Here is a 230,686-nt window from a genome sequence, read left to right on the forward strand (position 1 = left end):
TATATAAGTCAAGCCAATAAACCAAAGAATTATGAACAGAAAAGAAAGACAAGAGGCGAGAGCCAACAGGTACAGAGAACTTGCAGAAAAAGCTAACAAACAGTCGAACGAGGCTTCTAAGCTAAGTCACAGCATGGTAGAACACATTCCTTTGGGGCAGCCCATACTTGTAGGGCATCATTCGGAAAGAGCACATCGCAGTTTATTGGATCGCTCCTGGAACACTTTGGGGAAATCTGTTAAACTTAGTGAGAAAGCTGAGTACTTTGAGCAAAAGGCCGCAGCGGCAGAAAATAATGATGCGATTTATCTTGGTGACGATGATGCTGTGGAACGATTGGAGGCAAAATTAGCAAATCTGGAAAAAAAGCAGGAAACGATGAAAGAAACCAATAAGATCATCCGGTCAAAGAAGTTGTCTGAAGTTGAAAAGCATGATAAGCTAATTGAATTGGGATATTCCGAAAATGGTGTTAGGGAAGCCTTTACTCCTAATTACATGGGAGATATTGGCTTTCCGAGTTATTCTATTACCAACAATGGAGCTAATATCCGCAGAGTTAAAGAACAATTGGAGAAAGCCAAACGGATGAAAGTTGCTGAGGATAAGGAGTATAAGATAGGCAATGTTCGCATTGTTGAAAACTATCAAGAAAATCGACTGCAATTATTCTTTCCTGGAAAGCCTGATGAGGATGTCCGAACTCAACTGAAGCACAACGGTTTTCGATGGTCACGCTTTAACGGCTGTTGGCAGTCTTATCTCAAACACTGGCAAATAGAACGGGCAAAAGAAATCATAGGAGGTTGATCTATGAATGTTTTTCAGTCTGTACCCCGTAAGGACTGCAAGGTATTTGCGAAATGTGGAGTAAAATCCCTTTCGCATTGCCGCAGGTATCGAGGAAACGATGAAGAGTGCAAGAAATGCACTCTCATCCGTCGTAAGCCTCAGAATCGTAAGTTTGATGCAAATGGTAGGGAGATGAAGAAATGTACCCTGTGTGGACATTATTTCTACTTGTACAGGTTCTATGATCGAGTAATTCATCATGGGGATAAAACGTATTACTGTAAATGTTCCCGGTGTCGTATGTGTATGTCAAAAATCAATAGTGATAGAGCTAAGAATAAGAAAATATGAAATATTATGCCTCTGTTAGTTTCGGAAAGGATTCATTAGCTATGCTTTTTATGTTGATCGAGAAAGGATATCCTTTAGATGAAGTCGTCTTCTTTGATACTGGAATGGAATTTCAAGCGATCTATGATACCCGTGACAAAGTTCTTCCAATCCTTGCCAGACTAGGTATCAAGTTTACTACTCTTTATCCGGAACAACCTTTTCTTTGGAATATGTTTGAGCGTCCTGTAAAGAAGCGAGGAACTAATATAATTCACAAGTATGGTTATTCTTGGTGTGGTGGTAAATGTCGTTGGGGAACTTCCCAGAAGTTGAAAGCATTAAAAAGATACACCTGCGACGGCATGGATTATGTAGGTATTGCCGCCGATGAAACTCACCGTTTTGAAAAGGAGAAACGTCCGAACCGTATTTTGATTTTAGTTGAGTGGGGTGTTACAGAAGCCGAAGCCCTTCAGTATTGTTATGATCTGGGGTTTACTTGGAGTGAGAGCGGGCAACAGTTATATGCTTTACTTGACCGGGTTAGTTGTTGGTGTTGTGGAAATAAAAACTTGAAAGAACTAAGAAATATATTTCTATATCTTCCTCAATATTGGATGATGCTTAGAGAACTTCAGGCAAGGACTGAAAGACCTTTCCGTCGTAATTCAGGAGAGACTATTTTTGATTTGGAGAAAAGATTTTCTGATAATACCTCCCTATGAGAATGGCGTTAAAATGGCGAAGTTTCTGTTTGCTAAACTTGTCATTATAAGTTATCTTTACTGATGTAAGGAACTAAAAGTCAAACTAATAAAAATAGATTGTAAAAAAATATGAAAGAGAAAGATAGAAAAGAGTAAGGCTTTGGTTAGGTTTATTTATCATAACCTTTATGTTATTAATATATAGTCTTATTTCTCATTTCTCATTTCATTTAATACAATGTGATATGAGCGATTTTTTATTAAAAGATGGGCTGAAAAGGGGCTGCGCTATATTGGGGGGGCGAAATTATGCTGGTTATATAGTTCTATCACTCTTAATTACTTCTGCCGGGTTTTGCCGTGCAGTCAGCCATACACGCCAGCCTATGCAGAGAGTTATAATAAATGCGGTGCCAATGAATATCACGCAATATATCCATGCGCTTATATTGGTTTGTTCTACGTAATCCTCTAACCAACGCTTCATCAATACGTATCCCAAAGGAAAGGAAAAAATAGAGGCAACAACTAATAAAATCGAATATTCTTTTGCAAACATGTAAAGTATATTTTTCATTGTGGCTCCATTCACCTTGCGAACGGCAATTTCTTTGCGACGTTGTTCGCAACTAAGGGTTACAAAAGAAAATATGCCGAAAGCGGATATTAGGATACAAACTGTAGACATAACTCCCAATACCTTTATGAGCGAGTTTTCCGATTGTATCTCTTTTTCATACTCTTTCTCTGCATCGCGCAGGATATAATGTCTGCCAGGTAGTTGGAGTTCCATAATAGAATCAACATTTTGTTTAAGTTCTTTCCATTGACCGACTTCGTATTTAACTATAATGTCAGTTTCACAACACCAAGGACCTCTGGCGTCACCGGAGTGAACATTCTGTAGAAACATCATTGGAGGTATAGGTACAGTAGGAGCAGTATTATGAAAGTCTTTTACGACACCAATAACTGTATACATTCCTATTTTCATGCCTAACGGATGTTGCACTCCCAGTTTCTTAACCGCTGTTTCGTTAATCAGTATTCTATCCGTGTCATCCTCATTCAGCATCTCTCCTTCCTTTAGTTTTATTCCATAAAAACGTACCAGCCCCAGTGTGTGATACATAATGCTAAATGCAACAGGGGCATCATCTTCTTTCTTATCATCCCACGAAGAGAAGATTCCTGTAACATTTTCTTTATAAGGTATGAGGCTACAGACATTAAGCAAAGTTTCATTTACAAAAGGCATTTTTTTGATTTCATGATTAACTTGTGCTAATTCTCCTTCTGATGTATTCCAGCAAGTCATGGTTGCAATACCTTTTCTTTTGATACCAATATCTGTATTTCGTAGAAAATGAGTCTGTTTTATAAGCACAGTTATGCTGAAAAAGAAAAGCATACCGATGCTAATTTGAAGTATAAGGGCAAATTTGCGGAATAAATGCTGATTTCCTTTAATAGTGTTTTTATGCTTTAAAATAATAGGAGATACCAAACAAAGGGCCAGAATGCTCATGATTACGAAGTACAGTGAAGCTTCAGTGTAAATATTTCCTTCTACCAACGAATACTTTTTAAAGGATTCAGAGGAAAGTTCTATAAAAAACATACCCAATAAACCGGAAAATAGTAGGATAAGCAAAAAATCTATAGTCAGCATCAGATACAAATGACTCATAGATGATCCGCAAACCTTCCTAAGATTGATTTCTCTTGCACGTATATGCAGGCGGGAGGCGAATAAGAATAAATAATTAATTAGTGAACAAAAAATGACGAGTCCGCCTATAGCAGCAAATAATTTCAAATAATGAATCTGTATAGCAATATTTTGCGGTCTGTAATGATATTCTGTAATAGGAACTATACCGAGATTTTTACTGATATCCGTCCTATTTTGATTGTTTTTTATTTCTATTTTAGCTTTCGCTAATTTTCTTTGGAATACATCCACATTGGTTCCTTTACGTAGTCGGATAAGGGTTGTATAGTTTTCCATTGTCGGGTCAGTCATTTGTATGAGATTACCAAGGAAGTCATATGGCAAATTCGTATGTTTGCCAAATCCGGAAACAACTGCACAAATAGTTTGCTGTTCATTGACTTTCTTTCCTATTACGGATGTATGTCCGTAAAGTTTTATAGCTGCCTTTTCGGCTATTGCTACTTTATCAGGAAAATATAGGAAATCAACACTACTTCCTTCTTGAATTTTTACATTAAACATTTTTATGAAGGAAGAATCAATACGGGCAAGGGAGGTATACGAGGTTTGAGTACTGTCTATTTGTATTCTGTCATGATTCCATACGCATGATGATTCTATTTCCGGAAAAACCAGTTTCAGTTGCTTGTGCACTGCGTAAGGCAGGCGGGATGAAGCAAAAACTGTATTCTTGTCTTCTACAAGATTTTTTCGGCCGACAAAATATATTCTATCTGCTCCTTCATGAAAATCGTCATACGTCATTTCATAATGTATCCATAAGGTGGCAAGGGCAAAGCAGGTGAAGCCTAACGCTAGACCAAAGATACTGATAATATTTTGTGTTTTGTACTTCAGGATATTGCGGAATGCTATCTTAAAATAATGTTGTATCATAGTTTATGTTTACTTATCTGTTATTTACTCTTGATGACTTTTATAGAATTTCTAATACTTAGTCATCAAATCTTATGCCAAAATTATAACATCTTGTTTATTAGTTGTATATCAATTTTAAGACGTCAATACAATGTGCGAATATGCACCGTCTTTGTGCATATTCGCACATTGTATAGTATACATGGATCACCCAATTATTGGAAAAGTGTTCAAAAGAGAGAAACTATATTTAGAATGTACTAGGAGTGGAATATAATATTAGGTGAAATATAGATTTGAAACTATGTGTGAGGCGAGTTCTTACACGCTTTTTTATTAACCATAATTCGATGAAAAATGAAGATGATTGTAACCGGCAGTGCAGGCTTTATAGGCAAAGCGCTCTGCCAAGAATTGAGAAAACGTGCTGTTGAAGTAATCGAAATTGACCGTATGACCGGGCAAGAAGCATCAGCCATCGGTGAGTACTTGAAAGATGGAGATGTGGCGTGTGTCTTCCACCTGGCAGCGCAAACCAGCGTATTCAATGATGATTTGGCGCAGATCCGGAAAGATAACATTGATACTTTTATGATAGTCGCTGATGAATGTGAGCGATATCATGTGAAACTTGTATATGCAAGCTCTTCGACAGCTAATCCGTGTAACACCACTTCGATGTACGGGATAAGTAAGTATTTCGACGAGCAATACGCATCTATCTATTGTAAGAATGCAACTGGTGTTCGGCTTCATAATGTGTATGGTCCGAACCCTCGTAATAGAACTCTTCTCTGGTATCTCTTGAATCGGGATAAAGTGGAGCTGTACAATTACGGCCAGAACATCCGTTGCTTTACTTACATAGATGATGTGATCGAAGGGCTTATCTATGCCGTTGGCTGCAATAAGCCTTTGATTAACATAGCGAATGTAGAACCGGTTACGGTACTGCATTTTGCCAATCTTGTAAAATACTACAAAAACATTGATATAGAGCTTGTTGGGGAAAAACGTGAATTTGACAATTTGGAGCAACAGGTGAATCAGGGTATCTATTTAGTACCTTTGTCCTATATGTCAGTTGAGAGAGGCATAGAAAAGATATTCGCCAGGCGGAGAAAGGAAGATCCTCAAAAAAATGCGGAGGCGGAGAGATAGAAAAGTTCTGTAAATGAAAAGCCTTTCATAATTATTCCTACAGGTTGAGTAGCTTTGATTAGTTCTCTCTCTGTAGGAATTTATAATATGTGTAGCTATGAGTGAAGAGAAAGCATTAACATTGAAACAAGAGAAGTTCTGCCATTATTACGTTGACACAGACGGCAATGCAAGTGAGGCGTATCGTATGGCTTATGATACTTTAAACATGAAACCTGAAACGATTTGGAGTGCTGCAAGCAGGCTCCTTAAAAATAGCAAGGTTAGTGCAAGGATAAATGAAATAAGGGATAAGAGGGCGAAAGAGTCTGAGGTTGAGCGTAAAACGGTCGAGAAGGTGTTAATGGATATTGTTCTCGCAGACCCGGATGATTTGCATTATATAGACCCGAAGACTGGAAAGGCTAAGCTGAGAAGTCCATCCCAGCTTTCAAAGCGTGCTCGTAATGCATTGAAGAAGATACAGAACAAGCGGGGAGAGGTTACTTATGAATATCATGGTAAGACTGAGGCGGCCCGGTTACTTGGTGCCTGGAACGGATGGGACGCGCCTACTAAGATAGACCTTACCAATAGTGGAGGAAAATCCGGTGAGCTTCGCATTGGGTTCGATGATGATAGCGTATCAGAATTATAGGACAATAAAATAGACGATTTCGGGTGTTTCTCCAGCTGTGGAGTCCGACTTATAGAACAATATAGAATGATCGTAAATTATAAAAAACTCAATCCTAACGGCTTTTATCTGCTGAAGTACTTACAAGATGCGACATTGCGTTTCATCATCTTGTATGGTGGTTCTTCGTCCGGAAAGTCCTATAGTGTTGCTCAGACAATACTTATACAGACTTTACAGGATGGAGAGAACACTTTGGTTATGCGTAAGGTTGGAGCTTCTATACAGAAAACCATCTATGAGGACTATAAAGTAGCGGCTAAAGGGTTGGGAATAGACCATCTCTTCAAATTCCAGCAGAACACAATTAAGTGTTTGTACAATGGTGCAAAAATTGACTTCTCCGGTCTTGATGATCCAGAGAAGATAAAGGGTATATCCAACTATAAACGTGTACACCTTGAGGAATTATCTGAATTTGATGAACCGGATTTAAAGCAGATACGTAAGCGCCTGCGTGGAAAAGTCGGCCAGCAAATTATCTGTACTTTCAACCCTGTTAGTGAAACGTGTTGGATAAAAAGGAAGCTGTTTGACACAGAGAAGTGGCATGATGTCTCTATGACTGTGGAAATTGCCGGGAAAGCATTGCCGGAGGAATTGACAAAAGTAAAATCCATCCGGATGAACTCTACGAAGTCGATTTTGAATCCGAGAACCAGGCAGATAGAGGAACATGCACCGGATATGGTTGTTATCCAATCCACCTATCTGAATAACTTCTGGGTTGTTGGCAGCCCGGACGGAACTTATGGATATTATGATGAACAATGTATTGCCGATTTTGAGAAAGACCGTTTGAATGATCCGGATTATTACAATGTATATGCTCTGGGCGAGTGGGGCGTCATTCGTACTGGTAGCGAGTTCTTTGGTTCATTTCATAGAGGTAGGCATTCCGGCGAGCATCCATATATACCAGACCTCCCCATCCATATATCAGTCGATAATAATGTACTTCCATACATCAGCGTATCGTATTGGCAGGTGGATTTATCCACTGGCATTAAGATATGGCAGTTCCATGAGACTTGTGCCGAGAGCCCAAACAATACTGTGAAGAAGTCTTCCAAACTTGTAGGCAAGTATTTGAAAGATATTGGTTACTGTGATAAGGTCTACTTGCATGGAGACGCTTCGACGAAGGCAGCCAATAGTATTGATGATGAGAAACGTTCCTGGATGGACTTGTTCATAGATACTTTGCAGAAAGAAGGTTTTGAGATTGAAGATAAGGTAGGTAACAAGAATCCAAGTGTAGCGATGACTGGTGAGTTTATCAATGCTATCTTTGACGAAATAGTGCCGGGTATCGAGATAGGTATTGATGAGAGCTGTACCGTTTCTATTGAAGATTACATGAGCGTGCAGAAAGACGCTAACGGTGCCATCCTCAAAACTAAGGTCAAGAATAAGACTACAATGCAGACATACGAAGAGCACGGGCACCTTTCAGATACGTTTCGTTATGTAGTGACAGACTTATGTCATGAAGAGTACACTGCTTTCAGCAACCGGCGAAAGAGAAATCTCTACGGCAACAAGGGTGCTTTCTCGTACTTCAACCCAGGCACTGAACATGAATATAGCAATAAGATTGTCTATGTCATGCCGAATGTCAACGGACACTTCTTGCTTGTTCAAGCGTTCAAGTGTGGTGAGAAATGGCACTTGGTTGATGTCGTCTATCGGCAGACGTCTTCTATGGATGAAATCAAGTCTTCAATAAAACACCATCAAGCAAACCCTTACATTGTGGAATGCTCAAATGCTTACTTCCCAATGGTGAGAGAACTTCGTGAAACGCTTCCCGACGTGAGGGTTGCTAAAGAATTCCCGGATGTGGATAAGCGTATTGCTGCTACCTCCGATTATATTAGAGAATACTTCCTGCTATCCGAAAGTATGCTTGAGGAATCTGAAGACTATTGTCGTTTTCTGAATAGCCTGTTAGACTATAATATTGATAGTGAAAACAAAGAAGCAAACATTGCTTTGAGTGGTTTGGCGTACTACATAATAAAATACCTCTCTTAAAATATACCCTATGTAACGAGTTGATAGTTAGTTATATATGTACTATTGTACTCTTAAATGTATGTGTCAAGATGTTTTGATTCAGAAAAGCTGTATACTCTTCTGTCTATATTTGCTTCAAAAGATAATCAGATGAGTTGGAACCCTTTTAAAAAGAAATCAGATGATGATTTGAAAAATACGGCTGATAAAGAAAAAGAAATCCAGCCACAAGATACAACAGATTCTTCGGATTTTGTAGCAGAGGAATTATTTGCTAATCCTTTCGTTTGTAGTCGCAATTTCCTTGAGCTGTTCAATACCGTTCCGGAGGTATTTTTTCCTATTGACTATATCGCCTCCAGAGTTGCAGGTGCCACGTTTCAGCTAAAGAAAGCGAAAGACGATAGTATTGTTTGGGATAATCAAAAGGTAAACCAAATCCTGAATAAACCTAATTGTTTGTTTAGCTGGAAGGAAACTGTTTACTCTCATCATGTATACAAATTGTGTGTTGGCGATAGCTTTTTCAGAGCTGCTGTTCCGGAATCTTTCTTGAAAATCAAGAACCTGTGGCAATGGTGTTCCAATTATTGGGTATTGCCTGCCGATAAGGTCGAGATTGTTCCTGTACGTAATAGTATTCCATTGTTTGGCATTGCTGAAATTGAAGAAATAGTAGATTACTATAATTTGAGTTTTGGTTTCAGTGCTGGTATTCATATTCCATCTAAGCAGATATTACATGATCGTGAGGGTATTCCTAATTTATACCCGGGAGTGGGTTTCTTGCGTGGAACCAGTAGGCTAAAGTCTCAGCTAAAGCCTATAAGTAACCTTATTGCAGTTTATGATGCCAGAAATGTGATATATGTTAAACGTGGAGGTCTGGGATGGCTGATTTCTGCCAAAAAGGATGAAACAGGTACAATTGCAATGACTCCTGATGAGAAAAAAGAAATTTTGAAAGAGCATAACAAAACCTATGGAGTGGGAAAGGGGCAGTTTCCTTTTGGTATTTCAAATATTCCTTTGGATTTTCTTCGTACCAATTTGTCTATTCAAGAGTTACAGCCCTTTGAAGAGACATTAGCTGATGCAATTAGTATTGCCGGTGCTTTCGGTGTACCGGCCGAGCTTGTACCTCGTAAAGATCGCTCCACATTTAATAATCAGAAAACAGTTGAGAAGAACGTGTATAGCTCTATAATCATACCTATGTGTAGTCAGTTCTGCAAAGATATCACTGAATTTTTGGGGCTTGAATCCGATGGGCTTTATATCGACTGTGATTTCAGTCATGTCGATTGTCTGCAAGAAGGAAAGAAAGAGGCAGAAACGGTTAACACAAGTATCTCTAAGAGATGTCGTGAAGAATTCCTTTCCGGTATTATCTGTTTGAATGACTGGAGAGCACAAATAGGAGAAAGTAAGGTTGAAATCCCGCTGTATAGTAAACTCATATACGAGATGTCACCTGACGAAATAGAGAAAGTTAAAACGATGTTGAACTTAACAACAAAAAGTGTAGATGGAGAATTACAAAAACCTTCTGTGCAAAACGAAGGCAAATGATGTTGATGAAAAAGGTGTTGTTACAGTAGCTGTTAATGGCATTGGTGTTAAGGATTCACAGGATGATATTTCAATGCCTGGTTCTTTTAATAAAACATTGAAAGAGAATTTTAATCGTATGCGTTGGTTCTTAAACCATAGAACTGACCAACTCTTAGGTGTTCCTCTTTCTGGTGAAGAAAAGGAAAATAATCTTGTGATGGTCGGGCAGATTAATCTCAAAAAACAGATGGGGCGCGACACTTTGGAAGATTACAAACTGTATGCTGAGAATGGTAGAACTCTTGAACATTCTATCGGTGTCAAAGCGATAAAGCGTGATGAGGCAGATCGAAGAAAAGTAAAAGAATGGTTCATGGGAGAATATTCGACTTTGACCGCATGGGGGAGTAATCCTCAAACGTTTCTGGTTGATATTAAGTCTGCCACGAATGAGCAGGTAAAAGATGCTATAGAGTTTATCCGGAAGTCCTTCCATTTCAGGTATTCTGACGAACGTTTAAATGCTTATGATATGCAACTGAATTTAATGCTAAAAGCGCTTAGTGGTGCTCCTATAGTAACTTGTCCACATTGTGGCTATGAGTTTAACTATGATGATGTTCCAGAAGTAACTTATTCTCAGCAGGTATTAGAGCTTGCTGCGCAATATCACCGGTGGATTACAGAGGATATTGTCCGTGAGGAAATGAATAAGCTCACCCCGCAAATCCGGGAACAGGTTATTGCTATTCTTGACACACAGAAAATGCTGGATGTTAAGTCTATGGATAATATCTTGAATTATGTACGTTGCCCTCATTGCTGGGCAAGAGTCTATAAAAGTAATGCAGTTATCAAAGATGAGTCAACAGATACTTCACCTAAAGGTAGCGATGAGCCGTTGAATGACACTCAGACCCCGCCAGCAGGAGCCAATGAAGTAACTGTTGATACAGAGAAAGCCGCTGATACCAGCACTTTCTTCCACACTCTGAATGATTGCTTTGTCGAACAATAAATTGAAAAAAATTATGTCTTTAAAGAAATTTACTGTATCAGATTTTAATCTGAAAACTGACCATCTGCCGACTGAGCAGAAGTCGTTCATGGAAAACATCGCTGGTATGATGTGTGATGTCATGAACAAATCTCTTGAGGGTATGCTTTCCCCCAGTGAAGTGACTGAAAAGTTCGCCGAAGTCAACAATCTGTTGAAAGCTTACGATGGTGAAAAGTTCACTCAGCTTATCAAGGACAACGAAATCCTCGTTGAACAGGTCAAGAATTTGGGTGAAAGCATCGAGAAAATGAAACAAAAAGGCTTATCAATGGAGACTATCAACAAATTCGATGAGAAATTGAATGAGATGTTGGACTCTGAAAAATTTGCCGATTTTGTTTCTGGCAAGACGCGTAAATCCGGTGCTTTTGATGGTTTCTCCTTGAAAGATGTTGTGTCTATGACCGACAATTATACCGGTGAATTATTGATTACCCAACAGCAAAAGCGCGTAGTTAGTCAGGTTTCAAATAAACCGTTGCATATGCGCGATGTGCTTACTACTTTGCAGGGTGATCCGGCGTTCCCTCAGTTGGCTTATGCCCAAGTGTATGATTTTGACCGTAACGCCAGGTATGTTACCGAGAATGGTAGATTGCCTGAATCGAGCATTAAGGTTAAGGAGCAACAGACTGGCACTAAACGTTTGGGTACACATATCCGAATTTCCAGACGTATGCTCAAAAGCCGTGTGTATATCCGTTCATACATCCTTAATATGTTACCTGAGGCTGTATGGATGGCTGAAGACTGGAACATCTTGTTTGGAGATGGCAATGGTGAAAATCTGCTCGGTATCGTGAATCATACAGGTGTTACTTCTGTAGAGGCCATCATCAGTGATGCTATAATCACAGGTTCTGCCGGTTCTGTCAAGGCTGTATCAGGACAAAATGATAACAAGGATACTGTCATTGAGTTTGCCAATCCGCAAGACTTAATTATTGATGGTATGACAATCACGTTTGCCAAGGCAGCCGTGAATACTGACCTTAACAGCGCTCATGCTCTCGTTAAGATGAATGACCGTCAAATTCTCATTGAGGGTGTTGCATACAAAGGTGCTGAGACTGCCCTTGCAGAAATGACATTCACCGTGAATAATGCTGCTTTCAAGAACATCGAGGAACCGAACTCCGAAGATGTCGTAAAGACTGCTTTCGCTGTAATGACGTATGCACAGTATTATCCGAACGCCATAGTTTTGAATCCGATCACAGTCAATGCTATCGAATCTGAAAAAGACACTACCGGGCGAAACTTGGGGATTGTTTCAATGCGAAACGGTATGAAATACATTGCTGGACGTCCTGTCATTGAATATCAGGGTATCATGCCTGGAAAATATTTGCTTGGAGACTTTAATCAGGCTTCAAACTTGGTTGATTATTCTTCATTGACTCTTGAATGGGCTGAAGATGTTGACACCAAGTTGTGTAACGAAGTTGTTTTGATTGCGCAAGAAGAAGTAATCTTCCCGGTTTACATGCCTTGGGCTTATGCTTATGGCAATCTTGCCTCTTTGAAAACTGCGATCACTAAAGCTAAATCATAAAATATGAAATACATTCTTGATGGAAATGAAAAGGATGTCGCCAATGTGATTAGAGAACAACGCATTCGTACAGGTAGGGGATTGATTTCATTCACCCCTATCTCCGAATGCGGGCTTATCACCAAGGAAGACGCCCGTAAAGCGATGGATGAAAAGCTAACTGAACTTACTGCATCCGTTGAAGAGAATGAAAGTCTGAAATCGCAAATATCAGGTTTTGAGCTGAACATGAAAGAGAAGGATGCTCTCATTACTTCTCTGACTGCTGAACGCGATGGGTTGCAGGCCCGTATTTCGGAACTTGAAGCTGTTGCAGATAATAAGGAGTTGCCTGCAGGTGACTCAAAGGAACTCCCGGCCGAAGACTCTAAAGAACTTGAAACGTCTGACGATAAAACAATCAACGTAGAAGAGAAAAAGAGGGGGAGACCGGCTACTCGTAAAACTGAATAACGATGCTAATTGATGTTTCATATTTCCTCGCTGGGCCGCGGCATATTGCTAATGCGACATTAGCAGAACTTCCTTCACAAGATTCCATTGCTGTGAATGATACGATAGTGGCATATATAAAGGAGTTCCAACCTCTTTTCCTGTCAAGCATGTTGGGGCATAAACTCTCCAAAGAGGTAACAGACTATCTTGAATTGCTGGAACAGGAGAATGCCGAAGCCGAGGAAGACAGTGAGGAAGAAACTACTGTCGCAGCGGGTGAGGAAGAATCAAAGTATGAATCATTATGCAAGCTGCTACGCGAACCGTTCGCTAACTATGTGTTCTTCTATATCCTGCGTGATGCCAATACTCAGGCTACCATTAAAGGAATTGTACGACTAAAGTGTGATAACACCTATGTCGCACCGATCCAACGGCAAGTAAGTACTTGGAATGACATGGTAAAGAAGAACCGTGAGTTTGTGAGGTGGGCATCTTCGAAGCAATGTCCTTTCACGGTAAGTATTGACAGCAATTTATTAACTCCGATCAATACTTTCAACTTATGATCAATACCGATATCATAGACATATTCGCTGATGTGGTGAAGAAAATCCCGGAAGAGCTTGAGGTGATCTATACTGATAGTAAAGGTACCCGGAAGGTTATTAAGAACCTGCCAATAAATTTTGTATTCGGAAACGGTCAGTATGTTAAAGACGTACTTGATACCGCTACTAAATCGGATAAGACGACACCTTCAAAGTTTCCTCTCATAGCGCTATTCTGTCCGATTACTGAGGAAAGGAACAGCACGGATTACTTTGCAAAGGCAAAAGTTTCATTAGTCATAGCTTGCTCATCCAACCGTGAGTGGAGCAATGAGGAACGTCATATCACATCTTTCAAGAATATTCTTCGTCCGATTTACAACCGATTGATAACTGTTCTTCTGGAAGATGAAAGGTTTGATTGGGGGTATGAAGACAAGGTCAAACATGGTTATTCAGAAAACTATTCGTATGGCAGATATGGAGTCTACACTGAGAAGGGTGATGCCCTTAGTGAGACTATAGACGCCATCAATATCAAAAGTATGGAAATTACTATTAACAATCCAAATTGTAGATAAAATGAGAAATATTAGAACCTGTGAGAGCGCGTTACTTAATACTGGCGGCTCTACGTGTCAGATTGATTGGGGTAGGGTTAAAGGCTGCATCATTGTAGAGAAAGGCCAGAAGTTACCTGCTGAACTTACAAAGGAAACACTTGAAGAATTGTGCCATGCCGACCGGCCTGGTCGGGTATATCCGATTCCTTCCTTTGTAGAATATGCTAAAAATGGCGGTGAACCTCAGGTTAATGCTGTAGGTTATGGTCCAAGCCAATACAATGGAATGAGTGCTGAAACGGAAACATTCACTTTGCCTAAGTTTGATGAAACGCTTAATGCTAAACTGTTGCAGGCTGCCACCAAAGAGTGGGATGTTTATTTCTACGACGATAAATTCTTGTATGGCTACAATGATGGCACTGATATACTCGCTGGAATGTCGATGTCAACGATTTATCCTACTGCAACTCCCTTCTCCACCAGCTCCTCAAAATCCACTATGACAGTCAGCTTCTGTCATGCCGATATTGAGGATTTGTTGACGCACATTGATTTCGTCAAGCTAAATTTCAATATCAAGAATGGACTCAAAGGCTTGACAGAAGTTTCACTTGTGAGCAAAGAAGCCAACAAGTACAAGTTGATCGAGAAAATCGGCGGGTATGACCTTACTCCTTTGCACGGTGGAGCAATAGCAAAAGCCGCCGATAAAGTGTTGAACGGTGCTACGGTGGCTACTTATGCAGATGGAATTCTTACGATAGAGCCTGCTGACGGTGGAGGAACAGTCTCCCTTAAAGCTCCTTCTGTATTGTATGAGAATGGTATCAAATACATTGAGGGGGTATCTGCATGATCATTGAAGGTGTGACTTTTATTGAGCCGGCAATAAAGGCTATGAAGAAGTCCGACTTCATTAATAAGCATATGCCGGTGATTTGGCAGGACCGCCCGGAGAAAGATCGTAAGAAAATGCTTTCTGATGCATACGATTTGATAAAGAAGGGAAAGGTCAAGGAAGAAAATGAGTGATGAACGAGGGGGATGAGGGATTTTTCGCATCCCCCTTTTCTTTTAAAAGATATGGCCAGCATAGATGAAGTATATGAAGTGATCCATAAGATTAATACCGGTATCAAACGGGAATGCCTTGCGTGTATGGAGGATAATAGTAATGTGATTGAATCTCTTATACGTGAGCAACTTTACAGTGGTATGAACGGAAAAGAACGTTTGCTTCGTCCGGATTATGATAATGATCCGTATTTCAATGAACCGGGGCCCTGGTTCCATCGGGCGAAAAGTTATAAGAAGTGGAAGAATGATATTACTCCACCAATTGAGTCAGAGGTTTTATTCCTGCCACCGCGTCCGATTGAAGTTCCCAACTTGTACATAACTGGTAAGTTCCATGATAGCATACAGACCCGGTTATCCGGTGAGGTCATGGAGATAAAGACTATTGGCTTCATCGAAGGCCCGGACATTGAAAAGAAGTACGGTAGTGAAATCTTTGAACTTGGAGATACTGCAAAGAAATATTTCTCTGAACGTATTCTTCGCCCCTGGCTGGAAAAATTCATAGCTAATAGCGGTTACAGATGAGTTGCGGTTGTGATAATAAAAAGATTATGTGCGAGTATGCTCATGTGAGCGAACTTGCACGAAAGGCTGCCATATTGGAACAGTGCATCTATGTTGTGTATAGAAGACAGGATGGTACGTATGGCTTCGATAAGGCAGGTAGTGAGATAGATGGTGAAATTGTCGAATTTAGACATTATTTGTGATGGGAGAATTTGGAATAAGCGGGTTGATTAAAGATGGCGAGCTTGAGAGACTTGAGCAGTGTGATGTAAAGTTACTCAAAATAAAAAAGACCTATATGGAAGTGGCAGAAGAGCTTGCCAAGGGATTGAAAATGGAGATAGAGACACCTAAAGAGCTTGATAAGCTGTTTGCACTATATGCGGCTCAGACCAAAAAAGCTCAGGAAGCTAATGTTCAGTTGAATGAGACGGTAAAGAAGCAGGAGGAAATCATTTCCAGAGTTAATGAAAGTATCAGTGAGCATATCGTTGAGTTGGGTAAAGAGAATGCCAAAAAACGCGAGGTTTACCAGACTGACAAGAATGCACTTGCCATTGCTTTGGACATAGTCGGTGCTAGGGGGCAGAATATTGAGAGCTTGGTTAGAATCAATACTGAACTGAAAACAGTTACTGAAGCACAAAAACAACTTAACGATGCGGAAAAGAAAGGAACGCTTGCCAGCGATGAGTTGCTGAAAAGAAGACAATCGCTTTTAGAAAGAGAAAGGACGCTGAAGACGGCTAAAAGTGAACTTAACAATATCCTTTCAAGAGAGGAAAAACTTTCTCAGGCCGCTGCCGGCAGTTATGACCAGTTATCGCATAGGCTGGAACTGATGAAAAGGGCTTATAAGCAAATGAACCAGGTTGAGAAAGACAGTCCTAATGGTAAAATTCTTGCCGCTGAGATACAGAAGGCTGATAAGCAACTGAAAGAGCTTGCGGCTGATATGGGAGAGTTTCAGCGTAATGTCGGTAATTACGCTTCGGCATTGGATAACGAGTATGCTCCTGCCATAAAGAATGCGTTGGGCTTGAATAATAAATTTGCAGATTCATTGCTTAATATGGCGGCTGAAGCTGATAAGGAGAATTTCTTTGATGTCTTGTCTGTAAAGGCAAAGGCATTTGGCAACACTTTACTTACTTTACTTAAAAATCCGGTTTTCCTGTCTGTTGCGGGAATGGCTACTGCCGGTGCTGTTTTTAAGTTCTGGTATGACTATAATAAAGGGCTTGTGAAAGCCTCACGGCTGACCTCGCAGTTTACCGGGCTGCAAGGGGAAGAGATGAAGCATTACCGAAATGAGGTTCAGGCTCTTTCCGATACATATGATAAAGACTTCAAGGAAACTCTGATTGCTGTCAATGCCGTTTCCAAACAGTTTGGCATAGGTAACGCGGAAGCCCTTCAGCTTGTCCGTGACGGTTTTATAGCCGGAGCTGATGCTAATGGTCAGTTTTTAGATAATCTGAAGGAATATCCGGCATATTTTAAGGAAGCGGGACTTTCTGCCAGCCAATTCATTGCCATTACAGCACAAGCCAATCAGTCAGGCATTTATTCAGATAAGGGAATTGATGTTATTAAAGAGGGTAATCTCCGTATCAGGGAGATGACAACTGCGACAGCGGATGCTCTTGATAGTATTGGTATCTCTTCAAAAGAAGTAATGGAAGGATTACGCAAGGGTGAGCTGACAACATTTGAGGTAATGCAGAGAGTATCAGAGAAGCTAAATGATTTACCGGAGAATAGCTCTGCGGTCGGTACCGCCATTGCAGATATATTTGGCGGTCCGGGGGAGGATGCTGGTCTTCAATACCTGCGTACCTTGAAAGATATTACCACGAGCTTGGATGATGTGAAAGGGAAAGCTGGTGAGCTTGGAAAGGTACAGGAAGAACTGTTAAGGTCAGAGACGGAACTGGATAATGCCGTTTCAGACTTATTTGACTCTACAGGCGGTTTCTTTGAGATTATGACGGCAAAAGGAAAAATCTTTATTAATGATGTCTTAAAGAGTGTTTTAAACGGAATACAGGAAATCACCACCTCTGTTGAGGAGCTGGGAGAGAAGAGGTTACGGCAAGCCAAACTTCAAGGTGAGGAAGCAGCTAAGATAGACATACAGTGGCAGGAAGAAAACAGGAAGCAGATTGAGCGTACGGCTGAACTTTATATAAAAAACGGTATGGATGAAACGAAAGCCTACCAAAAGGCCAAAGATGAACGGTTGGCTGTTTTAAAACGTTCGGTTGCCATTGAAAAAGAGGAACTGAACAGTTATGTGGAAACCAACAAACAATTGAATAAAGAATTTGCTGAGAGTAGTTTTTGGAAACAAGGTTTAGGACTCCAAAAAACTAATTCTGAATTTCGTGAAGAAATAAATAGAACATTCGATCTCATTGAGTTCAGAACAGCTTCTCTTGCTTCTGCGAATTATAAAATTGATTTTATCTCCAATATGGACTTTAGTCCCAAAACTGATGCAACATCCGGAAAAACTAAAGAACAAATAAAAGCCGAAGAGGAAGCGGCTAGAAAAGTTTTGAAGATTCAACGTGATTTGGAAGAGTCTGAGATAGAGATAATGAGCGATGGTTTGGAAAAGGAACTTGCTAAAATAGAACTATCCTATCAAAAGCGGGTTGATGCTATAAAAGGCAATAGCACTGCTGAAAATACTCTGAGGATTAATCTTGAAAAACTTAAAGTTAAGGCTTTAGCGGAATATGAAGAGGAGTATATTCATCGATTCGAGAAGGTGAATATAGAAAACCGATTATCAGCGGTAGAAAAAGGCACTAAGGAAGAGCTTGACTTAAGAATGCGTCTTCTTGATGTTGGGGAAGAAGAAGAGAAGAAGGCTGCTGAATCCAGTGGCGAGGATGTCTTTCTTATAGAACAGAAATACGTTCGGAAACGACAGGAATTGAATGAAAGGTTTGCTTCTGAGAAGAACAAAAAGCTTGAAGAGGAGTATGCTTCGAGAACTGTATTGATTAATGCAGCAATGGCCAAGGAACTTGATGAAATTGCAGAGCTGTATAGAATAGGTGAAATGAACACTGAAACCTATGAAAAAAGGAAATCGGAAATCTCCCAAAAATATATGTTGCAACAGTTGAAAGATACCTTGAAGTTGGCTAAGATAATGGCTGATACTCCAGGACTTTCTCCTGAAGACAAATTGAAAATAAAGGAAAAGGTTGCTAATGCTGAGATAACATTAGCTAATGCGGTACGTGACGCAGAGGAGGATTCCATAAAAGATGCTGAGAAGGAACACAAGAAATATCTGGCTGAACTTAAGGATAGTCTTGGTTATATAAATGATATAACAAGAGGTGCTCTTGGCGATACGGCTGATATATTCACTGGCTTATCTAAAATCATACAAGATATCGCTGAGGATGGTAAGCTAAGTTTTGAAATGTTGGCATCTGCTGTTATAGATGTGTTCAGTGGCGTTAATGATATAGTTCAGAATAGCTACGGTGTACGAATTGAAAAGATAGAAGAGGAACAAGATGCTAATGATGAGGCATGCGACCGGGATATTGAACGTATAGAGAGATTGGCAGAGACTGGTGCTATTTCGGAGGAAGAAGCTGAGGCTCGTAAACGCGCTGCGGAGGAAAAAACTGCTGCAAAAAATAGAGAACTTGAGAAGAAAAAACAGGATCTTGCCAGAAAGCAGGCTATTTGGGATAAAGCTACAAGTATTGCACAAGCAGGTATCGCCACAGCGTTAGCGATTACTAAATCATTGCCTAATTTTGTGTTGGCGGCCATTGTTGGAGCTATGGGAGCTATTCAAGTTGCCACTATTGCCGCTACCCCTATACCATCATATGCTGAGGGTACGAAAAATAGCGCTCATCCCGGGGGAAAAGCTCTTGTAGGTGATGCCGGAAAGCGTGAAGTTGTCATGTATAAGGGACTTGCGTGGATTACCCCGGACACTCCCATGCTTGTTGATTTGCCTAAAGGTGCTCAGGTATTCCCTGATGTTAATGATTTCGGTCCCATTGACTGGCAGAAGGACAGCTTTTCTCCTATGTTCTCTTTCCTGGGAAATACTGATAAAGGAAGTGCTACTACTGTCTATAACGATTATTCCGGCCTTGAGCGTCGTATGGATATGACGAACAATCTGCTTATGAAATCAATGAAACAGCGTAGGAGAGAGGCTTACAATAGGGAGTTTGACTTATATATATTGAACAAATTATGAAATCAAGATTAAACGAAATAACATTAGCGCAGTTTATTGAACTGTTATGTGGAAATTACCTTGTGTTATCAGATGGCGATGAGGTTAAAGAAAACGAGTTGCAAGAATGTGCCCGTTCGTTAATTGCTTCATACCGATTTATTGCTGACAAGCCTGGAATGAGGGCTTTAATAGCGGATAAAGAGGAATCTGTGAAATCAAAGATGAAAGTCTTCTTTCTTCGTATCTGTAATATGCTTGTGTTGCAGGGAGAATTCGCGGATATACGTTCCTTACTTGTTATGATTGATGAGGATGTTTCCGGTGTGAACGATGACAATCTAAAAGATAGAGTTGCTGATTTGCTGAGATATGCTACCTTTGAACAGCATCGTAATGAGGAAGTAAATGCAGATCCGGAGAAAACTAAAGAGAAGTCTTCGCCAGATGATATACGTTCTTATTATGACTCAGAAATTGCATTTATTATGACATACATCAAAATGCACATTGATATGCATCAGATTAATGCTGCTGTGTATGCCAATATTGTAAACCAAGTGAATGTTGACATAATGAATAAGAGGGGAACATTTAGATAGTATAAATATTTTTTTTAATGCTATCAGACTTTTGATGAACTCATTAGTAATTCTTTTTACGAACTACTAATGAGTTTTCTTATGCAAAAAACAAGCATTAAATGCGGCATTGACCATTTAGGTTATTGCAAGCTGTTACAAAAACTAAACTCTATTGAGAGTAAATGTAATCGGATAATTCTTGAGTTATCCGAAGTAAAGAACCTTGTTCCCTCCAAACCTTCTGTTGATAGACTCATAGAGTCTTTGGAGCAGTCTGCCAATGATTTGTATGAGCAGAGTGTCAGGCAGCGAGAACTTGTCGAACAAAGCATAGCTGGTGAAGTTACCATGCGTATCGTGAGGAGGAATGAGTATGGACTTTGAGAAGGAAATAGCTTTGATTTATCCTTGGATCGTAAAGGTTGCAAGAAAGTATTGTTGGTCTATGCAAGATGCAGAAGATCTTGCAAATGATACAGTTTATAAAGCCTTGTTGAATAAGGATAAGTTTGAGATTGGTAGACCTTTGAAGCCTTGGTGTGAAGTGATCATGCAAAACACTTATATAACCAACTACAACCGCAAGTCCATCATTCGCTTTGTTGACTATGATGATGTCTGTCAAGTTGTATCTTTACGCTTGGCATCAGAAGGGACTTTATTTCATGAAATCTTATCGATAATCCGGCGATGTGCCTTCAAATCATGTTGCATAGAGTGTGTCTTATTATATGCTAAAGGTTACTCGTATGATGAGATAGGCCAGTTGCTCAATATTCCTGTTACAACGGTACGCAGTCGCATATCTTTTGGTAGGGAATTATTGAGGCGTGAACTTAGATGAAGTGATATTAGCAAATTCATGCTTTTATTTGTATCTGTTATAATGCGTTGATTATAATATGATTGCGCGACTTTTACCACATTTATGCAATGTCAAGATAATTGCCAACCAGTTTGCCGGTTGGCATTTTCTTTATATTCGCCGCAAAAGAAAAATGTATGAACAGATATATTCTAATCATCAATGGTACGGCTCATATTATTAATGAGGATTGCATTAGTAATTGGGATGAGATTAATATCTCGTTGAAACGGAATGATTTTAGCGGGATAATTCGTTCATTCTCTTCGAAGTTTGAGTTTACCGGGAAAGCATATAACCTTTTACTTAATGAATACCGGACCAACTATTTGAACGCTAATGCTCAGATAGAGATATACACTATTGATAACGATAGGAGCAAGAAGTATCTCTTCGGTAGTTATCTGGATTTCGGTTCATTGGAATATGATGATAGCATTTTATATATCAATGCAATAGATAGTACTCTTGCAGCTAAGATTAAGGCAAAGAAGAGTACTCAGTACGAATACCTTGTAAGTGAATTAAAGGAAGAAAAGGCTCTCAATTATGATCGTTTGTTGATGCTGAATACATTTAACTTCGACATTGATAACGATGAATATATATATCCTTCTGGTACGTCTCAGGCTAATACGAATATTGATGTCTATGTTGTAGATACTAATCCTGAAGTGTATGTCGGTGATTTTATAACACCATACCATGAATCTGATGGTGCTTATTATGGCAATACCAAAGGAGTTTTCATGAAATTGCTTGCTTTACCTCCACACGGCTTATACATGGATTTGAGTTGTGATATTACCATTTCATCCGGTACTGGATCGTTTCAAGTTGAATATCAAAAAATGGTTGGTGGAGTACCTTCAGTGGGTTCTGTTAATGGTTCACATACAAGTGGTCTTAAAGCTGGAAGCGTATATCATTATAATGAAAAAGGGCTTGTCTTGGTAGATCCGACAAAGAATGAATCTGGGAAAATAGGTATGGTTTATAGAATCTATCTCAATACAGAAGCCGGAGTAAGAATCAATATTGAGAATTTTAAAATGTCTGTCTATTACATGGCAAAAATGCAACCAGAACGTATTGATGTCATTAAACCCGATGTACTTCTTAATCGCTTATTAAAGAGCATGAATGAGGAAAATGAGGGCTATGTAGGCGAAATAGAATATCAGGATGATACTCGGCTGTCCTCCACTGTGATAATGGCGGCAGAGAGCGCCAGAGGATTGGACGGGGCTAAAATATATACTTCATTCAAGAATTTCTCTGATTGGATGGAGGTTGTCTACGGCTATGTACCGGATATTGCTGAAAATAAAGTCGTTTTTAAGAAGCGTACTTCTTTGTTTCATTCTGAAGTACAAAAGCGCATAAGCTATACTGGAATGGATTTTAAGGTAAAAGTGAACTCATCACTTATTTACTCTTTACTGAGAGTCGGTTACGATAAACAAGACTATGACAGCATCAACGGACGTGATGAGTTCCATTTTACGAATGAGTATGACACAGGGATAACCATTACGGATAAGGCCCTTGAATTGATAAGCCCTCTTCGTGCTGATCCTTACGGAATAGAATTTTTGGTAAGCAAGCGTGGTAAAGATACAACCGATAATGAGAGTGACAATGATGCTTTCTTTGTCGGTGCTCATTTGAAAGAAAACGCTGAATGTTATGAGCTTGTACGAGAAGGGTATAAAGTATCTGGAATAATTTCATCATCAACCATATTTAACGCGATGTTTTCACCTCGATCTATCATCGAAGCTAATAAGGAATATATTGGTTCATTTGTCAAGTCATTACGCTTTGCTTCTTCATCGGGTAACAGTGATATCCGGATTAATGATGTTGCTGAGAACTTGGATATAGAACTAACAGATCCTCTGTTTACCGTGAGCACTCTGAGTATTAGTACTGCTGACGGTGGAATACCATCGGATGTGAATGCTCTTGTTGAGGTTGAAAGGAATAGCCTGCTATATACTTGCTTCATAAACGAGCTAAAATACAAGATTGGGCACTATGAAGGGGTTGATTATAATTTGCAAATTAAAAGTATTGGTTAATTATGATAAAGATATCACCATTTACTCCACTTTTCTTTAGCCCATCCTCTGATAAATTCGGGGCTGAGAGCAGGTACATACAGTTGTTTGCACCTGCCGATAACATATTCATAGAGGTTATTACCACTACTGAGTATAAGATAAATGGTTTACTGAAGAATCATGTTGATGGTACCAGCAGGGAAATCGAGTTTCAATCCTTTTCTTTGAAAGATGGTTCTACAGTCTTCCATTCAACAATCACCGGGCTGGCATCTGGTTATTATTCAATTTCTGTAGGCGATCAAGAATGCAATGTCTTCAAAGTGACGGATGATGAGCACGAGTTGGGTAAGACTACTCTCATTCGTTACTCTATGCGTAGTAATAAGCAGAGGAATGATTGCATATTCTGGAACGGTGAAGAACAGTTCTATTTTGAATTCCGTGCACCTGGCGGCTTCAAAGATGATGATTGGACATTTGCCGTCAACAATGAGCAGTTTGAAATTTCTAATGGAAATATCGTTGAACTTTTTGCTGTAGAGAGTACTCAGAAGAAATTTACTCTTGGTAATGCTGAGGGATGTCCTGTTTGGTTTGCGGAGCACCTGAACCGGATACTGTGTTGCTCGAACGTGTATTTCAATGGTGTGCGATTTGTCCGTAAGGGAAATAGTGCGCCGGAAATGACTCAGGAAATTGTGTCATTGAAAAGCTATATTTTCAAGGTGTCTTTACAGGGTATGGTTGACAATATTGATGTTGATTTCCCTGAAGGTGGTGAAGAAGAAGGTGGTGAAACAGGGGGAGGCGGGGAGGGGTACATTTATTTGATAAAGCTCAATGATACTGTTGTTCCTACTGATAGGAACACTTTTTCATCATTGAGGTTATTGGCTGAAATAGATAAAGCGATTTCGGCTAATAATATCTTGTTTATAGATACATTTCTTCGCAAAGACCAGCCAGACAGCACCAACCACCTGACAGGTTTCAATGCCGGTATAACTATCGGAGAATCCAAGAAGCAATTACTTGATATCATCCGTCTCTCTGATTTGGATATCCATCCTTCCGATACAAGCGTGTACACGGCTCTTACTACCGACCAGCGTATTGAGGACGAATTGAAACCTCTTGAAGACAAGTATATCCGTAAGGATCAACCCGATAGCACTGGGTATATTACGGGCTTCAATGCTGGCATCACCATAGGTATCAATAAAAAATCCTTTCTTGACATTATCCGTACTACAGATACCGATACCGCCCCCTCGGACACAAGCGTATATTCCTCGCTTGTAACCGATGAACGGTATATTAGCAAATATCAGCCTGACAGCACGCTCTATCCCGTTGACTTTACAGCCGGCTTGTCCATCAACAGCAAGCGTATTGGCGATGTCATCCGCTACTATGACGAAAACAAGCCGGTTGCCACCGATGCTAACATCTACTCCGCTTTGCAGACCGACCAGCGTATAGATGAAGAGTTCGGCAAGATAGATGACAGATACATTCGCAAGGATAAGGAAGACATAGCACATAAGCACATCACGTTTGAGGATGGCATCACCGTCTACCAGCTTGCCGAGATGATGAATGTGGACGTGAAGAATCTCGCCACCATCGCCAAGGCCGTTGTTTCCATCCTGCGTTCCTCCAAGTTCGTAGACGGTTTTTCCGGTGAAGGTTATCAGATCTGGCAGGACATTGCTACCGGTGACTGGAATATGACGCTTGACCGCCTGACCGTCCGTAAAGTGCTTACCATCTATGAACTCGTATTGCAGAAGATACGTTCTGTAGGCGGCATGGTGGTAGTCAGTGCCGCCAACGGCAAGGTAAAAAGTGTGGAGCGTATCGGCAACAACTACCTTTTTACTTTTGAGGATACCAACCAGTTCCAGCCGGATGACTTCATGCGTTGCCAGGTGTTTTCTCCTTCCGGATTGAAATACTATTGGGTGAAGGTAGCCTCCGTCAGCGGCGAATCGGTCATTGTGCCGTTATCGGAATTTGACGGCGTGATACCCGCAGCCGGTGACGAAGTGGTGTTGATGGGCAACGCCACCGACAAACGCCGCCAGAGCCTTATCCTTATCTCCGCCACCGAAGACGGGCAGCCCCGCTTCGACTGTTTGGACGGGGTGAAGTCCAAGAACCTTGAAGGTTGCCTGAAAGTGCGTGTAGGCTCACTCGACGGCATATCTGACAGCCGCTTCCCGGCAGACATGCAGCCAAGCGGATACGGCCTATACGGCAACAACTGTTTTCTCACGGGTATCTTTGTCCTATCCAACGGCAAGGATGTGATGACCATGTTCTCCATCATGGAGGGCATGATAAAAAGCGAAATCTCATCGGTGCGCAACGAGATCAACGCGAAGGACAACTACCTTAGTAACGCCTCCTTTTCCGGTGACCTGATGGACTGGTCATCCACTAATCGCGTCCGCGTGTTCCGTGTGGATAACAGGCTGTTGAGCTTCAACAATAATTTTTATGCGAATAAGGAGAACTTGGCCAGTATCACCCTTGAAGACGGCAGAAGTGTTCTCCGTCTGAAAAACAGCAGTATCACTCAGTATAACTCCAATTTCGCCCGCTATCCTAAGTTTGATGAAAAAATCAAATATGAAGAAGTGGAAGTTCCTGTACTTGACGCAGACGGAAACCCCGTACTTGACGAGTCAGGGCAACCGGTAACCGAACTTCAGGAAGTACCTGTCCTTGATGGAGAAGGCAACACGGTAATGATCAAGATTCCCCGCCAGTTCTACATCTCCTTCAACTATATGGTCAAACGGACAGGCACGCTTACCGTGTACTTCAAAAACGAGTCGTCCGATGAGAGTGGAAACAGCTACAAGGAGGAATTTGAGCCTTATGATCCTATCTATTTCGTACAGTCGCTACTTCCGACATCCGGTTTTCAAAAGATGGAGATTGCCGGCAAATGGAATGGCAAGGGGCATTTTTACCTGGCTTTCACAGGTGACATGTACCTGTACTCGCTGGCACTTGCCGACAATCCTCTTGCCGAGATGGAAGAAAAGTTCACCATGCGCTTTGAGGCGACCGACAAGAAGATTCAGGCCAACCTCGATGAAATCAAGAAGACGGGCACCAGATTGGAAGAGTATCACAGCGAGTTCCTACTGACGGCGCGTAATCTGCAAACGAAGTTTACCGAGGATTTGTCAGATGCGGAGAGCCGTATCACCGCAGCTTACAAGAGCTATGTGAACCTGACCGCCCGTGACCTGACCGTGCAGTTCCAGGCAGACATCAATAATGCCGAAACCCGCATCACGGAGGCATACACTTCTGCCATAGAGCTATCCGCCAAAGGACTGCAGACGAAGTTTACCGCTGACCTCACCGACATGGAGGCAGGCATTACCGCAGCCTACAAGTCCTACGTGAACCTGACGGCTCAGAACCTTGAAGCGGGTTTTACCGAAGACCTGACGGACTTGCGCACAGGAGTCACAGAAGCATACAAGGCTGCTATTGACTTGTCCGCCCGTGGGTTGCGTGCCGATTTCAACTCTTCCATCGCTGACCTCAACGGCAAGTTGACTACACACACCAGCAGTTTCCACGTCACAGCCTCCAAGATCGAGGCGATGGTGACAGCTACCGACAATATCAGCAATACCATTCACACTGCCGGTTGGATCACCACTGCGGACGGCAATAAACTCTGGGCGACTATCTCCACGGTAGACGCTTTAGGCAACAGATTGACCTCACACGAAGGTAAATTCCATGTAAGTGCAACTGAAATCAGCGGTATAGTGACCCGTATTGACGCCACTGAATCAAGCATTTCGGGGATTAACAAGACTATATCTTCATCAGGCTGGATCACCACCGCTGACGGCAACAAGCTCTGGTCGACACTGACTCAATACAACGCCTTGAATCAAGTGGTATCGACCCATACGGGCAGTTTCCACGTCACCGCTGACAAGATCAATTCGATGGTTGAGAGCATTGATGATACCGGCCGTAAATACTCCGCCATCACGCAGACTGTCGGTGAAATTCGTGCTGATGTGAATGACGTATCCGGCAAATATGCGAACCTCAGCTTGAAGGTAGATGCCATTTCCGCAGTCGTAGGCGATGGCAGTACCGGATCGTTCAGCGAGTTTTTGCAGACTGTCAATGAGATTTCGGCATCCGTGACCGAAGTGAAAAACGGTTTGGATACACATAAAGGCAGCTTCCACGTCACCGCCGATAAGATAAATGCGATGGTTTCCGCTACTGACAGCATCAGCAACACCATCCGCACTGCCGGCTGGATCACCACAGCGGATGGTAACAAGCTCTGGTCGACACTGACTCAATACAACGCCTTGAATCAAGTGGTATCATCTCATACCGGCAGTTTCCACGTCACCGCCGACAAGATCGAGGCGATGGTGACTGCTACCGACAATATCAGCAACACCATCAAGACGGCCGGCTGGATCACCAAGTCGGACGGCAATACCTGGTGGGCTTCCAAGGGCACTGAGCAGACCGCATCCGATGCCGCCAAATCTGCCATAAACGCCGCTACTGCCGCGGCCGATGCCATGACAAAAGCCAACTCCGCCTATGACAAGGCTGATGATACGGCTACTGCACTTGTCCAGACAAACTCCAGCCTGTCAGCCATCGCGGGTCGCTTCAATGCCGACGGTACGTTGAAGGAAGGTGCGGGCTGGGTAACCACGGCTGATGCCGCAGCACTCTATGCTACAAAACAGACGGTCAACTCGCTGGGCGAGCGTGTCACCACTGCCGAGAGCCGCATCACCGCCAACGCGGACAGCATCAGCCTGACCGTGAAGAAGGACGGCATAATCTCCGCCATCAACCAGACAGCGGAGAGCGTGACTATCGACGCATCGAAGATAAACCTGAACGGTAAAGTGACAATATCCTCACTTGCACAAGATGTTAAGAATAGCATTGACAGCAAAGTATCCACAAGTTCACTCGGCAGTTTGGCTTATAAAGATGCGGTCGAGTTGGCCCAATTGGGCGATACGATTATCGAAGGTGGATATTTAAAAACGAACCTTATCAATGTTGACACGCTCATTGCTAAAAAGATGCACGCCGATAACGGCAGTTATACAGTAGATGTTGACTCGTACGGCATTCGTATGAATGACGGGAGAACTAACATACTGGATATTAGGGCAGAAAGCGTTTCTAACACCACAGATGCGATCTTTGAACTGCACAGCTATGGACGTACCGGCGGCAGATTGAAAATGAGTACTTCTATGGGTATATATAAGTATGATAACTTTGATTATCTGCAGTTTGTTCTTAATGAAAGAGGACTGTTCTTTTATAACGAATCGGGCGATATTACCAAATCATACCCTGCATATTGACAATACAAATTTTATAAACTTATGAAAAAAGAAAAAGAAATCAAAGAAGAGAAGAAAGTCCTTTTGGTGGACTTCTCAAAAGTGAGTGTTCAACTGACATTCGAAGGTGATCCGAAAGAACTGGATTTCCGCAAGTCTCTGGGCAATGCCATCCGTCAGGCATCCGGTGATATCGCGCTGGATGACTTCGCACGCAAGGTGTACTTTTCCGAAGGGCATGTGGAAGTCCCCGAAGAGTACTTCGCGTTCATCAAGCATGTGGTGAAAGAGAAGTACAACACACCCACACAACAGGCATTTGAATCATTATTAACCATTTAATTATAGGAGGAAAAATTATGGCAATCGTTTATTCAGAACAGTTTGAGACAAAGAAAGCAACCACCAACGTTGCAGGTACCGGAGCTAACTACCGCATCGAGTACATCGTGCGTAATCCGGTGGGTGCCGCCATCAACAGCATCACCGCCACCATCTCGCAGGTGGCCACCGAGGGTGAAGGAGAGACACAGACCGAGAAGCTCACCCGTGTGGGCAATGCCTGCGTGGACGTGGACAACAACCGTACATACTTCGCCATCGAGCGTCATGCGGAAGTGACAGCCGACAATCAGGCAGCTTTGGCCGCGCAGTACTTCGCCGATGTGAAATCTATCCTGACCGTATAACCATGGCAGTACTTGACAGCACTCAATTTAATCAACTGGTGCAGGAGGTGCGTGAAGCGCTCCTTGCCGGCTCGCAGGGTGTCGGAGAGGTCGAGATAGTCTCTTCGCTGTCCAATATAGTGAGCCTGCCCGCGCTTCGCCTGGTTGGTGCCACGGAATCGGTCGTCGAAGCCCCGCTTGAACTATTGTCTGCTCCGGCGGTGGAAGCCGCCGCCGATGCACGCAAGGCAACGGATGATGCTGTCGTGGCGGCCGTCAATGCCGAAGCTGCTGCAGACCTCTCGGAAGCCGAACGTAAGGACTTGGCGGAGATCAAGGAGCAGGCAATCAAGGCAGGCGCAGACGCTGCCGCCAAGGGAGACAAGGCTTTTGCCGGGGCAATCAATGCGGATAACGCCACACTCTATGCTATGCAGATAGCATCCTATCTGCAGACCAAGTTAGAACAGGTACAGATAGTGATACTCTCCGGCAAGGCTATGCAGGATGTCATCGGGACGCTTGACAGCCAGGTGAAAGACAGCATCCTTATATGTGCAAGTACAAGGGAGGCAGCCTACGCCGCCATCCTGCAATTGCGTGAATTGCAGAAGCAGGTAGCGCAGGCGATTGTGGACGCATACGCCGTTTTCGACCAGATGCAGCTTTCGGTTGCCGATGCCCGGCAAGCGACTCAGGTCGCAGTCAAGGCGATGGAGCGTATCTGTGAGCTCTCAGAACGGACGGAGCAGGTCATTGTCGAGTCTGTGATACAGACCGGGGATGCAAGGCTGGTGACTGTCAGGCTGGAGACACTGGAGAAAGACTTGTTGTTATCCAAGTCCGCCGCCGACACCGCCACAAGGCTGGCACATGAACAGGCAGACAGAGCCAAGCAATCGGCTGACGAGTCCGAACGCCTGAATATGGACAGCATCCTGCTTCATGAACGGCTGGATGCGCTTGCTCCGGTTCTGGAACAGGCTTCTGAGGATGCGAAAATTTCCGCTGCCGGTGCCGACAACGCCGCCGGTCACGCGACCGAACAGGCTGAAGCTGCAAGGCTGGCTGCCGAACGCTCGAATACCCTTTCCGACAATCCCCCGAAAATCATTGATGGAGTCTGGTGGAAATATGACGAAAGCGTTGAAGGTTATGTCAGTACTGGCCTGCAGGCTAAAGGAGATACCGGAAGCAGTTTCAGGGTTCTCGGCAATTATGATACGCTTGAAGGGTTGAAAGCCGCCGTCCCTGACGGCTCAGGCGTTGACGGCGTGTACGGTATCGGCTTGGAACCTCCCTATACCTACTATGCCTGGACATTCATTGATGGTGTCTGGGACTGGAATACACAGGGGCAGTTACAGGGCCAGCGCGGGGAAAGCGCCTTTGAGGCTGCTGTCCGCATATCCGGTTATGCCGGTACCGAGGAGGAATATGCTTGCAATCCCATAGAGAATGCCGGCCTTGCCGAAAAGGCTGCCGGAAAAGCCGCCGTTGCCGCCGTGCTTGCCGAAAACGCCGGTATCCTTGCATCGGGTTCTGCCGCCGCAGCCGACCTTGCCGCTGAGAATGCACGTAACCTGGGTACTTCCGCCGGACAGGCTGCCGAACGTGCCGGGCATGCGGCCGAACAATGCGACCTCTCTGCCAATGAGGCGATAAAGGCGGCGATAAAAGCCGGGGAAGCCGCTGAAGGTGCTGTCTTCTCCGCCGCCGGTGCCGACAATGCCGCCGGCCACGCCGAAGAGCAATCGGAGGCCGCCCGCCTTGCTGCCGAACGTGCGAGGCTCTTTGCCGACAATCCTCCGAAAATAGTGGAAGGTTATTGGTGGATATTCAACGAAGAGAAAATGGAGTATGCCAATACGATGATATCCGCCGAGGGCAGCGGTATGGACATCCTTCCTTTCACGGAGAGGGATGATGTGGAAATCCAATGCGGGAGCATCCACCTGTCATCCGGATGGAATACGATAGAATTTCCGGAGAAGTTCAGCGGCATCCCGATTGTCGTCTGTACAACTCTTGTGGAAGATTTTATAATCACTCTCAGTAGTATAAGCGAAACATCCTTCCAGGCCTACCTATTCCTTCCCGGGGATAGCATGAATTCCGTTTCCGGGTCAATTAATTACATTGCAACATTTAAAGAATAAAAGATATGGATAAAAACAATGAGTTGATGCGATATACTTATCTGTTTAAGGGGAATTACCGTAAGGGCGTGGATAATCTGAGGTATGTGCTTTCAACGGATGCGCTTGCTAAAGAATTCATAAAATCACAGGGAGTAAGGGTTCTTTTCGGTTTAAAAACCTCATTGGATACAAGTCGCAATCTCCTGTCATATACTCATGACAGGAACAGCGCCGAATTACTGTCCGCCCTTAAGGAAAAAGGATTCTATGAAGACGCCGCAAGAAGTTATTTTGCCATCAAGGTCGGAAAGACTTTGGATGATTATGATGAGATACTGTCCGATGCCGGATGTATGGCTATCATCATCAGTAGCTTAAATTGTCTGAAAGTCATAATCGATTCCACAGTTTTGTATAAAGAAATCATCGGGTCTGAAGTTGCAATGAATGCTGTCATGAGCAACAAGTACGCATTCAAAATATTTACTGATGATAGTATAGGGCCGGCTATATTGAGTAATCCGGTTGCTGCCGGACAAGTGGCGGATTCACCCTTCTGGCCGGACTTGTCCAATGAGAATTATATCACTGCTGTCATCCGTTCGCTTTCCGGCATCACCTATACTACCGCTATGACCGTAACACAGATTTTGAGTGACAGTGATATCATGGAAGTTGCGTGCAGAACTCCCAAGGCATTGGCGGCCATGGTCAGTAATAAAACTGTGATGAAAAAAATGAATGATAGTTATACGGCTGCTGTCTACAAAGCCCTGTCCGGAAATGATGACACCTTAAGAACAGTTGTCGATTCTCCGTATTGGCCGGAATATACCGTTTCAAACAGCAATATCGCGATAGGACTTTTAAGGGCTTTATTCCCTAACTACAACATATCCACTATAGATTCATCCGTATATTCAAACCCTGTATTGATAACGCATATAGCCAACAGCCGGAAAGCCGTCAAGGAGTTTGTCCTGGCATGTGTATATCTCAGAGTGCAGATTGCAAATAATTCAAACTCTATGAAAATCCTGCTTGCGGATGAAGAATTTTCCACTTTGTTTTTTGCCGACAAGGAGGCCTTTGAGTCGATGACCGCACAAAACAACTGTATGTATGCAATCCGCGATAGCCTCGGCTGCCTTAGGATAATTGCGTCAGATCCGGATATAGTGGGAACCCTTATGGAATCCGACCGTTGGAATGTTCTAACAGGTAGTCAATTGCCTTCCAAACGCCTGTTGCTGATGTCGCTGGGCCGTGAGCCGGATGAGGTTGAAACGCTTGGCGAAGTTCTGGAAAATGAGGAGCTGATGGTGGAGATATTCACTAATGATTTAGCGGTTGAGATGGTTATAAACAGTACCTATATAATGTCTGTCATTGCTAATTCTCCCGCTTCAATAATTGTACTGGCCGCAATACCCGATGCGACGGATACTTTGATGAGGTCTAAATACTGGAGCAATTATTTTGGAGAGGTCAATAGGTCATTATCCCGCTACACGCTTGCGTTACTCGGACGTGATACTGAGGAGTTCTCATCTATCAGCAACATTGTGTCTAATACCTCGGTCATGGAAGCCGCTACTTCTTCCATCGCTGTTTCCAAAATCTGGGCAAGTAGTAAAATTGCGCAGAATGCCATTTGGACGAATGCGGATGCACGCGCTTTGATTGTCTCCAGTGAGACCGCTTTTCCGCCCATTGCACGATCCGCAGTTGCGATGGAGGTGGTTGCCGGTAATGCCGGCGCGATGGAAGCTGCCGGTGGCAGCGCAATAGCCATGGCAGCGATTGTAGCGAGTGGCATTGCCATCGATACCGTGATTGCAAAAAACAGCTATATATCGAATTGGTCAAATAATGAGATATCCGTTCACGCCATTTTCAACAATGAGGCTGTATTGAAAAAAATACTTGGTGATCAAAGTACTGCATCCGCTTTTGTCGGTACGGCATTGGTGTTACATGCCGTAATGCAGTCGACACTTGCAAAGGAACTGGTCGTGTCGAACAGTTGCCTGACCAGCGCACGTTCCCGTTTGATCAGTTCTTTAAAGAGTGATACCACATACTTTGAACTGTTCAGGGAAGAAAGGACTAATTCGAATGTCTCTGATGCTGACATAACGGGTGAAGACCTTGTGGTTGTCGCTAATCCAATGATAACCAATAGCAATGGCGGTTACACTGCCATGTTCCACGGCTTTGACAAATCAAAAATGATAACAAGGAGCAATTCAACCTCTACAGGAGACTACTATTCCTATGTAGGTATCGGAGGGGCCATATTCGCAGGCTACAATGGCTATAATTCTGTGACATCCCGTGTTTATAAAGCCAAGAAGTTATGAAGATAGAAACATTAAAATCCACCGGCTACACGAAGAGGGAGGATACATTGCGTATCCTTGTGTGCGCGGAGAACCGGCAACAGGTCAATGACGTGCTGGCAGGAAAGGAGGTATTGACTGTATATACTGACAATACCGGTGAAGATATATTCGTGGAGGATTTAAAAGGATACCTGTATGCGGACTCTTTGACGGAGATATCGGAAGGATGCTTCGAACTGGTCCTGACAAACAAGGCTCCGACATCGCAGAGTGTCAGGGAAAAAGTCATTGCCAAGATAGAGGCATACGATAAGAGCAAAGCTGTTAACTCGTTTACGCTTGGAGACAAGCGGATGTGGCTTGACAAGGAGACACGGGTAGGGCTGGTCAACTCCATCAACATTGAGAAAGCGGCAGGAAAGGAGACAACTACGCTCTGGTTCGATGCGGTTCAGTACGAGATTCCGGTAGACACGGCATTACAGATGCTCGCGGCACTGGAGCTATACGCGCTTGACTGCTACAATGTCACGCAATCGCATATTGCATCGGTCAAGCTGCTGGATGACATCAGTATGTTGACGGAGTATGATCACACCACTGGCTATCCTGATAAATTAGTGTTTAACCTTAATACTTGATGATATGATTTACTTGTATCTACTATCGTTGATTCTGCTCACCATATATATAATGTATGCGGTGAGGATGTGTGGAGTACCTTGGAGTTTGTCTGATACTTATTATCAGTTGAAAAAGCGGAACCGTCCGGCATGGTTGTTCCAAATGGCTATGATTATTCCTGCCATGCTCTTGATGCCGGTGTGGCTGGAGTGCTCTTCCGGGAACTTGCAGTTCCTCGCATTCCTCTCATGTGGAGGACTCATGTTCGTGGGTTCTGCACCGCTGTTCAAGGAGGAGTTCCAGTCGAAAGTCCACTATACCGGTACCGCCATCAGTGGGCTGGCGGCAATTCTATGGCTATGTCTGTCCGGATTGTGGTGGCTACCGTTGATAACTGTGAATGCAGCCGTAGGGATTGCCATATTCAAGAGCAGATGGATGTTCTGGCTGGAGATGGCGGCATTCGTGAGCACGTATATAGGATTGCTGATTAGAATTATACAGAAATGAAAGGATTGGATGAATTGTTCGTGGTGGCATGGATGCTGTTCGGCATCCTGCTTACACCTCTATTCTTTATTGCATTTGATTTTTGGGCAGGAACCAGAAAGGCAAAACAGCGTAAGGAACCAATTATGAGTGACAAGTTCAAGCGGACGGTAGATAAGATTGCGAGGTACTACAATGCCTTGCTTGCGCTTGTCGTGGTCGATTGTATGCAGATGGCTGGTGTGTGGTATCTGGACAGCTATTACGGATACCATATACCTATTTTCCCTTTCATCACTTTAATTGGAGCTTTCGGAGTGGCGGCTATAGAAGTTAAGTCCATCTATGAGAAAGCAGAAGAGAAAGAAAGAAGGGAGATGAAGCAGGTGGCTGCACTGGCTACTGAGATAGCCAAGCACAAGGCTGACCCGGAAGAGATAGCGAAAGCTATAATAGATTATATGAATAGTAATAAGGAGGAAAGGAAATGAAGTATTTTACAGTAGCAGAATTTGTGAAAAGTGACACAGCCGACAGGCGGGCTATCGATAACCGCCTGCCCAAGGAATTACTGCCTAACGTGCAGGCATTGGTGAACAACGTGCTTGACCCGTTACGGGAGGCATACGGCAAGCCTATACGGGTTAACAGTGGTTTCCGTTGCCCGGCACTCAACAAGGCGGTGAAAGGTTCTGCCACCAGCGACCACATGACAGGACGGGCGGCGGACATTACCGGAGGAAGCCCGGCTGAGAATAAGAAGTTGTTCTATATGATTCAGGAGCTTGAACTACCCTTCGACCAACTGATTGATGAGAAGCACTTCTCATGGGTGCATGTGTCTTATCGGGAAGGAGCTAACCGTAATCAGGTTCTTGCGTTATGAAAAAGCTGCCTTGGATATTAGTCATATTGCTGGCTGTGGCTTGTGTGGCGGCTTGGTTCCGTCCGCATGAGCCTCTCCCGACAGAAATACGTACCGAGACAAAGGTAAAGACTGTTGTAAAGGTAGATACGCTACTTATCTCTGCGCCTATAGCTCCTCTGTTAGTTTTCCAGCTAACAGATACTATTCGTATTGGTGACACTGTTGTTCATCGTGAGCAGGCTTATTATGAGGATAGTCTTTACCGGGCATGGGTAAGCGGATATCGGCCGAGATTGGATAGTTTGATGGTGTTCCCTAAGACGGTGTATCGGACGGTAACGAATGATATCTATCATACTATCAAGGTGAAGGATAAGCGTTGGGGGCTTGGATTACAAGTAGGTTATGGGTATCCGGGAGGATTCTATGTTGGGGCTGGGGTGAGTTATGATTTATGGCAGTGGTGAATATGGTATTAGTATCAATTATATTAATCTTTGATATATAAATTTGATGATGATGGAAAATATCATTATTTTTGCCGAAATCTAAATTTATATTATATATGAAATGGTTTCAACATAAAAGATATACAATTAAAGATCTTAATACTCCAAGTAGAAAAATCAGATCTGCGTCAAGAGGGAGGTTTAAAATAGCAATAATTGATGATGAAGAATTTGTTTTTTTAGAAGAATTAAGAAAGAGTGGATTTGATATAACGAAATATGATGATGCTTTAGACCTTCAGATGCTTGATTCATACCCTATTATTATTTGTGACATAAAAGGGGTTGGTAGGGATTTTAAATCACCTATGGGGGGAGCTTTTTTGATTCGTGAATTGAAAAAGAAATACCCTTTAAAAGCTTATGCTACTTATACAGGATCAACTTACGATATTTCCATAAATAACTATTTAGAAGGAGTAAGTATTATTAAAAAGGATATAGAGATAGACGATTGGTGTGTTGAAATAGATGGTCTCATTCGGAAGATATCAGATCCTAAGGAAGTTTGGCTAAAAATAAGGGATATATTATTAAAAGAAGAAGTAGATTTAATATCATTGGCTGATTTGGAGGATGAGTATGTCGATATTATACTGAATAAAAATGGTGATTTTCATAATTTCCCTTCAGTAAAAAAGAATAATAGTATAAATCCTGACATTCGTGCTATTGTCCAATCATTAGTAGCCGGAATTATTCTAAATGTATTATGATTTTATCTCCATTTCCATATAAAATGCTTGCTGATAGTATTATATCTAATGGATGTATTTTTAATATCCCTCAGTTTTGTGTAGATAAAAAAGATAATCCTAAATGTAAGGAATTTTATCATTTGTTGAAGGAGAATAGTGGTTTTCATATTTGTCCATACGGATTTGCTGTAGAATGTACGAAGTTGGGGGGAGTAAATATTATATTTACATGTTTAAATATTGAAAAAAAAACAGATAGAAAAGTAATACGTAAATTAAATCCAAAAATTGATCAGACATTAAGAATGACTATTAGTGAATATAATAATCTTAAAGTGAACTTTGAGGATTTTATTTATGAGAATCAGCCAACCTTTGATATAGCTGCCAAGTATACTAAGGATAGTTCTCAATTGAAATTAGAAAAAGAGTTGTTGGATAATACCATACATGAATTGCGTAAGTTAAATACTCAACTTAAAGGAGTTGTTACAAAATTAAATCAATCAATTTCACAATTGAGAAATAAAACAGAATATATTGAAACTTTAAATTTGGATATATATTCTATTGCAAATTTGATGTCTATTAGATTGGATACTTATGATTTAGAGGTAAATCCTGCATTGAATTTATCATTAGGTAAAAGAGATATTGCAATATATAAGAAAATAGAGAAAGTTTATAAATGTTTAAATGCTGAGGCTAAACGTAAAAATATTAGCATTTATCTTGATGGAAAGTCTTACAATCTATTTAATGCTAATAATACTATAGAAATAGCTTTTTTTATTGTGCTTGAAAATGCAATAAAGTATTCTTTGAAAGATGAGACAATTACGATTACATTTAAAGAGTATGAAGATAGATTGAGTTTAACTTTTAAGAATTGGGGGATTCGCCCTGGCGATGATGAAATAAAGAAACTTACTGATCGTAATTATAGGAGTAGGAATATTATAAGCCGAAATATTGAAGAAGGAAGAGGGATAGGGTTATATTTGTTAAATCAGATTTGTTCGGTAAATGAAATTCAATTAAAGATCAGGGTAGGAAATGATAATCGGTATTATGATGGATATCGTTATTCACCTTTTTTTGTTGAGATGAAGTTTGATGGAATGATTAAAAATGAGGATGAGATGGATGATATCTAATTTGAGAAGTTGTTGAATAAGTTATCTGTTTTTTGACTTGTTCCTATTATAGCTTGCCTTTGCAACAAAAACATTATTACATACAATTATGATGAAGGCATCAGTATTTATGTCCGCGCTAATATAAACGACATCAGGCAGCATTATCCGGATGCTTTCTATAATCCTGCAATTGACAGGTTGTATCGGTTAAAAGAATTTGTAGAAGGGGCGGCAGAATAAGCCGTCCCTTATTTCTACCCTTTCATCATCATTATAATTTAGTGCTGTTTCTTATGATAACCTACCTCGATATTCGAGCATACCGAGGATTCTCTATATCCTTGGAATCAAAAAGACTTATCTTTCTGAAAATGTAAAAATATAGTTCATTTTCATAATTGAAATAAAAAGGGCACAAAATAAATTTGTGTTATTTCTTTTATTATCTTTGCACTCAAATAACAGTTTATATGTGTTTCTTTAAAGATATTCATGATGAAAAATGTATTTATTACTTTATTACTCAGCGTGATAATGTTGTCAGCAAAAGCACAACAAATGTATGAGAATAAAAACATTAATTATTCTTTGGATGTGATAGAAGCCGAAGCTGCCAAAGGAAATGTTGTGGCTATAAAGGCTTTGGGGGATTGTTATAATTATGGAAAACGGTATGATGCTACATATAAAGGGGTTATTGATTATAATAAAGCATTGGAATGTTACAAAAAAATTTCCGATTACGGTTATCCATGGGGAGCATGGGAGATAGCCCGTATGTATGGAGCAGGGAAACTGGAAGACGCAGATGCGAAAACTGCTGCAGAAATGTGGCATGAAAAGGCATTTAAAGATTTCAAAATCTATGCTGATCGAGGTGATGCAAAAGCGATGGATAATCTGGCGGAATATTATGCCGGTTCTTATGGAGACAAATATCAAGACGGACTGAAAAACTTATATTGGTCACTTTGCTCACTTGAAGCGGGAAACCCAAGTGCAGCAACAAATGTTGCTTTTTGTTATACTTATGAGAAAGGTGTGGAAAAAGATACTGTGTTTGCTTTGGCATGGTATGCGCGTTTTTGTATAGGAGCAGCCAAGAAAGGATGGCCTGTAGAAGCATATTTGGATTATAAGGAGCTTGTAAAGGCTGGTTATTCAAAAGCAGACTGGGAACGTCTGGCTGAACCTACATACTTGCCTGTTCCTCGTATATCAACGCAAAATGAAGACAGTATCAATGATGTGGCAATTTTTGCAGTTGATTTATTAAAAACGCGGGCAGAAGATTTTAGGATAGCTTGTCGTACACACAAACGCATGACGACAACTTCTGTCGGTAATGAATCGTTTACGAACAGTACAATACCTTCGGCAACGTACGCAGAAACGAAAGCAAGCACTCAAAAGCGCAAACGGAACTGGCTTTCAGTAATTGGACGTGCCCTTGATGTTGCGAGTTCAATTGCCGGTGGACAAAATGTAATGTCTGCATTGCCCCAATCTTTATCAAGCAACACAGCCAATGCCGCAATGCTACAGTCGTTTCAATACAGTGGTGAGCAACGTAAAGGGCAGCAGGATTTTAACGGGCGTATCATCAAAAATGAACTTACGGCTCCTTGTACTTACGGACAAGCGCACTATACATGGTACGAGGACGGATATTGTTTTGTATACTCGGTGTCAACGTGTGTGGGCTGTTACGGAAAAAAGATATGCACCATCTGTAATGGGCAAGGTAAAGTATATAATTCGTATTTCAAAAGCTACCGGCAGTGCGTTGGATGTCTAGGAAGCGGGAGGTGTAAGTATTGCCAAGGTGCAGGTAACCAAACAATGAGTAAGTTATGGGCTCCTGGTGAAGCAGAAGCTTATCAGGCAGCCAAAAGTGAAGTAGTCGACAACTCTTCATCGTCAAGTAGCTTTTCGTCGTCATCTTCAAGCTCAGGAACGTGTCCCAAATGTGGTGGTAAGGGATATAGACCGGAATCATATACTTATGCTGCTGGTTCAAGCATGGCACCGTATCATAATTCCGGTGGAACTAATTGTTCCATTTGTGGTAAAACAACGGATCATTACCATTACCGCTGCACAGAATGCAAACGCCATTGATTCACAATTTGCATACTGCAAGAAAGAATTTTAATCTAAAAATATCATCTCTTGATTTTAGAATATTGGGGTTTATGCTTGTTGACATAATATTTATATGAAGACGTTTAGTGATTAGTTGTCTATATTTGTTTTTTATGAAAGAAGGCAGCCCAAAGACTGCCTTCCAGAATACCAAGTTCATCAGCACATTTCAACAATCCCGTTTTGGTATTCTGATGTAGTTACTAATGATCTTTGAAAAAGTTTAGTCCAGGCACAAAAAAAGTGAGGGGAACCACCCCCTCACTCAAAGTCAAACCAAAAACTCGAATTATGGCCGAGTCCTTGATGTCACAAAGGTAGTAAGTTATTTTAGATTATCAAGCACTTTTCTTATAGCTTGTGTCGCCATTTCTGGTGTAACCGAGATATAGTTAAATAGACACGAGCCTTGTGTATCTAATTTATGCCCTAATATATAATCAATAATACTATTTTGAACGCCAAGTTCAAAAGCATGTTGTGAAAATGATTTTCTTGCAGAATAGTATATCAATTTTTTATTAAGGTTTATTTTTTTTGCAAGTTTGGGCATATTCCTTGTAAAAAATGCATTTATGTTTTTGTAATATTGGTTTTTAATGAATTGTATTCGACCGTTATTGCCCATATACTTTTGTGCAATTTCGACAGCTTCATTAGGCATATTGAATATTACTTTTTCATTAACTTTATAATACCCTTCTGTCTTACGTCTAACGTAAGATACGATAGGTTCTCTAAAATCAATGTTCACCAAATCTATGATATTAATTCCCCCTAAATAATATGATAACATAAATATATCTCGGCACCTCAATATATTCTTCTTTGTTATAACTGCATCTCGTATGTTTTTGATATCATCAACTGAAAGCCATGCGTCTCGTACAGGAACTTTAGGCAGTTGGATTCCTGTGAATGGGTTTATTTTGTATTCTGCATACTGGCATTTTTTTGCATAACTTAATAATATCATTAATAATGCCATTTTATTACGTATGGTTCCTGGAGAATAATGCTGTTGCAACAAATACTTATTGTATGCAAGGACTGTGGAGTGGTTAACGTTTTGAATGAGTAACTTTGTGTTCATAAACTTAGCTAAAGTATTGTAGGATGTTCTATAGGAATTGGCTGACGATCCCTTTATTTGCGATAGATTTATATATTCTTCAAACACAGAATGTACAGTTCTATTGTCTTTATCATGTACATGCTGAATATGAAACACCAATTCAGAACAGGTCAAGCAGTTTATTGTTTCAATCTGATATATTATCTTCTGGTATTCTGCGAGAATAGAACGCAGTTTAGTGTTCATGAAGCTTGCATCATTCCTTTTGATAACCTGTCCGTTTTTAAACTCTTTCGCAGAATTTATACGAAGATCAGTAATTATATACCTAGTTTCTCCATTATGAGAAACTGCAACTCTTATTTTGTGACTCCCATCTTTTAATGCCTTTGCAGGCACGATAACAAGTGATAAATTGGCCATAGTTTTCGACAATAAAAAGGAAATGTAATTAGTGAAATTGACAATTTTTCGACAATAAAATAGCGTCAAATGTGACGTTTAATTAGAGTTATATACTAATGAAACCTCTTGAAGTTCAGTGCTTAATGAAAAATAAAATATATTCTTCAAAAAGAAGGTAGTTTTTTTCTTCTTTTTCTTGATAGGGCTTGCAGTTTTTTTGTATTTTTGGCAATCAATTAATAAAAATAGATAATATGATAACACCGCAAGACAAAGAGTTGCTTATGCAAAAAGGTATCTCAGAAGAACAGATAGCCGAACAACTGGCTTGTTTCGAGAAAGGTTTTCCATATTTGAAGCTGGCTGCTGCCGCTTCTCTGGAAAAAGGAATTCTGGCTCCTGCAGCAGATGAGCAAAAGCTCTATCTCGATGCATGGGACGCTTATACCCGGACAGATAAGGTTGTAGTGAAGTTTGTTCCTGCATCAGGTGCAGCGAGCCGTATGTTCAAGAATTTGTTCGAATTTCTCGGAGCTGATTATGATGCCCCCGAAACTAAATTTGAAAAGACATTCTTTGAACAGATTGAAAAATTTGCTTTCTATGATGATTTGAATGCTGCCTGTGAGAAGATGTCTGGAAAAGATATTCCTGCGTTGGTGTCTGAGGGAAACTATAAAGCCGTAGTTGCTGCACTGCTTGAAGCTGCAGGATTGAATTACGGTGCATTGCCGAAAGGTCTGTTGAAATTCCACAGATATGAAGACGGTAATCGTACACCGCTGGAAGAACATCTTGTAGAGGGTGCGCTCTATGCAGCCAATAAGAATGGTAAAGTAAATGTGCATTTTACTGTTTCTCCCGAACACCGCCGTTTGTTTGAAGCATTGGTGGCAGATAAAGCGGCTGTTTATGCAAAGAAATACGGAGTAGATTATAATGTAACTTTCTCTGAGCAGAAGCCGAGTACGGATACGATTGCCGCTGATATGGATAACCAACCTTTCCGTGATAATGATAAGTTGCTGTTCCGTCCGGGTGGCCATGGTGCATTGATCGAAAATCTGAATGACCTGGATGCAGATGTGATCTTTATTAAGAACATCGATAATGTGGTACCCGATAAGCTGAAAGGTGATACTGTGCTCTACAAAAAGTTGATTGCCGGAGTATTGGTTGCTTTGCAACAAAAGGCATTTGCTTATCTGGAACTTTTGGACAGTGGCAGATATACTCACGAACAGGTGATTGAAATCCTGCAATTCCTGCAAAAGAAACTCTTCTGTAAGAACCCTGAAACCAAGAATCTGGAAGATGCCGAACTTGTACTTTATCTGAAAGAGAAGCTGAACCGCCCGATGCGTGTATGCGGTATGGTGAAGAATGTAGGCGAACCGGGTGGTGGTCCGTTCCTGGCATATAACAGTGACGGAACTATTTCTTTGCAAATTCTTGAAAGCTCCCAAATTGATATGGATGATCCGGAGAAGAAAGAAATGTTTGAGAAAGGAACGCACTTTAATCCTGTAGATCTGGTTTGTGCCGTACGTGATTATAAAGGCCATAAGTTTGACCTTGTAAACTTCGTAGATAAAGCTACCGGTTTTATTTCTTACAAATCGAAGAATGGTAAGGATCTTAAGGCACTGGAACTTCCCGGTTTATGGAACGGTGCAATGAGTGACTGGAATACGGTATTTGTAGAGGTGCCTCTAAGTACATTCAATCCGGTGAAGACGGTGAATGATTTGTTGAGAGAACAACATCAATAAATGATACTTGCGGCTGCGTAGGTCGACGCTTATAGCTGCGTTGCCCCTCACTTATATAAGCGTAAGCTTGCGCTTATATAAGTGAGGGGCAACGCAGCTATAAGTGTTTTTTTATTAGAACTCCACCGTAAGTCCGATTGACGGTAAAACTGTTCCACTTTCCTGTTTTAAATACTTCATTTTATATCTTTGTTCTCCAATGGGAGCAGAAGGATTTTCAATAACTCCTGTACTCATAATCACATCCTGCTGTTTCAGTTTGCTTCCTGTTATATTCTGTATATCAATGTAAAAGCCTACCATGCAACGATGGAAATAGAAAGACTTATCTATACGAACATCGAATTGGGCAAAGTTAGGAAGTCGTTCCGTATTATACTTTGAATAATCATAATAGGGACGTCCTTGCGCATTCCATGCTTCAACCAATGAAGACTTATCTTCGTCATAAGGAGTATAAGGGGCACCACCGATATAACTGAGTTTGCCTCCAATGCTCCAACGGCGAGGCAGATTGTAGGTGCCACTGACGTTGAGGATAAAACGATTATCCCACGCAGAGGGGATATTACGGAATTCACTACGGAATAATGTGAGTGAAGATACAAAATTAAATTGTCCCGGTACTTGCCAACGCAACATGGTTTCTATGCCATAAGCTCGTCCGCGCTCTGTAGGAATCAGTACTTCGTTACCTACAGTACCATAATCATCTCCTTTACATGCCAATGGGATATTATCCCGTACGGAAAGGGGCATGCGCCCATATCGTTTGAAGAATCCTTCCGCCGAGATCATCAACCTGTCTTCCAAATGCCAGTCAAGCCCAAGACTGGTTTCTATAACCTGCATGTATTTAAGGTTCTTATTTATATAGATGCCGTCATTGTCTTTAAATCCTAAAGCTGTATATGGAGGGAGTTGATAATACAAACCTGCACTTCCACTTAATGCCCATTGCTTGGTAAGATCATAGGATAATGAAAAACGGGGAGAAAGTTGCTTCCATAACTCTTTCATTTCCTGATTGTAATTATTGCCATCTGTCCGGATACCTGCTGATGCGGAGAACCGTTTATTCGTGCTGATATAGTCTGTGGAGAAGAAACCGCCCCAGCTGAATATGTTCAAATCCGTGTGGTAGATAGAACTGGAACTGAGTATCCGTTGTTTGGTACGGTTGGTGTAATTAGAATAATTCACTTCGACACCTTCTTTCAAAGTCCATTGTCCCAGTCTTGTTCGATTTTCAAAACGAAGGGTAGTCTTTTGCTCTACAGATCGCAGACGGAGGGTTAGATTATCTTCGGAAGAATCATCGTTATTCAGATATTTCACATTACGATTATTCAGATAATTATGGCTTAGCGTGAGTGTCTGTACGTGTTTTCCTGCATAATGGCGATAAGATGCTCCTACGGTGAATGTTTCCTGATGAATGGTAGGGAGATAACTTAATATATATTCCGCATCTTCTCCTTTCTCGTCCGTATTCAGTTTCATTTTATCAATTCCTGCCAGACCCAGTATAGTCAGTTCATCATGGGCTGATAATTTTGTCTTTAGTTTGAATTGCCCGTCAATGAAATTAGGCAGGAAAGGTAGCCCCAATGCCTTGAATAATAATTGAAGATACGATTGTCGGATAGAGAACAGGTACGTCGTTTTATCGCTCAGGTGCCCGTTACCACTGAAGGATACTTCGGAAGCTCCCAAGGTCGCTTTATAAGTCTGTTTATCCGGATTACCATCTCTCAAACGGAAATCTAATACAGAACTCATTGCTCCGGAGCGATCCGCAGGAAATGCTCCGGTATAGAAACTGATTTCCCGTATCAAATCTGCATTAACGATGCTAACCGGACCACCTGATGCTCCCTGTGTAGCAAAGTGATTGATATTCGGGATCTCTATTCCATCCATATAGAAACGGTTTTCAGAGGGTGATCCACCCCGTACAATCAAATCGTTTCTGTATCCGATAGGTGAGAACGATACACCTGGATATGCCCGCACAATTCGCGAAATATCCCGGTTCCCTCCCGGACTTTTTTCTATCTCTTGTAGCCCGATAATACGCATACTTACCGGACTCTCCACGGTTTTCCTAAAAGGGGAGGGGGTTACCACAATTGCAGCCAGCATATTTTCATCTTCTTCCATCTCAATCTCAATGAAAGGTGTAGAGGCAGAAACCAAATACTCGGAAGTAACAGCACTTTTATATCCTATCAGCGTTGCTTCGAAACGATAAATCCCAGGTGGTACTTGTTCTATATGGAATATACCCAGTGAATCTGTGGACGCTCCTTTTCCTGGGATACCAGCAACCACTACGTTGGCATATGCCAACGGTTGTCGAGATTGTTTATCAATGACTTTTCCGCGCACGGAGTAGTTGACCGTAGCAGCGTAGATGCACACATTGCACAGTAGCAGTGAAAGTGTCAGTATAATATGTTTGTTTGTTACCATATATGCAAATATAGATATTATTGATATATAATAGATGGAACAGGGGCATAAAAAAACTGTCCGGAAATTATTCCGAACAGTTCTCATTTGTTGTTTAGCTGTAAGATTAATATCTTCCACCGCGGTCGCCGCCATAGCCACCACCACGATTGCCGCCGCCATAACCACCGCCACGGTTGCCACCGCCGTAACCGCCACCACGATTACCGCCGCCGTAACCACCACCACGGTTGCCGCCTGCAGGTCTTTCTGTTCTGGGGCGAGCTACGCTTACTGCGATATTCTTACCTTCAAATTCTGTTTCGTTAAGAGTGTCAATAGCCTTCTGACCTTCTTCATCATTCGGCATTTCTACGAAGCCGAAACCGCGTGAACGTCCCGTCTCTCTGTCGTTAATAATGTAGGCTGAAGTTACTTCGCCATACTGTGAAAATAATTCCTGTAAGCTGTCACTGTTTGTGTTCCAGCTTAAGTTTGCAACATAAATGTTCATTTCTTTTTGTAAGTTAAAATTGTTATTTATTAATGATTGAGATCCGCACGGCGTTCATACCTCGCGTACCGCGTTCAATTTCAAATGTAACGTTGTCTCCTTCTGTTATACCTTCAGGAGCAGAAGTAATATGGAAAAAATATTTTTCACCACTTCCTAAATCTTTTATAAAACCATAACCTCTGGATACATTAAAATGTTCAATGCGTCCGTTTAAAGGCAGAATTTCTTCTGCTTCGCCTTTTTTAGGAATTGATATTTCTATTTCAGAAGCATCTATTTCCTCTTTAGGCTTTACACCTTCAGGTGTAGAATGAAGAATACCGTTTTCGTCTACGTATGCCAGCATCTCTTCGAAGCTACGGCTACCACTGCTCAAGCGTTCTTCTTTTCTTTTCTGTTTTTCTTCTCGCTTACTCTGTTTCGCTTTTTCTCTGTCTCTTTTACTTGATGTTACTCTTTTTACTGCCATTCTAAAATTATTATATATTATGCAGTTTAAAAACACTGCACTTAGTTTTTCTGACTAATGGTAGCATGCAATCATTCAGGACTAGCATACAACAATTGAATCGTATAATGAACAAAGGAGCTGATTGTGAGGTCAAATTTGGAATGGAATAATTTGCGGAATCCCGCAAAGGCAAACATGCACAAAGAAGATTTCAGAATAAACCCTATTGTTTATGGTACAAAGATACAGATAAAAATGAGCTATCCATTTGTTTTTTCAATTATTTAAAGCTGTAGCTACTTATTTTTTTATGTACATTTGTGCTTCTTAATATAAACACATAGCAAAAATGAAGAAAATTTTATTGTTAGGTTCCGGTGAACTGGGTAAGGAATTCGTTATTTCTGCCCAACGCAAAGGCCAATATATCATTGCCTGCGACTCCTATGCCGGAGCGCCTGCCATGCAAGTGGCTGATGAGTGTGAGGTGTTCAGTATGCTTGACGGCGATGCTTTGGAACGTGTAGTACGCAAACATCAGCCGGATATTATTGTACCGGAAATTGAGGCCATCCGCACAGAGCGTCTTTATGATTTTGAAAAAGAAGGTATTCAGGTAGTACCCAGTGCGCGTGCTGTGAATTTTACTATGAATCGCAAGGCTATCCGTGATCTTGCTGCCCAGGAATTGGGCTTGAAAACTGCTAAATATTTTTATGCCAAATCTTTCGATGAGTTGAAAGCTGCTTCTGAGAAAATTGGTTTTCCTTGTGTGGTGAAACCATTGATGTCTTCTTCAGGAAAAGGACAGTCTCTTGTGAAGAGTGCGGATGAACTGGAACATGCCTGGGAATATGGTTGCAACGGTAGTCGTGGTGATATAAAGGAACTTATTATTGAAGAATTTATAAAGTTTGATAGCGAAATAACTCTGCTTACTGTAACGCAGAAGAATGGCCCTACATTATTTTGTCCTCCTATCGGTCATGTACAGAAAGGAGGAGACTATCGCGAAAGTTTCCAGCCGGCTCACATTGATCCTGCTCACTTGAAAGAAGCACAGGAAATGGCTGAAAAAGTAACACGCGCTCTGACGGGTGCCGGTCTTTGGGGAGTTGAATTTTTCTTGAGTCATGAAAATGGAGTGTATTTCTCGGAACTTTCTCCGCGTCCACATGATACGGGCATGGTGACTTTAGCCGGTACACAAAACCTGAATGAGTTTGAACTTCATTTGCGTGCAGTACTCGGCCTGCCCATTCCAAATATCAAACAGGAAAGGATAGGAGCCAGTGCTGTTGTTCTCTCAACAATTGCCAGCCAGGAACGTCCGAATTATAGAGGTGTTGAGGAGGTAACAAAGGAAGAGGATACCTATATTCGTATTTTTGGTAAGCCGACAACACGTGTTAACCGTCGTATGGGAGTAGTGTTGTGTTATGCCCCGCTGAATTCAGATTTGGATGCATTACGGGACAAAGCAAAACGTATTGCTGAAAAAGTAGAGGTATATTAAGATTTACTTTTTATATAATAAGATAACAGTTGTCACATTCTTTGCGACAACTGTTGTCCTATTTCGCAACTACTATTTCAACATCATATCCGATAAAAAGTCCGCTTTCAATTACTCCGGTAATCGCTTTTAAATTTTCTTCCAAAGAAGGGTCAATATAACTGAAGCGGGTATCAAGAATAAAATTACCATTTTCAGTCAGAACAGGTCCATCTTTTCCACCGGCAAGACGCAGTGTTATTTCAGAAGCTCCTAATCGCTGCATCTCACTCTCTACAAAAGTCAATGCGCTTGGAAATACTTCTACAGGTATTGGGAAGCGGCTCCCCAAATGATCAACCAGTTTTGTGTCGTCAATAATAATGAAACTCTTGCCACTACTTTTTATCAGAAGTTTTTCTTTAAACATGGCTCCACCACGTCCTTTTATCAGACTCCGTTCCGGATCTACTTCATCAGCACCATCAAAAGCCCAATCCGGACGTTTATTCCAAAGAGTAGTTTGTGGTATACCCAGTTGTATGCAGCTCATGGAAATTTCAGCAGAGGCAGGGATAACCTCTATGTGCAGAGATTCTTTGCGAATACGTTCCGCCAATGCAAATAATGTAAGGTAGACAGTAGAGCCGGAACCAGCCCCAATCACATCACCTTCTTTCGCCATTGCAGCAATTTCTTGCGCTACGATTTCTTTTCCTTCACGATTGATAATTGCATTCGACCATTGCAAATGATTTATCAGTTGATTATCCCATTTCATAATTGGAGCGTTAATCGTTATTGTCTTCCTCGTCGTCAGTCAGATTGTTCAACTCTACTTCAAGGTCAACTAACTCTTGTTCCCAAATTTTTCTGATGTTTGCCGGCGTATCTTTGGGAGCTTCTTTGATACGTTTTTGAGCTAATGATACTTCATGCTCCAGCTGTGAACGTCTGCTCATAAGTCATTCTTTTATATAGTTATATAAGTAAATAACACATTATTCTGCGTATTTGTTTTCATTTTTTGTAAAAACTATGTGTTATCCGAATAGCTCGGGATAGATTTCTCCATCACCACCGGATACATCAAGACTCTGTAGTAGTTTACCGTCAGGAGCATAGAAAAGCTGAATTTCTTTGTCGGAGTTATACTCTTCTATATCGATGATTACTACAGTAGGCATTTTGGGGAAGGTAATTATCTTTATATATCTGATTCGTATGGGAGGTGTCTCTGTCTGCATGAATGCTTTAGCTATGGGAGCAGGGACGTCCTCCAGGCTTCCGACATTTGTCTCTGTCATTATCCACTGGGCATTGTTGCCGAACCAAACGTTCATTTCGTGGTTATCCGATACGAATCCGGCAATATGGTAATCATTTTTATGTTCCCATTCTACGTTCGCTACTTTAGGGTACATCTTTCTGAATACTTCCTGCACCTTTTCGGGTGTATTGTCGGCATGCACAGAGACAGATATCAGCAACAATATGCTTCCCAATAAATTGATTTTAAACTTTTTCATAATCAAGGTCTATTTTTGCTTGTCATTAGAAACAACCTGAGGAGGCTTTTGTTTGCGGTTTTTTTGATCCAATGAAACAATTCGTTGAGTCTGCGATATCAAGTATCGTTTAATGTACTATTTTTTTTAAGTAACCCGTTGGCGGGATTACCGGTTTCTTCCTTGTACCCGGAAAGGGACAAAGCCGGACTTGGAGCATACTTGATCCGTACCAACTCCGTACCAAATTCGGTTGAAGGTACCTTTATACGGGAATGGTACGGAGCAAGTAGGGGCTTGATCCCTTTTTGGTACGTCTCTGACAGGAGGCTGAGTCATTTCTAATCCCTCCGGTATATTCTTAATTCCTGTTTAAAATATAGTGTTATTTCCGTCTTTTTCTTGGCAAACTGTTAACAAGGTGGGTGTAACTATTAAACCTTGTTGTAAAACGCAGTGAAATGACTCTGAAATTTGGAGAAATCAAGAAAAGCCGTACCTTTGCAATGTGTTTTTCATAGTATTAGATTTAAGGTTAACAAAAGATTGGCTGTCTGGGATAGATAGCCTTTTTTTATGTCTTCTTGTTACTACTCTTCTCCAAGAAAATCATAGGATGGTGCAAAGAACAGAGTTCCTGTAATTGCAGTACTGAAATCTAACAAACGGTCGGTGTTACCTACCGGATTTCCAATAAACATACTTTCCAGCATCTGACGTGTAGTACTGAATGTACTTGCATAGCCTATAAAATAGGTGCCATATTCTCTTTTTGCCGTATTTGCAAAGGGCATATTTGCACGTACGATTTTCAGATCATCACCGATATTAGCAACGGCATTGTGTGCATTCGCCGGTTTTTCTTCATCCGATAACTCCACATCATTGAATTTACGTCGGCCTATCACTTTTTCCTGTTCTTCTACCGAAAGGGCATTCCAGGCATCCATGTCATGAATATATTTCTGCACAAATACATAACTTCCACCGGCAAAATCAGGATCTTCTTCACCAACTACGGCAAAGTGATAAGGATTTTCGTCTACAGCCGGAGATTCTGTTCCATCTACGAACCCAATGATTGCTTTGCCATCCATATATCTAAAACCATGAGTTTCATCAATAGCTTCAACAGCGCCTTTCAGCTTTTCATCAATAATAGAGGCAAACTCGTAACATAACCCCATTTGCTTAGCGCGGATATGAAACAATATATCACCAGGGGTAGATACTGCTGTTTGTTTACTTCCCTTGATTTCCTTAAAAACTTCCAGTTCTTTGGGCCTACCTTTGCCTGGGAAAATACGATCCCATACGTCTGCACCAAAGCTTATCGTGCTACTGAACTGTGCATCGGGGAAACGGTTACGCATACTACGTATTAATGCCGAGAAATTGGCACATACATCTTTTACTTTCTCAACTGAATCAGGAGATTGATTTAATTTGTAAACAATGAAAATGGCATTTTCGCCTTGTCTTTCAGTTACATCCTGTGGGGTGTTTCCTGCGAATGGATTTTGATGTGAATTCATGCTTTTTCCTTTCATTAAATTTATACTTCAAAATATAACTTGCTAAATGTTGTTTTGTTCATACAAAAACAACAGAATTCCTTCTTTGTATCTGTTGGTGAATGTTTAAGCAACGTTAAATGGATGTCGCTTTTTTGTTCTGATTGTAGTAATAATAGTTCAAAAGGGTATAATTTATAGAAAAAACGTTTTCATAGAGTACAATCTGAAAGTTTTTGTGTTTACATTTGCAAAGTTGCTTATGTAACTATCCCGTTAGAATTAAGATTTGAAGCTTTGAACAAAAACTATTCAATAGGTGTTAAGCTCATAGCAGCGGAATGACAAGAACGCGACTTGAAGAGTTTAGAAAAAGAGAAATTATATAAAAAGATTGCTTATGTCACAAATTATCGGACATATCTCTCAGGTCATCGGACCGGTAGTAGACGTCTATTTTGAGGGTACGGATGCCGAATTGATGCTTCCAAGTATCCATGACGCACTGGAGATAAAAAGATCAAATGGAAAAACATTAATCGTAGAAGTGCAGCAACACATCGGCGAGAACACGGTGAGAACCGTAGCCATGGATAGTACAGACGGCTTGCAGAGGGGTATGAAAGTGCATCCCACAGGCGGTCCTATTACTATGCCGGTGGGCGACCAGATTAAAGGTCGGTTAATGAATGTAGTGGGTGATTCCATCGACGGTATGAAAGAGCTAGACCGTGCCGGTGCTTATCCCATACACCGTGATCCTCCTAAGTTTGAAGATTTGACTACCGTACAAGAGGTGCTCTATACAGGTATCAAGGTTATCGACTTGCTGGAGCCTTATAGCAAGGGTGGCAAGATCGGTTTGTTCGGTGGAGCTGGTGTAGGCAAAACAGTACTGATCCAGGAACTCATCAATAATATTGCCAAGAAGCAGCATGGTTTTTCTGTGTTTGCAGGAGTAGGAGAGCGTACCCGTGAAGGTAACGACCTCTTGCGTGAAATGATTGAATCCGGTGTGATCCGTTATGGTGAGGAGTTCAAGAAAAGTATGGAAGAAGGAAACTGGGACTTGTCTAAAGTGGATTACAATGAAGTGGAGAAATCACAGGTTTCTTTAATATTCGGTCAGATGAACGAACCTCCCGGTGCACGTCAATCTGTGGCATTATCCGGACTGACAGTAGCTGAGTCTTTCCGCGACCAGGGTGCTGAAACCGGTGGCTCGCGTGATATATTGTTCTTTATAGATAATATTTTCCGTTTTACACAAGCTGGTTCCGAAGTATCTGCTTTGCTGGGACGTATGCCTTCGGCTGTAGGTTACCAACCAACGTTGGCTACTGAAATGGGTGCGATGCAAGAACGCATCACTTCTACCCGCAATGGTTCTATCACTTCCGTGCAGGCTGTATATGTACCTGCTGATGACTTGACCGACCCGGCGCCTGCTACTACCTTTACACACTTGGATGCCACGACGGTATTGAGTCGTAAGATTACTGAGTTGGGTATTTACCCTGCTGTGGATCCTTTGGAATCCACTTCACGTATCCTTGACCCGCATGTTGTAGGAGAAGAGCATTATGAAGTGGCACAACGGGTGAAACAAATCTTGCAGCGTAACAAGGAACTACAGGATATTATTTCTATTCTTGGTATGGAAGAGCTTTCGGATGCCGACCGTACATTAGTGAATCGTGCACGCCGTGTACAACGTTTCTTGTCGCAACCGTTTGCAGTTGCCGAACAGTTTACCGGTGTACCGGGAACGATGGTGCCAATAGAAGATACCATCAAAGGCTTTAAGATGATTCTGGATGGTGAGGTGGACTATCTGCCCGAACCTGCTTTCCTGAATGTTGGTACGATTGAAGAAGCAATAGAGAAAGGCAAGAAGTTATTGGAACAAGTAAATGGTTAAAAATTAGAAGAAGGGAAAGAGGCTATGAAGAAGTTGTATTTGAACATAGTGTCTCCTGAAAAGGAAATATATAATGGAGAGATTGAAAGTGTAACGCTGCCTGGAACGATAGGAACGTTTACCATTCTTCCGCAACATGCACCCATCGTGTCCTCACTTCGTGAAGGAAAGGTGATATATGTACCGGAAGGGGGCGAAGAACAGACTCTTGATATCGAAGGTGGGTTCGTTGAGTTAAGCGGTGGAGTGGTTTCCGCCTGTGTTGACTAATGTTTCCTTTTCCGGAATTATCTTTTATTTCTAATTTTTAATTTAGTACTATGAGTATCAGCTTGACAAAACGCAATTTCTTATACCAGATCACCCTGTTAACGTTAATAGCAGGATGGGTGGGCGCAGGGATTTTACATTATCTATTACCTGGACACTATTTCGGAGGATACCCTTTTATTCCGGTGTATTTCTTCTTGTTCGGTTTTTTTGAAATATCTATGTTCGACGCGTGTCGTAAACATGCCCCGCAGAAGATGTTGCTGCTTTACATGGCGATGAAAGTGATGAAAATGTTGCTCTCCGTGATACTCTTGGTGGTGTATTGCTTTGCAGTACGTGAAGAAGCCAAGTTATTTCTGTTGACATTCATCCTTTATTACATAGTCTATTTGATATATGAGACGTGGTTCTTCTTTACTTATGAAGTAGGAAAGAAACAGAAAAAAGAAAAGAAAAATGAAACAAATGCGTAATCTATTGACTGGAATACTCCTGATGCTGGGAATGCTGTTCACCACTCTGCCCGTTGCGGCACAGGGTGTTGAAGCGGAGCTTGACAGCATAGCCAAACGGGATGATGTCACTTCTGCCGAACAGAAAGAAAATACGGTAGATGTGAAAGAAATCGTCTTCGGACATATTGGCGATGCTTACGAATGGCATATCACTACATGGGGAAAGACGCATGTTACTATTCCGTTGCCTATTATCGTATATAGTTCGCAGACTGGCTGGCATGCTTTTCTCTCTTCTCGTTTGGAAGAGAATGAAGGTTCTTACGAGGGATTCTCTATAGCTCCGGCAGGTAGTAAATACGAAGGTAAAGTAGTGGAATATGACGCAGCTGGAAATGAAATACGTCCTTGGGATATTTCGATCACCAAAGTGACGTTGTCATTGCTGATTAACAGTGTATTGCTGCTGATTATTATTTTAGCTGTTGCTCAGTGGTATCGAAAACATCCGCAAGGCAGTGCGGCTCCGGGTGGCTTCATCGGCTTTATGGAGATGTTTATTATGATGGTGAACGACGATATCATCAAGAGTTGTGTAGGGCCGAAATATCGAAAGTTTGCGCCTTACCTGCTGACAGCGTTCTTCTTCATTTTTATAAATAATATCATGGGGCTGATTCCCATCTTTCCGGGTGGAGCCAATGTGACGGGTAATATCGCTATTACGATGGTGCTGGCACTCTTTACATTTGTTGCCGTCAACCTGTTTGGAACGAAAACTTATTGGAAAGATATCTTCTGGCCGGATGTGCCCTGGTGGTTGAAAGTACCTGTGCCGATGATGCCTTTTATTGAATTCTTCGGTATCTTTACCAAGCCATTTGCTTTGATGATCCGTCTTTTTGCCAATATGTTGGCCGGGCACATGGCAATGCTGGTATTGACGTGCCTCATCTTTATTTCTGCCAGCATGGGTCCTGCATTAAATGGTACGCTGACCGTAGCCTCTGTGCTGTTCAACATCTTTATGAATGCGTTGGAGTTGCTGGTAGCATTTATCCAGGCATATGTATTCACTATGTTGTCTGCCGTATTTATCGGATTGGCTCAGGAAGAACATAAAGAAGTTAAAGTGAAAGAAAACAACAATTAATAATAAACCATTTAAAAATTAAGAATTATGTTACTATCTGTATTATTGCAAGCTACTGCAGCTGCAGCCGGAATTAGTAAATTAGGTGCAGCACTTGGCGCCGGACTTGCCGTTATTGGCGCAGGTTTAGGTATTGGTAAAATTGGTGGTTCAGCTATGGAGGCTATTGCCCGCCAGCCGGAAGCATCAGGAGACATTCGTATGAACATGATTATTGCCGCTGCATTGATTGAAGGCGTTGCCCTGTTGGCGGTAGTTGTGTGTCTGTTAGTGTTCTTCTTATAACTAAAATGTAGATAAATTATGTCATTGTTATTACCCGATAGTGGTCTGCTGTTCTGGATGCTTTTGTCATTCGGCGTGGTGTTCGTGGTGTTGGCGAAGTATGGCTTTCCTGTCATTACCAAAATGGTAGAAGGTCGTAGAACCTACATTGACCAATCGCTGGAAGTGGCAAAAGAAGCTAATGCGCAACTTCAAAGGCTGAAAGCTGAGAGTGAAGCATTGGTTGCTGCTGCCAATAAGGAGCAAGGACGCATTCTGCGGGAGGCGATGCACGAGCGTGACAAGATTATCGTCGAAGCACGCAAGCAGGCGGAAGTCGCCGCGCAGAAAGAGCTGGACGATGTGAAGAAGCAGATACAGCAAGAAAAAGAAGAGGCAATACGTGATATTCGTCGCCAGGTTGCCGTGCTTTCTGTAGATATTGCGGAGAAAGTAATCCGTAAGAATTTGGATGAAGAGCACGAACAAATGGAGATGATAGACCGGATGCTGGACGAAGTGCTGGCAGCCTCAAGAAGCAATTAAGTAGCGATAAAGCGATTGGCGATGAGTGATTAGCGTAATGCTGATTATGAATCGCTGATCACTAATAATTAAAGGAAATGGATATAGGAATTGTTTCGATGCGATATGCCAAAGCGTTGATAGAATATGCGAAAGATACGGGGGCGGAAGACCGCGTATATCATGAATTGCGTATGCTGGAACGGAGCTTTCGTAAGCATCCTGATTTACGTGAGGCGTTGGATAATCCCATTTTGAAAATCAATGAGAAGTTTGCTCTGATTTGCACCGCTGCCGTAGGCAATGGAGAAGTGAGCCGGGAATTTTCCCGTTTTATCACCCTTGTGCTGAGAAATCGGCGGGAGTACTATTTGCAGTACATCTGCCTGACTTATCTTGACCTATACAGGAAGTTGAAGCATATTGGTGTAGGAAAACTGATTACCGCCGTACCTGTGAGCCGGGATGTCTGGGAACGCATTCGGAATAGTGCTTCTACTCTGCTACATGCACAGATGGAGTTGCAAACCGAAGTTGATCCTTCTATTGAAGGAGGTTTCATATTTGATATTAACGATTTCCGCCTGGATGCCAGCATTGCCACGCAACTTAAGAGAGTGAAACAACAGTTCATTGATAGGAACAGAAGAATTGTATAAGCACTAATCATTAATCACTAAAGAATCATGTCTGAAAATATAAAAGTAAGCGAAGTCTCCGATATTCTCCGTCATCAGTTAGAGGGAATCGATACCCGTGTGCAGTTGGATGAAATCGGTACGGTGCTGCAAGTCAGTGACGGTGTGGCACGTATCTATGGACTGCGCAATGCCGAAGCAAACGAACTGTTGGAGTTTGATAACGGTATCAAGGCGATTGTGATGAACTTGGAAGAGGACAACGTAGGCGCTGTTTTGCTGGGCCCTACAGATAAAATCAAAGAAGGCTACGTCGTAAAGCGTACCAAGCGAATCGCTTCCATTATGGCGGGAGAGGGTATGCTGGGACGTGTTATCGATCCGTTGGGGGCACCACTGGACGGCAAAGGTCTTATTGGTGGAGAACTGTGTGAGATGCCTTTGGAACGTAAAGCACCGGGTGTTATCTTTCGCCAGCCTGTAAATCAGCCGTTGCAAACCGGATTGAAGGCCGTGGATGCTATGATACCTATCGGTCGCGGACAACGTGAGTTGATCATCGGTGACCGTCAGACGGGAAAGACAGCTATTGCTATCGATACGATCATCAATCAACGCGCCAATTATGAAGCAGGAAACCCTGTGTATTGTATCTATGTAGCTATTGGTCAGAAAGCTTCTACGGTCGCTACCATTGTAAACACATTGCGTGAATATGGTGCAATGGATTATACGATTGTTGTTGCTGCTACGGCAGGTGATCCAGCCGCGTTGCAATATTATGCTCCGTTTGCAGGTGCTGCCATTGGTGAATATTTCCGTGATACCGGTCGTCATGCATTGGTAGTTTACGATGATCTTTCTAAGCAGGCCGTAGCTTATCGTGAAGTATCACTGATATTACGCCGTCCATCAGGACGTGAAGCGTATCCGGGTGATATCTTCTATCTGCACTCCCGTTTGCTGGAGCGTGCTGCGCGTATTATTAATCAGGAAGAAGTGGCACGTGAAATGAATGATTTGCCGGAAAGCCTGAAAGGTAAAGTGAAAGGTGGCGGATCACTGACTGCATTGCCTATCATCGAAACGCAGGCAGGAGACGTATCTGCCTATATTCCGACGAATGTGATTTCTATCACCGACGGACAGATATTCCTTGATACTGATTTGTTTAACCAAGGTAACCGTCCGGCTATTAACGTAGGTATTTCCGTGAGTCGTGTGGGTGGTAATGCTCAGATTAAGGCGATGAAGAAAGTGGCCGGTACATTAAAGATAGACCAGGCGCAATATCGTGAACTAGAAGCATTTACAAAGTTCAGTGGCGATATGGATCCTGTTACAGCACTGACCATTGATAAGGGACAAAAGAATACCCGTTTGTTGGTTCAACCGCAATATAGTCCGATGCCGGTAGAGAAGCAGATTGCCATTCTTTATTGTGGTACTCATGGACTGTTACGTAATGTTCCGTTAGATAAGGTGACTGATTTTGAACGTAATTTTTTGGAAGCACTTGAAATGAATCATCGCGCGGATGTACTCGATGTATTGAAGAGTGGAGTCATTGACGATGATGTTTGTAAGAAGATAGAGGAAACTGCGGATCTCATGTCGAAACAATATTTGTAATCAGTGAATCGGACCTAATGAGGTAATTTCAATCGTAAATCAATAAATCGTAAATAGAAGTGGGTTCTTTAAAAGAAGTAAAAAACAGAATAAACTCCGTCAAGAGTACGCGTCAGATTACATCGGCGATGAAGATGGTGGCATCCGCAAAGTTGCACAAAGCACAATCGCGGATTGAGAATATGCTGCCTTATCAACAGAAACTGAATGAAATCCTGACAAACTTCTTGTCTACAGATGCCACGTTCGAGTCGCCTTATACCGAAGTGCGACCTGTGACACGGGTAGCGGTAGTGGTTTTTTCGTCTAACAGTTCGCTATGTGGTGCATTCAATGCAAATGTAGTAAAGATGCTTGGAGAAACACTGGCAGAATATAAATCACTTGGCAAGGAAAACATCCTGATATATCCTATAGGGAAGAAGGTGGAACAAGCTACTAAGAAATTAGGCTATGCATCGCAAGGAAGTTATCAGGGAATGGCGGAGAAACCATCCTATGTACAAGCATATGAACTTGCTGGATTGTTGATGCAAGAGTTTGTAGAAAAACAAATTGACCGTGTGGAGCTGATTTATCATCACTTCAAATCAATGGGATCGCAGATACTGACGCGTGAGGAATATCTTCCTATTGACTTAAGTAAAGTGGAAGCAACAGCTGCAATAGAAGGATCGGGAAAACGCGGTTTTCAGAATGATTATATTGTGGAGCCATCTGTCGGCCAACTGATTGCGGATTTGTTGCCAAAGGTGTTGAGTCAGAAGCTTTTTACTGTACTTCAAGATTCCAATGCCTCTGAACATGCTGCCCGTACACTTGCTATGCAGACTGCAACAGATAATGCGAATGAACTGATACAAGATTTGACGAAGCAATATAATAAGAGCAGACAGCAAGCGATTACAAACGAGTTATTGGATATAATTGCGGGAAGTCTCAAGTAAGAAAGCTACGAGTTACGAGCTACGAGTGCCTTTCGGAATATAGCGCAGCCACTTGTAGCTCGTAACTTGTAGCTTTTTTCATTTTCATGTAAAAAGATGTGCCGATGGAGGCTTTTCCTCTTTTATTTGTGCTACCTTTACACCTCCAAACAACATTTATGAGATAATGGAACAGAATCCAGAATTGGCACTTGCATGGCAATTTATTGAAAATACAGGCACTCATCTCTTCCTGACCGGTAAAGCTGGTACCGGAAAAACTACATTCCTGCGACAATTGAAGTCCGGAAGCCCTAAACGTATGGTTGTTCTTGCCCCGACAGGCATTGCGGCTATTAATGCAGGTGGTGTAACTATTCATTCTTTTTTTCAACTACCTTTTGCCCCCTACGTGCCCGATACTTCATTCAGTGCGGATGGTAAGGCACAATACCGTTTCCGTTTCGGAAAAGAGAAACTTAACATCATGCGTAGTATAGACCTGCTCGTAATTGACGAAATCAGTATGGTACGTGCCGACCTCCTGGATGCGATAGATGACGTGTTGCGCCGTTTCCGTGATCGTAGCAAGCCTTTTGGCGGTGTACAATTATTGATGATCGGAGATTTACAGCAACTTGCTCCGGTAATCAAAGACGAAGAATGGCAGATGCTAAACCGCTATTATGATACTCCCTATTTCTTTTCCAGTCGGGCATTGAGGCAATCGGAGTACTGTACCATTGAATTGAAGAAAGTTTATCGGCAGAGTGATACTCATTTTCTGGACATGTTGAACCGTATCCGGGAGAATCGTTGTGACAAAATTTTGTTGGATGAGCTGAACCGTAGGTATATTCCGAATTTCAATCCTTCGAAAGAGGAAGGATATATCCAGTTGACTACCCATAACTATCAGGCGCAACGTATCAATGAATATGAACTGGCACAACTACCCGGTCGTTCTTTTACCTTTCGCGCCCAGATAGATGGTAAATTTCCTGAATATTCTTATCCTACTGATGAAGTACTGGAGTTAAAATGTGGTGCGCAAATCATGTTTGTAAAGAACGATTCATCCGGTGAACACCGTTATTACAATGGTATGATCGGTGAGGTGGTAAATGTATCCGCTTTAGGCATTGAGGTGCGTAGTAAAGGAAGTGAGGACGTCTTTATGCTGCAAGAAGAGGAATGGACCAATGCAAAATACGTGCTGGATGAAGAGACAAAAGAGATTACAGAAGATATAGAGGGAGTCTTCAAACAATTCCCACTGAAACTGGCATGGGCTATAACCATTCATAAAAGTCAGGGTTTGACGTTTGAGCGTGCGATAATTGATGCCAGCGCTTCCTTTGCGCACGGACAGACGTATGTGGCATTGAGCCGTTGTAAGACGTTGGAAGGTCTGGTATTAAGTGCTCCATTATCTGCCAGGGCAGTAATCAGTGACAGTGCTGTGGATACCTTTACAGAAGATGCACGTAGAAATGAGCCTGATGAAACGCGTTACCGGAGATTGCAACAAGCGTATTTTCTGGAATTGTTATCAGGATTGTTTGATTTCTTACCATTGGAACTGGCATTGAAGCATTTTGTGAGGTTGGTGGATGAACACTTGTACAAGCTCTATCCCAAACTATTGACTGAATATAAATCAGAAGCGGAACGTTTCCATGAAAAGGTTACGAAAGTCGCTCAAAAATTTAGCTTACAATATACGCGCCTGGTTGATGGTGCGGCGGATTATGCTACAGATAAAAGTTTGCAGGAGCGCATTCACTTGGGAGCGGAATATTTCAAAGAACAATTGGCACCCTTGGATGCTATCAGAAGTAGTACAATTGTAGAATCTGACAATAAAGAGCTGAAGAAACAGTTGAAGACTGCCAGTGAAGAGTTGGATGATTTGCTTCTCTTGAAAGTCGATTTACTGGAATTCGTAATTGATAAGGGATTCCATGTAGGCGAATATCTGAAGCAAAAGGCGGTACTTTCCATTGACGATACGGCATCGACCAAGGGCAAAGGAGAAAAGCGTTCCGGTAATTCTTCCGAAAGAAGGAAACGGAAAGACGAAGCCGAGGAAAGTGGAAATACCCCTGCACGGAAAAAAACAGCAGCAGTGGAAGTACCTTCGGACATCCTGCATCCCGAATTGTACAAGCGTCTGGTGGCATGGCGCAATGCAGAAGCGTCTCAATTAGGATTACCGGTATATACCATAATCCAACAGAAAGCTATTTTGGGTATTACCAATTTATTACCAGAAGATAAATCCGCTCTTCTCCGGATTCCTTATTTTGGTAAAAAAGGAGTGGAAAAATATGGGGATGAGTTGCTGGAGATGGTACGGGTGTACAAGAAGGAGAGTGGAATTGCAGAAACGCTGTTTAGTGATTAGTGGCATTCACCACTAATCACTTATTTAAAGACTGAACATTAGTTTTATTCCTTCTTCCAGAGTATGCGGCTGGTATCCCAGTTCTCTGCGTGCTTTTTCAATGCTTAATCCGCTGAAACGGGGACGGGGAGTTGTTTCTCCCATTTGTTTGGTGGTGACTGGCAGAATTAATGAATAATCCAGATTCAAAGTATCTGCTACGCGATAAGCAATATCGGCTATAGTCAGACATTCCGAGCCACAGATGTGATAAATGCCATTATTGGGATGATTTATCAGTTTCTCTATTCCTTGAGAGACATCGCCTACATAGGTTGGCGTGCGCCATTGGTCGGAAACCACCCGTATTTCTTCATTATTTCTTAAACGATTGGCTACCAATTGCAGAATATTCCCGTGTTGTCCCGGCAAGGCGGCACCATAAACCACTGCCACACGTGCGATGGCATAATTGCTACAGAGCTCAGCTACCCGTTTTTCACCTTTCAGTTTGGTTGCCCCATAATAGTTGACGGGATCAGGAGTATCTTCTTCCGTATAAAGCTGCCCTGTATCTCCATTAAATACAAAGTCGGTAGATAGATGTATAAATCGTGCAGCGGATGCTTCGCACCGGAATGCCAATTGTCCCACAGCGTTGACATTGATACTGTCTGCCTCCTCACGGTGTGCTTCACAATAATCAGGAACGGATAATGCAGACGTGTTAATCACTACATTCGGACGTACTTCCCGGAACAATGCGCTTTGTTCCCCCATCTGGCAGATGTCTGCACTGATAAAACGATAATTCCCGGAATCGGGAGCAATGTCGTCATGCATAGAACAACCTGTTACTATATACTCGTCATTGCGTGACAAATCATTCAAGATCCGGCGTCCTGTGAAGCCATTGGCACCTATTACCAATACTTTTTTCTTCATATTCATATTATTTCAGTATATAATCCCTTGACTGTTGTCTTTTTTTAGTAAGGTCCATTCCTTCCTTGTTGTACTTCGATTCTAATTCCGAATGATCCGTTTGCCGACTTCAGTTCGAAAGCACCTTTGAAGTTATTCCGTTCCCACGGCAGGGCAGAAGGATTAGGGACTTTCCGTCCGTCCTTGTCATACTCTCCATAAGTATTGATGCGCATTCCATTCTTCAGCCGGAAACTTCCCATTTGCAGGTTTTGGGGAGATGATCCGAAACCTGTCAGTCCGAAAGGGTTCATACTGTATATGGTGGAGCTACCTAAACTAAATAAGTGTGAGTAGCCTTGTGAGTAGGTCACATTCGGGTCCAAGCGAAACAGAAAACTATAATCTTTGCTGGCATCGGGAATGTCTAAAGTCATTTTGGGCATTTTGGGAGCTGCCATTTTCATCAGGTTCATATCCAAAAGGAATCCATCAAAATTCTTTGTTGCCGGCATATTCATACTGCGAACACTGTCAGCGGGTACTTCATTCTGGGCATTTACTCTGAAAGAAAGAAGACAGAAAAGTATGATTAGTCCTATATATTTCATCACTTAATGGTCTTTATTTAATGGCGAATATAAGAAATAAGTATGAATTATGGAAATATATAGCATTTATTAAAATAAAACTTGTATATTATATGCTGATATTTGAGTATTGTTGTTATCTTTGGAGCGTAAATAATTGAATTGGTTTTATAAGCAATCTATTTGTTCCTCTCTAACCGGTAAATGAACGGGCTGTATCTCGTGTGGAAATGCAGCCCGTTTTCTATTTCTTTTTTCTATTGAGATGAATCACCGGAGCAAGTATCGGGACTGTTTCCCACTTCATTTTCGAAGCATTGTACGCTCGTTCCACGCCTCCCTGTATTTCCAGATAATCATTGATTTTCACTTCCATGACTACACCGTAGTGGCTTTGTGGATACATAGGATTCATATATCCGTTCAGAGAGTTTTGTTTGCCAAAGCCTGAATATTGTCCGAAGAAGCGGATACGAAGGAAATTGTTGATGCGATAGGCGGCAGAGGCATCCAAGCCAATATCGAATTGAGAACCATGCATGCGCGAAGGGATGGTGTATTTGGCGGTATACATACCCCCTGTCAATTCCCAGCGTTCATTAGGGCGATATATAAAATCGGCACCTGCCTGGATAATTGTTCCCATAGTAGGGTAGGTATTGTAGGTGCTGAATGTGCTCAATATACTATTAGGTGAAAGCTGAAAAGCACCGTAATGCTCGTAATCCATCACGAAAGGATCGTAACTGCTGACCATCTTTCCCATTCTGATATCCATCCACGGAAAGTTGGGATAATAAGTCGGAAGAATGATGCGTAAGTCTGTGCTATCCATGCTGAGAGACGTCTTTACCGGCATATCCCGATTAGGAGCGGCAGCAGTTCCGGGTGGAGGAAACAACGGTTCTTTTCCCATTTCCGTGGGAAAACGATTCAATAATGTGCTGTCCTTTGTTTGCTCGTTTTGTGCAGCAACGCGAAAGGAAACAGTGAGAAGGAACAGAATGATGAATAGTTTTTTCATAAGTCGTTATGTGTTAACGGAAGTTTCAGTTGATGATAAGTTTGTATCCGATACCTCGGACATTGACAATGCGGATACGTTCGTCCTTGGAAAGTTTATGTCGTAATTTAGTGATGAACACGTGCAGGCTGCGCGAATTGAAGAAACTGTCGTCACCCCAAAGATCGAGCAGGATATTCTGGGTATTCACTACTTGATTACGGTTTTCGCACAGGCGTTTCAGGATTTCGGCCTCGCGGTGGGAGAGTTCCTGCTCTATTCCGGTATGGGATAATATCTGTGTGACAGAGTTGAAATGGTAATCGCCTATCTTGAAACAGGTTTCTTCCTTCTTCGGTTCCTCTTTGAATGTAAATGCTTTGCCCACCAGCGCTTTAATGCGTACGATAAGTTCCTGCATACCGAAAGGCTTTTTCAGATAGTCGTTGGCCCCGAGTTCAAAGCCTTCTACCACATCGTTGATGGAAGAACGGGCGGTGAGAAAAAGTACCGGAGTTCGTTTGTCGGTTTGACGGATATGGCGTACCATTTCAAAACCATCCATACGAGGCATCATAACATCTGCTACCAGTACATCAGGGCGTAAGTCGAAGAACATACGCAGACCTTCCTCGCCATCGGCAGCTGTATGGATGATGAAGTTCTGGCCTTCCAGCGTATCTTTGATAATCATGGCGAGGGTTTGTTCATCCTCAACCAGCAGTACCTTGATTTTGTCCATATCTTGATTCATTTTCATAATAAGCAATGTTATTCAGATTCTTATTGTAAAAGTACTTCCTTTTCCCGCTTCACTTCGTACGGTTACAATGCCACCGTGCTTTTCTACCATTGTCTTTACATAGAAAAGCCCCAGCCCGTAGCCTTTGGTATTGTGGATATTTCCTGTCGGAACCCGGTAGAATTTATCGAAAATGTGAGGTTGTTTATCCGTAGGGATACCAATACCGTGGTCTGTAACTGAGATTTCCACTTGTTCCGTTTCCTTTTTCCGGCAACAGATCATTATGTCGGCTTTATCCGGAGAGTATTTGATGGCATTATCTATCAGATTACTCAGAATATTACTAAAGTGTGTACGGTCGGCAATGATTGTCAGGTCTTCCGGTGCAATGTCGAGATTGATTTCTACAGGCTTGCCCGCTTTCAGTTTATGCTGTTCGATGAGTGCCGGGAACAGATCGTGCAAGCTGAGCGTCTCCGGATGCAAACGGAAGGTTTTACGGCGTTCCATACTCATGGAGAGAATTTGTTCCACCAGTCCGCTTAATCGCTGTAACTGTTCCTGGCAGATACCCAGATACTTATCCCGTTGTTGCTTGTCTTCTGCCAGATTGAAATTAAGCAAAGCATCGTTGGCGGCATACGCCACAGCAATAGGTGTTTTCAGCTCGTGGGTAATGTTGTTGGTAAAGTCGCTCTTCATCTCTTCCAGTGTTTTCTGCCGCAAAATGGTGCGGATAAGAAACCAGAAGGAGAAACCTAATATAATAAGAATAACGAATGATGTGGTAAGAATACCGCTCATCTGCCGCAATACAATCTTATAAATAGGCTCTATTGTGAGGCGGTAACTTTGATTGGAGTGAATGTCGAAAGCATAATTATATTGTTTTGCTTTTTCACTGGGTATGTATCCGGGAGTCCCGACAATGGCGAGCGTATCAGTATAAACCAGCGTTGAGTCCGGATCAGCACCGGAATGAAGACGCTCCAATCGGTAGGGAAGTTTAAGCCCCCGTTCTTGCAGATAGGTATTCAGCAGACTGTCATAAACGGCTATATCAGGTTCTATAAAAATATCCAGCCCCGAGTGCATTCCGCGCTGGATGAAAGTGGCAAGTTCCATCATACTGCTTTGGTCACGCAACATCATGTCTATTCCACCTTCGGCTCTTAAAGAAGCCTGAGGTTCATCCTCATTGATCACTGTATCCTCCAGGACCTCTTTTACTGAATCTCTTTCTGCCCAGACTGAAATATTTGTGCCTTCCTGTCCCTGTGTGAAAAGGATATCTCTTGTCGAGTCGTTCGGGTAACTCACTGATACACTATCATACTTCATAGGGATACCTTCTTTTAAAAGTGAACGACTTCCGGCACTGTCTGTTTGGTTAACAGTTGTACTGCTGCGGACAAATGATTTTCCGGAATCGGAATTGTATCCAGCTGAAACCTCTACGGAACCGTGGGCTTTATTTTCTTTTTGCATCTCCTTTACACGAAGCATCATCTCATTATAATCACTCATGCGCATGGCTTCTACGATGCTTTGTTCCAATTCGTGCTTCATTGTTTTGTATAGCCCCGTGATCCAATATGCCTGGTAAATAAAGATACCCAGCAGAGAGATTATGACTAATATAGCGATAGGTTTGAATGGCAGTTTCATGTAGCTCTTGTATTTATATGGACAAAGATAGGAAAGATAACCACTACATGTATGAACGGTAAGACTAAATAACACTTCAGATAACACTAGATAAGACTACGTAAGTTCCGGATAACACAAAGTCCGGAAGATTTCACCGTACTTTGCAGTGCAAGAGCTTAAGGGATGATTCGGTTTTGCACAAGGCATCTTTTGCAAAAGATATAGGGATAATCCAGTTCGTTCCCTTGCATAATTGGGTGCTAACCTTGGTCAACAGGTCTGTCAACCTTGGTTAACAGGCTTGTCAACGTTGGTTAATAGGCCTGTCAACCAAGGTTAACATCCAATAATATCTAAGTCTGAACACATTTATGTCGTATCTAAAACAAATGAACATGAGGTCTTATTACTATCTTTCCCTGATGCTATGTGCATTGAGCGCAGGAGTTTCCGCTCAGGAAATAACGAAAAGTATGGATATTGAGAGCGAACGGACGCTCAGCGCAGACAGTATTATAACACAAGACAAGCAGCTGGACAGTCTTTATCAATCTCTTCCCGAAATAATGATTACCGGGCAACGTCCCATCGTGAAAGCGGAGCAAGGTAAACTGGTGTACGATCTTCCGCGCCTTATTGGTAATCTACCCGTAGATAATGCTTATGACGCTGTGAAGGAACTGCCGGGCGTAACCGAGATGAATGGCGGGTTGATGTTGGCAGGGCAGGGGGTAACTGTAATACTGGATGGCAAAGTTACCACCATGAGTACCGAACAGCTTTATTCTTTGCTGAAAAGTATCCCCTCCAGTCGCATTGAGAAGGCGGAAGTGATGTACAATGCTCCGGCACGCTATCAGGTACGGGGTGCACTTATCAATATCACACTGAAACAAAGCACCGGAGGCCCGTCTTCCTGGCAGGGAGAGCTTTATGGCAAATATAATCAGAAACATTACGAGGGCTTCAACGAACGTGCCAGCCTGATCTATAATGGAAATAAATTCTCAGCAGATTTTCTTTACTCACACAACCACGGACGGGGATATTCTTTAACCGATAAAGAAGCTATGCACTCTCTGGCGGACGGTTCGGCTCATCACATCACAACCGATGAGATGGGCCGGAGCCGTTCACATACCCATAGTTTCCGGGTAGGGGCGGATTACAATATTGCCAAGGATTATCAGCTGAGTTTTGTTTATAATGGAAGTTATTCGACTTACCACAGTCTGATGGATATTTACGGTACGCAGCAGTCCAACACCCGTAGCAGCAGTACCGATTGGCTGCACAACGGGCGTCTGGATTACCGTACACCTTTCGGACTGAAAGTTGGTGCTGAATTGACTTATTACCGTTCTCCATCCGATCAGTTATTGCATAGCAGCATGCAAGGTGAAGAGCTGGCCTTTTATACTGAAGACTGTCAGCGCATCAATCGCTGGAAATTCTTCCTTGCCCAGGAGCATAAGCTGGGTCGTGGATGGGGACTGAATTATGGTGCCGTTTATACTACCAGTATCGACCATAGTTATCAGTATTATTATGATACGGAGAAGGGTGCGGGAACAAAGGCAGGTGTAAGCACAGGTATTCCCGATAATATGCAATCCCGCCGTCGCGAACAAACTCTGAACTTCTATGCGGGTTTCAATAAAAGTTTTGGTGATAAACTTTCCCTGGATGCTTCGCTTGCCGTGGAACATTATAAGACACCGGTATGGAATCAATGGGATTGGTATCCTACCATTAACCTGAGTTATATGCCCGCCCCCGGCTATGTTTGGCAATTGGCTTTGAGCAGTGATAAAGATTATCCTGATTATTGGGCGGTACAGGATGCTATTTCTTATCTGGGCGGTGGATATTCTGAAATACATGGGAACCCGTTCCTGAAACCGGCTCAGGAATATCAACTTCAGTTGACACATATTTTGAAGAGTAAATACATCTTCAGTGCATGGTTTAATCATACGAAAGATTACTCAGTCCAGACTCTTTATCAATCCTCCGAACGTCTGGTGGAGATCTATAAGCATTTGAATTTTAATTACCAGCAACAAGCAGGATTGCAGGCTTCTATACCATTTGATATAAAGCAATTGTTAAATTCTCGTTTAACTTTGATTGGTGTATGGCATCATGAGAAAGATGAGGATTTCTGGGATATTCCTTTCAACCGGAATATTTGTTATGGTATTGCCGTACTGACAAATACTTTCACTCTTTCTAAGAAGCCTGATCTGAAACTGACACTGACGGGAATGGCTCGTAGTAAAGCGACTCAGGGAATTTATGATTTACCGTCTTCAGGGTATGTAAATGCTGCTTTGCGGTATGGCTTTGCCAAAGGAAAGGCTGTTCTGAATCTTTATTGCAATGATATCTTTGAGACGGGACAGATAAAACCACGCATCCGTTTTGGTACGCAGAACGTGACGAATGATTATACTTGTTTCAGGGAAATCGGGGTGTCGTTTACGTATAAATTCGGAGGATACAGGGAGAAGAAGAGGGAGGAAGTGGATAGGTCGAGGTTTAAATAGTGACGAGCTACAAGTAGTTCTGCATTTTCATAAATATTCAGATAGCCTTCAGTTATCAGGATATTAGGAAGTTCCTCTAAAAATCTGAAACAGAAGGGTGTATAAGGATTTTAGTTGCGAGCATACATTTCTTTTAATTTGCGTTTACACTGTATGCGGAAATCCTCAACGGTTAGTCCTTGTTCCCATTCCTGTTCAAATTTATCTTTTTGTGCAATGCGTTCTATTACAAACTCCAATACAGAATTCAATTCTTCCGGTTCGTCTATACGCATTATACGATTGACCAATTGAACCTTCATCGCATTAATATCTCCGTAGATACCTAACGGTTCGGAAGCGTTCGTTTGTAGCACCGGAATATCAGAATATTTTTTGGTCTCTTTCTTTCCCATATCTATCGTTTTTAATAATCGTTTCAATGATAGTACAAATATAGCATGTTTGCTTTATCTTTCAATGATTTGCTGTCATTTAAATGAAGAACTTCTTTTTTAACGATTACTAAAAGCATTCCGCATACTATAAAAATCAGAATCTTTTGTCCCTTCCTCCTCTATATTTCTTAATTTTGTCGGAACAAAATGAAGTATCAACCTTCCGCACACTCAATTTTAAAATGACACTGCGGAACCTAAATTATCGTATTATGATTAACAGATTCGTCTTGAACGAAGTATCCTACTTCGGACCGGGTGCCCGCGAAGTGCTCCCACAGGAAATTAAACGTCTCGGCTTGAAAAAAGCCTTTGTATCTACCGACAAAGATCTGATTAAATTTGGTGTAGCTGACAAGGTACTTTCCGTATTGGATAAGGCAGGCATACCCTATGTTGTATTCAGCGATATTAAACCAAATCCTACGGTTAGTAATGTAAATGCAGGTGTGAAAGCGTTTGCAGAATCCGGTGCCGATTTTATTCTGGCTATTGGTGGTGGTTCTTCCATCGATACATCAAAAGCTATTGGCATTATCACTAATAACCCGGAATTCAGCGATGTGGTTTCTTTGGAAGGCGTAGCACCGACTAAAAAGAAATCCGTGCCTATCATCGCTCTGCCTACTACAGCTGGAACAGCTGCCGAGGTAACTATCAACTACGTGATTACCGATGAAGTGAATGAAAAGAAGATGGTATGTGTAGATCCGAATGATATTCCTGCCATTGCCATTGTGGATGCCGAATTGATGTACACTTTGCCTAAAGGGCTGACCGCTTCTACGGGATTGGATGCATTGACACATGCTATTGAGGGTCTGATTACTAAGGGAGCTTGGGAAATGAGTGATATGTTTGAAATTAAAGCTATCGAAATGATTACCCGTTATCTGGAAACGGCCGTGTTTGAGCCGACAAATGCAGAGGCACGTAATGGTATGGCGGTAGCGCAATATATTGCAGGTATGGCGTTCTCTAATGTAGGTTTGGGTGTTGTTCACGGCATGGCACATCCGTTGGGTGCTATTTTTGATATACCTCACGGTGTGGCTAATGCGTTGTTGCTGCCTATCATTATGGAATTCAATGCTCCTGCTGCGCTTGATAAGTATGTGGAAATTGCTAAGGCGATGAAAGTATATAAAGAAGGTATGAGCCAGGAAGAAGCTGCACGTGCTGCCGTAGATGCGGTGAGAGCACTGTCAGTAAGAGTCGGTATTCCGCAACACCTTTCTGAATTAGGTATCAAGGAAAGCGATCTCGACAAGCTGGCTACGGCTGCTATTGCCGATGTTTGTACACCGGGTAATCCTCGCGAGGTGACGAAGGAGATTATCCTGGATTTATACAAAAAAGCGTTGTAGTTAGTGATAATCACTTATTAAACTATCGGGAACAGAAGTGTAAACGTGCTTCCTTCTCCCACTTTTGATTGCACCGTAATGCTACCATGATGCTGGTGCATGATTTGGCGCGAGATGGTTAACCCAATACCTGAACCGGTAGGTTTTGTGGTGAAGAATGGAATGAAAATACGTTCCTGAACTTCCGGATCGATGCCGGTTCCATTATCAGTAACACGCAGGAAAAGGTGATTTCCTAGAGTGATGCCCGCGGAAAGAGTGATTTGTGTCGCTTCGTTTTCGCGGGCATTCCGTATCAGGTTGATAAGTACCTGTTCTATTTGCTCTTTATCTGCAATCAGGCGCAACGGAACGTTGGGAAGAGAGAGGTGTAGATCATCTGTATCATTTTGCATCAATTGAACGACTCCTTTCAGCAGTTCTCCGGCATTATAAAGTTTTAATAAAGGGTGGGGCAGGTGCGATACTTCCCGGTAACTATTCATAAAGCGTACCAGCCCGTTCCCTCTACGACCGATGGTTTGCAGCATCTGCTTCATCTCTGTTTTGGTTTCTTCATCCCCCTCCAGACTATCGGCATATTTGGTAAGAAGTTCGGTCAGTGATATGATAGGAGTGATGGAATTCATAATTTCATGCGTCAGTACGCGGATTAGCTTCTGCCATGCTTCCGTTTCACGGCTATCCAAGGCGGAATGGATATTTTTCATTCCCGCAATCAACAGCTTCCTGCCCTGAATGATGAATTCCATGCCGGAAAGGGCAAGCTGCACAGTCTCTTCCTCTTCTTTGATTTGCCAGACGGAAAGGTCGCCCGCTTTCAATGTGCGCAGTTTTTCCGGCAGATTCGGATGAAACTCTGTCAAGTCATCCACCGTTCGCGGATGTTCCATGTGTATCAGACGCTTTGCCGCTTCGTTAATCCATTCCATTTGCCCGTCAGGAGCATAAACGAGTACTACCATATCTATGTGATTGGCCAGAGCCTGGAAGTATTGCAACTGGCTTTCTTTCTTTTGCAGATTACTGCGATAGTGTTTAAGGGCATCCTGCATCTCGGTCAATAACTCTTCGGGGAGAGTTTGCGGAGCATTAGGATGGGCGGCAGGAGAAGATAGGAATTCAGAGTATCGCACTGACCAAATGAATTGAGCCATCGCACGTGCAGAATGTAATATATACCGATAGATAGCGTAAGCCACAAACGCAGTGAGGCAGAGTGCTACAAACAGGCTGATATAAAACCCGTGCACGGCCAGCCATGCCGAACACAAACAACATGCCAGCAATCCGACCGTAAGCCAGAGAGGCGTCTTCGCCCAAGCTTGTTTCTTCATAATCCGAACTTTTCAATCCTTCTATATAGTGATGTCCTCGTTATCCCCAGCATTTCCGCAGCCAACGTGATGTTTCCTCCGCATATCCGCAGCACCTCATTGATAGTTTTCCGTTCCATTCGTTCCAGATTATATTTTTCTTTTTCGGGAATGGCATTGGAAGATTGAGGCGAACGTAGCATGAAATCATCTGCCGTCAGCATTGTTCCTGTAGAAAGGATGACGGCACGCTCGATGGCATGCTCCAGTTCACGCACATTGCCCGGCCAACGGTAAAGTTGTAGCATCTTTCGTGCTTCTTTGGAAATTCCCCGAAGTTCTTTCTTATACTTCTTCCGATAGCGTTGGAGAAAGAAATCGGCTAACAGGAACAGGTCGTTCCCACGTTCCCGCAAAGGCGGAATACGAATTTCAATCGTATTGATGCGGTACAGTAAATCCTGGCGGAATTGTCCGTCATCGATGGCACTGTATAAATCCGTATTTGTGGCACAAATCAACCTTACATCTACAGGATAGGAGGTGGTAGAACCGAGCCGTGAACTCTTTCTCTGTTCAATGACCGAAAGCAACTTCGCTTGAAGCGGAAGACTCAGATTGCCGATTTCATTCAGAAACAACGTTCCGCCTGAAGCTACTTCCACACGTCCCGGCTTATTCTTGCGGGCGTCGGTAAATGCACCCTTTTCATATCCGAACAATTCGCTTTCGAACAACGTGTCCGGAATACTTCCTAAATCGATAGGTACGTATATCTCATTCTTGCGGGGGGACTGTTCGTAAACATAGCGGGCAATCAAGTCTTTACCTGTTCCGTTTTCTCCCAGGAGCAAAAGGTTCGCATCTGTTTCGGAAAATTTTCTTATCGTCTGAAAAATAGCTTGCATGGCGGCAGATTCACCGATGACGCGTGTAGGCTCAGGGGGAAGAGTCAAAGCTTCTCTTTGTTCTTTTAAAGTCTCCTTCTGTTGTTTCAGGGTTTCTACTTCCGTCCGGCTGAAACTGAGTTGCAGGGCGGAAGACACGGTGGCTATCAGTTTCTCGTTTTGCCAGGGTTTGGGAATGAAATCTGTGGCACCTTGCTTAATGGCCTGAACTGCCTTCTCCGTATCCGCATAGGCGGTAATGAAGATGACAACAGCTTTCTCGTCCAGCTTCAGTATCTCGTCCAACCAATGGAATCCCTCTTTCCCACTGACGGCATCCCGACGGAAATTCATGTCAAGCAAGATGACGTTGAAGTGGGTACGAGAGATGAGCGGCAGCAATTCACGTGGATCAGTTGTCATAGTAATACTTTCTACCAAAGGACGCAGTAGCATTTTCAAGGTGAAGAGAATGTCTTCATTATCGTCTACAATGAGTATCTTTCCTCGTTTCATCATACTTAAAGTTAAGTTTAAAATGTGCGGATACAGGGCTCTTTTCCGGACATGTACAAAGATAGGTAAAGTTTTTGAAAAAGAAGTGTACGGAAGCGTGCATTTGGTGTACGATATCGTGCAATTTTGTGAAATGATATTGTGCTTAAGTAAATGAAAAACAATGTATTATTCTTTTGGTATAGTTCTTGCGAAACTTCCGTAGAAGAAAGTCTTATTCTAATAAATGCGATTATGATAAAGCATTATATAAAAGTTGCACTCCGGTTGATCAAGCGGAGCTTCCTATTTTCTACCATCAATATGCTGGGCTTTGTATTTGGCATGACGGCAGCGTTTCTCATTTACCTCTGGGTGATAAACGAGCTGACGTATGATAATTGTTTTCCGGATGCAGACCGTATTTCCAGAGTGATAGAAGTGAGCCGGGAGACGAGTGGCGAGGTAAAGGAATCTCCTGAAAGTATACGCTCACTTGTGAAAGTTTTTAAGGAAGATTTTCCACAAGTAGAAGATGCGACAGCTATCAAATATGAAGATAACCTTACACTGGAGACAGATGATGAGAAAAGAATAATTGGTAAATATGTCCATGTGGACAGTACGTTTTTTCATGTCTTTCCCTTCCCTATAATAGAAGGTAACCCCGAACGACTATGGGATAATCTTGATAATGTTGTATTATCCGAGGTTATGGCACGAAAACTATTTGGAAATGCTTCTGCCATAGGAAAAAAAGTGAAAAGAAACTATGTTGGACGGACTGATGTACACACTGTTGTTGCCGTGGTTAAGATACCTGCGAAAAGTCACATACAGTTTGATGTTGCCTTTTCGATAGATGCATACGGTCTCTTCTCCATGGGGTGGAATTGGGATAGCATGCGTCGTGGAATGCATGTTTATGTAAAAATGAAACAGGGTGACGAGGGTAAGTTGTATCGTCAGGAGCAAAGAACAATGAGGCATGCTCTCAAAAAGTTTGGTGAGAAACGAACGCTATTGCGTTTCCAGCCGATAAGAGATATTCATCTACATACAACTTTCTCTGATGAAAACGTTAAGAATCATGGTAGCCTTGCCACTATGTACCTATTTGTGGCGTTAGCCATTCTGGTCATCTTTATGGGTGCATTCAATTTCATGACACTTTCCACAGCTCGGGCGTCACTACGCTATAAAGAAATAGGGGTGCGCAAAGTAACGGGTGCCAAACGGAAAACACTTATTACACAGTTTCTCTCAGAAAGTTTAGTACAATCATTTATTTCTCTGGTACTTGCTTTAGCTCTGACGGAACTTATGCTGCCTCTGTTCAACCAAGCTATGGAAACTGCTATAACATTAAGAATGAATTGGGATATTATTTTCTATATTCTGTTTGGTATTATAGGCATAGGTTGTTTGGCTGGTGCTTATCCAGCATTTTATCTTTCATCAGTCAATCCGTTGCTTGCTTTCAAAGGCGGACGAAAGACCGGCAAGAAAGGAGGGCTTATCAAAGGATTGGTTTGCATCCAGTTTTTCATAGCTATAGTATTGATGTTGATGACTTTCATTGTACTGAAGCAACTTCACTTCATGGAGAATAAGGATTTGGGACTTGACAGAGAGAATATTGTCTCCATCCATACAAGCTTATGGTACGAAGTTGCTGATTTCAAACAAGACTTATTGAGGAATCCCGATATTAAGAGTGTTTCGATGGGTTCGCCTATTGAAAGTTTTGGAGAAGGAAATCTGGAAAAGAAAAACGGACAAGCGGCAATCAGGTGGACAGATATAGATGGAAAGACAGATTCGTTGCAAATGATGGAGATATGGGCGGATGGTGATTTTGTAAAAACTTTCGGATTACAATTATTGAAAGGGGAGTTGATGGATTCTTATTTTGAGAATTACTGGATGCAGAGTGATTCTGATAAGCCTGTTCAGCCAACGATTGTCATCAATGAAACAGCATGGAAAGCGATGAAAGTTGCTGACCCGATAGGTATGGAAGTCTATAAAGAATTTAGTGGATGGGCCGTGAAATCCCGTATTGTTGGTGTGGTGAAAGATTTTAATTTTCAGTCATTGCGTGAGAAAATGAAACCTGCTTATATATACTATAATCCGGAGTGTCTGGGCGATATGTATATTAAGATAGCCCCCGAGCGTAAACAGGAGACTTTGAAATATATTCAGCAGAAATTTGAAGAATGGGCGGTGCGTGATGATATTTTCGTCAAAGAATTCAATTATCAGTTTTTCTCCGATACTCTGAACAAGAATTATGCCAAAGAGCAGCAACAAAGCCGGATGCTGTTATTTTTCACCATCATTGCCATTGTTATTGCTATGATGGGGGTATTCGGGCTGGTTGCTCTTTCTACCGAGCAGCGGACTAAAGAGATAGGTGTCCGCAAAGTGAATGGGGCTCATTCCGACCGCATAGTACGGATGTTCTGTTTGGAATATCTTCGCTGGATAGGCATTGCTTTCGTGATGGCTTGCCCGTTAGGATATTTCTTAATGCATCGTTGGTTGAGTGAATTTGCTTATCAAACGCCCATTAGTTGGTGGCTATTCCTGTTGGCAGGGGTAATGATAGCGGGTATTACTTCATTTACTGTCTTTGGACAGACATGGCGGAAAGCATCACAAAATCCGGTAGAAGCATTGAGGTATGAGTAAGATTCATTTCATACATAATGAAAAATAGATTTGGATATAATGATAACGAGATTTGATTATAATGAAAAAAATAAATTGAATATGATAAAGACTATTGGACTCAGTAAGATATTTCGTACGGAAAGCGTGCAGACCACTGCATTGAATGAAGTAAGTTTGGAAATCAATCAGGGAGAGTTTGTTGCCATTATGGGACCTTCCGGTTGTGGTAAGTCTACCTTGCTGAATATGATAGGTTTGCTTGATAGCCCCACTTCCGGTGAACTTTGGTTTCTGGATCAGGAAGTTTCCCACTACTCCGAGAATGACCGTACGGATTTGCGTAACGGAAATCTTGGTTTTGTATTCCAAAGTTTCAATCTGATAGATGAACTTACAGTCTTTGAAAACGTGGAACTTCCTTTGCTCTATGCCGGAGTGTCCACGCGTGAGCGTGTGAAACGTGTCAATGAGGCTTTGGAGCGTATGCAGATAGCTCACCGCACCGAGCATTATCCGCAACAACTTTCCGGTGGACAGCAACAGCGTGTGGCCATAGCGCGTGCCATTGTTACCAATCCACGTATTATCCTCGCTGATGAACCTACGGGAAATCTGGATTCTACGAACGGTAATGAAGTGATGAGCCTCCTGAAAGAACTGAATCGTGATGGGGCCACTGTTGTTATGGTTACCCACTCTGAAGAGAATGCCCGTGAAGCAGAAAGAATCATACGGATGATGGACGGATATATATTGACTGAAAGTAAAAACGCCCGATAATAGATTCTTGTGTTTTGCAACATTTTTTAATAAAAAAAACTTTTTTCTTTCATGTAAATGAGAAAAAAGCTCTTTCTTTGTTAGTAGTAATTATCATAAACCTGTTTGGCAATGACACATTATAAACTGCTATTACTGCTGGTAAGTTTCTTTTGCATAACTTCCTTGTATGCACAAAAACGTAACTTTCTGATGTATAAGGATTCTGTATTGGGAAAGGATACTCTCATACTCAATGTTGAATTCTCCTTTGGAGCATCTTCCGCGTCCGCTAAACAGAGGCAATATTCTATTTCAATAGAGAAGAATGGCCGTATTGTGAAAACTTATGATGCCAAAGATATTGTAGGTTATCGGGAAGGCGGTACAACTTACGCTCCCAAAGTGATTTTAGTCAACGGAGAGAGGCGGAAAGTATTGTTACCTCGCATTTATTGGAAAGAGCCTGTACAGATGTATGTTTTCATCACCGATGAAGGAAATAAAGAATATTATTTTCAAAATGACAAGGATGAAAATTCTCCTTTACATCCGATGAGAGATGATCCTCAAACTGGCTACGTAAACCCGTTGAAAACATATTTGGAAGAATTTCCGATAGCACAGGATAATGAAGAGGTAAAAGCATATATCCGTTCGATGAAACCTACGGTCAACTCTTTTAGAAGCCGATACAAAGTTTGCCGAACCGGCAATGCGAATTATATTCCGCGTATCCGTTGGGGAGTATTGGCAGGAGCAGGCATTGCCAAATTAGTTTTAGAATCTTATGATTTTAAGCCTAAATTGCAAGGGTTTGTTGGTGTTTTTGCCGACATACCTCTGATTGATGGATTTTCTTTTCATCCGGAACTGACTTATCGTAAGTATGCTTTTAGTAAATTAGAGGAGAGCAAGACGAAATTGAATGTTGTTTATAATCGGCAAGATTTTGTCTTGCCGTTAATGTTACGTTATACTTTGGTATCGCTGAAAGGGAAAATATTACCCTATATGCAATTAGGGGCAGAATTGGGATATGCCCTAAAAAATGAATCAGCCAGTCAATATACGACTACTGATCCGGATGACTTCATCGTATGGACCGAGAGTGGAATCATAAAACATGATAAGTTCGGAATTGCCTATACGGCTGGTATTGGAACAGAATGGAAAATTCGTTCTAATCATTCTTTATTTTTGGATTTACGTTATTGCAAGGAAACTACAAAAGATTATCTGACAGGTTATTATGCTGTTGTTTCTTTTAACCTCTAAAAACAATTGGTTATGAAAACGAATTATTTTTTATGTATATTCATCCTTAGGATTAGCTGCGTATTGTTTTTCTTTTGTTCTTGTGAGGATGCGGAATTGGCTCTCACTAATTCTGCTAAAGTGAGTATACAGGCTGAATGGAAGGATTATTCGTTTCATTTTTCAGCGAATGTCAAGAGCTCTGGCAATCTAAAGACAGAGGAACGAGGATTTGTGAAGGTTATTCCGGCCCACAATGAAGATATGGAGTCATGTCCGGAGCAAACAGAAACTTTGATTATTCCGCTAACCGGAGATTTTTCCTATCAGACAGAGAAAGATAATCTGATGAGTGGCTTAGAGTGTTGGGTTTATGCATATGTGAAGACTAATTATGGTAACTTCCGCAGTGAAATTACAGTATTGAAAACCCCCAACCAATCGCAACCGCAGATCACTTCGGTACGTCATGTCCCCTCACCGGAAGGTCCCAGTCTGGGAGGTGGCACTGTTTATATTGACGGCACCGGTTTCTCTAATATAAAAAGACGGATTGCGGTTTCTATAAAAACAGTGGGAGATTTATGGAATCCACCACAGAGTATTTTTCTGGATATTCAGGAAGCATCATTTACGCGGATTGTTGCTACCTATCCTTCCCATGAATGGAATCTGGTGGGAGATTTCCCATTAACTGTATTTGTGGGTAATTATGAAAACAAGGCTGTTGATACATTCAAAGTAGAAGGGGTACTGTTAAAAAGTATATCACCTTGTGTGCTTCGATATGGAGAAAAGGCAATGGTACAAATGTCAGGATTCTCTCCGAACAGTGACTTTCAACTTGCAGCGTATGAATCCGGAGATTATAAAATAGTGTCTACTACCGAGCAAGGAGTGGAATTACAAGTCTTCCCTGATTATTATGATCCCACTAACGATAGGGAATGTCAATTATTCTATTATGATAAAAATACGAATATGTATTCCACTCGCCTGTCGTTCCATGTGCCTGCGTCTAAGTGGTTGGAAAGAAATGCTTTTAAGATGTTAAGTCCTAATGCCAAGCAGTATAATTGTTTCTATCAAGGTAAAGGCTATTTTTATGATACAGACAATTTTTTTGATTCGAATAACAATAAATTGAAAGTATATGACTTGGAAACATTCTCATGGGAATATTATCCGCTCATGGACAACGACCACAATTATGGCATTAATGAATATGCCGACTTATTTGCCCATGAGGGATATATTTATCTTTCAATCAAGCGTCGAAGAAATAAAGAAGGAACCAATACTGTTCTTTCTTGGCAGTGCCTCTATCGCTTCAATGTCAATACTCATCGGTGGGAACAGTTGAAGAACATTGCCGACAACGCTGAAGATTGTATGAATATAGATGCCGTCTGGTTCGATGGGCAGCAACTATATGTACATTCTGATAAGCCTTTTTTATGGGAATATAATCCTACAACAGACAGTTGGCAAAAGACTAACATACATTTCCCTGCCGACTTCATGTATACAGGCGAGCATAATGGTTACATCTACTATCAAACAGAAGATAAGCATATTTACCGCTTCAAGAAAGAACAACCGGAAAAAGTAGAATATTTTGGCACACTGGAACTTCCTGTTTCCAAAGAGGCGGCAGTCTGCGGGGACTATATTTACTATAGATATGAGAAAGGAGTGTTCCGCATACCGCTATCACAATCTGTAGGAGGGATGCTTGAGGTTGAATCATTAGGTGCCGTGGATGCATTCTATTATTGCCATGGTACATTCTTCTCTCACAATGGAGATATTAATTACCTTTTAGCTACTCGGCCCAGTGCTATGGGATGGGGAGATTGCCATTTATATGAATATTCTAATTGAGACTTATAAGGAACGCTCAAGAGGCTTTCTTATCCTAAAATCTTGCTATCTGCACTCTTTTTCGTACTTTTGTAACTTTCAAAAAGAAAGTTTTATTTAAAGAAGTTCTCTGTATGAAATCAGACATTGAAATAGCCCGCAGCATAGAGCTGAAGAAGATTAAGCAGGTAGCCGAGAATGTAGGTATTCCACGTGAAGAAGTAGAAAACTACGGACGGTATATTGCTAAAATCCCTACACATCTGATTGATGAAGAAAAAGTGAAGAAAAGTAACCTGATTTTGGTAACTGCTATTACCGCTACCAGAGCAGGTATTGGTAAAACTACAGTTTCTATCGGTCTGGCTTTGGGATTGAATAAAATTGGTAAAAAGGCGATTGTTGCTTTGCGTGAGCCTTCATTAGGACCTTGTTTCGGCATGAAGGGTGGGGCAGCAGGTGGCGGTTATGCCCAGGTGCTTCCTATGGAAAAGATAAATCTGCACTTTACAGGAGATTTTCATGCCATCACTTCGGCGCACAATATGATATCCGCATTGCTCGACAATTATCTTTATCAGCATCAGGCGGATGGATTCGGGCTGAAAGAGATTATCTGGCAGCGTGTACTGGATGTGAACGACCGTTCTTTGCGTAGTATTGTCACGGGTTTAGGTCCCAGTACGAACGGTATTACCGAAGAATCCGGCTTTGATATTACCCCTGCATCCGAAATTATGGCTATTCTTTGTCTGGCAAAGGACATAGACGACCTGAAACGACGGATTGAGAATATTATTCTTGGTTTCCGATTTGATGGTTGTCCATTCACAGTGAAGGAGTTAGGTATTGCTGGAGCTATTACTGTCTTGTTGAAAGATGCCATTAATCCGAACTTAGTTCAAACTACCGAAGGATCGGCTGCTTTTGTTCATGGAGGTCCATTCGCCAATATTGCACATGGTTGTAACTCTATTCTGGCAACGAAAATGGCCATGACTTTCGGCGACTATGTTGTAACGGAAGCCGGCTTCGGTGCTGACCTCGGTGCGGAGAAATTTTATAATATCAAATGCCGTAAAAGTGGATTGCAACCAAAGTTGACTGTAATTGTTGCCACCGCACAAGGTTTGAAAATGCATGGAGGCGTCAGCCTTGATCGTATTAAAGAGCCCAATATGGAGGGATTGCAGCAAGGTTTCGGTAATCTTGATAAGCATATACGTAATCTGCGTTCGTTCGGTCAGACGGTGGTGGTTGCTTTTAATCGTTTTGCCAGTGATACAGACGAGGAAGTGGAAGCGATCCGTCATCACTGTGAGGAAAAATTAGGCGTTGGTTTTGCTGTCAACAATGCATTTGCAAAAGGTGGAGAAGGAGCCGTGGAACTTGCTAATCTGGTAGTGGATGCTATTGAGAAGAAACCTTCCGAACCTTTGAACTTCAGTTATAGTGAGAATGATAGTGTAGAACAAAAGATAGAGAAGATAGCTTGTAATCTATATGGTGCCAGTGTGGTGACTTATAGCATTCATTCACGCAAAATCATTAAACTGATAGAGAAGATGGGCATTGGTCATTATCCGGTTTGTATAGCTAAAACTCAATATTCTTTCTCTGCCGATCCGAAGATATATGGTGCAGTGAATAATTTTGAATTCCACATCAAGGATATTGTAATCAATAACGGTGCGGAAATGATTGTTGCCATTGCAGGAGAAATTTTACGTATGCCGGGACTTCCTAAAGAACCACAGGCTATGCATATCGATATTGTGAATGGAAATATAGAAGGATTGAGCTGAATCAGCTAGTAGACATAAAAAGAAATCCGCAGTCTTTTATTAGGCTGCGGATTTTTTATAACGTTTTTTATATACGTTTTCTTAGTATGCAAACAGCGGATATTTTTCCATAGTCTTATTCACGCGTGCGCGAACTTCGGCAATAACCGCTTCATTTTCTACATTGGACAGAACCGTTTCAATCATTTCTGCAATTTCCAGCATCAGATCTTCTTTAGCACCACGAGTAGTGATGGCAGGAGTACCCAGACGGATACCGGAAGTTTGGAATGCAGAGCGGCTATCGAACGGAACCATATTCTTGTTTACAGTGATATCGGCAGATACCAATGCTTTTTCAGCAACTTTACCTGTGAGATCAGGATATTTGCTACGTAGGTCAACTAGCATAGAGTGATTATCCGTACCACCTGAAACGATTGTAAAGCCACGGTCGATTAATGCTTGTGCCAGTACGGCTGCATTTTTCTTCACTTGAGCAGCATATTCTTTGAATTCAGGTTGCAGGATTTCACCGAATGCAACAGCTTTTGCTGCAATAACGTGTTCCAACGGACCGCCCTGAATACCCGGGAATACGGCTGAGTCGATCAGCTGAGACATCATCTTGATTTCACCCTTCGGTGTTGTTTTTCCCCAAGGATTAGGGAAGTCTTTGCCAATCAAGATGATACCACCGCGAGGACCACGCAAAGTCTTATGGGTAGTAGAAGTAACGATATGAGCATACTTCACAGGGTTATCCAGCAATCCGGCTGCAATCAGTCCGGCAGGGTGAGCCATATCGATCATCAGGATAGCACCTACTTTGTCTGCGATTTCGCGCATACGTTTGTAGTCCCATTCGCGGGAATATGCTGAACCGCCACCGATGATCATTTTAGGTTTTTCGCGCAAAGCAACTTCTTCCATCTGGTCATAGTCTACGCGACCAGTTTCCTTATTCAGATTATATTCACAGGGAGTATAGATAATACCGGAAGTATTTACTAAAGAGCCGTGTGAGAGGTGACCGCCGTGAGCCAGATTCAATCCCATGAATTTGTCACCCGGATTCAATACAGCGAGGAATACAGCTGCATTAGCCTGTGCGCCTGAGTGGGGTTGCACGTTAGCCCATTCTGCACCAAAGATTTCCTTTATGCGGTCGATAGCAATTTGTTCGCTCTGGTCTACTACTTCGCAACCTCCGTAGTAACGTTTGCCAGGATAACCTTCTGCATACTTGTTAGTGAGACAGGAGCCCATTGCCTCCATTACTTGGTCACTTACAAAATTCTCTGATGCAATCAGTTCAATACCTTTGAGCTGACGTTGATGTTCTTTTTCGATGATATCGAAAATTAAATCGTCTCTTTTCATTTTGCTTACTTAGATAAGTTTGATAAATCTGTGTTCTCTTATTAAGCGCACAAATTTACGGTAAAAAAATGAATAAACTGTCAGAAAAGTCAGAAATTTACTTTCTAAAAGAATACTCCAAAGGAAAAACTGAGAACATTGTCTCGCCGGTGGAAACGTATTTCGTCGGCGGGTGGATCACCTTCGACGACACCGTCATCATAAGTCACTTTGCGCGATATATTATGTAATCCTATATCATAACGGAAGTCGAAGAAAATGCGGGAAATGGTAACGGCTACTCCAAGGGTAAAACTGAGGTTCAATGGCCGCAATCTTTCGCTGATTTCCTGCTGGTCAAAATTCTCAAAAGTGACTTCGCTTTTTTTATTCCAGATATAACGGAACTTTGGACCGCCGAATACAGCCAGGCTATAAGGTCCCTCCTTGATAACATTATATCCATAGATCACAGGAATATCTACGCTGTGAATGGATGACGTAATAGATGCCATTTCCAAAGGGGCATTCTCTTCAGCAGGTTTCTCGAAAGTGATGTTGCAGCGGTTAATGTTGTAGGATATTTCCGGTTGCAGGAAGTGGCGTTCAAAGTTGATACGCATGAAGACAGAACCGAAATAACCTATCTTATAGTTATTCTGCACCTCGTCTATTGTGATACCGTTCAATGTAAGGTTGGATACAAGAAAAAGGGAAGAGGTGAAGCCACCTTTAATACCGAAGTTCACCGGACGGTCATGGTGGTGTTTGCTCAGAGGTTCTTCAACCGCCGTGCCGGGCACAAGATGAGACTGTCCCCACATCGTAGCGGGGAAAAGCAAAAGGCACAGGATAAAGCTCTTCAATACTTTGTTCATCACTTATCACTAACGGTTAATCATTCATTTTATTTTTTCTTTTCAACAGACCAGCCAAATTTACCGATCTTTTCACCCAATTCATAGTATCCTCCATGTACATAAACCAGTGGATTAGCTTCCGCCAGTTCCAGTTTTCCGGTTTCCGTATTCAGGTTCCGGTCGTCGGCACGTACGTTTACCACATCGGCAATAAACATATCATGCGAGCCGAGTGACATGATTTCCTTTACACGGCATTCTATACACAAGGGGGATTCTTCAATAAGGGGAGCATTGACCACAGTACTTTTTCCCGGTGTCAGATGCATCTCTTCGAACTTATTGTAGTCCTTCCCGGAACGTACGCCACACCAATCCGTTGCACGCGCCATATCTTTGGTCGTGAGATTAATGACAAACTCCATATTCCGTTTTAGAATTTCGTAGGAGTAACGTTCCGGGCGTACTGAAATATAACACATGGGCGGGTTCGTACAAATCGTTCCCGTCCATGCAATTGTTACTATGTTGTATTCTTCCGGAGTGCTTCCGCAACTTACCAATACGGCAGGAAGCGGGTAGATCATTGTTCCAGGCTTCCAGTCTTGTTTCATGACTAAAGAGTTACGAGCTTTTATATTATTTCAATTTCGTTCCTGTTTTGCTCTTTCTCACAATAGTGACATCGGATCACGCAATTTTCCTTGTCTACTACATGGAATAACGTCGCCATGGGCTCGTTGTTCGTGATACATTTGGGGTTAGCACACTTTACAATGCCGCGAAGTTCCTCAGGAAGGCTAACTTCACGTTTTTCCACCACTTCATAATCCCGGATAATATTCAGCTTCACGTTAGGCGCTACCACGGCAATACGATTAATTTCATCATCGCAGAAAAATTTATCCGCAATCTTAATAATGCCTTTAGTACCCAGCTTTCCGCTTTTGAGATTAAAGCCAATGGTGATATTGTTGTTCATGTGTTCAAGTCCCAGCAAAGAGACTACGGTGAACAGATTTTCAGAGGGGATATGGTCGATAACAGTACCGTTTTCTAATGCGGCAACCTGTAACTCTTGTTTTTTTTCGCTCATAGTTTTTCTGATGTAACTTCAATTGTAAACTTGTCAAATCATTCTTTCACATCATCCAGTGTGATGCCCAATACATCACAGAGAATAGCCTCACGGGCATAAAGACCGTTTTGTGCCTGCTGGAAGTAGTAAGCTTTCGGATTATCGTCTACGTCGTATGCGATTTCATTGACGCGGGGCAGGGGATGCAGAATACACAGATTAGGACGGGTCTGTTCCAGCATTTTGTTGCGCAGGATATAGACGTTCTTCACCCGTTCGTACTCCATGAGATCGGTGAAACGTTCACGCTGCACACGAGTCATGTAGAGGATGTCGGCATCTGCTATGGTTTCTTCTGTAAAGTCCGTATGTTCCACGTATTTGATACCATGATCGCGGCAGTAAATCTTGTATTCTTCAGGCATTCTCAGCTCATCGGGAGCGATGAAATGGAAAGTCGGATTGAAGTGGCGCATTGCCATCAGCAGCGAATGTACAGTACGGCCATATTTGAGGTCACCAACGAGGAAAATATTCAGGTTCTCCAGTGTACCCTGGGTTTTGTAGATGGAGTAGAGGTCGAGCATCGTTTGTGAAGGATGCTGGTTGGCTCCGTCTCCGGCATTGACGATAGGCACTGTGGTTACTTCGCTGGCATAGCGGGCTGCTCCTTCCAGATGATGCCGCATCACGATGATATCGGCGTAGTTGCTCACCATTTTGATGGTGTCTTTCAGGGTTTCGCCTTTCGAAGAACTCGTTGCTTTGGGATCACTAAACCCGATTACACGGGCCCCTAAGCGGTTGGCTGCTGTTTCAAAACTGAGTCTTGTACGGGTAGACGGCTCGAAAAAGAGGGTGGCAACCACTTTCCCTTCCAACAGCCTACGGTTGGGACGGGCTTCAAACTGCTTCGCCATCTCGATCATGTAGAGGATTTTTTCCTTGCTATGCTCGGCAATGGTGACTAAACTTCTGTTTTCCATATCGTTCGTTATTTTGTTTCTTTTCGAGAGTTCAAAGGTACGGAAAAGATGCGGAGTACGGAAGAAAGACGGGAGAAAATAACGAAAAAAAAATCCCATGGGATGAAGTTGCTCATGTGGTGAGATGAATGCCGGAATTTGTTTGAATCATTATCAGCTTCAGCAGCAGCTTTTCTTTTTCTTTTCTGCTGTTGTTGTTATATAAAGAATATATAAGAAAGAAAAACGCACTGTTTGTTTTGGCGAAAATGTTGAAAAATAGCACTTTACTGCTCAAAACGCCACTTCATTCCTAAGCAAAAAAGTGCGTTTTTCGGCAAAAAACAGCTTGGAATCGGCCGATTCCTAAGCAAAAAATGCCTCAAAAATGATCAATTCCCTACTACTTTTGGTGACTAAAATGCCATATTTCATCGCCTCAAATGCCACACTTTATCATCGGAAATGCCACATTCCATTCTCCCGAATGCCACACTTTATGCTTGTTGAAGTGTGGCATTTTACCCGTTAAGATGTGGCATTTGGGATGATAAAGTGTGGCGTTTTAAGAGTTTTCTATAGAATTTATAAGGGTGTTCCAATATAATTCCGTACCTTTGCCTTATTATTTTTACAGGTAATCTATTTTATTGATTTAGTGAATTTACAGTAATAAACATGATAAAGAACATCATAAAAATCCTTTGGATATTCTTAGCCGTCATCATATTGGCTTGCGTCACTGTTTTCTTCTCCATTGCTAAAGGTTGGATAGGCTATATGCCTCCTGTTGAAGATCTGGAAAACCCTAATTATAAGTTTGCTACACAAGTTTTCTCGGAAGATGGGAAGGTGCTTGGTACTTATTCGTTTAGCAAAGAGAACCGTGTATATGTGGGCTATAATGATTTGTCCTCCAATATCATCAATGCATTGATTGCAACAGAAGATGTGCGTTTTGCCGAGCATTCCGGAATTGATGCAATTGCTTTGTTTCGTGCCATTGTGAAGCGTGGTTTATTATTCCAGAAGAATGCAGGTGGAGGTAGTACGATTACCCAACAATTATCGAAGCAGCTCTATTCGCCCAGCGCGGACAATGTAATGGAACGTTTGTTTCAGAAGCCCATTGAGTGGGTAATTGCAGTGAAATTGGAGCGTTACTATACCAAGGAAGAGATACTTACGATGTATCTTAATAAATTTGACTTTTTAAACAATGCAGTCGGTATCAAAACTGCAGCCAACACTTACTTTGGCTGTGAACCTAAAGATTTAAAAATAGAAGAAGCTGCCACTTTAGTTGGTATGTGTAAAAATCCGGCTCTTTATAATCCCGTTCGTTTCAACGAGCGTTCACGCGGACGCCGTAATGTGGTGCTCGATCAAATGCGTAAAGCAGGATATATCACTGCCGAAGAATGTGATTCACTGCAAGCACTTCCACTGACTTTGAAATATACCCGTGTTGACCATAAAGAAGGTATGGCAACCTATTTCCGCGAATATCTGCGTGGAGTATTAAATGCCAAGAAGCCTGTGAAGGGAGATTATCGAGGTTGGCAGATGCAGAAATTCTATGAGGATTCTCTTGATTGGGAAAATAATCCTTTGTTCGGCTGGTGTGAAAAGAATATGAAGAAAGATGGTTCAAAATATAACCTTTATACGGATGGTCTGAAAATCTATACGACTATTGACTCCCGTATGCAGCAATATGCAGAAGAGGCGGTAGAAGAACATTTGAAAGAACTGCAAGGCTATTTCTTCAAAGAAAAGAAAGGACGTAAAAAAGCGCCTTACAGCAACAGGATCACGCAGGAGCAGGTAGATGAAATCCTTGCCCGCACCATGAAACAGTCTGATCGTTATCGGACCATGAAGAAAGCCGGTGCATCGGATGCTCAAATTGAAAAGGCTTTCAATACACCTGAAGAAATGTCGGTATTCACCTGGAATGGTGAAAAGGATACGATCATGACGCCTATGGATTCTATCCGTTATTACAAACACTTCCTTCGTGCCGGTTTTATGTCAATGGATCCGCACAACGGACATGTAAAGGCGTATGTAGGCGGACCTAATTATAATTACTTCCAATACGACATGGCAATGGTAGGACGTCGGCAGATTGGTTCTACTATGAAACCTTATGTATATTCACTGGCTATGGAGAATGGATTTTCTCCTTGTGATGAGATGCGGCATGTGGAGTTTCAGGGCTTCGATGAGAATGGTAAACCTTGGGCGCCTCGTAATGCAAATAATAAGCGTTACGGAGAGATGGTGACTTTGAAATGGGGACTGGCTAATTCGGACAACTGGATTACGGCGCGATTGATGAGTAAATTAAACCCGTATGAGTTAAAACGATTGTTACATAGTTTCGGTGTGCGCAATCGTGAGATTGTACCTTCTATTGCTCTTTGTCTTGGTCCTTGCGAAATCTCGGTAGGAGAGATGGTAAGTGCATATACGGCATTCCCCAATAAAGGAATTCGTGTGGCACCTATGTTTGTAACCCGTATAGAAGATAGTGATGGCAATGTACTGGCTACGTTCTCTCCGGAAATGGAAGAAGTTGTCAGCGTTTCCAGTGCTTATAAGATGTTGGTTATGCTGCGTGCGGTAATCAATGAGGGAACCGGTGGACGTGTTCGTCGCTTAGGCGTGAAAGCCGATATGGGTGGTAAAACTGGAACAACTAATTACAATGCAGATGGCTGGTTCATGGGCTTTACCCCTTCATTGGTATCCGGATGTTGGGTAGGCGGTGAAGAACGTGACATTCACTTCGATGGTATGACGCATGGGCAAGGTGCTTCTATGGCATTGCCTATCTGGTCAAAATACATGGTAAAAGTGCTTGGAGACAAAACACTGGGATATGATGAAAGTGAGACATTCCAACTCCCTGAGGGTTTTGATCCCTGTAAGGATAACGGAGACGTTGATCTGGAACCGGCATCGGAAATCGGTTTGGATGACTTCTTTGATTAAAATTCAAGTGTCGGTCTAAATTATTGATTTCGAAAGTGGTTTATACAATCAGCATCGGTAGTAACGAGCAACGGAAAAAGAATCTTTCGTTGGCGCGGAAGCGGTTGAAAGAACTGTTTCCCGGTATTCGTTTTTCTACGGAAGAAGAGACTAAACCGCTTTATTTCCGGCGTTCATCTTTATTTTCCAATCAGGTAGCACGTTTTATTTCCAATGATGATGCGGCGGAAATAACTTCTTGCCTGAAAGCTATTGAACGGGAAGCGGGACGGATACCTGAAGAGAAAAAACAAGAAATAGTCCGGTTGGATTTGGACTTGTTGTCGTGTGATGATACTGTCTATAAACCCGACGATTTAAAAAGAGACTACATTTGTCGGGGATTAAAAGAGATAGAGTAATTTCAAATGGGTATGCGGGCGACGCGGATAAAGCGGAAGAACGTGGATCTATTAAATTGTAAAATTGTAAATATAAACATGTTGAAGTTTTTAGGAATCATTCCCGCCCGTTATGCATCCACGCGTTTTCCTGCAAAACCGTTGGCTATGCTGGGAGGTAAAACTGTAATACAGCGAGTCTATGAACAAGTGGCCGGTATTTTGGACGATGCTTATGTGGCTACAGATGACGAACGGATTGAAGAAGCTGTAAAAGCTTTCGGAGGTAAAGTAGTGATGACTTCTGTGAATCATAAAAGTGGTACGGATCGTTGCTATGAAGCATATACTAAAATAGGGGGAAACTTTGATGTCATAGTCAACATTCAGGGCGATGAACCTTTTATTCAACCCTCCCAACTGGAAACTGTAAAAGCTTGCTTCAATGATATTACAACCCAAATTGCCACACTGGTGAAACCTTTCACTCCTGAGAATGGATTTGAAGCTTTGGAGAATATCAATTCTCCGAAAGTAGTGCTGAATAAGAATATGAATGCACTCTATTTCAGCCGTTCTATTATCCCTTATCAGCGGAATGCGGAAAAACAGGATTGGCTGAAAAATCACACTTATTATAAGCATATAGGATTATACGCTTATCGTGCTGAAGTTTTAAAAGAGATTACTTCGTTGCCGCAATCTTCACTGGAACTGGCAGAATCGCTGGAACAACTTCGTTGGTTGGAGAATGGCTATACCATTAAAGCCGGTATTACCGAAGTAGAGACCATCGGCATTGATACTCCCCAGGATTTGGAAAAGGCTGAAGAATTTTTGAAAATATGTTAGACAGATCTATCCAGCCCCTTATTCGTGAACCGGAACAACTGGCAGTGCCATCTCCCGAGTGTCGGGTGATGAAAAATGGCATACCTTTATATATACTCAATGCCGGGGATAATGAAGTAGTCCGAATTGACCTGTTGATGGAAGGTGGGCGCTGGCAACAAGATCAACGCTTGCAGGCTTTGTTTACCAACCGGATGCTGCGCGAAGGTACCCGGCGTTATTCGGCCGCGGCCATTGCCGAAAAGTTGGATTACTATGGTGCCTGGTTGGAACTTTCCAGCTCATCCGAGTATGCTTATATCACTCTTTATTCTTTAAATAAATATCTGCCGGAGACTTTAGATGTCTTTGAATCTATCGTAAAAGAACCTCTTTTCCCTGAAAAAGAGCTGGGAGTGATTATCGACAGCAATATCCAACAATTTCTTGTAAACAGCTCCAAGGTGGATTTCCTGGCCCATCGCACTTTGATAAATGCCGTATATGGCGATACGCATCCGTGCGGTCAATTAGTGCAGAAGGAAGATTATTATTTGATCAACCCTTCTGTCCTGCAATCTTTTTACGACCGATATTATCACTCCGGAAATTGCAGTATCTATCTTGCGGGGAAAGTCAGCGAAGACGCTATCCGTCGTATTGAAACTCTTTTTGGAAGTAAACCTTTCGGCAAAGATTTTCGCAAACCGGAAAAACTGTCCTATGTTCCGGTAACTTCTTCTGAGAAACGTATTTTTACCGAGCGTGCCGATGCAATGCAAAGTGCTGTTCGCATGGGAATGCTTTCTTTGGACCGACGCCATCCTGATTATTTGAAAGTCCGTGTTTTGGTTACCTTGTTCGGAGGGTATTTCGGTAGCCGTTTGATGTCTAACATTCGTGAAGATAAAGGATATACGTATGGTATATCTGCCGGTATTATGCCTTATCCCGATAGTGGGTTGCTGGTTGTCAATGCAGAGACAGCCAATGAATTTGTAGAACCGCTTATCAAAGAAGTTTACCATGAAATAGACCGCCTGCAAAATGACCTCGTACCTGTCGAAGAACTTGCCATGGTGAGGAATTATATGCTGGGCGATATGTGTCGTAGCTATGAGTCTGCTTTTTCACTGGCGGATGCCTGGATCTTTATTCATACTTCCGGTCTCCCGGACTCTTATGTGAGGGATGCCGTGGAAGCTGTGAAGACAATTACTCCTGCCGAGATACGTGAACTTGCCTCACGCTATTTGTGCAAAGAGACATTAAAAGAAATCGTATCCGGCAAAAAAATGTCATAAAAGAAGTGGAATACCCCTTCCTTTTAGCAGATTAATTGTATCTTTGTGCAAATACTATATAGGACGTGTAACAAGTTGCTACGTTTACACGTCTTATTATTAAAATCGCTAATTTATAATTTTCAATGAAATATCTATATACTGCACTCATTCTGGTATTCATGTCCCAAGGCGGGGCGACGGCCCAGGAAAAGAAATCCGGTTTCTTCGATAAAGTAAAAACGACTTTCTCTTCTGAAATAAAGATAGGAACTCATACCTTCAAAGACGGCTCCGTATATACAGGTGAAATGAAAGGACGCAAACCCAACGGAAAGGGGAAGACGGTTTTCAAGAATGGTAATGTCTACGAGGGTGAATATGTGAAAGGAAAACGTGAAGGATATGGTACTTATACATTCCCTGACGGTGAAAAGTACGAAGGACAATGGTTTCAGGACCAGCAACACGGTAAGGGTATCTACTATTTTATGAACAACAACCGTTATGACGGCATGTGGTTTCAAGATTATCAGCAAGGCAAAGGTACAATGTACTATTACACCGGTGACATTTACGAAGGAGACTGGGTAAATGATAAGCGTGAAGGTCAAGGCACATACACCTGGAAAAACGGTTCCAAATATGAAGGTTCCTGGAAGAATGATAAGAAAGAGGGTGAAGGTACTTTTGTATGGAATGACGGCTGTAAATATGAAGGTGACTGGAAGAACGATGTGCGTGATGGAAAAGGAACTTTCGAATACGCCAACGGAGATAAATATGTAGGCGATTGGAAAGATGATATGCAACATGGCAAAGGCATTTACTTCTTCCACACCGGCGACCGCTATGAAGGTTCGTATGTGCAGGGTGAACGTACCGGAGCCGGTATTTATTATTACGCCAATGGTAACAAATATGTAGGAAACTTCAAGGACGGTATGCAACACGGTAAAGGTGTGTTTACTTGGGCAAGTGGTGCGGTCTATGACGGTGACTGGAAAGACAACCAGCGTGACGGTCGCGGAGTTTATAAATGGAATGTCGGCGATTCTTACGAAGGCGAATGGAAAAACAACCAGTTCAATGGTCAGGGAACCCTGATTATGACAGACGGAACTAAATATAAAGGTGGTTTTGTGAATGGTATGGAAGAAGGTAACGGTATACAGGAGGATAAAAACGGTAATCGTTACGAAGGCTTCTTCAAGCAAGGCAAAAAGCACGGTCCTTTTGTTGAAACGGATAAAAACGGGAAAGTAATAAAAAAGGGCACGTACAAAATGGGAAGACTGGAGTAGAGATTAAGATTTGAAACTTTAAATAAAAAATGAAGGCTGCGCAATTCAATATATTGCGCAGCCTTTGTTTTTTATATCCAATTCTCTATTAGATAATATACTGTGAACTGATAGACTCATTATTCACCACTCTCTTAATGGTTTCTGCAAACATATCAGCAATACTGAGTTGTTTTACTTTTGCGCATTTCTTAGAGTAGGGGATACTATCGGTAAATACGATTTCAGTCAGACTGGATTCCTGTACACGGAAAGATGCCGGATCGGACATTACACAGTGGCTTGCAATAGCGCGTACTGATTTAGCACCGGCTTCCAACATAATGTTAGCTGCTTTGGTGATAGTACCGGCTGTATCTACGATGTCATCTACCAATACTACGTTCTTATCGGTTACATCACCGATAATCTGCATGGATGCAACTTCGTTTGCTTTCTCACGTGATTTGTTACACAATACCAGAGGAACTCCCAAATACTTTGAGAATGTGCTGGCACGTTTGGAACCACCCACATCCGGCGTAGCAATTACAAGATCTTTCAGTTTCAAGGACTCAATATAGGGTAGGAACACTGCCGAAGCATACAAGTGATCTACCGGAATGTTGAAGAAACCTTGGATTTGATCAGCATGGAGATCCATCGTAATCAAACGATCGATACCTGCTACTGAAAGTAAATCAGCTACTAACTTTGCGCCGATAGAAACGCGAGGTTTGTCTTTTCTGTCCTGTCGTGCCCAACCGAAATATGGAATGACTGCAACAACACTTTTCGCAGATGCTCTTTTAGCAGCGTCGATCATCAGCAGAAGTTCCATTAAATTGTCGGAATTAGGGAAGGTGGATTGAACCAGGAATACATGTGCGCCACGAATTGACTCTTCATAGGAAACAGCAAACTCACCATCAGCAAAGTGGGTGATGTTCATCTTTCCCAGAGGGCAATCAAGGCTTGCGCAGATTTTCTCTGCAAGGTATCTCGAGTTAGTTCCGGAGAATACCATTACGGGTGCTTTTTCGCTCATTTTGTAATAGATGTTACCTATTTGTTTAATACGGCTGCAAAGTTATGAATTTCCCGCTACATTCTACAAGACTTATTGTAGAAAAATCTTTTTTCTTTCCCGGATTTATTTGTAGCTTTGCTAAGTGAAACGGTTTCCTCATATACGATTGGTGGGCTTACTGTGTTTTTACATGGTAATGATTTCTTGTGTGGGTACTGCCCCCACCAAGGAAGTACATCTTATCGATTCGCTCAACCAAGTGGCTTATTCTTATCGTTATAAAGACCTGGACTCTTCTTGTCATGCTGCCACACAAGCTTATGAAAAAGTAAATATGTATAGTCAGGGAAAAGCGGAAGCATCCAATAATCTGGGTTTTTGTGCTTTTATGCGCATGGATTTTGAGAAAGCGGAGAAGTTTCATAAGGATGTGTACAGCCTCACGAAAAATGAACTGGAGCTGCTGGTTGCCGATATCGGATTGATGAAAATCTATCAGCGGACAGCCATGAACAAAGAATTTTATGACTATCGGAACAGTGCCCTCCGCCGCATGAAACGAATAGATGAAGATAACAAGCTTTTCGTAGATAAACACGAACGGTTGAGACTGAACTATGCACGCTCCGAATTTTATATTGTTTCCGCAGTTTATTATTACTATCTGCAACAACGTCCGGAAGCGGTAGCTTCCATCAATGAAATCTATCCGCAGGAAGAACTTGCGGCAGATACGAACCAGTTATTGTATTATCATTATATAAAAGGATCGGCAGCACTTTGTGATGGCGAAACGGCGGATGAACGTCGTTTGCGTGAATTCGACGAACTGTATACAACTTGGAAAATGGCATCCCGCGGAGGATACTTGTATTTTGAAGGTAATGGAGTGCAAGGGCTTGCTAACCTGATGGCATCTCCCGATAATTATGACTTTTTCCAGGTCAGGCGTTCTCATGCGTTGAAACAGTTTGATGTTCCTGTGGATTCCTTGTTGCCCATGCGTTTAGGACAATTGGCTTTGAAGAAATTCAAGCAATATAATGATGTGTATCAGATTGCCGGTGCCTATGTTTCTATTGGTAAATATCTGAATGCGCATGATAACTACGCCGAAGCATTGGACACTCTGACGCTTGCCTTGGAGTGTGTGAACAGCCATCATCGCCGTTTTTATGATTGCCACGATAGCTTGGACTGGTTGAAAACCTATGATATGCGGGATACCATTTCTTCAGAGAAAGCATGGATAGAGCGTAAGTTGCGTACTGTGCCAGAATGGATTTCACGTATTCGCGAACAACTGAGTGTTACGTATGCCGGACTGGAAATGAAGCAACACTCCGATTATAATCGCAATATTTATCTGGATATTCTGGAAGATACCCGTCAGGATAAGGAGTTGGAAAGCCGTTATCAGGCTTTGGAAAGTGAAGCCCGGCAACTCAATATTTTGCTCTTCTTCGTGATTGTCGGTTTTATACTGGTGGTTTTATTCTTTTGGATATTCAATAAGCGGTCTAAAGAACGTAATCATGTCCATTTGCACCGTTTGAGGCAGATGTTGGACATTTGTCAGAAAATAACTGCTTCTATTCCCACGGACGCACAGACGGAAGAAGAAATTGTAGATGCCATTCTTTCTGCTGTGCAGACAGATATAGAGGAACTTTTCAGTGTAAAAGACATCCGGATAGAAGATGGACAGTTGGTATTACCCAAACGTCTTACAAAGGATGAGAAGGCAATACTACATGTGATTGCTCCTTATATTACATGGGCACTTGACAACGGTATGACTTCCATCTCGCTGGGTGACGAACGTCGCCGGTTGGAGAAAGAACGGTATGTGTACGAACAGCATATAGCCGGAAATAAACGTCAGAATCTTATAAAGAAAGCGTGTATGGCCATTGTGAACGGTATTCATCCGTACATAGACCGTATTATTAATGAAGTACATAAACTGACGGAAAAGGGTTTTATCCATGACGAACACATCAAAGCTGAGAAGTATCAATATATGGACGAATTGGTGACAACCATCAATGAATACAATGATATCCTTGCTTTATGGATTAAAATGAAACAGGGTAGTCTGAGCTTGAATATAGAAACATTCGGGTTGAACGAGCTTTTCGATCTGATACGGAAAGGAGGCCGTGCTTTCGAAATGAAACAGCAACAACTGGAAGTGACGCCAACGGATACCTGTGTAAAAGCTGACAAGGCGTTGACACTGTTTATGATAAACACGCTTGCAGAAAATGCCCGTAAATATACTCCAAAGGGAGGCAAGGTAAAAGTCTATGCAAATCCGACAGAAGAATATGTGGAAATTTCAGTAGAAGATACCGGTTATGGCCTTTCAGAAGAAGATGTGTCGCGTATTGTCGGTGAGAAATTGTATAATTCGCAGGAAATAGGCATACAGGATGCTGCCGACCGGGAAGAACTGCTGAAAAACAAAGGAAGCGGCTTTGGTCTGATGAATTGTAAAGGTATCATTGAGAAATACCGGAAGACGAATGAAGTATTCAGAGTCTGTTTGTTCAATGTAGAAAGTACTTTAGGGAAGGGCAGCCGTTTCTATTTCCGTTTACCTACAGGAGTGCGTAAAACTTTGATGATATTTCTGTGCATATTCTTTTCTATAGGCATGAGTTCGTGCAATAAAGCAGTGGAGGAAGCGGTGATGCAACCGGATGAAATCTACGCGCAAACGGCTCAGGATTCTTTGTCATTAGCTGCGGAAAATGAGTTTGAGGCTCTGCTGAATGAGGCGTCCGACTATGCCAATGATGCCTATTATAGTAATGTGGAAGGAAATTTTGAACAGGCTTTGGAATATGTAGATTCTGCCATGTCTTGCCTGAATGCGCATTATAAAAGGTATGCCCAGGAGCCGCAGCGCTATATGTCGTTGAGAGGGGAAGGGGAGCCAGGTGAATTATCCTGGTGGAATGATCTTTTCAATTCGGACTTTCATGTCATTCTGGATATCCGGAATGAGGCGGCTGTCGCTTTTCTTGCGTTGAAACAATGGGATGCATACAGTTATAATAATGCCGCCTATACAACTTTGTACAAATTGCTGGGTGAAGATCAGTCTTTGGAGGAATATTGTCGTCAACTGGAACGTTCCACCAATAATAAGATGGTGGGTGTAATCCTGTTTATCGGACTTATAGCTATGTTGCTCTTAGGATATTACATCCTGTATATTCGTAAACGTCTTGTAAACCGTTGGAACCTGGAACAGGTTTTGGAAATCAATAAACAGATATTTGCTGCCTCCTTGATACAAGTTCCCGAAACAGAAGAGGCATTGCAACGGGAAGAAGATACCCTGAAAGCCATTCCTCAGCGTATCGTTGACGAAGGTTTCGATGCCGTAAATGAGTTGCTAAATATTGATCGGTTGGGAATCGCCGTTTATAATGAAACGACGCATCAACTGGAATATGCATCAAATTCTATAGAAAATGAGTTATCCTCTGCGGGAGATAATGGAACATCTACAGCAGAAGATGAACTTTGGAAGGAAGTAGTTCAGCGTTGTTTTGAACAGCACACCCAACTGTCTGCACCGGGATTTGAAGCCTTGCCTTTGGTGGTGGATGCTGCGGGTGATTCGCGCTGTGTGGGTGTGTTATATCTTGAACGGCAGGAGAGTGTCGATCAGGAGACGGCTCATTTATTGTTGGAATTGATTGCGCGGTATATAGCGATTGTGGTCTTCAATGCTGTTGTGAAACTGGCAACAAAATACCGCGACATCGAAGCAGCGCATGAAGAAGCACACCGGGCATCATGGGAGGACGGTATGTTGCATGTGCAGAATATGGTGCTTGATAATTGTCTTTCCACCATCAAGCACGAGACGATTTATTACCCAAACAAGATCAAGCAACTCATTGGTAAACTCCGTTCAGGTATTCTCTCAGAAACGGAAGAAAAAGAGACAGTTTCAGCTATCAGTGAATTGATAGAATATTATAAAGGCATATTTACCATATTGAGTTCGTGCGCATCACGACAGTTGGAAGAAGTTGCGTTCCGTCGCGGGATAATTTCCGTAGCGGAGTTGTTTGCTCTGGCAGAAAAATATTTCCGTAAAGCGAATAAGGGAAAAGAGTTTGCTGTATCTTTCTCTACAAGAGCTATTGATGAGAGAGTGGTCGGAGATTTTATCCAACTCCGCTTTTTATTGGAGAATCTGATAGACGAAGCCTTGTCTGTTCCTCTGGATGGAGAAATACATTTGGTAGCAGCAGTAGACGGAGAATATATTCGTTTCCTTTTCACTGACACGCGAAGGACGAAAACTCGTGAGGAATTAAATCAACTTTTCTATCCAAATCTGGAACGTATGACGGCAACAGGAGAAAAAGGAGAGTTGCGAGGTACGGAGTATCTCGTCTGCAAGCAGATTATTCGCGACCATGACGAGTTTGCCGGAAAACGTGGCTGTCGCATTAATGCTGAACCGGCTGAGAATGGTGGATTTACAGTTTATTTCACGATACCGAGAAGAAAATAAAATTAAAGAATATGGAAGACAAGAAATTCAAAGTAATTATTGTAGAAGATGTTAAGCTTGAACTGAAAGGAACGGAAGAAATCTTCCGCCATGAAATACCCAACGCAGAAGTTATCGGTACGGCTATGACCGAAAGTGAATTCTGGACATTGATAGAGGCCGGAGTTCCTGACTTGGTATTGCTGGATTTAGGCTTGGGTGGTTCTACTACTATTGGTGTGGATATCTGCCGGAATATATTTAAACGTTATCCGGGAGTACACGTACTCATATTTACCGGAGAAATTCTGAATGAAAAGCTTTGGGTGGATGTTCTGAATGCGGGTGCTGACGGTATAATTTTGAAAACAGGTGAGCTGCTTACGAAAACGGACGTACAGGCAGTGATGGATGGAAAGAAGCTGGTTTTCAATTATCCTATTTTGGAAAAGATTGTAGACCGTTTCAAGCAATCTGTTGCGAATGATGCCAAACGCCAGGAAGCAGTTATCAGTTATGATATCGATGAGTATGACGAACGTTTCCTACGCCATTTGGCACTGGGATATACCAAAGATATGATTGCTAACCTGAAAGGTATGCCTTTTGGGGTTAAATCTTTGGAAAAGCGTCAGAATGATTTAGTAAACCGTCTGTTTTCACAAGGAGAGCGGGTAGGAGTGAATGCAACCCGTCTGGTAGTGCGTGCTTTGGAACTCCGTATTCTTGATATAGATAATCTGGAAGCAGATGATGAATAATAAATGGCGTCTACCGCATCCGGCAACAATGTTTCTCTTGTTGACGCTGGCTGTCATTGTCCTATCATGGATATTTGACATTTACGGTCTGAGCGTGTTTCAACCGCAAACAGGGGAGGAGATCCGGGTGCAAAGTCTGCTTAGTCCGGAAGGTGTTCGTTGGCTGTTGCGGCATGTGGTTACTAATTTTACGGGGTTTGCTCCGTTAGGCTTAGTAATTGTGGCTATGTTTGGTATCGGGGTGGCACAGCATTCAGGTTTTATAGATGCTTGTATTCGTAGTGGGGCACGTCATAAACATAATCCGTGGCGCATGGTGATACTGGTTATTTTCTTGGGATTGCTTTCCAATGTAGTAGGGGATGCCGGATACATAATTCTTTTACCGATTGCAGCAACTTTGTTTCATTCGGTCGGACTGCATCCGGTTGCAGGTATTATTACGGCATACGTTTCTGTTTCGTGTGGGTATAGCGCTAACCTGATGTTGAGTACTTTGGATCCTATGCTTGCTGCCAGTACCCAGGAAGCCGCGGATATGGCAAATGTATCACTTGGAAATACAGGGCCTTTATGCAATTACTATTTCTTGTTTGCATCTACTTTCTTGCTGGCTTTTATCATTTATCAGGTAACTCGCCGTAATCTTCTTCCGGCTTTGGGCGAGTATGCCGGTCATATTCGTTTCAATGGCTATAAGCAATTATCCCGCAAAGAACGCCGTGCTATAATAGGTGCAATATTTATCGGGGTGATTTATACAACCGTGATTCTTTGGGCTACTTTCTCTTCATGGGGTATTTTACGTAGTGTGAATGGTGGTCTGATCCGATCTCCTTTTATAGAAGGCATTCTGTTTTTGCTTTCTTTTGGTATCGGGCTTATGGGGATGGTTTATGGCTTTGCTTCCGGTCGTTACCGTACAGATGGGGATGTGATTGAAGGACTTACTCAACCTATGAAATTGTTAGGTGTTTACTTTGTCATCGCTTTCTTTGCTGCTCAGATGTTTGCGTGTTTCGAGTATTCTCATTTGGATAAATGTATAGCCATTATGGGAGCGGACATGCTTTCGTCCATCCATCTTGGGAGTTTATGGATACTCATTCTATTTATTCTATTTACAGCACTTGTGAACCTTATTATGGTCTCTGCTACTGCCAAGTGGACTTTCATGTCTTTCATCTTTGTTCCGTTCTTTGCCAATATGGGGATTTCTCCGGATATGGTACAATGCGCTTTTCGTATTGGAGACAGTGCCACCAATGCTATCACTCCTTTCATGTTCTACATGCCTCTTATCCTTACTTACATGCAGCAATATGATAAGCAAGCGACCTATGGTTCATTACTGAAATATACCTGGAGATATTCTCTCTATATATTATTAGCCTGGACTTTGTTATTTATTTTATGGTATGTAACTGGTTTACCATTAGGATTATAACATCTAATCGGATATAAAAGCATCTATTTACAAAATATTTTCTGCGTAAAATCTTTGCAAATTTCACAGAAAAGCGTACCTTTGCACCGCAATTAAGGATGGTTCCGTAGCTCAGCTGGATAGAGCAACGCCCTTCTAAGGCGTGGGTCTTGCGTTCGAATCGCAACGGAATCACATAGAAAAGTCACAAATCGCTAATAGATAAGCATTTGTGACTTTTTTGTTTTAGTAATTAACGTAGTTTTAGACAATACAGTAACTTTCCTGTATGATTTATTTTCATTCTAAAGATAATCTATTCTGATTAGGCACATAATTCGTTTTTCTCATGCTATTATTCTGTAGACAGCCCACCTCGAATTTTACGTAAAATAACATTTGTTACATCTGTCCTAAAAACTACAAAAAAGTTAAAATGGTTTTGCTTCTATAGCTATGAACACTAATTTTGGGATATCAACTTTTAAAATTTAAAGCACATGAAAAAATTTTTGTTATCCATTGCACTTTGCTGTGCAGCAACTAACTTTTTTGCACAAACTACGGACCCTGGAAATCTGATTAACGAAGGAAAGGCAGCACTCGAAGCTAAAAATTACCAGGAAGCATTTACAAAATTCAGTACCTACTTGACACAGACAAACAATCAGGACTCTGTTATCGCTTACAACTGCGGCGTCTGTGCCGATAAAATCAAAAAACCGGAAGATGCTCTCAAGTATTTTGATATTGCTATTCAAAAGAAATATAATCTGGGAAATGCATATGTAGGTAAAGCCGGTGCATTGAAGGATTTGAAAAAAGACAGTGAGTATCTTGCTACTCTGAAAGAGGGTATAGAAGCGGCTCCGGAAAACAAGACATTGAAAAGACTTCATGCTAATTATTATCTGAATGCCGGTATTAAAGCGCAAAAGGCTAATAAACTGGATGATGCAGAAGAAGCTTTCAAACAAGTACTTGCTGACGATGAAAAGAATACCAACGCATTGTACAGCTTGGGTACGCTTTCTTATAATAAGGCAGCTTTAGTTCTGAAGAATGCAGCACCATTAGCTAATTCAGATAAAGCTAAGTACGATGCACAGAAAGAAATTGCCGACAAGAACTTCCAGAATGCTAAAACGTATCTGGAACGTGCACTCCCCTTACTCTCGGCAGACAAACCTCGTGAAAAAAGTATGATAGATAATATTAAGAAACTATTGCCGCAAATTGAAGCGCAATTGAAATAATCTATCGAAAAAAGAAAAAAAAGCCGTGTTAGAATTTCCCGACACGGCTTTCTTATTTATGGTATATTATTTATTTTGTTTTCTTCAATACTACTGCTGTCCGGGCAGGAATATATAACTTCAACCATTCCTTTTTCTCTTTTTCATAAAGAGGATCAGCAATAGTGAAATGTTTTACAGTGTCATCAGTCAATCCATTACCGCCATAAGCAGGATTATCAGTATTCAATACTACTTCATATGTGCCCGGAGAAACCAAGAAACCATAATCGGTAAATGACTGTTTCGGATTGAAGTTGAACACAAAGACATAATCCTTACGCATGTATGCCAATACCTGATCACCGTCATTGTGCCAGATTTCCTGAACAGGTGTTGTCTGGAAAGCTTTCACACTCTTAATGATTTTGAGCATATCAGCATCAAAGTCGGCCATATAGTGGTAAGTAAGATTCTTGTTATCCACCAGATCCCACTGACGGCGGGCATACTTGCATGACCATCCATTACCTTCGCGTGGAAAATCAATCCATTCAGGATGACCGAATTCGTTGCCCATGAAGTTAAGGTAACCACCATTGATAGTACTTGAAGTCAGTAAACGTATCATCTTGTGGAGGGCAATACCACGATTCACAGTATAGTTTTCATCACCTTTCTGCATATGCCAGTACATATCGGCATCTATCAAACGGAAGATAATCGTCTTATCGCCCACCAATGCCTGGTCGTGACTTTCTGCATAAGATATGGTCTTTTCATCTTTACGACGATTGGTTACTTCCCAGAACATGCTGGAGGGTTTCCAATCTTCGTCTATTTTTTCTTTGATGGTCTTGATCCAATAATCGGGGATATTCATTGCCATACGGTAGTCAAAACCATAGCCTCCATCTTCAACTTTAGCAGCAAGACCGGGCATTCCCGATACTTCTTCAGCAATCGTTATTGCTTTGGAATTTACTTCGTGGATAAGTTTGTTGGCAAGTGTCAGGTAGCAAATGGCATTGTCATCCTGATGGCCATTGAAGTAGTCTCCATAGTTACAGAAAGCTTCACCCAATCCGTGACTGTAATAGAGCATAGATGTTACACCATCAAAGCGGAAACCGTCGAATCCGTATTCCTCAAGCCAGTACTTACAGTTGGAGAGAAGGAAATGAATCACTTCATTTTTTCCATAGTCGAAACAAAGTGAGTCCCAAGCCGGGTGTTCACGTCGAGCACCAGGGTAGAAGTATTGATTCGGATCACCGGCAAAATTGCCCAAGCCTTCCACTTCATTCTTTACTGCATGAGAATGAACGATGTCCATAATCACTGCAATGCCCAATCCGTGTGCAGTATCGATCAACTCTTTCAGTTCTTCCGGAGTACCGAAACGGGAAGAAGCGGCAAAGAAACTGGATACATGGTAACCGAAACTACCATAATAGGGATGTTCCTGGATTGCCATGATTTGAATGCAATTGTATCCGGCTTTAGCAATGCGTGGAAGAGTTTTTTCACGGAACTCATTATAAGTTCCTACTTTTTCTTCCTGTTGTGCCATACCGATATGGCATTCGTAGATAAGCAAAGGATCCGTATTAGGTTTAAATGTACGCTTCTTAACTTTATATGGCTTTTCCGGTGCCCAGACCTGTGCACTGAAAATCTTGGTATGTTCGTCCTGTACCACTCGTGTTGCCCAGGCAGGAATACGTTCTCCACAACCACCTTCCCAATGTACAATGAGTTTGTATAAGTCTCCGTGTCTCATGGCATCTGCCGGAAGTTTGATTTCCCAAACACCATAATCCTTACGTTTCAGACTATATTTCTTTAGTTCTTTCCATTCATTGAATGTACCCACCATAAATATTTCTGTGGCGTTGGGTGCCCATTCACGGAAAACCCAGCCGTCAGCAGTACGGTGAAGTCCGAAATATAAATATCCCGAAGCAAAATCAGACAAGGTCTGCTTCCCTTTGTTCGTCAGCTCAGCTTCTTTGTCTAACGCATGCTGATGACGGCCTTTGATGGCATCTTCGAAAGGTTCCAGCCACGGGTCGTTCTTAATCAAGTTCAATGTTTCCATAAAGGATGAGTTTTTGATTGGATTATTATGCTTTCACTTTCACAATGACTTTCTTTACACCGTCGGGAGAAATGCCGGGAGCATGTCCGTCTTGAGGGAAGAATATAGCAAACATTCCAGGTTTTACAGTGATATAAGTTTCAGCCAGTCCTTCGAAGAAAGTAATATCTTTCTCTGCATTGTAGGGAGCATTAGCCGGTACACAATCTTTTCCTGCAGTATAGCCCATTACTTCCACACCGGAGAGAGGAATCTGAATATCTATAAATTCATTGTGTGTTTCCAGTTTGGCTTGTTCTTTAGCTTTTGGGGTAGTTTGAGCTACGTTTACAACCAGGTCTTTACCTTTCAGTTCGGTTTTGCCAATTTCCATTGCGTTCAAGTCATGTGATTGCAAGAATTCAATAGCTTGGGCGAACAAGGGGTTCAACGATGCATATTTTTCTAAATTTTCTAATCTATCTACTACCATAGCTTTAATGTTTTAAGTTAGTTATATTATGATCAAATTTTATTCAAAGTCGTCAATCGTGTAGTTCAGGAAATCAGCAAAAGGTTTCATTTGCTTGAAAATTTCCGCCGTACGATCCACGCAATCAGATGCCAGAAAGAAGCTGTCCGGTTGATTGCAGTAACAGGTGTATTCCTTGCATTTCAGATATTGTACATATTCAAAATCCTTTGGAAACCCTTTGGGAACTGTTTTCAGGAAGTCTTCGCCTATCACCGGGAAGTATTGCTTGAAATCCGGATTTTCAACTATACCGCGAAATTCGTCTATGTTATCATACACTGCCTGTCGCACGGCTTTCAGCGTCTTAGGAGGCAGACAATAGCTACCACCTGCCAACAGGCAGTTGCCCGGTTCAATGTGAACATAGTAACCGCAGTGGTCTGATTTCTTACCGCGGGCGTTGATGTATCCGCCCAAATGAGTTTTATACGGGGTCTTGTCCTGCGAAAAGCGCGTATCACGATAAATCCGGTAAGTACAGTCTTTGACTTGAACGCTACGAATACTTTCATCGAAAAGCGAGATACGGGTAATTATAGCCGATAACAAGTTCTCAAACTCCCCACGGGCTTCTTCATACAAGTCCTTATGAGCATTGAACCATTCGCGATTATTGTTAGCGGACACTTCTTTCAAGAATTGAAAAATAACAGGGATGTTCATATTGGTATTTTCCTTATTATCTGACAAAATTACGCATAATTTTCCTAACATGCTACAAAGATGGACAAAAAAAGCATCGGCTCTGGTAAACCGATGCTCCTTACACATTTATCAATCAAACAGACGCTTCTGTTTTTGATGTACTTACTTATCACAAGCGGGTACAGTCTCCTTTAATTAATCTTATATCTAATACTATGAAAAACACAATTATATAACACACCTCCACAGAAAAAGTTCGAAGGGGTATGTGTGTTTTTATCATTTGTTTATATCTTTGTAGAAAAATTATACGAACGTATGGAATATAAGTATGATGAGGAAAGTGTGAATGCCCTGATGAAGTGGGCTGAGAACACACAGTTACCCAAAGAGTTACAGCTAAGTGAGGCCGAAAATATTATGAATCTTAAGCAATATGTGGTGGCAAATATAAATGATATCAAAGCACATTACCCGGATGAGTTTTACAATCCGGCCATTACGCGTTTGTATAGGCTGAAGGAAAAACTGGAAGGAGAAAGCACCACGGAGTAACACAAAGTTCCACAAAGTAATAAGAATTCTTTTGAATAAAGATTACTCTGCGTTACTCCGTGGTGAAAATCTTATTATAGCTTGATTTTCAATATCTTTCCGCTGTATCCCTCTACAGAAATTTCCGTAGCCTTATAAGGCAGCAAACTAATACTTTCCGTCTTTTCGGTTAGCAAATCTACTGCCGGATAAACATCCATCTGCGGTATTTGCAGGAAATCAAAGGCATGAGAAGGCACATTGATAGCTACATCTACTGAAATGTGGTCAAAGTTCACGATAATGAATAATAACTCTTTTCCGGCTTTTCGCAAGAATGTGTATTGCTTATGTTCATTGAAGCGCCAGCCATTTACGTTAGCATACATCAGATCGAAGAACTCTCCTTCAGTGATTGCTTTTTCCTTGTTGCAAAGCGTCAGGATGCGTTGGTAGATACTATAGATGTGTTTTTGGTCTTCCGTCAGCATCTTGCCGTCGAACTTCCCGCCATTCCGCCAACGACGAATGGTATCCACGCTCCAATAATCAAAAATAGTAGTACGCCCGTCTCTGCCACTGAAGCCTTCGCTATCCATGCCCAGTTCACCGAATTCCTGCCCGAAATAAATCATCATCGGATTGGTATTCATACAAGCTGAAACAATCAGTCCCGGAACAGCTTTACGCGGATTTCCGGCAAAGAAATCAGAAGCAATGCGCTGTTCGTCATGGTTCTCCAGGAAATTCAGCATTCGTTTCTCGATTCCACCCAGACTTTGCCAGGAACGTGTAATGGCCGTAGCCGAATCATAGCCACAAATCACATTGCGAAGCGTATCATAAAGTCCTACCTTGTCATATAGATAATCAAATTTTCCGCGGAATATGTAATTCTGATATTCTGCCGGATTATAAACCTCTGCAATGAACAACAAGTCAGGATGCTTTTCTTTCACTTGCGGAATCACCCATTCCCAGAACTCAACCGGAACCATTTCCGCCATATCACAACGAAAACCGTCGATATTTTTGTCTGCCCAAAAAAGAAGGATATCCAGCATCTTTGTCCAAGTGTCCGGAGTGGGATTGAAGTGACAGGTTCCACCATTCTGATAATCTACTCCATAATTCAGCTTCACAGTTTCGTACCAGTCGGTGATGTTGGGATAAGCATCGAAACGATTGTTCCCCGTAGCTTTGGCAGGACATTCTCTATAAGGTTCCGCAGCCGATCCTTTCATATCGAACTGACCGTGCAATTCGGATTGAGGGATATAGTAAAAATTATTATATGGGCTGAAAGCGTAATTAGGATCATCATTTGCACCCAACTGTGAAGTTCCGTCAGGTTGTGCATCCGAATGATATTGGCGGGCAACGTGATTCGGTACAAAATCGATAATGACTTTCAGACCGCTGCGATGAGTTCGTTGTACCAGATTTTCAAATTCCTTCATACGTTCCTGTACATCATTTGCCAAGTCTGGATCCACATCATAATAATCCTTGATGGCATAAGGAGAGCCTGCTTTGCCCTTAACAATAGCCGGATGATCGGGACGTATATTGTAACGGCGATAATCCGTTTGCGTGGCATGCTCTATGATACCGGTATACCAAATATGGGTGGCTCCCAACTTCTTTATTTCATTGAGTGCCTTGGCTGTAAAGTCCGCCATTTTACCGCATCCGTTTTCCGTTATGTTTCCATTATTGATGCAGTGATTATGATTGTTACCAAACAAGCGCGTAAACACTTGATAGATAATCATTTTTTCATCTTTCCCCATTCTATTTTTATTTTATGATTTGATAATTATTTTCATCTTTCCAGATGGTTCCCTGATCCGCTTTCAACTGATCCAGAAGAGTGTTAGCGGCATTATATCCCTGCATAAATATCTCTTCTGCTTTTTCCAGTTCAGTATTGCTGTATCCTTCCAGGTTATACGGTTCTATTAATAAGTCCGCTTTTTCCCGTTCAGGGAATGTATTGGCACGGAACATGAAGTGGTAGGAACGCATGGCAATACTTACAATATTCATCTTATATTTGTGTGCCAGTAGCGGACTAACATTTACTGCCACCACTTTGCTGCAAACACGCCGGATGGTAGATACAGGTAAGTTCATAAATACCCCACCATCTACATAATGCGTTCCTTCTATTTTTACAGGAGAGAAGAGGACAGGCATACAGCAGGAAGCTGCCACACGTTCGGCAATATTCCCTTTGTGGAAATGCACCACACGTCCGTGATCAAGGTCGGTTGCAGTGATGATGAGAGGTATTTGCAATTCTTCCATCGTCTTTGCTTTCAAATTGGTTTTCAGGAAATCAATAAATTCGCCTAACTCGAACAATCCCACTTTCGGTATGACTAATTTGGTCAGGTCCTGGAATTTATGCCCGGAGAAATAATCCAGCACTTTATGCGGTTCGTTACCGTCTGCATAAAACACACCTGCCAAAGCCCCTGCGCTTACTCCCGAAAGGATATTAGGTTTGATGTCATGTTCCAACAATGACTGCATCACGCCCAGATGCGCGAAACCCTTGATAAAACCACCGCTCAAAGCATATCCTATAGGATATTTGTTCGTAAACCAATTATTTGATGTTGCCTCCATGTAAAAAATCTACCATATATTTGTTCGCCACGAAATTAGTGATTTTATCGTAGGTTGAAAGTAAAAAGGGAGAAAAATGTGCTAAGTATAGAGAAAAAGCAACGCCTGCCCCCAATTTATACAATCGAAGACAGGCGTCAGTGGGAATCGGGAAAATATTCAATCAAAAGCCGAAATCATCTACCTGAATTTCTTCCTGATGATTATCGGTGAAGGGTTTAGCATCTTGCTGTACGACATTTCCTTCGATGTATACGGCGCGGAAAGGGCGGGCAGGGCAGACGTATTCACAACCGCCACAACCTACACAAATTTCCGTATCAATATGAGGAATTGTCAACCCGTCCTTGAAAGGAATCATAGACAGAGCTTGCGTAGGGCAATGCTCCGAACAAGCCCCGCAACTGGTACCGTCCCGATAGACGATGCAATTCTCTTTGATGAAAACAACTTTGCCCATCTGTGTTAGGTGTTTTTGCGCTTTCGTCAGTGGCAGGATAGCTCCATTGGGACAGACATCCCCGCATACAGTACAATCAAAATTGCAGAAACCTTTTTCAAAGAAGACGGTCGGCTGCATCATTCCTCCTAAACCATACTCCATAAAAGCAGGTTTCAATACATGAGAGGGACATTTACTGACACACAGGTGGCACGAAGTGCAATGTGCCTGAAAATGTTCCTGACTGACAGATCCCGGCGGCGTTATAGGTGTCTGGCGTTTATCACTTTTCATTCCGGCTGCAGCCGCAGCTACATTCTGAGCTTGCGCCATTACTTTGGGAGTTGCGGCGGCAGTTGTCAGCCCGGCAAGCAAAAAGCGGCGTTTGGAAGCGTCAGTCACCTGTTTCTTGGTTTTAAAGGAAATGGTATAGCTAAGTGCATTCTGGCGACACTCACCCAAACAATCAAAGCAATCTATGCAACGGCTGTAGTCAATGGTTTGTTCCGGGCTATTGATACATGAGGCTTTGCATTTAGTGGCACACAATCCGCAATGATTGCATTTTTCTGCATCGATACGTACTTTAAACAGTGAGTAGCGGCTCAGAAAGCCGAGTAACGTGCCTACCGGGCATATTGTGTTGCACCAGGTACGCCCGTATTTCCATGCCAGAAAACCAATTACCAAAAACGTCAACAGTCCGATAATAAAGGACGAGATACTCAGGAGAGAAGCATCCACCTGATAGAAGGTATAGTTATTGAAACTTGAAAATATACTTTCCAGCAAATTGTTTCCTAACATATACACGGGTTTAAACACATTGACCGTCATACGTCCGAAAGCGCTGTAAGGATCGAGCAGACCTAAAATGACCGTAAATCCAAAAAGAAAAGCTATTGCTGTTACACCCAATACTCCCCAACGCAGCATATTCTTGGCAGGCGAATAGCGGAAACGTTTCTTTTTCTTTGCCGTTTTTTTAGAAATCCAGGTCACTATGTCCTGAAAGATACCCATTGGGCAAATTGTAGAGCAATAGATACGTCCCAATAACAAGGTAATCAGTACCAGTACTACCAGGATGATAAAACTGAGTGACATCAATGCCGGTACAAACTGTATATGCGCCAGTCTGTGGAAACTATTTGGCAATATTTCCGCAAAATCCAGAAAATAAAAAGTTATCAGCCCGAAGATGACAACGGACAGTATAATACGTGCTTTTCTCAACATAAGTGTGTATACTTTATATAGCTTGAATTAAAGCCTGATACGCTTCACATTCAACTTATCCAAATCCATCGTTCCAATTTTCAATGCCTGCCCGTTAGCAAGGTGAGCCACGCTTTCAAGCGGCATTTCGCGAACTTGGTTAAAGAATTTGGTGGCAGCTGTATCTACAGCCACGATATCTTGTGAAATAAATAATCCTTTGGTTAATACCACATCCGAAGCAGAACGTCCGCGCGGGCCATTCGTTTTCAAAATGCGATAGGCATCCACTACATTCAGCACTGCTTTCTTATCCATTGTACAGATATCGGCAATACATTGTTGCAAGTCGTTGGAATGGAAGAAACCGCGATCCCAGACAATACCCATGTGATTCTTCATGGAAATCGTCAAATTGGCACCTCCATGGTTTTTCAGAATGGGTACATTGATCCATACATCACTATTCAGAATGGCTTCGTGTACCTTGGCACTTTTCATGCGTACACCTTTGGGCAATGAGACTGGTTTGTAGTAGCTTTCCAGATGAGCCGGCATAACCTTGGCACCCGCAGCTTTGGCAGCTTCTTCAATGCCGCTGTTCTTGTAGCATTTCTGCCAGTCATCACAGGTATGATCAAATACCGTAACCTCCTTGGCGCCTGCGGCAAGACATTGCTTTACAATTTCCGCAACCAGCTTCGGATTTGTATTACCAGCCAGTTCAGGTACTTTGTCCCAACCGATATTGGGTTTAACCACTACCTTTTGTCCCGGTTTGATAAACTGCTTCATACCACCCATTTCTGTGATAGCACGCCGGAACATCGCTTCCGGTTCTCCACCCATCACAGCTACCAGATCCACCTTACCACCGCCAGCATTTGTCAACTTTTGCGCCAGTATGTCCATTGCTTCGGAACGCTGTACGGTCATCACCGCACCCGTTACCGCCAGAGTCTTTAAGAAATCCCTTCTATCCATAGGCCCTTTTCAAATTATTAATTGCTAATTATTAATTACTTATAGTATCCACGGGAACTTAAAACACGTCTCGTCAAACAAGGCATAATCTGCCGTACCATTGACTGCGAATGTTTTTATCAGACGTGCCTCCTTCAGTAATTCGCACGCCAGACGAATGGTAGATCCTGTCTTAATACGGTCATCTACCAATAAAATACTTTTATCTTTAAAATCAAAGTCAACCGGAGCGAGCAACTGGGGTACATCGTACTTCGGATGCTGGTATTCATCCCGTAAATTGATACGTAACAGATGCACTTCTTTTTGCAATCGCTGGTTGATGATACCTGCGGGAACGATACCGCCATTAGCAATAGCCACGATCATATCAAAGTCATCGTGGAATTCAATTGTGCGGAAGCGTTCCAGCACTTCTTCCATTGTTTTTGCCATATTGTTATGGGAGATAGTCTATTATTAAAGTTTGGAAATAGCTTTCAGCAGAGCGTAACCACCGAACCACTGGATCAGCATACCCGGAATACCGATACGGAAATCTTGTACAGCGAGGAAAAAGTTACCACATATCGCCCATTCAAAAGCAGTTCCTATCACCTGGTAAGCAAGAATCACACTAAGCAATGCAACTAAGGATATTTTCTTTGTATATCGTGCGGCAAATGCAGCAGCTCCTGCAAGCAAACCGGATTTTATCAGCAATACAGGCAATGCAGCGGCAGCGGGCATACCAAACAGTAAATGATTAATCACCGGAGAAAGTAAAGCCGTAAGCAGTCCTACACGAAAACCGAATTTATAGGCGGCAATCAGTGTAAAGAAATAGATAGGCAGCAAAGTCGGTCCACCCGCGGGAACCAGATGACAAAGCTGCGGCAATGCTATATTTCCTGCAATAAATAAGAATGCAAACAAATAGGTCTTCACGTTACTGAACGACAAAGAGTAGAGTTTAGCAGATGTTTCCATTATTCAATGATTAGATTTTAATTTGTTATTATTATGTTTCTTCAAGATACAAAAGTAGGAGATGAACGCTCATTTTGTTTGAAGATTTGTCCCAATCCTTACAAGTTTTGTATCGGTAGTTTGTATTAAGACTCTTTTGGACGGAAAAGGTTTAAATCTTCACCAATTCATATTGCATATTGCCCAATCCGATCTTTTCCGCATGGCGCAATCCAGCCAGCCAGTCCGTATCCGGGTGCATCATGTGGAACTTGTCATGGCCGCACAAATCATCGTGCTCATGTCCGGCAGAAAGGCGGTTACCCGTGTGCAGTATAGGAGCTTGGATGACCATATCCGCGCATGCTTTATCCAGAGCCACCGGGTCTGTAGAAGCCAGAATACCGAGGTCAGGGACAATGGCGGCGTCATTATGATTCCAACAGTCACATTCCGGAGATACATTCATTATAAAACTGATGTGGAAATTGGGCTTATCTTTCACTACGGCCAGTGAATATTCGGCAATTTTGTAGTTTAAGCGTTCGGACGTATCTTCGTCGCCCATGATGGCGCCATCATACTGGCACAAAGCGACACACTGTCCGCAACCTACGCATTTCGCATAATCTATTTCCGCTTTGCGTCCTGCATTCAGATGTACGGCGTCGTGTGCACAGTGCTTCACGCAGATATTGCAGCCAATGCAATTTTCTGTATCTATTTTGGGCTGAGAGGCCGAATGCAGTTCCAGTTTTCCGGCTACGCTGGCACAACCCATGCCCAGATTCTTTAAAGCTCCGCCAAAGCCGGCTTGTTCGTGTCCCTTAAAGTGGTTCATGCTGATGATGATATCCGCATCGGCTATGGCAGTGCCAATCTTAGGGGCGGCACAATATTCACCGTTTAAGGGAATTTCCCGGCAATCCGTACCTTTCAATCCATCTCCGATGATGACCTGACATTGGGCGGATATAGGATTATAACCATTTTCCATTGCACTTTGCAGATGATCGACGGCATTGGCACGACGGCCTGAATATAGTGTGTTACAGTCCGTCAAGAAAGGTTTCGCACCATTGTTGCGCAATAGGTTTGCCATGCGAGCCGCATAGTTCGGGCGAAGATAAGCAAGGTTTCCCGGTTCACCGAAGTGAATCTTGATAGCGACAAAACTGTCTTTTAAGGGTAGTTGTTCGATACCTGCCCGCTTTACCAGACGTTCCATCTTATCCAGAAGATTGGAAGTAGGAGAGGTACGCAGGTCTGTGTAGTAGACTTTTGATGTTTCCATATTACCTATTTATAGTTATAACATGTGCAAAAATAAGAGATATTATCCACATAAGTAGGTATGGAAACAAAAAAAAGTAGCGAAGTTCTTTCGCTACTTTAATTTGGCATTATCCTAACGGATCATCCTCTATACCACCGTCACCTCCTTGGTTGCCGCCGCTACCGTTACCACCGGAGCAGCTTCCGTCCGTAGAATCAGTATCGATGGGAATGGCGCGGGTTACACTCATTTCTCCCAAAGTACGTTGAAAAATCTTTCCCGGAGTAAAAACAATACGCTTGCGTACTATATTACTTGCCGTAACTCTTTCCGCAGTATCTGCGCTTTTGGCCTTAATGGTGGGGCGGAAGATGCCGAAGACTCAAATCCGACATTGCTCTGTGTGGATTTGAAGTAAATTTCTATTTTGCAACATAGCTGTAATTTGCTTCTCAAGTGCTTGTTTGATGAAAGCATTGATAGAGATACCTGCACGCTGTGCCAGCATTGCTATATGGCTATGTATCTCAGGAGTCAGACGAACATTTAATGATCCTGAATACTTGCTCCATTGTATACCCTTTGATAAGGTAGGTTTGTGAATCATTATCAACAATAAGCATTCCATTTCAGTAAATGTAACTACAAAATAGTTACAATCCAACAATAGGGGGTATAAAGTATCTAAAAAGGAGGTGTATCCGTAATATTGGTTATATATTCCGTAATTTATGTATCTGCATACCGGATAATACTCCGTAATTTTGTATCATTGCAATATGCTTCCCGAACCGAAGCGTTTGCTACGGAAAAGTAATCTATATGTTTGTTTGAACTAAATATTATATTGTATGAAAAGACTTGCATTCTTTATGGTAGCGATTATGGCGTTATGTTTGACCGCAATCGCACAGAAACAAGGTTCTAAGACATTGGTTGCCTATTTCTCGGCAACGGGAACAACGGAAAAAGCAGCTAAGCAGGTTGCAGAAGTCATAGGTGGTACCCTCTACGAAATACAGCCTGTGAAAAAGTATACCTCTGCCGATCTGAACTGGCACGACAAATCCTCACGCAGCAGTGTGGAGATGACGGATGCCAAATCACGTCCTGCCCTAAGTTCCAAACCGGAAAACTTGGCGGATTACGACACAGTTTATATCGGTTTTCCCATCTGGTGGAATTTAGCTCCGAGAATCATCAATACTTTTATAGAAAGTGGTGATTTTTCGGGTAAGACGATTATTCTGTTTGCCACATCGGGTGGAAGCAGCATCTCCAATTCCGAAAAAGAGTTGCAGAAGACTTATTCCAATCTGAAGTGGCAGAAAGGCAAACTGCTGAACGGTGCGACCAAAGAAGACATTAAACAATGGACTAAAAAATAAATTAGTATGAGAAAGAATTACGGAGCAAAACCCTTTTCCTATCCGCAGCCGGTGTTTATTATTGCTGCTTATGATGAAAATGGACTCCCAAACGCTATGAATGCGGCTTGGGGTGGTATCAGTGAAATGAAAGAGATCAGTATTTGCATCAGCGAAGGACACAAGACCACTGCGAATATCCTGAAGCGCAAAGCATTTACAGTAAGTATGGCGGAAGTGGGGCAGGTTGTTGCCTGCGATTATGTAGGTATCGTTTCCGGCAATAAGGTAACGGATAAATTCGCCCGTGCAGGCTTCCATGCCACCCGTTCGGAGTTCGTGGACGCTCCGTTGATTGACGAACTGTCCGTAGCGATGGAGTGCAAACTGAAAGATTATAATCCCGAAACCTGCATCTTGCGTGGAGAGATCGTAAATGTGAGTGTAGACGAGCGTGTACTTGATGAAAACGGGAAAGTAGATGCTTCCAAAGTAGCTCCCATCATCTTCGATCCGTTCAACAATGATTATCTGAAGGTGGGCGAAAAGGTGGGTAAGGCTTTTTCGGATGGCAAGGCATTGAAATGATTCTAAAATCAGGCCTTCCCAAAAAATATTCCTCAAAGTATGACTTAAATACTTTGAGGAGTACAGAGCAATGATATATTGTGATCGTTTCTGTCAAACGACTTCATTATCAATTTGTTTAATCACCCTGCAAGGATTTCCTACGGCTACGCAGTTGTCAGGAATAGAGCGAGTTACTATACTGCCGGCACCTATGACACTGTTTTTTCCAATTGTCACTCCTGGTAGGATTATCGCACCACCACCAATCCACGCTCCATCATTTATTCTTACGGGGAGTGCATAGGTTTTGCAAATACCTTCTCCTGCTTCCCAATCCGCTACGACTCTTTCTTGCAATTTGGTAGAGTGGGTGGCGGTGTATATCTGTACATTGGACGCTATCAACACATTGTCGCCTATCTCAATGATGTTATTGTCTACAAACGTACAGTTCATATTGATGATAACCTGATCACCAATGAAAATATGCTTCCCGTATTCACAATGGAAATCAATATCAATATGGACATGTTCTCCCATCTTGCCGAACAAATCATGAAAGATTTGCTTTCTCTGTTCCGTGTCGGCATAGTCCGTTTCATTTAGCCGCTTTAACAATCTTTTAGCATTCAGCGTCATATCTGCCAATACTTTGTCACCACCGTTGAACAGCTCTCCGGCTAAGCACTTTCCCAATTCTGTTTTCATATATTGCAATCTACTAATTTTTAGAGCATTCCAATTACTATGGAGGTGAATTACTCGTCACATTATGTGACAAAGATAGGAAAAAGATGTTTCCCTCCATAGCTTTATCTTTTTTATTGAAATCCATAACTCTATATATGAATAGGGAAATCTCCCTAAATAATAGGGAAAAAGATAATATTATATGTTTTTCTCCACTTATATTTGTAGCAACATAAAAAGTAAAAAACAATATATGCAATGAAAACAATAAAACTGACATTAGCACTACTGGCATTTGCAATCTGTATGGGTAGCTGTGCCATGATTTTAGGGATTGACAGTAATACCCTGATGAAAATTCAGAAAGGGATGACTAAAGAAGAAATCACATCCATACTGGGACAGCCGATGCACCGTAGCTTCGACCACGAAGTGGAAGGATGGAGGTATGAGAAAAGTATTTCCGGAGCTCCCGGTATAACGATCATCGACCTTGGATTTGTGGATGGAAAAGTGACTTATATGGATTCTTACGAGAAGTATACCAATCCTCCTGTAGCGGTTTATCCGTCTGTGGAAATCGGTGGAGAGGCACCCTCCCGTCCGCACGTTAGTGGTGGAAGAGGGATGAATGAGAGGGATTTCCAGTCGCTTTACAACAAAGTGAAGAGCAAACCTTTCAAGGACGACCAACTGGAATTATTGGAAGCCGGAATCGGTAACAGAGGATTGAGTTGCAAACAGTGTGTGCGGATGATGTCGATATACCGGTTTGATGACGACAAACTGGAAGTTCTAAAAATTATAGCTCCGAATATCTCCGACCGGGAGAATTATGACGAGATAATCGATGCACTCGATTTCATCTCCAGTGAAGAAAAAGCAAGAAATATTTTGGGAATAAAAAAGTAAAATGATACCAGGACCTATAAGCGAACTCAAAAACTAAACTTCATATATTTCAACGGAAAGGCGGTAAATCCATGCGAGGAAATACCGCCTTTTACTTTGTATGAAGTTATACTGTCATTTATCCTTTTCGACAGATACAGTCCGCCAGATGATCGTTGATGAATCCCGCAGCCTGCAAATGGGCGTAGCAGATCGTAGATCCGAAGAACTTGAATCCTCGTTTTTTCATATCCTTGCTCATGGCATCAGATTCGGGAGATGATACCGGAATCTCACTCAAGGATTGAAAGGTATTGATAATCGGTTTTCTGTCAGGAAAGAACGACAGTGTATATTCATAAAAACTGCCGAACTCCTTTTGTATGGTGAGGAATAACCTTGCATTTGTGATGGTCGATTTGATTTTCAGACGGTTCTTCACGATACCATCAAAATGCATCAGCCGCTCGACATCTTCATCGGTCATTTGTGCTACTTGTTCGGCATCGAAATCGCAAAAGGCTTTGCGATATCCCTCACGTTTTTTGAGGATGGTTATCCAACTTAATCCAGCCTGGGCGCTCTCCAGCACAAGAAACTCAAACAGTGTCTTGTCGTCGGTCACTAAATTTCCCCACTCTTGATCATGGTATTTCACATACAGTTCGTCAGTTCCGCACCAACCACAGCGTCCGTTTACAAAATCTTGCATAATTATAGTACTTATAATGAATGTACAAATATAGTTTATTCACAATGGCGTGCCAAATTTTAATAAGTTATTCTATTTCAGCTTCTTCCTTTTCTTGGATAAACTGCTATTCATCAGCCTTATTACTGAGTTCTGCGCTCAGTCTCAATTTAATTCCTATCTTTACAGCAGAAAGCAGGCTTGAACTATTTCTTATTTATCAATTCAATATTTGACGGATTATACTATTATGGATACTCAAAAAATGAAAGTACAAAAATTAGTGCCAACGGAATACAATGGTTGGTGGGGATATGTAGATAAAACGAGAAAGAAGTTATTCCTTTTATATATGATGACGCCCGCTATTTTAATAAAGATGGCAGAGCAAAGGTGAAGCTGAACGGTGAAACGTTCTTTATTGATGTGAAAGGAAATCGGGTTGAATAAACATGAAATGACATACATGAATTTATGATTGATACAGACGAAATAGTATTAAAGCCTCTGATTGGCGAAGAAGAGTATCTGAATAGAGGTATTGGTAAAATGATTATCAGGAAGTTGGAAGAAAAGATCATTGAATTGGGAGGACGTGAAATAGCGGCGGACCCTTCCGAAGAAAATGTGGCTTCAATAAAGGTGCTGCTAAGCAATGGGTTTAAGAAGAAAAGTGATGGGGATTACAGAAAAATAATTTAGGGTACACTACCTGTAAATTTGGAGTGGAAAACAGTACTTACGAAACTTAACTTCTTAACTTTTGCTGAAGTGATAAATTATCCGCGAACGCATGTTGCGCTTTTTCTTTTGACAATCAGAAAGACGGTTCTTACCTTCTTCTAAAACAGCGTGTATGAAGTGAACTCATGGACAAAATGATTCTTTGACGATTAATAATTGTATATCAATCTGTTATGCCTCAGAAAAAGACAAAAAGTGTACTATTTAGGGGTCAAAATAGGTTCAGGGTCACTTATACCCCCAATTCCTGCTTAAATGAATAAGATATTTAAAATGGATGTAAATAAAACATACTATAATAGTGCTAAACTACTAAGGAATAAAGATTTTATTATTCACTCTTTATCACTTCCGCTTTATTGTTTTACTTTTTGTATTAAACATTTACCCATTTAAGGTTTGTTCGGATTGCAATATTCCAAATCTACTGAAATACGTTTTTTGCAAAAGTCTAAAAAAGTCAACTGTCTGTATATTAGCATTATATTGGCTGATACAAATAAAAATGGCCAATAAATGGGGTTATAAGTGACCCTGAACCTATTTTGACCCCTAATAAGCCTTTTATTGGTCTTAATATTGTTATACTTTTTCAAGAATAGTCTGCGAAAAATAATACGGTAACCCACCCAGAAGCCTTAAACGGAACATAACAAGCAATGTCATGATGCAAAACTAGCAATATTCCGCATTACAAGATTGCTAGTTTTGCATCATGACATTGCTTGTTATAGTTATTGGATTTAATTTGTTTTATAGCTGATTTTAACTCCTAAATATCATAACTTGCGAAACCTCAATTATTTATTTATCTTTTTCAGGATATTCCGTATGGTAGTCTTAACGCCTGTGGAGTAATATTCGGTATCTGTATTCTCTAATATGAGTTGCAGCTCTTTCAAAAGTTCCGGCTCAGACTTGCAAAGCTGGTAAGCCATTCTGATAGATAATGCCTGCACACCGATACTTTCTTGTGGAGCCAACATGTGATCCAGACAATAATTTAGCAAATCGACAGAGACAGGATCAGATGCAGGTACATTATATAATATAGACAGCAACAACCGTTTGGAACCATCATGTTGGCAGACCAATAATCGCTGAATAATATCATCCAGCAATGGAACAAACCAGCCGGGATGCTTCTCACTTACTTTCTCACATGCCCATATAGCCCGCCATGAAACGACGATTTTATCATCGGAAATCAATTGGTATATATCTTTAAGGTATTCCGGATGCAGGCATATTTCCTGCACCAACTTATCTATTGATAGTTTGCAAAGAGGCATTGCAAGGGTGTTTCTGTATTCGTCGATTTTCTCCATATCATGCATGTTTTTGCAAAGATAATGCAAAGCGAACGCAGAACTTTCATGCTTGCATGAAAAAGTTATGCTGAGATGCAGCTTATCTTATCTAAAGATAATGCAAGTTGGATGTAGAACTTTCATACTTACATGAAAAAGTTTTGTTGAGATGCTGTTTATCTTCCTATTCTGAATGCGGATAGTATGATTACAAAATAAAGGGCTGTCTTTAGTTAAAAAGACAGCCCTTACAAATATGTTGTATTTAAGGATTATGCAATACCGTGAGCAGATACCTCCGGTGCAATCTTCTTGATCAGACCTTGCAGTACGGCACCCGGGCCACATTCTGTGAAGTCGGTAGCACCATCAGTAACCATATTCTTAACAGTCTGCGTCCAGCGTACAGAAGCTGTCAGCTGAGCAACGAGATTCTTCTTGATCTCTTTCGGATCAGTATGAGGCAATGCATCTACATTCTGATAAACCGGACATTTGGGAGCGTGGATTTCAGTAGCGTTGATGGCTGCTTCCAATTCAACTTTTGCAGGATTCATCAGCGGAGAGTGGAAAGCGCCGCCTACCTTCAAAGGCAAAGCACGTTTTGCTCCGGCAGCTTTCATCAGTTCGCATGCCTTGTTGATGCCTTCGATAGAACCGGAAATTACGATCTGTCCCGGACAGTTATAGTTGGCTGCAACGCAAACTTCACCTTCAGCGGTTACTTGCTCGCAGATTTCTTCTACTTTTTCATCGGAGAGGGCAATGATAGCCGCCATTGTAGAGGGCTGTATCTCGCAAGCTTTCTGCATAGCCATAGCACGGGCATAAACCAGCTTCAATCCATCTTCGAAACTCAATGCACCGGCAGCAACCAGAGCAGAGAATTCACCCAATGAGTGACCGGCAGTCATCTCAGGTTTAAAATCATCACCCATACAAAGTGCGGAGATAACGGAGTGAAGGAATACGGCAGGCTGAGTAACCTTCGTCTGACGCAGGTCTTCGTCCGTACCGTTGAACATAATATCCGTAATGCGATATCCTAGGATATCATTGGCTTTTTCAAACAATTCTTTTGCTAAAGCGGAGTTTTCATACAAGTCTTTTCCCATTCCTACGAATTGGGCACCTTGACCCGGAAATACAAATGCTTTCATACTGTTCTTGTTTTAGTAGTTAATTAAAAAAGTGGTGCAAAGGTATAGCTTTTTCTGATATTGACCGCACAAACGAAGGTTTTTTGTGCAATAAGCTATTTTAACTTCCTCCGTTCGGAGAAGGGGGTTTTGGGGGAAGTAGAGGGATAGATGAGAAAAAAATCTTTTTATGGCACTTCAACTAAAATACAATAAGAGGTACTTGTCTTTTTAATCTTCCGATATACTAAAATCCTTAAAAATAAAGCACTTCACTCTTATTGTACTTCCTACAATTACCTGATTCTTCCGTTTATCAATAATACATATTGTACTTTCAACGATAAGGATGTGTTCTGATATTGTAAAATATACGATATGTATTCTATTGAAAAATAGTGCTTTATAACATGATAAAAATTAAGTTTTTCACGCTTGTGTATTCAAAAAACCTGTTTATATTTGCAGCGCTTAAACATGGATATTATGCAAAACATGGAACATAAAACCCCATTAGCGAACAATCATATATCAGTAGACTGTGTAGTGATTGGCTTTGACGGAGAACAATTAAAAGTTCTGTTGATAAAACGTGTAGGTGAGGAGCAAGGTGAAATTTTCCACGATATGAAGCTTCCCGGAAGTCTGATCTATATGGATGAAGATTTGGACGAAGCTGCCCAGCGTGTGTTGAACGAACTGACAGGTTTGAAGAACGTCAATCTGATGCAATTCAAGGCATTCGGTTCTAAGAATAGGACAAAAGACCCGAAAGACATTCATTGGCTGGAACGCGCCATGCAATCAAGAGTGGAACGTATCGTTACGATTGCTTACCTGTCACTGGTGAAGATAGATCGGGCACTGAGTCGAAATCTGGCTGATTTCGAAGCATATTGGGTGGCATTGCAAGATATTAAGGCATTGGCTTTCGACCATAATCTGATTATTAAAGAAGCACTGGTGTATATCCGCCAGTATGTGGAAATTAATCCGTCAGCCTTGTTTGATCTGCTTCCCCGTAAGTTTACAGCATCACAACTGCGTACTTTATATGAATTGATATATGGCAAACCTATTGATGTACGGAACTTCCACAAGAAAATAGCGATGATGGAATACGTTGTTCCATTGGAGGAAAAACAACAGGGAGTTGCCCACCGTGCCGCACGCTATTATCGATTCGATAAGAAGATATATAATAAGGTAAGAAGATAAGTATTAATAAAATAATTCATAAATCAAAACTCATAATTAATACCATGTATTTATTAGGCTATGACATTGGAAGCTCGTCCGTAAAAGCGAGCCTGGTAAACGCCGAAACCGGCAAATGTGTATCTTCTGCTTTCTTCCCGAAGACAGAAGCGGCAATCATTGCAGTTAAACCGGGTTGGGCGGAACAAAATCCCGAAAGTTGGTGGGAAAATCTAAAGCTTGCCACACAGGCTGTCATGAATGAATCGGGTGCAAACGCAGGTGAAATCAAGGCAATCGGTATCTCTTATCAGATGCATGGATTGGTATGTGTGGACAAAGACCAGAATGTGTTGCGTCCTTCCATTATCTGGTGTGACTCGCGTGCTGTGCCTTACGGACAGAAAGCTTTCGAAACGCTGGGAGAAGGGAAATGTCTCTCACATCTGTTGAACTCTCCGGGTAACTTCACTGCCTCTAAACTGGCATGGATCAAGGAAAACGAACCGGCCATCTACGAACGGATTTATAAGATTATGCTGCCGGGTGATTACATCGCCATGAAGTTGAGCGGTGAAATCTGTACCACTGTTTCCGGACTTTCGGAAGGTATGTTCTGGGATTTCAAGAACAATCGTGTAGCCGACTTCCTAATGGATTATTATGGTTTCGATAACTCTCTGATTGCGGACATCAAACCCACATTCTCCGAACAAGGCCGTGTGAATGCTGCTACAGCAAAAGAATTGGGATTAAAGGAAGGTACACCGATCACATATCGTGCAGGGGACCAACCGAATAACGCTCTTTCACTGAATGTATTCAATCCGGGAGAAATCGCCTCTACAGCAGGCACTTCTGGCGTTGTATATGGTGTGAACGGTGAAGTGAACTATGATCCGAAATCACGCGTAAATACATTCGCTCATGTAAATCATACGGACGAACAAACCCGTCTGGGTGTGCTGCTTTGCATCAATGGTACAGGTATTCTTAACTCTTGGGTGAAACGTACGATTGCTCCCGAAGGCATCTCTTACAATGAAATGAATGTACTGGCATCACAAGCTCCTATCGGCAGCGCGGGTATCAGTATCTTGCCCTTTGGCAACGGTGCGGAACGTATGCTCGAAAATAAAGAGATCAACTGCTCCATCCGTGGCTTGAACTTCAATCTGCATGGCAAACAACATATCGTGCGTGCAGCTCAGGAAGGCATCGTATTCTCTTTCAAGTATGGTATAGATATTATGGAAGGTATGGGTATTCCTGTACAGAAAATTCATGCAGGCCATGCAAATATGTTCCTTAGCTCCATCTTCCGCGATACGTTGGCAGGTGTGACGGGAGCAACGATCGAACTATACGATACGGACGGTTCGGTAGGTGCAGCCAAAGGAGCAGGCATCGGTGCAGGTATCTATAAGGATAATAACGAGGCATTCGCAACGCTGGAAAAACTGGATGTTATCGAGCCTAACCAGGCTAAGCGCCAGGAATATGCGGATGCTTATGCACGCTGGAAACATCGTTTGGAAAAATCAATGGCAAAATAATGCTAACTTAACTCTCCTCTGAATACGAGGAAAACTTTGAATAGTACAGTTAACAATTAAAACATAATTAACCCTTTAAAATTCAATTAAAATTATGGCAACAAAAGAGTATTTTCCCGGAATAGGAAAGATTAAATTCGAAGGTAAAGAGAGTATGAACCCGATGGCATATCGTTACTACGATGCTGAGAAGGTAATCATGGGTAAGAAGATGAAAGATTGGTTGAAGTTTGCTATGGCTTGGTGGCACACTCTCTGTGCAGAAGGTGGTGACCAATTCGGTGGCGGAACGAAACAATTCCCTTGGAATGGTGACTCTGACGCTTTGCAAGCAGCTAAAAATAAATTGGATGCAGGTTTCGAATTTATGCAGAAGATGGGTATAGAATACTATTGCTTCCACGATGTAGACCTGATTTCTGAAGGTGCAAGTATCGAAGAATATGAAGCTAATCTGAAAGCTATCGTAGCTTATGCAAAAGAAAAACAAGCTGAAACTGGTATCAAGCTGTTATGGGGTACTGCTAACGTATTCGGTCATGCACGTTATATGAACGGTGCTGCTACCAATCCTGATTTCGACGTTGTGGCACGTGCCGCTGTTCAGATTAAGAACGCTATTGACGCTACTATCGAACTGGGTGGTTCAAACTATGTATTTTGGGGCGGTCGCGAAGGTTATATGTCTTTGCTGAACACTGACCAGAAACGTGAAAAAGAACACCTTGCAAAGATGTTGACTATTGCTCGTGACTATGCACGTGCTCGTGGCTTCAAAGGTACTTTCCTGATTGAACCGAAACCGATGGAACCGACAAAACATCAGTATGACGTAGATACTGAAACTGTTATCGGCTTCCTGAAAGCTCATGGTTTGGATAAGGATTTCAAAGTAAACATCGAGGTTAACCACGCTACTTTGGCCGGCCATACTTTCGAGCACGAACTGGCTGTAGCTGTTGACAACGGCATGTTGGGGTCTATCGATGCTAACCGTGGTGACTACCAGAACGGTTGGGATACTGACCAATTCCCTATCGACAACTACGAACTGACTCAGGCTATGATGCAGATCATCCGTAATGGTGGTTTGGGCAATGGCGGTACTAACTTCGACGCCAAGACTCGTCGTAACTCTACCGACTTGGAAGATATCTTCATCGCCCACATTGCAGGTATGGATGCTATGGCACGTGCTTTGGAAAGCGCAGCCAAATTACTGGAAGAATCTCCTTACAAGAAGATGTTGGCTGACCGTTACGCATCATTCGACGCTGGTAAGGGTAAGGAATTCGAAGAAGGCAAATTGTCTTTGGAAGATGTTGTAGCTTATGCGAAAGCTAACGGCGAACCGAAGCAAACCAGCGGTAAGCAGGAATTGTATGAAGCAATCGTAAATATGTATTGTTAATATAATAAAGGCGGTAGGGTGATAGAGTGATAAGTGATATCACCCTATCACCTTTATCACTCTACCACTTATCTCTTTATCACTTTTTACTCATTTATCAACCTAATCTTTTTTATCATGAATGATGCTAACAAGGGTAGTAAACTCTACCTATATTCTATTACAACCGTTGCCATTCTGGGAGGCCTACTGTTCGGTTACGATACGGCGGTAATCTCGGGTGCGGAGAAGGGCTTGGAAGCTTTCTTCCTGATGGCTACGGATTTCCAATATGACAAGGTGATGCATGGTATCACTTCTTCCAGTGCACTTATCGGCTGTGTGATCGGTGGTGCTCTTTCCGGTTTCTTCGCTTCCCGCCTGGGACGACGCAATTCGTTGAGACTGGCATCCGTGCTGTTCTTCCTGTCTGCATTGGGTTCTTACTATCCTGAAGTTTTATTTTTCAACTACGGTGAGCCAAACATGGAATTGCTCATCGCATTCAATTTGTATCGCGTATTGGGTGGTATTGGTGTAGGTCTTGCCTCTGCCGTATGTCCGATGTATATCGCAGAAATTGCGCCTTCTAATATTCGTGGAACGTTGGTATCTTGTAACCAGTTTGCCATTATCTTCGGTATGTTGGTGGTTTATTTCGTTAACTTCCTGATTATGGGCGATCACACGAATCCTATTATTGATAAAAGCGCTGAAGGCATATTGTCAGTGAATGCCGCTTCGGATATGTGGAGCGTACAAACAGGCTGGCGTTATATGTTCGGTTCGGAAGCATTCCCGGCTGCATTATTCGGTTTCCTCCTTTTCTTTGTACCGAAGACTCCGCGTTATCTGGTGCTGATACATCAGGACGAAAAGGCATACTCTATCCTGGAGAAAGTGAATGGTGCAAGCAAAGCAAAAGAAATTCTGGCAGAAATCAAGGCTACTTCCAAGGAAAAGACAGAGAAACTGTTCTCTTACGGTGTGGCAGTTATCGTTATCGGTATTTTGCTTTCCGTATTCCAGCAGGCCATTGGTATCAATGCCGTACTCTACTATGCTCCGCGTATTTTTGAAAATGCAGGTGCTGAAGGTGGTGGTATGATGCAGACTGTCATCATGGGTATTGTAAACATTGTATTTACTCTTGTAGCTATCTTTACTGTAGACCGTTTCGGACGCAAGCCGTTGCTGATTATCGGTTCTATCGGTATGGCAGTAGGTGCATTTGCAGTGGCAATGTGCGACAGCATGGGAATCAAGGGTATCGTTCCGGTTCTTTCCGTGATTGTATACGCAGCTTTCTTTATGATGTCATGGGGACCGATTTGCTGGGTATTGATTTCAGAAATCTTCCCGAATACCATCCGTGGCAAAGCCGTAGCTATTGCAGTAGCTTTCCAATGGATTTTCAACTATATCATATCCTCTACATTCCCGGCACTGTACGATTTCAGTCCGATGTTCGCATACAGCTTGTATGGCATCATCTGTGTTGCAGCTGCCTTCTTCGTTTGGCGTTGGGTGCCCGAAACGAAGGGTAAGACTCTGGAAGATATGAGTAAACTTTGGAGAAGAAACAAGTAAAATACTCTCTCCTTTAAGATCTTATGAATGTAAAAAGGTGCAACTGAAACTATCGGTTGCACCTTTTCTTTTTTGATAAATATAAGTTCCGAATCTTTAATTGAACACGTATCGCAGGCCAATTTGAAGCTTCCAGCATTCGCTGTAATTTAGGTTTCGGGTGAAGCTTTCAGTAGGATAATTACCGTCACTGTCTTTGTACATAGAGAAAACAGGAGTATTTCTTTCACCCGTACCCTTATAGGTAAGGATGCGTCCACCGTTAGCGCCGGACATGTTCTTTGTTACGCCCCATTTGCTGTTCAGTAAGTTACCTATATTCAGGATATCCAGGCTGAGTTGCAGCGTATTCTTAGTTTTGCCAATCTTCACGAAAAAGTCGCGGCTCCAACGGAAATCAAAGCGGTGTATCCAAGGAGCACTTGCCGAATAAGCTTCGGCATATTCGCCTTTATGCTTCTTCAGATAAGGGTCTTGATTCACGAACTTCCAGAATGCATCTGCATCTTCGGCACTCGTGAATTTGATTTCATCTTTCGTCTTCGGGATATAAATGAGGTCATTGGTCACACCGTCACCGTTCATGTCATTAGAGTACATAAAACTGTAGCTGCCGGATGAGTAACCACTGTAAAAGAGGCTGAAATTAGAAGTACTTCTTTTGTTTACGTGTACACGCCAGTTAATGGAAGCTATTACACGGTTGGGAGTAACGTAGCGTGAACGCATCAATCCTGAATTATTCGGACCGTTGATGGAAGGCATGTTTGTCCACGCAGAGTTGGCATCTGAACCGGGCATCCCACTGATTTCCTTGGATTCGGTGTGCGTGTAGGCGGCCATGATATTCACATTTTTCGCAGGTTCGGCAAATACGGTGATATTGCCTGTCCAGCCCCATCCTTTGGATGTATTGGTCAAGACGTTTGCACTGTTGATATTGGTGTGTTCCAAATAGTTTTCAGGATAGATGTAGCGCTCGTCTGGACCGTTGAAGCGCTGCCACGTATCTTCCGGACTCTTTATATTATAGTTAAATTGACGTACGGCATTGATATCTTTGGAGAACATACCCTCTAATGTAACGGTAAGAGGGAAGGAGGCGGGTATCTGATAATCCAGGGCAAGGGAGGTCTTCCACACTTGCGGCATTTTGAAATCAGGATCGATACCTACGATACCGCTTGGCAACACACCTTCTTCGGGAGTGATGGTAGTGGGAAGTCCTAATGTAGAAATCATTTGGTTTACGTCTATTATCATGTTACCTTTCAGTAACTCCAGACGCGGATCACGGTTTATAACTTTACCGTCCTTATATCGTGTGGTGATACTTACCAGATTCTGGATCATTCCGGAATTGGTTGGCATATTGGTAAAGAATACCAAAGGAATACGTCCTGTGAAAAATCCCGAACCACCACGCACTTTCAGGGTTTTATCATTGAATACATCCCAAGTAAAACCCAGACGTGGTGAGAATTGCAATTTACTGTCAGGCCATGCACCTGTATCGATGTGCATGCCGTTAAAATCCAAATCATAAATAGCCTGATTGCGCATTAATTCGTTCAGGAAACTCAGGTTGTCCATACGTATGCCCGCAGTCAGTTTGAAGTTATCGCGAATGTTCCATTCATCTTGCAGATAGACGCCCAACTGGCCGAAATTCACATCAGCAGAAGGTTTTGTATTTCCGTTGTAGCCATAAGCCAAGGCGAAAGATTCGGGAGCAGCTCCATTTTTGAAATCCTCGAAGCTGGAGTATCGGTAATATCCTGTTCCGTTGCGCATGTAAGAGTTACTCGCCTTCTGGTGTTCGTAACTGATACCGGCTGTTAATTTATGGGTACCCAGGTAATAGGTGAAGTTGTCTACGATGGTCGTCACCGTATTCTTCACTTTATTATTGTAAGTAAACAATTCATAGCCGGCCGTCATATATGGTTCCAGAATCTGGTTACCCTCATTGTTATATCCGTACATGATGTCAATGAAAGGGAACAAGCCGGAATTTGTACCGCGTTCATCCGTCATATCACTGTAAGTAAATAGCAGCTGATTGGATATGGCAGATGTAAAACGGCTGTTTAATTCGGCAGTAACAGAGTTTACAATATTCTGCAAGGAATAGCAGGAATTAGCGTATGACATGGAATATTGGGAAACACGGTCATAAGCCAGGCGATATCCGGTATTTCCGGAACTTCCATTTGGAGCATTCCAGGTTTTGTTGTTTGTAAAGTTATAACGTACGCTCAATTTATTCCCTTTATCTATATTCCAGTCGATACGCCCCAATAGTTTCAGATTAGTGATATTGGCAGGAAAGTTAGTGAAAGAACCGGTGTCATAACCATATTTGTCTTTTAGTATCTGAGAGAATTCAACCATATCTGCTGCTGTGGCACGGGAGATGGTAGAGTTGTTAGGAGTTTCACCTTCTTGGGCAGCGCGCCATTTTACAACCTGCTGCGGACTCTTTTCATACTCTACATTTGCAAAGAAGAACAGCTTGTCTTTAATGATAGGACCACCCAATGTAGCACCGTAAACAGTCTTGGACTCTTCGGCACGCGCCCCGAAATCAGTATTGCCAATTTTGTTACCGCGCATCACTTCATTGTTGAAGTACATATAAGCGCTGCCTCTGTAAGCGTTTGTACCCGATTTCGTAATGGCATTAATGCCTGCACCGATAAAGTTTGCCTGACGCACATCGTATGGGGCAATCACAACCTGTACTTCATCAATGGCATCCAGTGAAATAGGATTTCCACCTCCGGGTAGATTAGAAGACAAGCCGAAGTTATTATTTAAGTTCGCGCCATCTACCGTGAACGTATTGGAACGTCCGTCGCGGCCTCCAAAATTGTTTCCTGACGCATACGGGGAAATGCGGGTAAAATCGCTGATACTACGGTTAATACTGGGCAATGTGGTGAGCTGCTCAGAAGAAATATTGGTAGTAGCTCCTGTCTTTTCAGCACTGAACTTTGACTTGCTGGCTGTAATGGTGATTTCTCCCAATAATTCCGAAGCTTCGTGCAGGGTTACATTCAAAGAATAAGTCTCACCTAGTTGCAGCTGGATGCCTGTATAGATTGCAGTCTGATAACCTACATATGATACCGTTACCTTGTAAGGACCACCGGAGCGCATGCCTTGCAGACTGAAACGTCCGTCTATATTGGTAACAGTACCGTAACTGGTTCCGGAAGGTTCGTGTACGGCTACAACCGTAGCACCGATGACAGCTTCTTCGTCAGCCACCACTTTACCACTCATTCCGGCAGTAGTTACCTGTGCCTTGAGCATTCCTGTAAGGGAAAGCAAAAGCACAAACAGGAATAACATCTTTTTAGCCATGATTTTTTTAATTTAAACAGGAATAAACTGAAAGTTGTAGAAAACGATGCAAAAGTATAAAAAAAGCAAAATACTCTTATTCCTAAAGTGTTAAATCCTCATTTCTTTTTTTGCAGAGTCACTTTCTCACAAAAATGTTTATTCCGGGAGACAATGTATAAGTTTAAACCGTACCTTTGTAGCGGATTTAACTTTTGGTATAAAAAAGAGACATTATGGACTCATTGAAAATCAACAAAGTACAGTTGCGTAATTTACAGATAGAAGACTACGAGCAACTGGCGCAATCATTCACCCGTGTATATACGGATGGAAGCGATGTGTTTTGGACACACAAACAAATTGAAAAACTCATCCGAATTTTCCCCGAAGGACAGATTGTAACCGTGGTAGACGAAAAAATTGTCGGCTGCGCACTTTCCATTATTGTGAATTACGATGATGTGAAGAACGATCATACTTATGCACAGGTGACGGGTAAAGAAACCTTCAATACCCATAACCCTAAAGGCAATATATTATATGGTATTGAAGTCTTTATTCATCCCCAATACCGTGGGCTCCGGCTGGCACGTCGTATGTACGAATACCGCAAGGAGCTTTGTGAAACTCTGAACCTGAAAGCTATTATGTTCGGTGGACGTATTCCCAACTATTATAAATACTCAGATCAGCTTCGCCCGAAAGAGTATATAGATAAGGTAAAGCAGAAAGAAATTTTCGACCCTGTATTGACCTTTCAGCTTTCCAATGATTTCCACGTACGCAAGGTAATGCGCAATTACTTGCCGAATGACGAGGAATCCAGGCATTATGCTTGTCTGTTGCAATGGGATAACATTTACTATCAGGAACCCACAGAAGAATATATTGCACCGAAAACCACCGTGCGCGTAGGATTGGTGCAGTGGCAGATGCGTAGTTATCAGACACTGGATGACCTGTTTGAACAGGTAGAATTCTTTGTGGATGCCGTATCCGATTATAAGAGTGACTTCATTCTTTTCCCCGAATACTTCAATGCCCCACTGATGGCAAAATTCAATAATGAAGGGGAGTCACAGGCCATTCGCGGACTGGCGGCTTATACAGAGGAGATTAGAGAACGATTTGTAAAGTTGGCTATCAGTTACAACATCAATATCATTACGGGTAGCATGCCGCTCATTAAAGAAGACGGACTTTTGTATAATGTCGGTTTCCTTTGTCGCCGCGATGGTAGTTTTGAGATGTATGAGAAGTTGCACGTCACACCCGATGAAATAAAAAGCTGGGGATTAAGTGGCGGAAAGGCTTTGCAGACATTCGATACGGACTGTGCTAAGATCGGCGTATTGATTTGCTATGATGTGGAATTTCCGGAATTATCCCGTATTATGGCAGACCAGGGTATGCAGATTTTATTCGTTCCTTTCCTGACGGATACGCAAAATGCTTACTCGCGTGTAAAGGTATGCGCCCATGCCCGTGCCATCGAAAATGAATGTTTCGTTGTCATTGCCGGTAGTGTAGGTAATCTTCCGCGTGTGCACAATATGGATATTCAGTATGCACAGTCAGGTGTATTTACCCCCTGCGACTTTGCATTCCCAACGGATGGCAAGCGTGCAGAAGCCACACCAAATACAGAAATGATACTGGTATCCGATGTGGATCTGGATTTATTGAATGAATTGCATACTTACGGCAGTGTGCGCAACCTGAAAGACAGGAGAAGCGACTTGTATGAGGTAAGGATGAAAAAATAGAGTCTTTCTTTGCTCTCCGTACGATTCTACTTTATCTCGAACCTCACCAGCATCGAATAATTCAGTTTTATCGTACGGAAAGCATCGTAAGCTTCTGACTGTGATGAACTCACATTGCTCTGGGCTGCAAAATACCGGGGATAACCTGCACTTTCCTGCGGTTCGACAATGCGAATGACATCTCCCAGGCGTTTGCCTAATGCTTCCACCAAATATCCTGCTTTCTTTTGTGCAGCTTTCAGTGCCTCTATCTTACCTTGTTGCCGATAAACCTGCATATCTTTATTCTTCAGTTCCCCGATACGCATGTAGTTGATACCTTTCGTGTCGATAACCTTTAGAATCTCATCTATCTGACTAAAATCGGTCAATGTGATATCAAACCGTTTAGATACCAGGAATTCAAATCCGCGTTCACGCCAATAATCACCTACCTCTTGTGTACGGATGGCGTCTTCCGGAATCCCAATCTTTCGCAAGGCAGCTCTCAAATTTCTCTCTATTCCGATCAATGGCACTTTAGTCCGATAATTCTCCGGTTTGGACTTTCCGTCAAATTCCTCTTCCCAATATTCTTTAATCTCGATAAGATAATGAATCTCGTCAGGTACAAGGGTTATTTCCGAGGTTCCGGTTACTTCAATATACTTCGCATTATCACTGTCCTGACTGAATGCAGTACTGCACACCAATAGAAATACGGCAAATAATAAAAATCTAGTTTTCATAATAGTATGTTCTTTAGAGAATTACGTTTGCAATGATACAAAAAAAGAGGATATTGTGATAATCATCTACTCTCATTTTAAGAATTCATACAAGAATTGCGATATCCTGAGACAACAGCAGAGTATTTTTAGTTCTTATTTTTAATTGCCCATTCTTTTTCGATAGCTTGGCGAATCATTTCCAGATTATCCCAATTCCTGCCACCGGAAGCGTGCCAACGATTATTGGTAGGATTACAACGGCTATTATAAGCCATATGCGGATTTCCGAAAATGACGACAACACGTACATGCCAACGCATACACATATCATCCGCTACAAATTGTCGCTTATTGCACAGAATTATTTTCCAGCGATTTTCCTTTGCCAGTCGCATCAATACATTTTGCTGTTCTTGCGGAGTAAGAGCTGTGTTGATGTAATGCAGTTTGAGTGTATTCTTCTTATTCCAATAAGTGATGTAAATGACCGCAACAGAGACGGCAGGAAACAATACGGAAAACCATAAAAACTCCGTTTCTATAATCTCCCCCTTGAGCCTTGCCATCAATGGCATTAGCAGTACGATAGCAGAAGCAAACAAGAGAATAAAAAGATTCTCTTTAGGATAATAATCCTTTTTCTCCTGATTCGTCAGTTCTATCCGGCGGTTCTTTAGTGTTCGTTCTAGTAATTCCTGATTCATATCGGGTTCTTTGATTTACAAAGTTACGGATATGACAGGGAAAGGACAAATTTCAATCAGAAAAAGATTATAACTGGAACTTGTTTTTACCATGAACGAGGTAAACTGACGTTAATAAATAAACTACCAATGTCCTCTTGAAAAACTCTTTCTTTTTTCCTACGCATTTCATAATTAAATGATTTCTTTTAGAGGAATGAATTAAATCCATAAAAAGCTCTGAAATCATGACAGCTAAAATAACTCATTAATAACCGCAAACAACGTTTTTAAAGAATAATCAGAACGTTTTTTAAGAACCTATCCAATGTTTATTAACAGCACAGAAATATGCTTTCAATCCCAATTTGAATATATATCAACAAAAAAGGTGGCAAATCCTTGTGAGGAAATACCACCTTATCTTCTTTTTTGCCTATTATTATTCCAAAAACGAAACGTCTGAAATAACTATAATCGATTTAATTTGTTACCGAATAAATCGCCCATAGGTATCCGGCACATTGTAAAGGTAAAATCAAGTGTTTCAACCGATACTTTACACTTTACCAGCTATCTTCCGATTTGTTTTTCCCGATAAGTGCCATCACCCGTTTTTTATAAAGATCCGCTGCCAGGGCAATATTCTTTTCCGCATCGGGTGTTCCCATACCATACACCACGAAAGGAGTCTGCCATACCATCCCTGCATGCACAGCGCCACCCTGATAAGGACGCAAAAGTTCATCCACCGTGAAGCGATTTCTTCCTCCACTTCGGTACGCATCAAATTCAGAACCGGTAGTGGTAACAACCAACAAAGGTTTACCGGCTACTGCCGGAGTTTTTGCCAAATAGGTAAATATCCCGTCCTGCCATTTCTTTAATAAAGATGGTGCCGACATCCAATAAAATGGGAACTGATATACCACTGCATTGGCATGAGATATAATCCGGCTCCATGCATCCATATTGAGGATATCCTCATCCGGCATCTCGTATAAATTAAAAACAGCCACATCTTCTATATCCTTTATGGTATCAAACAGGGCTTTATTGGCTTGTGAGTTTTCCATGTTGGGGTGTGCCAGGAGCACCACAACCTTTTTTAGATCTTTGTCCATACTATTGTTTTAGATGTTTTGGTGAATAATCAATTACGACAGGCAAAAATAGTTTTTTTCTATTCAATAATATCTTTTCTCTAACTTTTTTGTAACTTTGCACCCTTAAAATAAGAAGGGTCGCTTTAGCACGTCTCAAAGTACCCCCTTGATCGTTAAATTGTAAATAGTTAAATTGCAAATAAGATGGGTAAGAAGTTTGCCGAATATTCGCAGTTCGACCTCTCAAAGGTAAACGCGGAAGTGTTGAAGAAATGGGACGAGAACCAGGTTTTCGCCAAGAGTATGACAGAACGTGAAGGCTGTCCTTCTTTCGTTTTTTATGAAGGACCGCCCTCTGCCAACGGTATGCCGGGCATTCACCACGTAATGGCTCGCTCCATCAAAGATATTTTCTGCCGTTACAAAACCATGAAAGGTTTCCTGGTGAAACGTAAAGCCGGATGGGACACACACGGACTTCCTGTGGAACTGGGTGTGGAAAAAGCAATGGGCATCACCAAGGAAGATATCGGTAAAACGATCTCCGTAGCCGACTATAACGCTGCCTGCCGCAAAGATGTGATGAAGTTCACCAAAGAATGGGAAGATCTGACTCACAAGATGGGGTATTGGGTAGACATGACCGATCCTTATATCACCTACGACAACCGCTACATCGAAACATTGTGGTGGCTGTTGAAGCAACTCTATACAAAAGGGTATCTTTATAAAGGATACACCATACAGCCGTATTCTCCCGCTGCCGGAACAGGACTGAGCTCACACGAATTGAACCAGCCCGGTTGCTACCGCGACGTGAAGGATGTGACTTGTGTGGCACAGTTCAAGATGAAGAACCCGAAGCCGGAAATGGCAGAGTGGGGAACTCCGTATTTCATTGCATGGACCACCACTCCGTGGACATTACCTTCGAATACTGCGCTTTGCGTAGGCCCGAAGATAGACTATGTAGCCGTACAAAGCTACAACGGATACACTGGAGAGAAAATCACCGTTGTACTTGCCAAAGCTTTGCTCTACACGCATTTCAATAAGAAAGCGGAAGACATTGCTCTGGAAGATTACAAACCGGGAGACAAACTGATACCGTTCAAAGTTATAGGAGAATATAAAGGTCCGGAACTTGTAGGTATGGAATATGAACAACTGATACCTTGGGTGAATCCGGGTGAAGGTGCATTCCGCGTAATCTCAGGTGACTATGTGACTACGGAAGACGGTACAGGTATCGTACATATCGCTCCGACATTCGGTGCGGACGATGCCCAGGTAGCGAAAGCCGCTGGCGTTCCGCCTTTGCAACTCATCAATAAGAAAGGTGAACTCCGCCCAATGGTGGATCTGACTGGTAAGTTCTATAAATTGGACGAACTGGACGAGAACTTCGTGAAAGAGCGCGTAAACGTAGATTTATATAAAGAATATGCAGGCCGTTTCGTGAAGAACGATTACGATCCGAATCTGACAGATCAGGACGAAAGTCTGGACGTAAGTCTCTGCATGATGATGAAAGCCAATAACCAAGCGTTCAAGATAGAGAAGCATGTGCACAATTATCCGCACTGCTGGCGTACGGACAAACCGGTATTGTATTATCCGTTGGATAGCTGGTTCATCCGCTCTACCGCTTGCAAAGACCGCATGATTGAGCTGAATAAGACGATCAACTGGAAACCGGAAAGCACCGGTACGGGACGTTTTGGCAAGTGGCTGGAAAATCTAAATGACTGGAACCTGAGCCGTTCACGCTACTGGGGTACTCCGCTGCCTATCTGGCGCACGGAAGACAACAGCGAGGAAATTTGCATCGGTTCGGTTGAAGAGCTTTATAATGAAATAGAGAAATCCGTAGCTGCCGGATTCATGAAGTCTAATCCTTATAAGGATAAAGGTTTCGTACCCGGAGAGTACAATGGAGAAAATTATGATAAGATAGACTTGCACCGTCCGTATGTGGACGACATCATCCTCGTATCGAAAGACGGCAAGCCCATGAAGCGTGAAGCGGACCTGATAGACGTATGGTTCGATTCCGGAGCCATGCCGTATGCACAAATCCACTATCCGTTCGAGAACAAAGAACTGCTGGATAGCCATCAGGTTTACCCTGCCGACTTTATCGCCGAAGGTGTGGATCAGACTCGCGGTTGGTTCTTTACGCTTCATGCAATCGCTTCAATGGTATTCGATACCATCTCTTACAAGGCTGTTATTTCTAACGGATTGGTACTTGATAAGAATGGTAACAAGATGTCCAAGCGTCTGGGCAATGGTGTAGATCCTTTCTCTACTATCGAGAAATACGGGTCCGATCCCTTGCGCTGGTACATGATCACCAACTCTTCTCCGTGGGATAACCTGAAATTCGACGTAGACGGCATCGAGGAAGTTCGTCGTAAATTCTTCGGTACCTTATATAATACGTATTCTTTCTTCTCCCTCTACGCCAATGTAGACGGATTTGAATACAAGGAAGCTGATGTGCCGATGGCTGAACGTCCTGAAATCGACCGTTGGATACTCTCCGTACTGAATACACTGGTAAAAGAGGTGGATACTTGCTATAGCGAATACGAACCGACAAAAGCCGGACGTCTGATATCTGACTTCGTAAACGACAACCTCTCCAACTGGTACGTTCGCCTGAACCGTAAACGTTTCTGGGGTGGTGAATTTACACAGGATAAGTTGTCTGCATACCAGACTCTGTACACTTGTTTGGAAACCGTTGCCAAACTGATGTCGCCCATCGCTCCGTTCTATGCCGACAAGCTCTATATGGATCTGATCACCGCAACAGGACGCGATAACGTAGTATCCGTACACTTGGCTAAATTCCCTGAATACAACGAGGAAATAATAGACAAGGAACTGGAAGTCCGCATGCAAATGGCACAAGATGTAACTTCCATGGTATTGGCTTTGCGCCGCAAGGTGAACATCAAAGTACGCCAGCCGCTGCAATGTATCATGATACCGGTAGTAGACAAAGAACAACGTGCCCACATCGAAGCTGTGAAAGCGCTTATCATGAGCGAAGTGAACGTGAAGGACATCAAATTCGTAGATGGTGCTGTTGGTGTGCTGGTAAAGAAGGTGAAATGTGACTTCAAGAAGATGGGACCGAAATTCGGAAAACAGATGAAAGCCGTAGCTGCTGCTGTAGCGGAAATGTCACAGGAAGCTATCACTGAACTGGAAAAGAACGGCTCTTATACTTTGCAACTGGATGGTGTGGATGTGGTTGTGGAAGCCGCTGACGTAGAAATCTTCAGTGAAGACATTCCGGGATGGCTGGTTGCCAACGAAGGAAAGCTGACGGTTGCCCTGGATGTAACCGTTACAGAAGAACTTCGCCGGGAAGGCGTTGCCCGTGAGCTGGTTAACCGTATTCAGAATATCCGCAAGTCAAGCGGTTTGGAGATAACAGACAAAATAAAGATTACATTATCAAAAAATCAGCAAACAGATGATGCGGTAAACGAATATAAAGACTATATTTGTAACCAGGTTTTAGGAACCTCACTGACGCTGACCGATGAGGTGGAAAACGGCACGGAACTTAACTTTGACGATTTCTCCCTGTACGTAAGCGTTGTAAAAGAATAATAATACTAACGATTTAACACGTAAAGTTATGGCAGAAAAAACAAGATACTCAGATGCTGAATTGGAAGAATTCCGCGCCATTATTAATGAGAAGTTAGAATTGGCACAACGCGATTACGAATTGCTGAAAGCCAGTTTAACTGGAGCCGATGGTAATGATACCGACGATACGTCTCCTACGTACAAAGTTTTGGAAGAAGGTGCCAACACCTTGTCCAAAGAAGAAACGACACGCCTGGCTCAACGTCAGTTGAAGTTTATCCAGGGTTTGCAAGCCGCACTGGTACGCATCGAGAATAAAACGTATGGTATTTGCCGTGAAACAGGTAAGTTGATTCCTGCCGAACGTTTGCGTGCTGTGCCCCATGCTACACTGAGCATTGAGGCCAAAAATAACAGTAAGAAGTAAGGATGAACAAATACCTCACGAAAGGCCGCATTGCGCTACTCGTTATTTTCTCGGTATTGATTGCTGACCAGATAATCAAGATCTATGTCAAGACTCACATGTATTGGCATCAGAGCGAAAACGCCATAAAATGGCTTTATGAGAAGCTGGGCATGGTAGATGCAGAACCGCCTACATGGTTTTATATTTACTTTACCGAGAATAACGGTATGGCGTTCGGTATGGAGATATTCGGTAAGTTATTCCTTACCTTGTTCCGTATTGTTGCCGTAGGAGCGATAGGGTGGTATTTAACGAGAATAATCAAGCAGGGCTTGAAGACAGGCTATATCGTATGCGTATCTCTGATTCTTACGGGAGCGTTGGGTAACATCATTGATAGTGTATTCTACGGTGTGTTGTTCAATGAGAGTACGCATTCGCAGATAGCCTCATTCCTGCCGGAAGGCGGAGGATATGCTCCTTTGTTTTACGGAAAGGTAGTGGATATGTTCTATTTCCCTATCATTGATACGAACTGGCCTCAATGGATGCCGTTGGTAGGTGGGGATCATTTCATATTCTTCAGCCCGATATTTAATCTTGCCGATGCCGCTATCAGTTGTGGTATTATTGCCCTGTTATTATTTTACAGCAAATATTTGAATGACTCTTATCATGCAATAAAGAAATCATGAAAGGTCTGCATCGAATTCAATGGTTTAGCATATTCCTGTTAGCATCTTGTTTGACAGCCTGTCAGGTGAAAAGACCGAAGGTGGTCATATCGGATGCTAAGATGGAAAATGTGCTTTATGACTACCATATAGCGAAGGCTATGGGGGAAGAAGTCCCTTATACCGATGGCTATAAAAGGGTGTTGTACATTGAATCGGTGTTTAAAAAGCACGGAATTACGCAAGCCGAATTTGATTCCTCAATGGTTTGGTTCACGCGTAATCCGGAAGTACTCACCAAGATTTATGAGAAAGTAAACGCAAGACTGAAAGCGGAGCGGGATGTTGTCAATAATTTAATCGCTATACGTGACAATAAGCCGAAGGAAAGTCTTCCGGGTGATAGTATTGATGTATGGGTATGGCAACGTATCTATCAGCTGACAGGTATGCCGATGGACAACAAGATAACTTTCGTCTTACCCTCAGATACTAACTTTAAAGACCGCGATACTTTGCGATGGAACGTACGTTTCCGCTTCCATAACGGTGCGCCTGATTCCCTATATGCTCCTGTCATGGCTATGCAGATTGTCTATAAGGACAGCATCATCAGCGATATTCAGAAAGTATACAAATCGGGTATGGAAACAGTTTCCCTCTTTGCCGATACGCTGGGAGAAATCCGTGAGATACGTGGATATATCTATTATCCCACAGCACAAGCTACCCGTACATTGTTGACCGACCGCATTTCGCTGATGCGTTATCATGCTACGGATACGCTGTCATTTGCTAAGAATGATTCTATTCAGAAAGATTCTGTTCAGACTGAGAAAATAGAACCTCAGGAACTCAAGAAGGAGGAACTCAAACCTGTGGAAGAGAAGATAAACGACAATCCGCGCAGGCGTGATGCTGCCCGTCCTCGTCCGTCTTCAGAACCCACACTGAAGAAGGTGGACAAGCCGGAACGCCTTCAAATCCGTAAAGATAAGCCCTGATGATCAAACGATTCGCTTCACATTTTATTTTTCTGCCCGGATATGGTTATCTCAAACAATATGTGGTAGGGGTGGAAGAAGGACGAGTCGTGTCCGTCTTTCCTTTGACAGAAGAGATTGAAGGAGTGGAATGGTTTCCCGGAGTCATTGTTTTATTGAATAATGAAGAAGATATTTCCGAAGGGTACTCCGGTATATTTCAGAAATCAAGTGAAGTATTAGAGGAACTTCCGGAAGTTTTCTGTCAAGAAACGTTTCCTTCCGGAATAAGTGCTTATCTATTTTATCCTTTCGATTTTACAACGATGCAGCCTGTCGGCGGAACTCAGCACAGACCACTGCGGTAGCAATTGCCACATTCAGTGACTCGGACGTTTCCCTCTCGGCGGGATAATTGGGAATATAAAGTTTGCGGTTAATGAGTTGCTCCACTTCTTTCCCGATTCCGTTGCCTTCATTACCCATCACAATCAATCCGTTAGATGATAATTTCTGTGTGTACATATTTTCTCCATCGAGGAAAGTGCCGTAAACAGGTATATCCTTCAGGCTTTGAATGAGGTCGGGCAGGGGAGTATAGTGCAGTTTCACACGGGCAATGCCTCCCATGGTGGCTTGAACCGTCTTTGGATTATATACATCTACGGTGTTCGGGGAACAGAAGATATGCTCTATTCCAAACCAGTCTGCCAGGCGAATGATAGTGCCCAGATTTCCCGGATCTTGTACGTCGTCCAGTGCCAGACAAAGCGAATGGCTGATGACGGAAGTATCCGTTTCATATTCCGGCTGCTCGAATACGGCAAGTACTTGCTGGGGAGTTTTCAATAAGCTGGCACGGGAAAGGTCTTCATCGGACACTTCCGAAACATCTTCTACCGGAAGTTTGGGATGTTGCGATAACCATTCGGGCGTAGCTGCCAGAAAGCGACAGGGAAAATGTCCTAACAAATCGCCTACCAGTTTAGGACCTTCTGCCAGAAAGACTTTTTCTGTTTTACGATTCTTCTTCAGCTCCAACGAGTGGATATATTTGATGCGGTTTTTGCTCAGTGCCATAGCTTAAATGTTATCGTTTGGCAAAAGTACGTGATTATTTCTATATAATCAAAAAACGGAACACACTTCATCCGGTTTTTTATTTCGGAAAAGAAAAAATAGATTTATATTTGTAGTCAATTATGCGCAATTTATTAATTCTGGTATGAAGAAAGGCTTCCACTACGCACTACTTACTGCTGCCATACTTACATTAGCTTCCTGCTCGACCACTAAATATGTGCCGGATGGTTCATACTTGCTGGATGAAGTGCGCATACATACTGATAACAAGAACGTGAAGCCTTCTAATTTATCCATATATGTACGGCAAAATCCGAACTCCAAATGGTTTAGTCTGATTAAAACCCAGCTGTATGTTTACAACTGGTCGGGACGTGATTCTACCTGCTGGGTGAACCGGGCCTTACGCAGGCTGGGAGATGCCCCCGTTATCTATAGTAAGGAAGAAACCGAACGTTCCCTGAAGGAAATGACGAAAGCCGTTCAGAATATGGGGTACATGGGTGCTACCGTAGAGTACATTCCCAAAATCAAAAAGAAAAAGGTAAAACTGGCTTATAAAGTAAACACCGGCGAGCCGTATATTGTCCGTAGCCTGAAATATGACGTTCAGGATGAAAAGATCTGGGAATATATGCAGAAAGATTCAGGATCGACCTATTTATCCGAAGGTATGTACTTCAATGCCAACATACTGGATAGTGAACGCCAGCGAATCACGGGTAACCTGCTTCGCAACGGTTATTATAAATTCAATAAAGATTATATTTCTTATACGGCGGATACGGTACGTGGCACTTATCAGGTGGATCTGACCTTGCATCTGGCACGGTACAGACAGCATTCCGGTGCTGAATTGCAGGATCATCCACAATATACGATTAATAAAGTGAATTTCATTGCGGACTATGACGTACTGCAATCTTCAGCTCTCAGTAGTGTGGAAATCAATGATTCGATACACTATAAAGGGGTTCCCATATATTATAAGGATAAATTATACCTGCGTCCTAAAGTATTGACGGATAATCTGCGGATAACCCCGGGAGATCTTTACAATGAACAGGATGTGCAGCGTACCTATTCCAATTTTGGACGCCTGCCAGTATTGAAATATACCAATGTACGTTTCTTCGAAACACAGGTAGGTGATAGCGCAAAGCTGAATGCCTATGTAATGCTAACGAAGAACAAGCATCAGTCTGTATCTTTCGAACTGGAAGGAACGAACTCTGCCGGTGATTTGGGTGCCGCAGCATCTGTATCTTTTCAAAATCGCAATGTATTCAGAGGTTCCGAAACTTTTCTGGTTAAGCTTCGCGGAGCCTATGAAGCAGTTTCCGGCTTAGGGTATAAGAATGACAACTATACGGAACTTGGCGTGGAAACCAGTATAAACTTTCCCCGCTTCATGTTTCCGTTCATATCCAATGATTTCAAGCGGAGGATAAGAGCAACTACGGAATTCGGACTGCAATATAATTATCAGATGCGTCCCGAGTTTACACGCATCGTTGCATCTGGTTCATGGAGTTATAAATGGGGTTTGCAGAGACAACGTTCGCAGCATCGTATAGACTTGCTGGACATTAACTATTTGTATATGCCGTGGATAGAACCCGAGTTTAAGAACAATTTCCTGAATGATGAGAAGAACTATCTGTTGGAGTATAACTATAAAGACCGTTTGATTGTCCGTACCGGATACAGCTATACCTATAACAGCGCAGGACAAGCTTTGATGAACAATGCAGTGATTGGTAATTCCTACAGTATACGTTTCAACTTTGAGTCTGCGGGGAATCTCCTGTATGTGCTTTCTAAAATGAGCAATTTAAAAAAGAATGATCAGGACGAATATACCATCTTGAATATTCCGTATGCACAATATATAAAAGGTGACCTGGATTTTGCCAAAAACATCGTCATCGATAACCGTAACTCTATTGCATTTCATATTGGGGGAGGTATTGCTATTCCTTACGGAAACGCACGGATGATTCCTTTCGAGAAACGTTATTTCTCGGGTGGAGCAAACAGTGTACGCGGATGGTCGGTACGTAGCCTCGGTCCTGGTACTTTCTCCGATGAAAAAGGCAACTTCATGAATCAGTCGGGTGACATCAAGCTGGATGCTAGTATAGAATACCGTACACGTTTATTCTGGAAGTTCAGAGGTGCTATGTTTGTAGATGCGGGAAATATCTGGACGATTCGCGAATATCAGGATCAGCCAGGAGGGAAATTCAAATTCGATCAATTTTATAAGCAAATAGCCGTAGCTTACGGTGTGGGATTGCGTCTGGATCTGGATTTCTTTGTACTTCGCTTTGATGGTGGTATGAAGGCTATTAATCCAGAAAAGGGAAAGGACCGTTATCCCATTTTGCGTCCTGACTTCGGACGTGACTTTGCCTTCCACTTTGCAGTAGGCTATCCATTCTAAAAAGATCTGAAGAGGTATAAAAAGCAACGGGCGAATGATTACTCATCCGCCCGCATATTCAAATTCTTTTCTTAATTAGCGTGCAGCGTAATAAGTGTTGATCATCGTTGCCTGACGAGCAGCAGCTATGCCTTGTGCATCTAATGTCACATTCATTGCTTCACCATTCGGCAGGTACATCTGTGCAGTACCGTCACCGTTCATTTGCAGCAATTCAGTGCTAACACCTTCTGCAACTACATTCCAAGTGTTCAGTTCTTTGTCGTAAACCAGCTCCATGGTAGTGGTTTCACCTTCTTTTGTGATAGAGTAACCGTTCTCCAATGTTTTTACGAGATAGTTTCCGTTTTCACCTTTTACTTTCTTCACATCACCCACGTTAGCCATCGGATTGGAACCGCTCCAAAATTCAATGGAGTTGATTACCAACGCATCTGCCAGATAGCAAACAGGATATACGGGGATAATGTTACAAGCCAGATAAACAAGCTCATTAACAAACTTTGTACCAATACTTTGGTTCCAATTCACCAATTTACTGTGCAGACCGAAAGAACCGATACAAGAACTGAAAAGAAACGCGCCACAAATCATCACAGTTGCAGCCAAATTCAAATTACTCTTTTTCATAATTACTTTCTTTTGTTTTACTGAGTTTATTGATTTAACTCTTTGCTCTTTTTCTCTGGGCAAATATAAGTGCTTTTTATGAAAAATACACTTAAATAAGAGACAAAAACAAATTTTCAGTTAAACAGCCCCCGCAAAATTAAACTTTTTGGGGAGTCAAAGCCTTACCCAGCCAGTGGTCTACGGCAAACTTTCCGGGACCGATAATATACATCAGCACGTATACCACCAGATATATGAAAGCCAGTTCTTTGACCGCAAACGGATCGCTTCCGTGAATGACAAAGAATGCCATCCCCATTGTAAATATCATCGGCAGCATTGCCAGACGGTAAAGGAAACCAATGATAAATGCCATGGAACAAGCCAATTCACCGAATATGGCTAATCCCAAGGAAAGAGGACTGCCCACACCCAGCGGATCAGGAAATACAGTGGATAACTCCTGATAATTAGACCACTTCTCGATGCCATGGTTCATTAATAACACACCGAATATAATTCTCACTATTAATAATATTGCAGATATTGCTGCTCCATCCGGTTTAGACGGGAATAAAAATTTGTAAAGCATAGTCGTCTGTTTTAAACATTTATATTTAATATAACGAAAAATAAGGCATTATGGTTTATCTCTTCGCAAAGGTCTAATAATAACCCTTAAAGAAGGATCGTATGTAAAGTAACTCCACATCCAGTCTACAAAGATAAACAGACGGTTCTTTACACCGACAATACTCATTAAGTGGATGAATAGCCATACTGCCCACGCGGGGAAACCACCGAAACGAAGTTTTTTCAGTTCCACAACTGCATGATTGCGTCCTATGGTAGCCATGGAACCTTTATTATGATAAACAAAGGGTTGCATCTCAAGTCCCCGTTCCTTTCTATCCAGATTCTGGATCAGATTACGCGCTTGCTGAATGGCTGGTTGAACTACTTGCGGATGTCCTTTTGGGTATTCCTTGGAAGTCATAAGCGCAGTATCACCGATAGCAAAAATATTAGTATAGCCCTGAACACAGTTGTAGAGGTTTACAAGGAGGCGATTACCGGGACCATAAGCCTCTTTTGCAAGTCCCTCTATACTGTTGGCGCGTACACCTGCAACCCAAAAGACATTTGTTGTTTCTAGGGTACTGTTGTCGCTCAGTGTCATCGTTCCATTCTCATAATTCGTTACCTGTACATTAGTTCTGATTTCCACATCACGTTTTAACAAGTAATTTGCCACTTCTTCTGAAGATTTTTCAGAGAAAGCAGAGAGTAGGCGGGGAGCACCATCCACAAGAATAATACGCATCAGGGTCATATCAAGATCGGGATAATCCTGCGGAAGTACAAATTTTTTCATTTCCGCCAATGCACCGGAAAGCTCTATACCTGTAGCACCGCCACCCACAATGACAAATGTCATGAGGTGTTTTCTCTTCTCCAGATTACTGGTATTCTGTGCCTTTTCAAAACTTTCCAGTATCTGGTTACGATTAAACAAAGCTTCTGCAGTATTCTTCAGGGCCATCGTCCGTTGAGACAGCCCATCGTTACCAAAATAGTTGGTACGGCATCCGGTAGAGACAACCAGATAATCGTATGAAAGAGCTCCGATGGAAGTCTCCAGAATATGATCTCCGGGAATTACCCGTTGCGCCTCACAAATACGTATATGGAAATGTTTTCTCTTTTTAAATATCTTGCGATAAGGAAAAGAAATTGCACTCGGTTCAATACCGGCGGTTGCTACCTGATAGAGTAGGGGTTGGAAAATATGATGATTATTCTTGTCCAATAACACTATCTGGAATTTATCGCTTTTCAATTTGCGTGCCAACTTCAATCCACCGAAGCCACCACCCACAATCACAAGTCGTTTTCGTCCCTCTTTATCGGGAATATCCATTTTTGTTTTCATAATGAAGTTCGTTATTCGTTCTAAAAGAATAACGTTAAAACGGGAATAAAGTTCTGAAATTCTTATTTCTTCCTCCTTTTTTCTTAATGGAAGAAGTTTGAACAAAACATTTCACAAAATTGTTGTTATATGATTAAAATAAAACTAAATTTGCCGACGTAGTTTTCTACAGGTATAATCATGGACGCTAAACTAACGAAATGGGTACTACCGGTGCTGTTATTACTAATAGCCACCGATATATGGGCACAAGGCCCCACAGGAGCAGATGTTTCAGTCGAATCTTCTGTATCCGTAACTGACACTTTACCACAAAAGAAAAGTTTTTTCAAGAAATTCCTGGACTATTTTAATGATGCCAACAAAGAGAAAAAAAACAAGAAGTTTGACTTCAGCGTTATCGGAGGACCCCATTATTCCAGTGACACCAAGTTCGGCATCGGTCTGGTAGCCGCCGGATTATATCGTACAGACCTGAATGATACCATCCTTCCGCCATCTAATGTATCTTTATACGGTGATGTATCTACGGTAGGTTTCTATTTGTTGGGGGTACGTGGAAATCATCTCTTTCCACAAGACAGATACCGTCTGAATTACAATCTTTATTTCTATTCGTTTCCCAGCTTGTATTGGGGAAAAGGATATGAAAACGGTTCTAATGACGATAATGAAAGTGATTACGACCGTTTCCAGGCACAAGTAAAGGTAGACTTCATGACTCGTGTAGCGCGGAACTTCTATATCGGTCCGATGGCTGTCTTTGATTATGTCTACGGCCACGATTTTGAAAAGCCCGAACTTTGGGAAGGAATGAAAGCACGGACTGCCAATATAAGCCTCGGATTCTCATTACTCTATGATTCACGGGATTTCCTCACAAATGCCTATAGTGGCTATTACCTGAGAATAGACCAACGATTCAGTCCCGCATTCCTCGGTAATAAATATGCTTTCAGCAGCACAGAACTGACTACCAGCTATTATCATCCTGTATGGAAAGGGGGAATATTGGCAGGACAATTCCATGCGTTACTGAATTACGGTGATCCACCTTGGGGATTGATGGCAACATTGGGAAGTTCTTATTCCATGCGTGGTTATTACGAAGGGCGTTACCGTGATAAATGCGCCATGGATGCGCAGATAGAGCTTCGTCAGCACGTCTGGAAACGAAATGGCATGGCTATATGGGCAGGAGCGGGAACCGTGTTTCCAAAATTCTCCGGTTTCGAAGTTAAACATATTCTCCCTAATTATGGTTTTGGTTATCGGTGGGAGTTCAAAAAGAGAGTAAACGTAAGGTTAGATTTAGGGTTTGGAAAAGGCCAGACCGGATTTATATTCAACATCAATGAAGCTTTTTAAGAACATAAAGAAATGGTTGGAAAATCAGGCGCATTTGTTCTATCTGTTCCTGTTGATCCTGATAGTACCCAATATCATCCTCTGTTTTACAGAGCCGATGCCTATAGTGGCAAAAGTGTGCAATGTACTGTTGCCATTTGCTTTCTATTATCTATTAATGACTTTGTCAAGGGACTGTGGAAAGATGTTCTGGATCCTTTTCCTATTCATCTTCTTCGGAGCTTTCCAGATAGTACTGCTTTATCTCTTCGGACAGTCCATTATTGCTGTGGATATGTTCCTGAACCTGGTAACCACTAATTCAAGTGAAGCCATGGAGTTGCTGGATAATCTTGTTCCGGCATTAGTGAGTGTGATTATTCTTTATATACCAGCATTGATTCTGGCTGCAATCTCCATTATAAAGAAGCGGAAATTATCTTTGGAATTTATCCGTCGGGAACGGGAAAAGGCATGGATTGCCTTACTCATCGGCTTTATCTCATTGGGTGCCGCTTATGGACTGGATAAACGTTACGAGCTGAAATCGGATTTGTATCCTGCCAACGTGTGTTATAATGTAGCACTCGCATTCCAGCGTAATGCCCAAACAAGGACGTATCACCGCACATCAGAGAACTTTACTTTTAACGCCCAGCCTTCCCATCCGGAAGACAGGCGCGAAATTTATATTATGGTAGTGGGCGAGACATCCCGCGCCCTGAACTGGAGTCTTTACGACTATGATCGGGATACGAACCCTGAACTTTCTAAAATAGAAGGAGTGACTTCTTTCTGTCATGTTCTGACGGAATCGAATACTACGCACAAGAGTGTACCCATGCTGCTTTCTCCCGTTTCTGCACAGAATTTCGATTCCATTTATTATCGGAAAAGCGTCATTACCGCTTTCAAAGAAGCCGGTTTCCAGACAGCCTTCTTCTCAAACCAGCGGTATAATCATTCTTTCATCGACTTCTTCGGAATGGAAGCGGATACTTATGATTTTATCAAAGAAGATTCGCAGGATTCCCAATACAATCCTTCGGATGACGAACTGTTAATGTTGGTAGAAAAAGAACTTGAGAAAGGAAATCGGAAACAGTTCATTGTATTGCATACCTATGGATCCCACTTCAATTACCGGGAACGTTATCCGGAAACTGCTGCTTTCTTCTTACCGGATTTCCCCGTAGATGCAGAAGTGAAATACAAAGATAACCTGATGAATGCCTACGACAATTCCATCCGGTATACGGATAATTTCCTGGCACGTATCATCCACTTATTGAAGCAGCAGCAAGTAGATGCTAGTATGCTTTACACGTCCGACCATGGGGAAGATATCTTCGACGATGGCCGACACCTGTTTCTCCATGCATCCCCCGTTCCGTCCTACTATCAGCTACACGTACCTCTCCTGCTGTGGACATCCGACAGTTATAGGGAAGAGTATCCCGGGATAGAGAAAGCTGCTTCGATGAACCGACAGAAAAATATATCTTCCAGCATTTCTTTCTTCCAGACCATGATGGAATTGGCCGGAATAGAAACTCCGTACCGCAATGACAGTCTATCTGTCACCAGCCCTCTCTATACAGAGAAATCGAGGGTTTATCTGAACGATCATAATGAACCGCGTCCACTGGATGATATAGGAATGAGAAAAGAAGACTTTGAGATGCTGAAAAAAAGAGGTATAGACGCGCAATAATACTATAAATGAAATGCCCCCAAAAGTTTTATATCTAACTTTTGGGGCATTTCATTTACTTTTTCTTCCTGATTTCCTCTTTCTCCAGATTTCTAACAGAAGGAATACACATCATCAGAATTGCAGTCAGCACAATGGCAAAACCACAGTATATAAATATGTTGCCTATTCCCAAAGAGTCGGCTACAAAGCTTGTGACAAGCAAACCGATGATAGAAGGGAACAAACTTATACTGTCGAAAAGCGAGAATACACGTCCCAGATAAATCGGTTTGAACTGCGTCTGCAATAGAGCGGTAAAGGGACCGGATAAAAATGGCACGATAAGCCCTTGTACCACTGTCAGTATGGCAAAAAAGACATACCCATTGCCGGGCAACATACCACATATAGCCAATGCCAGACCAAGTACCGCATAAGAGAACGCAATCATCAGTATCTTCCTAATCTTAGGATTCCAAATCCCCAATAAAGCCCCTCCAGCCAACATACCCGCCCCGAAAAGTGTTTCTATCAAACTAATCTGATAAGCTGTTCCGGAGAAAGTATGCAAAGTCATCAGCGGCATCAGGGCGACTATCGGCAACACAAAGAAAGTAATCAGGATTTCTGTAACCATCACCCAACTAACTCCTCGGTTGCGCATAATCACATGGAAACCGTCGCGCATATCGTTCAATACACTCTTAGCTGAGATATTTTCCTTCTTTGGATTCGGAATGTAAACAAACAGTAGGGAAGTGCAGGCAATGATTGCGCCTGCCACATCCAATAACATGACTACACTCATATCGAATGCCAGAAGCAGAACCGCTCCCAACGCAGGGCCACCGATATTGCAAATAGACTGGATAGCCTGGTTAATTCCCGCAATACGGGTCAGTTCCTTTTCCGGAGCCAGCAATGGAATAGATGATTTCATTGCCGGTGAATGGAACGAACCACCAATGGAACGAAGCGCCAATAATATATAGATGTGCCACAATTCCACTACATCCAAGTAAAATAACAAAGCGATGACACCGGAACAGAGTGCAACGAAACTATCTGCACCTATCACAGTCCATTTCCGGTTCCAGCGATCCACATATACGCCTGCAAATGCCCCTAACAAGGCTTGCGGCAACAAGGCGGCGATCATGGCAAAGGACAAAACTTCCGCAGAACCCGTTTTGAGACTAATCCATAAGACGATAGAGAACTGAGCGATGGAACTACTTAATATAGAAATTGGAAGAAAAAATTTATCATAATATAGTTGCCCGCTCCATATTATGATAAATTTTTTCTTCCAATTATTCATGATGAGAGTGAAACAAGGTGAGATTAAAAAAGGTTCTGAAACTCAATTGTTTTCAGAACCTTATCTTCGTACACCCTCAGGGATTCGAACCCTGGACCCACTGATTAAGAGTCAGTTGCTCTACCAACTGAGCTAAGAGTGCATCGTATTTCTTATTTGCGGGTGCAAAAGTAGTCCTTTTATTTTATTCATCCAAGCAAAATGAAATCTTTTTTCGATGAATGCGGCTTTTTTTAATCAAACTCGTACAGATCGGAGGGAGTGCTACGCTTTAAAGCACAGAGTTGCACATCCTTACCTACCAATATACCTTTACTCTTTAATTTCCATTCCACCGTCTTGTAAGCAAGTTCCGGATGATTATTGTCTTTGCTCAAGTGGCAAAGCCAGATATATTTCAGGTTTTCCGTGATATTTTCCGCCAGAAACTCGGCTGTTGCAATATTGCTCATGTGTCCCGTACGGCTGGTGATGCGCTCCTTTAAATATTGCGGATATGTACCCATACGCAGCATCTCATCATCATAGTTAGCTTCCAGTATCAGGTAATTCGCTTTACGGATAAACTTGGCAGCAGTAGGGGTGATTTCACCAAGGTCGGTAAGGAACGAGAATACTTTTCCATCGATTTCAATGCAATAACCCACATTGTCCGTACCGTCGTGGGGAACTTCGAAAGACTCAATGTGAAAATCTTCCAGTACCATCGGTTCTTCTTTCTCCAGATAATGGACGGAAGAGTGGAGCTTCTCCGTCATGCAATAACTTTTATTGATTCCTTCGTGGATACGTGCAGTTGTGTAGACAGGGATGTGCAGTTTCTCACCCAGTCCGCCTACAGCTTTGATATGGTCTGCGTGGTCGTGTGTAACGAATACCGCGCGTATCGTCTCCATGCCGACACCCACCTCCTTCAATGATTTCTTAATAGTACGTACCGCTATACCAGCGTCAATAAGTATTCCGTATTTTTCAGTGCCTATATAATAGCAGTTGCCACTACTTCCGCTCGCAAGGCTTATAAATTTTACTTTCATTATGTTCTCCTCAATTTAGAAAAAGCCGCCACTTTTATGGCAAAGTGACGGCAAATATACAGAAAAAAATGAGATATTCAGACCTTGGCTTTCTTCTTTTTGTCGATGGATTGGGTGATTTTGGCAAATACTAACAGTGTCAGTGCAGATATCAGGCCGATAGCGGCGAAATAGTACCAGATATAATGCGCATTTGCGCTGGCAGCCTCCCATGCTTCACGAGTCTCAAAGAGGACAGGATCGGGACAGTATTTTGTCAACAATACTCCGGCGATACCAAAACCGAAGATGGAAGAGAGGAAGGAATGAAGATGGCTAAATCCGAGATACATACCTTCTTCACCCTTAGGCGCTTGCAGGGAGAAGTACTCCAGATAACGCGGTGAAATAAAACATTCTGCCAAAGCCTGTATCACGATACCCGCTATCATCATTAATGTGATATTGCTCATTCCGCTTATCACGTCATTTCCAAGCAGGTTACCGCATGCCATCAGCAGAGCCGAAAATGGGATAAGGAACATACCGATATTCATGGAAGTAATGGCCGAACGTTTCGCCATCAAACGCGTCACGAAACTAACGCAGCAAACCACCACAAACGGGTTTACATTGGCTATCCAACCCGGCTTAGCAGTTTCGCCCGCCATACGGATTACATATTTAGGCATTGTAGCGTATAACTGTTGCTGCACCATCCAGAATCCCGTTATAATCAGGATAAGAATCAGCAGACGCCAGTTCGTAATGATGCGCAGGAAGCCCTGACCGATTTCACGCATACTTTTTCCTTCGCCTGCCGTATGGGTAGATTTATAGAGCAGAACAACGGAAAGCAATGCCAATATGGTCATCGTAGCAGAGAAATAGTTGATATAGATATACGCCTGATCTCCAATAACATTCCGCAACGGGTCAATCACTGTTTTTCCGGTAAATGCACCAATATTCACCATCATATAAAAGATGGAATAACCGCGTGCGCGGTTTACCTCCGTAGTTTCTTTTGCTACCGAAGCCGAAATGATAGATTTGATAAACGATCCGCCCACCATGATAACAAACAGTACAGGAACGATCATCCAGCGACTATCGCTATCCGGCAGTCCGGTGAAACGGGCTGCTTTGCCATATTCCACTAGTCCGGCAGCTTCCAGCAGGGTAGGGAGAATTCCTAAACCCAGATATCCGACAGACAGCAGCGAAAAAGCAACAATCATGGATTTCCGGAAACCTATTTTATCGGCATAGGCACCCGTGAAGATAGGCAAAAGATAAAGACCACCGGAAAATAAACCGGAAATCATACTCGCTTCAAAGTCGTTGAAGCCTAAAATAGAAGAAAGATAAATGGTGAGAACGATAAAAACGGCATAATACGCCATACGTTCGAACAGTTCGACCGTGTTGCTTACCCAAAAGGCTTTAGTGAACCCTTTAGATACATTTTTGGGTGATTGAGTCATCCTAATATTATGTTGTTAGTGAAAAATTAAACGCAAAAGTACATTTTTATGAAATTATATGCAAATATCTTTTATATTTGCATATTGTAAAAGGGAGAGAACGCTTTGTTTTCTCAATAAGATTCGTATCTTTGTTCTGTAATTATTCAGCATAAAACTATGACAATAGCAGTTGATTTTGACGGAACTATAGTAGAACATCGCTATCCCCGTATCGGTAAAGAAATCCCTTTTGCAACGGACGCCTTAAAGCTGTTGCAGCAAGATCAGCATAGGCTCATCTTATGGAGTGTGCGCGAAGGTGAACTTCTGGAAGAAGCTGTTGCCTGGTGCAAAGAAAGAGGAGTGGAATTCTATGCTGTCAATCGTGATTATCCCGAAGAGAAACAGCAGGACTGTGGATTCTCACGTAAACTGAAAGTGGACCTTTTCATTGATGACCGTAACCTGGGCGGATTGCCCGATTGGGGACTTATCTATCAAATGATTAAAGAACATAAAACGTTCCAGGATATCTATACGCAAGGCAATATATCTACGGATCAAGATAAGAAGAAATAGTGGTTTAAAAAAATGCCGCCCGAATTCTTTTATAAGCCATAACCCAATTCATTCCTGTTAATAACAAATGGATTCAGCTATATATAGATATAAAGAGTGCATCAAACTTAATTGATGCACTCTTTATATCTATAAGACGGAATGAATTCCATTCCTGTTATTACTTTAGAACTTGAAGAAATTCTTAGCGTTATAGTAGCTGATATCTTCAATCATCTGGTTCACACGGCCCATTTCAGAAGCCGGAATTTCACCATTTTCAATGTCACGGCCAACAAGGTTACACAATGTACGGCGGAAATATTCATGGCGCGGATAGGAGAGGAATGAACGAGAGTCCGTCAACATACCTACGAAACGGCTCAACAGACCCAATACGGAAAGAGCATTCATCTGTTTCTCCATACCGTCCTTCTGATCGAGGAACCACCAGCCGGAACCAAACTGTATCTTACCCGGAATCGTACCATCCTGGAAGTTACCCAACATAGTGGCGATAACTTCATTAGCGCACGGATTAAGATTATAGAGAATAGTCTTCGTCAATTTACCTTCAGAATTTAAGCGGTCGAGGAATTTAGACATTGCCTTAGCAGTAGTAAATTCACCGATAGAATCGAAACCAGTATCAGCACCAAGTAACTTGAACATCTTGCTGTTATTGTTACGGATAGCGCCATAGTGGAATTGTTGTGTCCAGCCTTTTTCCCAATCCATTTCACCGAAGATAACCAGCATAGCTGATTTGAATTTCAGGATTTCTTCCTTGGTCAGTTCCGTTCCACCATATACCTTATTAAATATAACTTTGATTTCAGCATCTGTATAGTCTTCTGCGTAGAATTCTTCAATACCGTGGTCAGACAATTTACAGCCTTGTTCAGCAAAAAAGTCATGACGCTTGCGCAGGGCAACTACCATATCATCGAAATTAGAGATAGCAACACCGCTTACTTCAGCCAGTTTCTCAACGTATGCACGGAAGTCAGCAGGAATTTCTACAGCCATTGCCTTGTCAGGACGCCATGTCGGTAACATCTTGATTTCAAAACCACTTTCGCGTGTTTGAATATGATATTCCAGAGAATCAATAGGATCATCCGTAGTACAAACAGCTTCCACATGATAACGGCGCATCATGCCACGAGCAGAGTATTCCGGTTGAGCCAGCTTCTCATTACACTCGTCATAAATCTCATGGGCAGTCTTCGGGTTCAAGATTTTATCAATACCGAATGCTGTCTTCAACTCCAGGTGTGTCCAGTGATACAAAGGATTACGGAAGGTATAAGGAACGGTTTCAGCCCACTTTTCAAATTTTTCCCAGTCGGAAGTATCCTTACCTGTGCAGAAACGTTCGTCTACACCATTGGTACGCATAGCACGCCATTTGTAATGGTCGCCGCCCAACCAGATTTCAGTCAATGACTTAAACTGATAGTCGTCTGCTACCATTTTAGGGATTAAGTGACAGTGATAATCGATAATCGGCATCTTGGCCGCATGTTCATGATACAACTTCTGTGCGGTTTCTGTCTGCAACAGGAAGTTTTCATCCATAAATTTTTTCATTCTACTGTGTTTTAAGTATATAAAAATATTACTTTCTCTTTTTTATACCTATATAGTATTGATTGTAAAGCTAATAGGCAAGATATTGGTTTTTGCTTTTATTAACCGTTATCGAACACAAAAGTAGAAAATTTACTTGGAGAAACAAAATAATTCGTATCTTTGCCGCAAATATTTATAATATTTAAGTTTTAGACATTGAACCTTTAGTGCCTTAAAACGAATGAGACAAAGAATATGGAAAACAAGAACTACACCATTAAAGACATTGCCCGCATGGCGGGTGTTTCTGCCGGAACTGTGGATCGCGTGTTGCACAATCGGGGAGATGTTTCTGCCGCCAGCAGGGAGAAGGTTCAAAAAGTGCTTGATGAGATAGACTATCATCCTAATATGTTTGCCATTGGTCTGGCAGCCAAGAAGCGTTACCGTGTTCTGTGTATTATACCTTATTATGTGGAACATGACTATTGGCATTCCGTCGCAGAAGGCATCAACCGTGCCGCACAAGAGTTGCGTCCTTTTAATGTAAGCATGGACTTTTTGTGCTACCATCATGCCGACCGGCTTTCTTATGAAAAAGCCTGCGCGAAACTCCGCAAAGAAATAGTGGATGCCGTATTGATCGCCCCCAATTTCCGTGAAGAGACAATGTCACTGACATCTTATCTGGAAGGGAAAAAGATACCTTACGCATTTATTGATTTTAATATAGAAGATACCCATGCACTCTGCTACATCGGCCAAGACTCCCAAACAAGCGGGTATATGGCTGCTAAAATCCTGATGCGCAAGTACAAGGAAGGACAGGAGCTAATACTATTTCTTAATAATAAAAAGAATAATCCGGCAGAAATACAGATGCAACGACGCATGGATGGTTTCATGAATTTTATTGCACAGGAACATGAGAATCTGGTGGTTCACGATGTAGTACTGAATAAAGAGGACGATGAAGCCAACCGCCGAACATTGGAAGATTTTTTTGCCGCACATCCCAAGGCAGTGTTAGGAGCCGTTTTTAACTCACGTGTCTACCAGGTAGCAGGATATCTACAGGAAACAAGACACCATTTGGAAGGATTAGTTGGATACGACCTTCTGCCCAAAAATGTGGAGTACCTGAAATCCGGCGAAGTAAATTATCTCATTGGACAACGCCCGGGACTGCAAGGATACTGTGGTGTAAAAGCTCTGTGCGACCATGTCGTATTCAAGCGTCCGGTGACCGGTGTAAAGTATATGCCTATCGACATCCTGATGAAAGAAAACATCAATTTCTATTTTGAATTTGAATAAACATCATAATATCAATCACTTTAAAAACGATTTTTAAGCATGAAAGCATTAAACAAGCAGACCGCTCCCAAGGCTCAGCGCCCGGAACGTATCATTCAATTCGGTGAAGGAAACTTCTTACGTGCATTTATCGACTGGATCATCTATAACATGAACGAAAAGGCTGACTTCAATAGTAGTGTTGTAGTAGTCCAACCCATCGAGAAAGGTATGGTAGACATGCTGAATGCACAGGATGATCTTTATCACGTAAACCTGCAAGGTTTGGACAAAGGAGAGACTGTCAACAGTCTGACCATGATCGACGTTATCAGCCGTGCACTGAATCCTTACACTCAGAACGATGAATTCATGAAGTTGGCCGAGCAACCGGAAATGCGTTTTGTAATCTCTAACACTACGGAAGCCGGTATCGCTTTCGATCCTTCCTGCAAACTGACTGACGCTCCGGCTTCTTCTTATCCGGGCAAACTGACTCAACTACTGTATCATCGTTTCAAGACATTTAACGGTGACAAGAGCAAAGGTCTGATTATCTTCCCTTGCGAACTCATATTCCTGAACGGGCACAAACTGAAGGAAACCATCTACCAATATATCGAATTATGGCAATTGGGTGATGAATTCAAGACCTGGTTTGAAGAAGCATGTGGTGTATACGCTACGCTTGTTGACCGTATTGTTCCGGGATTCCCGCGCAAGGATATTGCAGCAATCAAGGAAAAATTACAGTATGACGATAATTTGGTGGTACAAGCTGAAATTTTCCACCTTTGGGTCATCGAAGCTCCGCAGGAGATTGCCAAAGAATTCCCTGCTGACAAGGCTGGTCTGAATGTATTATTCGTTCCTTCTGAAGCACCGTATCACGAAAGAAAAGTAACGTTGCTGAATGGTCCTCACACTGTTCTTTCTCCGGTAGCTTACTTGTCGGGCGTAAACATTGTGCGTGATGCTTGTCAACATCCGGTTATTGGTCAGTACATCAATAAGGTAATGTTTAATGAATTGATGGAAACATTAAACTTGCCGAAAGATGAGCTGAAGAAGTTTGCAGAAGATGTATTGGAGCGTTTCAACAATCCGTTTGTTGACCATGCCGTTACCAGCATTATGCTGAACTCCTTCCCGAAATATGAAACTCGTGACCTGCCTGGTTTGAAGACTTATCTGCAACGCAAAGGTGAATTGCCTAAGGGGCTGGTTCTCGGTTTGGCCGCTATCATCACATATTATAAAGGTGGTGTTCGTGAAGACGGTGCTGAGATCACCCCGAACGATGCTCCGGAAATCATGCAATTGCTGAAAGACCTGTGGGCAACAGATGATACTCAGAAAGTAGCCGAAGGCGTACTTGCTGCAACTTCTATTTGGGGCGAAGATTTAAATAATATCTCGGGACTTACCGCTGCTGTAAAAGCTAATCTGGATTCTATTCAGGAAAAAGGAATGTTGGAAACAGTAAAGGGTATCCTTTAATTAATCTATTAAGTATCGTAAAGGAAGTAGGGTGGAGCAGCGGCTTCGCCCTACTTTTTTTATGTTAAGAAACATAACTATGTATTTCTTGTTCCGATAAATTCTTTTTGTCATTCCCTTTTGGTATATTTAAAGCGTTAATTCTTAAAATCAGACTACTATGGGAAAGATACTATGTACTGTTCTCGTGGGGTTCTTATTCCCTTTATGTGTTTATAGTCAAACCTTGAACACATCTTATAATCTCCCTCGCTCAGGAGACAAACTAATGAAATGTCAGATAACCACTATTCAACCCAATAAAGGTGGTAGTCAACAAGTCTGGGATTTCACAGATATTAAACTCCAAGATGCGAATTATGAATTAAAGTATGAAGCTCAGGGTAATGATACAATTATTGCTACAGAACACCGTACAATGTATTACTATCAAAAATCCGGCGACTCCCTCTTTTGTATTGGATATGAAAATCCAACAACTTTTATTATTTATCAAAAGCCTGAATTATTGCTTACCTTTCCTATCTCTCAAGGATATACCGTCTATGATTATTTTGAAGGTAAAGGAAATTATTGCAATTACTTAAATATACATTTACGTGGCAAAACGACAATAACAGCAGACGCTTCTGGAAAATTGATATTGCCGGACGGAGATACGATACAAAATGTATTACGTACTTATACCCACAAGTATATCCATCAACAAACGCAACCTCAAAAAAAATTAGATAATTCGTCATACATAGATACTATCCCTTTCACTATCAATAAAGATAGTATAGACTATCTAATTGCCAATGATTCCGTTCATATAGAAATGGAAATATGGCGCTGGTATGCTAGTGGATATCGCTATCCTATATTTGAGACAATAAAGAGTACCATATACAAACTAGGGACTCCTTATGAGCATTTTAGTACTTCTTTTGCCTATATGCCTAGTGAACAATATTATGATTTGCCATATGATGCAGAAAACCAAAGACAAAGAGAAATCAAACAACAAGGAAAAGACTGGAAAGAAGAACGAGATAATAAAGATACCCCCAATATCCTAATTGATTATCAGATTCAAGTATATAATAATGATCTACAGGTTTATTATGAATTAAAAGAATCAAGTCACATTTCGATTATTCTTTATAACATACAGGGGGAACAACTTTCTGCCATTCAGAAGTATAACCAATCTTCGGGAGTTTATAATGAAATTATTAAAATAGGTGACTATCCTAAGGGAAAGTATATATTACAGATAGTTGTAGGAAATAAAAAATATGGTGAGAAGGTCATAAAGAAATAATTATGAATTATCATTAAAGACAATAGTTATGAAAAAACATATTTTGATTATAATATATTTAGTTACAAATATATTTAGTATGTATTGCAGTCCGTTATCCAACGATACAATAGAATTGCCACGATTTTCTGCAGATAGCATAAATTCTTTGATCAGAAAACAGCAAAATGAAAGATATGAAAAGAAATTCATGCAACGAAGTAATACGGACATGAATGATAATCTCTTAAATGTATCGGATTATACGCCACCTACACCTGAAGCTGCGGGCATGAATTTATATGGAAATATCCCTGTTAATGAATATACGGGCACTCCTGATATCTCTATTCCCCTATATACACTAAAAAGTGGCCAAATAGAATTGCCCATTACTCTATCATATCATGCAAGTGGTATAAAAGTTGCGCAAGAAGCAACATGGGTGGGATTAGGATGGAATCTGCTTGCAGGAGGATGTGTTACGCTGAACGCCGTTGGTAATGTAGATGCATGTTCCGCAAATTATCCATCATGGGAGGAATGGGAAAAAATTAAATATCAATGGAAAGTTATTGCTGGAGATACAGCCAATATTCGAACAGGTATTGAAGACCAATTTCACAAATGGGGATGCTTATGCTATGATCAATACACAAGTACAACTACCGACAATGTATTAAATCAAGGGTTATTCGGACAAGGGGAAAGAGATGTTTTTGAAGTTTCTCTTCCTAATGGACTTTCATTCAAATACATATTACATCCCAAAAATCAAACCCCTATCATTATCGGGCCACGTCATAATTACAAAATAGTACACTCTACGGGAGATATAGTGGTAACTGATGATTCTGGAATTCAATATACTTTCACAGCCTATACCTTCAATGGCAAGTATGCCCCATTGACATATTTGTTAACTGAAATTAAAGACACGAGAAGTAATATTATATCACTTTCTTATGTTGATGCGAGCTGTTACTCTATTCCTGTTGTTTCTGAATATTACACGATTGGCTATCCTCTTCATAATGATTTTACTAAACGGAACTTCAATTCAACGACCAATAAAGCTCCTTATCTATCAAAGATAGAGTCTAATACTGAAGAGATAAAATTTACATTAAGTAGCAGAGAAGATCTTTCTCCTGGAACAACAGGGAGATTAGTTTCCATCGAAATAAAGAATAAGTTAAACAATGAAATTATATATTCATATAATTTTGACTATAGTTATTTTATGTGTGCTACGAATGCAATTGGAGGTAATGCATTAAGTAGTGAAGATTGCAAAGGATCAGCAGGATACGCTTCTCAAAATCCAGAAGTAACTTTACGTAAACGACTCAAACTACTTTCTCTTTCTAAACAAAATAACAACCTACAGGGGGAAACATATTCATTTATTTATAATGAAGAACAACCGTTGCCATATAAAACATCCTTCGCTGTGGATTATTGGGGATTTTACAATGGCGCAGAAAATATATCTTCACTTACCGGTTACCGCCACACACTTATACCCTCTATTGAAGGATTAGGAATTAATCAAGACGCACTTATAATTCAGGGACAGGAGCTACCAGCACAAACAGCTGTCAGGAATGCGAGTCGTAAATATATAACGGCTAATATGCTAAAAAAAATAACATACCCGACGGGAGGTAGTGTAGAATTCGAATTTGAACCTCATACTTTTACTAATGCCAAAGTCATTTCAAAAGAAGATTTAGAAAAGTATGCTCCTAAATTGGCATATTTAAATACGGTGAATAACAATAATGCAGAGTTTTCCACTCCATTTGTAACTTTCAATATTCCATTTGCACAAACTGTAACCATAAATGTAACAGTCCGTTTTGATGATTATTCAGCGAGTCAAGTCGAAGGTTCAGGAACAATTATCAGGCAGGTTGGTTCTACCGGAGGAGGTATTCTAAAATCATATAAAGTGACATCACAAAATGTAACTGATGAACATTCATATCATGTTGTTGAATCATTTACATTGGAAGCTGGGGATTATGTAATGTCATCTACTTTAGCGTCAACAGTTCCCAATCAAGGTTACACCGCCCGTAATGTTAGCGCTGCAACATTAACTTACAAATCACAAATATTCAATGTAGATATAGACACTTTGGAACATATTGGTGCCGGAGTGAGAATAAAAACTATTACCCAAAGGAATAATACAGGAGAAATCTTAGAGAGAACCAAATATCTTTACGAATTGGATAATCATAAAAGTTCCGGTCTGTTGATGATTCCTATTAACTTTGTGACTGATCATTACATTCGTCATGGTCTGGATAACTGTCCCATACATAGTATGGTAGAGCATCAATTTCGTAGATATGACGCACAAACATTATCTCCTCCGGCTTCTGCTCCCAATGGGAATCCAGTAGGTTATAGTCGTGTGATTAAACAAAAGGAAATAATCAATACAGGAAAAGAAGTGTTTGCCTTTGCCAATGAAAGTTGTGAAGTTATTGATGCTACACTTTGTTATTTTCCAGAGAACTACAGTGGACGCTTAATCAGGAAAAGTACATATGATGCAAATAACAAACTCGTAAAAGAAGAAATTAATAAATACTCCATTGCCAATAAGGCTAAAGAATTAGTCAATATAAAAGTCATAGACAATTATGTTGGTCCTGTAAATCATTGTCTTTTACTTGAAGGACATCCTTATTGTAATCCATACATATATAATGGACGTTTTTTTATAACTTTATATCCATACATTGCTTATGACATCCAGTTAACTCAACAAACAGAAACTGAGTATTTCAATTCAGTACCAATAAGCAAAGAAAAACTTTATACATATAATCAACGTAATCAAATATCAACCTGTCAAACAAGTACCAGTCGTTCCGACTACATTCAGGAGACATATAAATATGCTGCCGATTCTTCTTTCTATAAAGATCACTTGGACTATAATGTACTTACTGCAATAATGAGATATAAACGTACATCAGGCAGTTCAACAGCCATTTTAGAAAATAAGTATGGAAATGCATTTACTAAATTCACATTGCTTTCAAGTACGGAGTCAAGCAATGTATCACCCAAAAGACGTACTGTTTCATATAAATATGATAGTAAATGGAATCCTGTCGAAGTAACCTATCAAGACAGTTCGTCGGTTGTTTATTTATGGGGATATAAATATTCCCGGATTATTGCAAAAATTACTAATATTACATATGCCAAAGTACTGTCTCGATTAGGAGAAAGTTCGTTGAATACTCTGTGTAGCTCTAATATCCCCAATAGTACTTCACTCTATAATTTGCAAAATATATTTTCTGATTGTGAAGTTACCACATGGCTTTATAATCCATCATATGGAGTTAGTGAAGTAAGGTCACCCAATGAATTAAAAACATTCTATGAGTATGATGCTATAGGCAGAGTTTCTGAGATATTAGATTTAAACAGAAAAACAATCATGTCATTTCAATATCAGTTATCCCATAATGGAACATCACAAAATTTCTTCAAAACTCGTACTATGATGAATGAGGAAGGGAATAAATATATGGAAGTATATAGTTATTATGATGGTTTAGGTCGCCCATACCAGACAGTGGAATGTAAAATCACTCCATTCCAAACTCATTTAATCACTTTACAAGAATATGATGCTGCAAATAGGAAAACATATACATGGTTACCCGTTGAGTCTGCTACCAGTACATATATGTCATCTGCTTCTGTTAAAGCTCAAGCTGTAGCTGATTATGGAGATACACATCCTTATACAATGACAGAATACGAAGCTTCTCCTTTGAATAAAATAGTCAATCAATACGGAGCAGGAGAAGATTGGAATAATCACCCTGTACACATTGAATATATGACAAACACCACTTCTTCTCCATTGAACTGTCTTAATTACATGGTTAATGACAACGGAGCTTTAGTGTCCAGCAATCAGTATTATGCCGCAGGACAGTTATATGTAACCAAAAGTACTGATGAAGATAATAACGTTGGGTATACTTTTACAGATAAGTCGGGACATACCATATTAACACGACAAATCTCAGGAAGTCAAAATCTTGATACCTATTATGTGTATGATGGACTTGATAATTTGCGATACGTTCTTCAACCGATGTATCAGACAAATGCCAATCTGAATATGTATGCTTTCCAATATAAATATATGGGAAGACAATTGTGCATAGAGAAAAAGATGCCGGGAGCAGAAGCGATGAAATATGTATATGACAAATTAGACAGACTTATATTCTCGCAAGATGGCAATCAACGGTTACAAAACGAATGGACTTTCTATTTGTATGATAGGTTGAATCGCCTTACGGTACAAGGCATTTGCATGGAAATAGACCGGCTAAATTTAATTCCCGATGTAGCAGTAACCTGCTACAGAGAAAATAGCAATACAGGTTTGGGGGGAAGTGGATATTATTCTACATTTATACCGATTGATAAGGTCAAAGAAATACACATTGTGAATTATTACGACGATTATAAGTTTTGTTCATTAACAGGATTTTCCGGTGTACCACATTTCTCAATGGGCAGCAATGCCAAAGGCTATCTAACCGGTAATGTCGTTACTATTTTGGAAGATGGTAAGAAACTATATTCCGCTAATTATTACGATGTTAAAGGCAGAATGACAAAAAAGGTCTCAAGCAATCATATGAATGAATATGAAGTGGATAATATTACTTATTCTTTTACTGATAAACCATTAACAACAAGTCATACACATACAGCAATAAATACAACAGAATTATATACTTATGTTTATGATCATGCAGAACGCCTGCAAGAAGTAAGACACAAGTTAAATGGGAATAGTGAAGTAAAGCTTGCTATCAATACCTATGATAAGTTAGGGAGATTAAAAACCAAAACACATCATAGTACTTCAGGACATAAGCTGACTTATGAATATAATATACGTAATTGGTTGACCCAAATCAGCGGAAGACTTTTCGAACAAAATCTTTATTATAACACAGGGAGTGGAAGTCAATGTTATAATGGCAATATTGGAAGTATGACTTGGAAGAGTGGGGAAGACGGTATACGTGGCTATAAGTTTACTTATGATAATATGAGTCGCATGAGAAATGCTATTTATGGCGAAGGGACAAGTATCACTCCTCCTACAGGAAAAAATTTCTCAGAGAATGTGATCGGTTATGATTATAATGGAAACATTACCGGTCTACAAAGATATGGTAAGGTAAGTGGAAGTACTTATGGAAAGATTGATGATTTATCCATAACATATGTGGGCAATCAACTTAATAACGTGACCGATGCCGCAACAGATCCTTTTTATAATGGTGCATTTAACTTCGTTGATGGCAATAAAACTTCTATTCAGGAGTACAAATATGATGCTAATGGTAATTTAGAACAAGATTATAATAAGAAAATAGCTAAGATTCAATATAATAGTTTAAATTTGCCAAGTACACTACAATTTGCAAATGGTAATAACACGGATTACTTATATGGTGCTGATGGTATGAAACGACGAGTAACCCATAAAACAGCAATTGCTAATATTTCCGTACCAATGGGACAGATAAAGGAATTGGCAAGTAGTCAGATTTCTCAGACTAATACTACTGACTATTGTAATAATGTGATCTATGAAAATGGAGTTCTAAGCATGATTCTCACTGAAGAAGGTTATGTGACGTTAAGTGGAAATGCTCCTATTTATCATTATTACTTGAAAGATCATCAAGGCAATAATCGCATAGTCATGAACCAAAATGGAACAACGGTTGAACAAGTTAATCATTATTATCCGTTTGGTGGCTTGTTTGAAGAGGGTCTAGCTACAAGTGATCAGAATTATAAGTATAATAGTAAAGAGCTTGATAGAATGCATGGTTTGGATTGGTATGATTATGGAACGAGGGGGTATGATGCAACATTAGGGAGGTTTATGATTATTGATCCATTATCTGAAAGGTATTGCACAATTAGTCCATATGTCTATTGTGCGAATAATCCTGTTCGCTATATTGATCCAACTGGAATGTATTTTGATGAAGCAAATGAGAAAGAAGCTCGAAAAATAGAAAGACGTCTCACTAAACGAATATCTAAATTAGAAAAAAAAGTTGCCAAAATAGAAAGAAGAGGGGAAGATGTTGGTGAATTGAATAGTCGTATTAGTGAGTTGAGGAATTCTCAAAAAGACGTTACTGACATGAGAAGTAATAAAAATATAGAGTTTAAATATAGCAAAGTTACAAATAAAAATAATCCGGCAGGAACTGGAAATCCTGTTACTTCACTAACTGGCATCAATGATGCTGGCCATAATGTTGTGACGATGTATACTGAAAAAAACATGGGTAATCGGCTTCATGAATCTAGACATGGAGGGCAAATAACTAGAGGAGAGTACAGCTTTGATCTGAATGGAAACCCAACAACTGGTTATGGTATAGATTCAGAGGTGTCAGCATATAAAGCACAATATTCATACGAAGGTAAACTTGTTTACATTGATGCTTCTAATACTTTGAATCAACAAATAGGTAGTGCGGGAATGACTCCTCCTATATCTACTCTAATTAATATTAGGTCCATTACGCCAGATTTTGTAAAGACTCGAATAGGCGAAGTAAGATCCATTATTATTGGTACGAATAGAATCTATCGTTTAAATCCTATATATGAATATTTGCCATGAAATCAAATTTATTTTTTATACTATTAACAGTTCTTGCATTGGTTGTTGTATCATGTAAAACTAGTTTTGAATCTCAAGTATATGATTTCCAACTTATAATTGATTCGAACACTTATGATGAGAATGAAATTAAGGAACTAATATCTGAAAGTAAGATGAAAACTATTGTCTTAAAAAATGATTCTGTATTAGAGTTCAGGAAACGTCATGGAGGTTTGGGAAGCTTAATTACAATTGAATATACATTAGTTGATAATGAAATAGTAATTGATTCTACCGATGTGACCGGGCGTTATATTCCCGAATTATCAGGTATCCATTTTTTATATAGTCGAGACAGTTTAGTCAACAGACAAACAAATGAAAAATATTACAATCAAAAGTTCGTAAAAAAAACAGAAAGAAAACACTAAAAGCGACTAAAGAATACACCTGAAGGAGGTTATCATGGATCGAATCCATATTGGAAAGTATCATCAAGAGCAGAAACATATAGAATATTTTAATAAAGCTAATGGGCTATTCAAATAAATATGAGAACAGGATTTTTATTATTAGGATTGTTTCTTTTTCTTTCCTGTAAAGAAAAGACTATATCCAAGCAAACAGATTATCTGTTTAAATTGCCTCAAAAGGATGTTTTTGTAAAAACTTCAAAGTTTCAAGGAGGAAGATTTGTGATATTTTTCGCATCCGATTCCTTACTGCTTGATAATGCTAAAGATTCTATTGAGTATAGAACAGGATTTTATTCACAAATAATTGTGGATAAAACGGACATATATGTTAATTCTCAATATAAAGGGGCAAGGCTGATAAGTATAGGAAATGGTAATTATAAATTTGAAGAGATTACTGATAGTCTTTTTTATAGCAAATCTGGAATAGTAAATATTGGGAATCATAGTTTCAATATTAAAGTTGTTTCTGATAGTGTTTTTAGTGAAACATTCTTTGAAGATAACATACAAAAAAGTTCATATTCTTTTATAGGTATAGATACAGATGAATATAGCATAGGTATCAATGGGAAAATAATCAAGAAAGGAGATATATATGGAGGCTGGCAGTAAGGATAATGCTACTTTTGAAAGATTCTTTATACAAGGAGAATATACGAGAGCATGCCAAGATTCGAGAATTGGAAAAGGAGATACTCTTATGAGAAGAGGAACAATAGAAAAATAGTAAGAATGAAAAAAATACTACTATTAATCATATTAAATTGTATCGTTCTATCATGTATAAACGATAATGCCGTAACTAAAGAGAAAAAACGTAACTTTTCTTTTTGTATACCGGAAATAGATCTTACTGTTACAACATCTAAGCAGGCAGGCGGAAGATTCTATACTATCTTTACTAAAGACAGTATAGAGTCCTTGCCAGATAGTATTGTATTTTTACCTGATACAGTTGCCTATATTGCAAGTGAAACGCAGGAGATGGGACCTATCTCTTTCATAATAAATCCCGCTCAAAAAGACAGTATATACATTGTTGAAAATCCATATATAGAATATATTCAGAGCTCCAAATATAAATTATGTTTATTAAAATATCAAGAACGTGAAAGTCGCTTCTTTGAGCCTCGAATAGGAACTGAGCCTTTGATATTAAAATACCCATATATCCATATTGTGATATCTACAGATACATATACCATAGATATAAATCGTTATAAAATCACACAAGAAACAATCAAGAAAGGAGACATACATGGAGGCTGGCAGTAAGGATAATGCAACTTTTGAAAGATTCTTTATACAAGGAGAATATACGAGAGCATGCCAAGATTCAAGAATTGGAAAAGGAGATACTTTTATAAGAGGAGGAACAATATATAAATAAAATAGAAATGAAAAAACTACTTTTTATTTGTTTTTTGATTACAAGCATTAGTATTTATGCAGAATCTAAAATTACTTTCAGAGGAAGAATTATAGATTATTACACTCAAGAGAGTATTTCTGGAGCTGTAATCAATTTATATTCAGGAGAAAAACTTGTGAAAAGTTTGTATTCAAATAAAAATGGAGATTTTGAGTTTTTGACTGTAAATCCTATTGAGGTTATTGAAGTACAATTTATTGGAAAATTAACTCTAAAAATTATTGAGATTGGTGTCTGGCATGAAGAAACGAAAGATTTTTCTTTTCAAATTCCCCTTTTTGATAATCCATTTGGATTTATCAATTATGAAAAGGAGCCTACATTTTTGCAACGGCAGGAAGAAAAAGAAAAGCAAAAAAACATATTAAAAGGAATACGTTTAGATTGCAATGATGATAATAAAGCAAAAATAAAGTATTCAAAAAAAGGCAATTATCAATTCATCAAATTTATAGACTTGATTAACTGTTGGAGAAAATGAAAAGAATACTACTATTAATCATACTAAATTGTATCGTTCTATCATGCATAAACGATAATGCCGTAACTTTTCTTTTTATATACCGGAAATGGACCTTACAGTTACAACTTCTAAGCAAGCAGGAGCGAAATTTTATACACTGTTCTCTAAAACAACCCCTTATTCTAAAATATCCATATATCTATATCGTTATATTTCCTCATACGTATACCATAGCAATAGATAGTTATAAAATCACACAAGAAATAATCAGAGAGGGAACCATTTACGGATATTAAATGGATAAATATATTGATAAACTTTATAAAACAAATAGAGGATACATATACTATTTTAAGAAATAGCTATGGAATTACTCAAAAAAATAAAAGAGAATGGTATTTATAGATAAATAGTTTTTCCTGCTAACTTTACCACAAAATAACGATTATGAGATACTCGAATAATCCAATCAGGGGACAAGACAGGTTATTAGATATAAACTTAGCCATAATAAGAAAAAGTATTTATTAAAATTATATTATCCAAGATGAAACATACGATATTATTTTTAGTCTTGATATTTTTTTGCCCTTTCATATATTCACAATCAAAGTGCATACCCTATCTTCTTTCTAATGAAAATAAAGATGAAAAGATTTATGTATGCGATCCTTGTGTTGATGATACTATAAAGGTACAATTCAAAGTCAGTATTATATTTGATGATACGACTCGATACACTGTGAAGTCTGTTATCTTACAAAGTGTGCAAGTAGGTGCTAAGCATGTCTTTTTATCTCGATTCGACAAAAAACGAAGCTCTTTCAACCAATACCTCTGGGATGTATGTAATGCTAAAGTAACATATTGGTACAAAAATCAGCCCTATAAGCAATTTTATAGTAAGATACCTTTTGTTGTTGATAATACAATTTTCGGAGCGACGTTTTATATTGTATCCAACTAGATATAGTAGCAAATTAATGTTTAGGTCTCCCCGAAATAGAAAATGCTATAAGAAAATAGCTAAGATTCAATATAATAGCCTATTACTATATGATAGGAAGAGGGCAACAAAATAGAGGAACTGGTAGTATGAAATCCGGATATAATTTAAAATTTCCGAGAAGTGGCGGATCAAGCAATAACTGGAGTGCACGAGTCGTCTTTACTACTAAAGAAGCAAAAAATAATACCTATTCTATATTCAAAAAACTATTTTTTTATGAAAACAAATAACTTTTTTTGTATATATATTGTATTATGTCCATTCTTTATTTTTTTCACCCACGAGATAGATAAAGAATTATCATCCCCCTTTTACTCTAAAGATGGAAAATTTGAAATTGACAATCAAGATACAATCTCTGCACGCTTCCCCTTTTTAGCAGACATATTAGACTTCTATTATGTCTATTACTTGGCAATGCCTGATAACCTTGATGAATTGGAGGAGTTTATTGATAGTATGCATGTTGCATATCCAGAAGAATTATACTATTATGACATACTAAAAAAACAAACTCTTGTAACTCTGAAAGAAAATAAAGCACATCTATTTTTTAGAGAAAATGAGTGTGAATTTCAACTGTGGATGCAAGAAAAGGATAGTACTATATTATTGTATAATGGGGGTAAGAAGTGTTGTGATTTGGATTGTTTCCCACATCCGGAGGAGAAATTTGCAATAATAAATCAGTTAGTTAATTCTACACCAAAAGCATTTAATGCAAAAAATAAAATTATTATAATGAAAACACAACTCTCTAATGTTCTTCTAAATGAGATAATGACCATTTCTCAGAAATATAAGATGGATAAAGATAAAGCTATTTTAATTGGCTATATAAGGAATGATGGGCTCTTTAATTATTGCAATAAAGAAAGAATCGATAACAATGAACCTTATTTCAAAGAAATAGAAATCATGTTGAAGAAATTCTGTGAAGAGAATGGTATATATAGATTGTTATTTTATACATACTGCCCTCATAGCAGCGTTTTTTAGAATCAGTGATGATGTCACTCACAAAGATATGGCAAACTTAATGGTAATAATAGCGAGAATAATGCAGTTTATTTAAAAAGAAACCAAACGTTGCATGACTATACTCCCAAGAACAGTAATGTGACAACTATTCATATTAATACAGCTGAAGATTTACAGAAGTATATACAAGACAAAATGAAATAACTGATTGTATGAAGAAAATATATTTAATATTATTATTCTTTTCTTTGCTGGGGGGCTGTCAGCCCAGCAAAGAATCCCCTGCTCTCTTTGCCGCTTTGCAGAAAGTTGAGTGTATGATTGAACAAGATTCTTTTCCCGCTAAGTATGTAATTATGTATGAAGTAATATCAAATGACATAGGTTCTATTTATCAGATAACATCAACTGATAGCCCCTTTGTGGAATGGAGTCTGGAAAGACCAGAAAGAGTGATAAAGTACAAGGATAGATATATCTGCTTAATAAGTCCTATGGCTTCAATAGATATATCCAAAGAAAAATTGCTTGAAATGACAAATTATCAAAATGATACAATAGGTCCTATACGTAATGGAATGTGGTATATAGGGGTATCAAAAGATGGAAAAAAGCAATTGTTAGTTTCCACGCACACAACTTATCTAACCTCTCGTTTCTATACTTTTCCTAAACTTTTGGAATATGCATTCAATGATTATGATGAGGTTAATTTACCACGTTTTGTATTAGGTATGTATAGTTTGGTTGTAGATACTTCATACACTCCAAAGGAGGCGTTTCGCGATCATATTCAATACATTGAAGGGGATATCTATTATACAAATCCTTTTGATGAATATTTTACAGAAGACAAAGATAGTATACATAGTTCTTTTTTTGCCGTATTGAATGGAAAAGACACGCTTAAATTAAACATTACAGATACAATAATGCAGTGTTTATTTTTTGAGAGCATGAATAATCCTATTTTCTTTAAGTCACTACCCCAACAAGAACCATGGTATAAATTATATAATTTGCTTCGTGATTCAACTTTTTACTTTCAAAATGAAAAAGGAAAGTATATAAAATATTCTATTCCTTTTGGTGATACCTATTGGCTTTTTGGTGTAAAGGATAGTCTAGGACATAATTTGTATGATCTTTATAAAAGAGGGGTAAAAGAGAATTTGAAGAATATAGAAAGTTTTGATGAATGGGATTCTAATTGATATCATACAGGTATTCAGAAAACGTCATGGAGATTTGGGAAGCTTGATTACAATTGAATATTCATTAGTTATTGATTCTGTTTGATGTGTCGTAAGCTCCCGAGAGTCTGTGCAAAAACCTTAGACGCTATATAGAATTATCATTTATTTTTCGTATATTTATGGAAAGAAACTAAACAATACGTCTATGGACTACATAGTAGGAGAAAACAGAAATCAAATTCAAATGATAGCTCTTGAACAATTGGTTGCTCCAGATTCTTGGGCAAGGGTTATCGATTTATTTGTGGATATCTTGCCTATAGATGAGCTTGGGTTTAAACATGTCAAACTTCAATCAGAAGGGAGACCACCGTATAATCCTGCAACATTACTAAAATTGTATTTATATGGTTATAAGCACTCAATAAGGTCATCAAGAAAGTTGGAACACTCCTGTAAAGTAAATGTGGAATTATGGTGGCTATTAGGAGGCTTAATGCCCTCTTTTCGGACAATTGCTTATTTTAGAAAAAATAATGCGGAGGCTTTTAGAAAAGTCTTTAGGCAGTTTGTCCTTATGCTAAAGGATATGGGTCTGATAGAAGGCGAAACCATAGGTATAGATTCTTTTAAGATATTTGCCCAAAATAGTCTCAGAAACAATTATACACAAAAGAAGATAGACAGACATCTTGAATATATAGATAACCGTATTGAAGAATTTGAAGCAGCTTTAGATAAGACTGATAAAGAAGAAGAAAAAGAACTTCTTAAATCTAAGATTAAATTACAACAAGACAGGCGTAGGAAATACGAAACTCTTGATACGGAATTGAAGAATAGTAATGATACTTAAATAAGTCTAACAGACAAAGATTCAAGAGCATTAATGTTAACCAATAATGTATCAGGAGTTGGCATTAGTATCATTATATATGTCCTTATTGTTGATAAAATATGAAATGCAGAAAAAAGAATTTTATCTTCCAAAAAAGTAGTTTTTGCACAGACTCTCGGGAGCTTACTTTTATTATTAGGATTGTTTCTTTTTCTTTCCTGTAAAGAAAAGACTATACCCAAGCTCTATTTTCGATTTTTTTCCCGAAAAGCACAGCTTTTGCCTACAAAAAGTGATTATTATACATTTTCGAACATGTTATAGACAAAAGTGAAAAGATGCTTTTATTATAATACGCTATCTTTGCTTCATTATAATACATGAGATCTGATACAATAAAACCTTTTAAGATTATACAAAGTAACTTATATGAAAACTACTGTCCATTTCTGTCTTCGCTTGTCTATACTTTTGATTTGGCTATTGCAAACCAGCCAAATTAGAGCCAATAATTATTACTTTGAGCAGGTTGCTCTTAAGGAAGGTTTGTCTACTACTGTTAATTGCATATATGCAGAGAAAAATAGTTTTGTCTGGATTGGTACACGCACAGGATTGGGACGATTTGACGGACATGAATTGAAAAAATATACTCATTCTCCGGAGAATCCCAATTCATTGCCGCATAATAATATTCTTCATGTGGCGGAAGACAGTTTACATAATCTTTGGGTATTAACAGAAAAAGGCGTAGTACGCTACAGACGCCGGAGTGACGATTTTTCTCTCTTGAGAGATCAATATGGGCACATCGTTATGGCCAACACTGTATGCCGAACTGAACAAGGAATACTTTTAGGCGGAAGAAACAAAATCTATCAATACAATTATGGAGATGACGCCATCAGGCTCCTGCATGATTTCAGTGACATAGGCCTATTTGCTATTTCCTATATCAATTTCTGGGATAAGGAAACCCTGTTATGCTGCAGCCGATGGCAAGGCATCATATTGTTGAATCTCCGGACCGGGGAGGTAACATCTCCTCCTTTTAATTATGGAAAAGATATTCGGGAAGTTTTGCTTGATTCAAAAGGAAGAATCTGGCTCGCACCTTATAATAATGGCATACGATGTCTTGCACATGATGGTACCTTATTGGCTTCATATGTTACAGGAAACTCAAAATTGAATAACAATGTAGTACTTTGCATGATTGAAAAAGATTCTCATATCTGGATTGGAACGGACGGTGGTGGAATTAATATATTAGATCCTGAAACCCATGAAATTTCCATATTAGAGCATGTGCCCGGAGACAAATATTCGTTCACCTGCAATTCTATTCTGAGTCTTTATAACGATGCAAACAATAACATGTGGGTGGGCAGTATTCGTAATGGACTTATCGGTATCAAAGAAGTGTCAATGAAAACATATGCTGAAGTACCTCTCGGTGATTGTAAAGGGCTGAGTGATAATACAGTCTTGTGTCTTTATAGAGATCCTTCCGAGGATGAAATCTGGATTGGGACAGACGGAGGTGGCATTAACAAGCTTAATCCTTCAACGGAAAAATTTACACACTATTCTAATACGACTGGAAAGAAAGTTGCTTCTATCAGTGGGTTTACATCTTCTGAAATGTTATTGTCTGTATTCTCAAAAGGATTATATACATTCTCAAAGGAAACCGGTAAAATCAATCCCTTGAAAATTCATGATGAATACATAAACCAAATGCTCCTTTATAGCGGAAAAACAATTAACATTTATCAATACGAGCCGGAGACAGTTTTGTTATTGGGAGACCGGATATATCAATATACGATTGCAACTGGTAATACCAGAGTTGTAACAGAAGAGGAAGGAATTGAGATTACCGGTACTCTGGCGCCTGTCTCACATGACGCTCATGCCACTTACTTGTTTGATGCCCAAAGTATATACTCGCTTGACAAACAATATAATAAATTGGAATGTATATATACAATAAAGAAAGATACATTTATAAACTGCGTCTCCAGAGATGAGCATGGAATATTTTGGATTGGCACAAACCATGGTCTCAGGTATTATGATGCAGCGAAGCAATCCATTCATTTTATTCCTACACCCTTGTTCACAAATGTACGGTCTGTAATAAATGATAATCATGGAAAAGTCTGGGTCGCTGTTGATGAAATGCTTTTTGCATGGCTGATTAATGAGAAAGAATTTATACTTTTCGGTAAATCAGATGGAGTACTTCCAAATGAATATTTGGCAAAATCTAAATTGATTTCCGCTTCAGGAAATATATACTTGGGAGGAGGAAAAGGGCTGCTTTATATAGACAAAAATCTTCCCATAGAGAGAACTGTTGCTCCTCAGATACGACTTACAGATATTCTTATTGCCGGAGAATCTGTTAATGAACAATTAAAGGATAACCCGGTAAGTATATCTGTACCTTGGAACAGCAAAGCTATTAGTGTACGTATTATGTCCTGTGAGGCAGATCTTTTCCGACAAAGAATTTACCGCTACCAAATTGCCGGACTAAACGAACAATGCATTGATTCGTATACTCCGGAAATACTTATCCGTTCATTACCTTCCGGAACATACCGGATACTGGTCTCATGCAGCATGAGGAACGGGGGATGGACTCCCTTACAGCAGGTTTTGGAATTGACAGTTTTACCCCCTTGGTACAAAACTTGGTGGTGCATTCTTTGTTATATCCTAGTCATATTGGGAATTATAACCTGGACGTTCATCATCATTTTACGCCATAAAGAGAATAAACTAAAGTGGGCAATGAAGGAGCATGAGAAAGAAATATATGAAGAGAAAGTACGTTTTCTCATTAATATCAGTCATGAACTCCGCACTCCATTAACATTGATACATGCGCCACTGAACCATATCCTACGCTCCCTATCTTCCGGTAGCGCAAATTATTCGGCCTTGAAGAGCATCTACAAGCAGTCACAACGGATGAAAGACTTGCTCAACATGGTACTTGATTTGCGTAAAATGGAAGTTGGGATAAATACGGTTCAGTTTCAGCCCCAACTATTGAATAATTGGATACAAAATGTTACAACAGATTTCATTGGTGAAGGAGATGCCAGAAATGTACACTTTTTATGTCGATTCGACGAACGAGTCAAAATCGTTTGTCTTGACAAAGATAAGTGTGAGATAATCTTGACTAATTTATTGATAAATGCTCTGAAACATAGTCCTGAAAATTCCCAAATCATTATTCAAACAGAATTATTGCCTGCCACCGCATCTGTCCGTATTTCGGTTATAGATCAGGGATGCGGGCTAAAACAGGCAGATCCGCAGAAGCTGTTCACTCGATTTTATCAAGGAACAGGAGAACGTACAGGAACAGGAATCGGTTTATCCTATTCCAAAATTTTGGTGGAATTACATGGAGGAAAGATCGCTGCTAAAGATAATGAAGATGGCGGAGCCACATTTTTCTTTGAACTTCCACTTAAGCAAATCTCATCGGAAGTATCATATAAACCTAGACCCTACCTGAACGAACTGATATCCGATATGACTGAAGATAAAGCCGTTAATAGTGTGAGTATCAAACTGAATAAATACTCGCTATTGGTAGTTGATGACAATAAAGAACTGATAGATTTTATCAAAAGCGCTTTCTGCAAGAGTTTCAATCAGATATATACTGCCCCTGATGGAGAGAAAGCTTTGGAAATAGTTCGTAAGTACCAACCCGACATTGTCATAAGCGATGTAATGATGCCGCGAATGAATGGCTATGAGCTTTGCAGGCAAATAAAAGAAGATATCAGCATCAGTCATATCCCTGTTATTCTTCTGACAGCCCGCGATGATGATGCAAGCCGGTTACAGGGATACAAAACGGGAGCAGATGCCTATTTGGTTAAACCGTTTGAAGAAGAAATATTACTGGAAGTGATCCGTGGACGTTTACGTAACAGGGAACAGATGAAAGTACGATATTTGAACAGAGGGTTGCTTCCTCCACCCGAAGAAGTGACATTCAGCCAGATAGATGAAGCTTTCCTGCTTAAAACAAATGAATTGATAACCGAACATCTGGGTAACCCCGATTTAGACGTAAGTTTCCTGTGTAAGGAGCTGTGCATGAGCCGTGCCACTTTTTATAATAAGCTAAAAGCCATCACCGATATGGGGGGGAATGACTATATTAATAAATTCCGTTTAGAAAGAGTCATATATTTGATAACCAACACAAATATGAATTTTACAGAAATTTCAGAAAAGGCCGGTTTTTCTTCTTCCCGCTATTTCAGCACTATGTTTAAGCGGTATACCGGGAAAACACCATCCCAATATAAAGAAGAACATCGGAAGTCAATGAAGACGGAACCGGATAATAAATAAATGAGCCTTGAATAATACAACAACTATATATGGAACATACCCCTGCCAATCGTCTTGCTTCGCTTGATATTCTGCGTGGTTTTGACCTTTTTCTTTTGGTTTTCTTTCAACCGGTACTGGTCGTTTTAGGACACCACCTCAATCTGCCCTGGTTTAAAGAAGTGTTGTGGCAATTCGATCATGAAGTTTGGGTTGGTTTTCGTTTTTGGGATCTGGTGATGCCATTGTTCTTATTCATGACAGGAGTATCTATGCCTTTTTCATTTGCCAAATTCAGGGATAGCTCTGACAGAGGTCTTGTCTATCGGAAAATATTGAAAAGATTTCTTCTTCTTTTCATTTTCGGCATGATTGTACAAGGCAACTTGTTAGGAATGAATCCGCAACATCTTTATTTATACTCCAACACATTGCAGGCCATTGCTACAGGATATTTGATTGCAGCCATCCTTTTGTTGAATTGTTCATTCAGATTGCAGATTTTCATTACCATACTCCTTCTTCTCACTTATTGGATTCCGATGACATTTCTGGGAGATTTCACTCCGGACGGCAACTTTGCTGAAAAACTGGATTGCTGGGTACTGGGGCGCTTCCGTGACGGGACGAGTTGGAATGCAGATGGAAGCTGGAGTTTTTCGCCTTCGTATCATTATACGTGGATATGGAGTAGTCTTACATTTGGCGTGACCGTTATGCTAGGCACATTTGCAGGAAAGATGATGAAGGATGGGAAAGGGGGAAAACGTAAAGTTGCTATCCGCTTATTTGTTGTCGGTATTGCATTACTTGCTCTTGCAGGTGTATGGAGTTTACAAATGCCTGTTATCAAACGTTTATGGACTTGTAGTATGACACTGCTTTCCGGTGGCTATTGCTTTTTGTTAATGGGGCTGTTTTATTACTGGATTGATTATAGAGGAAATACACTTGGACTAAATTGGCTTAAAATATATGGCATGAATTCCATTACAGCATATATTATAGGGGAGGTCATCAATTTCCGTTGTATAGTGGCTTCTGTTAGTTATGGTCTGGAGCCGTATCTGGGAAAGTATTATTCCGTATGGCTCACTTTAGGTAATTATCTTATTCTCTTCTTTATTCTTCGCACGATGTACAAAAAGAGAATTTTCCTGAAAATCTAATAAGGAGGTTTGTTCGCTTTTGTCTGCATAAGTTTCATCTTTTGTCTAATCAGTCGTTTTCTTTTTCTGTTTCAAACAAATTCAAAAACTGCAAAATCATTATTAAACATCCGGTAATGTGCAATATCGTATGTTTGCAAGCAGAAAACGGAGGTTAAGATTGCCTCCCAATATTAATTTTAAACTCTTTAATATTATGAAAAGAAAACTACTCTTTTCCACAGCTATGTTAGTAGTAGCTGCCAGTGCTATGGCACAAAACGACATTACTCCTTCACGTTATGATTTTGCCAATCAACCGGAAGGACAATACGTTATTGATGGTTGTAATAATGGTTGGGGACCGGGAAATCTCGATGCTGCTAAAGAATCGAAAGTTGGGTATGTAAATGCTACCGGAGGTGCATTTTGGGATAGTAAAAATACGGATGCATTTAAGAATTTGCAGGCCGGTTTGCAGATTCTTGATTTAACGGCCGAAGGTATTGGAAAAGTATTATGCTTTAAAGGTGTTAACTGTGATGATGCAGTCTTTTCAAAAGGTACCAAAGCCACAGGTTCTATTCCTGCTTGGACTCAACTTGCATTTTATTCTGATCCGGAAAAAACCCCGACAGGCGGAGAAGATGCTGCCGCTCCGTTCATCCGTGTTTCCATTACTTATAAAGCTTGGGAAGCTGATCCGGATCCGGATCCTAATAGTGGCATAATTTCAAAATTAGAAATTAAAGCAGTTGGACCTAATTCTGTATTAAACTCTTTTAGTGGAATTCTTTCATTTGACATGATGGTGAAAGATGTGGAGACAGAAGAAATGTATGAATTGAATGAAGGTTGGCAAAAGGTGGAATATGACTTCCAGGTGGGTACGCCCGATGGAAATCCATTTGCATTTACTATCGGGTTTAATGGCGCAAAATTTGATACGGGCGCTCTTCTTATTAAAGAAATAAAATTCACGTCCCCGACAGACGGCGCATATGCTAAAGGTAACGCTGCAAACTTCATGAAATATTTAACTCTGGAAAACGGTCAGATTGTAACCGGAATCAACACTCCGACATTTGAAGGTAACAAGGTACGTTGCAACGTTTCAAACAACCTCCTGACAATTTCAAATTTAGAATCCGGTGATAAAGTAGAAGTATATTCGATTTTAGGAACATTGATTTCATCTCAGAAAGCTACTTCTGATGTGCTTGCATTGCCTTTGAATGGTAAAGGCGTTTTTATAGTAAAGACTAAGACTACCACAACAAAAGTAGTGAATAATTAATCTTTAGGTATTGGTTGAAGGATATGTTTTCTCAAAATAAGAATCATATCCTTCTTTCATGAAAAATTTAATATTATGAACAGACTTTTCTGCTTTTTTATTTCCCTCCTTTTTTGCCTGACCTCGTTTGCCCAAGTCAAAAATTACGCGGTAGCGTTCGACGGTAACAGTGATATCAAATTTAATTGTATATCAGAACTAAATAACCTCTCTAAATACACAGTTCAGTTTTGGGTGTATCCCTCCGAATGGACACCGGGTGCATCTATTTTTAAACGAGGAGCAGGTGCCGACATTTTTGAGGCATGCCTGGGTCCGGCGGAAGGTACAATTGTTTTTCATATAGGTAACCAGAATATCCAGCTCCAATCAGACCACTTTTCAGTGAGTGCCTGGTCACAATTGACTTTTATGGTAGACGGGAGCAATATCACTTCTTATGTTAATGGGGAAGAAATAAATTCTCCTACAGTTTCTTCTTCACTAACGATTCCGGACAGCGATTCGGAATTCAGAATAGGAGAAGCATTTAAGGGAAAAATAGATGAGTTTCGTTTATGGAGTACCATACTCGATACAACGGAATACTTAACACATGATCCCAGTGTAAAAGGATTTATCCTGTGGGATAATACCATTAATAAATTTCATCCGGACTATGAATCCTTGATTGCATACTACAAATTCGATCAGGAATTATGCGATAACATCGTAGATTATACATTCCGCCATCATGGCATCATGAACGGAAATGCACACCGTGTAGAGGTCACAGATAATTCCTTCTTTAAATACCGTATAGTTACTGCTTATACCGATTTTGGACGTTTCTCCGACACAGGAACAGACCGTGACAAATACCTGTTATGCAATGATTTAGTCGCGCTGATTGCCGGAATAGGAAGCGACGGTTCGGCCAGTGTGAGCCTGCCATTCGACAGAGGAGTACTGACAGGAGGAGCATCCTATTTAGAATCTTATGAGGGGCGTAACGGAGGTATGCTGGCTTTTGACGGTACTGGAAAAATGAGTGCAGGTGTCAAAGCAATGACTCCAACCGACGATTATTCATTCTGCACCTGGTTCTATATCGACCGGTGGGTGGAAGGTGCTTTTCTCTTGAAAAAGGAGAAAAACGAAAATATGGGAATATCTCTCCGTCTAGGCGAAGAAAGCAATGCAGAAGTAATTCTCCGAGTAAATGGAGACGAATATAAATACAAATGTGCGGGAGAAATCGTAACCGGTAAATGGATTCATTTGGGTTTTTCAACCTCTGATCGTTATTATGAGTTAAACAGAACTTTTCTTTTTGCCTGCAACAAAAAGAAACTGAACATTTACCCTTATTTGTATCCTGAGATAAAAAAGTCGTGGGTGTTGCCACTTGCCGAACTTGCTGATGTGGAAGCTACTATTGGAGAGAATTTTGTGGGCAAAATAGATGAAACCATAATCTGGAACAAGGGCAGCGGACGCGACGAGATTTTCTCAATGGGTGATAATGGTCTGAATTTGCCCGGATTCAGGAAAAATGTTGGAGTGAATTATGCCTTTTATGCAGGCAGTTACTGGCCATACAATAAGCCGGAAGATCCCGGATATGACTGTTTTTCTTATAAAGAATATCTGAACATCATGCGCACGGCGTATGCCAATCACCGCGGATTCAAAATTCGCCTGAGTGTTTCGGGTGGTTCCGATTGGAAAACAGTGATAGGCAATGCGGCAAAAAGGGAGCGTTTCACTACCGAAATGGCTGATATTATAAATAATGACGATAATCTGGATGGCGTGGATTTCGACCTGGAATGGCCGGGATATGGCGGTCAGGATGCTGCATGGACAAACTATGGTAAACTGATGACTTTGCTTCGCAGCAAATTGAAGGAGGGCAAGACTCTGACAGTTTCTCCACACACCGTTTCATATTGGTTTCCTAAAGAAGATATGAAGTCTGTAGACTATTTCCTGTTCCAGAATTACGGTCCGGCTAAAGAGCATTTCACCTATGAAAGTTTCCCGGAAGCCTACAACAAATTCCTGGCTTGGGAATATCCGGAAGAAAAAATAGTGATGTCTTTTGCAGGCAGCACCAGCAAGCAATACAATGCCGATGGTTCGCAAACAAACAATCCACCGGTACGCATCCATCAGGTCGGAGAAATCGGTCCGGATGATAATTATTCAAACGGCTATTACTTTACGGGAACCTACCAGACCCGTTGGCGTTCGGAGCAAGTGAAGAAACAAGGACTGGGTGGCATCATGTGTTGGTCGCTGAATATTGATTTCCCTGATACGAATCATCCGTTGAGCCTGTTCAAGTCATCGGCTTATGCCATTTCATCCAATGTAGACACACTGGTGACGAAAGTAGACATGACTCCTACCGCTATTGAAAAAGTAAAAACTAAAAATACTGAGTTTTCCATTTATCCAAATCCGTCGGAAGGCGTAACCGATATAACCATACCTGAAGGGGAAAAAGGATGCAAACTACTCATGTACACTAATTCGGGAGTACTGTTACAAACTTTAGAGATATCAGCAGAGGGCATCTTCCGGTATGAATACGGGAAACTTGCATCCGGCTACTATTTGTTGCGTTTACTGACGGATTCCGGAAAACAATACTCCAGACTGTTGATCGTGAAATAGTTAACCATATGTATAATTTAATCTAATGTAAAATGAGAAAAAAACAATTAGTCCTGCTTTCCTTCTTGGCAATCGGCAGTTTCTTCTGCGGCAGTTGCGAAAAGGATATTAAGACTCCGGGAGTTTTTGAACCTCTTTATCTGGATTTCTCAGTCAGTGATACGCTGGGAAACCAATACACCGGAGATTCGATAATAATCCCGAGTACCGCAAATATGATGGTTTTTAAAATCACCACAAATTGCTCATGGAGTGCCAAATGTCAAAACAAAGCCGGCCTGTCAGGGTGGATGTCCATCCCTTCATCCCCCCGGGGAGGCGGAGATGCGACTATAACATCCACCGTGTCGAACAATAAAACAAAAAACGACAGAAAAGTTTACTATTCTGTGATAGCAGGCGATTCTGCCATTGTGAAGACAGTTGTAATCGTACAGCCCCACGTGGTAGCTAATTAAATCTTTACTATAAAAACTAACCTTATGAAATATAGATATATTATAATGATGGGGTGTCTTTTTATACTGAACAGTATAATCTGTGCACAAACAACGAAAGTCACCGGTGTAGTTGTTGATGAAAGCGGTGAACCGTTACCGGGTGTAAATGTCGTTATAAAAGAGAATCACGGGACAGGTACAATCACAGACCTCGACGGAAATTTTAGCATAGAAGCCGATGCGAAACAGTCATTGGAGTTTACCTATCTCGGATATCAGAAACAGACAGTGCCTGCCACCAAGGGTAAGAAGATGAAAGTAGTGTTGCGTGAAGATTCACAGATGTTAAACGAAGTGGTTATTGTAGGATTCGGTACTCAGAAAAAAGCGAATCTGACGGGAGCCGTTAAAAGTGTAGACACCAAAGTACTTGCTTCACGCCCTATCACCAGTGTTGCAGACGGTCTTCAAGGAGCGGTAGCCGGACTGAATATCACCAACGATATGGGTGGTGCACCCGGCCAGAAAATGGAGATCAACATCCGTGGAGTGGGACTGGAAGATATAGACCAGGACGGAACCGGCAGCAAGGCTTCCCCGCTTGTGCTGATTGACGGCATGGAAGGAGACTTGTCTACCCTGAACCCCAATGATGTTGAAAATATCACCATCTTGAAGGATGCCGCAGCAGCAGCCATTTACGGTTCGCGCGCTCCCTACGGTGTGATTCTTGTCACCTTGAAGAAGGGTGATAGGGGATTCAATATCTCTTATTCGGGAAACGTACGCATATCCCAGCCTATCAATACCCCCAACATGGTCAATTCTTACGAATATGCCTTGGCTGTGAATGACGCTTTTACGAATGCAGGAGGCAATAGTCAGATCAATACCGATAGAATCTTAGCCTTGATGAATGGTACCAGCCTTCCAGATGTTCCTTACCTTCAATACGGCATCGAACCGGGAAAGCCCAATGAAGAGACCGGTGAAGTGTGGTGGGTAGGCGATCAACAATGCTGGGCCAATACAAACTGGTATGATGTGCATTTGAAGAATGCGTCTTACTCTCAGGAACACAACGTCAGTATGAGTGGCGGCAGTGATAAATTCAATTATTATATTTCCGGACGCTATCTGAACCAGAATGGTCTGTTCCGCTACTCCGATGATAAATACGAAAACTTCTCCCTGAACGGAAACTTTACAATTAAGATGAATAAAATCGTTTCGGTTTACTGGACTACCCGCATGATATTGGACAAAAACCAAAAGCCGTCTGCCATGAACGATCTTTTCTTCCATAATCTGGGTCGTACGTATCCCCTGGTTCCGGTCACATATCCCACCGGAGAATATCATACCAGTTCGGGCATTGAAGCTCTACAGAACGGTGGAGATCAGATAGCCAACGGTAAAAGCTTCTATAATCAGGGAAAGGTAATTATCGAACCTGTCAAGGATTGGAAAATATATGTTGATTTCAGTAGCAGGATAGAGACTCCCAATGACACCCGTCAGTTCAAGAAGATATATAATACATTACCGGATGGTAGAGTAGTGCCTATCGGGGTGCTGAAGGACGTAGCCGTAAAACATGAAGTGAAGGGAGACGGTAGCTTCAACGTACAGCCCGGTGCGGGCGAAAGCTACTATGAGGTAGGTAACGGCCGCATAAACTACTGGAACTTCAGTGCACGCACAGACTATGAGAAACAGTTGAAGAAGCACTATTTCAAGATACTGGTGGGAACCCAGTCTGAATATTATTCTACGTCTTATTCCAGAATCGGTTCTTCCAAGATTGTTTCGGATGATAATCCATGGATCGTAAACGACCCGACTAACCTTACGAGCGAACAAAAATCAGAATGGTCCACTCTCGGTATTTTCAGCAGACTCAACTATAATTACGCCATGCGTTATTTGGCCGAAGTGAACTTCAGAGCTGATGCTGCCTCCCGCTTTCCAACAGACAAACGTTGGGGATTCTTTCCATCATTCTCTGTGGGTTGGAACATTGCCGAAGAACCTTTCTTCGAAAAAATAAAAGAAAAGACCGGTTGGGACATGTTCAAGATCAGAGCTTCATTCGGTTCGTTAGGCAGCCAGAATACGAATAGTTTTTATCCCTATTTCCAGAAGATGTTCACAAGCCCGATGTCCGATTATGTTTTTGACGGTGTAGCTGCCACACAATTGAAGGCTCCGGCTCCGTTCTCCACAAATATCACTTGGGAAACCGTGCAGAACACTAACGTCGGTGTGGATCTTGCTTTCTTCAACTCCCGTCTGAGTATAATGGGAGAGTGGTACGAGCGTAAAACGAAAGATGCCGTAGGGCCTGCATTACCCGTACCGGCTGTCTACGGAGCCAATGTGCCTAAAACGAACAATGCCGAACTGCGTACACGCGGTTGGGAGTTGGAAGCAAGCTGGACCGATCGCATCGGTAAAGACTGGAGCTATGAATTGTATGTCACCTTGAGCGATTTCAAATCAATCATTACTAAATACGACAGCCCTAACAAAGAATTATCCAAATACTATAAAGGCAAGGATTTAGGAGATATCTGGGGATTACGTGTGATTGGAATTGCGAAAAACGATCAGGAAATGGCCGATCATATAGCTCAGCACGACCAAACAGCCATCGGCAACTCATTATGGGGAGGAGGCGACTTCATGTATGCCAATCTGGACGACAATCCCGCCATCACCAAAGGCTCTGAGACTGTAGACTCTCATGGCGACTTAACGGTAATCGGAAATTCTACTCCCCGTTATTCGTATGGTATCCGCGGCACACTCCGCTGGAAATACCTGGACTTCAGTTGCTTCTTCCAGGGTGTGGGCAAGAGAGACGTTTTTCTCGATTCACCGAGTTTCTTTGGTGTGTCAGGCGCTTGGCAGCGTTCCATCTACAAGGAGCACATGGATTATTTCCGCTATGCGAATCATCCGCTGGGAGCCAATACCGATGCTTATTATGCACGTATCCGTACCGACAGGAATAACTCCCAGTGCAACGACCATTATCTGCAGGACGCTTCCTATCTGCGCCTGAAGAATGTTACTTTGGGTTATACGCTTCCGCAACTTGCTTCTATAAAGAAATATATAAAGAAATTGCGCATATACGTTTCTGCTGAAAACCTGCTGACATTCACGAACCTGATGATTCTTGATCCGGAAGCGCTCGGTTCGTCGGCACAGGCTTACGGTATCGGTAAAACTTATCCGATGTACCGCACTTTCTCCGTAGGAGTCAATGTAATGTTCTAAATAAATATAATGAAAAAGAATATGAAAAAATATATAACCTTGTTTCTAGTGATGGGAGGTTTCCTGCTGTCTTCCTGCGAGGATTTCCTGCAAAGAGAACCTCTTGACTTCGGTAATGAAAATATATTTCTGAAGTCGACAAAAGATATGGCATATTTTGCCAATACATTCTATTCCTTATTTCCCAGTAACAAATCATACATGAACGGAGGTCCTTACAGGGATGATGAAAACAGTGATAACCAGACCTCCTTCTGGTCCAACAGTAACTTTTATCCGGGAGTAAAGGAAGTTCCTAAGTTGGGCGACAACAGTGCATGGAAATTCACTACAATCCGCCAATGCAACTATTTCATCAACCTGATTCGGGAAAGAATAGAGAATAAGGAAATCACCGGCACTGAAAAGGAAATCAACCATTACCTGGGAGAAGTCTACTTTTTCAGGGCATACGATTACTATCGCCTATTGACCAATTATGGAGATGTGCCCATTATTGATAAAGTATTGCCGGACGACATTAGCATCCTGAAAGTAAGTACCCGGCGCGCTCCCCGCAATGAAGTGGCACGTTTCATGATTCGTGACCTGGAGATAGCCGACAGCCTGATGATGGAAACTGCGCCATCTACCGGACGTTTGAGTCGGGATTGCGCCCGCCTGATGCTGGCCCGCGTGGCATTATTCGAAGCGACGTGGGAGAAATATCATGCCGGTACTTGCTTCGTGCCGGGCAATGCCAAATGGGTGGGAGCCAAAATGCATCCTGATTTCACATTTAAGGCGGGAAGTGCAGAGGCTGAAATCAACTTCTTCCTGGATAAAGCCATTGAGTATTCGGACATGGTAGCAAAAGTACGTCCTTTGTGTAAAGACTATAAAAAGATGTTCACGTCTGATGTCATTGATACAATTCCTGAGGTATTGTTGGCAAAAAGCTATGTAGCGACAGTAAATGGACACGGAGTAAACCGGGCGTTGAGTTTAGCCGGAAAAACCGGATACACCCGTTCATTGGTAGAGTCTTTCCTGATGAATAACGGACTTCCCATTTATGCGGCCGGAGATTACTATCAATCGGATATCACTATCGAACGGGTGTTGGCACACCGGGATAACCGTTTGGTGGAATCACTGAACAATGTGTTCTTGCCCCGAATCGGATCTCGTGACAATGAATATACGCCAACCGGTTATCAGGTATCCAAATGGCTAAATCCGGACCAAGCAGGCTCGGAAACCGGAGGAACCACCGCAAATCCTATATTCAGGTCGGCAGAAGCCTATTGCATCTATCTGGAAGCCTATTATGAGAGACATAAGGACTTGGGAGGCAATTGCGATTCCTATTGGAGAGCGTTACGCGACAGAGCGAAGACGAATTCGGATTATATGCTTACCATCAGTCGTACTGACTTGTCACAGGAACGTGATTTGGCGGCAAAGACTAAAGGCATAGACGCTACATTGTATAACATTCGCAGGGAACGACGCTGTGAATTCATAGCCGAAGGCATGCGACTGAACGACCTGAAGAGATGGCGTGCTCTGGACAATATGGTAAACTATGATATGATGGGTATGAATCTGTGGGATGTGATGTTTAGAAGATATGCTAATGCTGAACCACCGATTACATTAAAAGAAGATGTTATTTCTCAATATGATCCCGGAGATCCGGAAAGCAAATATATAAGAGTTTTTAGAGTAAACGAATCGGATAAAGCTTATAACGGATACAACTTCCCTAAACCGCATTATCTGGAACCGATACCGTTGAGCGAGATATTGCTGACAGCCGGTGACGCCACTGATCTGGAAAATTCCAATATTTACCAGAATCCGGGATGGCCTATAGAAACAGGGTCGGTGGCCGATTATACATACGATTGTGATTAGAGATTTATATCTCTTAATTATATCTTTAAATTGTATCTTAGGTTTTTTAAGAAAGAATAAAGGGTCGATGTTGATATCGACCCTTTATTCTTTAAAGCCTTCTTTTTTTGCGAAATGCCCCATTTGTCAATAATATGCGCATCACGTACATCCGGGACAAAATACGAGATTTTATTTTGATGAAATTATAATTGAATAAGTATACAACATTATGTTAAAACGTTTTTTTATTATTCTGCTTCTGCCATTTTGCTGTTCAGCATTGGCGACAGCAGCAAAAAGTAAAGGAGTCTACGCGGTTCATGATGGGAGTTCGGTAGTTATAGGCAACGAATTTCTGGCTCGTGAGTTCTCCTTAGTGAATGGACAAGTGCGCACACAGACCATTGTGAATAAACGTACCGGTTCGGAACCCATCCGAATCGTTCCGGAGATTTCTTCCGAGGAATTCATTATACGTACGTTAAGCGAAGATTCTGTCACTGCGGAACTCCGCTCATCAAAGCTTTCACTAAACAAGGTTGACATCACTGACGAAGGAAAGGGCGGGAAGAAACTAACCTTCCGCTATCAGAGTTTCCGTCTTGGAGAGGTCGATTGGCAAGTCAATATGGTATATACACTGCAAAACGAAAAGCATTATATGCGGAAACACCTGGAAATTACAGTTCCCGATTCACAGCGCAGCCAGGCACGCATCGACTACATTGATTTCGAATCTCTGAAACTTCCCGGAGGATATGCAGTCTGGACACATCCGGATATGGAAGGAGGCGTGGGAGGAATCAGCAGCTATCACATCTCTTTGGGACAACCGCTATATGTGCAAGCCATGTTTTTAGGCTTGGAGTTCCCTGCTGCCGAATCAGTGATAACAAAAGACAATGTGGCACATATCCGTTATTATTCCGGTAAGAATTTTGATATGCTGGATAAAGAAAATCGATTGGAAAACGGCACATTCTCTACTTGGAAAGCAGTGCTTGGTGCTTCCCGCAGTGTCGACATGGATGTTATCCGGACCGATTTTTTCAGTTATATCGATGACATTGCCGTCCCGATAAATTTGCGTATGCAGTATAACTCATGGTATGACTTTATGATGAAGATCGATGAGAACAATATTCTGAACTCCTTCCGTGAAGTGGAATGCGGATTGACGCAAAACGGTGTCCGTCCGCTCGACTCTTATGTAGTGGATGATGGCTGGAATGCCTATGGCCCTTTTGAAAAGGAAAATACGGTCAAGTTCTGGTCTTTCAACAGTAAATTCCCGCATGAATTGGCCACTCCTTCCAAACTGGCCCATCAATTTGCTTCTGATTTCGGATTGTGGCTGGGACCCCGTGGAGGATATAGTTATAATAGCGGATTTGCCAAGTACCTTGAGAAAAATGGCAATGGTAAATGGAACCAAAATGCAGATGATATCTGCACTAACCATAAAGTCTATCTGCAAAAGCTGAAGGATTTCTTTCTGGATTGTCAGAAGAAGTTTGACATCAACTACTGGAAACTGGATGGCTTCATGGTTCGTCCTCCACAGGCCGATTCAGCAGGCAATTACATATCCGGCGGATATCAGGGGATGTACTATGTCACTGAACATTGGGAACGGTGGATTGATATACTTCAGGCCATGCGCGACCAGCGCGGAACCAAACGGGATGATTTCTGGATTAACCTGACTTGCTACGTGAATCCCAGTCCCTGGTATTTGCAGTGGGCCAACTCTGTCTGGATTCAAAACTCACAGGATATGGGAGGACTGGATGTCAAGCGTCCGGCACAAGTAGACCGGCTGTTATCCTATAGAGACGACCGTTATTTTGATTTCGTGAAAACACGCGCATTTCAGTTTCCTTTAGCCCATCTTTATAATCACGACCCTATTTATGGCCATAAGGCAAATTTAGCGGGAAAAATGAATGATGACGAGTTTCGCACATACCTGATGATGATGGCAACCCGTGGCACTGCTTTCTGGGAACTTCATTACAGCTACGACATGATGGATGAAGGACAGAAGTGGGTGATAAATGCGGATGTACTGCGTTGGATCAGTGATAACTACGGGATTCTCAGACATGCAAAACTTATAGGGCAGACTCCTGCCAAGGGAGGTCCTTACGGATATTCCGCCTGGAATGGGCAGGAAGGTATTATCTCTGTGCGCAATCCGTCCGACCGCCCCCAAAAGTTCACACTGCTGCTCGACCGGACGATTGGCATGCCCGAAGGATTAAAAGGATTATACCGTAGGGCTGTATGGACATTCCTTAGTACTGACGGGGAAAAAGAATTTGCGAAACGTCATCTGTTTGACTATGGCGAACAGATGACAATCGATTTGCAACCGGGTGAAGTGAGAATTTGGAAATTCAGTACTTCTCCCGACAAGACGGCCCCCAAATTACAAATGGTAAAAACCACTTCTTCGACAAGCTTGGTCGCCGAATTTGATGAACCGGTAATTGTGGAGAACGGAATATTTACCGTTTCGGAAAATGAAGTGAAGAACGTTGCGCTGCTGGCCGACAGGCGTAGTGTAGCCTTAACTTTGGTTCGGGAAATGAAAAAGAATAATGAGTATCGTTTCAGTGTTTCGGGAGTGAAAGATTATGCGGAGAATAGCAAAACGATTCGTATGCCTTTCTTCTATTTTGAAAACCAGGAGATACCTGTTTCAACGGGCATCAGTGGCAGGGGAGATTTTAATATATCTTTCCATCTGAAAACGGACAAGGCTGCTGTCGTTTTACTGCATCAGGGAAAGGACATATCGGTATCTATAGACGCTGACGGCCGACTGGTATTTGTGGCAGGAGGTCTGAAAGTCAGCTCCGACCAACAAGTAAACAGCAACAAGAAACTGATAGTTTCGTTATGTCGCGAAAAAAACGGCATGTTGAAGATTTATCTGAATGGTAAACTGGAGAAATCAGCGTATGATGCCACTATCGTCAATCCGGATATTAAAGCAAATCCCGTCAGTTTCGACAATTCCCTCACACAATTAAAGATGATGAACCGTGCATTAAATTATAAAGAAAACAATAATATGTTTTGAGCAATTTTGCCTACACCCTACACCACATTACAGTTTCCGTTGATATTCAATTATATAACAATCGGTGTAGCGGTGTAGCCAGGGTGTAGGAAAATTATTTCCTACACCCTTTTTGGTCTATCAATGAGCTTCGGTCACTCCGTAACCACCTTATTATCAGCGCGTACATATACTTTGTGCGATCCTCGCCCTATTACATTCAAATAGCCCTTTTCTACGAGCAAATTGAGGTCATTCAGCGCTTTATTCTTCAAAAGTCCCGTAATTCCGCTGTAATCATGGCGGGTAATGAAAGGATGTGTCTCCAGAAAAGCCAGTAAACGGCGATAACGTTCCGCACCGCTAAGTTCGGCACTTTTCCGAAAACCGTATTTGGCACGCTCCACATAACCTGCACAGCGTTTCCGGAAGTCGGGGGATACACGCAAATGCACTTTTCCAAAGAAAATGGTTTGCGAGTGAATCTCTTTAGGATCCATCACCGGACGGGCTTGCAGACCTGCCGAAAAATATCCGATATCACCCAATTGCACATGGTGCCCTTCGGACAAGTAATAAGAAATGCGGTCCTCAATCAATGCCATTACACCTGTCACATCACCGGGCGTAAAGCTGGACATACCGGCTATATCCTGAACCAGACGCTCCATCTTAATCGTACCCTTGTTTACAATACGCGGATACAAAGGTTGTACTGCGTCGTCTCCTTTCGGATTTGGGCGCCTCTGAAAATCATATTCTGCTGCCATAATGCTATGTTATTAAGTTACTAAATCATCATTTGCCTTATTCCTTTTCCTCTTTTGCTTTGAGGAAAATGCCATTAAGCTATAGACAAAACTTCGTTTTCCAACTGGAGGCTATACATCCTGCAATCGCAGGCTGCACAGCCCCCAGTTGAAAAACGTCCGGCACACAACTGCAAGACGAAATTTTGCTACTGACAAAGATACAAAAACAATAAGGGAAAGTCAAGTTTTCAACCGACTATATTTCAATTTTTCTTATTATTTTCAGACGATTAGAACAGGAGAATAATATTCCAATAAAAGCCCTATTATATTTGATTAAAATGCATTTTATGCGTACCTTGCAGCCTCTCAGGAAAAGCTATTTATGAATAAATTATTTTTTAAATAGAAACGCAAATGAAAATAACTCTGATTAGAGAAGAAAAAGAAAGTGGTAAAGAAACCGTCAGCACTTGCGAAGCAGACGCATTATTGGAAAAAATAAAAACAGAAACCAAAGCGGCACATGTCACGGCACTACGGACTATGCTACTATACACCACCCCTGACGCCCGTGATCACTACGAGCACACCGACAAGTTGCCACGCATCTATCCGTCTATTGAATACGGGAGAAGCCGCGACGGCAGCAGGAAGATGAAGCGCTACAATGGGGTAGTGATGCTCGAAGTGAACGACCTGGCCGGATTGCCTGAGTTTGATGATACAGATGAAGTTGTTTTGAAGGAGTCTAACCGGGAATTTGAACAAATTAGCCCGTTAGAGCAACTATTCCATTGTTATTTTCGTTCACCGGAAGAAGATGAAATGGGGGAGTGGATGACCTCCATGAAAATTATCGAATACCTGCAAGGAAAATCAAAAACTATTTCATTGTCCAACAGTTGTATAAGTACATTTGGACGCATCCTTAAGAAAAATCAGATAGAGTCAAAACGAACCAAAAAAGGAATGCAGTACGAAGTTATAATGTTGAATAAATAAAAGATTACTCAAGTTCATTGCTTGTTCCACTACGCAAAATTAGGGTTGTAGCCCCAATGGTAACAATTGCACCATCCTCAATACGGATACGGTCTTTGTCACCCAGAATTTCATTATTCAGAAAGGTTCCCGTCAGGCTGGGGGCGTCCCGCAAAGTATAGATAAGCCCACCTTGTTTATTGCGTTTCACATTAATAATGCAATGGCGACGATCCATACTCATATCCGATGTTTCAATGGGAGTATTTATGTTAGTACCCACACAGCGGCGACCTATTACATTATCTCCTTCTTGCAAAGGCAGCACTTGTTTGAAGCCAAATACATTCTCAATCACTGTGATACTACCAAAGGCTTCCTTGAATTCCTCTTCGTCCGGGCGTTCTTCCTTTTGTGGAGCGAGCATCTTTGTTTTCCCCAAGCGAATACTAAACTGCTTGCCACAATGCTCACAAACAAAGACCAAGGACTGACCTTCGCTATACTTTGTTTCGTCAAACTGAAGATAATTCTCACATTTGGGACAACGGATACGCTTCATGGAAATTAAAAATTAAAAATTGAAAAATAGGAGATATCACTTTATCACTTTTTCAGCACCCAGGCATTCTTATAGGTTTCGTTCTCACGAATTCTCGCCAAAGCCTGATAGGCTTCCACTTCTGTTCCGCAAGACTCAATGCTGACACGCATCTTACCGTCTCCCACAATAGCTTTCGCACCGGAAAAGCCTTTGGCAACCAATTGTGCCGCCATAGCTTCCGCATCTTTCTCAGTGCCTACACTGGCAATGATGATATGGTAAGGTCTTTTGGGTGCGGCAACTACCGGCTTTGCAGCAGCAGGCTGTACATTTTGTTTAGGCGCATCGGTAGTTGTTGCAACTGAGTGGGAAGCTTGTTCTTTTGCTTTTGTTTCAGTAGATACAGTCGGCTCCTTAGCAACTTTAACCTCTCTGACAGCAACCGGAGCTACGACTTTCTTTTGTGTTCCTGTTTGCTTGTTAGCGGTTTTACGCGCAGGAGTATTCTGCTTTAAGACAATCGGTGTAATTGCCAAAGATTGTTTTTCTATCTTTTCAAACAATTCATCCGGAAGCAACGTCGCATAGTTTTCTTCTATCACTTCCGTATTCTCTATCGGAGTAGAAAAGAAGAAAGAGAGGATAATGACAGCCGCTACCGCAGCCGCATTGGTCAGATACGCCCGATTGAATCGGACTGCAAAGGTACGTTTCTCCTTTGGGGTGGTGGCAGGAACTAAAGAGAAAGTATCTTTCTCTGTCTTCGGTTTTTCCAAAGCAGATAATTCCTGCATCTCAAATGCGTCCAGCCCGTATAAATAAGGAGTTGTAATCTTATTATCGTATGGTGCGAAGTCAAATGTATCATAGATTGTATAACGCACTTCGCCAACATTTGGCAGGTCCACTTTACCTTCTTCATGCAAAGCGGCAATCAGTTCATCAACCTCACGCTCCACTATTTTAGTAGCATCCGAGAAGTTGGTGCCATACACTGACATATAAGATTGAACCAGCAAGCCATCATTCATCTTCAGTTGCGGATTGAAACCGATGATGCGGGTAGGGGGCAGAAATATATTTTCTTCTTCCACTCTCGTAGCCGGAGCATAATGAGCTACAAATCCTCCTAAACCCGGAACAATGACGCAGTCATTTTCCAATAATAAAGCTTCTATATGTTGTGCCAATTCAATCATGGTGCAAAAGTAAGGGAAATCTCGGATATAAGCCAGTTTCAGGGCATTTTTCTTTTCAACAAATTATAAACAATGTGCAGATAAAAAGAGCGAATTATCAAATTCGAAATATAATCTTCTAAAAAATGCCACACCAAACAAATATAAAAAGCCAACTAATCCCTTAGAGCTCAGTTGGCTTTTATTGTATAATTCAAAGTTCCTGCTTATTCTTGCCACATTTTTCAATCAATCATTATATTCGATCCTTTTATTCTAAAAAAACGAATAATTCAGAGTTAACATATAAGTTCCTTCCCACCGGTCAGGGCCAGCTTCTTTATTCGTCACTTGATAACCGATTTCCGCCGAAGCTTCTAAACGAAACTGAGGAGAAAAGTAATAGTAAGCTTTACCCCTAAAGCCGGAGTCGAAAAAATGTTTCTTGTAAATGCTCCAGGCTCTGCTCATAAACTGTCTTGTCAGCATAGTCAGCCTCAAAAGTATTATGCGTATATAAAAACATGAAGTTTAAAGAAGCCGAATGTTGCCAACGCAGGTTTATTGGTTTTTCGTACTCAGCTGAGAGAGAGACGGTAATCCCTGGCTCATGATTCTTTTGATTAAAATTACTGCACGTATAATAATTATATTCAGGCATTCCCTCTAATCCCACTTCAAACCCTGATTTTCGTTGGTGCAAATCGCCGTATAGCCAATAGTCATACAATGTTGTAAAATACTTCGCACCTTCCTTACGAATATAATCATTCGCTACCAAGAAAGAATCCACTGTTGTTATTTCATCTATTAAGTGTAACCGACTATCTAAAAAACGTTTGTTTTTAACTGTAGATATCAATTGAGCAAATCGATTTACTTCTTCATTGGAAAGATGCTTTTTCATTAGTCCGTAATCCGAGAATTTATCCAATAAATAAACTGCTTGACGGGCATCTTGCACCCTCTCTATTCTTCCCCAGCCTAAACCCAACTTAGGTCTTATCAAAATTCCCAAGTCCTTTTCAGTCTCCTTTACTTTATTCTGATAGTATGTGAATGAAACGTCTCCTCCTACAAACCAGAACCAAGTATTCGGCCTGATATAAAAACGACTATCATTCATATAAGAAATCTCTGTACTCAAATTACTTTGTTTATAATTCTCGCCATTCTCATCACGAGTTGAATTGTTTTTAAAACCAGCAAAGTATATTCTTGCAGACTGATCACCTATAAATTTGCGAGTAGTACAATACCGATTAAAAGTAGCATCAATCGCCCCTTTTATATCATAGACAGTATTGTCACTCGTCTCGTGCGTAGCAAAAGACCCATCGGAATTAAGTTTAAAGTCCAAAGAACTTCTCTTGATATCCGGTAACTTGTAGTCAGATAATTTGTAATCGGCATATTCTTGTGCCTGGCACAAGGAACAATAGCATAGTAAGATGCAAAATAGCTTTTTCATGTGAGTATGTTTTTAAAGGTGTAATTCGTCATTAAAAGCCAAAATTAATAAATAATGCGAATCAGTAGTTGGCTTGCTGATTCAAAAATCAACAAACGCAGAGAAGACTTATAAACATCACTGATATACATATACAAACCTATTAGTTTTAACTTTGCATTTTTGTTAATTAGCTATGACCATTCTTTTTGTATCAATCAAACGACCATCTATAACCAATGAGTAGATATAAATTCCATTAGGCAATTTATAAGTATCTACGTGTATCTCATTTTGTCCTTTTGTTCCTATTGGCAACTTTAGAACCATTCCTCCCATAGTGTTGTATATTTGAATATAGGCATTGACCGTCTCTGAAGGGACATAACAATTTATGACAACACTTCCTTTAGCCGGATTAGGACTATTTTGTTCCATTCTGGCATTTTTCTTGTCTTCTGTCATTCTACCGCCTATATTATCATTTTCATCCATAATTCCTCTGGTCATCGAATTTGCAGCAGTGCCATTATATATCCTGACAATACTACCCAACTCTGCAGTAAAGCCTGGTACTATCCGCACGGAATTGTATCCATTCATAATGACATTTGCACCACTCCTTATAGTTACATTTTCAGCATACAAGTTAGAATGCTTATATGTTTTATTAGACGTGATGGTTACATTCTTAATATTGCCGTCAAATGCCGGTGTCGCCCGTTTAATTGTTATTGTCTTAGTATTACCTAAAACACTTCTAAAACCAAGAGGAGTAACTTTTATGGTCTCACCATTACCGGATGTAGCATTATAATTAACTTTAATAGTTCGTCCACTATAGAATGTTTTCCCACCCCAGGACTTTGGAGTTTCCCACTTGAATTCTGTGATTTTATTTTTGCTTAATGGGTACTCCATTTCCGGAACTGTACATTCCAATGTACCTGTTTGTCCAAGCGGAAGTGTTATAATATCGTTGGTAGCTTTGTTTCCATTGTATCTGAAATCTGTAATATACATATTCTTGACACTGTTTATATTTACTTCGATGCGAAGTAAAACGGGACCATTGATATCTACGGTTATAGTTCCTTTGCTAGTAGTATCGTCCCATACAACAGTCGCAAGAAGTGCACCAATTGTTTGCCTCAATTCAGTTGGACCATTCACATTATTAAAACGACCATTGGTAATTTTCCACCGAACTACCGTATTGATATCCCACCCATCCAAACTAGCTCTATAGGAGTAGTACGTTCCCGGGTCAACAGTTGTAGGCCCTGTAAGAGAATTCCCTACAGAGAAGGAACTCAAACTATTAAATAATAGAAGTATGAAAATAATATATTTTCTCATCATAGCATTTTATTTTTCTTGGACAATCTTTGATTTCAATTCTTCAATCTCTTTTTGCTGTTGTTCCATTGCTTTTTGTTGCTGGATCACGTACAAAGTCAATTCTTCTATTTTCTGGAGTAAAAGTGCATTGGTTTTTCCCACGCTAATACCGTTAGTCTTAACTTCTTCTTCAGAAGGAACATTAGGCAATGTACCTTTTTCTTTTATATGCTCTTCAACTTCTCTCAATGTGGGTAATTTATAATTTTGCTTAAAGACAAAATCAGCCCAATTTGATTCTACTAAGATTTCTTTAGCCCTGATAGTTCCATTTACATCAAGTTTGTTTTGAGGGTTATCGGTACCGATACCTACATTGCCATTCGTTATTAATAAACTGTCAGCTCTTATAGTACCATTTACATCCAATGAAGCCGTTGGATCAGGAATTCCAATTCCCATTTTTCCATTTGTTTTAAATATAAATTGAGGGGTAAAAAAGTCTTCGCTCCAATGCTGTCTCCCAATAATGAATCTATCACTATAGTCATCGCCGAGATTTAGAATAAAATCCGTTTGATCTAACCTAATATTATTTCTAACGAAAAATATATCATCAAGGTTATCAGAAAAATCTCCAAAGAACAATTTTTTCCCATATCCTAAATATTCTACGTTAGAAGCTCCCAATTGCAAATCCTTATCAATAATCTCAGTTTGAGAAAAAGCTCCCATGCAAATCAATAGGAGGGAACATAATGCATAAATCTTTTTCATAATAATCTTTTTTAGAGGTTAATAAACATGTATGAAAATTAGCCAATTAAATTTCAAAACATAAAAATATTAACATGTTAAGAAACATAAATGTGATATAATACAACTAAACCGTTAAATAATTTATTTATATACAACATATTAATCCCCTTGTTCATGGAATATTTACTTTTAATTTCTCTATTCATATTCATTTGCTGAATTACACACAAAATCAATACCTCTATTTTTTGAGTAAATACAATATTGATAGAAAGATTTTGAAGCAAAAATGAATAGTCATAACCTAATAAGATTGTAAATGATAATAATATATTCAAAGACAAAATGGCAAATTCAACTATCAATTCATATCGCCAAACAAATTACAAACCTCAACAAAGATATTGCGTCGAACAGCAAAATATAATAATTAGTGCTTCATTTGATAAAACGCTTAAGAAACAATGAACAAATTATAGACAACCTAACAATAAACCCGCCTAACCAACGTTTATTGACTATAAGACTATTACTTTTGCGATAGTCAAATTAATAAAAGATAAGATATACGATGAAAACAAAAACGCTGATACCTGCTTTCTCATTATTAATGCTGATGTCGTGCAAGACAACGACCAATAATATCACCTATTTTCAGGATTTAGATAACCAGATGCCAACTATTACGGAGCAATCTGTTAATTATACACCTCGGATTGCTCCAGATGATCAATTATCAATAACCGTATCAGGAACAGATCCGAATGCTGTAGCAGCATTCAATATGCCACTTGCCAGCTATTTGGCCCCAGGGGAAACAAATGTTACCTCTACACCTGTACTTCATACTTATTTAGTAAATTCACGCGGAGAGATTGATTTCCCAGTACTTGGTAAAGTACAAGTTGCCAATATGACACGTGGCGAATTGACAGACATGATGACTGAAAAGATTTCCGCTTACGTCAAGTCTCCAATTGTTACGATACAGATAAGGAATTTCAAAGTTTCAGTACTGGGTGAAGTTAATAAACCCGGAACGGTAAATGTACCTAATGAACGCCTGTCCGTACTCGATGCGCTCGGTATGGCAGGCGATTTAACGATCTACGGCAATCGTACTAACGTGCTTTTAATCCGTGATAACAATGGTCAAAAGGAATACCATCGTTTTGATCTGACATCCTCAGAAACTTTAACTTCACCTTATTATTATCTACAACAAAATGATGTTCTCTATGTGGAACCTAATAAAGCAAGGAAAGGTAATGCCAAATATAGTCAAAGTGGGCAGTTTAATGTATCCTTGGCTTCAACTATAATTAGCGCCTTATCAGTGCTGGCATCATTGGGCATTGCATTGTTGGTTAAATAAATCTCTTAATTATGAATGACGAAAATATACATATCGGAGCTTTGCTAAAGCAATTCTTTGGTTATTGGAAAATATACGTACCTATTGGCATTATTTGTTTGATTACTGCAATTTGTTTTTTGATGGTTACATCTAAAGAATATGAATTCACAGCACGAATGCAATTAATAAATGATAAGCAAGGTATGATGTCCGAATTGAAGATGCTTAAAAGCAGTGGTATCGGATCTCTATTAGGGGGTAGTGGATCAGGAATTAGTGTGGAGGATGAAGTCATTGTATTAACATCACGTACTAACATAACTGAAGCAATTCTACAAACCGGATATCAGGTAGAAACGCGTCAACGTAATGGTATAAAAAATGTATTGCTTTATGGAAAAGATAATCCTATCACCTTTTTATTTCCAGAACAGTTTTTGGATACCATCAGTGAATCTATAAAGATGAAAATAACATTATCTGATAATAAGATACGATCAATCCAAGTACAGTCGAAGCTGTTTAAAACAGTAAAATTACAAGAACAAGCATTGCCCTCTCATATATCATTACCAATCGGAAACATTCTAATTTCTCCAAATACCGATATAAAAAATTCTGAATGGCAAACAATTACTTGCCAAATAACTCCGTTGCAACAAGTATATGAAGATTTATATGAGGATGTATATGCCGGAGTTCAAGAAACAGTTTCAGACATTATATTGCTAAGTTTTGATAATGAAAATAAGCAGCGCGGCTGTGACTTTCTGAATGCATTAATGGCGGTTTTCAATCAATATTCTCGTAATGTTAAAGTGAGAGAAGCGAATCTGAATGCAAAATTTGTGAGAGAGCGTTTAGATACAATAACAACAGAATTAGCTTATCTGGAACATAAAATTGAAACTTATAAAAAGCAGAATAACATCCCGGAACCTACATTGTACGCCAAGGCTGCTATCACGGGATACCAAGAACTTGAAAGTACTATCTTAGAGACGGAGGCCCGCTTAAAGATGCTGGATTATGTGGTTGATTATATGAAAAATCCAGAAAATGAATATGCGTCCATTCCAACTGTCGAAGGAATAGGAGAGAAATCAATTGCTCTTTACAATCAATTAGTACTTGACCGCCAACGTTTGCTACTTTCTTCCGAAAAGGGCAATCCGGCTTTAACTCTAGCAGATAAACAATTGGCAGAACAACGAAAGATGCTAATGGAAGCTATAGATGCAGCCCGAAAAAGTATTCGCGCAAGCTTGGGAGCAATCAATAAAAAAAGCCATACATTCAATAATCAACTGAGTGCTTTACCCACGCAAGAACGAGAGTATATTGAAATGAAACGTCAGCAGAAAATTAAGGAAACTGTATATCTTTTCCTTATGCAGAAGCTACAGGAAAAAGAATTAGTTAATTCTCCCGATGAACAAACGGGAAGGGTTATTGATGCGGCTTATTGTTCGGCAAAACCTATTTATCCAAGAAAGATAATAGTATTGGCGATAGCTTTTGCTATGACATGCTTTCTCTCATTAATCGTAATTTGTTTAAAGCTATTTGTATTTACTAAAGAATGATGCTCATGCTTTCACGGCTGGTTTGTTCTAAAAACAACTTGTTTTTCGCTTTTTTAGTGGCAGGTTATATTTTTGATGTAATTCTATATGATTATATAGACTTTACATCGGCAGATGAACTTATGGCTTTGTTTTTGCTCTTTTTCTCTGGATTAATTATTAATGAAAAAAGGAACATTAAAGAAGTGATTCCTTTATTGTTCGTATTGATTATTTTTTTGTTCTATACTATTTATTCTTTCAGCATCCATTCTAATACTCCCAAGGCCATATTAAAAGATTTACTTATTCAGATTAAGCCTTTTCTGGCTTTTTATTGTACCTATCTGATTGCACCATCTTTCACAACCTCACAGAAACGATTTATAGTGGTTATGTGTCTGATATCAAGCCTTATGATGTTAGGTATCGGACTGTCTAATGGAATATTCTTATTCTTTGGGCATCAATCCTATTTTGCAAAGGCAATTATTGCCACCGCTTTTTTATATCTTTATTGTTGTTCGGATAGCTGGGAAGATATGTTAGTCTTTATTTTAATTCTGTGTATAGGTTTCTTCTCTACCAGAGCTAAATTCTATGGTTTCTGTGGTATTGCTATTTTTCTTATACTTTTATATAAAGCCGGCATAGAAATTAAATTTAATATTAGTGGCTGCCTAATAGCTATCTGCGTCCTAGCAATTGCTGTTTGGTTGGGCAAAGATAAAATAATTCTTTATTATGTAGACGGTATGATGAATTCCCGTGAGATGTGGAGTCGTCCTGCAATGTTATTAACCTCTTTACGAATCTTTATTGATTATATACCATTCGGATGCGGTTTAGCAAGTTTTGCATCTTTTGTTTCTGGAGAATATTATTCATCCATCTATGAAGTATACGGTATTAGCCATTTATGGGGAATCTCCAAATCCAATCCGGCATATGTAGCTGATGCTTATTATCCGGTATTGGCACAGTTTGGAATAATAGGTGTAGGACTCTATGTGTATTTTTGGATATGGGTGGTCTTTAAAGGAATAAAAATAGGTAATCACGGATATAAGAAAGAATATTTACTTATACTTTTGTCCGCCATATTCTTTGCAATAGAAGGTGTTGCCGATGCTACCTTTTCTCAAAACAGAGGCCTTTTCATTTTAATAATCACTGCCATGATTGTGGCTAAATACAAAGAGTTATGCCTAAACAAAGTCGAGAAAGGGACTTTTTAGTCAACATAATGATATATGGTATAGGAAACATTGGAGCAAAATTGATTGCTTTTCTGATGGTTCCACTCTATACCTATTATGTATCTCCAGAAGATTTCGGCACCTACGATGTATATCTCGGGCTGATATTCTTGATAATTCCAATTCTGACTTTTGATTTTCGAGATGGTTCTTTTCGATTGCTGCTGGAAGAAGAACACACAGAGTATTGGAAAGCGGTAATTACTTATACCTACCGTATTATAGGGAAGAATATTCTTGTAGCGACTATCATATATATATGCCTACTATTTTTCTATCCATTTAAATATGCTTTAGAAGCTTATGGAATGCTACTGGTATTCTCAATATATGAAATTCATACGCAAATTCTACGGGGTATCAATAAAAATCGGTATTATGTTTTTGCAGGTGTATTAAGTACATTTCTCACAGGAGTATTAAGTGTTTTATTTGTTGTATGGGGCAAATTAGGAGTAGAAGGTATTTTCATTTCCAATATCCTTTCGCGTATACTAGTTCTAGGATGGATAGAGTGGCAAGTTCCTATCTTTAGAAAATTCATAATAAAAGGCTTAAAGAAACGCGAAATTCGTCATGCTTTATTACATTATTCTTTACCTTTACTTCCCAATGTTGTCTGTTGGTGGGTATTATCAACAGCAGATAGGCTTATAATTATACATTATTTAGGTAGTGAAGCTAACGGAATATACGCAGTAGCTAATAAGCTATCGCTTATTCTTGGAACTTTTTCTACTATTATTTATCAAGCTTGGCAGGATACAGCCATTCGGCAATATCAAACACCTGACAGAGATGTATTTTTCAGTAGAATATTCAACCTGTACACATTTTATTTAGGAGTCTTACTGGTCACTTGCGCCATTGGACTAAAAATCGTATTGCCTTGGATTGTTGATGCCAGCTACCAAGACAGCTTCTATTACATATATCCTTGTTTCCTAACTGTGTTTTTCTTTGCATTATCTTCATTTCTTGATTTAGGCTATCAATGTTCTAAACAAACAAAGAAAATGATGCCATCTATATTGCTTGCTACTGTTATTAATCTGAGCTTAAATCTAATCTTAATTCAATACTTGGGGTTACAAGGAGTAATTATAGCATCTATCATATCGTATGCATCTCTTTTTGTGTATCGTATATTCGATACCAGGCAATTTTTTCGCATAATTTGGAAATTTCCTTCTTTCATTGCACTATCATTGCTATTTGTTACCAGTATTATATATTACTATGTTGACGAATGGATATGGCTGATATTATTCCAAATTGGAGTATTAGGAATATCATGGAAATATTTACCTGATAAAATAAAGCAAAAAGTTTACTCTATAATTGACCATGGAAAAAAATAAAATATTATATATATGTACGGAACAATCTCCGGGGATGGTGCCATATGCTACACAAATTATAAAAACGATTGCACAGTCGTCTTTATACGAAGTTTATGTACTATATGTAATTGATGGCAAAGATTGCTATGGAGAATTATTACCAGAAAACTGTTCTCGATTCACTTATACAATTCCGCAACATAGATTATACCGTCTCTTATATAAAGTTGCTCCTTTATGTTTGATAAATCATATAGAAAAGTTATGTTCGACATATCGGTTGAACTACATACACCTCCTGACTGTTGATTATGTCTTGGCTCATTTTATTGACCGTATAAAGAGGCAGTCAGCGCATATCATATATACCATACATGATGTATATCCGCACGAACTTCGATTGTCTTTTTATGAGAAGCTAACTAATCGTTACATTCAACAACAATGTTCGGCAATTCAGAAAAAAGTTTTTAACCTTGTTACAAATAGTCAGTTTCAATATCAAACTCTTCAAAATTGGTATCCGGAGAAGAATATATATTTTCATCATTTTCCAAGTCTTGTAACCGATGCTATGAAGAAAACAGAGAAAGTTCCTCCTGAATTAGAAGATGTTACAGATTATATCCTGTTTTTCGGCACACTCCATGTATATAAAGGAATAGAGTATTTATGTCGTGCATATTGGAGCAGTCTGGCTCATCGGGATAAAAAATTAGTGATTGCAGGAAGCGGAAAATGGGAGTTTGATTGTATGAAAAAGAATAATAATCAAATAATCAAAATAAACCGTTTTATCACAGATGCAGAAGTGTCTTATCTGTACAGAAATGCTTCATGTGTAGTCTATCCATATATATCGGCTACACAATCAGGGGTCTTGTCCCTAGCTTATTATTTTCAAACTCCTCTGATTGCTACAAAAGTTGATTTTTTTAAAGAAAATATTATCGCTGAAAATACAGGATTATTATGTATGCCTCATGATATAGATAGTCTTTGTAATTGCTTAAATGTTATTATAGATAAAACATTCGATAGAAAAAGAATGCAGACAAACCAGCAGAATTATTATACTAACTCGTATAGTTCAGCGCAATTAATGAAAGAACTTGAAACAATTTATTCCCAAAGGTAATGAACAGATTAAAAATACTCATAGTTAGCAAATTCTTATATGCGCGTGGAGGGGCGGAAGTTTACTCCATAAATTTGGGGGAGATACTTCAGAAACAAGGACATGAAGTGCGTTTCTTCTCAATGAGTTATCCGCAAAATATTCATGTAAATGAAGATAAGTATTTCGCTGAAGAAGTTTCCTTCTTTCATTCATCTATAAGTGGAAGATTAAAAGCTGCTTTACGTGTTTTTGGAGTTGGAGTAAAAAATGGATATGAAAATGTATTGGATGACTTCCAACCGGATGTAGTACATCTTAATAATATACATTCTTATCTTTCTCCTATAGTTGCTAAACTAGCACACAAAAGAGGCATCAAAGTAGTGTGGACCATTCATGATTATAAATTAATATGTCCTGCATATGCTTGTCTACGTAAAGGAGTTCCTTGTGAAATATGCTTTAATAAGAAGATCAATGTGGTTTCCCATAAATGTATGAAGAACAATGTTTTAGCTAGTTTTCTTGCATGGTGGGAAGCCATTTATTGGAAGAAAGAAAAGCTTTTACAATGGACAGATGCTTTCATTTGTCCTAGTAATTTTATGGCACAGAAAATGACACAAGGCAAATATCCAATAAACAAGCTAAATGTTATATGCAATTTCGTTAGTGAGGAACGAGCTAGATTTATTTCAAAAATCCCCTCGGAAGAACAAGAAATAGCTTATGCATATGTGGGACGGCTTTCAGAAGAAAAAGGAGTAGACGCATTATTAAAAGCAGCTATTCAATTACCCTATAAACTATATATTGCAGGAAGAGGACCTTTAGAAAATTATCTTCAACAAAATTATGTGTCTCCCAATATAGTGTTTCTTGGGCAATTATCAGCAGAAGCTGTAATTCATTTGCTGAAAAAAGTGCAATTCTCAATAATTCCATCTATTTGCTATGAAAATAATCCTTTAGGAGTTATAGAGTCATTATGCTGTGGAACTCCAGTATTAGGTAGAAACATCGGAGGCATTCCTGAATTGCTAAAAACGAATACCTGCAATCGTTTATTTTCGAAAGATGAAGATTTGCCTATAGCTATTACCGATATGTTTACTTCCTCCATTCAAGCAGATAGGGGGGCTATCTCTACTATAGCATGCAAATCATTTTCTGCCGGACAATATTATCAGCAATGGTTGAAAGTTATTCAAAACATTTCGTGAAGTAAGAGAATATATAATAGTTTTACATTAACCTGTATTTAAATAACTATTTCAAATGAAAGTATATGTTTTTGGTACACGTGGCTTTCCTGGAGTACAAGGAGGGGTAGAAAAACATTGCGAATATTTATATATGAATTTCCCTAAAGATATTCAGGTGACTGTGTTTAGAAGAAAATCATATATACATCAAAATGTAACTTATTCTAACATAAGATTCATCGATTTACCATCTACTAAGATAAAGGGGATAGAAGCATTAGTTCACTCTTTTTTATGTAGTTTGGTATGTATTATAAAGCGTCCGGATATAGTACATATTCATAATATAGGTCCAGGTTTTTTTGTTCCATTGCTTCGACTATTTAATTTAAAGGTAGTTTTGACCTATCATAGTGCTAATTATGAGCATAAAAAATGGGGATGGCTGGCTAAACACTTTCTTAAATTATCAGAAAAAATAGCTTTGATCTTTTCTAATAAAATAATATTTGTAAATAATTTCCAATTAAAAAAATATAGAAAGAGTATTCAAAATAAATCAATCTACATTCCAAATGGTGTATCTAATTTTACTCGGGTAGATAGCATAGAATATCTCACAAAATTGGGAGTAGAGCCTGGAAAATATATTCTCAGCGTAGGAAGAATTACACCAGAAAAAGGCTTAGACATATTGATTGAAGCTTTTTCATTGGCTAATATTGAAAAAGACGGGTTTCAGTTAGTTATTGCAGGAAGTGTAGAGAATGAAATGGCCTATTTCCATATGCTACAAACTAAAAGTATAAATAAAAAAGTAATATTTGCTGGTGGCCTAAACAAAGAATGTTTGCGTGAATTATATAGCCATACAAAATTATTCGTACTTTCGTCATATAGTGAAGGGTTTCCTCTGGTTGTACTTGAAGCTATGCAAGCTGGCTGCAATATTCTTTTAAGCAAGATACCTGCAACTCAAATTGTTTCATTAGATGAGAAATATTATTTCAAAAAAGGAGATGTAACAGATTTAGCAAAACAAATCAAGAAGAAAGTTGCTGAAACACAAAACATATTCACATATCCCATAAAAGACTACAGTTGGAATAGGGTACAGAAAAAAACTATTATAGTTTATAAAACCTTATTTGCAGAACAATATAACCAATAAATAATCGTTCTATATTTTGAGTAAATATATATAATGAATATGCATTACCTATCATATCATTTTCCACTACAACGGAAATACAATCGAATCTTTAAACGAACATTTGATATTGTGTTCGCTTCAATAGTCCTATTATTAATATATCCATGGGCATATATCCTCATAGGATGTTGTATTAAGATAAAGATGCCAGGCAAGATTATATTTTCTCAAAAACGGAACGGACAATACGGAAAAGTATTTGTCTGTTATAAATTCCGTTCCATGCTACCCAATGGAGAATCTGATACACAGCAAGCATATCATGACGATCCCCGCATCACTCCACTCGGACGTTTTCTACGCACCACCAGCATTGATGAATTACCCCAGTTTTGGAACGTGCTTATTGGAGATATGTCGATAGTAGGTCCCCGGCCCCATATGCTGATACACACGGAACAATATTGCGGCATCATTCCTGACTATAACAAGAGATTGCTGGTGAAACCGGGAATAACCGGTTGGGCGCAGATACACAACCTGCGTGGAGAAACGGAAAAATTGGATAAAATGAAAAAAAGAGTAGAATATGATATTTGGTATATTGAACATTGGTCATTTGCACTGGATCTGAAAATCATGCTCAACACTCTGAAAATTATATTCCGATAAACTTATGCGTACAGTCTGCCATATTCTTGCCATTCTATTTTGCGCCTTTACTACCGGATCGGCAGTAAAGGCGCAAAATGGGTGGAAACGGCAAAATTTATCTTCTTTTGTAGAATATGGCGCCTCCGTCCACACGGGTGAGAATACTCCTCTATGGCAAGTAAGCAATCAACATGGCTTCTCCTCAATCGACAATAATACTTACCTGAGAGGAGGAGCTTTTTATACGGATACACTTCGTAATTGGCGTCTTGAAGGTGGCTTGGATATGGCAGTAGCTTCTGGTTTCACATCTACCTTTGTACTGCAACAAGGCTATGCGGACATACGGTACAAATGGATAGGGCTACTTATTGGTAGTAAAGAAATTGACTCTCCATTATTAAACCAACAATTGAGTAGTGGCGGATTAACCTGGTCGGGCAATGCAAGACCCATTCCGCAAGTATGGATAGGACTCCCCGAATATGTACAGATACTTCCAAGACTTGCTCTGAAAGCGGAAATTTCGTACGGATGGTTTACTGATAATAATTATCAAAAGAAACAGGTAGGAGAAGATTATTGGTATACCAAAAGCATTAAGTATCACCACAAAAGCGGTTTCCTTCGCATCGGTGTGCCGCAAGGGAAATGGCAACTGGATGTAGGCATGAGCCTGGATGTACAGTTTGGCGGTTATAAAAGTGCCGGAATGGATGCAGGAGATTTGGGAAATAGCTGGAAAGATTATTTTAAAGTATTCATCCCCAGACGTGGAGATGACAGTAGTCCGGAGGGAGAACAAATAGCTTACCAAGGAAATTTCATGGGTAGCGAACATATCCGTATGACCTACCGCCACGACGCCTTCTCCATAAGTGCCTATTTGGAAAATTACTATGATGATTTCAGTGGAATGGGGAAATTAAATGGTTTTGATGGGTTATGGGGAGTTGAATATAAATCCAATCACCGGCAAGCCATCAATGGCTTTGTGCTGGAATATTATCAGACTACCAACCAAAGCGGCCCTATGCATGGAGTGGATTTCACGGTAGTGGAAAAGACGGGCGGAGCTGATGACTATTATAATAATGACTGGTATCCCGGCTGGGTGCACTGGGGAATGGCGATGGGAAATCCCCTGGTTGCATCTCCCATCTACAACAAAGACGGCGATATGAGCTTCAAATACAACCGCATCCGGGCAATGCATCTGGGCTGGAGCGGAGACATCAGTGCCGAATGGACTTATCTTGCAAAACTATCATATAATAAAACTTGGGGAACTCCTTTCAAACCTATACCCGATATATTAGAAAATTTTTCTACTTTTGCATCAGTTTTCTATTCTCCCCGAAAATGGAAGGGATGGCAGTTCAATGCTTCCGTTGCTTTCGACATAGGAGAGATATATGGCGACAATCTGGGTTGCCAACTGAAAGTACGAAAAAAATTCTAAAAAGATGAATTATATAGAAACGGAAGTTGATGGTGTATGGCTGATTGAGCCGAAAGTGTTTTGTGATGAACGGGGCTATTTTATGGAAGCCTTTAAAGAAGAGGAATTCAAAGCGCACGTCGGGGACGTCCATTTTATTCAGGACAACGAGTCGAAATCCTCTTTCGGCGTGTTGCGCGGATTGCACTATCAAAAAGGAGAACATTGTCAGGCCAAACTGGTGCGTGTCATAAAAGGGAGAGTGCTGGATGTGGCGGTAGACTTACGCCAATCATCTCCAACATTCGGTAAGTACGTCAGCGTGGAACTGAGCGAGGAGAATCAACGCCAGTTCTTCATTCCCCGTGGATTTGCACATGGCTTTTTGGTGCTCAGCGACGAAGCTATTTTTACATATAAAGTGGATAATGCGTATGCCCCACAGGCAGAAGCATCCATTCGTTTCAATGACGATACAATAGGTATAGACTGGCCTGTTGCCGAAGAACAATTATTATTATCCCCCAAAGATAAAGCCGCCCCGCTTTTTCGGGATGCGGAATATTTTGAATAAGAGAATATGAAAATAGCTATTGTCGGTACAGGGTACGTCGGTCTGGTGACTGGAACCTGTTTTGCAGAAATCGGTGTCAACGTTATTTGTGTAGATACCAACAGTGAGAAAATAGAAGCACTGAAGAAAGGTATCATTCCTATCTATGAGAATGGTTTGGAAGAAATGGTGAACCGCAATGTAAAAGCTGACCGCCTGCACTTCACCACTTCCCTGGAAAGTTGCCTGAACGAAGTGGAAGTCGTCTTCAGTGCTGTTGGTACTCCGCCCGATGAAGATGGGAGTGCCGATCTTAGCTATGTGCTTGAAGTTGCCCGCACCATCGGACGGAATATGCAGAAGTACATGCTGGTGGTTACAAAAAGTACCGTTCCCGTAGGTACGGCAAAGAAGGTGCGTGCCGCCATTCAGGAAGAATTGGATAAACGGGGTGTTAGCATTCAATTCGATGTAGCTTCCAATCCCGAATTCTTGAAAGAGGGCAATGCCATCAATGATTTCATGAGTCCCGACCGCGTAGTAGTGGGAGTGGAGTCCGAACGTGCAAAGAAGTTAATGAGTAAGCTATACAAACCATTCTTGCTAAACAACTTTCGCGTCATCTTCATGGATATTCCATCCGCTGAAATGACCAAATATGCAGCCAATTCCATGCTTGCTACCCGCATCAGTTTCATGAACGATATTGCCAATCTTTGCGAACTGGTAGGTGCAGACGTCAATATGGTGCGTAGCGGCATTGGTTCGGACACCCGTATCGGACGCAAATTCTTGTATCCGGGCATCGGCTATGGCGGTTCTTGTTTCCCTAAAGACGTTAAAGCTCTTATCAAAACTGCTGAGTTGAACGGTTATCAGATGCGCGTGCTTCATGCTGTAGAAGAAGTGAACGAATTGCAGAAAAGTATTCTCTTTGAAAAACTCTGTAAGCATTTCGATAACGATTTAAAAGGGAAGACCATCGCTTTGTGGGGATTAGCTTTCAAACCGGAAACCGATGATATGCGCGAAGCGCCCTCACTGGTCTTGATAGATAAATTGCTTAAAGTCGGATGTAAAGTGCGTGCTTACGATCCTGCTGCAATGGACGAATGCCGCCGCCGGATAGGAGAGAGCATTTACTATGCAAGAGACATGTATGATGCCGTACTTGATGCTGATGCCTTGATGCTGGTTACTGAATGGAAGGAGTTCCGGTTACCGTCCTGGGCAGTTATCAAGAAAACAATGGAACGAGCTGTAGTGCTGGACGGGCGCAACATCTATGATAAAAAAGAAATGGAAGAGCAAGGATTTATTTATTATTGCATCGGACATTAAGAACATAAAACAGAGGGAGTTATGATAAAGTGGGGTACTATTTCTATAGTGCTCGTTATTGTGCTGACATCTTGCAATAACGTCAAAAGTGGAGAGACTTCCAGCAAGGAAGATCTGACCGCAAAGGAAATGTTGCAAGGTATCTGGATAGATGACGAGACGGATATGCCGTTAATGCGTATTAGCGGTGATACGATTTATTATGTCGACCCTCAAAATATTCCAGTTTATTTCAAGGTACTTCGCGACACAATATATGTACGAGGTAATACCCCTATAGCTTATAAAATAGACCGGCAGACAGAATACAGTTTCTGGTTCCATTCGCTTTCTGATGAAATCGTGAAATTGCATAAGTCAGAAAACCCGGAAGATACACTGTCATTCTCCAGTCAGAAAGCGGAAGCCATTCCCACTATCTCTGAAGTGGTGCAAAAGGATAGTGTGGTAATGTATAAAGGAACACGTTATCGGGGATACGTCTATATTAATCCTTCCAAAATGAAGGTCATCAGGACTATCTATTCAGATGAAGGAATTGGCATCGACAATATATACTACGACAATGTGATTCATATCTGTGTCTATGAAGGGAAGAATTTACTGTACGGTCAAGATATAACCAAGAAAATGTTCCATACTGTCTTCCCGGAAGAGGTACTCAGCCAAATGATCCTTACTGATATGGATTTCATGGGAGTGAATGGAAAAGGCTATCACTATGAAGCAACGCTCCGTATTCCGGAAAGCTCCGTTTACCACCTTGTGGGCCTGACTATTGACGCTGATAAAGAGCTACATATAAAAATGGTGGAGTAAATAAAACTTTACCATTATTTCTTTTCAGAAGCTCCACCATTTCTTCCTTTTGGAGTTCCGCATTTCTTCTTATTACCAGCACCTTTATTTGTATTTCTGCCTCCCTTGGACGAGCGGAAGTTTCTCTTCCCTCTGCCATCATAACTACGTGGTTTGTATTCAGGTGCTTCGCCTAACTCCTCGGGTACAGCTATCTTATAAATCTCTTTCTCCAGGAAATTCTCTATTTGCTTGAAATTGCTTTGCTCCTTTTCGTTGATGAAAGTCAAAGCAACACCATCATTATTAGCACGTGCTGTACGGCCAATACGGTGAACGTAATCTTCGCTATCATGGGGAACATCGTAGTTGATCACAAGACGGATATCATCAATATCAATACCACGTGCCACAATGTCTGTAGCGACCAGAATGTTTACACGTCCGGCTTTAAATTCATGCATCACCTCCTCACGTTGAGCCTGTTCCAGATCTGAATGCATTTCACCCACATTCAACTTCATCATTTTTAGAGCTTTCGTCACCTCTTTTACCTTCAGTTTGGATGAAGCAAATATAATAACGCGTTCCGGTGTCTGCTCAGCAAAAAGGCTGCGAATGATACCCAATTTCTGATTCTCGTAACAAACATACGCTGCCTGTACGATCTTTTCAGCAGGACGGGAAACGGCAAGCTTAACTTCGGCAGGATTGTTGAGGATAGTGTTAGCGAGTTGCTGGATCTTGGCAGGCATGGTGGCAGAAAACATGATTGTTTGCCGTTCCTTGGGCAAGTATTTCACTATCTGCATAATGTCGTCATAGAATCCCATATCGAGCATACGGTCGGCTTCATCAAGAATGAAATAGGAAACACGCGAAAGATCAACATAGCCCAAGCTAAGATGAGCAATCAAGCGTCCCGGAGTAGCGATTACAACATCAGCTCCCAGCATCAACCCTTTTTTCTGTTGTTCAAAAAGTACTCCGTCATTACCACCATAGACAGCTACACTACTGACAGGCATAAAATAAGAAAAACCTTCCATCTGCTGGTCTATCTGCTGTGCCAACTCACGCGTAGGCGACATAACAATACAGTTGATAGCATCTTCCGGATGGTTACCCTCCGATAGTTTATTCAATACAGGCAACAGATAAGCGGCTGTCTTACCAGTTCCGGTCTGTGCTACGGCTATCAAATCTCTGCCTTCAAGTATAACGGGGATGGATTTCTCTTGTATAGGTGTGCACTCGTCGAAGCGCATAGCTTCCAGTGCATCGAGCACCTGATCATTCAGTTGTAGTTCGGAAAACTTCATGTTTCTTTTTATTTAGCCGCAAAGATAGGAAATAAAGTGATTAACACAAAAGAATGAAGCGACTTTGCAATCCATTCCTTTAATAGCCCGGATGTTGTTCCCATCCCGGATTCATCTGTCTGATTTTCTCTGGAATAGGGAAGACGGTAGTATATCCGTTTTCCTCGTCAGGCAGCTGCGGACGACTGCTGTAAGTACGGGTAAATTGTCCGAAACGAATTAGATCCTGGCGTCTCCAACCTTCCCATGCAAGTTCCAACTGACGTTCAGCAAGAAGATTCTCTAAAGTAGCAACACGTTCCGGTACTCCTACACGAGCACGCACTTGGTTCAGTTCTTCATCTCCATCACGCCCGTCACGAACCTTAGCCTCACTCTTCATCAATAACACATCTGCATAACGGAATAAGACAATATCATTTTCCATCAGTTTACCATCTTTCATTGCTTTATCATCAATCTCATATTTCTTCATTCGGGCGCCGGCAGTCTTTTCGTAAGGTTCATCGGATATATCTAACTTTACTTTCCACGGCTCGTAAACCAAAACAGTTCCATCATCCAATTTTACAACGTTACCTTTCAAATCGTAGACTGTACCTGCATAATAGCAGAAATCAAAACGAGGGTCTTGTAGATCGGTATCATATCCAAAGGTCTGCAGGGCTTCAATGGTAGCACTCGATCCGTTTTCACCGGATAACCCTAATGCTTTGGCATGATTATAATGGCGTGAACGGAAAAGATATTGCATCTGATTGGTGTACAGCGTTTTGCTCATAGGTACGGTAAAGATATTCTCAACGGAACTTTCATTGTATACAGCAAAATTAGCTGTATAATCCGGTTCGAGGCGATAACCAAATGCTGTGATTTTATCGCAATAAGCTTCTGCAGTCTGCCAGGCATTTATTGTAGTGCCATCTACTTCGAAAAAGATATTCTTTCCATCAGGACGAACACCATCTGTCCAGTTATTGTCTGTATAAATTTCGGTATTCAGTGCCAACTTTGCCAACAAAAAGTATGCAACAGGACGTGTCAAACGTCCGTAATAATTGCCGGAACGGTTGCTGAACTGGGCGGGCAGGAGTGGAGCGGTCTCTTGTAATTCCCTGACTACAAAGTCGAATACATTCTTACGCTCGCTCAACACAATATCTTTTGAAGCAACATTAGAGTGCAAAACCAGTGGTATGCGTCCAAACAGATCCATCAGATAATAATAGTACATTGCACGAAAAGCACGTACCTCGGCGCGATAACCGGGAAGCTCCGCATCAGAGTGGGTTAGAGCATAGGTTTCTATATGTTCCAGAGAGTTGTTACTAAGCATAATTACCTTATAAAGATATTCCCAGGTGGCCTGTATTGCATCATTGTTTACACCCCATTTATGCAGAAATAACCCTTGCCAGAAACCACCATCATACCAGTCGCCACCTCGGGTAGGCATAATGGCTTCATCAGTGGTAAAAGTATTCAGGTCGTAGATACCACGGCCGGTTCCTTGCAATCCCTGGCTATCAGCATTTCCACCTATGTAATTGTAAAGGGATGCCACTGCATTGAGATAGAGTTCAGAGATATTACTATAACCTTCCTCTTCAGGCAGTGCATCACGAGACTTTTCTTTCAGAAAACCGTCGCACGAAGTTATTCCCCAGCAAAGGGTAACTAAAATACAAAACGAATAAAATATAGAATTACTTTTCATGGCTTTAAGGTTTAGAAGTTTACACTAAGTCCGATAGTATATATGCGGTATAGAGGATAATTGCGTTTATCATCTATTCCCAGAGTAGCATTTACAGACGAACTGTTTATCATAGGCGTTAAGCCCGAGTAGCCTGAAATTGTCGCCAGGTTGTTAACAGTCAGGGACAGGCGGAGCGACTGCAAGTAACGGGTATTCTTTAACGGAACATTCCAGCCTAACGTAACATAATCGAAGTTAATGTAATCACCATCTTCCAACCAGTAATCCGTAACTGTCTGGTCTTTAATGTTCTGTGCAGGCGCTTTTTTCATGACGTTATAATCGGGGAAACTGTTCATATTCATATAAGTTAATGAAGTACCATTGTACACTTTATGGCCGAATGCACCGTTTATCTGTAGCGATATATCAAAATCTTTATAACGGAAACTGATATTGGAACCAAGTATCGTCTTTGGCACAGCCTGTCCTGCCACATAACGGTCTTCACCATCTTCCAGACTGACACCACCGCTATTCAGATCGGCAATCTGATAGGTATACCCACCATTTCCATCGGATACCAGCCCTGTGCAATGGGGCAGATAGAATACACCCAGAGGCTGACCCACAATCTGGTAAACAATATGATTGTATCCACCGTGGAATCCAGCACCATCCAGTCCGGCAAGACTCTTGTATTCTGTAGCTGAAATATGTTCGCCCTGGTAGTTTCCGTCAAGAGAAAGTAATTTGTTTTGCTGGAAAGTCAGATTGGCATTGATATTCAGTTCCATGTCTTTGGTCTTCAGCGGCGTAATGCCGATAGATAGCTCTGTTCCATAATTACGCATAGAACCAATGTTTGCCAGTAAAGTATTATAAGTAAAAGGTGGTACACTCACGTTATAAAGATAAAGCATGTCCTTCGTCTTGGAATTGTAATAATTGGCAGTCAGCAGCAATCGGTTACCCAGCAAAGCTACTTCTATACCGGCATTGAATGTCTGCTTCACTTCCCACTTCAAATCCGGATTCGTATTCCGCAACTTATCCATTGTGACTACAGGTGTAGAACCTACCGGTGCAATACCATTAGGTCGCATCAAATTCAACGTAGTATATGAATCAATGCCGTTTTGATTGCCTGCCAAACCATATCCTGCACGGATTTTCAGATTATCGATAAAAGAAAGTTTTTCCATAAACTTCTCTTTACTAACTACCCATGCAACGGATACAGCCGGGAAAAATCCCCATTTATGATTACTGCCAAACTTGGAAGACGCATCCCCACGGGCATTCACCGTAAGGATATATCGATCATCATACGTATAATTCACGCGCCCCATAAAAGAAACCAAACGAGGGTCTTCGTAGTAGGAATTAGTTCCATCCCACGGACGAATGGCACCTCCCTGAAGATTATCATAACCTAATTTGTCATTACTGAAATTTGTAACTGTAGTATAAAATCCGGAATATTTGTCTTTCTGTATCTCTGCTAGTCCTAAAACGTCAAAGAAGTGTTTCCTCCATTCTTTTTTATAAGACAGCATCAGGTTACCCAGCAATGATTCCATTTTCTTGTCTCCTCTGTATGCCTGCCCTTGTGCCCAGACAGCAACAGGCAGATACTGCGCATTTTCTACTACATTATATGTATAGGAACCGAAAAAAGTCAGTTTCCATGCTTCGGCCAGATTGAATGTCAACCGGGCATGCGTACTGATATGCGATGTAGCATTCTTGTCTTTCACATCCATCCATGCCAACGGATGTGATAACTGGCTGGCATAAGCATATCCATCCCAGCTACCGGTCTCCGGATTCTTGTGATTCGGGAAAGTAGGATTATACGAAGCAGCAGAATAGAATACTTTGTGCAGATTCACCAGATTACGTTCCTTCTGTACGGAACCAAACATACCAAGATCACATTTAAGAAAATTATCGAATACATACTGTGTCATATTCATATTCGATGTGAAGTTCTGCAACTTTTCATTGACAATCACTCCTTCACGATTCATTAGAGCGAGTGAAACACGATAATTGGAAGTATTCGTTCCTCCCGAAAACGCGATATGATGATTATGCTGTAATCCCGTTTGCTCGATCTCTTTCTGGAAATCTGTATTGTTTCCCATATCCAAAATTGAGATGCCACGCTCCTGAGCCAATGTCCGGAATTCATTTCCATTGAGCATCCTCACTGTTTTATAGCTTGAGGCAATGCCGAAACTTCCATTATAGTTAACGCTTGTACGTCCGCTGACACCTTTTTTTGTAGTAATCTCAATCACACCCGATGCTCCGCGCGAACCGTATTGTGCAGTTTCCGAAGCATCCTTCAGGATAACAAAGCTTTCAATATCCGCCGGATAAATAGATGTAAGCATACTCAGGTCACCAAAAACTCCGTCTACAATAATTAACGGGTCATTTCCAGTAGTCAGGGAGGTAGTGCCACGCAGACGAACAGCATCCAGCGCAGCAGGTCCATTCGAACCTTTCAGAATCGTCAATCCAGGTACCCGTCCACGGATGGCATCCAGCGGATTGGTAATCTGGTCTTTATTCATCTGATTTTCAGTAATTCTTTCCACCAGGCCAGAAAGATTCTTACGAAGTCCGGTGGCATATCCAACAGTGGTTATCGAATCGGGGAGAGCAACATGAAGTTTTGTTTGTGCGACAGCAGGTAAGCCGACTGCAACTAAAAGTAAAGAGAGACAGAATAGGTTCCTTATTCTCTTCATAGTATTCAAATTTAAGAGGTTCCGCAAATATATATGTCACTATATGAAACAAATATATTTGCGGAATAGTTCAACTCATTTCGGCAAATCGATATATGAGTCCTTGAAGCCTAAGAAATAGAGTACCCCATCCAAACCAATCGTGTTAATAGATTGCTTTGCATTGGCAACCACTTTCGGTTTGGCATGGAAAGCAATGCCCAATCCGGCAACGCCCAGCATCGGAAGATCATTCGCTCCGTCACCCACAGCAATGGTCTGAGCAATGTCTACCTTCTCTACCTGTGCAATGAGGCGCAACAGTTCGGCTTTTCGCTTACCGTCCACCACATCTCCCAGATAACGGCCGGTCAACTTGCCGTCCACTATTTCCAATTCATTGGCATATACATAATCAATGCCATATTTCTTTTGAAGATATTGCCCGAAATAAGTGAAACCACCGGAAAGAATGGCTATCTTGTAACCATACTTTTTCAATACATACATCAGGCGGTCTACACCTTCCGTAATGGGCAGATTCTCTGCTATTTCCTGCATGACAGATTCATCCAGGCCTTTCAACAGAGCTACACGCTCACGGAAACTTTCAGTAAAATCTATCTCACCACGCATAGCACGCTCAGTGATGGCTTTCACCTCATTGCCCACACCAGCGCGTATAGCCAATTCGTCAATTACTTCCGTTTCAATCAGAGTCGAATCCATATCGAAACAGATCAGTCGGCGCATCCGGCGATACATATTATCAAGCTGGAAAGAGAAATCCATTTCCAGTTCGCTCGCCAGCTTCATTAACTCTTCCTGCATAGCAATACGGTCTTTCGGAGTTCCCCGGACAGAAAACTCTATGCAGGCACGTGTACGCGAATCACATTCATCCAATGGAATACGCCCCGTCAGGCGTTTGATGGCATCGATATTCATCCCCTGTTCAGCAAGAATACGGGTAACGGCAGAGATCTGGCGGGCAGATAATTTACGCCCCAGCAGAGTAAGAATATAGCGGTTCTTTCCCTGCATATTCACCCAATCTTCATATTCCTTTACTGAAATAGGATAGAAGCGAATCGTCACTCCCAAAGAAGACGCTTTGAAAAGCAACTCTTTCATAATGAATCCTGAATGTTGTTCCTCTGTCTTGCATAAGATACCTAATGACAGTGTATTATGGATGTCGGCCTGACCAATGTCAAGAATAGTAGCGTCGTATTTAGCTAAAATTTCTGTAACAGATGCAGTCAATCCCGGACGATCTTCGCCCGTGACCCGGATAAGTATAAGTTCTGTGCTCAATGGTTGCATAAAAGTTGTTTATCTAAATTAATGAATAACACGATGCAAAAGTAGGCAAAATTTCTTTTGCGCCATTCATTAAACAGTAATAGTTCTGAAAGGTTCCCTCTTTCAGCCTAATGCTAATGAGAAAAACACACCATATCTATTCATCAAATGCATCATATATATCATGCTGAGAGATATCCTGAAATGCAAAACATGTTATATAACATGAAAAAGTTAACCGTTTACTTGATTTTCAATAATAATGTTGTACCTTTGTCCCCGATTTAGAACAAATGGTTCTATAATCTTAGTAAACGTTGATCGTATATTTGTTTGTTAAGACGTTATTTCATCGTCCGACAAACACTTATAAATCAACTAGTATTAACCAAAACCGCCTTACATGAAGCATGTAAAATGGATTTTTGTTGTATTACTAATTAGTTCCTTGACTTCTTTCGTAGAAAAAGACAAACCTACCGGAGGTTTAAATGTGGGTGACATAGCCCCTGATTTTAAAATCAAAGCTATGTCGACTGAGCAACAACCGACTCAAAATCTGTCAAAGATGAAGGGAAAATATGTGTTACTCAGTTTCTGGGCAAGTTACGACGCGCAATCCCGGATGCAAAACGCAAGTTTAAGCAATGCACTTCGTTCAACTTCTCAAAACAATAATGTGGAAATGGTTTCCGTATCATTCGATGAATATCAATCTATCTTCGAGGAAACCATTCGTAAGGACCAAATAGTTACGCCCACCTGTTTCGTGGAAACTAAAGGCGAGTCGTCCGGCATCTTTAAAAAATACCGTTTAGGCCGGGGATTTACTAACTATTTACTGGATGATAATGGTGTGATTATAGCCAAAAACATCTCTGCTGCAGAACTTTCAGCTTACTTGAATTAAGCTTTCACTGCACATTGCCATGAAAGATTTAAAGAACATGTAAGACGAAAGTGGGGTTGCTTCTAAATACACATACGATGAGAATGCATCGCTAAAGTTATGAAGAAGCAAAGACAAAAGAGGAAATGGATACAACAAAAAAGCCCCTCCTGCACTTGTGGTAACACAAGGAGCAGGAGGGGCTTCTTATTTTTATTCATTCGGTTATTCCTTATTTCGGTGCTTTCTGATACAAGTAGAATGCTATGAAAGCATAGAGTATATTCGGTATCCATACGGCAACTACCGGAGGTACATTACCATTTACAGCAAAAGTAGAAGCGATCGTTTGGAAAAGGATATATGAGAAACTTAATGCCAAACCTATACCCAAATGCAATCCCATTCCACCCTTGGTCTTTTTCGAAGAAAGAGAAACTCCGATCAGCGTAAGGATAAACGATGCAAACGACATGGCAATGCGCTTATGATATTCAAGTTCAAACTCCTTGATATTGGCAAATCCACGCTGCCGCTGCCTGCTAATATATTCACTTAATTCGGGACTGGTCATCATTTCCTGTTGATTTTTCATAATAAGGAAATCAGCAGGCTCCATGAAAAGGATACTGTCAATACGATCACCCTTAACTATATTTTCTTTCATGCCGTCCATCTCGCGTATCATGTAATCCTTAATGGTCCATTTATGAACAGATGCTGTATCATAAGTAATGGAACGAGCCGTAAGATGAGACACCAACTGCTTATCTTTAAATTTATCCAATGAAAAGCGATATCCTGTCTTACTATAATCTTCAAAACGTTCAATATAGGCAATCACCCCCGAATCCACTTCCAGCTGAATATTCCGGGCAGTATTTGATTTACGTTGCTTATAGTACTTATCCTCAAAATTGATACGTGTCACACTACCCTTAGGTATTACATAAGAGCCTAAGCAAAAAGTTACTACCGCAATAATGGCAGCCGATACCATATAAGGCCGGAGCATCCGCTTAAAACTCATTCCGGTAGAAAACATCGCAATAATCTCCGAGTTCTCGGCCAGTTTTGAAGTAAAGAATATAACCGAAATAAACACAAACAGCGGACTGAACAGATTGGCAAAGTAAGGAACAAAGTTCAGATAATAATCAAAAACTATGGCTTTCCATGGCGCTTCGTGTGACATGAACTTGTCCATCTTCTCATTAAAGTCGAATACCACTGCAATAGAGATAATCAATGCAATGGCAAACACATAAGTTCCGAGGAACTTCTTGATAATGTAGAAGTCGAGCCGCTTCAACCACTTCCAGTTATCCGGCAACTTTATACCTTTTATTTTCCAGTTCAGTTTTCTCATAACCTTGTCGATACGCGTTTTACCATCATCGGTTTCCATGTAGAGAAGTCACCGGCAATGATGTGCTTGCGGGCTTCACCCACCAGCCACAGATAAAAAGCCAAATTATGGATAGATGCAATTTGCATAGCCAGCAATTCTTGTGCATGGAACAGATGGCGCAGATACGCTTTACTATATAAGGTATCTACAGCAGAAGCTCCGTCTGCTTCAATAGGAGAGAAGTCTGTTTCCCATTTCTTATTGCGCATATTGATGATACCGTCTTTGGTAAACAACATACCATTCCGTCCGTTTCGGGTTGGCATCACGCAGTCAAACATATCTACGCCACGCTCTATGCCTTCCAGAATATTTACCGGTGTACCTACCCCCATCAGATAACGGGGTTTATCTTTCGGCAGAATCTCGTTCACCAACTCAATCATCTCATACATCTTGTCTACCGGCTCACCTACTGCCAAACCACCGATAGCATTACCATCCGCACCCTTCGATGCAATGAATTCCGCTGACTCCTTGCGAAGATCAGGATATACACATCCTTGAACAATGGGGAAAAGCGACTGTTGGTATCCATATTTTGGTTCCGTCTCATTGAAACGCTGAATACAACGGTCCAGCCAACGGTGTGTCAGTCCTAATGACTTTTTGGCATACGCATAATCCGAATCTCCCGGAGGACACTCGTCAAAAGCCATCATAATATCTGCACCAATCGTACGTTCGATATCCATTACCTTTTCGGGAGTGAAGATATGTTTGCTACCATCAATATGTGAACGGAATTCTGCACCTTCTTCCCGTAATTTACGAATACCCGACAATGAAAAGACCTGGAAACCACCACTATCCGTCAACATCGGACGGTCAAAACCGTTGAACTTATGAAGTCCTCCGGCTTTTTCCAATACATCCAATCCCGGACGCAGGTACAGATGATAGGTATTTCCTAATATGATCTGCGCCTCGATATCTTCTTTCAGTTCGGTTACATGCACACCTTTCACCGTTCCTACGGTACCTACCGGCATAAAGATAGGTGTTGCTATCTGCCCGTGATCGGTGGTTATCAATCCTGCACGCGCGTTACTTTTACTGTCTGTATATTGTAAGTCGAATGTCATTCTGCTTTCTTTTCTGTCTTTTCTTTCTTTACGGACAAGTCAATGGCATCGGCTACCTTTTCATTGGTCAGCGCAATGGCAAATACTTCTTTCACATCTTTCACGTAGTGGAAAGTCAATCCCTTGAGGTAGATTTCCTGTATTTCGTCAATATTCTTACGATTCTCTTCACTCAAGATAATGTTCTTGATGCCGGCACGTTTGGCAGCCAGAATCTTTTCCTTAATACCTCCTACGGGAAGCACCTTACCACGAAGTGTTATTTCTCCTGTCATAGCAAGATTCGCTTTTACCTTACGTTGGGTGAGGGCAGAAGCAAGAGATGTGGCCATCGTAATACCGGCTGAAGGTCCATCCTTAGGAATAGCACCTTCCGGTACATGTACATGAATATTCCAATTATCAAAGATTTCTTCATCCAGATTTAACAAAGAAGCATGTGCCTTGATATATTCCAAAGCCAGCATTGCAGATTCCTTCATGACGTCGCCCAGATTTCCGGTCAATGTCAGACGTCCGCCTTTTCCACGACTTAAACTGGTTTCTACAAACAAGATTTCTCCGCCTACGGCAGTCCATGCCAGTCCGGTGACTACACCAGCGTAATCATTACCCTGATATTTATCACGGGTATACTCCGGTGCTCCGAGGAATTCATATAAATCTCCCGGCTTAATCTCCTGTTTGGCAAAATAACCATCTGTAGCATACTGACGTGCTGATTTACGAAGTATCTTACCTATTTTCTTCTCCAGTTCACGTACGCCGCTTTCACGAGTATACGACTCGATAATTGCCTCCAGCGTATTCTTCGGTATCTTGATATCATTCTTCTTCATACCGTTAGCTTCCAGTTCTTTCGGAACCAAATGGCGGCGGGCAATCTCTATTTTCTCTTCGGTGATATAACCACTTACCTCAATCAACTCCATACGGTCGAGCAAAGGTCCGGGAATAGTATTCAGGTTATTTGCAGTAGCTATGAACATCACTTTAGACAAATCATAATCTACATCCAGGAAGTTATCATGGAATGTTGTATTCTGTTCTGGATCGAGTACTTCAAGCAGGGCAGAAGAGGGATCCCCCTGACGGTCTGAGCTAACTTTGTCAATTTCGTCCAAGATAAACACCGGATTTGATGAACCTGCCTTGATCAGACTCTTGATAATACGTCCCGGCATAGCACCGATATATGTCTTGCGGTGTCCACGGATTTCAGCTTCATCATGCACACCACCCAATGACATACGAATGTACTTACGCTTCAAGGCAGCAGCGATAGAACGTCCCAATGAAGTTTTACCCACTCCCGGAGGGCCGTACAAGCAGATAATAGGCGACTTCATGTCACCTTTCAACTTCAATACAGCCAAGTGCTCCAAAATACGTTCTTTCACCTTCTCCAAGCCATAATGATCTTTATTTAAAGTCTTTTCGGCATTGATCAGATTGAAATTATCCGTAGTATATATTCCCCATGGCAAACTCAACATAGTTTGCAGATAATTAAGTTGCACACTGTAATCAGGAGATTGCGGATGTGTACGCTCCAATTTATCCACCTCTTTCATAAAGGTGTCTCTCACTTCTACACTCCATTTAGTAGTAAGTGCTTTGCGGCGCAGCTCTTCAATTTCCTGTTCCTGGCCACCGCCACCCAATTCATCCTGAATGGTTTTAATTTGCTGTTGCAGGAAGTATTCACGTTGTTGTTGGTCAATATCTTCTCGTGCACGCATCTGTATGGACTCCTTAATCTCGGCAAGCTGCACTTCCCGGTTCAGTATCTCTAATAGACGGTAAGTACGTGCCCGCAATGAGTCAATACGTAGCAACTCAATCTTTTCATCTTTCTTCAATGGAAGATTCGTGCAAATAAAATCTACCAGGAACATAGGATTAGTAATGTTCTTGATAGCAAATGCAGAATCCTGCGGGAACATATCAGATGATTTGATATATCTTATAGTCAGATCCTTACAAGCTTCCACCAAAGCATGGAACTCTTTATCATTTTTATCGGGAATATCTTCTTCCAGTGCCTTTACGCGTCCTTTCAAATACGGAGTTATATCTACAATTTCTTCCAACTCCATACGTTTGACGCCTTGCAGGATAATCGTTGTTGTCTGATCAGGCATCTCCAGGATACGGATAATCTTACCGATCGTACCAATGGTATGCAAATCTTCCAACATTGGCATTTCGGTTTCAGCCACTTTCTGACAGACTACTCCGATATATGCACTCTTCTTTTCTGCTTCACGCACTAATTTCATGGAAGTCTTTCTCCCGACAGATACTGGCATAAACACACCTGGAAATAAAACCATATTCCGTAAAGGCAATATCGGAAGTATCTCATTCACTTCAATATCCATCAATTGTTCCTCATTCCCCTCAAAATCAGCAATTACTGAGAAAGAGTTTCCTTCTTCTCTCGTCTCCATATCTTTTAGGTAAAGTCTTTTCTTCATTTTGTTCTTTTTAATTTTACGTCACACTGACAGGGCTTACAAAGCGCCTGCAAAGTTAATCTATTCTTCATTAATATAAAGCACCTTTTTTATAAAAAGACAAAAACAGTGCCAAATTAGTCGTAATATTCCTGACTTTGTCTATTTTTGCCTTCAAATAATAACTGTAAGTTATGTCAAATCCTTATTTTCAGTTTAAACAATTTACTATATGGCATGATAAATGTGCCATGAAAGTAGGTACCGATGGGGTTCTTTTGGGTGCCTGGGCAGAAACAGAAAACCCTCAACGCATCCTCGACATTGGCACCGGCACAGGATTGATAGCTTTAATGTTAGCTCAACGTAACCCACTTTCACAAATTACAGCTATCGAAATAGATGAAGCCGCAGCAACTCAAGCAGAAGAAAACATAGCGCGTTCTCCATGGGCAAATAGGATAAAAGTTATCTGTAATGATTTCAGTTTGTTTCAAACAGATAATAAATATCATCTGATAGTTTCTAACCCTCCTTATTTTGTTGATGCTTTAAATTGCCCTGACAAGCAACGCAATATGGCACGTCATACCTGCGAACTGAATTACGAGTTACTTTTCCGGCGTTCGGCACACCTTCTTGAAGATCAGGGGAGGATATGTATCATCATCCCTACTGAAGCAGAGAAGTTAGTAATTGACACAGCTTGGAAATACAAATTATACCCTTCACGACGCCTTCATGTTTTTACCAAGCCAGGTAAGCCGAGTAGGAGAGTACTTATCGCATTCGGACATCAGGAACAAAAATGTATGGAGGAAACTTTATGTATTGAGATAGAACGCAATCAGTTTACACCAGAATACATTGCGTTGACAAGAGAGTTTTATTTAAAGATGTAAGACCGTATCTCAAAGTTGTTATTTCAGAATGTTATACCATCATGGATAAAGATTCATGTTTGTTGAATTTCTTTTTCAATACTAAAAAAGGATCAACTAATAATTAGTTGACCCTTTAACCTGTCGGGGTAGCGGGATTCGAACCCACGACCCCCTGCTCCCAAAGCAGGTGCGCTAACCGGACTGCGCTACACCCCGAGTGCCTTATTTCTTAAAAGCGAGTGCAAAGGTAGAAAGTATTTTGTAATAAACAAAGGAAACCGAAGTTTTTTTTATAAAAAAGTTTCAGATGAAGTCTTGAATGCTCATTAAAGTATAGTCACCTCCGTGTCATCTCCGTACCAAGTCCGTATCAACTCTCAATAAAGGTACCTTTATACGGACCAGGTACGGAGTTGGTACGGACTTGACCATATCCGGATAGGTAGCAGAGATATAAATATCCCACACCAACATATATATTAGATAGGAATGTAGAAAACATAAAATAATAGCTGGCAAAACGATATTTTTCAACTAACTTTATGCCCCGAAAAACAATTGGCTGATTTCAACGTTACACTATAATAAAAAAGACATCATGAAAAAACAAATCTTTAGTATGGCTGTCATGGCAGTCGTATTCACTGCATGTGGTGGCACTAAAGCCCCAGTTACCGTAGTAGGATCGTGGGTAATGCCCATTAATGGACAACCCGGAGAAGTACAAGGCATCAAACTGGAAGAGAATGGAGAAGCATCTTCCATTAATATGCACACACTGGTATACAAAGAATGGGAACAGCAAGGCGATCAGCTTTACCTGACAGTAAAAAGCATTGGTAATGGAATAGAAATTGAAGGTGTGGATACTCTGAAAATAGACAAGTTAACACCGGATTCTTTAGTACTGAGTTCTAACTACGGATACACTTTAGAGTATGTAAGGCAGAAATAATACAAACTACAACATATGAATCCCTGACGATACTTTATATATTTAAAGTCGTCAGGGATTTCTTCTTACCCCAACCAATCAATTACCTTGAACGAATTTCTCTACGCATAAATATAATATAAGAAAGGGCAAAGCAAAGTATTGTAACTGCAATCAATCCTGTCAACTGTGGCCATATAACCAGTAAACTCTGTCCCAATGGGAGAGGACTGGGTATAGCCCCTTGGACCTGCTCCATCATTAATGGTCCCAAACTTCGGAGAGACGGCATCAACAATACAGAAGTTGCCTGATTAAATAACTCACACGGATTCAACGACGTTATACCCCAAACTATTTTCTGATAGCCAATGGCATAATAAGGAGACATCATATCAGAAGGCATCAACATTTTGGCAATCCAGTTGACAATCATCGTATAGAAGACGCTAAAGAACAACCATATTGCCAAAGAAGCCAAGGCTGAAGTTGCCGTTTGCCGGAAACAAAGTGAAAACAGTATCGCCATATTCAACCAAAGCCCTACATAGAAAACACTGAGGACCAAAAAGGAAATGATACGGGCAAATTCTTCCGGCGTGGGTGGAATACCAATAGCAATCAATCCGGCACCCATCACCAGGAACCCTAATACAAACAGCATAATTGTAATCACGATCAATGCAGCAACAAATTTGGCATTGATTATGCAATCACGATGTATCGGTTGTGATAATATGCGGCATAACGTTCCCTTGTTCTGTTCCGAGTTCATGGCGTCAAATCCCAAAGCAATACCTAGCAACGGTCCTAAAAAGTTAATGAATAAAACGAAGGAAGGTAACGTACCATCCGATACAGTAAACAATTTCAGGAAGAAAAAAGTATCTTCCACACCACCTGACTTGATAGCCTCGCGCATACTGGTGAGTGATGTATACAAAGCTCCCATACAGGTTAGTGTAATAATGGCAAGTAAGATAATAAAGCGCCAACTACGTACATGATCTCGGATTTCCTTATTCACAATAACCCAGAAAGGCTGCTCAACTTTGTTCATGTTTCTCACCTCCTTCCTTTACATAATCATTGTAGACATCAATAAGTTCCACCTGTTTACCCTCCATCTCCTCAAGATCAAGCTGTGCCAATAATTTTCCGTGATTAAACAAACCCACACGATCACAAGCTTTCTGCACCTGATCCAAGTTATGGGAAGAAAACAATACAGTCAAAGAATGCACTCTACTCAAATTACGAATCAATTCAATAAATTCCTGAATTCCGGCAGGATCGATACCCGATGTCGGTTCATCCAGGATTATGATTTCCGGATTCTTAATCAGTACATCTGCCAATCCCAGACGTTGCCTCATACCACGGGAATACTTTCCAGTCTTCTTGTTTGCCTGTTCGGAAAGCCCTACCCGCTGCATGAGTTCCTTTGCTTTCTCCTCAGCCTCCCTCTTTGAAAGACCATTCAGAAGTGCTGTATAGACAAGGTTTTCCAATCCTGTCATTTCATCATAAAAGCCTAAGTCTTCGGGAAGATAACCTATTCTCTTCTTAACCTCAATAGGGTTTGTAGTGGAGTCTATTCCACAAATTTCCACTTTGCCGGAAGTCGGCTCCGTCAGCCCCAGCATCATCAGGATAGTTGTGGATTTTCCCGCACCGTTCGGACCTAATAATCCGAAGATCTCTCCTTTGCAGATTGACAGGCTAATATGGTCAACAGCAGTGAAATTACCGTATTTTTTTGTCAAATCGGTAAGTACAATCACTTGTTCGCCCATAATTACCTCCTTCCATATTTTCGGAATAGATAGTAGACACCTCCCACGGCTACAACGATAACTAATATTCCTACCCACCCCAAAAGCATAGGTGTTTTTACTGCAATCCTGAATTGTGCGGTAGCATTCACTTCGGGAGTTCTGGCTTCCATGGTTGCAATATAATCGCCGGGCAAGGCTTTTTTCGAAGCCTTCATTACAGCCGTAACAGTAGTTGTTTCTCCGGCTTTCAGCATCTCTATTTTAGCCGGCTCAAAAGAAACTTCCCAATCTGTAGGTTTACCGGATGAAAGTTGGATATCTTTTAGTAAAGAAGAGCCTGTATTCCTGACTACCAGTTCCAAGCGCTTCACATCTCCGGCAGTAATCTCAGTACTCAACAATCCTCGTGGAGTGGTCAGTTCCATTTGATAGGTACCTGTAACCACTACTTCCAAGTCTAGGTCGGCAGATGTATTGCCAGCAACCGCACGTACTGAAATCTTATAATTTCCGGCTTCTACATTGGCGGGTGGGGTGACGTCTATCGATACATTCTGGCTGGCATTTGCTTCCACTTGTGCAGAGGTAGCCTGTTTATAGTTAGGTTTGAAAATAACATTCCACCCCCTGGGTGCATTGGACATCAAAGCATATAACTGCTGATCAGCAGTCTGGTTTTTCAGTACGGCATTGAAGGTGAATGTGGATTTAGAATTTCCCTGCATATTGGGCTGGTCAGTAGTAAATTCAGTCTGATAAGTACCTTGCTGGGCTACAGTGACTGTTAGAGGAAGTTGGCAATCTCCGGCGAAGACTGTGAAATTATAGCTACCTTTATTTATCTTCAGTGGTACTTCCAATTTCAAGTTAAAGTCTTTCTTTTCATTAGGCAAAACTGCCAGTTTGTTAATATTCCAACCACCGGATTTTAACTCACGCTTCCAACTTGCAGGTAGTCCTGTTACGGACAGATCGGCATTGACCGGTGCATCCGAATTGTTGATTAAATCAATTTTGTAGTCAATGCTCGTTCCCGGAGAAACGGAAATCTTTGTGTAAGGAGAATAAAGAAACACGCTTGGTACAGAATCAGAGGCGTGTGTGTAATTCATGGGGATCAAACCCAATAAAATGGTTAATAGCAGCAAATAATTAGTTCGCATAATCATATAGAATTTTATGGTTAATTAAATATGAGTTATCGATTTGTGTGGCTGCAAAAATAAATAATGGAAAAATTAGTAGCTGTTAAAAGCAATAAAATATCGACACATAATTTTTACGATTATATAATATTTGTATTTTTTAATAGACTCAAAACAACCTTTTGAGATGCAATGTCCATCTAACTGAATTGTAAAGTAAAGCAACTACCTTTTCCCGCTTCCGAATAAACAGAAATATTTCCCCCATGCTGATTCATAATTTGCTTGCAAAGGCTGAGTCCAATACCCGAACCGGCAGTTTTCGTCGTGAAGAACGGAACAAATATTTTATCCTGTACTTCGGGTAAGATACCTTCACCATTATCCCGAACAGTAATAGTACAACGCCAGGAAGTCAGAGAAGAAGTCACTTTGGGTGCAAAAGCAGCTTTTACCTCAATTCTGGGTTCTTCGCGACGGCCAGATGCTTCACGGGCATTTTTTAGCAGATTAATAAGCACCTGTTCTATCTGGGCACGATCCACATTCAATATTTTCTCTGAAGGTGGAAGTTCAAAATGAATCGTTTCGTCTGGAAAGAGTTTCTGCAAATCAGTAAACAACTCCCGAACTGATACACTCGCGCAGACGGGAGCGGGGAGACGGGTGAGACGACGATAGTTTTCTACAAACCCCAACAATCCCTTACTACGCCGATGAATAGTTTGCATGGCTTGCAGCATTACGGCATATTCTTTTTCGCCTCCTGCGTCTTTTAATGCCACAGGCACTCCACGCTCACTCAATGTTTCGGAAAGAGAGATGATAGGCGTAATGGAATTCATGATTTCATGGGTGAGTACACGGATTAGTTTTTGCCAGGCTTCCATTTCATTTCGTTCCAATACAGAATGTATATTCTTCAAACTAATGAGGCGCCTTTCCATGCCACGAGCTACGAAAAGGGTAGTAGCTACGGCCATTTCCAAAGTAGCCCCATTCCGATGAATACGCATGACTTGTGTTTCACCTGAGGGAAGATTCAAGAATTCGGACGGCAACTGTGGATCTTGCCCCAGTTGAGCAGTAGCAGCACGATTCAACCACTCGATACGCCCGGACATGTCAGTCACTAATACAGCGGTATCCACTTTATTCAACAGACTTTCGTAATACTGGTGTTTCACTTCTTCCTCTAGTAAACGGGCACGAAAAGCCTGTAGGGTTTCTGATAATTCTACAGCCATCTCTGTCATCAGCTTATTTTTATAAGGTGGATGGAAAGCCTGTGTCATATCATTATAACGCAAACTGCCTGTCAGGCGACGTATCATCTGCAATTGTTTCATCTGTATATAATAAAGGTGTATACCCGTCCCCAAAAGAAACAAGAATGTGATAAGCATACTAAACCACAAGTCTGCACAAAATAACACATAGACGCCTACAGAAAGTACTGCCAGAAGACAGATGTGCAAGATAACAATTAAGGAATACCGCTTCATAATAAATGGTTTGAATGAAGAATGAAGAATTTAATTAAACTATAATCCCAACTTCTCAATCTTCCGATACAATGCAAAGCGCGTGATTCCCAGATACTCCGCGGCCCGCGTCATATTCCCTTCGCTCAATCGCATAGCCTTTTCTACAGCCTGCCGTTCCAATTGCTCCAGATTGAGTACTTCTTCCTCCTTCTTAGGACGGGGTGAAGAAGCCTGAAACAGGAAATTGTCGGGACGAAGCAACGAACCGTCACCCAGAATTACGGCACGCTCCATCGTATGTTGTAACTCACGCACATTTCCCGGCCAGGGATAACGCAGTAATTTCGCTTTTGCTTCACGCGTCAAGCCCCGCATTTCCTTCTGATATTTACGGGCATAGCGCTGCAGAAAATGGTCTGCCAAGAGGATAATATCATTCCCTCGCTCCCGCAATGGAGGGATGTGCAGTTCAATCGTATTGATACGATAGAGCAAGTCTTGCCGGAAATTCCCTTCTTCCACCAGATGGCGGATATCTGCATTCGTGGCACAAATTAAACGCACGTCGATAGGTACAGATTGCGTACTGCCTAAACGGCTGATCTG

General features: G+C 41.0%; 183 protein-coding genes, 3 tRNA genes and 2 pseudogenes (1 of these 188 only partly in view). 117 read left to right on the top strand and 71 right to left on the bottom strand.

Going from position 1 to position 230,686, the window contains the following annotated elements:
* Positions 1–31 precede the first annotated feature (31 nt).
* Together DW182_RS03160 and DW182_RS03170 are read left to right on the top strand one after the other, a co-directional pair.
* The gene (locus DW182_RS03160; RefSeq protein ID WP_118294655.1) at positions 32–811 is read left to right on the top strand and encodes a DUF3560 domain-containing protein; all 780 of its coding nucleotides are present in this window, start codon (positions 32–34) and stop codon (positions 809–811) included.
* A 329-nt stretch (positions 812–1,140) separates the two neighbouring features.
* Complete coding sequence (locus DW182_RS03170; protein WP_118294657.1) at positions 1,141–1,851, top strand: phosphoadenosine phosphosulfate reductase family protein; 711 nt, start codon at positions 1,141–1,143, stop codon at positions 1,849–1,851.
* A gap of 298 nt (positions 1,852–2,149) precedes the next feature.
* On the opposite strand, the gene DW182_RS03175 is transcribed toward DW182_RS03170, so the two are convergent.
* Positions 2,150–4,447 carry an ABC transporter permease gene (locus tag DW182_RS03175; RefSeq protein WP_118294658.1) on the bottom strand — a complete coding sequence of 766 codons (2,298 nt, stop codon included), beginning with the start codon at positions 4,445–4,447 and terminating at the stop codon, positions 2,150–2,152.
* 345 nt (positions 4,448–4,792) lie between these two features.
* Here DW182_RS03175 and DW182_RS03180 point away from each other — a divergent pair, with 345 nt between their 5' ends.
* The 31 genes from DW182_RS03180 (at position 4,793) to DW182_RS03330 (ending at position 40,322) form a co-directional block, all read left to right on the top strand.
* Positions 4,793–5,590: an NAD(P)-dependent oxidoreductase gene (locus DW182_RS03180; RefSeq protein WP_118294659.1), complete on the top strand. Its 798-nt coding sequence runs from the start codon at positions 4,793–4,795 to the stop codon at positions 5,588–5,590.
* 97 nt (positions 5,591–5,687) lie between these two features.
* The gene (locus DW182_RS03185) at positions 5,688–6,227 is read left to right on the top strand and encodes a terminase small subunit (protein WP_118294660.1); all 540 of its coding nucleotides are present in this window, start codon (positions 5,688–5,690) and stop codon (positions 6,225–6,227) included.
* Positions 6,228–6,293: 66 nt separating this feature from the next.
* Complete coding sequence (locus DW182_RS03190) at positions 6,294–8,303, top strand: PBSX family phage terminase large subunit (protein WP_118294661.1); 2,010 nt, start codon at positions 6,294–6,296, stop codon at positions 8,301–8,303.
* 63 nt (positions 8,304–8,366) lie between these two features.
* Positions 8,367–9,857: a phage portal protein gene (locus tag DW182_RS03195; RefSeq protein ID WP_233564070.1), complete on the top strand. Its 1,491-nt coding sequence runs from the start codon at positions 8,367–8,369 to the stop codon at positions 9,855–9,857.
* Positions 9,814–10,857 carry a phage prohead protein gene (locus tag DW182_RS03200; protein WP_118294663.1) on the top strand — a complete coding sequence of 348 codons (1,044 nt, stop codon included), beginning with the start codon at positions 9,814–9,816 and terminating at the stop codon, positions 10,855–10,857. The genes DW182_RS03195 and DW182_RS03200 overlap by 44 nt, the downstream gene beginning before the upstream one ends.
* 13 nt (positions 10,858–10,870) lie before the next feature.
* Positions 10,871–12,454: a phage major capsid protein gene (locus tag DW182_RS03205; RefSeq protein ID WP_118294807.1), complete on the top strand. Its 1,584-nt coding sequence runs from the start codon at positions 10,871–10,873 to the stop codon at positions 12,452–12,454.
* A gap of 3 nt (positions 12,455–12,457) precedes the next feature.
* Positions 12,458–12,907, top strand: a complete 450-nt coding sequence (locus DW182_RS03210; protein WP_118294664.1) for a hypothetical protein — start codon at positions 12,458–12,460, stop codon at positions 12,905–12,907.
* Positions 12,908–12,909: 2 nt separating this feature from the next.
* Positions 12,910–13,458: a hypothetical protein gene (locus tag DW182_RS03215; protein WP_118294665.1), complete on the top strand. Its 549-nt coding sequence runs from the start codon at positions 12,910–12,912 to the stop codon at positions 13,456–13,458.
* The gene (locus DW182_RS03220; RefSeq protein WP_118294666.1) at positions 13,455–14,021 is read left to right on the top strand and encodes a hypothetical protein; all 567 of its coding nucleotides are present in this window, start codon (positions 13,455–13,457) and stop codon (positions 14,019–14,021) included. Before DW182_RS03215 ends, DW182_RS03220 begins: the two co-directional genes overlap by 4 nt.
* 1 nt (position 14,022) lies before the next feature.
* Complete coding sequence (locus DW182_RS03225; protein ID WP_118294667.1) at positions 14,023–14,862, top strand: hypothetical protein; 840 nt, start codon at positions 14,023–14,025, stop codon at positions 14,860–14,862.
* A 41-nt stretch (positions 14,863–14,903) separates the two neighbouring features.
* Entirely contained in the window at positions 14,904–15,038 is a 135-nt protein-coding gene (locus DW182_RS22690; RefSeq protein WP_255421266.1) for a hypothetical protein, read from the top strand.
* Between the two features lie 51 nt (positions 15,039–15,089).
* Positions 15,090–15,611 carry a hypothetical protein gene (locus DW182_RS03235; RefSeq protein ID WP_118294808.1) on the top strand — a complete coding sequence of 174 codons (522 nt, stop codon included), beginning with the start codon at positions 15,090–15,092 and terminating at the stop codon, positions 15,609–15,611.
* A 26-nt stretch (positions 15,612–15,637) separates the two neighbouring features.
* Positions 15,638–15,796, top strand: coding sequence for a hypothetical protein (locus tag DW182_RS03240; RefSeq protein WP_233564071.1), 159 nt, complete (start codon positions 15,638–15,640; stop codon positions 15,794–15,796).
* Positions 15,797–15,891: 95 nt separating this feature from the next.
* The gene (locus tag DW182_RS03245; RefSeq protein ID WP_199678540.1) at positions 15,892–19,842 is read left to right on the top strand and encodes a phage tail tape measure protein; all 3,951 of its coding nucleotides are present in this window, start codon (positions 15,892–15,894) and stop codon (positions 19,840–19,842) included.
* On the top strand, positions 19,839–20,423 hold the full coding sequence (locus DW182_RS03250) for a hypothetical protein (protein ID WP_118294670.1): 585 nt from the start codon (positions 19,839–19,841) through the stop codon (positions 20,421–20,423). Before DW182_RS03245 ends, DW182_RS03250 begins: the two co-directional genes overlap by 4 nt.
* Before the next feature lie 81 nt (positions 20,424–20,504).
* A complete protein-coding gene (locus tag DW182_RS03255; protein ID WP_147400100.1) occupies positions 20,505–20,789 on the top strand; it encodes a hypothetical protein in 285 nt (94 codons plus the stop codon).
* Entirely contained in the window at positions 20,779–21,249 is a 471-nt protein-coding gene (locus DW182_RS03260; RefSeq protein WP_118294672.1) for an RNA polymerase sigma factor, read from the top strand. The genes DW182_RS03255 and DW182_RS03260 overlap by 11 nt, the downstream gene beginning before the upstream one ends.
* A gap of 158 nt (positions 21,250–21,407) precedes the next feature.
* Positions 21,408–23,354, top strand: a complete 1,947-nt coding sequence (locus DW182_RS03265) for a hypothetical protein (protein WP_118294673.1) — start codon at positions 21,408–21,410, stop codon at positions 23,352–23,354.
* A gap of 2 nt (positions 23,355–23,356) precedes the next feature.
* The gene (locus DW182_RS03270; RefSeq protein ID WP_147400102.1) at positions 23,357–28,741 is read left to right on the top strand and encodes a methyl-accepting chemotaxis protein; all 5,385 of its coding nucleotides are present in this window, start codon (positions 23,357–23,359) and stop codon (positions 28,739–28,741) included.
* Positions 28,742–28,762: 21 nt separating this feature from the next.
* Entirely contained in the window at positions 28,763–29,062 is a 300-nt protein-coding gene (locus DW182_RS03275; RefSeq protein WP_118294675.1) for a hypothetical protein, read from the top strand.
* 17 nt (positions 29,063–29,079) lie between these two features.
* Entirely contained in the window at positions 29,080–29,409 is a 330-nt protein-coding gene (locus DW182_RS03280; RefSeq protein WP_118294676.1) for a hypothetical protein, read from the top strand.
* 245 nt (positions 29,410–29,654) lie between these two features.
* A complete protein-coding gene (locus DW182_RS03285; protein WP_147400103.1) occupies positions 29,655–31,547 on the top strand; it encodes a hypothetical protein in 1,893 nt (630 codons plus the stop codon).
* A gap of 5 nt (positions 31,548–31,552) precedes the next feature.
* Complete coding sequence (locus DW182_RS03290; protein ID WP_118294678.1) at positions 31,553–33,892, top strand: hypothetical protein; 2,340 nt, start codon at positions 31,553–31,555, stop codon at positions 33,890–33,892.
* Entirely contained in the window at positions 33,889–34,515 is a 627-nt protein-coding gene (locus DW182_RS03295) for a DUF4376 domain-containing protein (protein WP_118294679.1), read from the top strand. Before DW182_RS03290 ends, DW182_RS03295 begins: the two co-directional genes overlap by 4 nt.
* Before the next feature lie 4 nt (positions 34,516–34,519).
* Positions 34,520–35,008: a hypothetical protein gene (locus DW182_RS03300; protein ID WP_118294680.1), complete on the top strand. Its 489-nt coding sequence runs from the start codon at positions 34,520–34,522 to the stop codon at positions 35,006–35,008.
* Entirely contained in the window at positions 35,005–35,478 is a 474-nt protein-coding gene (locus DW182_RS03305; protein WP_118294681.1) for a hypothetical protein, read from the top strand. Before DW182_RS03300 ends, DW182_RS03305 begins: the two co-directional genes overlap by 4 nt.
* Positions 35,475–35,873, top strand: a complete 399-nt coding sequence (locus DW182_RS03310; RefSeq protein WP_118294682.1) for a D-Ala-D-Ala carboxypeptidase family metallohydrolase — start codon at positions 35,475–35,477, stop codon at positions 35,871–35,873. The genes DW182_RS03305 and DW182_RS03310 overlap by 4 nt, the downstream gene beginning before the upstream one ends.
* Entirely contained in the window at positions 35,870–36,322 is a 453-nt protein-coding gene (locus DW182_RS03315; protein ID WP_118294683.1) for a DUF6808 domain-containing protein, read from the top strand. The genes DW182_RS03310 and DW182_RS03315 overlap by 4 nt, the downstream gene beginning before the upstream one ends.
* 98 nt (positions 36,323–36,420) lie before the next feature.
* Positions 36,421–37,080 (top strand): hypothetical protein, encoded by a 660-nt coding sequence (locus DW182_RS03320; protein ID WP_147400104.1) that lies wholly within the window; start codon positions 36,421–36,423, stop codon positions 37,078–37,080.
* The gene (locus DW182_RS03325; protein ID WP_118294685.1) at positions 37,077–38,219 is read left to right on the top strand and encodes a HAMP domain-containing sensor histidine kinase; all 1,143 of its coding nucleotides are present in this window, start codon (positions 37,077–37,079) and stop codon (positions 38,217–38,219) included. Before DW182_RS03320 ends, DW182_RS03325 begins: the two co-directional genes overlap by 4 nt.
* 474 nt (positions 38,220–38,693) lie before the next feature.
* Positions 38,694–40,322 carry a tetratricopeptide repeat protein gene (locus DW182_RS03330; protein ID WP_147400105.1) on the top strand — a complete coding sequence of 543 codons (1,629 nt, stop codon included), beginning with the start codon at positions 38,694–38,696 and terminating at the stop codon, positions 40,320–40,322.
* A 349-nt stretch (positions 40,323–40,671) separates the two neighbouring features.
* Here DW182_RS03330 and DW182_RS03335 read toward each other — a convergent pair whose 3' ends face one another.
* A complete protein-coding gene (locus DW182_RS03335) occupies positions 40,672–41,844 on the bottom strand; it encodes a phage integrase SAM-like domain-containing protein (protein ID WP_118294687.1) in 1,173 nt (390 codons plus the stop codon).
* Positions 41,845–42,080: 236 nt separating this feature from the next.
* Between DW182_RS03335 and DW182_RS03340 the strand changes: the two genes are divergently transcribed.
* Complete coding sequence (locus tag DW182_RS03340) at positions 42,081–43,598, top strand: DUF4301 family protein (protein WP_118294688.1); 1,518 nt, start codon at positions 42,081–42,083, stop codon at positions 43,596–43,598.
* Between the two features lie 114 nt (positions 43,599–43,712).
* Here the strand turns inward: DW182_RS03340 and DW182_RS03345 are convergent, their stop codons facing one another.
* From DW182_RS03345 to DW182_RS03355, 3 genes are all read right to left on the bottom strand, one after another.
* Positions 43,713–46,073, bottom strand: coding sequence for a TonB-dependent receptor (locus DW182_RS03345; RefSeq protein ID WP_233564072.1), 2,361 nt, complete (start codon positions 46,071–46,073; stop codon positions 43,713–43,715).
* Positions 46,074–46,179: 106 nt separating this feature from the next.
* Positions 46,180–46,566, bottom strand: a complete 387-nt coding sequence (locus DW182_RS03350; RefSeq protein WP_007662898.1) for an RNA-binding protein — start codon at positions 46,564–46,566, stop codon at positions 46,180–46,182.
* A gap of 22 nt (positions 46,567–46,588) precedes the next feature.
* Positions 46,589–47,038, bottom strand: a complete 450-nt coding sequence (locus tag DW182_RS03355) for a cold-shock protein (protein WP_007662897.1) — start codon at positions 47,036–47,038, stop codon at positions 46,589–46,591.
* Between the two features lie 331 nt (positions 47,039–47,369).
* Between DW182_RS03355 and purT the strand changes: the two genes are divergently transcribed.
* Positions 47,370–48,536 (top strand): formate-dependent phosphoribosylglycinamide formyltransferase, encoded by a 1,167-nt coding sequence (purT, locus tag DW182_RS03360; protein WP_118294689.1) that lies wholly within the window; start codon positions 47,370–47,372, stop codon positions 48,534–48,536.
* A 58-nt stretch (positions 48,537–48,594) separates the two neighbouring features.
* Here purT and rpiA read toward each other — a convergent pair whose 3' ends face one another.
* The 4 genes from rpiA to DW182_RS03375 form a co-directional block, all read right to left on the bottom strand.
* A complete protein-coding gene (gene rpiA / locus DW182_RS03365) occupies positions 48,595–49,296 on the bottom strand; it encodes a ribose 5-phosphate isomerase A (protein WP_118294690.1) in 702 nt (233 codons plus the stop codon).
* Between the two features lie 10 nt (positions 49,297–49,306).
* Positions 49,307–49,477: a hypothetical protein gene (locus tag DW182_RS22240; protein ID WP_195209460.1), complete on the bottom strand. Its 171-nt coding sequence runs from the start codon at positions 49,475–49,477 to the stop codon at positions 49,307–49,309.
* An 81-nt stretch (positions 49,478–49,558) separates the two neighbouring features.
* Complete coding sequence (locus tag DW182_RS03370; RefSeq protein WP_118294691.1) at positions 49,559–50,044, bottom strand: PepSY-like domain-containing protein; 486 nt, start codon at positions 50,042–50,044, stop codon at positions 49,559–49,561.
* 569 nt (positions 50,045–50,613) lie between these two features.
* On the bottom strand, positions 50,614–51,558 hold the full coding sequence (locus DW182_RS03375) for a Dyp-type peroxidase (RefSeq protein ID WP_118294692.1): 945 nt from the start codon (positions 51,556–51,558) through the stop codon (positions 50,614–50,616).
* Positions 51,559–51,937: 379 nt separating this feature from the next.
* On the opposite strand from DW182_RS03375, the gene atpD reads away from it, so the two are divergent.
* The 10 genes from atpD to DW182_RS03425 all read left to right on the top strand — a co-directional run bounded on the left by atpD (position 51,938) and on the right by DW182_RS03425 (position 61,731).
* Positions 51,938–53,458 (top strand): F0F1 ATP synthase subunit beta, encoded by a 1,521-nt coding sequence (gene atpD / locus DW182_RS03380; RefSeq protein ID WP_007662878.1) that lies wholly within the window; start codon positions 51,938–51,940, stop codon positions 53,456–53,458.
* A gap of 24 nt (positions 53,459–53,482) precedes the next feature.
* Positions 53,483–53,728, top strand: coding sequence for an ATP synthase F1 subunit epsilon (gene atpC, locus DW182_RS03385; protein WP_007662876.1), 246 nt, complete (start codon positions 53,483–53,485; stop codon positions 53,726–53,728).
* A gap of 50 nt (positions 53,729–53,778) precedes the next feature.
* A complete protein-coding gene (locus tag DW182_RS03390) occupies positions 53,779–54,204 on the top strand; it encodes a hypothetical protein (protein ID WP_007662874.1) in 426 nt (141 codons plus the stop codon).
* Entirely contained in the window at positions 54,188–55,339 is a 1,152-nt protein-coding gene (atpB, locus tag DW182_RS03395; protein WP_007662872.1) for a F0F1 ATP synthase subunit A, read from the top strand. The genes DW182_RS03390 and atpB overlap by 17 nt, the downstream gene beginning before the upstream one ends.
* A 27-nt stretch (positions 55,340–55,366) precedes the next feature.
* A complete protein-coding gene (gene atpE / locus DW182_RS03400) occupies positions 55,367–55,624 on the top strand; it encodes an ATP synthase F0 subunit C (protein ID WP_007662871.1) in 258 nt (85 codons plus the stop codon).
* Between the two features lie 18 nt (positions 55,625–55,642).
* Positions 55,643–56,149 (top strand): F0F1 ATP synthase subunit B, encoded by a 507-nt coding sequence (gene atpF / locus DW182_RS03405; RefSeq protein WP_007213987.1) that lies wholly within the window; start codon positions 55,643–55,645, stop codon positions 56,147–56,149.
* 77 nt (positions 56,150–56,226) lie between these two features.
* Positions 56,227–56,787, top strand: a complete 561-nt coding sequence (locus DW182_RS03410; protein ID WP_118294693.1) for a F0F1 ATP synthase subunit delta — start codon at positions 56,227–56,229, stop codon at positions 56,785–56,787.
* 27 nt (positions 56,788–56,814) lie between these two features.
* Positions 56,815–58,398: a F0F1 ATP synthase subunit alpha gene (gene atpA / locus DW182_RS03415; protein WP_118294694.1), complete on the top strand. Its 1,584-nt coding sequence runs from the start codon at positions 56,815–56,817 to the stop codon at positions 58,396–58,398.
* Positions 58,399–58,457: 59 nt separating this feature from the next.
* Positions 58,458–59,345, top strand: a complete 888-nt coding sequence (locus DW182_RS03420; RefSeq protein WP_115503276.1) for a F0F1 ATP synthase subunit gamma — start codon at positions 58,458–58,460, stop codon at positions 59,343–59,345.
* 166 nt (positions 59,346–59,511) lie between these two features.
* Entirely contained in the window at positions 59,512–61,731 is a 2,220-nt protein-coding gene (locus tag DW182_RS03425) for an HRDC domain-containing protein (RefSeq protein ID WP_118294695.1), read from the top strand.
* 24 nt (positions 61,732–61,755) lie between these two features.
* Here DW182_RS03425 and DW182_RS03430 read toward each other — a convergent pair whose 3' ends face one another.
* The 5 genes from DW182_RS03430 to DW182_RS03450 form a co-directional block, all read right to left on the bottom strand.
* Positions 61,756–62,655 (bottom strand): SDR family oxidoreductase, encoded by a 900-nt coding sequence (locus DW182_RS03430; protein WP_118294810.1) that lies wholly within the window; start codon positions 62,653–62,655, stop codon positions 61,756–61,758.
* A gap of 44 nt (positions 62,656–62,699) precedes the next feature.
* The gene (locus tag DW182_RS03435; RefSeq protein WP_118294696.1) at positions 62,700–63,245 is read right to left on the bottom strand and encodes an occludin; all 546 of its coding nucleotides are present in this window, start codon (positions 63,243–63,245) and stop codon (positions 62,700–62,702) included.
* 223 nt (positions 63,246–63,468) lie between these two features.
* Positions 63,469–64,248, bottom strand: coding sequence for a hypothetical protein (locus tag DW182_RS03440; RefSeq protein ID WP_021967606.1), 780 nt, complete (start codon positions 64,246–64,248; stop codon positions 63,469–63,471).
* A gap of 25 nt (positions 64,249–64,273) precedes the next feature.
* Positions 64,274–64,969 (bottom strand): response regulator transcription factor, encoded by a 696-nt coding sequence (locus tag DW182_RS03445; RefSeq protein ID WP_044154994.1) that lies wholly within the window; start codon positions 64,967–64,969, stop codon positions 64,274–64,276.
* A gap of 33 nt (positions 64,970–65,002) precedes the next feature.
* Positions 65,003–66,640 (bottom strand): sensor histidine kinase KdpD, encoded by a 1,638-nt coding sequence (locus DW182_RS03450; RefSeq protein ID WP_118294697.1) that lies wholly within the window; start codon positions 66,638–66,640, stop codon positions 65,003–65,005.
* 377 nt (positions 66,641–67,017) lie between these two features.
* On the opposite strand from DW182_RS03450, the gene DW182_RS03455 reads away from it, so the two are divergent.
* Positions 67,018–69,171: an outer membrane beta-barrel family protein gene (locus DW182_RS03455; RefSeq protein WP_118294811.1), complete on the top strand. Its 2,154-nt coding sequence runs from the start codon at positions 67,018–67,020 to the stop codon at positions 69,169–69,171.
* Positions 69,172–69,281: 110 nt separating this feature from the next.
* On the opposite strand, the gene DW182_RS03460 is transcribed toward DW182_RS03455, so the two are convergent.
* Entirely contained in the window at positions 69,282–69,566 is a 285-nt protein-coding gene (locus DW182_RS03460) for a hypothetical protein (RefSeq protein WP_118294698.1), read from the bottom strand.
* Positions 69,567–69,820: 254 nt separating this feature from the next.
* Between DW182_RS03460 and fucO the strand changes: the two genes are divergently transcribed.
* A complete protein-coding gene (gene fucO / locus DW182_RS03465; protein WP_118294812.1) occupies positions 69,821–70,975 on the top strand; it encodes a lactaldehyde reductase in 1,155 nt (384 codons plus the stop codon).
* Between the two features lie 17 nt (positions 70,976–70,992).
* Here fucO and DW182_RS03470 read toward each other — a convergent pair whose 3' ends face one another.
* Together DW182_RS03470 and DW182_RS03475 are read right to left on the bottom strand one after the other, a co-directional pair.
* The gene (locus DW182_RS03470; RefSeq protein WP_118294699.1) at positions 70,993–72,312 is read right to left on the bottom strand and encodes a PAS domain-containing sensor histidine kinase; all 1,320 of its coding nucleotides are present in this window, start codon (positions 72,310–72,312) and stop codon (positions 70,993–70,995) included.
* The gene (locus DW182_RS03475; RefSeq protein WP_199678546.1) at positions 72,309–73,694 is read right to left on the bottom strand and encodes a sigma-54 dependent transcriptional regulator; all 1,386 of its coding nucleotides are present in this window, start codon (positions 73,692–73,694) and stop codon (positions 72,309–72,311) included. Before DW182_RS03475 ends, DW182_RS03470 begins: the two co-directional genes overlap by 4 nt.
* Before the next feature lie 234 nt (positions 73,695–73,928).
* On the opposite strand from DW182_RS03475, the gene DW182_RS03480 reads away from it, so the two are divergent.
* The 5 genes from DW182_RS03480 to DW182_RS03500 all read left to right on the top strand — a co-directional run bounded on the left by DW182_RS03480 (position 73,929) and on the right by DW182_RS03500 (position 82,036).
* Positions 73,929–76,370 (top strand): FtsX-like permease family protein, encoded by a 2,442-nt coding sequence (locus tag DW182_RS03480; RefSeq protein WP_199678541.1) that lies wholly within the window; start codon positions 73,929–73,931, stop codon positions 76,368–76,370.
* Positions 76,371–76,451: 81 nt separating this feature from the next.
* On the top strand, positions 76,452–77,132 hold the full coding sequence (locus DW182_RS03485; protein ID WP_117691442.1) for an ABC transporter ATP-binding protein: 681 nt from the start codon (positions 76,452–76,454) through the stop codon (positions 77,130–77,132).
* Positions 77,133–77,846: 714 nt separating this feature from the next.
* On the top strand, positions 77,847–78,389 hold the full coding sequence (locus DW182_RS22760) for a porin family protein (protein ID WP_370449795.1): 543 nt from the start codon (positions 77,847–77,849) through the stop codon (positions 78,387–78,389).
* Positions 78,390–78,401: 12 nt separating this feature from the next.
* Entirely contained in the window at positions 78,402–80,252 is a 1,851-nt protein-coding gene (locus DW182_RS03495; protein WP_117691392.1) for an IPT/TIG domain-containing protein, read from the top strand.
* A 113-nt stretch (positions 80,253–80,365) separates the two neighbouring features.
* Positions 80,366–82,036 carry a formate--tetrahydrofolate ligase gene (locus DW182_RS03500; RefSeq protein ID WP_118294703.1) on the top strand — a complete coding sequence of 557 codons (1,671 nt, stop codon included), beginning with the start codon at positions 80,366–80,368 and terminating at the stop codon, positions 82,034–82,036.
* A gap of 81 nt (positions 82,037–82,117) precedes the next feature.
* On the opposite strand, the gene glyA is transcribed toward DW182_RS03500, so the two are convergent.
* From glyA to pyrB, 5 genes are all read right to left on the bottom strand, one after another.
* A complete protein-coding gene (gene glyA / locus DW182_RS03505; RefSeq protein ID WP_007662840.1) occupies positions 82,118–83,398 on the bottom strand; it encodes a serine hydroxymethyltransferase in 1,281 nt (426 codons plus the stop codon).
* Between the two features lie 104 nt (positions 83,399–83,502).
* Positions 83,503–84,255: a porin family protein gene (locus tag DW182_RS03510; protein WP_118294704.1), complete on the bottom strand. Its 753-nt coding sequence runs from the start codon at positions 84,253–84,255 to the stop codon at positions 83,503–83,505.
* 29 nt (positions 84,256–84,284) lie between these two features.
* Positions 84,285–84,851 carry a flavin reductase family protein gene (locus DW182_RS03515; protein ID WP_118294705.1) on the bottom strand — a complete coding sequence of 189 codons (567 nt, stop codon included), beginning with the start codon at positions 84,849–84,851 and terminating at the stop codon, positions 84,285–84,287.
* 20 nt (positions 84,852–84,871) lie between these two features.
* The gene (pyrI, locus tag DW182_RS03520; protein WP_007214025.1) at positions 84,872–85,333 is read right to left on the bottom strand and encodes an aspartate carbamoyltransferase regulatory subunit; all 462 of its coding nucleotides are present in this window, start codon (positions 85,331–85,333) and stop codon (positions 84,872–84,874) included.
* Between the two features lie 38 nt (positions 85,334–85,371).
* Entirely contained in the window at positions 85,372–86,301 is a 930-nt protein-coding gene (pyrB, locus tag DW182_RS03525) for an aspartate carbamoyltransferase (protein WP_118294813.1), read from the bottom strand.
* Positions 86,302–86,958: 657 nt separating this feature from the next.
* On the opposite strand from pyrB, the gene DW182_RS03530 reads away from it, so the two are divergent.
* From DW182_RS03530 to DW182_RS03550, 5 genes are all read left to right on the top strand, one after another.
* Positions 86,959–89,280 carry a transglycosylase domain-containing protein gene (locus tag DW182_RS03530; RefSeq protein WP_118294706.1) on the top strand — a complete coding sequence of 774 codons (2,322 nt, stop codon included), beginning with the start codon at positions 86,959–86,961 and terminating at the stop codon, positions 89,278–89,280.
* Between the two features lie 35 nt (positions 89,281–89,315).
* Complete coding sequence (locus tag DW182_RS03535; RefSeq protein ID WP_044532125.1) at positions 89,316–89,681, top strand: 2-amino-4-hydroxy-6-hydroxymethyldihydropteridine diphosphokinase; 366 nt, start codon at positions 89,316–89,318, stop codon at positions 89,679–89,681.
* Between the two features lie 81 nt (positions 89,682–89,762).
* Positions 89,763–90,512: a 3-deoxy-manno-octulosonate cytidylyltransferase gene (kdsB, locus tag DW182_RS03540; RefSeq protein ID WP_118294814.1), complete on the top strand. Its 750-nt coding sequence runs from the start codon at positions 89,763–89,765 to the stop codon at positions 90,510–90,512.
* Positions 90,506–91,795 (top strand): pitrilysin family protein, encoded by a 1,290-nt coding sequence (locus DW182_RS03545; RefSeq protein WP_118294707.1) that lies wholly within the window; start codon positions 90,506–90,508, stop codon positions 91,793–91,795. Before kdsB ends, DW182_RS03545 begins: the two co-directional genes overlap by 7 nt.
* A gap of 125 nt (positions 91,796–91,920) precedes the next feature.
* On the top strand, positions 91,921–93,078 hold the full coding sequence (locus DW182_RS03550) for a phosphatidylinositol-4-phosphate 5-kinase (RefSeq protein ID WP_044532124.1): 1,158 nt from the start codon (positions 91,921–91,923) through the stop codon (positions 93,076–93,078).
* Positions 93,079–93,166: 88 nt separating this feature from the next.
* Here DW182_RS03550 and DW182_RS03555 read toward each other — a convergent pair whose 3' ends face one another.
* Entirely contained in the window at positions 93,167–94,105 is a 939-nt protein-coding gene (locus tag DW182_RS03555; protein ID WP_181996166.1) for a ribose-phosphate pyrophosphokinase, read from the bottom strand.
* Positions 94,106–94,277: 172 nt separating this feature from the next.
* On the opposite strand from DW182_RS03555, the gene DW182_RS03560 reads away from it, so the two are divergent.
* The 5 genes from DW182_RS03560 to DW182_RS03580 all read left to right on the top strand — a co-directional run bounded on the left by DW182_RS03560 (position 94,278) and on the right by DW182_RS03580 (position 102,052).
* The gene (locus tag DW182_RS03560) at positions 94,278–98,630 is read left to right on the top strand and encodes a DUF5113 domain-containing protein (protein WP_118294815.1); all 4,353 of its coding nucleotides are present in this window, start codon (positions 94,278–94,280) and stop codon (positions 98,628–98,630) included.
* Positions 98,631–98,641: 11 nt separating this feature from the next.
* Complete coding sequence (locus tag DW182_RS03565; RefSeq protein WP_044534580.1) at positions 98,642–99,370, top strand: DUF5932 domain-containing protein; 729 nt, start codon at positions 98,642–98,644, stop codon at positions 99,368–99,370.
* On the top strand, positions 99,363–100,817 hold the full coding sequence (locus DW182_RS03570; protein ID WP_118294816.1) for an AbgT family transporter: 1,455 nt from the start codon (positions 99,363–99,365) through the stop codon (positions 100,815–100,817). Before DW182_RS03565 ends, DW182_RS03570 begins: the two co-directional genes overlap by 8 nt.
* Before the next feature lie 100 nt (positions 100,818–100,917).
* Positions 100,918–100,991 (top strand) — tRNA-Arg (locus DW182_RS03575).
* 305 nt (positions 100,992–101,296) lie between these two features.
* On the top strand, positions 101,297–102,052 hold the full coding sequence (locus DW182_RS03580) for a hypothetical protein (RefSeq protein WP_117706450.1): 756 nt from the start codon (positions 101,297–101,299) through the stop codon (positions 102,050–102,052).
* A gap of 70 nt (positions 102,053–102,122) precedes the next feature.
* Here DW182_RS03580 and DW182_RS03585 read toward each other — a convergent pair whose 3' ends face one another.
* From DW182_RS03585 to DW182_RS03595, 3 genes are read right to left on the bottom strand one after another with little or no spacing between them, the layout of a single operon-like run.
* Positions 102,123–104,132, bottom strand: coding sequence for an alpha amylase C-terminal domain-containing protein (locus tag DW182_RS03585; RefSeq protein ID WP_117706448.1), 2,010 nt, complete (start codon positions 104,130–104,132; stop codon positions 102,123–102,125).
* 25 nt (positions 104,133–104,157) lie between these two features.
* Positions 104,158–104,604 (bottom strand): YhcH/YjgK/YiaL family protein, encoded by a 447-nt coding sequence (locus DW182_RS03590; protein ID WP_044534383.1) that lies wholly within the window; start codon positions 104,602–104,604, stop codon positions 104,158–104,160.
* 39 nt (positions 104,605–104,643) lie between these two features.
* Positions 104,644–105,309, bottom strand: a complete 666-nt coding sequence (locus tag DW182_RS03595) for a DUF2461 domain-containing protein (protein WP_118294817.1) — start codon at positions 105,307–105,309, stop codon at positions 104,644–104,646.
* 300 nt (positions 105,310–105,609) lie between these two features.
* Between DW182_RS03595 and DW182_RS03600 the strand changes: the two genes are divergently transcribed.
* Positions 105,610–105,846 carry a hypothetical protein gene (locus DW182_RS03600; RefSeq protein ID WP_117706446.1) on the top strand — a complete coding sequence of 79 codons (237 nt, stop codon included), beginning with the start codon at positions 105,610–105,612 and terminating at the stop codon, positions 105,844–105,846.
* Positions 105,847–105,920: 74 nt separating this feature from the next.
* Here DW182_RS03600 and DW182_RS03605 read toward each other — a convergent pair whose 3' ends face one another.
* The 9 genes and pseudogenes from DW182_RS03605 to DW182_RS22700 form a co-directional block, all read right to left on the bottom strand.
* On the bottom strand, positions 105,921–107,618 hold the full coding sequence (locus DW182_RS03605) for an alpha-amylase family protein (protein ID WP_118294709.1): 1,698 nt from the start codon (positions 107,616–107,618) through the stop codon (positions 105,921–105,923).
* Between the two features lie 7 nt (positions 107,619–107,625).
* Positions 107,626–108,459, bottom strand: a complete 834-nt coding sequence (locus DW182_RS03610) for a patatin-like phospholipase family protein (protein ID WP_007662783.1) — start codon at positions 108,457–108,459, stop codon at positions 107,626–107,628.
* 163 nt (positions 108,460–108,622) lie between these two features.
* Complete coding sequence (locus tag DW182_RS03615; protein ID WP_007662781.1) at positions 108,623–110,140, bottom strand: 4Fe-4S dicluster domain-containing protein; 1,518 nt, start codon at positions 110,138–110,140, stop codon at positions 108,623–108,625.
* 27 nt (positions 110,141–110,167) lie between these two features.
* Positions 110,168–111,103, bottom strand: a complete 936-nt coding sequence (locus tag DW182_RS03620) for a DUF362 domain-containing protein (RefSeq protein WP_118294710.1) — start codon at positions 111,101–111,103, stop codon at positions 110,168–110,170.
* A 39-nt stretch (positions 111,104–111,142) separates the two neighbouring features.
* Positions 111,143–111,538 carry a phosphoribosyltransferase gene (locus tag DW182_RS03625; RefSeq protein WP_007662777.1) on the bottom strand — a complete coding sequence of 132 codons (396 nt, stop codon included), beginning with the start codon at positions 111,536–111,538 and terminating at the stop codon, positions 111,143–111,145.
* 24 nt (positions 111,539–111,562) lie between these two features.
* The gene (locus DW182_RS03630) at positions 111,563–112,072 is read right to left on the bottom strand and encodes a hypothetical protein (protein ID WP_007662775.1); all 510 of its coding nucleotides are present in this window, start codon (positions 112,070–112,072) and stop codon (positions 111,563–111,565) included.
* Positions 112,073–112,223: 151 nt separating this feature from the next.
* Positions 112,224–113,345 carry a DUF362 domain-containing protein gene (locus tag DW182_RS03635; RefSeq protein WP_007662772.1) on the bottom strand — a complete coding sequence of 374 codons (1,122 nt, stop codon included), beginning with the start codon at positions 113,343–113,345 and terminating at the stop codon, positions 112,224–112,226.
* A 109-nt stretch (positions 113,346–113,454) separates the two neighbouring features.
* Positions 113,455–113,706, bottom strand: a pseudogene (locus tag DW182_RS22695) (DNA-binding protein); the annotation flags it as partial.
* A gap of 3 nt (positions 113,707–113,709) precedes the next feature.
* Positions 113,710–113,910, bottom strand: a pseudogene (locus tag DW182_RS22700) (toxin-antitoxin system HicB family antitoxin); the annotation flags it as partial.
* Between the two features lie 268 nt (positions 113,911–114,178).
* Here DW182_RS22700 and DW182_RS03650 point away from each other — a divergent pair.
* A complete protein-coding gene (locus DW182_RS03650) occupies positions 114,179–114,715 on the top strand; it encodes a flavodoxin (RefSeq protein ID WP_117706436.1) in 537 nt (178 codons plus the stop codon).
* Between the two features lie 6 nt (positions 114,716–114,721).
* A complete protein-coding gene (locus DW182_RS03655; RefSeq protein WP_007662745.1) occupies positions 114,722–115,282 on the top strand; it encodes a flavin reductase family protein in 561 nt (186 codons plus the stop codon).
* A 93-nt stretch (positions 115,283–115,375) separates the two neighbouring features.
* Here DW182_RS03655 and DW182_RS03660 read toward each other — a convergent pair whose 3' ends face one another.
* Positions 115,376–115,972 (bottom strand): sugar O-acetyltransferase, encoded by a 597-nt coding sequence (locus DW182_RS03660; protein WP_117706434.1) that lies wholly within the window; start codon positions 115,970–115,972, stop codon positions 115,376–115,378.
* A gap of 240 nt (positions 115,973–116,212) precedes the next feature.
* On the opposite strand from DW182_RS03660, the gene DW182_RS03665 reads away from it, so the two are divergent.
* Entirely contained in the window at positions 116,213–116,866 is a 654-nt protein-coding gene (locus DW182_RS03665; protein ID WP_118294711.1) for a DUF4476 domain-containing protein, read from the top strand.
* 118 nt (positions 116,867–116,984) lie between these two features.
* Here DW182_RS03665 and DW182_RS03670 read toward each other — a convergent pair whose 3' ends face one another.
* On the bottom strand, positions 116,985–117,557 hold the full coding sequence (locus DW182_RS03670; protein WP_118294712.1) for a DNA-3-methyladenine glycosylase I: 573 nt from the start codon (positions 117,555–117,557) through the stop codon (positions 116,985–116,987).
* A 327-nt stretch (positions 117,558–117,884) separates the two neighbouring features.
* On the opposite strand from DW182_RS03670, the gene DW182_RS22400 reads away from it, so the two are divergent.
* Positions 117,885–117,986 (top strand): hypothetical protein, encoded by a 102-nt coding sequence (locus tag DW182_RS22400; protein ID WP_233564077.1) that lies wholly within the window; start codon positions 117,885–117,887, stop codon positions 117,984–117,986.
* 24 nt (positions 117,987–118,010) lie between these two features.
* The gene (locus tag DW182_RS03680) at positions 118,011–118,238 is read left to right on the top strand and encodes a GNAT family N-acetyltransferase (protein ID WP_255421267.1); all 228 of its coding nucleotides are present in this window, start codon (positions 118,011–118,013) and stop codon (positions 118,236–118,238) included.
* Between the two features lie 842 nt (positions 118,239–119,080).
* Here the strand turns inward: DW182_RS03680 and DW182_RS03685 are convergent.
* Both DW182_RS03685 and fabD read right to left on the bottom strand, forming a co-directional pair.
* Positions 119,081–119,608: a hypothetical protein gene (locus DW182_RS03685; protein WP_370449793.1), complete on the bottom strand. Its 528-nt coding sequence runs from the start codon at positions 119,606–119,608 to the stop codon at positions 119,081–119,083.
* Positions 119,609–119,862: 254 nt separating this feature from the next.
* Positions 119,863–120,750 carry an ACP S-malonyltransferase gene (gene fabD, locus DW182_RS03690; RefSeq protein WP_117706426.1) on the bottom strand — a complete coding sequence of 296 codons (888 nt, stop codon included), beginning with the start codon at positions 120,748–120,750 and terminating at the stop codon, positions 119,863–119,865.
* 465 nt (positions 120,751–121,215) lie between these two features.
* Here fabD and DW182_RS03695 point away from each other — a divergent pair, with 465 nt between their 5' ends.
* The 4 genes from DW182_RS03695 to xylE all read left to right on the top strand — a co-directional run bounded on the left by DW182_RS03695 (position 121,216) and on the right by xylE (position 126,462).
* Positions 121,216–121,947: an NUDIX domain-containing protein gene (locus DW182_RS03695; RefSeq protein WP_044155189.1), complete on the top strand. Its 732-nt coding sequence runs from the start codon at positions 121,216–121,218 to the stop codon at positions 121,945–121,947.
* Positions 121,948–121,991: 44 nt separating this feature from the next.
* Complete coding sequence (locus DW182_RS03700; protein ID WP_118294714.1) at positions 121,992–123,482, top strand: xylulokinase; 1,491 nt, start codon at positions 121,992–121,994, stop codon at positions 123,480–123,482.
* Between the two features lie 94 nt (positions 123,483–123,576).
* Positions 123,577–124,893 (top strand): xylose isomerase, encoded by a 1,317-nt coding sequence (gene xylA, locus DW182_RS03705; RefSeq protein ID WP_117706422.1) that lies wholly within the window; start codon positions 123,577–123,579, stop codon positions 124,891–124,893.
* Positions 124,894–125,010: 117 nt separating this feature from the next.
* Positions 125,011–126,462 (top strand): D-xylose transporter XylE, encoded by a 1,452-nt coding sequence (xylE, locus tag DW182_RS03710; protein WP_118294715.1) that lies wholly within the window; start codon positions 125,011–125,013, stop codon positions 126,460–126,462.
* A 96-nt stretch (positions 126,463–126,558) separates the two neighbouring features.
* Here xylE and DW182_RS03715 read toward each other — a convergent pair whose 3' ends face one another.
* On the bottom strand, positions 126,559–129,831 hold the full coding sequence (locus DW182_RS03715; RefSeq protein WP_118294716.1) for a TonB-dependent receptor domain-containing protein: 3,273 nt from the start codon (positions 129,829–129,831) through the stop codon (positions 126,559–126,561).
* 215 nt (positions 129,832–130,046) lie between these two features.
* On the opposite strand from DW182_RS03715, the gene DW182_RS03720 reads away from it, so the two are divergent.
* Positions 130,047–131,579, top strand: a complete 1,533-nt coding sequence (locus DW182_RS03720) for a carbon-nitrogen hydrolase family protein (RefSeq protein WP_115503305.1) — start codon at positions 130,047–130,049, stop codon at positions 131,577–131,579.
* 26 nt (positions 131,580–131,605) lie between these two features.
* Here DW182_RS03720 and DW182_RS03725 read toward each other — a convergent pair whose 3' ends face one another.
* The 3 genes from DW182_RS03725 to DW182_RS03735 all read right to left on the bottom strand — a co-directional run bounded on the left by DW182_RS03725 (position 131,606) and on the right by DW182_RS03735 (position 134,096).
* Positions 131,606–132,307: an SIMPL domain-containing protein gene (locus DW182_RS03725; protein WP_118294717.1), complete on the bottom strand. Its 702-nt coding sequence runs from the start codon at positions 132,305–132,307 to the stop codon at positions 131,606–131,608.
* Between the two features lie 128 nt (positions 132,308–132,435).
* Positions 132,436–132,993, bottom strand: a complete 558-nt coding sequence (locus tag DW182_RS03730; RefSeq protein WP_007662720.1) for a hypothetical protein — start codon at positions 132,991–132,993, stop codon at positions 132,436–132,438.
* Positions 132,994–133,538: 545 nt separating this feature from the next.
* The gene (locus DW182_RS03735; protein WP_117706414.1) at positions 133,539–134,096 is read right to left on the bottom strand and encodes an NAD(P)H-dependent oxidoreductase; all 558 of its coding nucleotides are present in this window, start codon (positions 134,094–134,096) and stop codon (positions 133,539–133,541) included.
* Between the two features lie 186 nt (positions 134,097–134,282).
* On the opposite strand from DW182_RS03735, the gene ileS reads away from it, so the two are divergent.
* From ileS to DW182_RS03765, 5 genes are read left to right on the top strand one after another with little or no spacing between them, the layout of a single operon-like run.
* Positions 134,283–137,708 carry an isoleucine--tRNA ligase gene (gene ileS / locus DW182_RS03745; protein WP_117706410.1) on the top strand — a complete coding sequence of 1,142 codons (3,426 nt, stop codon included), beginning with the start codon at positions 134,283–134,285 and terminating at the stop codon, positions 137,706–137,708.
* A 28-nt stretch (positions 137,709–137,736) separates the two neighbouring features.
* Positions 137,737–138,117, top strand: coding sequence for a TraR/DksA C4-type zinc finger protein (locus tag DW182_RS03750; protein WP_007662716.1), 381 nt, complete (start codon positions 137,737–137,739; stop codon positions 138,115–138,117).
* Positions 138,118–138,119: 2 nt separating this feature from the next.
* The gene (locus DW182_RS03755) at positions 138,120–138,794 is read left to right on the top strand and encodes a lipoprotein signal peptidase (RefSeq protein WP_007214115.1); all 675 of its coding nucleotides are present in this window, start codon (positions 138,120–138,122) and stop codon (positions 138,792–138,794) included.
* Positions 138,791–139,777 (top strand): DUF4296 domain-containing protein, encoded by a 987-nt coding sequence (locus DW182_RS03760; RefSeq protein ID WP_117706405.1) that lies wholly within the window; start codon positions 138,791–138,793, stop codon positions 139,775–139,777. The genes DW182_RS03755 and DW182_RS03760 overlap by 4 nt, the downstream gene beginning before the upstream one ends.
* A gap of 2 nt (positions 139,778–139,779) precedes the next feature.
* Positions 139,780–140,124, top strand: a complete 345-nt coding sequence (locus DW182_RS03765; protein ID WP_182424488.1) for a hypothetical protein — start codon at positions 139,780–139,782, stop codon at positions 140,122–140,124.
* Here the strand turns inward: DW182_RS03765 and DW182_RS03770 are convergent.
* Complete coding sequence (locus tag DW182_RS03770; RefSeq protein WP_117706401.1) at positions 140,075–140,836, bottom strand: RNA methyltransferase; 762 nt, start codon at positions 140,834–140,836, stop codon at positions 140,075–140,077. The two genes, DW182_RS03765 and DW182_RS03770, sit on opposite strands and share 50 nt — an antisense overlap.
* Positions 140,837–140,981: 145 nt before the next feature.
* Between DW182_RS03770 and DW182_RS03775 the strand changes: the two genes are divergently transcribed.
* Positions 140,982–143,285 (top strand): BamA/TamA family outer membrane protein, encoded by a 2,304-nt coding sequence (locus DW182_RS03775; RefSeq protein WP_118294718.1) that lies wholly within the window; start codon positions 140,982–140,984, stop codon positions 143,283–143,285.
* Between the two features lie 75 nt (positions 143,286–143,360).
* Here DW182_RS03775 and DW182_RS03780 read toward each other — a convergent pair whose 3' ends face one another.
* The 3 genes from DW182_RS03780 to DW182_RS03790 form a co-directional block, all read right to left on the bottom strand.
* Positions 143,361–143,915, bottom strand: coding sequence for a DUF3332 domain-containing protein (locus tag DW182_RS03780; RefSeq protein WP_118294719.1), 555 nt, complete (start codon positions 143,913–143,915; stop codon positions 143,361–143,363).
* A 139-nt stretch (positions 143,916–144,054) separates the two neighbouring features.
* Positions 144,055–144,489 carry a DoxX family protein gene (locus DW182_RS03785; RefSeq protein WP_117706396.1) on the bottom strand — a complete coding sequence of 145 codons (435 nt, stop codon included), beginning with the start codon at positions 144,487–144,489 and terminating at the stop codon, positions 144,055–144,057.
* A 48-nt stretch (positions 144,490–144,537) separates the two neighbouring features.
* Positions 144,538–145,830: an NAD(P)/FAD-dependent oxidoreductase gene (locus DW182_RS03790; RefSeq protein ID WP_117706394.1), complete on the bottom strand. Its 1,293-nt coding sequence runs from the start codon at positions 145,828–145,830 to the stop codon at positions 144,538–144,540.
* Between the two features lie 180 nt (positions 145,831–146,010).
* On the opposite strand from DW182_RS03790, the gene DW182_RS03795 reads away from it, so the two are divergent.
* Positions 146,011–147,198, top strand: a complete 1,188-nt coding sequence (locus tag DW182_RS03795) for a BamA/TamA family outer membrane protein (RefSeq protein WP_181996159.1) — start codon at positions 146,011–146,013, stop codon at positions 147,196–147,198.
* Complete coding sequence (locus DW182_RS03800; RefSeq protein WP_118294721.1) at positions 147,185–148,891, top strand: phosphoethanolamine transferase; 1,707 nt, start codon at positions 147,185–147,187, stop codon at positions 148,889–148,891. Before DW182_RS03795 ends, DW182_RS03800 begins: the two co-directional genes overlap by 14 nt.
* Positions 148,892–148,946: 55 nt before the next feature.
* Here the strand turns inward: DW182_RS03800 and DW182_RS03805 are convergent, their stop codons facing one another.
* From DW182_RS03805 to DW182_RS03820, 4 genes are all read right to left on the bottom strand, one after another.
* Positions 148,947–150,194 (bottom strand): MFS transporter, encoded by a 1,248-nt coding sequence (locus DW182_RS03805; protein ID WP_118294722.1) that lies wholly within the window; start codon positions 150,192–150,194, stop codon positions 148,947–148,949.
* A 69-nt stretch (positions 150,195–150,263) separates the two neighbouring features.
* Positions 150,264–150,336 (bottom strand) — tRNA-Lys (locus tag DW182_RS03810).
* Positions 150,337–150,427: 91 nt separating this feature from the next.
* Complete coding sequence (locus tag DW182_RS03815; RefSeq protein WP_118294723.1) at positions 150,428–151,231, bottom strand: MBL fold metallo-hydrolase; 804 nt, start codon at positions 151,229–151,231, stop codon at positions 150,428–150,430.
* A gap of 77 nt (positions 151,232–151,308) precedes the next feature.
* Positions 151,309–152,697 carry an MFS transporter gene (locus tag DW182_RS03820; protein WP_118294724.1) on the bottom strand — a complete coding sequence of 463 codons (1,389 nt, stop codon included), beginning with the start codon at positions 152,695–152,697 and terminating at the stop codon, positions 151,309–151,311.
* A 159-nt stretch (positions 152,698–152,856) separates the two neighbouring features.
* On the opposite strand from DW182_RS03820, the gene DW182_RS03825 reads away from it, so the two are divergent.
* Positions 152,857–153,258, top strand: a complete 402-nt coding sequence (locus DW182_RS03825) for a BT0820 family HAD-type phosphatase (RefSeq protein ID WP_117706383.1) — start codon at positions 152,857–152,859, stop codon at positions 153,256–153,258.
* A 165-nt stretch (positions 153,259–153,423) separates the two neighbouring features.
* Here the strand turns inward: DW182_RS03825 and uxaC are convergent, their stop codons facing one another.
* Positions 153,424–154,830, bottom strand: a complete 1,407-nt coding sequence (uxaC, locus tag DW182_RS03830) for a glucuronate isomerase (RefSeq protein ID WP_118294725.1) — start codon at positions 154,828–154,830, stop codon at positions 153,424–153,426.
* A 237-nt stretch (positions 154,831–155,067) separates the two neighbouring features.
* Here uxaC and DW182_RS03835 point away from each other — a divergent pair, with 237 nt between their 5' ends.
* From DW182_RS03835 to DW182_RS03940, 19 genes are all read left to right on the top strand, one after another.
* Positions 155,068–156,129, top strand: coding sequence for a substrate-binding domain-containing protein (locus DW182_RS03835; protein WP_117706379.1), 1,062 nt, complete (start codon positions 155,068–155,070; stop codon positions 156,127–156,129).
* Positions 156,130–156,168: 39 nt separating this feature from the next.
* Positions 156,169–157,608 carry a tagaturonate reductase gene (locus DW182_RS03840; protein ID WP_118294726.1) on the top strand — a complete coding sequence of 480 codons (1,440 nt, stop codon included), beginning with the start codon at positions 156,169–156,171 and terminating at the stop codon, positions 157,606–157,608.
* A gap of 160 nt (positions 157,609–157,768) precedes the next feature.
* Complete coding sequence (locus DW182_RS03845) at positions 157,769–158,914, top strand: T9SS type A sorting domain-containing protein (protein WP_118294727.1); 1,146 nt, start codon at positions 157,769–157,771, stop codon at positions 158,912–158,914.
* Positions 158,915–158,942: 28 nt separating this feature from the next.
* Entirely contained in the window at positions 158,943–165,611 is a 6,669-nt protein-coding gene (locus tag DW182_RS22405) for a DUF6443 domain-containing protein (RefSeq protein WP_233564073.1), read from the top strand.
* On the top strand, positions 165,608–166,024 hold the full coding sequence (locus DW182_RS03855; protein ID WP_115503318.1) for a hypothetical protein: 417 nt from the start codon (positions 165,608–165,610) through the stop codon (positions 166,022–166,024). Before DW182_RS22405 ends, DW182_RS03855 begins: the two co-directional genes overlap by 4 nt.
* Positions 166,025–166,144: 120 nt before the next feature.
* The gene (locus tag DW182_RS03860; RefSeq protein ID WP_115503319.1) at positions 166,145–166,684 is read left to right on the top strand and encodes a hypothetical protein; all 540 of its coding nucleotides are present in this window, start codon (positions 166,145–166,147) and stop codon (positions 166,682–166,684) included.
* Positions 166,685–166,804: 120 nt separating this feature from the next.
* Complete coding sequence (locus DW182_RS03865; RefSeq protein WP_118294728.1) at positions 166,805–167,347, top strand: hypothetical protein; 543 nt, start codon at positions 166,805–166,807, stop codon at positions 167,345–167,347.
* 122 nt (positions 167,348–167,469) lie between these two features.
* Positions 167,470–167,985, top strand: a complete 516-nt coding sequence (locus DW182_RS03870) for a hypothetical protein (protein ID WP_118476785.1) — start codon at positions 167,470–167,472, stop codon at positions 167,983–167,985.
* 1,207 nt (positions 167,986–169,192) lie between these two features.
* Positions 169,193–169,975 (top strand): hypothetical protein, encoded by a 783-nt coding sequence (locus DW182_RS03890; RefSeq protein WP_118294732.1) that lies wholly within the window; start codon positions 169,193–169,195, stop codon positions 169,973–169,975.
* Positions 169,976–170,169: 194 nt separating this feature from the next.
* Positions 170,170–171,171: an Imm65 family immunity protein gene (locus tag DW182_RS03895; protein WP_118294733.1), complete on the top strand. Its 1,002-nt coding sequence runs from the start codon at positions 170,170–170,172 to the stop codon at positions 171,169–171,171.
* A 187-nt stretch (positions 171,172–171,358) separates the two neighbouring features.
* The gene (locus tag DW182_RS03900; RefSeq protein WP_233564074.1) at positions 171,359–172,009 is read left to right on the top strand and encodes a transposase; all 651 of its coding nucleotides are present in this window, start codon (positions 171,359–171,361) and stop codon (positions 172,007–172,009) included.
* A gap of 411 nt (positions 172,010–172,420) precedes the next feature.
* Positions 172,421–176,386, top strand: a complete 3,966-nt coding sequence (locus tag DW182_RS03905) for a two-component regulator propeller domain-containing protein (RefSeq protein ID WP_118294734.1) — start codon at positions 172,421–172,423, stop codon at positions 176,384–176,386.
* Positions 176,387–176,415: 29 nt separating this feature from the next.
* Positions 176,416–177,534 (top strand): acyltransferase family protein, encoded by a 1,119-nt coding sequence (locus DW182_RS03910; RefSeq protein WP_118294735.1) that lies wholly within the window; start codon positions 176,416–176,418, stop codon positions 177,532–177,534.
* Positions 177,535–177,730: 196 nt separating this feature from the next.
* Positions 177,731–178,810: a hypothetical protein gene (locus DW182_RS03915; RefSeq protein WP_147400106.1), complete on the top strand. Its 1,080-nt coding sequence runs from the start codon at positions 177,731–177,733 to the stop codon at positions 178,808–178,810.
* Between the two features lie 75 nt (positions 178,811–178,885).
* Positions 178,886–181,471 carry a LamG-like jellyroll fold domain-containing protein gene (locus tag DW182_RS03920; RefSeq protein WP_118294737.1) on the top strand — a complete coding sequence of 862 codons (2,586 nt, stop codon included), beginning with the start codon at positions 178,886–178,888 and terminating at the stop codon, positions 181,469–181,471.
* Positions 181,472–181,503: 32 nt separating this feature from the next.
* Positions 181,504–181,929: a BACON domain-containing protein gene (locus DW182_RS03925; protein WP_115503330.1), complete on the top strand. Its 426-nt coding sequence runs from the start codon at positions 181,504–181,506 to the stop codon at positions 181,927–181,929.
* A 24-nt stretch (positions 181,930–181,953) separates the two neighbouring features.
* Positions 181,954–185,196, top strand: a complete 3,243-nt coding sequence (locus DW182_RS03930; RefSeq protein ID WP_118294739.1) for a TonB-dependent receptor — start codon at positions 181,954–181,956, stop codon at positions 185,194–185,196.
* A 21-nt stretch (positions 185,197–185,217) separates the two neighbouring features.
* Complete coding sequence (locus tag DW182_RS03935; RefSeq protein WP_158580782.1) at positions 185,218–187,095, top strand: RagB/SusD family nutrient uptake outer membrane protein; 1,878 nt, start codon at positions 185,218–185,220, stop codon at positions 187,093–187,095.
* A gap of 211 nt (positions 187,096–187,306) precedes the next feature.
* Positions 187,307–190,165 carry an alpha-N-acetylgalactosaminidase gene (locus DW182_RS03940; RefSeq protein WP_118294740.1) on the top strand — a complete coding sequence of 953 codons (2,859 nt, stop codon included), beginning with the start codon at positions 187,307–187,309 and terminating at the stop codon, positions 190,163–190,165.
* 134 nt (positions 190,166–190,299) lie between these two features.
* Here the strand turns inward: DW182_RS03940 and DW182_RS03945 are convergent, their stop codons facing one another.
* Positions 190,300–190,914: a DNA-binding protein gene (locus DW182_RS03945; protein ID WP_117706355.1), complete on the bottom strand. Its 615-nt coding sequence runs from the start codon at positions 190,912–190,914 to the stop codon at positions 190,300–190,302.
* A gap of 399 nt (positions 190,915–191,313) precedes the next feature.
* Between DW182_RS03945 and DW182_RS03950 the strand changes: the two genes are divergently transcribed.
* Positions 191,314–191,901 (top strand): DUF3874 domain-containing protein, encoded by a 588-nt coding sequence (locus DW182_RS03950; RefSeq protein WP_118294741.1) that lies wholly within the window; start codon positions 191,314–191,316, stop codon positions 191,899–191,901.
* 4 nt (positions 191,902–191,905) lie between these two features.
* On the opposite strand, the gene DW182_RS03955 is transcribed toward DW182_RS03950, so the two are convergent.
* From DW182_RS03955 to DW182_RS03975, 5 genes are all read right to left on the bottom strand, one after another.
* The gene (locus DW182_RS03955; protein ID WP_007218494.1) at positions 191,906–192,442 is read right to left on the bottom strand and encodes an FHA domain-containing protein; all 537 of its coding nucleotides are present in this window, start codon (positions 192,440–192,442) and stop codon (positions 191,906–191,908) included.
* A gap of 44 nt (positions 192,443–192,486) precedes the next feature.
* Complete coding sequence (locus DW182_RS03960) at positions 192,487–193,623, bottom strand: SPOR domain-containing protein (RefSeq protein ID WP_115503336.1); 1,137 nt, start codon at positions 193,621–193,623, stop codon at positions 192,487–192,489.
* Between the two features lie 397 nt (positions 193,624–194,020).
* The gene (locus tag DW182_RS03965) at positions 194,021–195,073 is read right to left on the bottom strand and encodes a hypothetical protein (protein ID WP_147400107.1); all 1,053 of its coding nucleotides are present in this window, start codon (positions 195,071–195,073) and stop codon (positions 194,021–194,023) included.
* Between the two features lie 165 nt (positions 195,074–195,238).
* Positions 195,239–196,414: a T9SS type A sorting domain-containing protein gene (locus tag DW182_RS03970; protein ID WP_118294743.1), complete on the bottom strand. Its 1,176-nt coding sequence runs from the start codon at positions 196,412–196,414 to the stop codon at positions 195,239–195,241.
* A 6-nt stretch (positions 196,415–196,420) separates the two neighbouring features.
* Positions 196,421–197,170: a hypothetical protein gene (locus tag DW182_RS03975; RefSeq protein WP_147400108.1), complete on the bottom strand. Its 750-nt coding sequence runs from the start codon at positions 197,168–197,170 to the stop codon at positions 196,421–196,423.
* 553 nt (positions 197,171–197,723) lie between these two features.
* On the opposite strand from DW182_RS03975, the gene DW182_RS03980 reads away from it, so the two are divergent.
* The 12 genes from DW182_RS03980 to DW182_RS04035 are packed head-to-tail and all read left to right on the top strand — an operon-like array spanning position 197,724 to position 210,962.
* Complete coding sequence (locus DW182_RS03980; RefSeq protein WP_118294745.1) at positions 197,724–198,527, top strand: polysaccharide biosynthesis/export family protein; 804 nt, start codon at positions 197,724–197,726, stop codon at positions 198,525–198,527.
* Between the two features lie 11 nt (positions 198,528–198,538).
* Positions 198,539–200,095 (top strand): GNVR domain-containing protein, encoded by a 1,557-nt coding sequence (locus tag DW182_RS03985; protein WP_118294746.1) that lies wholly within the window; start codon positions 198,539–198,541, stop codon positions 200,093–200,095.
* Positions 200,096–200,100: 5 nt separating this feature from the next.
* The gene (locus DW182_RS03990; protein ID WP_118294819.1) at positions 200,101–201,312 is read left to right on the top strand and encodes a hypothetical protein; all 1,212 of its coding nucleotides are present in this window, start codon (positions 200,101–200,103) and stop codon (positions 201,310–201,312) included.
* Positions 201,279–202,694: a lipopolysaccharide biosynthesis protein gene (locus tag DW182_RS03995; RefSeq protein WP_118294747.1), complete on the top strand. Its 1,416-nt coding sequence runs from the start codon at positions 201,279–201,281 to the stop codon at positions 202,692–202,694. The genes DW182_RS03990 and DW182_RS03995 overlap by 34 nt, the downstream gene beginning before the upstream one ends.
* A complete protein-coding gene (locus DW182_RS04000; RefSeq protein ID WP_118294748.1) occupies positions 202,681–203,814 on the top strand; it encodes a glycosyltransferase family 4 protein in 1,134 nt (377 codons plus the stop codon). The genes DW182_RS03995 and DW182_RS04000 overlap by 14 nt, the downstream gene beginning before the upstream one ends.
* Positions 203,814–205,019, top strand: a complete 1,206-nt coding sequence (locus tag DW182_RS04005; protein WP_118294749.1) for a glycosyltransferase — start codon at positions 203,814–203,816, stop codon at positions 205,017–205,019. Before DW182_RS04000 ends, DW182_RS04005 begins: the two co-directional genes overlap by 1 nt.
* Before the next feature lie 55 nt (positions 205,020–205,074).
* Positions 205,075–206,172: a glycosyltransferase family 4 protein gene (locus DW182_RS04010; RefSeq protein ID WP_117706337.1), complete on the top strand. Its 1,098-nt coding sequence runs from the start codon at positions 205,075–205,077 to the stop codon at positions 206,170–206,172.
* A gap of 39 nt (positions 206,173–206,211) precedes the next feature.
* The gene (locus DW182_RS04015) at positions 206,212–206,826 is read left to right on the top strand and encodes a sugar transferase (protein WP_233564075.1); all 615 of its coding nucleotides are present in this window, start codon (positions 206,212–206,214) and stop codon (positions 206,824–206,826) included.
* A gap of 4 nt (positions 206,827–206,830) precedes the next feature.
* Positions 206,831–208,270 (top strand): capsule assembly Wzi family protein, encoded by a 1,440-nt coding sequence (locus DW182_RS04020; protein ID WP_199678542.1) that lies wholly within the window; start codon positions 206,831–206,833, stop codon positions 208,268–208,270.
* Between the two features lie 4 nt (positions 208,271–208,274).
* Positions 208,275–208,823: a dTDP-4-dehydrorhamnose 3,5-epimerase gene (gene rfbC / locus DW182_RS04025; RefSeq protein ID WP_118294751.1), complete on the top strand. Its 549-nt coding sequence runs from the start codon at positions 208,275–208,277 to the stop codon at positions 208,821–208,823.
* Positions 208,824–208,829: 6 nt separating this feature from the next.
* Positions 208,830–210,143: a UDP-glucose/GDP-mannose dehydrogenase family protein gene (locus DW182_RS04030; protein ID WP_118294752.1), complete on the top strand. Its 1,314-nt coding sequence runs from the start codon at positions 208,830–208,832 to the stop codon at positions 210,141–210,143.
* Between the two features lie 21 nt (positions 210,144–210,164).
* Positions 210,165–210,962, top strand: coding sequence for a DUF4738 domain-containing protein (locus tag DW182_RS04035; protein WP_118294753.1), 798 nt, complete (start codon positions 210,165–210,167; stop codon positions 210,960–210,962).
* 14 nt (positions 210,963–210,976) lie between these two features.
* Here the strand turns inward: DW182_RS04035 and DW182_RS04040 are convergent, their stop codons facing one another.
* The 4 genes from DW182_RS04040 to serB all read right to left on the bottom strand — a co-directional run bounded on the left by DW182_RS04040 (position 210,977) and on the right by serB (position 218,029).
* Positions 210,977–212,263, bottom strand: a complete 1,287-nt coding sequence (locus DW182_RS04040) for a DEAD/DEAH box helicase (RefSeq protein WP_115503352.1) — start codon at positions 212,261–212,263, stop codon at positions 210,977–210,979.
* A gap of 79 nt (positions 212,264–212,342) precedes the next feature.
* On the bottom strand, positions 212,343–213,980 hold the full coding sequence (locus tag DW182_RS04045; protein ID WP_118294754.1) for a RagB/SusD family nutrient uptake outer membrane protein: 1,638 nt from the start codon (positions 213,978–213,980) through the stop codon (positions 212,343–212,345).
* Positions 213,981–213,991: 11 nt separating this feature from the next.
* Entirely contained in the window at positions 213,992–216,724 is a 2,733-nt protein-coding gene (locus DW182_RS04050; protein WP_118294755.1) for a SusC/RagA family TonB-linked outer membrane protein, read from the bottom strand.
* 75 nt (positions 216,725–216,799) lie between these two features.
* Positions 216,800–218,029, bottom strand: a complete 1,230-nt coding sequence (serB, locus tag DW182_RS04055) for a phosphoserine phosphatase SerB (RefSeq protein ID WP_007662590.1) — start codon at positions 218,027–218,029, stop codon at positions 216,800–216,802.
* A 382-nt stretch (positions 218,030–218,411) separates the two neighbouring features.
* Between serB and DW182_RS04060 the strand changes: the two genes are divergently transcribed.
* A complete protein-coding gene (locus DW182_RS04060) occupies positions 218,412–218,918 on the top strand; it encodes a thioredoxin family protein (protein WP_007662588.1) in 507 nt (168 codons plus the stop codon).
* A 211-nt stretch (positions 218,919–219,129) separates the two neighbouring features.
* Here the strand turns inward: DW182_RS04060 and DW182_RS04065 are convergent, their stop codons facing one another.
* Genes DW182_RS04065 through lon form a run of 3 tightly spaced genes read right to left on the bottom strand, consistent with a single transcriptional unit; the run spans position 219,130 to position 223,873 of the window.
* Positions 219,130–220,266, bottom strand: a complete 1,137-nt coding sequence (locus DW182_RS04065; protein WP_007662587.1) for an LptF/LptG family permease — start codon at positions 220,264–220,266, stop codon at positions 219,130–219,132.
* Positions 220,263–221,393 carry a tRNA guanosine(34) transglycosylase Tgt gene (gene tgt, locus DW182_RS04070; RefSeq protein ID WP_007662586.1) on the bottom strand — a complete coding sequence of 377 codons (1,131 nt, stop codon included), beginning with the start codon at positions 221,391–221,393 and terminating at the stop codon, positions 220,263–220,265. The genes DW182_RS04065 and tgt overlap by 4 nt, the downstream gene beginning before the upstream one ends.
* Entirely contained in the window at positions 221,390–223,873 is a 2,484-nt protein-coding gene (gene lon, locus DW182_RS04075) for an endopeptidase La (RefSeq protein WP_117691430.1), read from the bottom strand. The genes tgt and lon overlap by 4 nt, the downstream gene beginning before the upstream one ends.
* Before the next feature lie 173 nt (positions 223,874–224,046).
* Here lon and DW182_RS04080 point away from each other — a divergent pair, with 173 nt between their 5' ends.
* Positions 224,047–224,754, top strand: coding sequence for a tRNA1(Val) (adenine(37)-N6)-methyltransferase (locus DW182_RS04080; RefSeq protein ID WP_115503355.1), 708 nt, complete (start codon positions 224,047–224,049; stop codon positions 224,752–224,754).
* 123 nt (positions 224,755–224,877) lie between these two features.
* Here the strand turns inward: DW182_RS04080 and DW182_RS04085 are convergent.
* Positions 224,878–224,952 (bottom strand) — tRNA-Pro (locus DW182_RS04085).
* Between the two features lie 382 nt (positions 224,953–225,334).
* Between DW182_RS04085 and DW182_RS04090 the strand changes: the two genes are divergently transcribed.
* Positions 225,335–225,691, top strand: a complete 357-nt coding sequence (locus DW182_RS04090) for a lipocalin family protein (protein WP_115503356.1) — start codon at positions 225,335–225,337, stop codon at positions 225,689–225,691.
* 82 nt (positions 225,692–225,773) lie between these two features.
* On the opposite strand, the gene DW182_RS04095 is transcribed toward DW182_RS04090, so the two are convergent.
* The 5 genes from DW182_RS04095 to DW182_RS04115 form a co-directional block, all read right to left on the bottom strand.
* Positions 225,774–226,730, bottom strand: coding sequence for an ABC transporter permease (locus DW182_RS04095; protein ID WP_007662574.1), 957 nt, complete (start codon positions 226,728–226,730; stop codon positions 225,774–225,776).
* Positions 226,717–227,466, bottom strand: a complete 750-nt coding sequence (locus DW182_RS04100; RefSeq protein ID WP_007662572.1) for an ABC transporter ATP-binding protein — start codon at positions 227,464–227,466, stop codon at positions 226,717–226,719. The genes DW182_RS04095 and DW182_RS04100 overlap by 14 nt, the downstream gene beginning before the upstream one ends.
* A 2-nt stretch (positions 227,467–227,468) precedes the next feature.
* The gene (locus tag DW182_RS04105; protein ID WP_118294756.1) at positions 227,469–228,617 is read right to left on the bottom strand and encodes an NEW3 domain-containing protein; all 1,149 of its coding nucleotides are present in this window, start codon (positions 228,615–228,617) and stop codon (positions 227,469–227,471) included.
* A gap of 176 nt (positions 228,618–228,793) precedes the next feature.
* Positions 228,794–230,098 carry a PAS domain-containing sensor histidine kinase gene (locus tag DW182_RS04110; protein WP_021967272.1) on the bottom strand — a complete coding sequence of 435 codons (1,305 nt, stop codon included), beginning with the start codon at positions 230,096–230,098 and terminating at the stop codon, positions 228,794–228,796.
* A gap of 39 nt (positions 230,099–230,137) precedes the next feature.
* Positions 230,138–230,686, bottom strand: partial view of a sigma-54 dependent transcriptional regulator gene (locus DW182_RS04115; protein WP_118294757.1) — the 3' end only. It continues 822 nt past the right edge of the window; 549 of the gene's 1,371 nt are visible here — the last part of the coding sequence; its start codon lies off the right edge, out of view; the stop codon is at positions 230,138–230,140.

The organism is Bacteroides sp. AM16-24 (assembly GCF_003471885.1).
In the GTDB taxonomy this organism is placed as follows: Bacteria; Bacteroidota; Bacteroidia; order Bacteroidales; family Bacteroidaceae; genus Bacteroides.

Bases quoted from the DNA above. Each gene is read 5' to 3' on its own strand.
- DW182_RS03160 (WP_118294655.1), top strand. From the start codon at position 32: ATGAACAGAAAAGAAAGACAAGAGGCGAGAGCCAACAGGTACAGAGAA.
- DW182_RS03170 (WP_118294657.1), top strand. From the start codon at position 1,141: ATGAAATATTATGCCTCTGTTAGTTTCGGAAAGGATTCATTAGCTATG.
- DW182_RS03175 (WP_118294658.1), bottom strand. From the start codon at position 4,447: ATGATACAACATTATTTTAAGATAGCATTCCGCAATATCCTGAAGTAC.
- DW182_RS03180 (WP_118294659.1), top strand. From the start codon at position 4,793: ATGATTGTAACCGGCAGTGCAGGCTTTATAGGCAAAGCGCTCTGCCAA.
- DW182_RS03185 (WP_118294660.1), top strand. From the start codon at position 5,688: ATGAGTGAAGAGAAAGCATTAACATTGAAACAAGAGAAGTTCTGCCAT.
- DW182_RS03190 (WP_118294661.1), top strand. From the start codon at position 6,294: ATGATCGTAAATTATAAAAAACTCAATCCTAACGGCTTTTATCTGCTG.
- DW182_RS03200 (WP_118294663.1), top strand. From the start codon at position 9,814: ATGGAGAATTACAAAAACCTTCTGTGCAAAACGAAGGCAAATGATGTT.
- DW182_RS03205 (WP_118294807.1), top strand. From the start codon at position 10,871: ATGTCTTTAAAGAAATTTACTGTATCAGATTTTAATCTGAAAACTGAC.
- DW182_RS03210 (WP_118294664.1), top strand. From the start codon at position 12,458: ATGAAATACATTCTTGATGGAAATGAAAAGGATGTCGCCAATGTGATT.
- DW182_RS03215 (WP_118294665.1), top strand. From the start codon at position 12,910: ATGCTAATTGATGTTTCATATTTCCTCGCTGGGCCGCGGCATATTGCT.
- DW182_RS03220 (WP_118294666.1), top strand. From the start codon at position 13,455: ATGATCAATACCGATATCATAGACATATTCGCTGATGTGGTGAAGAAA.
- DW182_RS03225 (WP_118294667.1), top strand. From the start codon at position 14,023: ATGAGAAATATTAGAACCTGTGAGAGCGCGTTACTTAATACTGGCGGC.
- DW182_RS22690 (WP_255421266.1), top strand. From the start codon at position 14,904: ATGAAGAAGTCCGACTTCATTAATAAGCATATGCCGGTGATTTGGCAG.
- DW182_RS03235 (WP_118294808.1), top strand. From the start codon at position 15,090: ATGGCCAGCATAGATGAAGTATATGAAGTGATCCATAAGATTAATACC.
- DW182_RS03240 (WP_233564071.1), top strand. From the start codon at position 15,638: ATGTGCGAGTATGCTCATGTGAGCGAACTTGCACGAAAGGCTGCCATA.
- DW182_RS03245 (WP_199678540.1), top strand. From the start codon at position 15,892: ATGGAAGTGGCAGAAGAGCTTGCCAAGGGATTGAAAATGGAGATAGAG.
- DW182_RS03250 (WP_118294670.1), top strand. From the start codon at position 19,839: ATGAAATCAAGATTAAACGAAATAACATTAGCGCAGTTTATTGAACTG.
- DW182_RS03255 (WP_147400100.1), top strand. From the start codon at position 20,505: ATGCAAAAAACAAGCATTAAATGCGGCATTGACCATTTAGGTTATTGC.
- DW182_RS03260 (WP_118294672.1), top strand. From the start codon at position 20,779: ATGGACTTTGAGAAGGAAATAGCTTTGATTTATCCTTGGATCGTAAAG.
- DW182_RS03265 (WP_118294673.1), top strand. From the start codon at position 21,408: ATGAACAGATATATTCTAATCATCAATGGTACGGCTCATATTATTAAT.
- DW182_RS03270 (WP_147400102.1), top strand. From the start codon at position 23,357: ATGATAAAGATATCACCATTTACTCCACTTTTCTTTAGCCCATCCTCT.
- DW182_RS03275 (WP_118294675.1), top strand. From the start codon at position 28,763: ATGAAAAAAGAAAAAGAAATCAAAGAAGAGAAGAAAGTCCTTTTGGTG.
- DW182_RS03280 (WP_118294676.1), top strand. From the start codon at position 29,080: ATGGCAATCGTTTATTCAGAACAGTTTGAGACAAAGAAAGCAACCACC.
- DW182_RS03290 (WP_118294678.1), top strand. From the start codon at position 31,553: ATGGATAAAAACAATGAGTTGATGCGATATACTTATCTGTTTAAGGGG.
- DW182_RS03295 (WP_118294679.1), top strand. From the start codon at position 33,889: ATGAAGATAGAAACATTAAAATCCACCGGCTACACGAAGAGGGAGGAT.
- DW182_RS03300 (WP_118294680.1), top strand. From the start codon at position 34,520: ATGATTTACTTGTATCTACTATCGTTGATTCTGCTCACCATATATATA.
- DW182_RS03305 (WP_118294681.1), top strand. From the start codon at position 35,005: ATGAAAGGATTGGATGAATTGTTCGTGGTGGCATGGATGCTGTTCGGC.
- DW182_RS03310 (WP_118294682.1), top strand. From the start codon at position 35,475: ATGAAGTATTTTACAGTAGCAGAATTTGTGAAAAGTGACACAGCCGAC.
- DW182_RS03315 (WP_118294683.1), top strand. From the start codon at position 35,870: ATGAAAAAGCTGCCTTGGATATTAGTCATATTGCTGGCTGTGGCTTGT.
- DW182_RS03320 (WP_147400104.1), top strand. From the start codon at position 36,421: ATGAAATGGTTTCAACATAAAAGATATACAATTAAAGATCTTAATACT.
- DW182_RS03325 (WP_118294685.1), top strand. From the start codon at position 37,077: ATGATTTTATCTCCATTTCCATATAAAATGCTTGCTGATAGTATTATA.
- DW182_RS03330 (WP_147400105.1), top strand. From the start codon at position 38,694: ATGATGAAAAATGTATTTATTACTTTATTACTCAGCGTGATAATGTTG.
- DW182_RS03335 (WP_118294687.1), bottom strand. From the start codon at position 41,844: ATGGCCAATTTATCACTTGTTATCGTGCCTGCAAAGGCATTAAAAGAT.
- DW182_RS03340 (WP_118294688.1), top strand. From the start codon at position 42,081: ATGATAACACCGCAAGACAAAGAGTTGCTTATGCAAAAAGGTATCTCA.
- DW182_RS03345 (WP_233564072.1), bottom strand. From the start codon at position 46,073: ATGGTAACAAACAAACATATTATACTGACACTTTCACTGCTACTGTGC.
- DW182_RS03350 (WP_007662898.1), bottom strand. From the start codon at position 46,566: ATGAACATTTATGTTGCAAACTTAAGCTGGAACACAAACAGTGACAGC.
- DW182_RS03355 (WP_007662897.1), bottom strand. From the start codon at position 47,038: ATGGCAGTAAAAAGAGTAACATCAAGTAAAAGAGACAGAGAAAAAGCG.
- purT (WP_118294689.1), top strand. From the start codon at position 47,370: ATGAAGAAAATTTTATTGTTAGGTTCCGGTGAACTGGGTAAGGAATTC.
- rpiA (WP_118294690.1), bottom strand. From the start codon at position 49,296: ATGAAATGGGATAATCAACTGATAAATCATTTGCAATGGTCGAATGCA.
- DW182_RS22240 (WP_195209460.1), bottom strand. From the start codon at position 49,477: ATGAGCAGACGTTCACAGCTGGAGCATGAAGTATCATTAGCTCAAAAA.
- DW182_RS03370 (WP_118294691.1), bottom strand. From the start codon at position 50,044: ATGAAAAAGTTTAAAATCAATTTATTGGGAAGCATATTGTTGCTGATA.
- DW182_RS03375 (WP_118294692.1), bottom strand. From the start codon at position 51,558: ATGAATTCACATCAAAATCCATTCGCAGGAAACACCCCACAGGATGTA.
- atpD (WP_007662878.1), top strand. From the start codon at position 51,938: ATGTCACAAATTATCGGACATATCTCTCAGGTCATCGGACCGGTAGTA.
- atpC (WP_007662876.1), top strand. From the start codon at position 53,483: ATGAAGAAGTTGTATTTGAACATAGTGTCTCCTGAAAAGGAAATATAT.
- DW182_RS03390 (WP_007662874.1), top strand. From the start codon at position 53,779: ATGAGTATCAGCTTGACAAAACGCAATTTCTTATACCAGATCACCCTG.
- atpB (WP_007662872.1), top strand. From the start codon at position 54,188: ATGAAACAAATGCGTAATCTATTGACTGGAATACTCCTGATGCTGGGA.
- atpE (WP_007662871.1), top strand. From the start codon at position 55,367: ATGTTACTATCTGTATTATTGCAAGCTACTGCAGCTGCAGCCGGAATT.
- atpF (WP_007213987.1), top strand. From the start codon at position 55,643: ATGTCATTGTTATTACCCGATAGTGGTCTGCTGTTCTGGATGCTTTTG.
- DW182_RS03410 (WP_118294693.1), top strand. From the start codon at position 56,227: ATGGATATAGGAATTGTTTCGATGCGATATGCCAAAGCGTTGATAGAA.
- atpA (WP_118294694.1), top strand. From the start codon at position 56,815: ATGTCTGAAAATATAAAAGTAAGCGAAGTCTCCGATATTCTCCGTCAT.
- DW182_RS03425 (WP_118294695.1), top strand. From the start codon at position 59,512: ATGGAACAGAATCCAGAATTGGCACTTGCATGGCAATTTATTGAAAAT.
- DW182_RS03430 (WP_118294810.1), bottom strand. From the start codon at position 62,655: ATGAAGAAAAAAGTATTGGTAATAGGTGCCAATGGCTTCACAGGACGC.
- DW182_RS03435 (WP_118294696.1), bottom strand. From the start codon at position 63,245: ATGAAATATATAGGACTAATCATACTTTTCTGTCTTCTTTCTTTCAGA.
- DW182_RS03440 (WP_021967606.1), bottom strand. From the start codon at position 64,248: ATGAAAAAACTATTCATCATTCTGTTCCTTCTCACTGTTTCCTTTCGC.
- DW182_RS03445 (WP_044154994.1), bottom strand. From the start codon at position 64,969: ATGGACAAAATCAAGGTACTGCTGGTTGAGGATGAACAAACCCTCGCC.
- DW182_RS03450 (WP_118294697.1), bottom strand. From the start codon at position 66,640: ATGAAACTGCCATTCAAACCTATCGCTATATTAGTCATAATCTCTCTG.
- DW182_RS03455 (WP_118294811.1), top strand. From the start codon at position 67,018: ATGAGGTCTTATTACTATCTTTCCCTGATGCTATGTGCATTGAGCGCA.
- DW182_RS03460 (WP_118294698.1), bottom strand. From the start codon at position 69,566: ATGGGAAAGAAAGAGACCAAAAAATATTCTGATATTCCGGTGCTACAA.
- fucO (WP_118294812.1), top strand. From the start codon at position 69,821: ATGATTAACAGATTCGTCTTGAACGAAGTATCCTACTTCGGACCGGGT.
- DW182_RS03470 (WP_118294699.1), bottom strand. From the start codon at position 72,312: ATGAAGAAACAAGCTTGGGCGAAGACGCCTCTCTGGCTTACGGTCGGA.
- DW182_RS03475 (WP_199678546.1), bottom strand. From the start codon at position 73,694: ATGAAACGAGGAAAGATACTCATTGTAGACGATAATGAAGACATTCTC.
- DW182_RS03480 (WP_199678541.1), top strand. From the start codon at position 73,929: ATGATAAAGCATTATATAAAAGTTGCACTCCGGTTGATCAAGCGGAGC.
- DW182_RS03485 (WP_117691442.1), top strand. From the start codon at position 76,452: ATGATAAAGACTATTGGACTCAGTAAGATATTTCGTACGGAAAGCGTG.
- DW182_RS03495 (WP_117691392.1), top strand. From the start codon at position 78,402: ATGAAAACGAATTATTTTTTATGTATATTCATCCTTAGGATTAGCTGC.
- DW182_RS03500 (WP_118294703.1), top strand. From the start codon at position 80,366: ATGAAATCAGACATTGAAATAGCCCGCAGCATAGAGCTGAAGAAGATT.
- glyA (WP_007662840.1), bottom strand. From the start codon at position 83,398: ATGAAAAGAGACGATTTAATTTTCGATATCATCGAAAAAGAACATCAA.
- DW182_RS03510 (WP_118294704.1), bottom strand. From the start codon at position 84,255: ATGAACAAAGTATTGAAGAGCTTTATCCTGTGCCTTTTGCTTTTCCCC.
- DW182_RS03515 (WP_118294705.1), bottom strand. From the start codon at position 84,851: ATGAAACAAGACTGGAAGCCTGGAACAATGATCTACCCGCTTCCTGCC.
- pyrI (WP_007214025.1), bottom strand. From the start codon at position 85,333: ATGAGCGAAAAAAAACAAGAGTTACAGGTTGCCGCATTAGAAAACGGT.
- pyrB (WP_118294813.1), bottom strand. From the start codon at position 86,301: ATGGAAAACAGAAGTTTAGTCACCATTGCCGAGCATAGCAAGGAAAAA.
- DW182_RS03530 (WP_118294706.1), top strand. From the start codon at position 86,959: ATGATAAAGAACATCATAAAAATCCTTTGGATATTCTTAGCCGTCATC.
- DW182_RS03545 (WP_118294707.1), top strand. From the start codon at position 90,506: ATGTTAGACAGATCTATCCAGCCCCTTATTCGTGAACCGGAACAACTG.
- DW182_RS03550 (WP_044532124.1), top strand. From the start codon at position 91,921: ATGAAATATCTATATACTGCACTCATTCTGGTATTCATGTCCCAAGGC.
- DW182_RS03555 (WP_181996166.1), bottom strand. From the start codon at position 94,105: ATGAGCGAAAAAGCACCCGTAATGGTATTCTCCGGAACTAACTCGAGA.
- DW182_RS03560 (WP_118294815.1), top strand. From the start codon at position 94,278: ATGGTAATGATTTCTTGTGTGGGTACTGCCCCCACCAAGGAAGTACAT.
- DW182_RS03565 (WP_044534580.1), top strand. From the start codon at position 98,642: ATGGAAGACAAGAAATTCAAAGTAATTATTGTAGAAGATGTTAAGCTT.
- DW182_RS03570 (WP_118294816.1), top strand. From the start codon at position 99,363: ATGAATAATAAATGGCGTCTACCGCATCCGGCAACAATGTTTCTCTTG.
- DW182_RS03580 (WP_117706450.1), top strand. From the start codon at position 101,297: ATGAAAAAATTTTTGTTATCCATTGCACTTTGCTGTGCAGCAACTAAC.
- DW182_RS03585 (WP_117706448.1), bottom strand. From the start codon at position 104,132: ATGGAAACATTGAACTTGATTAAGAACGACCCGTGGCTGGAACCTTTC.
- DW182_RS03590 (WP_044534383.1), bottom strand. From the start codon at position 104,604: ATGGTAGTAGATAGATTAGAAAATTTAGAAAAATATGCATCGTTGAAC.
- DW182_RS03595 (WP_118294817.1), bottom strand. From the start codon at position 105,309: ATGAACATCCCTGTTATTTTTCAATTCTTGAAAGAAGTGTCCGCTAAC.
- DW182_RS03600 (WP_117706446.1), top strand. From the start codon at position 105,610: ATGGAATATAAGTATGATGAGGAAAGTGTGAATGCCCTGATGAAGTGG.
- DW182_RS03605 (WP_118294709.1), bottom strand. From the start codon at position 107,618: ATGGGGAAAGATGAAAAAATGATTATCTATCAAGTGTTTACGCGCTTG.
- DW182_RS03610 (WP_007662783.1), bottom strand. From the start codon at position 108,459: ATGGAGGCAACATCAAATAATTGGTTTACGAACAAATATCCTATAGGA.
- DW182_RS03615 (WP_007662781.1), bottom strand. From the start codon at position 110,140: ATGTTGAGAAAAGCACGTATTATACTGTCCGTTGTCATCTTCGGGCTG.
- DW182_RS03620 (WP_118294710.1), bottom strand. From the start codon at position 111,103: ATGGATAGAAGGGATTTCTTAAAGACTCTGGCGGTAACGGGTGCGGTG.
- DW182_RS03625 (WP_007662777.1), bottom strand. From the start codon at position 111,538: ATGGCAAAAACAATGGAAGAAGTGCTGGAACGCTTCCGCACAATTGAA.
- DW182_RS03630 (WP_007662775.1), bottom strand. From the start codon at position 112,072: ATGGAAACATCTGCTAAACTCTACTCTTTGTCGTTCAGTAACGTGAAG.
- DW182_RS03635 (WP_007662772.1), bottom strand. From the start codon at position 113,345: ATGGAAACATCAAAAGTCTACTACACAGACCTGCGTACCTCTCCTACT.
- DW182_RS03650 (WP_117706436.1), top strand. From the start codon at position 114,179: ATGAAAAGACTTGCATTCTTTATGGTAGCGATTATGGCGTTATGTTTG.
- DW182_RS03655 (WP_007662745.1), top strand. From the start codon at position 114,722: ATGAGAAAGAATTACGGAGCAAAACCCTTTTCCTATCCGCAGCCGGTG.
- DW182_RS03660 (WP_117706434.1), bottom strand. From the start codon at position 115,972: ATGAAAACAGAATTGGGAAAGTGCTTAGCCGGAGAGCTGTTCAACGGT.
- DW182_RS03665 (WP_118294711.1), top strand. From the start codon at position 116,213: ATGAAAACAATAAAACTGACATTAGCACTACTGGCATTTGCAATCTGT.
- DW182_RS03670 (WP_118294712.1), bottom strand. From the start codon at position 117,557: ATGCAAGATTTTGTAAACGGACGCTGTGGTTGGTGCGGAACTGACGAA.
- DW182_RS03680 (WP_255421267.1), top strand. From the start codon at position 118,011: ATGATTGATACAGACGAAATAGTATTAAAGCCTCTGATTGGCGAAGAA.
- DW182_RS03685 (WP_370449793.1), bottom strand. From the start codon at position 119,608: ATGGAGAAAATCGACGAATACAGAAACACCCTTGCAATGCCTCTTTGC.
- fabD (WP_117706426.1), bottom strand. From the start codon at position 120,750: ATGAAAGCATTTGTATTTCCGGGTCAAGGTGCCCAATTCGTAGGAATG.
- DW182_RS03695 (WP_044155189.1), top strand. From the start codon at position 121,216: ATGCAAAACATGGAACATAAAACCCCATTAGCGAACAATCATATATCA.
- DW182_RS03700 (WP_118294714.1), top strand. From the start codon at position 121,992: ATGTATTTATTAGGCTATGACATTGGAAGCTCGTCCGTAAAAGCGAGC.
- xylA (WP_117706422.1), top strand. From the start codon at position 123,577: ATGGCAACAAAAGAGTATTTTCCCGGAATAGGAAAGATTAAATTCGAA.
- xylE (WP_118294715.1), top strand. From the start codon at position 125,011: ATGAATGATGCTAACAAGGGTAGTAAACTCTACCTATATTCTATTACA.
- DW182_RS03715 (WP_118294716.1), bottom strand. From the start codon at position 129,831: ATGGCTAAAAAGATGTTATTCCTGTTTGTGCTTTTGCTTTCCCTTACA.
- DW182_RS03720 (WP_115503305.1), top strand. From the start codon at position 130,047: ATGGACTCATTGAAAATCAACAAAGTACAGTTGCGTAATTTACAGATA.
- DW182_RS03725 (WP_118294717.1), bottom strand. From the start codon at position 132,307: ATGAAAACTAGATTTTTATTATTTGCCGTATTTCTATTGGTGTGCAGT.
- DW182_RS03730 (WP_007662720.1), bottom strand. From the start codon at position 132,993: ATGAATCAGGAATTACTAGAACGAACACTAAAGAACCGCCGGATAGAA.
- DW182_RS03735 (WP_117706414.1), bottom strand. From the start codon at position 134,096: ATGGACAAAGATCTAAAAAAGGTTGTGGTGCTCCTGGCACACCCCAAC.
- ileS (WP_117706410.1), top strand. From the start codon at position 134,283: ATGGGTAAGAAGTTTGCCGAATATTCGCAGTTCGACCTCTCAAAGGTA.
- DW182_RS03750 (WP_007662716.1), top strand. From the start codon at position 137,737: ATGGCAGAAAAAACAAGATACTCAGATGCTGAATTGGAAGAATTCCGC.
- DW182_RS03755 (WP_007214115.1), top strand. From the start codon at position 138,120: ATGAACAAATACCTCACGAAAGGCCGCATTGCGCTACTCGTTATTTTC.
- DW182_RS03760 (WP_117706405.1), top strand. From the start codon at position 138,791: ATGAAAGGTCTGCATCGAATTCAATGGTTTAGCATATTCCTGTTAGCA.
- DW182_RS03770 (WP_117706401.1), bottom strand. From the start codon at position 140,836: ATGGCACTGAGCAAAAACCGCATCAAATATATCCACTCGTTGGAGCTG.
- DW182_RS03775 (WP_118294718.1), top strand. From the start codon at position 140,982: ATGAAGAAAGGCTTCCACTACGCACTACTTACTGCTGCCATACTTACA.
- DW182_RS03780 (WP_118294719.1), bottom strand. From the start codon at position 143,915: ATGAAAAAGAGTAATTTGAATTTGGCTGCAACTGTGATGATTTGTGGC.
- DW182_RS03785 (WP_117706396.1), bottom strand. From the start codon at position 144,489: ATGCTTTACAAATTTTTATTCCCGTCTAAACCGGATGGAGCAGCAATA.
- DW182_RS03790 (WP_117706394.1), bottom strand. From the start codon at position 145,830: ATGAAAACAAAAATGGATATTCCCGATAAAGAGGGACGAAAACGACTT.
- DW182_RS03795 (WP_181996159.1), top strand. From the start codon at position 146,011: ATGGACGCTAAACTAACGAAATGGGTACTACCGGTGCTGTTATTACTA.
- DW182_RS03800 (WP_118294721.1), top strand. From the start codon at position 147,185: ATGAAGCTTTTTAAGAACATAAAGAAATGGTTGGAAAATCAGGCGCAT.
- DW182_RS03805 (WP_118294722.1), bottom strand. From the start codon at position 150,194: ATGAATAATTGGAAGAAAAAATTTATCATAATATGGAGCGGGCAACTA.
- DW182_RS03815 (WP_118294723.1), bottom strand. From the start codon at position 151,231: ATGAAAGTAAAATTTATAAGCCTTGCGAGCGGAAGTAGTGGCAACTGC.
- DW182_RS03820 (WP_118294724.1), bottom strand. From the start codon at position 152,697: ATGACTCAATCACCCAAAAATGTATCTAAAGGGTTCACTAAAGCCTTT.
- DW182_RS03825 (WP_117706383.1), top strand. From the start codon at position 152,857: ATGACAATAGCAGTTGATTTTGACGGAACTATAGTAGAACATCGCTAT.
- uxaC (WP_118294725.1), bottom strand. From the start codon at position 154,830: ATGAAAAAATTTATGGATGAAAACTTCCTGTTGCAGACAGAAACCGCA.
- DW182_RS03835 (WP_117706379.1), top strand. From the start codon at position 155,068: ATGGAAAACAAGAACTACACCATTAAAGACATTGCCCGCATGGCGGGT.
- DW182_RS03840 (WP_118294726.1), top strand. From the start codon at position 156,169: ATGAAAGCATTAAACAAGCAGACCGCTCCCAAGGCTCAGCGCCCGGAA.
- DW182_RS03845 (WP_118294727.1), top strand. From the start codon at position 157,769: ATGGGAAAGATACTATGTACTGTTCTCGTGGGGTTCTTATTCCCTTTA.
- DW182_RS22405 (WP_233564073.1), top strand. From the start codon at position 158,943: ATGAAAAAACATATTTTGATTATAATATATTTAGTTACAAATATATTT.
- DW182_RS03855 (WP_115503318.1), top strand. From the start codon at position 165,608: ATGAAATCAAATTTATTTTTTATACTATTAACAGTTCTTGCATTGGTT.
- DW182_RS03860 (WP_115503319.1), top strand. From the start codon at position 166,145: ATGAGAACAGGATTTTTATTATTAGGATTGTTTCTTTTTCTTTCCTGT.
- DW182_RS03865 (WP_118294728.1), top strand. From the start codon at position 166,805: ATGAAAAAAATACTACTATTAATCATATTAAATTGTATCGTTCTATCA.
- DW182_RS03870 (WP_118476785.1), top strand. From the start codon at position 167,470: ATGAAAAAACTACTTTTTATTTGTTTTTTGATTACAAGCATTAGTATT.
- DW182_RS03890 (WP_118294732.1), top strand. From the start codon at position 169,193: ATGAAAACAAATAACTTTTTTTGTATATATATTGTATTATGTCCATTC.
- DW182_RS03895 (WP_118294733.1), top strand. From the start codon at position 170,170: ATGAAGAAAATATATTTAATATTATTATTCTTTTCTTTGCTGGGGGGC.
- DW182_RS03900 (WP_233564074.1), top strand. From the start codon at position 171,359: ATGGACTACATAGTAGGAGAAAACAGAAATCAAATTCAAATGATAGCT.
- DW182_RS03905 (WP_118294734.1), top strand. From the start codon at position 172,421: ATGAAAACTACTGTCCATTTCTGTCTTCGCTTGTCTATACTTTTGATT.
- DW182_RS03910 (WP_118294735.1), top strand. From the start codon at position 176,416: ATGGAACATACCCCTGCCAATCGTCTTGCTTCGCTTGATATTCTGCGT.
- DW182_RS03915 (WP_147400106.1), top strand. From the start codon at position 177,731: ATGAAAAGAAAACTACTCTTTTCCACAGCTATGTTAGTAGTAGCTGCC.
- DW182_RS03920 (WP_118294737.1), top strand. From the start codon at position 178,886: ATGAACAGACTTTTCTGCTTTTTTATTTCCCTCCTTTTTTGCCTGACC.
- DW182_RS03925 (WP_115503330.1), top strand. From the start codon at position 181,504: ATGAGAAAAAAACAATTAGTCCTGCTTTCCTTCTTGGCAATCGGCAGT.
- DW182_RS03930 (WP_118294739.1), top strand. From the start codon at position 181,954: ATGAAATATAGATATATTATAATGATGGGGTGTCTTTTTATACTGAAC.
- DW182_RS03935 (WP_158580782.1), top strand. From the start codon at position 185,218: ATGAAAAAATATATAACCTTGTTTCTAGTGATGGGAGGTTTCCTGCTG.
- DW182_RS03940 (WP_118294740.1), top strand. From the start codon at position 187,307: ATGTTAAAACGTTTTTTTATTATTCTGCTTCTGCCATTTTGCTGTTCA.
- DW182_RS03945 (WP_117706355.1), bottom strand. From the start codon at position 190,914: ATGGCAGCAGAATATGATTTTCAGAGGCGCCCAAATCCGAAAGGAGAC.
- DW182_RS03950 (WP_118294741.1), top strand. From the start codon at position 191,314: ATGAAAATAACTCTGATTAGAGAAGAAAAAGAAAGTGGTAAAGAAACC.
- DW182_RS03955 (WP_007218494.1), bottom strand. From the start codon at position 192,442: ATGAAGCGTATCCGTTGTCCCAAATGTGAGAATTATCTTCAGTTTGAC.
- DW182_RS03960 (WP_115503336.1), bottom strand. From the start codon at position 193,623: ATGATTGAATTGGCACAACATATAGAAGCTTTATTATTGGAAAATGAC.
- DW182_RS03965 (WP_147400107.1), bottom strand. From the start codon at position 195,073: ATGAAAAAGCTATTTTGCATCTTACTATGCTATTGTTCCTTGTGCCAG.
- DW182_RS03970 (WP_118294743.1), bottom strand. From the start codon at position 196,414: ATGATGAGAAAATATATTATTTTCATACTTCTATTATTTAATAGTTTG.
- DW182_RS03975 (WP_147400108.1), bottom strand. From the start codon at position 197,170: ATGAAAAAGATTTATGCATTATGTTCCCTCCTATTGATTTGCATGGGA.
- DW182_RS03980 (WP_118294745.1), top strand. From the start codon at position 197,724: ATGAAAACAAAAACGCTGATACCTGCTTTCTCATTATTAATGCTGATG.
- DW182_RS03985 (WP_118294746.1), top strand. From the start codon at position 198,539: ATGAATGACGAAAATATACATATCGGAGCTTTGCTAAAGCAATTCTTT.
- DW182_RS03990 (WP_118294819.1), top strand. From the start codon at position 200,101: ATGCTTTCACGGCTGGTTTGTTCTAAAAACAACTTGTTTTTCGCTTTT.
- DW182_RS03995 (WP_118294747.1), top strand. From the start codon at position 201,279: ATGCCTAAACAAAGTCGAGAAAGGGACTTTTTAGTCAACATAATGATA.
- DW182_RS04000 (WP_118294748.1), top strand. From the start codon at position 202,681: ATGGAAAAAAATAAAATATTATATATATGTACGGAACAATCTCCGGGG.
- DW182_RS04005 (WP_118294749.1), top strand. From the start codon at position 203,814: ATGAACAGATTAAAAATACTCATAGTTAGCAAATTCTTATATGCGCGT.
- DW182_RS04010 (WP_117706337.1), top strand. From the start codon at position 205,075: ATGAAAGTATATGTTTTTGGTACACGTGGCTTTCCTGGAGTACAAGGA.
- DW182_RS04015 (WP_233564075.1), top strand. From the start codon at position 206,212: ATGCATTACCTATCATATCATTTTCCACTACAACGGAAATACAATCGA.
- DW182_RS04020 (WP_199678542.1), top strand. From the start codon at position 206,831: ATGCGTACAGTCTGCCATATTCTTGCCATTCTATTTTGCGCCTTTACT.
- rfbC (WP_118294751.1), top strand. From the start codon at position 208,275: ATGAATTATATAGAAACGGAAGTTGATGGTGTATGGCTGATTGAGCCG.
- DW182_RS04030 (WP_118294752.1), top strand. From the start codon at position 208,830: ATGAAAATAGCTATTGTCGGTACAGGGTACGTCGGTCTGGTGACTGGA.
- DW182_RS04035 (WP_118294753.1), top strand. From the start codon at position 210,165: ATGATAAAGTGGGGTACTATTTCTATAGTGCTCGTTATTGTGCTGACA.
- DW182_RS04040 (WP_115503352.1), bottom strand. From the start codon at position 212,263: ATGAAGTTTTCCGAACTACAACTGAATGATCAGGTGCTCGATGCACTG.
- DW182_RS04045 (WP_118294754.1), bottom strand. From the start codon at position 213,980: ATGAAAAGTAATTCTATATTTTATTCGTTTTGTATTTTAGTTACCCTT.
- DW182_RS04050 (WP_118294755.1), bottom strand. From the start codon at position 216,724: ATGAAGAGAATAAGGAACCTATTCTGTCTCTCTTTACTTTTAGTTGCA.
- serB (WP_007662590.1), bottom strand. From the start codon at position 218,029: ATGCAACCATTGAGCACAGAACTTATACTTATCCGGGTCACGGGCGAA.
- DW182_RS04060 (WP_007662588.1), top strand. From the start codon at position 218,412: ATGAAGCATGTAAAATGGATTTTTGTTGTATTACTAATTAGTTCCTTG.
- DW182_RS04065 (WP_007662587.1), bottom strand. From the start codon at position 220,266: ATGAGAAAACTGAACTGGAAAATAAAAGGTATAAAGTTGCCGGATAAC.
- tgt (WP_007662586.1), bottom strand. From the start codon at position 221,393: ATGACATTCGACTTACAATATACAGACAGTAAAAGTAACGCGCGTGCA.
- lon (WP_117691430.1), bottom strand. From the start codon at position 223,873: ATGAAGAAAAGACTTTACCTAAAAGATATGGAGACGAGAGAAGAAGGA.
- DW182_RS04080 (WP_115503355.1), top strand. From the start codon at position 224,047: ATGTCAAATCCTTATTTTCAGTTTAAACAATTTACTATATGGCATGAT.
- DW182_RS04090 (WP_115503356.1), top strand. From the start codon at position 225,335: ATGAAAAAACAAATCTTTAGTATGGCTGTCATGGCAGTCGTATTCACT.
- DW182_RS04095 (WP_007662574.1), bottom strand. From the start codon at position 226,730: ATGAACAAAGTTGAGCAGCCTTTCTGGGTTATTGTGAATAAGGAAATC.
- DW182_RS04100 (WP_007662572.1), bottom strand. From the start codon at position 227,466: ATGGGCGAACAAGTGATTGTACTTACCGATTTGACAAAAAAATACGGT.
- DW182_RS04105 (WP_118294756.1), bottom strand. From the start codon at position 228,617: ATGATTATGCGAACTAATTATTTGCTGCTATTAACCATTTTATTGGGT.
- DW182_RS04110 (WP_021967272.1), bottom strand. From the start codon at position 230,098: ATGAAGCGGTATTCCTTAATTGTTATCTTGCACATCTGTCTTCTGGCA.